This window comes from Kitasatospora sp. NPDC004615 (genome assembly GCF_042873545.1).
GTDB lineage: Bacteria > Actinomycetota > Actinomycetes > Streptomycetales > Streptomycetaceae > Kitasatospora.
The window spans coordinates 1-163796 of the sequence record NZ_JBIALQ010000008.1 but is presented as its reverse complement, the minus strand read 5'-3'; the positions used below and the strand labels follow the sequence as shown (position 1 = coordinate 163796).

Here is a 163796-nt window from a genome sequence, read left to right as displayed (position 1 = left end):
ACCGGCTTCGCCGTTGTCCGGCTTCGCCGTTGTCCGGCTTCGCCGTTGTCCGGCTTCGCCGTTGTCCGGCTTCGCCGTTGTCCGGCTTCGCCGTTGTCTTCTTCCTGTCTGCCGGTCGCACGCCCGTCCCGTCGCGTCCCGTCGTGCCTCCGGGCAGGCGTCTCAGGGCGTGCGGTAGCCGCGGATGGTGATCTTGGTGCGGATGGTGAAACCCAGGTGTTCGTAGAGGGCGAAGGCCGGGGTGTCGGCGGCGGAGTGGAGGAAGGGGCGGTCGCCGCGGGTGGTGATCTGGTGGATGAGGGTGGTGATGAGGGTGGTGGCGTGGCCGCGGCCGCGGGCTTCGGGGGCGGTGCAGACAGCGCTGATCTCGGTCCAGCCGGGCGGCTTGAGCCTTTCTCCGGCCATGGCGACGAGGGCGCCGTTCTCGCGGATGCCGAGGTAGGTGCCGAGTTCGTGAGTGCGGGGGTGGAAGGGGCCGGGGCGGGTGCGTTCGGCGAGGGCGAGCATCTCGGGGACGTCTGCGGGGCCGAGTTCGACGATGTGGGCGGTGGTGCGGGGGAGCGGGGCGTGGCCGGGGTGGGTCATCTGGTAGCCCTCGAAGGTGAATTCGGGTACCAGGTGGTCGGGCGGCAGGACGGGGCAGTTGACGAGGAGGGCGAAGGCGTCGGTGCCGAGGAGTTCGGTCAGGTCGTCCCATGCGTCGGGTTCGGCCGTGATGGCGGAGAAGCTCGCGACCTCGGGGAGGAAGCTGGAGGCCCGGCCGTGGTGGCGGGCGAGGTGGGCGTGTCGGCCGGTGAGTGAGGCGGCGACGGGGTCGTCGAGGACGGTGGTGTCGCGGTCGGGCATGGCGGGTTCCCTCCGGTGGGTCGGATGCGATTTCCATCATCGCGGCGCCCGTGCCGCAGACCGTGCGGTTGACTCTTGTTACTGGCGAGTCGCATCCCTATCATCGCCACTGTGACAGCTTTACTGTCAAACCTGGGAGGCGGTCGCCGATGACCCCCGCAACACCCCCCGCCAAGGCCGCCGGGCCGCTCGCGGGCGTCCGGGTCCTTGAGCTGGCGGGCATCGGGCCCGGCCCGTTCGCCGCGATGCTGCTCGCCGACCTGGGGGCGGACGTGGTGCGGGTGGACCGCCCGGGCGGGCAGGTTCTCGGGCCGGCCCCGGAGCAGGACCTGACCAACCGCAACAAGCGCTCCGTCGTGGTGGACCTGAAGGCGGAGGACGGCCGCAGCATCGTGCTCGACCTCGCCGCCCGCGCCGATCTGCTGATCGAGGGCTACCGCCCGGGCGTCGCCGAACGCCTCGGCGTGGGCCCGGAGCAGTGTCTGGCCCGCAACCCGGCGCTGGTGTACGGCCGGATGACCGGCTGGGGCCAGGACGGCCCGCTCGCCGACCGCGCGGGGCACGACATCACGTATCTCGCCACCTCCGGCGTCCTCGGCCTGATCGGTGAGGCGGACAGCCCCCCGGCGATCCCGGCCAACCTGCTGGGCGACTACGCGGGCGGTTCGCTGTACCTGGTGGTCGGCCTGCTGGCCGCTCTGCACCACGCCCGGGCCACCGGTACCGGCCAGGTCGTGGACGCCGCGATCGTCGATGGCGCCGCGCACCTGTCCACCATGCTGTGGGGCCTGCTCGGCGCCGGCCTGTGGCAGGATCGGCGGGGCGTCAACCTGCTGGACGGCGGCGCCCCTTGGTACGGCACCTTCGCCACCTCCGACGGGCAGTGGATGGCCGTCGGCCCGCTGGAGCCGCAGTTCTACGCCGAGTTCACCCGCCTCCTCGACCTGAAAGAGGACGCCCCGGCGCAGTACGACCTGCCCCGCTGGCCCGAACTGCGCGAACGGATCGCCCGGCGTTTCGCCACCCGCACCCAGGCCGAGTGGACGGAGCTCTTCGAGGGCCACGACGCCTGCGTGGCACCGGTACTGACGCTCAGTCAGGCCAAGGAGCACCCGCACCTGGCCGCCCGCGGCAGCTACACCGAGCAGCACGGCACCGTACAGCCCGGCGTCGCCCCGCGCTTCTCCGCGACCCCGGCCGCGCTGCGCACCCCGCCCGCGCGTCCGGGCGAGCACACCGCCGAGGTGGCCCGCGACTGGGCTGTTCCAACACTCGACCCGCAAGCCTCCTGAAGGAGACACCCGTTGCAGCGCGAGCTCTACACCGAGGAACACGAGGACTTCCGCGAGAGCGTCCGGGCCTTCCTCGCCAAGGAGGTCATCCCGCACCACGCCCGCTGGGAGCGGCAGGGCATCGTCGACCGTGACGCCTGGCTGGCCGCAGGTAAGGCGGGGCTGCTGGGTCTCGCGGTGGACGAGCAGTTCGGCGGCGGTGGCAGCCAGGACTTCCGGTTCGCGGCGGTGCTGGCCGAGGAGTTCACCCGGGTCGGCGCCAGTGGCCTGGCGATCGGCCTGCACAACGACATCATCGGGCCGTATCTGACGGGTCTGGCGAACGAGGAGCAGAAGCAGCGCTGGCTGCCCGGGTTCTGTTCGGGCGAGCTGATCAGCGCGATCGCGATGACCGAGCCGGACACCGGCTCCGACCTGCAGGCGATCCGCACCACGGCCGTGGACGCGGGCGACCACTACGTGCTGAACGGCGCGAAGACGTTCATCTCCAGCGGGATCCTGGCGGACCTGGTCGTGGTGGTGGCGAAGACCACCGCCGAGGGCGGCGCGCACGGGCTGAGCCTGCTGGTGGTGGAGCGCGGCATGCCGGGCTTCGAGCGCGGCCGCAACCTCGACAAGATCGGCCAGAAGGCGCAGGACACCGCCGAGTTGTTCTTCCAGGACGTGCGGGTGCCGAAGGCGAACCTGCTGGGCGAGGAGAACCAGGGCTTCCTGTACCTGATGCGCAACCTCGCGCAGGAGCGGCTGGCGATCGCGGTCGCGGCGATCGCCGGCGCGGAGTTCGTGCTGGACGAGACGATGGCGTACGTGAAGCAGCGCACCGCGTTCGGCCGTCCGCTGGCCAAGCTCCAGCACGTGCGTTTCGAGATCGCCGAGATGGCCACCGAGTGCGCCGTCACCCGGACCTTCGTGGACCGCTGCGTGCTGGAGCACAACAAGTACAACCTGACGCCGGCGGACGCTTCGATGGCCAAGTGGTGGTCCACCGAACTGCAGAAGCGCGTCGCCGACCGCTGCCTGCAACTGCACGGCGGCTCCGGCTACATGAGCGACAGCGCGGTCGCCCGGGCGTTCACCGACGGGCGCGTCCAGACCATCTACGGCGGCACCACCGAGATCATGAAAGAGATCGTCGGCCGCTCCCTGCTCGGCTGAACCCCGCTCGGCTGACCCCGGCCGACCCACCCGTCTGAAAGGCAACCGACACCGTGACCACCGAAGCGTACGTCTACGACGCGATCCGCACGCCGCGCGGGCGCGGCAAGCAGACCGGCTCCCTGCACGGCACCAAGCCGATCGACCTGGTGGTCGGCCTGATCCACGAACTCCGCCGTCGTTTCCCGACGCTGGACCCGGCCGCGATCGACGACATCGTGCTCGGCGTGGTCAGCCCGATCGGCGACCAGGGCTCGGACATCGCCCGGGTCGCGGCGATCGCCGCCGGCCTGCCCGACACCGTCGCCGGCGTGCAGGAGAACCGCTTCTGCGCGTCCGGCCTGGAGGCCGTCAACCTGGCTGCGGCGAAGGTCCGTTCGGGGTGGGAGGACCTGATCCTGGCCGGCGGCGTGGAGTCGATGTCCCGGGTGAAGATGGGCTCCGACGGCGGCGCCTGGTTCGCCGACCCGATGACGGCGTACGAGACCGGTTTCGTCCCGCAGGGCATCGGCGCCGACCTGATCGCCACCATCGAGGGCCTGTCCCGCACCGATGTGGACGCGTTCGCCGCCGAGTCGCAGGCCCGCGCCGCCAAGGCGCAGGCGGACGGCCTGTTCGACCGCTCGGTCGTCCCGGTGCGGGACCGCAACGGCCTGGTGGTGCTCGGCCGCGACGAGTTCATCCGCCCCGGGACCACCGTGGAGACGCTGGCCGGCCTCAAGCCGTCCTTCGCCGACATCGGTGACCTCGGCGGGTTCGACGCGGTCGCGCTGCAGAAGTACCACTGGGTGGAGTCCATCGACCACGTGCACCACGCGGGCAACTCCTCCGGCATCGTGGACGGCGCGGCGCTGGTCGCGATCGGCTCGAAGGAGATCGGCGAGCGGTACGGCCTGACCCCGCGGGCCCGGATCGTCTCCGCCGCGGTCTCCGGCTCCGAGCCCACCATCATGCTCACCGGCCCCGCCCCCGCCACCCGCAAGGCCCTCGCCAAGGCCGGGCTGACCGCCGCCGACATCGACCTGGTGGAGATCAACGAGGCGTTCGCCGCCGTCGCCCTCCGCTTCATGCGCGAGCTCGGCTTCCGCCACGACCAGGTGAACGTCAACGGCGGCGCGATCGCGCTCGGCCACCCGCTCGGCGCCACCGGCGCGATGCTGATCGGCACCCTGATCGACGAACTGGAGCGCCGCGACCTGCGCTACGGCCTGGCCACCCTGTGCGTGGGTGGCGGCATGGGCATCGCCACCGTCATCGAGCGCATCTGACCATCCGTCAACTCACGTACTCACCCAAGGACTTCAACGAAATGACCGACGTGAGCAGCCCCATCCGCTGGGAGCAGGACCAGGACGGCGTGGTCACCCTCGTCCTCGACGACCCCGCCCAGTCCGCCAACACCATGAACGCCGCCTTCACCGACGCGCTCGAAGCCACCGTCGAACGGCTGGCCGGCACCGAGGAGTTGACCGGCGTCATCGTCACCTCCGCGAAGAAGACCTTCTTCGCCGGCGGCGACCTCAAGCTCCTCTCCGCTGTCGGGCCGGACGACGCCGAGCAGGTGTTCGCCAACTCGATGCGGATCAAGCGCGCGCTGCGCAAGCTGGAGACCCTCGGCAAGCCGGTGGTCGCCGCGATCAACGGCGCCGCGCTCGGCGGCGGCCTGGAGATCGCCCTGGCCTGCCACCACCGGATCGCCCTGGACGCGCCCGGCAGCAAGATCGGCCTGCCCGAGGTCACCCTCGGCCTGCTGCCCGGCGGCGGCGGTGTGGTCCGCACCGTGCGGATGCTCGGCATCACCGACGCCCTGCTGAACGTCCTGCTGCAGGGCCGGCAGTACCGTCCCGCACAGGCCGTCCAGCACGGCCTGGTGCACGAACTCGCTGCCACCACCGAGGAGATGATCGCCTCGGCGCGCGCCTTCATCGCCGCCAACCCGGTGAGCGCGCAGCCCTGGGACGCCAAGGGCTACAAGATCCCCGGCGGCACCCCCAGCACCCCCGCGCTGGCCGCCAACCTGCCCGCCTTCCCCGCCAACCTGCGCAAGCAGCTGAACGGCGCGCCCTACCCGGCGCCGCGCAACATCATGGCGGCCGCGGTGGAGAGCTCGCAGGTGGACGTGGACACCGCGTTCGTCATCGAGGCCCGGTACTTCGCCGAGCTGGCCTGCGGGGCCACCTCCAAGAACATGATCCAGGCCTTCTTCTTCGACATGCAGGCCGTCAACTCCGGCGCCTCCCGCCCGAGTTCGGTACCCGCCTGGAAGGCCTCGAAGGTCGCGGTGCTGGGCGCCGGCATGATGGGCGCGGGCATCGCGTACTCGTGCGCGCAGGCGGGGCTGACGGTGCTGCTCAAGGACGTCACCCTGGAGGCCGCCGAACGCGGAAAGGCCTACTCCGCCGGCCTGCTGGACAAGCAGGTGCAGCGGGGCCGGCTGTCCGCCGAGGAGCGCGACGAGTTCCTCTCCCGGATCACCCCCACCGCGGACCCGGCCGACCTGGCCGGCTGCGACACCGTCATCGAGGCGGTCTTCGAGAACCCCGAGCTCAAGCACAAGGTGTTCCAGGAGATCCAGCACGTGGTCGCCCCCGACGCGCTGCTCTGCTCCAACACGTCCACCCTCCCGATCGGCCTGCTCGCCGAGGGCGTCGAGCGCACCGCCGACTTCATCGGCCTGCACTTCTTCTCGCCGGTCGACAAGATGCCGCTGGTGGAGATCATCCGCGGCCCGGAGACCGGCGACGAGGCGCTCGGCCGCGCCTTCGACCTGGTCCGGCAGATCCGCAAGACCCCGATCGTGGTCAACGACTCCCGCGGCTTCTTCACCTCCCGGGTGATCGGCCAGTTCATCAACGAGGGCGTCGCGATGATCGGCGAGGGCCTCGACCCGTCCTCCGTCGAGCAGGCCGCCGCCCAGGCCGGGTACCCCGCGAAGGTGCTGTCGCTGCTGGACGAGCTCACCCTCACCCTGCCGCGCAAGATCCGCAACGAGTCCCGCCGTGCCGTCGAGGAGGCCGGCGGCACCTGGACCGAGCACCCCGGCGAGATCGTCATGGACCGGATGATCGACGAGTTCGACCGCCCCGGCCGCAGCGGCGGAGCCGGCTTCTACGAGTACGCCGACGGCCGCCGCACCCGGCTGTGGCCCGGCCTGCGTGAGCACTTCTCGCGGCCCGGCGCGGAGATCCCGTTCGAGGACATGAAGGAGCGGATGCTCTTCTCCGAGGCCCTCGACTCGGTCCGCTGCCTGGACGAGAACGTGCTGACCTCGGTCGCCGACGCCAACATCGGCTCCATCCTCGGCATCGGCTTCCCCGCCTGGACCGGCGGCGTCCTGCAGTACATCAACGGCTACCCGGGCGGCCCCGCGGGCTTCACCGCCCGCGCCCGCGAACTCGCCGCCGCGTACGGCGAGCGCTTCACCCCGCCGGCCTCGCTGGTCGCCCTCGCCGAGAGCGGCGGCCGCTACCGCGACTGATCGCTGTCCTCTTGCTGGCCCGCCCGCTCGGTCTCGGCCGGGCGGGCCAGCTCCTCCGCCAGCGAACGCTGGAACGCCGTCACCAGCGCCTGCACCACCATCGGCTGGATCCGGTCGGCCAACTCCCGCATCCGCTCCAGCTCTTCGGGCTCCGGGTCGCTCTCCCGGTACGGCCGCCACACGGTGTCCCGGAACAGCCGGTGCAGATCGTGCGCCGTCGCCTGGCTGTGCAGCCGCACCACCGCCCGGGCCGCCACCAGCGTCTCCAGCGGGATCGGCACGTCCAGCACCCGCACGCCCAGCGGCAGCAGCCCCGGCTCCACCTTGAACACGTCCGGGTCCTCGGTGCGGTGCAGCGCGCCCATCGCGGCGAGACTGTCGAGATCCGCGTCCGACAGCGCCCGCCCCGTCCGCCGCTCCAACTGCGCCCGGCCGGCCTCCTCCAAGGACTCCGGCGTCCAGGACGCCACCAGCGCCCGGTGGATCGCCAGGTCCAACTCGCCGATGTCCGACGGCAGTTGCGCGAGATACCGGTCGATCGCGGCCAGCGTCAGTCCCTGCCGCTGCAACTCCTCGATCAACTCAAGCCGCCCCAGGTGCTCGGCCCCGTACAGCCCCACCCGCCGCGGCCCCAGCTCCGGCGGCGGCAGCAGCCCCTTCGCGCCGTAGAACCGCAGCGTCCGGACCGTCACCCCCGCCCGGGCGGCCAGCTCGTCCACCGTGAACCGCGGCTCCCCGCCACCCATCGCACCCCAGCCCTCGCACCAGTACCACTGTGACACCAGCAGTGTGACACCGGTCTCGCCCGGCGGTCCATGGCCCCGCCGGGCCATGCCTTCGCCTGGTTCGTGTCAATTGCGCTGCTTCGCATACGAGTTGAGGCAGTTGATCGTTGTGTGATCCCTCACGATGCGATGTGAGCGGATTGTCGATTGCCGCGCTTTTGCCGGAACTTGAGATTCCGGAGCGCGGTATGCGGGGCTATCGCCCGACATCTGGCGTGACCTGCCTCACATGTATGCGCGAGATGTGATTAGTCCGGTGACGCACTGGTTACGGTCCTGACGGTTGATCACGGAGGGGAGTGACCTCTTCACTCTGTGATCAACTTTCCTGTCATTTCTTTATCCCTGGAGGGGACATGCGTTCTTCCGTGCGTAAGGGAATAGCGGTTCTGGGACTCACCGCCGCTGTGGTCGGGGGTGCGGCGACTTCCGCCATGGCCCGGAGCGGCAACGGCTCCATCTGGGTGGGCATGAGCACCCAGAACCTGGACGGCAACGTCTACTGGTGGGCGTCGGGCAGCAACCACGGCGGCATGGAGGTCTCGGGCAACCTGAACGACACCTCGGCCGACGACAACAGCGTGAAGGCGGAGGCGAAGGTCTCCGGCTACGGCTACACGCAGATCGGTACCAACTCCGGCGGCAGCGGCACCTCCGTCTGGGTGGACCGGGTGGTCTACGACCCGCAGGCGACCTACGTCACCTACGGCTACGTGCAGACCTGCCGCTTCAACGGCTGGGGCACCGACAACTGCACCTTTGAGTACATGTCCCGGTAATCACCGGCCCTCACCGGCAGCCGCCGGTGGTCAGTAGAACGCGCCTGCCCGGGCTTGGAACAGAAGCCCGGGCAGGCGCCATGCCACCCTACCGCTCAACCTGATCGGAACCACATGCTCGTCGGCAAAGACGTAGGCCACTCGTTCCAGACCGCGCGGGTGCTCGACGGTGTGACCCTCTCGGTCGACGCCGGTGAGGCAGTCGCCCTGGTCGGGCCGAGTGGCTCGGGTAAGACCACGCTGCTGTACTGCCTTGCCGGGTTGATCCGGCCGGACCGCGGCGAGATCACCTTCCGGGGGCGGCCGCTGAGTGGTCTGACGGATGACGAGCGGTCGGAGCTGCGGCGGACGGACTTCGGGTTCATCTTCCAATCGTCCGACCTGGTCGCCGAGTTGACGATTGCCGAGAACGTCGCGCTGCCGCTGGAACTGCTGGGAGTGCCGAAGCCGGAACGCCGGGAGCGGGTGGCCGCGCTGCTGGACCGCCTCGGCCTGACCGAGCATGCCGACCGGCGGCCGGCCAAGGTCTCCGGCGGGCAGGCGCAGCGCGCGGCGGTGGCCCGGGCGGTGGTCCATCGTCCCGCGGTGGTGTTCGCCGACGAGCCGACCGGGGCGCTCGACAGTGCCAACGGCGCGGTGGTGATCGACCTGCTGTGGGAGCTGGCCAGGGAACAGGGGAGCGCGGTCGTCTTGGTCACGCACGATCCTGCGGTGGCCCGGAAGGCGGACCGGACGATCACCCTCCTCGACGGGGCGGTACGGAGTTCGGGGACGGTCGAGTCCGGGAGCGTCGAGAAGTGACCGATCTTCGACTGGCGCTGCGCATCATCAGGGGCGGCGGGCCGGCCGGCGCGGCCCGAATGGCGCTGATGGTGCTCGGACTTGCCCTCGGCGCGGTGGTGGTCCTGCTGATCGCCACGGTGCCGGCCGTGCTCACGGAGCGCGGGGCGGTCACGTCGAACCGGCAGCCGCTCAGCGCACTCGACAACCAGCGGGGAACCTTCGAGTTCCAGGTCGCCTCCGGAAGCTGGCACGGGGCCCGGCTGACTCGCATCCTGGTGGCCGCCGACTCCGCCTCGCCGTCCCTGCCGCCCGGAGTGTCCCGCCTTCCCGGCCCGGGAGAGGTCGTGCTCTCCCTGCGGCGGCCCGACTCGCCGAGCGGGACGCCGACTTCAAGAGCCTCCTGGCGGGCGCGCCGATCGGGACGATCGGGCCGTCCGGTCTTATGGGGCCGTCCGAGCTGTATGCCTACGTCGGTGTTCCGAAGGACCGCATCGGCCGTCCGGTCGAGGGGCGCGGCTGGGGCGGTGCGGGTGCGGATGCCGACGTGCAGGCCCGGTTCGACGGAGTTCCGCTCGAACTGGCCCTGATCGTCGCGGCGCCCATGGCGATCTATCTGGTGGTCTGCTCCCGGCTCTCGGCCGCCAGCCGTATCCGCAGGTACGCCGCGTTCCGCCTGCTCGGCTTCACCCGCCGGCGGGTGCTGCGGCTGGCCGCGCTGGAGTCGGCCGCCGCGGGCGCCCTCGGCGGTCTGCTCGGCGTCGTGGGCTACGTCGTGGCCAACCGCTTCCTCGGGCCGTCCGATCTGCTGGGCTTCACCTGGTACCCATCGACCTCGCAACTGACGGTGGCCGGTGCCGTGGGCGCGGTCCTGGTGAGCGGGCTCGGCGCGGGCCTGATCGGGGCACGCGGCACCGGACGGGCGCTGTCGAAACCGCTGGAGGCGCGGTTCGATCCGGCAGAGAAGGACCCCAAGTGGTGGTACGGCGTGCCGTTCCTCCTCGGGCTGGGGCTGATCGGCTTTCCGCTTCTCACCTCGCAGAACAGCGCCGGCCACCGGACCGTGATGAGCGGCGGATCGGGTGCGCTGCTGATCGCCGGCGTGCTGCTCGCCGCCGTGGGGATGCTCCTGCTGCTGCGGCCGGTCCTGAGTACCGCCGCCGACCGGATCGCCGAGATGTCCCTGCCGCTGCCGGTGCGCCTGGCGGCCCGCCGGGTCCGGTACGAGTCGGCCGGTGTGTCCTGGCACCTGGCCGGCCTGTCGGTCCTGGTGCTCACCGCGACCATCGGCGCGGGCGTGCTGAGGCAGTCGGAACTGGCCGCGATGCCGGCGCCCAACCAGCTGATCGTGCACCTCTCCGGGAACGATATTCCGGCGGACGCCCGTGAGCGGGCGCTCTCGCTGCCGGCGGCGTTCCACTGGCTGCAGCAGAAGAGCGTCACCGCGCCCCCCACTGGCGGCGGAGGTCCGCCGTCGGACGCGGACCGCGTGCGGCTGATGGGAGTTCAGCGGATCCAGACGGACTGCCGGACGCTCAGCAGCATGGTCGCCGCCCCGCTTCCGGACTGCCAGGACGGCTCGCTGTATCGGCTCCGGACCACCTTGGGCGGGCAGGTGTCGCCGCTGGTGCCCGCCGGAACTCCGCTGCCGTTCCAGGTGTCCCGCGAGGGCGCCGTGACGTTGGAGGCACCGGAACGCACCCTGGACGTGCCCAACCCGGGCCTGCTCCCGCTGGGGATGACACTGCTCGACACCCGGCCCGTCACGGCCGACTCGCTGACGTCGAACACCATCTACTTCTACCGGCTGCCGGCCAGCGTCAAGGGCCTCGACCGGTTCGCCACGGACCTGGTCCGGGTGGCTCCCGCGGCGACCATGAGTGTCGTGGACCTCGACCTCGACGGGCTCGAAGCCTTCCACGTCAACCAGGGAGTGGTGTACTCCGGAATCTGGGTCGGGTTCCTGCTCGGTGTGGTGGCCTTCCTCATCAGTGCCGTCGGACGGGCCATCGACCGTCGTCGGCAGGTCGCCTCCCTGGTGGTGGTGGGAGTGCCGAAGCGGATGCTCCGAGTCGTGCAGGTGTGTCAACTCCTGGCACCGCTCTGCCTCGCACTGGTACTGGCGCTCGGCACGGGACATCTCGCGGCCAACGCGGTACTCCTGCTGTCGGGCCAACAGATCGGCTGGTACTGGGGCGCCGCCGGCTTCGCACTCCCGCTGGTGGCTGCCGCCCTGGCCCTGGCGGCCGTAGTCAGCACGTACGTCTCGGGGCTGAATCCCCGTCCGGAAGACCTTCGCCGCGAGTAGCAGCAGAACGTGAGGACACGCATGGACAGCATCGCCGAGAGCAGCCCGCCGGTGTCGGGCACCGAGGCCGCACCGCAGGACACCGGTGCCGCGCCGGCCGGGCCGAACAGGCCGACGGTGCGGCCCGGAGAGCGACGGCGACGGATCGTATTTGCCGTCGTGGGAACGGTTCTGATTCTGGCCGGGGCACTTTCGCTGCTCTCCCGCTACGAGTTGCACACCGTGGGCACCGTGGCGATGACGCCCACCGCCAAGGCATGGGACGACACCGTCATCGACTTGGACGCCGCCGGCGGAAAGGGCATCCGGCGCGGTGACATGGTGCTGGTTCGCAGCGGGGACTGGGCCGGAGATCTTGCGGGTCTGTCCTACACGGTTCGGATCGCGGCGACGGGTGGCGACACCGTGGGCGTCGACGAGCAGGGGCGGATCACTGTGAACGACCGAGTTGTCGAGGAGCCGTACGCGCACGGCGACAATGCCGCCTTCGGCCGTTTCACGGTGAAGGTTCCGGACGGCCGGGTCTTCGTGCTGGGGGACGCCCGCAGCATCTCGGTCGATTCGCGGTCGCACCTCAACGAGGCCGACCGGGGGACCCTCCCGCTGGGGAGCATTCAGGGGCAGGTGGTTGCCGTGGGGTGGCCGCTCCAGGACTGGAGCCTGTTGTCCGGTCCGGCCGGGATGACCCGGTTCCCGCTCTACCTGGTGGAGTCTGCGGCGATCGTCGCCGGAGTGGTCCTCGAACTGATCGCCTCCTGGCGGACCCTGGGCCGCTGGGCCGAGGCGGTTCGTTCCCGTCTCCCCCGGAGGCGGCACGCGAAGGCCTGGTGAACGACCGGCCGGCGCCACCAGGGATCGGGCGACACGGAGGGGCTCCACTTCCCACGGGGAAGCGGAGCCCCTCGGCGCACCCGGAAGACCGGCTATCGCGCGCTGGCCAGGGCGGCGTGGTGGCGGCGGGTGACCTCCGGGTGGGCGCGGCTGAATCCCTTCAATTCGTTCACACCGAAGTCCGCGTGCAGAGGATTCGACGGGTCCTGGGTGATGCCCGGCGCGTGGTGGGAATGCGGGAAGTCGAGCGGGGCGATGTGGGCGTCGAGCCGGGGGTTGTAGAAGAACGGGACGGAGAAGCGCTCGCGGGCGCCCGCCGGGGAGACCACGCGGTGGCTGGTGGCCTTCAGGTAGCCGTCGGTGGCGACCTCGAGGAGCTCGCCGAGGTTGACGACGAAAGCGCCGTCCAGCGGGGGCACGTCCAGGAAGGTGCCGTCCGGGCGTTCGACCTGGAGGCCGCCGACGGTGTCCTGCAGGAGGAGGGTGATGAAGCCGTAGTCCTTGTGCGTGCCGACGCCCTGCGCGGCGCCGTCGGGCGCGGTGCCCGGGTAGCGGACCAGCTTCAGGTGCAGGTGGGGGTGCGGGGCGAAGGCGTCGTCGTAGAAGTCCGGGCGGGCGCCGATCGAGGCGAGCAGTTCGTGCAGCAGCCGGCGGGCGACACCGTCGAGCCGGTCGATCCAGTGCAGGGCCGCGGTGCGCAGCTCCGGGAGCGCGGCGGGCCACTGGTTCGGCCCCTCCAGCCACCAGTAGGCGGGCTCGCCGGGCGCGGGCACGTGCGCCGGCAGTTCGGGGCCGATGTCGAGCTGGTCGCGCCAGTCGCGGCTGCCGCCGGTGCGCTCGTCCCCGGTGCGCGTGTAGCCGCGGAAATGCGGGGAGTTGAGGTTGCTGACCGAGAGCCGGTCGGCCTCGGGGAGGGCGAAGAAGGCGCGCATCGCGGAGGTGAGGTCGGCGGTCTCGGCGGCGGTCACGCCGTGGCCGACGAGCTGGAAGAAACCGACTCCGGTGGCGGCCTCCCGCAACTCCCGGCGGAGCCGGGCCCGGTCGGTGGCGTCGCCGTCGGCGAGCGAGAGGTCGATGACGGGGAGGGCGATGGGGTGCTGCAGCGTCATGGGTGCGCGTCCACGGTGAAAGGCCCGGCCGCGGCGGCGGGTCGCGCCGGGGCATGCCGGGGTGGCGGCGCCCGGCGCGGCCGGTGGACCGCTACGGGCAGGGGATGTGGATGGGGCAGATCAGCCGGAGCGTCGACAGGACATGCTCGTGACGCGGAGCAGGTCCACGTGGCGACGGCTGACGAGAAGAAGCACCCCTTCAGGCTACAACCCCCGTCCGGACGGATTCCGGGAAACGGCGGAGTTCGGTCAACCGATCGTTCGGTAGTGAGTCCCCGATCAGTAGCCGGTCGAGCCGTCGATGCGCTCGCGCAGCAGGTCGGCGTGCCCGTTGTGGCGGGCGTACTCGGCGAGCATCTGCAGCAGGATGCGGCGCAGCGAGACCGGCTGCCCGGTGGTCTTCTGGGTGCCGGTGGCGTCCAGCGACGGGGCCTCGGCGGTGATCCGGCGGGAGATCTCGACCTGGGCGCGCCAGAGCGCCAGCGCCTCGGCGACGTCGCCGTCCAGGTGCTCGAAGTCCTGGTCCGGGTCCTCGTCGGAGTAGTAGAACATCGGCCTGGACTCGTCGCCGGCGAACTGGATCTCCAGCCACCACTGCTCGACCCCGGTCAGGTGCCGCACCAGCCCGTGCAGGCTCAGCCCCGACGGCGGCACCGCGAGCTCGGACAGCCGCTCCGCCGGGACGTCCGCGCACTTCAGGGCGAAGGTTTCCCGCTGGAAGTCCAGGAACGCGGTGAGGAGTTCACGCTCGTCGCCGACCAGTGGCGGAGTCGCCCGGCTCTCGGCGCCGGCCCAGACGGGGGAGAGGTGCTGCGGTGGCGGTGTGGGTGCGGTCGTCATGGCCGCCAGCGTGCCACCCGGGCCTGACAGTGACGTACCGTCAGTGGTGGGGTGCTTCGCCCCGGTAGGTGCCGAACGACCAGCGGTTTCCCTCCGGGTCCAGCACCGTGAAATCCCGTGAACCGTAGTCGGTGTCGTGCAGTTCGGCGGTCACCCGGGCGCCCGCGCCGACCGCCCGCCGGAACAGGCCGTCCGGATCGTCGGTGACCACGTACGCGCCGAACGTTCCGGGCCGCAACGGCCACGGATCGTCCTCGCCCTCGGCGGGCTCCTTCGCCGAGCCCAGCATGATGCCGCCGCCGAGCGGCCATGCCAGTTCCGCATGCTCCACCCGGTCGCCGTCCGCGTACACCGTGGTCGCCCGGAAACCGAACGCCTCCACCAGGAACGCGATCAGCCCCCGGGCATCACGCGCCCGCAACGTCGGCCACACCTGCGGCGGCGGGGGAACGGCGGCTTCGGGCATCTCCGGCCTCCTCGGCTCTGCGACCTGCGACGACGGGCCCACCCTAGGCCCGCCCCGCAGACCGAAGGGCGTTGGCACGCCGGGGAAACGGCGGCCCGTCCGGGTGGGAGCGGCCGGATCGGCGGTACCGGCGTCAGTGGGAGACGGCGAGTTGGGTGGCGTGGTGCTCGGGGGTGTCGATCTCGTCCAGCAGGGCCACCGCCAGGTCCGGGTGGGAGATCCGGCCGGTGCCGGTGACGGTGTTGACGGCGGTGACGTACTGGCCGGTGGTGGGGGCGTCGGCGTCGAGGTTCATGGGCGGGACGACCATCAGCCAGTCGAGGGGGCCGGCCTCGGCGGTGAGGAGGTCGAATTCGGCGACGTGGCCCTGCGAGAACGTCCGGTACTGCTCGGGGAATTGGGGGTCGTCCATGATGCGTACCCCGGGCGAGGTCTCCAGCGTGGTGGCGATGCCGAGCACCAGCAGCCGGCCGACCCCGGCACGGTTCAGACCCGCCGTCAGGGAGCGGGCGGCGGCGGTGAAGTAGCTCTCGGACGGGACGTCCAGCCGCACTGAGGCGTTGATCGCCGCGTCGTGGCCGGCCGCCACCCGGGCCACCGCATCCGCGTCCGTCGCGTCGCCGCGCACCAGCGTCACACCTGAACTCCCCTCCAGCCCAGGGTACTTGGCCGGGTCGCGGACCACCGCCGTCACGCTGTGACCGCGTCGGACGGCCTCCGCGACCGCCGCCCGGCCGACCCGCCCACCCGCGCCGAAGATCACGATCCTGCTCATGGCTGCTCCTCGTTGTCCTGGTTGCCGTGCCGCGTTCCGTGTCGTCGCCGACGGTAGGACGGGCACCCCCGGTTACTGCAACGGAACCGGCCCCGAGGTGCGGCTATCGTCGAGGCATGACCATCTCCGAGGAAGCCGGTGTGTTCGACCCCCGGAAGTGCGCGCACCGCTCACCGATCCAGGTCGGCGACAAGTGGTCCGGCGCGGTGCTGCGTTGCCTCCAGGACGGGCCGCACCGCTTCACCGAACTCAAGGCCCGGCTGCGCGGCGTCAACCCGAAGGTGCTCACCGAAACGCTGCGCGCGATGGAACGCGACCACTGGCTGACCCGCACAGACCACGGCGGCAACCCGCCGCACGTCGAGTACGCGCTGACCGAGGTGGGCGGCTCGCTGATCGGCGTGCTGGACACCGCCTGCACCTGGGCCCGCGAGCACCAAGAGGACTGATCAGATCCCGCGCCGGTACACCTGCCGCGAGCCGCCTTCCGGCCCGTTCCCGGCGGCCTCGGCGGGGGAGAACCCCAGCCGCTCGTAGAACACCCGCGCGCCGCCGGCCACCGCTCCTGGGTGGTCCGCGCCGAAGGTCACCACCTCGACGCTCGCCACCCCGTCCGGGCAGCGGGCCAGCGCCTCCGCCACCAGCGCCCGGCCGACACCCCCACCCCGGGCGCTCTCGTCCACCACCAGCCAGTGCAGGTGGCACACCGACGCCTCGTACCCGACCAGCAGGCCACCCACCACCCGGTTCCCGTCGGCCGCCACCAGCGCCGTCCCCCGGTCGAGTTGACGCTCCACCGCCTCGTGGAACCCCGGATCGTCCACCATCGCCCCGAACCAGTGCTCGACCTGCCCGGCCAGCCGCACCAGCCCCGCCGCGTCGCCGCCCCGGCCGGTGCGGATCCGTACGTCCATCGGTTCTCCTCGTCAGGTGGCGTCGGGGCAGGCGAGGGCCCGGTCGATCAAGGCGCGGAGCTCTTCGTCCCGGAGGATGGCGGTGCAGCCCTGTTCGTGGGAGAGACGGTGATCCGTCCGGTGGATGGTCAGCAGGGCGGTGCGGATGGCGGAGGTGATCGTGTTCATCCGGATCAGGGTGCGCAGGGCCTGGGCGAGCAGGCCGTACTGGTCGTCGCCGTCGGCGGTCGCGAGGATGTGGCCGGCCAGCAGGTCGAGGCAGGGTTCGGGTCGGGCGGTGATCGACCAGAGGGCGGCTGCGGCGGCGGCGCGGGTCCGGGGTTCGGCGGTGGCCATGAGGTGGTGCAGGTGGTCGGTGTACGCGGCGGCGGCGGGGCCGAACTCGGCGAGTCGGTCGATCGGGCCGTACAGCGGGGGGACGGCGTTCAGTACGGCCTCGCCGATCAGGCGTAGCGCGGTCGGTCGGTCGTCGGCGATCAGGTCCGGGTGCCAGTGCAGTTGGAGGTCGGTCAGGGCGCGGGTGCGGGCGAGCGGTGCGGCGGCCGGGCCGATCGCCGCGAGCAGGGACTGCGCCCAGTACGCCGTGTACGGGTGGTCGAGCAGCGGTGGCAGCTCCGGCAGGACGGGGGCGGCGTCGGGGCCCCAGGCAGTCAGGGCCGTGAGGAAGCCTCGGGCGGCGAAGGCCGACTCGGCCGTCCGGCGCAGCACCTCGCACACCTCGGGCAGCAGGGTGTCCGCGTGGGCCCGCAGCGGTGCCAGCACGTCGGCGACGTCGGGGCGGTGCGGCGCGGCAGTGACGTAGCAGCGACCCCCCTCCTCTTCCTGCGCGAGCAACTGTGCGGCCAGGCCGGGCAGTCCGCGCGGATCGCCGGTGCGGAGCAGCGCCCAGCGCGCGAGTTCACCGACCGTCCCGTCCAGGCGCGGGTCGGTGTTGTCGTCGTCCAGCAGCGCGGTCAGCCGGTCCGCCCAGGGGGTGGCGGCGGGGCCGAGGCCGGCCAGCAGATTGGCGGCGCGCAGGCGGACGGCGGGGGAGGGGTGGTCGAGCAACGGGCCGACGGCCGTGGGCAGTTCGGGAGCTGTACAGCGGCGCCGGGTGAGCAGTGACCAGGCCAGGTCCAACGCCTCCTGGCAGAGGCCGAGGTCGCCGTTCTGCTCGGCGGCGGCCAACAGGCGCACCGGGTAGGCGCTTTCCAGGTCGGGGCGGTGCGCGAACAGCCGGAACACCCACCAGAGCAGGTGTTCGCGTTCGCACGGCTCCTCGACGTCCGGGAGGTACCAGAGGTCCGCGAAGCGCGGGCGCAGCGCCGGATCGGACAGGACGGCGATCAGGCGCTCGAAGTGCCGGACCGGCAGGTCGGGGTCGGCGACGGCACCGGCCAGCACGGCGGCGACGTACAGCGCCGGGTCCTCGCCGGCCAGGGCCTCCGCCAGGACGGCGGGCGCATCCTCGGCGTCCGGGCGCTCTTCGAGGGCGCGCAGCAGGGCGACCCGCACCATGCGCTCCGGTTCTGCCCGCCAGCGCTCCAGCAGCACTCCGCAGTCGGGCGCCAGCGGGGCCGCCACCCGCCGGACCACCGGGTCGGGGTCGGCGAGCAGCGACCGGGCGGACGCGCGGTGCTGCGCAAGCAGGCCTGGCAACTCCAGTATGTGGCACAGCAGTTCGACCAGGGCAGGCCGGGCGCCCAGATCCGGGTCGAGCGCCAGCGCGAGCAGGAACGGCGCGGCGACCGGTGCGGCGGACGGGAGTTGACGCGGCGGCTGCGGGCGCAGGCAGTACAGCGGCCGGCAGTCCTCCTCCGTGGCCGCCGCACCCGCCTGCGCCAGCCGGCGCAGCGTCCGGGGCACGGTCTCCACCGGATCGGACCGGCTCGCGGTCTCCAGCCCGGCCCACTCCACGGCGTCCAGCGCGTCCAGCGACAGCCCCAATTCCCGTCCTCTCCGTCGAACCCGGCCGTCATTCTGCTGGTCCGCCGGACGCCGTGTCGCGCGAATTCCCGGCCGTCAGGCGCCCACCTGTCCCCGGCCGTCAGGCGCCCACGTACTCCGCGAGGTGGCGGCCGGTGAGGGTGGTGCGGTCGGCGATCAGGGCGGCGGGGGTGCCCTGGAAGACGATGCGGCCGCCGTCGTGGCCGGCGCCGGGGCCGAGGTCGATGATCCAGTCGGCGTGGGCCATGACGGCCTGGTGGTGTTCGACGACGATGACGGACTTGCCGGAGTCGACCAACCGGTCGAGCAGGCCGAGGAGTTGTTCGACGTCGGCGAGGTGCAGGCCGGCGGTGGGCTCGTCCAGGACGTAGATGCCGCCCTTCTCGGCCATCTGCGCGGCCAGCTTCAGGCGCTGGCGTTCGCCGCCGGAGAGGGTGGTGAGCGGCTGGCCGAGTGTCAGGTAGCCGAGGCCGACGTCGGAGAGGCGCTTCAGGACGGTGTGCGCGGCGGGGGTGCGGGCCTCGCCGGTGGAGAAGAAGGATTCGGCTTCGTCGACCGACAGGGCCAGGACCTCGGCGATGTTCCGGCCGCCGAGGTGGTAGTCCAGTACCGCGGCCTGGAAGCGCTTGCCCTCGCACTCTTCGCAGACGGTGGCCACTCCGGCCATCATCGCCAGGTCGGTGTACACCACCCCGGCGCCGTTGCAAGTCGGGCACGCGCCTTCGGAGTTGGGGCTGAACAGGGCCGGCTTCACGCCGTTCGCCTTGGCGAAGGCCTTGCGGATCGGCTCCAGCAGGCCGGAGTAGGTGGCGGGGTTCGAGCGCCGCGAGCCGCGGATCGGGCTCTGGTCGATCGCCACCACGCCCTCGGGTGCGCCGCCCTTCAGCGCCGCGCCGCTGACCAGCGAGCCGTGCACCAGCGAGCTCTTTCCGGAGCCCGCCACGCCGGTGACCACCGTCAGCACGCCCAGCGGCACGTCGACGTCCACCTCGCGCAGGTTGTGCGCGCTCGCGCCGCGGATCTCCAACACGCCGGTGGAGGTGCGGACTTCGGGCTTGAGGGCGGCCCGGTCGTCGAAGTGCCGGCCGGTGATGGTGTCGCTGGTGCGCAGCCCGTGCACGCTGCCCTCGAAGCAGACCGTGCCGCCCGCCGAACCCGCGCCCGGGCCGAGGTCCACCACATGGTCGGCGATCGCGATGGTCTCCGGCTTGTGCTCCACCACCAGCACCGTGTTGCCCTTGTCGCGCAGCCGCAGCAGCAGGTCGTTCATCCGCTGGATGTCGTGCGGGTGCAGGCCGGTGGTCGGCTCGTCGAAGACGTACGTGACGTCGGTCAGCGAGGACCCGAGGTGCCGGATCATCTTCACCCGCTGCGCCTCGCCGCCGGAGAGCGTGCCGGCCGGGCGGTCCAGCGAGAGGTAGCCGAGGCCGATCTCGGTGAACGAGTCCAGCACCTGCCGCAGCGAGGCCAGCAGCGGGCCCACCGAGGGCTCGTCCAACTCCCGTACCCAGTCGGCGAGATCGCTGATCTGCATGGCGCACGCGTCGGCGATCGAGCGGCCCTCGATCTTCGAGGACCGGGCGGCCGCGCTCAGCCGGGTGCCCTCGCAGTCGGGGCAGCGGGTGAAGGCGACGGCGCGGTCCACGAAGCTGCGGATGTGCGGCTGGAGAGCGGCCCGGTCCTTGCTGAGCATCGACTTCTGGATCCGCAGCACCAGACCCTCGTAGGTCATGTTGATGCCCGCGATCTTCATCCTGGTCGGCTCCAGGTACAGGAAGTCGTGCAGCTCCTTCTCGGTGTACCTGCGGATCGGCTTGTCCGGGTCGATCAGCCCGGACTCGGTGTACAGCCGGTAGTTCCAGCCGCCCGGCTTGTACCCGGGGATGGTCAGCGCGCCCTCGTTCAGCGACAGCGCCTCGTCGTACAGCTGCCCCAGGTCGATGTCCGAGACGCTGCCCCGCCCCTCGCAGCGCGGGCACATCCCGCCCGCCCGCGAGTACGTCCGCTTCTCCGCCTTCGAGCCCTCGCCGCGCTCCACCGTGATCGCGCCGGAGCCGTGCACCGTCGGCACGTTGAAGGAGAACGCCGGCGGCGGGCCGATGAACGGGTCGCCGAGCCGGCTGAACAGGATGCGCAGCATCGCGTTGGCATCCGTCGCGGTGCCGACGGTCGAGCGGGGGTCGGCGCCCATCCGCTGCTGGTCCACGATGATCGCGGTGGTCAGGCCGTCCAGCACATCCACCTCGGGGCGGGACAGCGTCGGCATGAACCCCTGCACGAACGCGCTGTACGTCTCGTTGATCAGCCGCTGCGACTCCGCCGCGACGGTGCCGAACACCAGCGAACTCTTGCCCGAACCGGACACCCCGGTGAACACCGTCAGCCTGCGCTTGGGCAGTTCGACGCTGACGTCCTTCAGGTTGTTCACCCGCGCCCCGTGCACCCGGATCAGATCGTGGCTGTCGGCCAGGTGCTGATGGTCCGCCCGCTCGGTGCCGCTCATCGTCCTCGTCCCTCCGTCCGGCGGCGCCCGTGGCGACACCGCCGCCCCGATCCAACCACCCGGCCGGGCGGGGAGCGGGGAGGTGTCCGAACCGTTGTCGGCGCGCGTGGGTAGAGCGGCTGGCCGAACCACGGGGGAGGGGCAGCCATGCGCATGCGGACCATCGGGCGGACGGGGGCCCCGACGACACCCTCGCCGCCCGGGTCACCGCCGGCCGCCCCAAGGGCTGAGCGCCGTCCCGGTGCCGGTCGCGACCTCGGCCGGCACCCCGCGCGCGGCCAGCCGCTCGCGCAGCCAGGCGGCCTCGGGGAGCGTCCCGGCCAGCCCGTCCCCCGCCAACTGCTCTGCCAGCTCCCGGGCTTGAGGCAGCTCCAGCCCCCACGCCTCGCGCACCGTCCGCAGCACCGCGACCCGCCCCGTCGCCGGATCGGTCAACCGCAGCCGCACCGTGCCATGTTGGGCGATCAGCGGGTCGCGCACCCAGGGCGGCGCCTCGCCGGTGCCGAACCCGAGGCACGACCCCGCCCCGCAGGCGCGGCAGTACAACTCCGCGTCCCAGCACAGTTCTCCGCCCCGCAGCGCCTGCCCGACGTCCTGCCGCGCCTCGGCCCCGCACTCGCACCCCACCGCGAGTGTCACACCCCACCCGGCCACTTCGTCCTCCTCGATCAACAGTCCTATTCTTCCCTCAGCACTGGGAAGCAGACGAAGGGTCGGTTCATGGATCTCACCGGACGCACCATGGTCATCACCGGCGCGGGCCGCGGCACCGGCCGGGCACTCGCCATTCGGGCCGGGCGGCTGGGCGCGCGGGTCCTGGTCTCGGCACGCGGGCTGGACGCGGCCCGGCGGACGGCCGACGAGATCACCGCCGACAGCGGCGCGCAGGCGGAGGGCCTGGCCTGCAACCTGTCCGACCCCGCCTCGGTGCGGGCCTTCGCCGCCGAGGTCGCGTCCCGTACCGACCGGGTCGACGTACTGGTCAACAACGGGGCCCGCTACCTGCACGGCGCCGACCTGCTGGGCGCCGACGACGACGCGATCGTCGACACCATCGCCTCCGGAGCCACCGGCACCGTCCTGGTCACCCGTCACCTGCTGCCGCTGCTGCGCGCCTCGGCCGCCGCAGACGTGGTGAACCTGGTCTCCTCGGTCGGCGAACTGCGCAACCACCGCTCCGACTCCCACCCGGCCTACTACGCGGCGAAGGCCGCCCAGTCCGGCTTCTCCGACGTACTCTCCGCCCGCCTGCGCCCCGAGAACATCCGGGTGATCGCGCTCTACCCCCCGGACTTCGACGACGCCGACCCCCTCGCCCCCACCTGGGACACCACCCCCCGCACCGCCACCGACCCCCTCACCACCCAGTCCGTCACGGACTGCGTCCTGTTCGCCATCTCCCAGCCCCGCGACTGCTTCATCCGCACCTTCCGGTTCGAACAGCTGTAGCGCCGGGGGTCACCGACGGCCGATCAGCTGCCGGTGCAGGTCCTGCGTCCCTTCGGGGAGGTCGTCCGGTGCGAACCACCGGGCCTCCAGGATCTCGAACGGGTCCACCTCGATCCGGCCGCTGACGTACCGGGCCTCGTAGGCGACTTCGATGCGCAGCTTGAACCCGCTTCGCAGATACGCCAGTTCGCCGGTCTTCACGGTCAGTCCGGTCTCCTCCCGGACTTCGCGTACGACGGTGTCCTCGAAGCTCTCGTTCGTGTTCGCGTAGCCGCTCGGCAGCCCCCACTGCCGGCCCTCCGGCCACATCCGGTGCTTCAGCAGGAGTACTCGGCCTTCGTCGTCGCGGACGATGCCGGTGACCCCGACCATGAACTTCGAGTGCCATAGCCACAGAACGCGCCACTGCATCGGGCCCCGGATGATCCGCCACAGCTTGGCGGCGATCTTCTTCACGGTTCACCCCTCCATCGGTCGGGCCGACCGCGCCGTCCGCGCGATCGGCCCACCATGCCGCACCCCACCCCCAGGGCGCCAAATCTCAACTGGCCCAGGGGCTCACTCCTCGACGTAGTGGACGGTCTGCATCATGCCGAGGTCCTCGTGGTGGAGCTGGTGGCAGTGGGCGACGGCGTGGCCGGTGAAGTCGGCGTATCTGACCAGGAAGGTGACGGACGCTCCGGGGGTGCCGCCGGCCAGGCCGACGGTGTCGTGCCAGACCGGGGGGTCGAGGCGTTCGCCGTTGCGGTGGGTGACGAGGAACTGGTTGGTGTGCAGGTGGAAGGGGTGGCCGTGGGACGGCAGGGTCTCGTCGGTGCGGACGGTCCAGCGTTCGATGTCGCCCAGGCGCAGGGTGTGGTTGACGTAGTCGGGGTCGAAGCGGCCGTAGGCGGGGTCGCGGGTGAGGTCGCCGTCGGGGTCGTCGGGGGGCGTGGCGTTGCTGCCGAGCATGCGGTAGGCATTGGGGAACGCGCCGGGGAAGACCTGCGGGTCGACGTGGAGGACCACTTCGCGGTCGGCGTCGGGGTTGACGATGTCCCTCTCGTCGAGGAACGGCCGGCCGGGCGGCAGTGAGTCCGGCAGGTCCATCGGCGGTTCGACGGGCTCGTCCGCGACCTCGATCGTCATCAGCGGGTCGGGCACCCCTTCGGCCCGCAGCTCGTACCGGCCGGGCCGGCCGCCCCGGACCAGGACGTCGGCGCGGTTGCCCATCGCCAGGTTCACCTGCGGCAGGGCGACGGGCCTGGCGAAGCTGATGCCGTCCTGCGCGATCTGGTGCATCGTCAGGTCCTCGCACTCCCCGGCGATCCGCAGGCGCAGGGCGGTGAAGGCGGTCGCGGCGACCAGCCGCCAGCGCTGGACCTCGCCCGGGCGCAGGGTGAGGGTGGGGTTGACCGTGCCGTTGACGGCGAAGGTGGACGGGACGTCGTTCACCCAGCCGCCCGAGGTGAAGGCGGGGACTTCGCCGTCCTCGAACTTGAGCTCGTTGATGCAGACGACGATGTCGTCGGCCGCCTCGATCTCCGGCACCTCGTCGATGTCGCCCTCGACGATGATCACCCCGGCCATTCCTCCGACGATCTGTTCGGCGGTGGATCCGTGCAGGTGGGGGTGGTACCAGTAGGTGCCGGCGGGGTGGTCGGCCGGGATGTGGATGGTGGTTGTGTACCGCGGCTCGGGAAGGCCGTAGGCCACTCCGGTGGCGGTGCGCGGCGCGAACTCGCGCTGGATGTTGTCGGCGTGCCCGGACGGGGAGACGTGCATCCCGTGGGTGTGCAGGTTGAAGCTGTTGGTGCGGTGCGGCGTGTTGTGGTCGCCGTGGAAGGGCCGGTTGGGCGGCAGGCCGTTGATGTGCGTCAGCCGCAGGGTGTCGCCGCCGCGCACGCGCAGGGTCGGCCCGGGGATCGTTCCGTTGTAGGTGCGGGTGGTGACCTGGCCGTAGCCCGGCACTTCGATGTCCGTGAAGCGGACGTCCAGGGTCTGTTGGACGAGCCGCGGCGCCGAGCCGGTCCCCGGGGCCGTCGCTTCCGGCTGCGGGAAGCGCGCCGGTGCCGCCGCCGTCGCGCGCTGTGCGGTCAGGATCCCGTTGGATGCCGCGGCGAGGCCGGCAACGGCTTTGAGGACCAGGCGTCGGCTGATCCAGCGATTCTCTGCCATAAACGGGCAATTTAGGTCAAACGGTCAAAATCGCTCCGACGGCGCACCGGATCGGTCAAAGGTCCCACTTTCCCGAATATCGTACGAATGTTCGAACGGGGCGTACGCTGGCAGCATGACGTACCAGCTGCAGGGTTCGCTGTTCGACACCGGCGGCCCGGAGGCGGAACCCGCGCTCGGCCCGCTCGCCGGAATCGAACGGACGGTACTGGGCCACGGGGCGTGGATCGACGTGCTGCCCGGCTGGCTGAACGGCGCCGACGTGCTGTTCGAACGGCTGGTGGACGGGGTGCCCTGGCGGGCGGAACGGCGCGAAATGTACGAACGAGTGGTGGACGTCCCCCGGCTGCTGGCCTTCTACCCCGAGGGCGCCATGCTGCCCGACCCCGTCCTGACCGAGGCCCGGGACGCGCTCGGCGCCCACTACCGGGCGGAACTCGGCGAACCGTTCGCCACCGCCGGACTCTGCCTCTACCGCGACGGCCGGGACAGCGTCGCCTGGCACGGCGACCGGATCGGCCGCGGCGACCGCGAGGACACCATGGTCGCCATCCTCTCGATCGGCCAGGCCCGCCCCCTGCTGCTGCGCCCGCTGGCCGGCGGCGGCCCGACGGTGCGCCGCTCGCTCGGCCACGGCGACCTGCTGGTGATGGGCGGCTCCTGTCAGCGCACCTGGGAACACGCCATCCCGAAGAGCGCCGGCGCGGTCGGCCCCCGGATCAGCATCCAGTTCCGCCCGCGCGGCGTCCGCTGAATCTCGGCGGGACTCGGCCGAACTCTGGCGCGAACGCGGCGGGACTCGGCCGAACTCTGGCGCGAACGGTCACCGAGGGTCGTCGCGCGGGTGTTTCTGCAGGTCAGTCAGATTCCCGGACTTGAATATTTGCGAACGAGTGTTCGATGCTGGAGTCGTGCACATGTTCGAACCAGAATCGATCGACCCGTCCGGGACGGGCGCTTTCGCCCACTTTGCCCCCGCCGGGACGGCCGACCCTGCCCGGACACTCGAACGCGATCGAACGGTCGTCGTCCCGCTGCGGCCCGGCATCGCCCCCGCCCCGCCACTGCCGACCGTCGCCGAACCCGAACTGCTGCCCGTCCTCCCCGCACTCGCCCCGCTGCTTCCCGGCGGCGGACTGCGCCCCGGCACCGCCGTCTCCGTCACCGGCGACACCGGACTGCTGCTCGCCCTCGGCGCCGGCGCCTTCACCGAACAGACCGGCGACACCGCCTGGGCCGCCGCCGTCGGACTCCCCGAACTCGGCCTGTCCGCCGCCGCCGGCTACGGCTACGACCTGCGCCGCCTGCTGCTCGCCGACCACCCCGGCCCGCACTGGCCCGACGTGGTTGCCGCCCTCGCCGGCGCCGTCGGCCTGATCCTGCTGCGCCCCACCGGCCCGGTCGCCCCCACCCTCGCCGCCCGCCTCACCGCCGTCCTGCGCCGCACCCGCTGCGCCCTGCTGGTCGCCGGCCCCTGGCCCGGCGCCACCCAGCGCCTCAGCATCCGCACTGGCCGCTGGTTCGGCCTCGGCGACGGCCACGGCCAACTCACCGGCCGCCAGGTCGAAGCCGTCGCCGAGGGCCGCGGCACCGCCGCCCGCCCCCGCACCGCCCACCTCTGGCTCCCCGACGCGACGGGCGCCGCCCGCGCCTTCGCCCCCGCCGAACCGGCCCTCACCCGGCCCGCCCTGGAGGCGGTCTGAGATGTGTGTCCCTTCGGCTCCACGCCAACGGCCTTCGCCCCGCCCGGCAACTGTGGGGTCCCCGTCGCCTGCGCCGTCGCCGTTCGGTTGCGGCGATGGCGGCCTGCGGCGCCGGCGTTTTCGTCGGATGCCGGGGGCGGACGGATTCGCCGTGGGCGGTCGGGGCGGTCGGGGCGGTCGTCACGTCGAAGTGCTGTCCGAGCAGGTCACCGACACCACCCCGCCGCCCCGGCTCTCCGCTGCGCACACGCGCTTCCGGCCCCGGCCCGCGGTTCCCGTCGCGGCCTCCCGCCCCGGCCGAGTTGCCCAGTTGCCCAGTTGCCCGGTTGTTCGAGTGGGTCGGCGACGGCGTTCTCGCCGTTCCGGCCTGCCGTCGCCACCGCGGCGGCCTCTCGGCTCGGGAGGTGTCCCTGAGCGTCTGCCGATCCCGTCCCCCCTTCTCCCCCCGAACCCCTCCGAGTGACCAACCATGAAGCACCCCAATCCGATTCGTAAGCCGGCGTCGTCCGTGAGCCGTGGTGGCGGCGGGCCGTTGTGGGGTACCGCCCGGGCGGGGGACGGGGGCGCGGGGTGGGGGCCGGCGGGGCAACGGGTGCTGGTGGTGTGGTGTCCGGACTGGCCGCTGGTGGCGACCGCGCCGGTGGGTGGGGATGCGGGGGCGGTGGCGGTGGTGGAGGGCGGCCGGGTGCTGGCGTCCTCGGACGCGGCCCGGGCGGCGGGGGTCCGTCGTGGGCAGCCGTTGCGGTTGGCGCAGCGGTTCTGCCCGGAGTTGCGGCTGCGGGAGCGGGACGAGGAGGCGGAGGCGCGCCGGTTCGAGCCGGTGGTCGCGGCGGTGGAGGCGTTCACGCCGCGGGTGGAGGTGCTCCGGCCGGGGCTGTGCGCGATTCCGGTGAAGGGCCCGGCCCGGTACTTCGGCGGTGAGGAGGCGCTCACGGCCGGGATCCGGGACGCGGTCGCCACCGTCCTGGCCGAGACCTGGCCGGTCGCCGCGCCGGAGGAGCCCACCGACGAGCTGACCGAGGAGACCGAACCGGCGTGGGTGGACGAGGTGTTCGCCGAGCAGGAGGCCGCCGGACGACCCCCGCTCACCGTGATCGACGGCGGCTCCGCCGAGCCCGCCCCGCCGCACGCCCCCACCCCGCTCGCCCTGGTGGCCCCCGCCCATCCGGAACCGAAGCCGGAACCGAAGCCGGAACCGAAGCCGGAACCGAAGCCGGAGCCCGCGCCGACCCCCGAGCCCGAGCCGGAACCGTCGCCCGAACCCCCGCGAGGGCTGCTCGGTGTCGCCGACGGCCTGTTCGCCGCCGTGCTGGCGGCCCGCGCCGAGCTGCTGGTGCCGGCGGGGCGGACGCCGGAGTTCCTCGCGCCGTACCCGGTGTCGACGCTGGGCGAGCCGGAGCTGGCGGAACTGCTGCACCGGCTGGGCGTGGAGACGGTGGGGGCGTTCGGGGAGCTGGCGGCGGACGTGGTGGCGAACCGGTTCGGCCCGACCGGGAGCGCCGCGCACCGGCAGGCCCGCGGGCTGGACCCGCGCCCGCTGGCGCCCAAGGACCAGGGCCTGGACCTCGCGGTCGAGCAACTCTTCGATCCGCCGGAGGAGTTGGCGGAGCCCCTGGTGTTCGTCGGCCGCACCCTCGCGGAGCGCCTGCACGCCCGGCTGGCCGAGGTCGGACTGGCCTGCCAGCGGGTGGCGGTCGAGGTGTCCTGCGAGGGCGGCCGCACCGTCGCCCGGCTGTGGCAGCACGAAGGGCGGCTGACGGCGGCGGCCCTCGCCGAGCGGATCCGCTGGCAGTTGAACGCCTGGCAGTCCACCGGCACGTTCACCGATGCGGACGGCGCGTTCACCGCGCTGCGCCTCGTCCCGGACGGCCTGTTCCCGGACCAGGGACGGCAGTTGGCGCTGTGGGGCGAGGCGGTCGCGGAGGACCGGGTGGAGCGGGCGGTGGCCCGGGTGCAGTCGCTGTTGGGCTACGCGGGGCTACGGCGCGGCGCCCCCGAGGGAGGCCGGGCCCCCGGCGAGCAGCAGGCGCGACTGCCGTGGGACGAGGCCGAACTCCGCCGGAACGACAGAGCGGACGGCCCCTGGCCGGGCCGGCTCACCGACCCGTCGCCGTCCGTGGTGCCGCCCGACCCGGTTTCGGTGCTGGTGCTGGACCGCGACGGGCAGCCCGTCGCGGTGGACGGCCGCGCGGAGGTGTCCGCCCCGCCGGACCGGGTCGAACTGCACGGCCGCACCCTCGAAGTGCTCGGCTGGACCGGCCCGTGGCCGGCCGTCGAACGCTGGTGGGACCCGCGCACCGCCCGCCGCCGGGCCAGGTTCCAGGTCGCGGTGGAGGGCGGCCGCGCCCTGCTGCTCACCGTGGAGGGCGGCCGCTGGTACGTCGAGGGAGCATACGACTGAACGAAGTTGACGGACCATCAGATCGAGCGCCGAAGGGGGAGCGCCCGCACCGACCACCCCGAGACCGGAGCACCACCCGCGATGGGATTCACCAGCCACCCCTCGCTCCCCTGGACGGAGCTGCAACGCCGGATGTCCGGCGCGGCCACCGCTGTCCCGCATACCCGCGAGGAGCCCGAACGCCCCCGGCCCGCGCCGCCGAAGGACGCCGTCCCGTGGGCCGAACTGCACGTCCACTCGGCGTTCAGCTTCCTCGACGGCGCCAGCGACCCAGAGCAACTGCTCGACGAGGCAGTCGCGTTGGGCATCGAGACAGTGGCGATCACCGACCACGACGGGTTCTACGGGGCGGTCCGGCTGGCCGAGGCCGCCAAGGGCACCGGCATCCGCACCGTGTTCGGCGCCGAACTCACCCTCGGCCCGGACGACCACCTGCTGGTGCTGGCCCGCGACCCGGAGGGCTACCGGCGGCTGTCCGCCGCGATCAGCGCCGCCCAGCTGCGCGGCGGCGCCAAGAACAACCCGCGCTACGCGTTCGAGGAACTCGCCGACGCCCACCACGGCCACTGGGCGGTGCTCTCCGGCTGCCGACGCGGCCGGGTCCGGCACGCCCTGGAGACCGCCGGTGAAGAGGAAGCCGAACGCCAACTCCGTTCCCTGGAAGAGGTGTTCGGGCCGGGCAACGTGTACGTCGAACTGACCGACCACCGAATGCCCGGCGACGACCTGCGCAACGACCGCCTCGCCGCTCTCGCCGCCCGCACCGCGCTGCCGCTGATCGCCACCAACAACGTCCACCACGCCGCACCCGCCCAGGGACGGCTCGCCCAGACCCTGGCCGCCCTGCACGAACGCCGCACCCTGGAACAGGCCGCCCCGTACACCATGGCCGCCGGCACCGCACACCTGCGCTCCGGCCGCGAGATGGCGAACCGGCTGCGGAGGTTCCCCGGCGTCCAGCAGGCCACCGTCGACCTCGCCCGGGCCTGCGCCTTCGACTTCTCCACCCTCGACCCGCAACTGCCCGGCTACCCCGTCCCCGACGGCCACACCGAGAGCAGCCACCTGCGCGCCCTGGTCGCCGAGGCCGGACCGCGGCGCTTCGGACCCGACAACGACCCGGCCCGCCGCCAACTCGCCCGCGAACTCGACGTGATCGAGACCCGCGACCTCGCCGGGTACTTCCTGATCGTCCATGACATCGTCGACTTCTGCCGCCGCGAGAACATCTGGTGCCAGGGCCGCGGCTCCGCCGCCAACTCCGCCGTCTGCTACGCCCTCGGCATCACCGCCGTCGACCCCATCGCCTACGGCCTGCTGTTCGAACGATTCCTCAGCGTGGCCCGCGACGGGCCGCCCGACATCGACCTCGACATCGAGAACCGCCGCCGCGAGGAAGTCATCCAGTACGTGTACGGGCGCTACGGCCGCGCCCACGCCGCCCAGGTCGCCAACGTCATCACCTACCGGCCCCGGCTCGCGCTGCGCGACGCCGCCCGGGCGCTCGGCTACCCGTCCGAGCAGGTGGACGCCTTCACCCGGCAGGTGGAGTTCCACGGCACCGTCCAGGACGACGCCGTCATCCCCGCCGACGTCCTCGACCTCGGCAGTCAACTCCACGGCCTGCCAAGACACTTGGGCATCCACTCCGGCGGAATGGTGCTCACCCGGGAACCCGTCGGCGAGATCTGCCCCACCGAATGGGCCCGGATGCCCGGCCGCTCCGTCCTGCAATGGGACAAGGACTCCACCGCCGGCGCCGGACTCGTCAAGATCGACCTGCTCGGCCTCGGCATGCTCGCCGCCCTGCACGACGCCTGCGACCTGATCGAACAGCACTACGGCGAACGGCTCGACCTCGCCACCATCCCCCAACACGACCCCAAGGTCTACGAGATGCTCTGCCGGGCCGACACCGTCGGCGTGTTCCAGGTCGAGTCGCGTGCCCAGATGGCCACCCTGCCCCGGCTCAAGCCCAAGCACTTCTACGACCTGGTGGTCGAGGTCGCGCTCATCCGCCCCGGCCCGATCCAGGGCGGCTCCGTCCACCCGTACCTGCGCCGCCGCGACGGCGTCGAACCCGTCGACATCCCGCACCCCAGCATGGAACGCGCCCTCGCCAAGACCCTCGGCGTCCCGCTGTTCCAGGAACAGATGATGCAACTCGCCATCGACTGCGCCGGATTCACCCCCGACGAGGCCGACCGGCTCCGGCAGGCGATGGGCGCCAAACGCTCCCTGGAACGCGTCGCCGTGCTGCGCACCCGCCTGCTGGAAGGCATGGCCGAACGCGGGATCCCGGCCGAGACCGCCGAGGACGTCTACACCAAGATCGAGGCCTTCTCCAGCTACGGCTTCCCCGAGTCGCACGCGATCAGCTTCGCCTACCTGGTGTGGGCCAGCGCCTGGCTCAAGTACCACCACCCGGCGGCGTTCACCTGCGCACTGCTCGCCAACCAGCCGATGGGCTTCTACTCCCCGCTCAGCCTGATCACCGACGTCCGCCGCCACGGCGTCCGGGTGCGCGCCGTGGACGTCGCGGTCAGCGACCCCGGCCCCACCCTCGAACCCCCCTTCCACCCCTCCTACCGGCACCCCCTCACCGCCGAGACCCCGCAGGCCGCGATCCGGCTCGGCCTCACCTCGGTACGCGGCCTCGGCCAGGCCCAGGCCGAGACCATCGCCGCCGGGCGCCCCTACACCGACCTGGAGGACTTCGCCCGCCGCACCGCCCTGCCCCGCACCGTCATGGAGGCCCTCGCCACCGCCGGCGCGTTCTCCTGCTTCGGCCTCGGCCGCCGCCAGGCCCTCTGGTCGGCCGGCCTGTACGCCGCCACCGACCCCGACTCACTGCCCGGCACCCTCCCCGGCGCCGACGCCCCGCCGCTGCCCGCGATGACCCCCGTCGAGGAGACCATCGCCGACCTCTGGGCCACCGGCAGCTCCGCCACCAGCCACCCCGTCCAACACCTGCGCGAAGCCCTGCACCGCTCCGGCGCCGTCACCGCCGCCCAGCTCCAGCACGTCCCACCCGGCACCCCCGTCGTCATCGGCGCCCTGGTCACCCACCGCCAACGCCCGCCCACCGCCGGCGGCGTCCTCTTCCTCAGCCTGGAGGACGAGACCGGCCTGATCAACGTCATCTGCAACCGCCCCGTCTGGGAGGCCCACCGCCGCACCGTCCTGGAACGCGCCGGCCTGCTCATCCACGGCACCATCGAACGCACCCACGGCGCGACCAACCTGATCGCCACCCGCATCTCGCCGCTGCGGCTCGGTATTTGACGAGTCGGCGGCGGTTGCCGGACGGGCCACGGAAAGCGCTTGCCAGGGCCGGTACGGTGTCTCCGATCAAGAAGGGGGACCCCATGTCCAGACGCCTCGCCACCGCTCTCGTCCTCGCCGCAGCCACCCTTGCCGCGACCGGCTGCAGCACCGACTCGAAGCAGGCCTCCGCGCCCGCCGCCGGCGCCACCACGCCGGCCGCCGCCTCCGCATCCACTTCCGAAGGTCCCGGCCCCGCCTGCAGCGCCGCACCCAGCCCCACCGAGAGCTGGATGGGCGGCTGGGAGGGCCCGCTGCCGGACGAGATCCGCTGCCTGCCGCACGTCGCCGACGGGACCTACTCCTCGATACCGGCCGAGGTGTCCAGTACCGGCCGGGCCTCGCACGCCGTGACGATCCACGTCGCCGACGACACCACCCGGGACCAGGCCAAGGCCGTGTGCCAGCGCATCACCGAGCTCGGTTACGGCCCCGGCGGCTCGCACGACATCTCCCTGCTCGCGGTCAGCGGGGCGGGCAGCTACACCTCGATGCCCGGCAGGCCCGCCTGCCTCGAAGGGAACTGACCGGCCTCACCGCAGCGGCTTCCGCCCCTCGCCGGGCGGCCCCGCGAACGCCTGCGCGCGGGGCAGCCACGCGCGGGCGGTGTCGCCCTCGGCGGTCAGGGCGAGGTCGTCGGGGTGGCGGCGCTGGGTGACCAGCAGGCAGAAGTCCAGTGCCGGGCCGGACACCCGGTCGGTGGCGTCCTCCTCGCCCCAGGCCCACAACTCGCCGCCGGGGGAGCGGAGTTCGAACCGGATCGGGGCGGTCGGCGCGGGCAGGCCGTGGGCGGCGAACGCGAAGCCGACGGTGCGGACGCCCAGATGCGCGATGTGCCGCAGACGGTCGGTCGGGGTGCGGTCCACGCCGAGCGCGTCCGCGACGTCCTGCCCGTGCGCCCAGGTCTCCATCAGCCGGGCCGTCAGCATCGACCGGGCCTTCATCGGCGGCCCGAACCACGGCAGCCGCACGTCCGCCGGTACCTCCGCGAGCACCCAGGCCACCTCGGCCCGGCCCGCCCGCCAGCGCGTCAGCAACGCGTCCGGCTCCTCGCCGACCCCCTCCGCCGCACCCCGGTCCACCGCCGCCATCCCGTCCGCGAACTCCCGCCCCAGCGCTGCCGCGAACCCCTCCGGGTCCTGTGCGGCGAGCAGCGTCCACCGGTCCGTCCACGCCAGGTGCGAGATCTGGTGCGCCACCGTCCACCCCGCCGCCGGCGTCCCCACTGCCCATCCGGCAGCGCTCAACTCCGCAACCAGGGAATCCAGTTCCGCCCCCTCGGCCATCAGATCCGCCACCAGCCCGTCCACCCGCCACCCCTCTCGCCGTCCGATGCCCACACTCCTACCCCGCCACCCCCCCCACCGCACCGGCCCCGCGCAGCGGGTGGGCTTCGGCGTCGGCAGTCGGGCACGGGCGGGGCCTGCCGGCGGCTCCTCGTTGCGGGGTCCGCGTGCAACTCGGAGCACCGGCCCCCATACGCGTCGCCCGCGGCCCTGCGGGCGCGACGGGCTCCCGCTCCCGGCCCCGCGCAGCGGCCCGCACCCCCGTTTCCGGCCCCGCGCAGTGGTTTGCGTCCCCGCTCCCGGCCCGGGGCAGTGGTCCGCACCCCCGCTCCCGGCCCCGCGCAGCGGCCCGCACCCCCGTTTCCGGCCCCGCGCAGCGGTTTGCATCCCTGCTCCCGCCCCCGCGCAGTGGTTTGCACTCCCGCTCCCGGCCCGGGGCAGTGGTCCGCACCCCCGTTTCCGGCCCCGCGCAGCGGTTTGCGTCCCTGCTCCCGCCCCCGCGCAGCGGTTTGCACTCCCGCTCCCGGCCCCGCGCAGCGGTTTGCGCAGCGGGTTTCGTTGCCGGGCCGGTGGCCGGCGCCGTGGTCTGATGGGGGGTCGGGCTGGCGGAGCGGGAGGCTGGACGGGTATGCGGGTGGTGGTGGTCGGGGCCAATGGGGAGATCGGTCGGTGCGTGGTGACCGAGGCGCTGGCGCGGGGGCACCGGGTGACGGCGGTGGTGCGGCGGCCGGAGGAGTACCAGGGGCTGGCGATCAGCGTGGAACGCGGGGACGTGCTGGACCCGGCGGACGTGGCGCGGGTCGCGGCGGGAGCTGACGTACTGGTGAGCGCGGTCGGCGGCGGGGACGGCCCGGGCCGCGGCCGACTGATCGAGCCGGCCGCGCACGCGCTCGTCGCCGGTCTGCGTCAACTCGCCGACCAGGCCCCGAGGTTGCTGGTGGTCGGCAGTGCCGGCAGCCTGACCACCCCGTCCGGCACCCGCCTGTGGGACGACCCGTCCGTGTCACCGCGCCAGCTGGAGGTGATGCGGGCACACGGCCGCGCCCTGGAGTACCTGCACACCGTCAGCGACCTGGACTGGACGGTACTCAGCCCGCCCCAGAGCCTGCTGCCGGGCGAGCGCACCGGCGTCTACCGCACCGCCACCGACGACCTGGTCGCCACCCCGGACGGCCTGTCCACCATCTCCCTCGCAGACCTCGCGACCGCCCTGGTGGACGAACTGGAATCGCCCCGGCACCACGGCGAACGCTTCACCTGCGGCTACTGAGGGCCGGGCAGCAGCGGGGCGGAGCCGACACAGGGGCTGGGCCGCGGCCCGAATTCGTCCGCCGCCGTCCGCTCCGCCGCCACCTGGACCACCAGTCCGACCGCGGCCAGCGGCATCACCAGCCACAGCATCGGATGCCCGCGACTCGGGCGCGGACCCCGTCGGCGCGTGACCACGACCAGCTGGACCAAGCCCCAGCTGGTCCCCACCGCGCTCAGCACCAGCCCCACCACGGCGAGCACCATCACGTACTGCGGCACCCCCGGCCCGTCCAGACAACGCCGGGCCAGGTCCGTCACCTCGGCGTCGGCAGGGAACACCACCGCAGTGCACGCCCAACCGACGACCACGGCCACCAGAACGTAACGGGCCCGGAACCACCACGCCCGGTCATCGATCACGGTGAACCCCCTCCGGCGGGTCATCCTGCCAGAGGGCCGGAGGGGGCGGCGGGCGGTCAGCCGAGTTGGATCGAGCGCTTGGCGAGGCCCATCCAGAAGCCGTCGATGACGCTGCGCTGGTCGCCGAGGTCGGCCTCGCCTGCGCCGAGGGTGACGAATAGGGGGGCGAAGTGTTCGGTGCGGGGGTGGGCGAGGCGTCCGGCGGGGGCCTTGTGTTCGAAGTCGAGGAGGGCGTCGAGGTCGCGGGCCTCGAGGGCGCGGCGGCCCCAGTCGTCGAACTCGGCCATCACGGAGCTGATTCGGCCGTCGGGGGAGAGGGCGCGCAGGTTGTGGGTGAAGAAGCCGGAGCCGACGATCAGGACGCCCTCGTCGCGCAGCGGGGCGAGCTTGCGGCCGATCGCCAGCAGTTCCTGCGGGTCGAGGGTGGGCAGCGAGATCTGCAGGACGGGGATGTCGGCGCCGGGGTACATCTCGACCAGCGGGACGTACGCGCCGTGGTCGAGGCCGCGGTCCGGCACGTCCTGCACGGGGGTGCCGGCGGCGCGCAGCAACTTGCGGACGGAGTCGGCGAGTTGGGGTGCGCCGGGGGCGGCGTACCGCACCTGGTAGTAGTGCTCGGGGAAGCCCCAGAAGTCGTACACCAGGGGGATGGTCCGCACCGCGCCGATCGCCAGCGGTGCCTCCTCCCAGTGCGCGGAGACCATCAGGATCGCCTTGGGGCGGGGCAGGTCGGCGGACCAGGCGGCGAGCTGGCCGGGCCAGATCGGGTCGTCGGCGAGCGGGGGCGCGCCGTGCGAGAGGTAGAGAGCGGGCATGCGCTCGGGGGTGGCGGTGCTCATGGGTCCGTCCTCCTGGCTTGGACGCCTCGTGTGGTTCAAATTTGAACCGAACGCTTTCGACGGTACACCTGAGTTCAAATTTGAACAACCGGAGTAGGATGCGGGACATGGACGAACCCCGCTGGCTCGACGAGACCGAGATGGCCGCCTGGCGCGGATTCGTCGAGGCCACCAACCTGGTCGCCCGCCGACTGGAGCGCCAGCTCAAGGAGGACGCGGGGCTGTCGCACACCCAGTACGAGATCCTGGTGCAGCTGTCCGCCGTGCCCAGCGGCTCGCTGCGGATGACCGACCTGGCCGACCGGCTGGTCACCTCCAAGAGCGGCCTGACCTACCAGGTGACCCAGCTGGAGAAGGCCGGACTGGTCGGCCGCCGCTCCTGCGCCAGCGACGTGCGCGGCGTGTTCGCCGAACTCACCGAGCAGGGCCGGCAGGCGCTGCGGGCCGCCGCCCCGGGGCATCTCGCCGCCGTCCGCGAAACGCTGATCGACGTGCTCACCCCGGAGCAGCTGGCCGCGCTGGCCGACAGTCTCGGCACCGTCGCCGACCGGCTGCGCGCCGCCGACGCCTGATCGATCGGTCAGATGGTCGCGGCGCGCACGCAGAGCACGTCCGGCAGGTGCGAGGTGAGCAGCGACCAGCTCTCGCCGCCGTCGGCGGAGCCGTACACCTCGCCGTTGCGGTTGCCGAAGTAGACGCCCGCCGGGTCGGCGTCGTCGGTGCACAGGGCGTCGCGCAGGACGACGCCGTAGTGGTTCTCGCGCGGCAGGCCGGTCTCCAGCGGCTGCCAGGTCTCGCCCGCGTCGGTGGTGCGGAAGACCCGGCAGCGGCGTTCCACCGGCAGGCGGGCGTAGTCGGCGTCCAGCGGGAACAGGTACGCGGTGCCCGAGGTGTGCGGGTGGGCGGTGACGCCGAAGCCGAAGTCTGCGGGCAGGTCTCCGGAGATCGACTCCCAGGTCCGGCCGGTGTCGTCGCTGCGGTACACCCCGCCGTGGTTCTGCAGGTACAGCCGGTCGGGATCGGTCGCGTCCCGGGCCACCTTGTGGACGCACTGGCCGTACTCGGGGAAGCGGTCCGGCAGGAAGTCGGCCCGGATCCCGGTGTTGGACGGCTCCCAGCTGCGCCCGCCGTCGGTGGTGCGGTAGACGCCGCCGGAGGAGACCGCCACCGTCAGGACGTCCGCGTCGCGCGGGTCGGTGACCACGGTGTGCATGCCCTGGCCGCCGAAACCGGCGCCCCAGTGCTCGCGCTGCGGGTGGTCCCACAGGGCGTCCACCAGGGAGAACGACTCGCCGCCGTCGGTGGAGCGGAACAGCGCGGCCGGCTCGGTGCCCGCGTACACCACGCCCGGCGCCTCCTCACCGGCCGGCTGCAACTGCCAGACCCGCTCCAGTGAGGCGCCCGTCCGTTCCGGGAAGCGCACCGCCGGCTTCGACGGCTCCTGCCAGCTCTCGCCGAGGTCGTCCGACCACCAGACCGACGGGCCCCAGTGGCTGCTGTCCGCTCCCACCAGCAGTCGGGTGCGCCCGCCCCGGCGGTCGATGCCCACCGAGTAGATCGCGTTCATCTGGAAGTGCGGGCCACTGAACTCCCACTTCTCGCGGCCCGAACTGCGGCCCAGGAAAAGGCCCTTCTGCGTGCCGACGGCCAGCAGGACTTCCCGTACGTCGCTCATCGTGAACCATCCGGAACTCGGTTGTGCGCGGTCCCGCAGCAGTCTCCTCCGGGGGTCCGACAGTCGCACGGCAGCGCGCCGCGACCGCCGGGCGGGGCGCGGCGGAATGCGCGGGCGGCCGGAATGGTTTATGATTCAACAACACCCCGACGAAGGAGGACCCGATGGCATCCACGATCGACCTGCGCCGCGCCGACCAGCGCTTCCACACCCGCGCCGGCTGGCTGGACTCCAAGCACTCCTTCTCGTTCTCGCGCCACTGGGACCCGGCCAACACCCACTTCGGCCTGCTGCTGGTCTCCAACGACGACATCGTCGCCCCCGGCACCGGGTTCGAGACCCACCCGCACCGGGACATGGAGATCATCACCTGGGTGCTCGACGGCGGCCTGGTCCACCAGGACTCCGAAGGTCACAACGGCGTCATCTACCCTGGCCTCGCCCAGCGGATGAGCGCCGGCACCGGCATCCTGCACAGCGAGAAGAACGACTCCTGGACCATCACCGGCGAGCCGCAGCACCAGGACCCGGTCCGCTTCATCCAGATGTGGACCATCCCGGACGCCGCGGGCATCGACCCCGGCTATGAGCAGCTCGACATCAACGACCAAATCGTCCAGGGCGGTTGGACCACCCTCGCGTCCGGCATGAGCAAGCACTCCAACCAGCGGGCGATCGGCATCCGCCAGAAGCACGCCGCGCTGCACGTCGCACGCATCCGCCCGAACGAGACGCTGGAACTCGCCACCGCCCCGTTCGTCCACCTCTACGTGGCGCGCGGCGAGGCCGCCGTCGAAGGCGCCGGACTGCTGCACGAGGGCGACGCCCTGCGCATCACCGGCGCCGAGGGCCAGCGGGTCACCGCCGGTCCGGACGGGGCCGAGCTGCTCCAGTGGGAGATGAACGCCACTCTCAACTGAGGCCACCCGCAAGGCCCGTCGAGCGCTTTCGAGCGCCCGGCGGGCCTTTCGCGTTGCCCGGACGGCGTTGTTCGGACGGCGTTGTTCTCGCGTTGCCCGGGCTGCTGGGCTTCACGCGGGCACGACGAAGGGGCGCCGGGAGATTCCCGGCGCCCCTTTCGTGGCGTCATGCCGTCAACCGGCGTGCGGTGTACGTCAGTTCTGCTTGGCGTTCTGCGCCGCCACGCCGGCGTGCACCTCCGCCATGTCGAGCTTGCGGGCCTGGCCGATCAGGTCCTCCAGGGCCGCCTCCGGGAGCGCGCCCGGCTGGGCGAAGACCAGGACACCCTCGCGGATGATCGCCAGCGTCGGGATCGACCGGATCTCGAACGCCGCCGCGAGCTCCTGCTGCGCCTCGGTGTCGACCTTCGCGAAAGTGATGTCCGTGTGCTTCTCGGCAGCCCGCTCGAAGACCGGCGCGAACTGGCGGCAGGGACCGCACCAGGCCGCCCAGAAGTCGATCAGGACGAACCCCTTGCCGTCCTCACCCTGGACCACCTCGTCGAAGTTGTCCTTGGTCAGTTCCACCGTGCTCATCGCCGCCACCTGCCTTCCACAGCCGGGTCTTTCCCTAGCGGGCCCGCTCCCGGACCCACGACCGCCTCAACCCTGCCACCTGCGGAACTATTCCGGGCGACCCGACTCCCGCTGAACGTTCAGGACCTGCCGTACGTACCCCCGGGCGAACCGGTCGAACCCGGGGCCCGGCAATCCGGCGGCCCGGCCGACCGCACCCCTCCCGGACGGGAGCAAGCCAATGACCACCACCGGCCGAACGGCCCCCAGCGGCCGCCGCGTCACCATGCTCGCCGCCGGTGCCCTGGCCGCTGCCGCACTGATCGCCGGCTGCGGCAGCAGCGGCGGCGGAAGCTCTTCCTCGACCATGAGCTCCGGCAGTCAGACCCAGGCCACGACGCTGATGACCGAGCACAACGGCACCCTCGGCACCCTGGTCACCGACGGGCAGGGGTTCACCCTGTACCGCTTCGACCAGGACACCAACAACCCGTCGGCCACGCACTGCACCGGCGACTGCGCCACCCTCTGGCCGCCCGAACTCACCACCGGCAGCGGCGCGCCCGCCCTCAAGGGCATCGACGCCAAGCTGGTCTCCACCGTCACCCGCCCCGACGGCACTCATCAAGTCACCCTGAACGGCTGGCCGTTGTACCGCTACACCCCCGACACCAAGCCAGGCCAGACCAACGGCCAGGGCGTCGGCGGCACCTGGTGGGCGACCACCCCGACCGGCGACAAGGCGATGCCGATGGCCGGCTCGGGGCCGAGCATGCCGTCCGGCGGCGGGTACTGAACGGGCACCGGAATGGTGGCCGGAGCCGAGGGAGTGCGGCGCGGGCGCCCGCGCCGCACCCCTGGCACGGTTATCGACACCGGCCGGGCCGGACTTGAGAACCCCGGCCCGCCGCGCGCCCCGCACCGGCAGCCGCGCGCCCCGCACCCGCCGTCCCGGATCGACCCGCGGCCGCACCCGCGCGAGGATGGCGCCGTGGCCGAGCACCCCCGCACCACCGGTCACGACGGCGCCGCGACCGGCCGGACCCGTCCCACCGGTCCCGCCGCCGAGGACCGGCTGATGCGTGTCCTGTACCGCGAGCACGCGCGCCCGCTGTACGGGATGGTGCTGCACCTGGTCGGCGGCGACCGCCAGCGCGCCGAGGACGTCGTCCAGGAGACCCTGGTCCGCGCCTGGCGGCACCTGGACCGGCTCGACACCGACCACCGCAGCCTGCGGCCCTGGCTGGCCACCGTCGCCCGGCGGATCGTCATCGACGGCCGGCGCGGCCAGAGCGCCCGGCCCCGCGAAGTCCCCGACGGCGAGCTGGAACGGATCCCCGCCGAGGACGAACTCGACCGCGTGCTGCGGCTGATGACACTCACCGACGCGCTCGACTCGCTGTCCGAGGCGCACCGCGGCGCGATCACCGAGACGTATCTGCGCGGACGCACCGCCACCGAGGCCGCCGCCGTCCTGGGCGTCCCGCCCGGCACCGTCCGGTCCCGGCTCTACTACGCTCTGCGAGCCCTCCGGCTCGCCCTGGAGGAACGGGGAGTGACACCATGACCACCCCCGGCGCCCATGAGTACCCCGATCCGCACCAGGACCTCGCCGCCCATCTGCTCGGTGTGCTCGAACCCGAGCAGGAGGCCCGGTTCGCCGCCCACCTCGCGCACTGCCCGCGCTGCACCGCCGAGGCCGCCCGGCTCGGCCCCGTCACCGAGCTGCTGGCCGAACTCGCGCCCGCCGCGAGCCCGGAGCCGGTGGCCGTGGTCGCGGAGCCGGACGAGCCGCCGCCCGAGCTGCTGAACCGGCTGGCCGGGCAGGTGGTGGCCGAGCGGCGGCGCGCCCGGGTGCGGCGGCTGGTGCTGGCCGCGGTGGCGGCGATCCTCGCGCTGGGCGGCCCCGCGGTCACCTGGGCGCTCACCGAAGGGCCTCAAGTCGCCGTCGCGGCCCAGCAGTTCAGCGCCACCGACGCGAACTCCGGGGTGTCCGCCACGGTCGGCGTCGACCCGGCCGCCTGGGGCAGCCGGGTCACCCTCGACCTCGGCCACCTGTCGGGCCCGCAGAGTTGCAGCCTGATCGCCGTCGGCACGGACGGATCCCACCAGACCGTGACCAGCTGGACCGTCCCCGCCACCGAATACGGCGGCCACACCCGACTGCGCACCGGCGGCGGCACCGGGCTGGCCCCGTCGGCGATCGCCCGCTTCGAGGTGCACTCCGGCACGGCCGTCCTGGTCACCGTCCCCGTGCACCCCGCGCTGCCCGCCCAGCGGTGAGCACCCGGGCGCGGCACACTGGTTGATGAGGAGGCCACGCGGGCCCGGGAGCCGCCCGCCGCGGGGCGCGTGGACGGCCGAGATGCACCCGATCCCCCTGCTCTGCCCGCGCTGCGGACAGCCCCAGCAGGTCATCCACATCGACGACCCGCACCACCCGATCCGGGTGGTGCACACGGAGACCGGCCGCGAGGACTGCGAACCGGCCTCCGAGGAGCCCACCACGGCGAACCAGCCGGAAAGCTGAACACCCTGTACCCACCCGGGAGGTGGCGGCCATGAGGACGCTGGTCGGATGGCACATCGAGATGGAGTTCGAGGAGGACGGCAACCGCACCAAGGCTGCCGCGATGGTCCGCCTCGCCGACGGAACGGAGGTCCGCGCACACGGCTACTCCACCCGTCACCACGCCGACCGCCCGCAGCTGCGGGTCGGTGAGGAGGTCGCCGGGGCCCGCGCCCTGAACGACCTCGCCATGCAGCTGCTCACCAAGGCCCACGAGGAAGTCAGACAGCCCAACTGACCTGACCGGCCCCGTCAGATCCCGGTCAGTGGCACGGCCGGGTCCGCCAGCCGCTCCGGGTCCACACCGCGCCCGGAGCGGACCAGTTCGCGGATCGGGTCGGTCACGTCCCACACGTTGACGTTCATGCCGGCCAGCACCCTGCCGCCGGACAGCCAGAACGCGATGAACTCCCGCCCGGCGACGTCGCCGCGGAACACCACCCGGTCGTAGCCGCCGGGCTCCGCGTACCCCGTGTACTCCATGCCCAGGTCGTACTGGTCGGTGAAGAAGTACGGCACCCGGTCGTACACGGCGTCCTTGCCGAGCATCGCGGCCGCGGCGACGGTCGGCTGGTTCAGCGCGTTCGCCCAGTGCTCGACCCGGATCGGCTTCCCGAACAGCGGGTGGAAAGCGTTTGCCACGTCGCCCGCCGCGTAGATGTCGGGGTGCGAGGTCGCCAGGTGCTGGTCGGTGCGGACGCCGTTGTCGACGGTCAGCCCGGCGTGCTCGGCGAGCGCCGTGTTCGGGCTGATGCCGACGCCGACCAGCAGCACATCGGCGGGCACCGTGCTGCCGTCGCCCAGCCGGACGCCGTCCGCCCGTAGCTCCGCCACCTTGACGCCGAACCGCAGGTCCACGCCGTGCGCGCGGTGCAGGTCGGCGAAGACCTGCGCGACCTCCCGGCCGAGGACGCGCAGCAGCGGCAGCTCGGCCGCCTCCAGCACCGTGACCTCCGCCCCCGCGGTGCGGGCTGCGGCCGCCGCCTCCAGGCCGATCCAGCCCGCGCCGACGATCACCACCCGGGCGCCGGGCTTGAACGCCGCTTTCAGCCGCTCGCTGTCGCCGACCCGCCGCAGGGTCTGCACGAAGTCCCCGTCGCCGCCCGGCACGGGCAGCGTGCGCGGCGAGGAGCCGGTGGCCAGCAGCAGCTTCGAGTACGGCAGGCGGTCGCCGCCCTCGACGGTGACGGTGTGCGCGGCCGGGTCGATCGCCGTGGCCGCGACGCCCAGCCGCAGGGTGACGTCGTGCTGCTGGTACCAGTCGGCGGGGTGGACGTAGATCTTCTCCCGCTCCTCCTTTCCGAGCAGGTACCCCTTGGAGAGCGGCGGCCGTTCGTACGGCCGCTCGCTCTCGTCGCCGACCAGGGTGATCGGCCCCCCGTAGCCCTCCGCGCGCAGTGCCTCGGCCGCCTTCGCCCCGGCCAGGCTCGCTCCGATGATCACGATTCCGGTGTCCATGCCCAATCTCCTTCCCGCCATCCGGCTTCCCCGACCATGGCACCGCCACTCCCTTGGCAGGGGGACCCGCGCCGGGCGGGGTCGGTGCGGGGATCCGCCCGCGAGGCGGAGCGCGATCCGGCCGGGGGGTCGGCCTAGGCTGGGTCGCGGGTCCGGCCGGGCGGCCGGGGCGGCGGCGAAGGGAGCCCGAGGGATGGTGGCGGAGCGAACGGCCACGGTGCGCTGTGTGCCCGCGGTGCCGTGCTGGGCGGGCCTGACGGTCCGTGACATGGGTGCCGCGCAGCGGTTCTACGGGCCTTTGCTGGGTTGGGAGTTCGTCCCCGGCCCGGACCGCTGGGGCCCGTACGTGCGCGCCGCCGTCGACGGCGTCGAGGTCGCCGGGCTCAGCCAGTTGGACGCCGCGTGGGAGCGCCCGGTCGCCTGGACCACCTACTTCGGCATCGAGAGCGCCGACCGCGCCGCCGACGGCGTCCGCGAGCGTGGCGGCACGCTGGCCGTCGGCCCGCTGGCGTTCGACGCGGGCCGGGTGGCGCTGGCCGCCGACCCGTTCGGCGCGCCCTTCGGTATCTGGGAGGGCGAGCCCGGTGAGGACAAGATCTGGCTGACCGCCCCCGGCGCGCCCGCCTGGATCGAACTGCGCACCGTCGACCCGTTCGCCGCCGCGCTGTTCTACGGCGAGGTGTTCCGCTGGGACGGCCGCGACCCGGCCGAGTTCGAGGTCCGCTACGAGGACGAACGCGTGGTGCTGCTCTCCGAGGGCCACAGCGTGGCCGCGCTCCGGCTCGCCCACGACCTCGCCCCGCACTGGGAGGTGTTCTTCTCGGTCGCCGACACCGACGCCACCGCCCACCGCGCCACCGCCCTCGGCGGCCGCGTCCTCGACGGCCCGGCCGACTCCCCGTACGGGCGCGTCGCCCGCCTCGCCGACCCCGAGGGCGGCCGGTTCTCGATCCAGGCCGGGCCCCGCTAGTCAGGTCGCGCTGCGGTCGTGGGTGGGGGCGAACAGGCGGTGCATGGCTTCCGGCAGGTCGTCGGGGTGCGCCACGGGGTGGTGGAAGTCGAAGCGGACGTCCAGCGGGGCGGCCGGGTCGGTGGCGAGCAGGCGGACGCGGAGGCCGTGGCGGTCGAGGGCGACGGGGCGGACCTCGCGGAGGTGCTCGGGCCGGAACGGCGGGGTGCCGGGGCGGGTCAGGGCGCCGGCGCCGAGGAGGAGGAGCTGGTCGGCGTGGGCGGCGGCCAGGTGCTGGAGCAGGTGGGCCTCGTCGGCGGCGACCGGGTCGGGGGTGGCGGCGGTCAGGTCGGCGGGGTCGAGGCAGCACTCGGAGCCCCACAGGTCGTCCAGCGCCAGGTGGTCGATGTCCAGGCGCAGCAGGACGCCCTCGCCGGTGGGCGGCGTTTCTCCGGTGGACGGCGTCTCGCCGGGGGAGCGGGTGAGCAGGCCCTGGGCGTGCAGCCGGCCGCGGATGCGGTGCGGCAGGGCGACGGGGGCGACGTCCACGCACTCGAGTTCGGCGGTGAGGGGGCCGCGGGCGAGGGCGGTGATCCGGTGCAGGGCGGACTCGCGGCCGACCAGGACGGCCACCGTGCCGTCCGGCCGCAGGGTGCACCGGACCTGTGGGGGCAGGCCGGGGCGGGCGGTGAGGTCGGCGCCGCGGATGTCCAGGACGGCGGAGGAGGCGAACTCCAGCAGGGTGCGGGCGCGTTCGGCGGCCGAAGGCGAGCGGCGGGCGGGCTGGGGCAGCACGGGAAGCCTCCTAGTTGCTTAGGTGAGGCTAACCTAAGTCAACGGGAGGTTGGGCGTCCAGCCGTGGTGACTCAGTCGTCGATCGCGGAGGGCGGTGCGCCCAGCATGCGCAGCACCAACTGTCCGTAGCGGCGGCCCAGTTCCTCCGGCGACTCGCTGCTGCGCTCGCTGTACCAGCGCGAGACGTCGATGCCCAGCGAGGTGACGGCGCGGGCCGCGGTCCGCTGGTCGGGCACCTGGAAGGCGCCGTCCGCCACGCCGCGCGCGATGATCCGCAGCACCGTCTCCTCGATCCGGATGCGCAGTTCGGCGACGGCCGCGAAGTCCTCCTCGGGCAGCGCGTGCAGCTCGTGGTTGACGATCCGCCCGACCGTGTGGCCGCGGGCGTGCCAGGTGGTGAAGGACTCGGCGAGGGTGCGCATCTGGGCGACCGGGTCGGTGGCGGAGGCCTCGGCGTCCTCGACCAGGTTCAGCGTCGCCTGGTGTCCGGCGCGGGAGATCTCGGCGAGCAGGGCCGCCTTGGAGGGGTAGTGGATGTAGAGCGCGGCGGGGCTCATGCCGGCGGCGGTGGCGATGTCCCGGGTGGTGGTGGCGTGGTAGCCGCGGCGGGCGAAGGAGTCCACGGCGGCCAGCAGCAGTCGCCGCGCTGCCTCGGTGCGCTCCCCGGGCCACAGTGCGGCGGTCGCTGGGTCGTTCATGGGGCAATCCTCGCAGACGGTTCGGGCCGGTCCGGGCGGGTGGGCTGTTGACAGTGTCGCCCGCCGCCAAGATGCTAAGCAAGCGCTTAGTCAAGTCGTCGGTGCGAGGGTGGCGCCGGCGCGAGGCGGCGGAACCATCCCTGGCAGCAGATCCGAGAGGTACGGCGATGACAGTGTCGTTCAAGGGCAAGGTGGCGGTGGTCACCGGAGCGAGCCGCGGCATCGGCCTCGGCATCGCGCGCGAACTGGTGCAGCGCGGCGCCAAGGTCTGCATCACCGCCCGCACCCAGGAAACCCTGGACGAGGCGGTGCGCGAACTCGGCGGCCCCGACCACGCGTTGGCGGTGGCCGGCAAGTCCGACGACGCCGCGCACCAGGAGGAGACCGTCACCCGGGTGATGGAGACCTTCGGCCGGCTCGACCTGCTGGTCAACAACACCGGCATCAACCCGATCTACGGCCCGATCCTGGACACCGACCCGGCCGCCGCCGCGAAGATCCTCGCCGTCAACGTGCTCGCCCCGCTCGCCTGGACCCGCCGCGCGCACGCCGCCTGGATGGCCGAGAACGGCGGCGCCGTGGTCAACGTCGCCTCCATCGCGGGCATCCGCGCCTCCAACGGCATCGGCATGTACGGCGTCTCCAAGGCCGCGCTGATGCGGCTCACCATGGAACTCGCCTCCGAACTCGGCCCCGACATCCGGGTCAACGCGGTCGCCCCCGGCGTGGTCAAGACCCGCTTCGCCGAAGCCCTGTTCGAGGGCCGCGAGGAGAAGGTCGCCCGCGCCTACCCGCTCGGCCGCCTCGGCCTCCCCGAGGACGTGTCCGGCGCCGTCGCGTTCCTGCTCTCCGAGGACGCCGGCTGGATCACCGGCCAGACCCTGGTGGTGGACGGCGGCGTCACCCTCGGCGGCGGGCTGTGACCGGCGGCCAACCCCCCTTCGACGCCGGCGGGATCGGCGCCGTCGTCACCGGCGCCGGCCACGGCATCGGCGCGGCCCTCGCCCGCGCGCTGACCGAGGCCGGCGCCCGCGTCGTGGTCAACGACCTCGACCCGGACGCCGCACACGCCGTCGCCGACGAACTCGGCGCGCACGCCGCCCCCGGCGACGCCGCGAGCGCCGAGGGCGTCGCCGCGCTGATCGACGCCGCCCGCGCCCACCTCGGCGCCATCGACCTGTACTGCGCCAACGCGGGCGTCGCCACCACCGGCGGCCCCGACGCCCCGCCCGAAGCCTGGGAACAGGCCTGGCAGGTCAACGTGCTCAGCCACGTCCGAGCCGGCCAACTGCTGCTCCCCGACTGGCTGGAGCGCGGCCGCGGCCGATTCCTGGCCACCGTCTCCGCCGCCGGGCTGCTCACCATGCTCGGCTCCGCCCCGTACGCCGTCACCAAGCACGGCGCGCTCGCCTTCGCCGAGTGGCTGTCCGCGACGTACCGGCACCGCGGCGTCCAGGTGCACGCGCTGTGCCCGCAGGGCGTGCGGACCAGGATGCTGGACGGCACCGGCGAGTACGGGCAGGCGCTGCTCGCGCCCACCGCGATCGAGCCCGCCGAGGTGGCCGAGGCCGCCCTGCGGGGCATGGCGGCGGGCGAGTTCCTGATCCTGCCGCACCCCGAGGTCGCCGACTACTACGCGGCCCGCGCCACCACCCCCGACCGCTGGCTGCACGGCATGAACCGGCTCCAGCAGCAGATCGAGGACCGACAGGAGGCCCGATGAGAGCCTGGCAGATCGCCGAACTCGGCGCCCCGCTGGATGTGATGAAGCTCGCGGAGGACGCGGACCGCCCCGTCCCGGGCGAGGGGCAGCTGCTGGTCCGGGTCCGGGCCGCCGCCGTCAACTTCCCGGACGCGCTGATGGCGGCCGGTCTCTACCAGGTGCGCCCGCCGCTGCCCTACACCCCCGGGGTGGAGCTCTGCGGCGAGGTGGCCGAGGGCCCGCGCGCGGGTGAACGCCTCATCGGCACCGCCGAGTTGCCCGCCGGGGCGTTCGCCGAGTACGCGCTGATGAACGCCGCCACCGCGCTACCCGCACCCGACAGCCTGGACGACGCCGAGGCGGCCGCCCTGCTGATCGCCTACCAGACGGCGCGGTTCGCGCTGCACCGTCGGGCCCGCCTGGCTGCCGGCGAGACGCTGCTGGTGCACGCGGCGGCCGGCGGCGTCGGCAGCGCGGCCGTGCAACTCGGCAAGGCCGCCGGGGCGTTCGTCATCACCGTGGTCGGTGGAGCGGAAAAAGCTGACGCGGCAAGGAAGTTGGGTGCCGACCTGGTGATCGACCGGAAGTCCGAGGACTTCGTCGCCGCCGTCCGGACCGCCACCGCGGGCCGGGGTGCCGACGTGGTCTTCGACCCGGTCGGCGGCAGCGCCTACACGGGCTCCACCAAGTGCGTCGCCTTCGAGGGCCGGATCGTGGTGGTCGGCTTCGCCTCCGGCGAGATCCCGGCGCCGCCGCTCGGCCACGCCCTGGTGAAGAACTACTCGGTGCTGGGCCTGCATTGGGGCCTGTACGTGGCCAAGGACCCGGTGGCCGTCCGGGACTGCCACGACGCCCTGACCGCGCTCGCCGACACCGGGGTGGTCCGCCCGCTGATCTCCGACCGCGTCCCGCTGTCCGGCGCCGCCGAGGCCGTCCACCGGGTCGCCACCGGCGCCAGCACCGGCCGGATCGTCGTCCTGCCGTAACTGCCAAGAAGGGGCGGCCCGTTGGGGCCGCCCCTGCTCCGGGCTCAGCGGTACTTCTTCAGTTCCCGCCGCGCCAGCGAGCGCTTGTGGACCTCGTCCGGGCCGTCGGCCAGGCGCAAGGTGCGGTTGCCGGACCAGAGTTGGGCCAGGACGGTGTCCTGGCTGACGCCGGCCGCGCCGTGCGCCTGGACGGCCTTGTCGAGGATCCACTCGACGGTGGACGGGACGGCGATCTTGATGGCCTGGATCTCGGTGTGGGCACCCCGGTTGCCGACGGTGTCCATCAGCCAGGCGGTCTTCAGCACCAGCAGCCTGGCCTGCTCGATCCGCACCCGGGCCTCGGCGATCCAGTCCTGCACCACGCCCTGATCGGCCAGCGGACGGCCGAACGCCACCCGGGAGTTGACCCGGCGACAGGTCAGTTCCAGCGCCCTCTCGGCGATGCCGATGGCCCGCATGCAGTGGTGGATCCGGCCCGGCCCGAGCCGGGCCTGGGCGATCGCGAAGCCGGAGCCCTCCTCGCCGAGAAGGTTGGCCGCCGGGACCCGGACGTCGTCGAAGACGATCTCGGCGTGCCCGCCGTGGTCGGCGTCCTCGTAGCCGAACACCCGCATGCCGCGCAGGACTTGCACTCCCGGGGTGTCGCGCGGCACCAGGATCATCGACTGCTGGCGGTGCACCTCGGCGTCCGGGTCGGTCTTGCCCATCACGATGAGGAGTTGGCAGTTCGGGTTCATCGCCCCGGTGATGTACCACTTGCGGCCGTTGACGACGTACTCGTCGCCGTCCCGCTCGATCCGGGTGGTGATGTTGGTGGCGTCCGAGGAGGCGACGTCCGGCTCGGTCATCGCGAACGCCGAGCGGATCTCGCCGTCCAGCAGCGGGCGAAGCCAGCGTTCGCGCTGCTCGGCGGAGCCGAACTGGGCGAGCAGTTCCATGTTGCCGGTGTCGGGGGCCGCGCAGTTGACCGCGGCCGGGGCCAACAGGACGGAGCGGCCGGTGAGTTCGGCGAGCGGCGCGTACTGGAGGTTGGTCAGGCCGGCGCCGTGCTCGCCCGGCAAGCTGTGTTTGTCCACAAAGAACAGGTTCCACAGGCCGCGGGCCTTCGCGGTCGCCCGCAACTCGCCGATCACCGGCGGGATCGTCCACGGCTCGCGCTTCGGGTCCTCCAGCTGCTCGGCCAGTACCGGCTCGGCCGGGTACACGAACTCGTCCATGAACGCGCCGAGTTCACCCAGCAGGTGGACCGTCCTGGCGTCGTACGCGAAATCCATTTCCTCAGCCCTCCACCGACGTGCGTCCGAACTCCACGAACAGCGGCACCATGTCACCGACCCGGTCGAACCCGGCGCCGACCGTGCCGCCCTGGGTGAACCGGAAGTGGATGCCCTCCAGGACCACCGCCAGCTTGAACGAGGCGAAGCCCACGTACCAGCCCAGCCCGGAGACATCCCGGCCGGACAACTCGGCGTAGCGGCGCACCAGTTCGTCGGTGCCGGGGAAGCCGGGGGCGAGTGCCGCGCCGGGCAGTACGCCGTCGAAGCGGCGGGCCAGTTCGGTGTACATCACCAGGAGGCCCAGGTCGGTGAGCGGGTCGCCGATGGTGGACATCTCCCAGTCCAGTACCGCGGTGATCCGGTCGTCCGGGCCGACCAGCACGTTGTCCAGGCGGTAGTCGCCGTGCACCAGCGCGGGGGTGGGGGAGTCGGGCAGGGTGTCGGCGAGGCGCTGGTGCAGCTCGTCGATCCCCGGTACCTCGCGGCTCCGCGAGGCGTCCAACTGCTTGCCCCAGCGGCGCAGTTGGCGCTCCAGGAAACCTTCGGGGCGGCCGAATCCGGCCAGGCCGATCGCCTCTGGGTCGAGTGCGTGCAGGGCGACCAGGGTGTCCACCAGCTGTTCGCCGAGGCCGTGCACCCGCTGCTCGCCGAGCGCGGCCAGCGTCTTGGCGTCCCGGTGCGCGGTGCCCTCGACGTACTCCATCAGGTAGAACGGCGCACCGATCACCGTGTCGTCCTCGACCAGCAGCACCGGGTCCGGCACCGGCACGGCGGTCGGCGCCAGCGCGCCCAGCACGCGGTACTCGCGGGTCATGTCGTGCGCGGTGGCCAGCACGTGTCCGAGCGGGGGCCGGCGCAGCACCCAGCGGGAGACGGCGTCCTCGACCAGGTAGGTCAGGTTCGACCGGCCGCCCTCGAACCGGCGGGCCGTCAGCGGTCCGGCGGTGGGGGCGGGCAGGGCGACGTCCAGGTGGGCGCGCAGCCTCTCCAGGTCGAGTCCGGGTGGAGCGGCGGTGGTCATCGGGGGCACCTCGCAGAGAAACGTGGGCTGACTAAGCGCTTGCTTAGGATTGCCCCGGGGGCCCGAGTTGTCAACGAGCACCGCCCGCCCGGCAAAGGAATCCGGACGGGCGATGCGAGCGGCGGGGGTTCAGCGGGCCACGGCGGCGGCCACCCGTTCGCCGAGCGAGCGGTCGACATTGCGCCAGTACTGGAAAGCGCGTTCCAGCACCGGCGCGGACACGCCGTCCTGAAGGTGCCCGGCAATGTTGGCGACCAGCCGGTCCCTGGCCGCGTCGTCCATCACCTTGCGCACCAGCGTGCCTGCCTGCCCCCAGTCGTCGTCGTCCCGGTGCATCGGATACGCCTCGCGGACCATCTGCCCGGCGACGTCCCACCCCAGCGGCGCACCCCACAGCTCCGGGTCGGCGGCCGGCCCGCCGTAGGAGTTCGGCGCGTACGGACGGGCGGTGCGGGCCGCGTCGAACCGCATCGCGCCGTCCTTGGCGTACGAGTGCACCGGCACGTGCGAACGGTTCGGCGGCAGCTGCGCGTAGTTCGTGCCGATCCGGTGCCGGTGGGTGTCCGGGTAGGAGAAGATCCGGCCGAGCAGCATCTTGTCCGGCGAGACGCCGATGCCCGGGACCAGGTTGGACGGCTCGAATGCGGCCTGCTCGATGTGGACGAAGTGGTCCTCCGGGTTGCGGTTCAGGGTGAACCGGCCGACCTCGATCAGCGGATAGTCGCCGTGCGGCCACACCTTGGTCAGGTCGAACGGGTTGAACCGGTAGCTCCACGCCTCGTCGAACGGCATCACCTGGACGTGCAGCGTCCACGACGGAAAGTTGCCGCCCTCGACAGCCTCGAACAGGTCGCGCCGGTGGCAGTCGCCGTCCACGCCCGCCAGCCGGTCCGCCTCCGCCTGCGGCAGGAAATCGTTGCCCTGATCGGTCCTGAAGTGGTACTTCACCCAGAACCGCTCGCCGTCCTCGTTCACCCAGCTGTAGGCGTGCGAGGAGAACCCGTCCATGTGCCGCCAGTTCTTCGGGATGCCCCGGTCGCCCATCAGCCAGGTCACCTGGTGCGCCGACTCCGGCGACAGCGTCCAGAAATCCCACTGCATGTCGTGGTCGCGCAGGCCATTGTCGGGACGGCGCTTCTGCGAGCGGATGAAGTCCTGGAACTTCATCGGGTCGCGGACGAAGAACACCGGCGTGTTGTTGCCGACCAGATCGTAATTGCCCTGCTCGGTGTAGAACTTCAACGCGAAACCGCGCGGGTCGCGCCAGGTGTCCGGCGAACCCAGCTCGCCCGCCACCGTGGAGAACCGGGCCAGCATGTCGCAGCGCTTGCCCGGCTGGAACAGGTCCGCCCTGGTGAACCGGCTGACGTCCTGCGTCACCTCAAAGAAGCCGTACGCGCCACTGCCCTTCGCGTGCACCACCCGCTCCGGCACCCGCTCCCGGTTGAACTGGGCCATCTTCTCGACCAGATAGTGATCGTGCAGCAGGATCGGGCCGACCGGGCCCGCCGTCAGCGAATGCTCGTCGCTCTCGACCGGGACACCCGCGTTGTTCGTGGTGAACGGGACGTGCTGGGACATCGGGGCAACTCCTCCTCGGGCACCCCGCCGGGCGCCGTAGCCGCGCGGCGGCGAGGATCGTCCACCGCGACTGCCTACCACTCGAACACCGGCCCCCGCCGCCCACAACCGCAGACCAGCATCTGACGCAGCGTCAGAAACCAGGTGTGGCAAATCCGTTCAGGAACCACAGCGCCGCCGTCCACCACAGCAGCCCGATCGCACAGAACAGCGCCCCACCCGCCACCGGCAGCGCCCAGCCCGGCAGCTTCCCGTGCTGCACCAGCAGCACCTTCGCCGCGAACGCCCCGTACAGGAAGCACCCCGCCATCGAGTGCACCCCCACCCGCGCGTCCGTGAACCGCACCCCGTACGCCAGCAGACAGTGCTGCGCGATCGGCACCGACAGCACGAACGCCACCACCCCGCCCACCCGGTGCCAGAGCCGCACCCGGTCCGCCCGGACGCCGCCCCGGTACATCCACAGCGCCAGCAGCACCTGCACCAGCGCCACACCGAGCAGCGCCGTACCGAGCCGCGACTTCAGCCGCAGCGCGTCCTCGCCGGACTGCCCGAACAGGCTGCGACCCGGGTCGGGCGTGTGCGCCCGCCCGAACCACAGCAGGCCCGCCACGACCACGAGCGGCGCGAGCACCGCCAGGGCGGTCAGGGCGGTCTGCCTGGACATGGTCGGGCGCGGCACCTCAGTTGTCCTGGGTGCTGTTGTCGGTGCCGCTGCTGGTGCCGCCGTCGGTGTTCGCGCCGGGTCCTGAGCCGGTTCCTGAGCTGCTTTCTGAGCTGCTTTCTGAGCTGCTTTCCGAGCTGCTTCCCGCGCCGCTCCCTGAGCTGCTTTCTGAGCTGCTTCCCACGCCGCTTTCCGAGCTGCTTCCCGCGCTGCTTCCCACGCCGCTTTCTGAGCTGCTTCCCGCGCTGCTTTCCGAGCTGCTTCCCGAGCTGCTTCCCGCGCCGCTTCCTGAACTGCTTCCTGAACTGCTTCCCGTGCCGGTTCCGGTGTCGGTTCCTGAGCCGGTTCCCGTGTCGTCCGTTCCGGTTCCTGCACCGCTTCCCGTGCCGGTTCCGGCTCCGGAGGTGTCGGGCGGCTCCACCGCGGCGGGCGCGGACGGCTCGACGGGCACGTAGGGGTCCGCGGGGTTGGCGGGCGCCACCGTGGCGGTGGCCCCGGCGGTGGGTTCGGCGGTCGCACCCGCGGTCGCCCCGGCGGTGGGATCGGCAGTCGCCGTGGCCCCCGCGCTCGCCGTGGCCCCCGCGCTCGCCGTGGCGCCCGCGCTCGCCGTGGCGCCCGCGCTCGCCGTGGCGCCCGCGCTCGCCGTCGCCGCCCCCGATGGCACGGTCCCGGCCCCGTGCAGCGTCGAGACGTCCACGCCAACCGGGTCGCCCAGCGAGGTCACCGCGTAGAACTTGCCGCGCGGGTCCGCCACGGTGTGCCCGGTGGCCTCGCCCGGCCCGTGGTCGCCCGTGTACCGGTACAGCGGGTGGCCCTTGTACAGCACCTGCGCCGACCCGTCCGGGAGCGCCGCCGCGCCCAGCAGCCCGTCGTCCACGCCCGGGTCGGCCATCGGGAAGCCCGGCGTGGTCACCGGCGGCCAGGACTTCGCGCACTCGGCCACGCAGGTGCCGTGCACCGAGGTGTCCGCGCCGTACAGGTACAGCGTGCGGCCCTGCGCGTCCACCAGGATCGGGCCGAGGCTGCCCACGCTCGCCAGCGCCACCCGGGTGCCCGCCGAGGTCGCGAACGCCGACCCCGACGGATTCTCCTCGGCGGCAGGCGCCGGTACCGGGGACCCGGATCCGGCCGGTGGGGCACTCGGGGCGAGATCCGCCCCGCAGCCCGCGGCCGCGAGCACGGACATGGACAGCACCGCGGCGGCGGCGAGACAACGGGAACGGGGCATCACGACTCCTGGCGACGGAGCGGGGGCTGGTCTGCGGGGGCTGGTCACCATCCACCCCCGCCACCGGCCACCCGGCCACTCCAGAGCGGGCCCGGTCCGCACCAGGAGGTACCCCATTGCCCTGGACGGCCCACCCGCCGCGGCTGGCGGCCCGTCAGCCCCGACCGTCGAACGGCCGTCCTGCGCGCCCCACCCGGACGGGCGGACACTGGAGAGGTACGACCTCGCCCGAGGGGGCGCCCATGACCACCCAAAACAGCACCACACCCGCGATCCGGGTCCAAGGGCTCGGCAAGCGCTTCGGAGACCTCGTCGCACTCGACGACGTCGACTTCGAGGTGCCACCCGGCAGCGTGTTCGGACTGCTCGGGCCGAACGGGGCGGGCAAGACCACCGCCATCCGGATCCTCACCACCATCATCCGACCCACCAGCGGCCGCGCCGAAGTGCTCGGCACCGACGTGGTCGCCCACCCGGGCGCCGTGCGCCGACTGATCGGCCTGGCCGGCCAGTACGCCGCCGTCGACCCCAACCTGACGGCCCGTGAGAACCTCCGCCTGATCGGCAGGCTCACCCAGCTGCCGCGCCACCGAAGGTCCCCGCGCGCCGCCGACCTGCTGGCCCAATTCGATCTCACCCAGGCCGCCGACCGGCCCGTCCGCACCTTCTCCGGCGGCATGCGCCGCCGGCTCGACGTGGCCGCCGCGCTGGTCCCCGAACCACCCGTGCTGTTCCTCGACGAACCCACCACCGGACTCGACCCGCAGAGCCGCACCGCCCTGTGGGAGCTGATCCGGGAACTCGTCGCCGGAGGCACCACCGTCCTGCTCACCACCCAGTACCTGGAGGAGGCCGACCGGCTCGCCCAGCGCATCGCCGTCCTCGCCGAGGGCCGGGTGGTCGCCGACGACAGCCCGCACGCCCTCAAGACCCGCCTCGGCACCACCGTGCTCGAACTCGGCATGGGCGAGGACCCGCGCGCCGTCCGCGCCGCCGCCCTGCTCGCCGACCGCCTCGAACGCGCCCCCGAGCGCGAGGGCGCCCTGCTGCGCCTGCCCAGCCCGGACGGGTCGCTGCTGCTGACGGACGTCCTGCACGCGCTGGAGGCCGAACAGCTCACCCCCCACACCATCGCCGTCCGCGAATCCAGCCTCGACGACGTCTACCTCGCTCTCACCGGCCACCGCACCTCCGGAGGCACGTCATGACCGCTGCCGCCCCAGCCATCGACCTCGCCCCCACGCCCGGCCTGTCCGACCGCCTGCTGGCCCCCGTCCGGGACGGCCTGGCCGTATGCGGACGCAACCTGATCGCGCTGAGACGGGTGCCCCGGCTGCTGATCTTCTCCACCGTGCAGCCGGTCGTGTTCGTGCTGATGTTCCGCTACGTGTTCGGCGGGGTGGTCGGCGCGGCCCTGCACGGGGTGAGCTACGTCGACTACCTGATGCCGGGCGTGTTCGTGCAGGTGGTCGTCTTCGGCGCGGTCAACACCGCGATCGGCCTGGCCACCGACCTGCAGACCGGCCTGATGGAGCGGTTCAGGTCGCTGCCGATGGCCCGCTCCGCGGTGCTCTCCGGGCGGACGGCCGCCGACCTGGTCCGGAACGTGTTCGTGGTGGCGCTGATCAGCGGCGTCGGCTTCCTGGTCGGCTTCCGGGTGCACAGCAACGCCTGGGGATTCCTGGCCGGGGCGCTGCTGGTGGTGGCGTTCGGCTTCGCGATGTCCTGGGTGTTCGCCGTGGTCGGCCTGGCCGTCGGCGACCCGGAGACCGCGACCGCTGCCGCCTTCCCGGTGCTGGCACCACTGGTGTTCGCGTCCTCCGCGTTCGTGCCGACCGTGACCATGCCCGGGTGGCTCCAGGTGTTCGCCAACCACCAGCCCGTGACCATCACCGCCAATGCGGTCCGCGCACTGATGCTCGGCACGCCGGTCGGCTCGCAGGTCTGGCAGGCGCTCGCCTGGGACGTCGGCATCGTCGCGGCGTTCGCGCCGCTCGGGGTCTGGCTCTACCGCAGGGCGGTATGAACCCGGCTAGGACGGCGCGTCCTCGGGCCGCTCGGGCTTCTGCGGAGGCTCGGGCGGTTCGGGCTGTTGCGCCTGTTGTGCCTGCTCGGGCCGCTCGGGCCGCTCGGGCCGCTCGGGCTGTGAGGGCTGTGAGGGCTGCTCGGGCTGTGCGGGCTGTTCGGGTTGGGACCACACGGTGTGGTCGCCGCCGCGCCAGGCGACCAGCTCGGGGTCGTCCAGGTCGGGTTCGTCCACGCCCGCGCGGCGGATGAACTCCGCCACGTCCTCGGCCGAGGTGGCCCGCCCCACCGTCCGCCCGTAGATCTCCACCCGCCGGTACGGTCGCGCCCCGCGGGTCGGTGGGCGGACCACGACCGGCGGGTGGAATATGTCTCCGGACTGGCTCATACCCCCAGTGTCGCGCGCCCTGGACGGACCGGCATCGGCGCAGGTCAGCTGGCTTGTGCGGAGCGTGGGCGGACGGTCGCGGAGCGCGCCCGCGGCGGCGGTTCAGACCGTGATCAGCCGGCGCAGGACGGGCACCCCGTCCGGCACCAGCGGCAGGCGGTGGCCGGCCAGCAGTTCGGCGGGCGGGACGAAGCCGCACCAGTCGATCTCGGCGTCGTCCGGGCCCGGCATCGGCGGGCGGTCGGTCAGCACCCGGCGCACCACCAGGAAGCCACCGCCGGCCAGCAACTGCCCTTCCGGTGGCCTCCGTTGCATCAGCAGGTCGTAGTGCCCGGGGTAGTGCGGCGCCTCGGCCGTGCGCCGGTACAGCAGCACCCGCCCGGCCGGATCCACGTGCACCGTGGCGACGAGGCGCCGCAGCAATGGCGGCTGCGGGACGGGCAGTTCGGCGGTGCGGGCATCCGTCGGTGCGGGATTTGAGGGCACGGTCGTCCCGTCTGTCGGTGGACCGGGGCCGGGCCGGCCGCCGGGCCGGAGGCGACGGCCGCGCCTGACGCATCATCACCACCCGGATGCGGCACGATTGTTGCACATTGTGCGCGCGTGGTGACGTATCGTGGCGCTCGCGTGTGCCATCCGCGTCCCGTCACCGAATCGAGGGCCCATGCACCCCGCCACCGTCCCCGGCGGCCTCCCGCTGCTGGGCCATCTGCCGGCCATGATCAGCCGCCCGCTCGCCTTCCTCGACACCCTGCCCGGGTACGGCGAAGTGGTCCGCGTCCGGGTCGGTCCGCGCGAGCTGCACATGGTCGGCGCACCGGAGTTGATCCGGCAAGTGCTCACCGACCGGGCCGACTTCGACCGCACCGGGCCGCTCTACGCGAAGATCCGCACCTTCCTCGGCAACGGCCTCGCCTCCTGCCCGCACTCCGACCACCAGCGGCTCCGCCGCATCGTTCAACCCGCCTTCCAGCGCGCCCTGTTGCCGCGCTACGCCGAGGTGATGACCGCCGAAGTGGCTGCTCTCACCGCCCGTTGGCAGGCCGGGCGGACCATCGACGTCACCCGCGAGGCATTCACCCTCACCACCGCCGTCGCCGTCCGCACCCTGTTCTCGGCCGGCCTGGCCACTGATGCCGCCGAACAGCTGCGCCACGCCCTGGACGTACTTCTGCGCGGCCTCTACCTGCGCGTCGTACTGCCCGCCGCCGACCTGCTGCCCACCCCCGCCCGCCGCGAGTACCGCCGGGCGCTGCGCACCTGGCACGCCGGAGTGGCCGCCATCATCGCCGACTACCGGGCCCGCGGCACCGACCACGGCGACGTGCTGTCGCTGCTGCTGGCCGCCCGCGACGAGAACGGCCGGCCGCTGGGGGAACGCGAACTCGCCGACCAGGTCGCCACCTTGGTGCTGGCCGGGGCCGAGACCACCTCCTCCGCGCTGGCCTGGTCGCTCCGCCTGATCGCCGAACACCCCGAGGTGGAACGGAAGTTGCACGCCGAGCTGGACGCCGGACCGGCCGGCGCCCCCGCCCGCTGGCAGCACCTCGCCCAACTCCCGTACACCGCGCAGGTGGTGAGCGAGGCGCTGCGGCTCTACCCGCCCGCCTGGGCGATCAGCCGCACCACCACCCGCCCGCTCGAACTCGGCGGCGTCCGACTGCCCGCCGGTGCGCTGGTGATCTGCTGCCTCTACCTGCTCCAGCGCCGCCCCGAACTGTTCCCCGACCCCACCCGCTTCGACCCCGACCGGTTCGCCCCCGGCGCCGTCCACCGGGACGCCTACCTGCCGTTCGGCCTCGGGGCCGCCCGCTGCCCCGGCGACCGCTTCGGCACCGTCGAAGCCACCCTCGCGCTGGCCACCATCGCCGGCCGCTGGCAACTACGCCCGGCCGTCGCCGGACCGGTGCGGCCACTGCCCCGGCTGGTGCTCTCGCCCGGGCCGCAGCCGATGCGGCTGACGGAGCGGCTCAGCGGGCCAGCGAGTTGACGGCGGCGCGGAACAACGGCGGTGCCGCGGCGGACAGTTGGACGATCCGGGGGCCGGTCAGCGGGTGGTCCCGGGCGGCCAGCAGGGCGGTGGTGAGCAGTCGGTAGGGTCGGGTGGCGCGGTGCCAGGCGCGTTCGTACCCGGCCGGGTGGTCGGTGGTCAGGCAGTGGACGGCGGCCTCGGCGGAGGCCAGGGCGATCGCGATGCCCTCGCCGGTGAGGGCGTCCAGGTACCCGGCGGCGTCCCCGACCAGCAGCACCCGCCCGTGCACCCGCGCCGCCGCGTGCTGGCGCAGCGGCCCCGCGCCCCGGACCGGGCCCGCCTCCGCTCCGGCCAGGCGCTTCAACAGGGCGGGGAAAGCGGCGAGTTGATGGTCGAACGGAAGGCGCTGCGAGCCCAGGATCGCCACCCCGACCGCCCGGTCGGACACCGGAGTGACGTACGCCTCCGCGTGCCGCGACCAGTACACCTCCACCAGGTCGCTCCACGGCCGCACCGCGAAGTGGCGCCGCTGCCCGTACCGCGCCGGCCGGCGGGGATCGGCCGGCCGGTGCAGGCCGAGCGCGCGGCGGACGGGGGAGTGCAGGCCGTCGGCGGCGACCACGTGTCCGGCGGTCAAGTCGCCCACCGTCACGGCCTGTTCGGTGACTTGCAGATTCTCCGCGCGGCCGGTGGCGCGTCGGACGCCCAGCCGGTCCGCGCGGTCCGCGAGGGCGGCGTGCAGCACGGTGCGGCGTACGCCCAGGCCGTGGCCGGTGCGGAAGCGGGCCTCGGCGGTGTGCGGGCCGTCGGCCTCCAGGTAGCGGATGCCGTGGAACGGATGCCCCTCGACGGTGACGCCGAGCCGAGCCAACGCCCGTACGGCGCCCGGCATCAGGCCCTCGCCGCAGGCCTTGTCGACCGGCGTCGGACGCGGCTCCAGCACAGTGGTGGACAGCCCGGCGCGGGCGGCGTGGATCGCGGTGGCCAGCCCGGCCGGGCCGCCGCCGATCACCAGCAGGTCGATCACGCGGCGGCCCGGCAGAGCGTCAGCGCGGCGTCCTCGCAGCGCAAACGGGTGGCCAGCAGGAGGGAGTTGAGCACGGTGAACGTCAGCGCCGTCAGCCACGCCGTGTGCACCAGCGGCAGTGCGAAGCCTTCCACCACCACCGCCAGGTAGTTGGGGTGCCGCAGCCACCGGTACGGCCCGCCGGTGACCAGTTGCAGGCCCGGCACCACGATCACCCGGGTGTTCCAGCGCGGCCCGAGCGTCGCGATGCACCACCAGCGCAGCCCTTGTGCGCCGAGTGCCAGCGCCAGCATCGGCCACCCCAGCACCGGCAGGAACGGCCGTCCCACCCAGCGGACTTCCAGCAGACAGCCCACCAGTAGCCCCGTGTGCAGGGCCACCATCGACGGATAGTGCCGCCGCCCGTACTCCACCCCGCCCCGGGCCAGGCTCCAGGCGGCGTTCCGGCGGGCGACCAGCAGCTCCGCCAGCCGCTCCACGGCGACCAGCGCGACCAGCACGGTGTAGGCGATCATCATCAACTACCAGCGCAGCAGGACGAGTTCGGAGGAGAAGCCAGGGCCGAGCGCCAGCATCAACCCGAACGAGCCCGGTGGCGGCGGGCCTTGGTCGATCACGTCGCGCAGAATGTGCAGCACCGACGCCGAGGACAGGTTGCCGCAGCGCGCCAGTGACTCCCGGCTCGGCGCCAACGCGGCATCCGGCAGGCAGAGTTCCTCACCCAGCACGTCCAGCACCCGGGGCCCGCCCGGATGGCACACCCAACTGCCCACGTCCCCCGGCTTCAAGTCGTGCGCGGCCAGGAAGGACGCCACCTCCTCGCCGACGTGCAGCCGCACCAGCTCCGGCAGGTCGGGCCCCAGCAGGATCCCGAACCCGGAGGCGCCGACCTGCCAGCCGAGCAGCCGCTCCGTCCCCGGGTACAGCCGGCTCCGGGTCGCCACCACCGTCGGCCCACCGCCTGCCGCCGGGTGCTCCTCGCCGACCGCGAGCAGCGCACCCGCGCCGTCCCCGAACAGCGCGGTGGCCAGCAGGTTCGGCGGCGAGACGTCCGTCCGTTGCAGCGTCAGCGAGCACAACTCGGTGGCCAGCAACAGTGCCACCCCGCCCGGCCGCCCCGCCAGCACCTCGTCCACCACGGCCAACCCGCCCGCCCCGCCGGCGCACCCCAGGCCGAACAGCGGTACCCGCCGCACGTCCTGGCGCAGACCGAGCCGGGACGCGATCCGCGCCTCCAGCGAGGGAACGGCGATTCCGGTGACGGTGGTGGAGACCACCACGTCGACCTGCTCCGCGTCCATCCCGGCCGATCTCAGTGCCAACTCGGCTGATCTGTGGGCGAGTTCGGATGCAGCCTCCAGCCAGGCATCATTGGCCTGCCCGAACCCGTCGAACTCGCCGTACCGCTCCAACGGGAACATCAGGTGCCGGAACTCCACCCCCGCCCCCGCGAAGAACCGCTCCGCCAGCGCCAGTTCGTCCCCCGTCCCACCCCGAAGCGCCGCCAGCCCAGCGCCCAACTCGCCCTGCCGGTACCGATGGGGCGGAAGGACCCCGCTCACTCCCGCGATCCGCGTCACCGACCCAGGATAGGGACCGAACCCACCCGAACCGGGCAAATCCCGCACGCCGGGCGCGTCCTGCGGGTGGTCGGAGACCTCGGTTGTCAGAGGCGGAGCGTGCTCCAGCCGCGGGTGATCTCGTCGCGGACGTCCGTGGTGCCGTCCGGTTGCGGGGACGCCAGCAGCGCGAGCAGCGCGGTGCCGTCGGCCGGGCGGGCGGCCGGGTCGGGGGTGAGAGCACGCGCGACCACCGCGGCGAGCGCCGGGTCCAGGGCGCGGACGGCGGCGAGGGCGGCCTGGTCCGGGCCGGTGTCGATGATGCGGCGGATCACCCCGCCGGTACTGGTCGCCGCGAATGGACTGGCCCCGTGGGCGGCGCACACCACGCAGCACGCCCACGCCCAGATGTCGGCGGCCGTACCCACGCGTTCGTCGCCGAACTGCTCCGGAGCCATGTACGTCAGCGTGCCCGGCCCCGCGCCCGTCATGGTCAGCCGGGTGCCGTCCACCAGTGCCGCGATACCGAAGTCGAGCAGCCGGGGCCCCGCCGAGGTCAGCATGATGTTCGCCGGCTTGAGGTCGCGGTGCACCAGGCCGAGCCGGTGAACGCCCGACAGCGCCACCGCCAACGCCAGGCCGAGCGCGCGCAGCGCCTCCGGCGAACGCACCGGACCGTTCTCCCGCAGGTGGGCGTCGAGCGGCCGCCCGTCCAGCAACTCCATCGCGAGGAACGGACGCCCCGCGTCCACCCCCGTGTCCAGCACCCGCGCCGTGTACGCCCCCGGCACCATCGCCAGCACCTCGGACTCCCGCTGGAACCGGCGCAACAGGTCCGGATCGTCCAGCAGTTCGAGGTTGATCGTCTTCAACGCGACCTGAGTGGCCGCGCCCTCGCGCCGCGCCAGGTACACCGTCCCCATGCCGCCGGCCCCGATCCGGCCGAGCAACTGGTACCCGCCGATGCTGCGCGGCTCGTGGCCGCTCAACGGCTGGTGCGGCACCTGGGCGGGCGCCGGGGCCTGCGCCGGGGGAGTCGGGGGCGGCGGGGCGGCGATGGCTGTCGCCGGGGCTGTGAACGCCATGGCAGGCGGGACGGGCGGCTGGGCGAAGGGTTGTCCGTACGGCTGTCCGTACGGCTGTCCGTACGGTTGGACGATCGGCGCGGCGGGCGGCGGTGTCGGGCGACGGCGGGCGGTGATCAGCGCCACCGTCTGGAACACCAGCGCACCGATCACCACACCCAGCGGCAGCACCAGCACCGCCAGCACCGCGAGCACCCAGAGCACGACCCGTTCCCGCCGGCGGAACCGCCCGTCCGCGGCCACCTCGGGCGGCATGCCGACCGTCAGCAGCGCCCGCCCGACCCGGTGGGTGAGCAGCAGCAACGCGCCCACCAGCACCGCAGAGACACCCCACAGCCAGAACCGCGGGCTGCCGTTGTGCACTCGGAGTGCCATCGCGAGCGGGTGCTCGTCGGCGAACGCCGCCGGGCTGCGCAACACCAGGAAGCCGGAGTTCGGGACGAGGTACATTCCGACCTCGAGCGCGGCCGCGACCACGGCGCACACCACCAACTCGCCCACCACCGGCCCGACACCGGGCGGCGCCGCCCCGACCACGGTGGCCACGGCCCGCGCCCGGAGCGTGCGCTGGGAGCGCCGCAACAGCGGCAGGGACAGCATGCGGGTGACCAGTGCCAGCAGCAGCACGACTGGCAGGTCAACGGCGAGATCGGTCTCCAGCACCGTCGGATTCCCCCTGGTCGGCCGGTGAACGGGCACCGGGAGTATATGCGCGTCGCGCCGTGTTCGGCGCAACAACTCCTTTACTCCACAGCCTTCTTGGCATTCCCCCTCATCTCGTCCCGGTGCGCGGTCGGCGCGGTGATCCCACGTCATTGCTCCGTCGGCGGCTAGCTTGACGGGCATGAGCGGCGCGGCAGCGGTGGTGTCCAGGGGGCTGGTCGGGGGACTGGCACGGGCCTGCCATCCGGTACCGGCCGCGGCCGTGACCGGACTTGCCGTGGCGATGGCCGTCGGTGCCGGACGCGGGCTGGTCGGGACGCTGCTCACCGGCGGCGCGGTCGCCGCCGGGCAACTGTCGATCGGCTGGAGCAACGACCTGATCGACCGGCAGCGGGACGGGGCCGCCGGGCGCACCGACAAGCCGCTCGCCGCCTCTGAACTGCCCGTGCATCAGGTCGTGACGGCCACCGGCTGGGCCGTCGCCTGCTGCGTGCTGCTGTCGGCGGCGTGCGGGGTCGCGGCGGCGACGGTGCACCTGCTGGCGGTGGCCGCCGGCTGGGCGTACAACCTCCGGCTGAAGGCCACCTGGTGGTCCTGGCTGCCGTACGCGGTCGCGTTCGCCCTCCTTCCCGCCTTCGTCACTCTCGCCCTCCCCGGCCGCCCCTGGCCCGCCGCACCCGTTCTCGGCGCGGGCGCACTGCTCGGCATCGCCGCCCACTTCACCAACGTCCTACCGGACTTGGCCGCCGACCGCGCCGCCGGCATCCGAGGCCTCCCCCAACGCGCCGGCGCCCGCACCTCGGCCCTCACCGCCGTCCTCGCCGCAACCGCCGCCGCCCTCCTCCTCGCCCCCGGCTGGCCCGTCCTCGCCATCACCACCCCACCCGCCCTCGCCACCCTGCTCGCCCCCCGCGGCCGCCTCCCGTTCCTGTCGGTCATCGCGGCGACGGCGGTGGCGTTGGCCCTCCTGCTGCTCAACGAGGGCCTTTAGCGGAGCGCAGCGGGGCTCAGACCGGGCGGTCGGGGTCGTCGAGCCAGGCGTGCCAGCCGGTCGGAGTGACGGTGAGCCCGAGCCGTTCGACGCCGGGCTCGCCCGCATGCTGCCACCAGGCGAGGGTCTGTTCGAGGTCGTCCCACAGGCGGCGGTCGCCGTACTGGCGGACGTGGTGGACGTCCTCGCCCTCGCGGAAGGTCGCGGCCGCCCACGCCGGGGCGGTGAGGGAGTACAGCCACAGGGTGCGGGCGCCGTCGTCGTGGGTCTGGACGGCGTGGGTCACGTCCCGCAGGCGAAGACCGGCGACGAACGGGAACGGGTCGAACTTGCCGTGCGGAGGCAGGGCGTGAGCGGTGGTGCTCTCGGCGACGGTGCCGCCGGTCGGCGGGGGCGCGGGCCAACTCAGGCGCTGGGAACGCATCTTCATGAACTCGACGGGCTGGAGGAACGGCCCGGAAGCGGTGCCGTCGGCGTGCACGGTGAGGCGGACCAGCGCGTCGGCGTTGGAGTAGTGGGTGCCGAACGGTGCGAGGACCAGCCCGCCGGGCCGGGTCTGCTCGATCCAGACGCGGGGGATGCCGCGCAGGCCGTAGGTGGCGATGGTGCGGTCGTACGGAGCGCCGTCCGAGTGCCCGTGCACGCCGTCCCCGCAGACGGCGTGCAGCCGGTAACCGGCGGCGTGCAGACGGGTGCGGGCGTGGGCGGCGACCTGTGGGTCGATCTCGACCGTGGTGACATTGGCGTCGCCGAGACGGTGGGCGAGCAGGGCCGCGTTCCAACCGGTGCCGGTACCCTGCTCGATCACCCGCATCCCCGGCTTGACTTGCAGATGGTCGAGCATCGAGGCGACCAACGACGGCTGCGAGGCCGAACTGGTGGGCACCGTACCCGGCCCGGTGCCCCGGTGCTGTCCGTCGTCCCACTGCGTGACGATCGGGATGTCGGTGATCGCGGCGGCCAGCCACCCGGCCTCGTCGGCGGTGCGGTCGATGGCGCGGTTGGTGCCGGTGGCCATGTCGTGGGCCCAGACCAGGCCGGGCAGGAACAGAGAGCGCGGGACGGCGTCGAAGGCCGCTGCCCAGTCGGAGGAGACGGGGAAGGACCGCCCCGCACAAGGGCGGTCCTCCTGCTCGGGGACGAGCGTCACTTGCGCCGTCCCCCGTTTCCGGGCGGCGGTCCGCCGTCGGGGGACGGAGGGGTGGGTGGCGGTGTCCACGGCGTGCCGGGGTGGCGGTCGCCTCCACCGCTGCCTGTGTCGTTGATGTGCATGTCGGCCTCCTTGCCGTCGCTGTCGTTTGCCGGCGCGGTGGTTCGACGGTAGGGAACAGCAGGCGGTGCCCTCAACGAAGTTGCGCAATCTTGCGCGTCGTCACTCGAGCGTGGCGATCGCAGCTGTGATCAGTTGACGGGCTTCCGCTCCGTGGACGGCCATGGACGCAAGATCGGCGAAGGTACGCACGTAGTCGGCGACCTCGCGCGACTGGGTGATCCGCAGGTAGCCGGACGTCAGCTCGACAGCCACCTCGGCCTCGTCGAACAGGTAGAAGTCCTCGACCGGCAGGTGCGGCCGATCCGCCCCGGTAGGGATGACACCGACGCTGACGAACGGACTGGAGGAAACCGCGAGCAGGTGGCGGAGCTGGGCCGCCATTGCCCCGGGATCGCAGACCGTGGCACGCAGCACCCACTCCTCGATGAGCAGACCGAACCGGTGCCGGCCGGAGAACAGCATCCGCCGGCGCTCCAGGCGGGCCTTCACGGCATCGTCGACGTCGTCGACCTCGACACGGGCACGTTGGATCGAGCGCAGCACGGCGGTGGTGTACTCGGGGGTCTGCACCATGCCTGGCATGACACGACTGGCGTAGACACGGAACAGGCCGGTGCGCCGGTATAGCGCGGCGACGGACTCCTGGGCGGCGCGCAGCCCGCTGCGCTCCAGTCGGCGCCACTCGGTGTACATCGAGTCGACGGTACGGGCGGCGGCGATGAGGTCCGGGGCCTGGTCACCGGCGCCGCAGGCGGTGCACCAGGCGCGCAGGTCGGCCTCGGAGGGGGCGGACTTGCCGCTCTGGATCCGGGAGGTCTTCGCCGGGTGCCACCCGCAGCGTGCGGACAACTCGTCGCCGGTCAGGCCGGCGTCCTTACGCAGACCGACCAGGCGGCGGGCGAGCGCCTTGCGGGCCTCGACGACGCTGGACGACGGTGACGACGACATGGTGCAGGCGCCTGGCGGGTGGTCGGAGCGCCGGGTCAGAGTGCGAACTGCGAGTGCGGGACGGCCCGTTCCCACACCGCTTCGAAGGCTGTGGTCACCGTCTTCACGAGGGCCGGGTCTTCGGTCACTTCGTGGCCGGCCCACTCGCCGGCGCCGGTGAACCAGTGAAACAGGACCAGACGGTCGTCGATCAGCCACAGGTCGTTGCCCGGCAGCGCAAGGTCGGACGCCTTCGACCGGGGCAGCCAGCGGACCTGCTCGCCGAGCGCGATGTTGTGCCGCTCGGTGATCGCGTGCTCCCAGCGGATGTAGGCACTGGCCGGCTCCGAGACGATCCTTGCCCGGCGCATCGCCACCCCGCGTCCCACGGTCTCCCGAACCAGGGCGGCCCAGGCGATGTACTCGTCGGGCAGGTCGTACGCCTCGGGCTGCCCGACCGGCAGACCGGCACGCCAGTCGGCGAACACCGGGTCCTCCATGTAGGAGTCCCGCATCTCCAGGTGGCACGCGGAGCGCTCAGCACTCCTCAGCAGGGTGCCAAAGTCCGGCACGCTCGGCTTCATCGCACACCTTCCTCAAGAACGGGATCATCCGGACCGGGATCCTTACGACGCCCTCGTGGTCCGGCACGCCGATGTCGTGGCCCGGTGCCCACTCGGTACCGTTCCCGGTTGCTGACGGATCGTCAAGGGCGCGCAGACGCGGGTGAGAGCGGGAAGCGTCGCGTGAACCACCCGTTCGCACTGAGCGCTGTCGAGGCCGGACAGCGCATCCCGGCGCTGCCGTTCTCGATCCTGCCGGTGAGTGCGGGCGTGCGGCTGCTCGACTTTCGCGTGGTCCCCACCGGAGAGCCCTCATCCAACCGGCAGAGCCGCCGGGGGATTTCGTGCTGGGTATCACTGTGGACGGCGCCCACGTCGGCGTCGCCCAAACGTCGCCGGGCCGCGGGATGGTCGTGACCGGACGTCACAACCACCCCGCGGCCCGGCTTCGGGAGGATCAGTTGTGGCGGCCCTTGCGGCGGCTGAGGGCGACGGTGAGACCGCCGATCAGCAGCAGGGCGCCGCCGGTCGCGGCGGTGCTGAGGACGGTGGTGCCGGTACTGGCGAGGACGCCAGAGGTCTGCGACGACGTGGTGGCCGACGGGGTCTGGGTGTCGGGCGAGGCCGGCGGGGTGGAGGAGGTCGACGGGCCGGGGGTGCCGGGGGTCTCGCTGCCGCCGGTGGGTGTCGGTGTCGGCGACGGGGTGGGCGACGGGGTGGTGGCGTCCTTGACCGTGAGGTCGGTGGTGCAGGCCGTCTCGTTGTCGCAGTCGCCGCGCGGGTCGTCCGGTGCGAAGGCGGAGGTGGACAGCTTGCGGTCGCCCTTGCCGTTGACGGTCACGGAGTAGGTGATCGTCGCGCTGCCTTCGACCGGGAGGTCGCCGGTCCAGAGCAGCCTGCCGTCCTTGACCTCGGCGGTGCCGAGGTCGGCGGTGACGTCGCCGTTGTAGTCGGCGTCGTCCAGCACCTGCGACAGGTCGTCGAGGATCCGGGCGGTCTTGACCGCGCCGTCGCCGTGCTGGGCTACCTTCACGGTGTAGGTCACCTTGTCGCCGGGGTGCACGACCGAGCCGGACTTCGGGTCGGAGTTCTCCGTGAAGGTGTACGTCCCGACCGGGGCCGGGTCGTAGGTGTACTGGCCGGTGCTGGTGCCGGCGGGGGTGGTGACCACGACGGCGACGGGTCCGGGGAGCTCGGCGGCGGGGACGGTGGCGGTGATCCGGCTGTCGCTGTCGACGGTGAAGTCGGTGGCCGGGGTGGAGCCGAAGGAGACCCCGGTCGCCCCGGTGAAGTGGCTGCCGGTGATGGAGACGGTGGTGCCGCCGGCCAGCGGGCCGTGACCGGGCTCGAGGCCGTTCACCACGGGGGCCGGGGCCGCGACCTGCGTGTCGAGGGTGGCGCTTCCCATCGGACCGTTGCGGGTGTCGGTGGCGGAGGCGGTAGTGGTGACGGTTCCGCCCGCGGTCGGCTTGACGGTGAGGGTGATCGACACCGGGGTGCCCATGCCGGCGAGGTTCCAGCACGAGACGGACGATCCCGACTCGACGTTGCACGACCAGTCCCAGACCGAGGTGAGTGCGCTCGTCACGCTGGCGGCGGCACCGGTCAGCTTGACGTTGACCATCGGTGCGCCGGTGCGCTGGTCGGTGTTGGGGAGGTTGATGGTGAGGGTGTAGGGGGTGTTCGTCGGCACGGGCGCGGCCGGGCCGTTGATCTGCACGACGGAGTCGGCGTGCGCGGGTGCGGCCAGGGTCAGCAGGCCGAAGGTGGTGGTCGCCGTGGCGAGCAGCGCCGCGGTGCGCCGGGCGGGCGTCGCGGCGAGTATGGAACGGGACATGAACACCCTTCATGAGGGGTCGGGCCGCGCCATGACGGGCGATGCCGGTCCGGCGGGGCCGAGCGGGGGCGCGGCCGCCCGCTGAACGGCAGTTGTTGGTGGGCGCTCGCCGCACTCGGCCGCCGATGGTGACACCAGGGCGTCGGCGATGTGGGCGCAGTGCCGACGGAGATCCTTCCACACCTTTCACAACCGGACCGCGCATTCATCAAATCGCGATCCGACAATCTGATGAATCGTCAAGTGGTGGAGGTCTCGGCGAGGTTCGAGGGGTCTCGATGGACAGGGCGGCAGGGGTGCGATGTGATGGCTTCGACTGCCCGCCGCACGGAGCGGGTCGGGCTTGGGGGTTGCTGTTGGTGGCCCGGGTGCTGATCGATGCCGCGCTGGCCAGGCGGCTGGTTGACGTGCAGTTCCCGCAGTGGGCGGGGCTGCCGCTCAGGCCCCTGGAGGCCGCCGGATCGGATCACGCGATCTTCAGGCTGGGCGGCGAGTTGGCCGTACGCCTGCCCCGGCACGCGGATGCTGTGGGGCAGGCGCAGAAGGAACTGGAGTGGCTGCCGAGGCTCGCGCCACGGTTGCCGTTGGCGGTACCCGTGCCGGTGGCCGTCGGCCGGCCCGGGTTCGGGTATCCGTGGGCGTGGGGGGTGAGCCGGTGGCTGGACGGGGAGGTGGCCACCGTCGAGGCGCTGGGGGAGTCGGCGGGGGCGGCCGTCCAACTGGCCGGGTTTCTCAGGGCACTTCAGGGGTGCGCGCACGGGGGAGCCGAGAGCGGCGGTGAGGAGCTGGCCGAGCGGGACGAGGACACCAGGGCCGCCATCGCCGCGCTCGACGGCGCGTTCGACGGCGCCGCCATGACGGCGCTGTGGGACGCGGCACTGGCCGCGTCGGCGTGGGGGCGGCCGCCGGTCTGGCTCCACGGCGACTTCCACACCGGCAACTTGCTGACCAGCGGCGGCCGGCTCAGCGCGGTCATCGACTTCGGCGGCCTCGGCCTCGGTGACCCGGCCTGCGACCTGACCATCGCCTTCACCCTGCTGTCGCCCGCGAGCCGGACCGCCTTCCGCGACGCACTCCACGTGGACGACGCGACCTGGACCAGGGGTCGCGGCTGGGCACTGACCACCGGCCTGAACGCCTACACCCACTACGCCGCCGCCAACCCGCGCGTCGCCGCCCAGACCACCCGTCAGATCACCGAGGCACTGCGCGGCTGACCGGAGAAGCACCCTCAGGTGGCCGCGCCGCACAGTGCGCAGTCGACCAGGTCGTCGAGGCGCTGCGCGGCCGGCCGGGGAAGCGACGTCAGGCGGAGAACCCGCCGTCCACGGCGATCACCGCGCCGGTGACGTAGCGCGCGTCGGGGCTCGCCAGGTGGGCGACGGTGGCGGCGATCTCGATGCTTGTCCGAGCGCGAGGCCGTCGCTGGCGGCATTCGGACTGCGCGTCCCGGGTCGTCAGGCGTACGCCCGGGCCTCCGCCAGGATCGCTTCGGCGCCCTGGTCGAGCAGCAGCCCGGCCACCGCGATGCCGAGCTTCTCCGGCCCGGCCGGGGTGCCGGACAGTCGGGCCTCCACCTGCCGGGTGCCGTCCACCGAGGTGACTTGGCCGTGCAGGGTGAGGATGCCGTCCACGGTGCGGGCGAACGCGCCGACCGGGACGGAGCAGCCGCCGTGCAGTTCGGCGAGCATCGCGCGTTCCGCTCGTACCTCGGCGTCGGTGTCCAAGTCGCCGGTGCCGTCCAGGAGTTCGCGGGCCAGGGCGTTGTCGGCGCGGACCTGGATGCCGAGCGCACCCTGTCCGGGGCTGGGCGGGAACAGTTCGACGGGGAGGAGTTCGGCGATCTCCTCGGCCCGGCCGAGGCGGCGCAGGCCGGCGGCGGCCAGCACCACCGCGTCCAGGGTCTTCAGCCGGGCGAGCCTGGTCGGCACGTTGCCGCGGATCCGCTCGGGCTGCAAGTCCGGTCGGACGTGCAGGAGTTGGGCGATCCGTCGGGCGGCGGAGGTGCCCACTCGGGCGCTCGGCGGCAGCGCGGTCAGCCGGGATCCGCACAGTGCGTCGCGGACGTCCGCGCGGGGCGGCGGCGGGAGCAGGATCAGGCCGTCCGGGTTCTCGGTGGGCAGGTCCTTGAGTGAGTGCACGATCACGTCCACCTCGCCGTTCACCAGCGCCGAGACCTGGTTGGTGGAGAACGCCGAGCCGCCGCCGCGCTCCGACACCTCCCGCAGCGCGGCCTTCCGGTCCAGGTCGCCGTCCTCCAGGATGATCCGGTGGCGGATCACCAGCCCGGGGAAGCGCTCCCGGACCGGCGCGAGGAACTCCCGGACCTGGGCCCGCGCCAGCTGGCTGGCCCGCGACCCCACCACCAGTTCGACCATCGTCAACTCCCGCTAGTCTCCGTCACCCTGACGGCATGCTAGACCCTGGTGAGCGTTCCGTTTTCCGACGGAATGTCGGGAACCGTGGTAGTGGGGCGTTCCAGCCGGAGCAGGGCGGGGACGGCGGCCAGCGAGGCGGCCAGCAGGAACAGCCAGGGCCAGGCCGGGCCGTGGACGAACAGCAAGGTCAGCAGGCCCGGAGCGAGCGCCTGGCCGATGCTCCAGGAGAGCTGGTTGACCGCCAGGTACCGGCCGCGGCGCGCCGGATGGGCGAGCGCCACGCTCAACTCCTCGCGGCCCGGCGTGGCGACCGTCTCGGCCAGGTTGTACACCAGCATCGCGGCGATCAGCCCGGCGCCGACCACCCACCCGGGCGCGCCGGGCAGCAGCGCGAAGACGGCGAAGGCGAACGCGTTCAGCACCGCGCCGGCGGCCACCGCCCGGGTCGGCCGGACGCCCTCCACCAGCCGCGACACCGGGCTCTGGGTGGCCACCACCTGCAGGCCGTTGAGCACCAGCAGCGCACCGGCCACCGAGGCGCCCAGGTGCAGCGCCTCCGTGACGTGCAGGGCGATCAGCACACTGAGCGCCATCGAGGCCAGCACGAAGGACAGGTTCGCCGTCACCATCAGCAGGTACCGCCGGTCCGCCAGGACGGCCCGGTAACCGCCCCTGTGCGGACGGCGGCTCCGGGGCGGCGGGCGGTTCCGGCGTGGCGGGCGACGACGGGGGGCCGGGCGGCGACGGGGAGTCGGGCACCGGCTGGACGCCGGGCACCGCCGGGACGTCCGGCCGCCACGCCACCAGCAGCGCGCCCGCCGCCAGATACGAGGCCGCGTTCAGCACCACCAGCAGCCGCAGCCCGCCCGCCCCGCCGTCGCCCACCAGCAGCGCGCCCAGCGCACCGCCCACGCCCATGCCGGTGTTGCGCAGCGTGGACACCAGCGCGAACCAGCGGGTCCGTTCCGCGGGCGGCGAGGCCAGCACCACCAGCCCGGTGCTGGCCGTCCAGTACCCGGCCTGGCCGACCTGGCCGCCCTGGAGCCCGCCGCCGTCCGCCGCGACCTCGCCCGGATGGACGGCGAACTGCCGTCGCTGGTAGCCGAGTTGGCCCGGGACCCGGAGGCCGGGAAGGCCCGGCTGGTGAGCGAGCTGCGGGCCTACTGGCAGGCCGCGATCGCGCCGCACCAGGCCCGGATCGACCGGCTCGTCGAGGGCGAAATCCTGCGCCGTGCTCGGCAGATGGCGGCCGGCGGACCGGCCGGGCTGTTCACCGACCTGCATCCGTCGGTGAGTCATCGGCAAAGGTTCTGTCAGATGTTTGATTCCGTGGTGGGTGTCTGTCCGGGATCGTCTGCGACGCCGCGCGCGACGATGGCGATCGAGGTCACCTCGTCGCCCGCCTTGCCCCAGGGGCCGTCCTTCAACAGGATGGTGCGCTCGCCGAGCAGGCGCAGGCTCTGCTTGTCGAAGATCCACTCGTTGCGCTCACCCCCGTGCACGCGGGCCACGGCCACGCCGTGACGCCCGGCCGCGTCGACCGCATCGTCAACGGTCATCACTCCCGGAATGTGTCCCGCGGCCCGGTACAGGGCCGCGCTGACCTGCGGGGGTGCAGCCGAGGACCGCAGCAGGTCGCCGATGGTCACGAACGCCTCCTGGTCGGGACCGGTCGTGGAAGCGCTGCCGGAGCCGTGGTTCAGATCGGCATCGGCGTAGATCTGCTTCAGCAGTGCCTCGGGGGCGGTCGGCAGGCCGGCCAGGAGCTTGTAGGTGGGGGAGTTGAGCGCGCCGCCATGGGGGGCCGGGATCTGCTTGTCGCCTCCGGTCCCGCGTTGGAGGCCGGGCCGCAGGCCGTCCACCGCGATCCACTGCTCCATGTTCTCGGTGATGATGTCGCGCTGCATCGTCCCACCGCTGCCCTCGCTCAGCGAGACGCTGTGTCCGACCGTCTTGACGTAGCTGTACTGGTCGTCGCGGACCTGCGTCTGGGGTCGGCTGAAGGCGACCTGCGCCACCTGGTCCAGGAGCTGGACGGAGGCCGCGGTGGCCGGCGGTGCCTTTTCTGCGGGTGCGTTGCCGCCCTGCGTGGCGATCACCACGGCGACGCCGGCGACGGCGGCCGCCGCAGTCACCAGGGCGAGTCGACGCCGGCGCCCAGGGGCGGGGGTGGAAGGACGGTGGTGCCGATCGATCTCGTTCAACAGGAACTCCTTGCTCGCGCGATGGCGGTCGAGTCCCATGTCCAGGTGGGTCGGGGGCGGCAGCAGGCGCATGAGGTCGCGGCGCTCGCTGTGCTCGTCCGGCGCGTGGCGGTCTCCGGAGTCGGTGATCACGGCTGCTTCCTTCCTTGGTGACTCCCCACCGAGAGATGGCTGTCATGGAGGTGGTGTTTGCGGGCGGACTGGGGTTCTGGCCTTCCGCGGACCGATGACTGTTCCGCGGAGACGATCTTGTGGAGCCTGTCCCGAGCGCGCGAGAGCCGGGAGCGCACGGTGCCGACGGGGACTCCAAGCGCCTGGGCTGCCTCCGCGTAGCCGAGGCCTGACCACACCACGAGCATGAACACCTCGCGCTCGCCGCGACGCAGCTGACCGAGCGCCCTCACCGCTGCCGCAGCCAGGTCGGCGTCGACGATCCGGCCCACAACCTCGTCGGCGAAGTCCGGCAGCGGCTCGCGCGGAGGCAGCCGGGACATGGCCGCTCGGTGCCGACGCGCCGCCCGCGTGGTGTTGCGCAGTACGTTGGTCGCGATCCCCAGCAGCCATGCCCGCGGGTTGAGCACCTCACCGCGCAGCTTCTCGCGCAGCCGCCAGGCCTCGAGGAACGTCAGGGACACCACGTCGTCGGCCAGGTCCCGGTTCCCCGTCGCTCTGATCGCATGCAGATATACGGCCTTGGCGTACTCGTCGAAGAGCAGGGCGAAGGCGCGCCGGTCACCGGCCGGGCTCTGCTGAGGGGGCAAGAAGGACTCCACACACCTTCCGTGTCCGCAGCAGCGGAGCGGTTCCAGGAATTCACCTGCACGCCCTGCACGACGCCGGCCTCGCCGCCCGCCACCGCACCGGCCGCACCGTGCTCTACCTGCGCACGGCGGCGGCCGAACTGCTCTGCGGCGAGCGCTAGTTGGATCAGAGCCCGAACACGCCGTACGAGAACCCGTCCGCGTGCAGCACCGAGTGCGTCAGCGACACCCCCCGCCCGAACAGCAACCGCCCCGGCAGCTCCCGCTCCACCGGCAGGTGCGCGGGCGTGCGGCGCGGATTGACCACCACCAGGTAGCGGCCGTCGCGCAGGTACGCCAACGGGTAGCCGGTGTGCAGCAGTTCGACCGACCCGTCCGGCCCGAGGCCCGGGTGCGCGCGGCGCAGCGCGATCAACTGCCGTACCTGGTGCAGCAGCGAGGCCTGGTCGGCGCGCTGGGACGCCACGTCCGGACGGCCCGGCGCCGGGTCCAGCGGCAGGTAGAAGCGCTCGGCGGGCGCGGTGGAGAACCCGGCGTCCGGCGTCGCGTCCCACTGCATGGGGGTGCGGCAGCCGGCCCGGTTGTAGTGCGGGCCGAGCACGCTGCCCTCGGTGTCCGGCAGGCCCGGCACGAAGCGCATGCCGATCTCGTCGCCGTAGTAGATCGCCGGGACGGTCGGCCAGGTCAGCTGGAAGGTGAACGCCGCCGCCAACTGCTCGCGGGTGCGCGGGCCGCAGGCCAGTCGCGAGTAGTCGTGGTTCGCGGTCGGCAGCGAGGCGAAGCCCCGGCCGTCCATGGCCTGCGCGGTGCGTTCCCACTCGGCGACGAACGGCTGCATCGAGCCCTGGCCCTCGGCGTCGAAGTAGCAGTCCTGCCGCGGCCAGTGCTCGTGCACGGTGCCCGCGCCGTTGTCCCACAGCGAACGCAGCGCGGCTCCGTCGTCCGGGCCGCCGAACTGGAGGAAGAAGTCGCCGTGGAAGCCCATGGGCACCGAACGCGCCGGTTCGCCCCACTCGGCGAGGATCACCTGGTCGGGGTGGTGGGCGTCCATCCAGGCCCGGGTCTCCCGCCACAGCCTGCCGGTCTCGACGAACCCGGGGTCGTCCTTCACCAGCGAGGACGCCATGTCCACCCGGAAGCCCGACACGCCCAGGCCGAACCAGTGCGACATGATCTCCCGCAGCGCCGCCCGGTTCGCCCGCGGGCCCTCCGCGTCCACCGGCTGCCGCCAAGGCTCCGTCGAATCCCGTTGCGCGTAGCCGAAGTTGAGGGCGGGCTGGAAGTCGAAGAAGTTCGGCTTGTACCAGCCCGGCCGGCTCCCGGGCGAGGCCACGAACCCGGGCGCGGGACGGTCCGCCCAGATGTACCGGTGGTCGGCCGGGTCGCCGGCCGACCGCGCGAACCACGGGTGCTGGTCCGAGGTGTGGCCCGCCACCAGGTCCAGCAGCACCCGGATCCCCGCTCGGCGGGCCGCGTCCGTGAACTTCGCCAGATCCTCCGGCGCGCCGTACCGCGGCGCGGTGGTCAGGAAGTCCGCGACGTCGTACCCGGCGTCCCCGAACGGTGAGGCGAAGCACGGGTTCAGCCACACCGTGTCCACGCCGAGCCACTGCAGGTACTCCAGCCGCTCCGTCAGCCCCGCGAAGTCCCCGATCCCGTCGCCGTTCCCGTCCGCGAAACTCTGCGGATAGATCTGGTACAGCACCGCACCGCGCACCCAGTCCGTCCCCACACCCGTCCCCTTCCGTCCCGACCGCCACAGTGCTGCCGTTCTCCTCTGCCATGCCCGGCGTGGGGCCGGGAAAACGGTGGACGGCGGTGCCCGGCCTCCGTGTGCCGGGCCGGCGGGGCCGTTCCGGAAATTCCCCTGCGGGCGGGAACGCGGCCCTACCTGGCGGGAATGCGGGCTCCCTAGGTTTCTCGGCGTGACAACCGGCCCTGGAGAGCACCGAGTTCACGTAGGGGAGAGCATGGCTGACCTGGAAGTGGGCGTACTGGCGATCGGCGCCGGCCCGGCGAATCTGGCCCTCGCGGCCGCGATCGAGGAGAGCGGTTCGGCCGAACTGGCCGAAGGCACCCTGCTGTTGGAGCAGGCCCCGGACATCAAGTGGCAGCGCGACCTGCTGATGCCGTGGGCCCGCAGCCAGGTTTCCTTCCTCAAGGACCTGGTGACGCTGCGCGACCCGCGCAGCCGGTTCTCGTTCCTCAACTTCCTGCACCAGCACGACCGGTTGGACCAGTTCATCAACCTGGGTACCTTCCACCCGCACCGCTGGGAGTTCTCCGACTACCTCCAGTGGGTGGCCCGTTCGCTGGAGAAGGTGCGGATCCGCTACGACGCCAGGGCCACCGCCACCGAGCCGCGCTACGACGCGGACGGAAAGCTGATCGGCTGGCAGGTCACCCTCGCCGACGGCGACACCATCCGCTGCCGCGACCTGGTGGTCGGCGCCGGCCGAGACATGCACATCCCGCCGGTCTTCGCCGACCTGCCCGCCGAACGGGTCATCCACAGCGCCCGGTTCCGCAGCCGGATCAACGCCGTCGACAAGGACGCGCCGCTGCGCGCCGTGGTGATCGGCGGGGCGCAGTCCGCCGCCGAGATGTTCATGGCGCTGTACGAGAACCTGCCGAACTCCACCGTCACCATGCTGGTCCGCTCGATCGGCCTGCAGAACTACCAGACCAGCAAGTTCGTCAACGAGCTGTTCTACCCGTCCTTCGTGGACGAGTTCTACGACGCCCCGGCCGAGATGCGCGCCCAGGTGCTCGACGAGATGCGGCTGACCAACTATGCGGGCCTCGCCCCGCCGTTCCTGGACGAGCTGTACATGATGCTGTACCGGGAGAGGATGATCGGCACCGGCCGCGCCGAGGTCCGGTCGATGACCGAGGTGGTCGCCGCCCGCGAGGAGGACGGCGAGGTGGTGCTCGACCTGCGCGACCGGCGCACCGGGAAGGTCGCCGAGCACCGCTGCGACCTGGTGCTGCTCGGCACCGGCTACGACGGCCGGATGCCCGCCCTGGTGCGGGAGTTGACCGAGAAGGCCGGGCTGCCCGAGGTGTCCGTCAGCCGCGACTACCGGGTCGACCTGGGCGCCGGCACCGAGGCCGCGCTGTACCTCCAGGGCGTCAACGAGGCCACCCACGGCATCGCCGACTCGCTGATCAGCGTGCTCGCCCACCGGGCCCGTGACATCACCGGCGACCTGCTGGCCCGCCACGGCCTCGACTCCGCCGCGGCGGCGCGCTGATGGCCGCGCTGCTGGTGATCGCCCCCGGCCCCACCGCCAACGGGGACCTGCACCTGGGCCACCTCGCCGGGCCGTTCCTCTCCGCCGACGTGTGCGCCCGCTACGCCCGCGCCACCGGCCGGGACGCCCTGTTCGGCACCGGCGTGCACTTCACCCAGAACTACATCGTCACCACCGCCCGCCGGCTCGGCGAACAGCCCGAGGAGCTGCGGCTGCGCGCCGCCGAGCAGGTCGAGGCCACCCTCGCCGCCGCCGGCATCGTCCCCGACGGCTTCGTCCGGTTCGACGAGCGGTACCTGAAGACCGTCCGCACCTTCTTCGAACGGCTGCACGGCGAAGGCCACTTGAGGCTCCGCAAGGTGAGGTTCCCGTACCTGCCGGAGACCGGCGAGTACCTCACCGACGCGTACGTGCGCGGCGGCTGCCCGGTCTGCCTGGCCGAGGGCTGCGCCGGGCTGTGCGAGAACTGCGGCCACTGGATCGCCTCCGGCGAACTGCTCGACCCGCGCTCCACCCGGCACCCCGAACTCCCGGTCGAACTACGGGAGAAGGACGTCCTGGTGCTGCCGCTGGAGGAGCACCGGGCCGCCCTGGCCTCCTACTTCGCCCGGCTCGCCCCCACCATGCGGCCCCGACTCGCCCAACTCGTCGAGGAGTTGATGGCCCGCCGGCTGCCCGACTACCCGATCACCCTGCCGATCGACTGGGGCATCCCCGCCCCGTTCCCGGAGACCCCCGGCCAGGTCCTGTACTCCGACACCGAGACGGTCGCCTGGAGCCTGCACGCCATCGCGCTGGCCGCCGAGGCCCGCGGCGAAGTCCCCGGCGACGAGGAACGGCACTGGGCCGCCGAGGCCGGACCCGAAGTGGTGTACTTCTTCGGCTCCGACGCCAGCTTCGCGTTCGCGCTGGCCGGCACCGCCATGCTGCTGGCCCTCGGCGGACTCGCCCTGCCCGCGCACTTCGTCACCAACGAGTTCTACGAACTCGACAGCGACAAGTTCTCCACCAGCCGCGGCCACGTGGTCACCGGACGGCAGCTGACCGCCGAAGTGCCGCGCGACCTGGCCCGCTACTACCTGGCCGCCACCGGACCCGACTTCCAGCGCACCAACTTCACCCGCGCCGCCATGGACCGGGTCTGCGGACAGCGCCTGGTCGAACCGTGGAACCGGGTCGCCGCCAAGGCCGAGGCGTACCTCGACCGCGGCCCGCTGCCCGTCAGCGCCCGCTCCAGGCACGCCGCCGCGCTGATCGCCGAACGCTTCGCCGCCGCGCTGCGCCCGCGCCGCTTCAGCCTCAGCGCCGCCGCTTTCACCCTCACCGAACAGCTCGGACGGCTCGACCGCTGGGAGGTCACCGACCAGGACGCCGGCGACTTCTGGCACGAACTCGACCTGTTCCTGCGCTGCGCCGCCCCGCTGCTGGTCGACCTCGCCGCCGAAGGGCTGCCGGACAGCGCCGTCCCCGCCGAGCCGACCGCCACCACCGTCCTGCCCCGCCCGCTGCCCAGGCTGGCGACCCGCGTCCGGCCCCGGCCGCACGGCGGCGGACGGTGAGCATCGACAGCGCCGCCGCGCACGTGGTGGTGGTCGGCGCGGGCGTCACCGGCCTGCTCGCCGCCGTCGCGTGCGGCCGGGCCGGGCACCGGGTCACCGTGCTGGAGCGCGGCCCGCTGCCCAACCCGGACGCCACCTCGCACGACCAGCACCGCGCCATCCGCACCCTGCTGCCCGGCGACCCCGACGGCACCGCCCGCCGGCTCGCCGCGCACCGCCACTGGGAAGACCTGGAGGCGCTGTTCGGCACCCCGCTGTACCGCCGGGTCGGCACGCTCACCGCCCACCCCGAAGGCCGCCTCGACGAGCTGCTCGCCGAGGCCGACAAGGCCGGCGTCCCCGTCGACCTGCCGGCCGAGCACGAACTCCCGCCGCTCGGACTGCCGCCCGGCACCGTGGCACTGCGCGAGCGCACCGGCGGCGTGCTGCTCGCCGACCGGGTGCTGCATGCCGCCGCCCGCTGGCTGGCCGCCCGGCCGGGGGTGGTGCTGCGCCCGCACACCACCGTCCGCTCGGTGTTCACCGGCTCCGGACGGATCGTGCTGGACAGCGGCGAAGTGGTCCGCGGCGACCTGGCGCTGCTGGCCGGCGGGCCGTGGACCCGGAAGTTGACGGCCACCCGGGTCGTGCTGCACCGGCAGACCATGGTCTACCTCGGCCGGCCCGCCGGCGGCGACCGCTGGGACGACGCGCCCGCCGCGGGCGGCCTCGGCCGTGAGGGCCGCGGCTGGGTGCTGCCGCCCGGCGCCGGAACCCTGCTCAAACTCAGCTCCGACTCGGTGTGCCGCCCCGTCGCGGACACCGACAGCGCCGGCGAGGACCAGCGGCCCTACCTGGACCGGCTCGCCGAGGAGGGCATCCTGCCCGACCTGGACCGCTACCTGGTGGCCGGCGTCCGGGTCTGCCACTACACCGCGGACGCCGCCACCGGCGGCCCGCAGCTCACCCGGGTCTCCCCGGGCCTGTGGACCCGCACCGCCTGCGGCGGCAGCGGGTTCTCCACCGCTCCGCTGGTCGCGGAACGCATCGCCACGGCAGTGAAGGAGGCGGCATGACCGACGACAAGCCACCGATCGGCGTCCTCGACACGCTCAGGGCCACCCCGACCACCGTCCGGTACCTGCTCGGCGGCGTCCTGGTCAACCAGCTCGGCGCGTTCGTCCAGACCTTCCTGGTGCTCTACCTGACGCACAAGGGAATGTCCGACGGCACCGCGGGCTTCGCGCTCGGCGCGTACAGCCTGGGCACGGTGTTCGGGACCGTCCTCGGCGGGGAGATCACCCAGCGGCTCGGGGCCCGCACCACCATCGTCGCGGCGATGGCCGTCTCCGCGCCGCTGGTCGCCGTGCTGCCGCTGCTGGCCCGGCCCGGACTGGTCCCGGCGCTGCTGGTGGCGATCGCGCTGGCCGGCCTGTCCGCCCAGGCGTACCGGCCAGCCGCCTCGGTGCTGCTCAGCGACCTGATGCCGGAGCGCTACCACGTGATGGCGTTCTCCATGATGCGCATCGCGCTGAACACCGGAGCGGCGCTCGCCCCGCTGATCGCCGCCGGGGTGATCCTGCTCGACTGGGACCTGCTGTTCTGGGTGGACGGCTTCACCACCCTGCTCTACGCGGCGCTCGCCTACCGGCTGCTGCCCCGGCACGCGGTGCCGGAGGCCGCCCCGCAGGAGACCGCCGAGCGGCGCTCCACCGGCCGGGCGGCGTACGCGGCGATGCTGCGGGACCGGGCGTACCTGGCGTACCTGGCCGCGGTGGTGCTGGGGACGGTCGCCTACGTACAGTCCTCCATCTCGCTGCCGCTGGAGATCGTCCACGACGGCTACCCGACCTGGCTCTACAGCGCGGTGCTCACCGCCTCCTCGCTGGTGCTGATCACCTGCGAGTTGAAGATCACCGCCTACATCACCCGGATCCCGACCCACCTGGCGGTCGGCGTCGGCCACCTGGTCAACTCGATCGGGCTCGCCGCGTACGGCCTGGCCGTGCACTCCGGGGCGTTCGTGCTGTTCGGCGCGGTGCTCGCGGTCAGCGGCCTGATGATCGCCGGGCCCAGCATGTTCGCCCACCCGGCGACCTTCCCCGACGCCTCGAAGGCCCGCTACCTGGCCACCATGCAGGCCGCGGCCGGGCTCGCCTCGGCGGTCGGACCGCTGTTCGGCGTGTGGGCCTGGACGCACCTGCACGCCGGGTTCTGGGTGCTGATGGCCCTGGTCAACGGCCTGGCCGGAGTGCTCGCGGTGACCGGCATCAAGCACCGGGCCCAGCATCGGGCCGCCGAGCGGACCACCGACCCGGACCCCGTGGGAGAGACCGTATGAACAGCAAGGCAGCCGGCCCGCGCCCGGTGCTGATCGTCGGCTACGTCGCCTTCGCGGTGCCCGCCATCACCGCCTTCCAGGCCGCCGACTCGGTGGTCTACGTCGAGGAACCGGACGTCGCCCGCAAGCGCAACCTCGCCGAGGCCGTCCAACACATCGGCTACGCCCGCGAATTGATCGAATGGGAGTACCACCTGCCGGGCCGGGCGGACGCCTTCTTCGCCGCCCACCCCGATCTCGACCCGGTCGCGGTGATCCCCGCCGTGGAGTACGCGGTGCCGTTCGCGGCCCGCCTGGCCGAGCGCTACGGACTGCCGGGCGCGAGCCTCGGAGCCGCGCAACTGCTCCGCGACAAGCACCAGTTGCGCACCGTCGCGGCCGCCGCCGGGATCGCCAACCCGGCCTCCGAGCCGGTCGCCGACGCCGCCGGACTGGCCGACTTCATGGCCCGGCACCCCGGACCGGCGGTGCTCAAGCCCGCGGGCCGGCAGGCCTCGGTCGGCACCCGGGTGCTCCGCACGCCCGACGAGGCCGAGGAGGCCTGGGCGTTCGGGCAGGCGCAGGACGAGGGCGCCTTCGTCCCGGACCGGCCGATCGCGTCCGTGATGCTCGCCGAAGAGTACGTCGACGGACCGGAGTTCAGCGTCGAGATGCTGGTGTCCGACGGCCGCCCGGCGTTCGCCAACACCACCGGCAAGGTGCTCTACCCCGGCCCCTGCCCGATCGAGGCCGGGCACACCGTCCCCGCCGAGCTCGACGACCGGCAGCGGAAGTCACTGGTCGCCGAGACCGAACGGCTGGCCGCCGCGATCGGCTTCGGCGACGGGGTGCTGCACTGCGAGTGGATCGTGGCGGACGGCGTGCCGGTGCTGGTGGAGTGCGCCGGGCGGCTGCCCGGCGACTCGATCCCCGACCTGATCGAGGCCGCCTACCCCGTCGAGCTCACCCGCGCCTACTTCGCCCTGATGAGCGGCGCGCCCCTCGGCCCGCTGCCCGACCGGGCCGAACGGGCCACCGCCGCCCGCTTCCTGGCCCCCGACCGGCCCGGCACCGTCACCGCCGTGCACGGCCTGGACGCGGCCGCCGCCGCGATAGGCGTGCAACTCGCGGTGGTCGGCATCGCCCCCGGCCACCGAGCCGCCGGACTGCGCAGCTCCTGGGACCGGGTCGGCATCGTCACCACCCTCGCCGACACCCCCGCCGAGGCCCGCCGGCTCGCCGACGCGGCCGCCGCCCTGGTCCGGTTCGAGATCGACCCCAACGCAAGGACGGAGGACCACACATGACGGACAGTCACGACGGAGAGCCCGTGCCCGCTACCGACACGCTGCTGGTGATCGGCAGCGGACTGAAGGAGTACCGCGAGTACCTGGTCGGCCCGATCAGCCGCCGCGCCCGCGCCGCCGGGCTGGAACTGCTGCTGGTCAACAACCTGCGGCCGACCTGGCAGCGCGACCACTTCGACGAGATCGTGGTCGCCGACGTCTTCGACACCGCCACCCTGAACGCCACCGTCCGGGAGATCGCCGCCCGCAAGCACATCGTCGGCCTGCTCTGCTGGGACGAGCCGCTGGTGCTGGACGCCGGCCTGCTGGCCGCCGAACTCGGCGTCCCCGGCCTGTCCGAGCGCGGCGTGCGCGGCGTGCGCGACAAGGAGCGCACCCGCGTCGTGCTCACCGCCGCCGGCCTGCGCCAGCCCGGCTTCGCGCTCACCGCCGACCTCGCCGAGGCCCGCGCCGCCGCCGGACGGATCGGCTACCCGGTCGTCCTCAAGCCGCGCGCCATGGGCGCCAGCATCGGCGTGGTGTTCGCCGCAGACGAAGGCGAGCTGGACGGGGCGTTCGCGACCGCGCTGTCCGCCAGCGAGGTCGACCCCGGGCCGTACCGGGCCGGCGTGATCGTCGAGGAGTACGCGGGCGGCCCGGAGATCAGCGTCGACGGCGCCGTGCACAAGGGCGAGTACCTGCCGCTGTTCCTGGCCCGCAAGTACAGCAGCGACGAGCCGTACTTCGAGGAGGTCGGCCACATCGTCGACGCCGCCGACCCGCTGCTCGCCGACCCGCGGCTGCTGGCCGTGCTCGCCGACGCGCACCGGGCGCTCGGCGTCGAGGACGGCATCACCCACACCGAGCTGCGACTCACCCCGCGCGGCCCGCTGATCGTCGAGGTGAACGGCCGGCTCGGCGGCGACCTGATCCCGCTGCTCGGCCGGATCGCCACCGGACTGGAGCCCGGCGAGGTGCTGTTCGACGTAGCCGTCGGCCGCCGACCGGAGATCGCCCCGACCCGGGCCGCGGTCGCCGGGATCCGCTTCGGCTGCCCCGAACAGGACTGCCGGCTCGACGAGTTGACCCTCCCGCAACCCGGCGACGCGCCCGGCCTGCTGCACGCCGCCCCGATGGCCCCGCCCGGCACCGTGCTGCGGCTGCCCCCCGGCGGCTACCTGGCCCGGCACTCCTTCGTCATCTGCGAGGCCGACAGCGTCACCGGGTGCGAACAGCGCCTGGACGCCGCCGCCGCGCTGGTCGGCACGGTCACCTCCGACGTCGAACCCGCCGACCCGCAGGCCCCGTTCACGATGCCCGCCGGACTGCTGGACGTGGACCGGTGAGCGCCGCGCGCTGGGACGCCCCGCCCCAGGACGCCGCCGAGGTGCTGCGCCGGGCGAAGGAGATCGCCCCCGTGCTGCGGGAGAAGTCCCCGCAGATCGAGGCCAACCGCACGCTGCCCGCCGAGGTGGTCGAACTGCTGCGCGGCACCGGCGTGTTCCGGATGTGCTTCGCCCGCGAGTGGGGCGGCCCCGAACTCACCTCGGCCGAACAGCTGGCGGTCGTCGAGGCCCTGGCGTACGGCGACGCCTCCGCCGCCTGGTGCGGCGTGATCGGCGCCAACAGCGGGCTGCTCGCCAACTTCCTCCACCAGTCGGTGGTCAAGGACGTGTACCCGAGCCTGGACCTGATCACCGCCGGGGTGCTCGCCCCCGCCGGCCGGGCCGAGCGGGTGCCGGGCGGCTTCCGGCTCAGCGGCCGCTGGTCGTTCGGCTCCGGCATCAGGCACAGCGACTGGGTGACCTCCGGGGCCTTCCTGTTCCAGGACGGCGAGCCCTGGGCCGAGCCCGGCAGCCCGCACGCCCACGACTCCCGGCAGTTCCTGGTGCCCCGCTCCGAGGTCGAGGTGGTCGACAACTGGGACACCACCGGCCTGTGCGGGACGGGCAGTTGCGACTACACGATGACCGACGTGTTCGTCCCCGACGAGCACACCTTCACCTTCTGGGAGGTCCGCGGCACCCCCAGCCCGCTCGCCCAGCCGGACTCCTTCATGCGCGCCCTGTGCGGCGTCCCGCTCGGCGTGGCCCGGGCCGCCCTCGACCACGCCCGCGAGGTCGCCACCGACCGCTACGACCGGATGGCCGGCCGCAGTTGGGCGGAGAGCTGGCGGGTGCAGACCGAACTCGCCCGCTGCGAAGCGGAGTTCAACGCCGCCCGGGAGGGCGTGTACGGGGCGGTGCGCCGCCAGTGGGAGGTGCTCGCGGCCGGCGGCACCCTGGACGACCTCACCCCGACCGAGCGCGCCGCCTCCCCGCTCGCCTGGCTGCACGCCTTCCGGGCCTCCCGGGCCGTCGTCACCCGGCTCTACGACCTGCTCCAGACCTGGTCGATCAACCGCTCCTCGCCGATGGACCGCTGGCTGCGCGACACCGCCGTGATGTGCCAGAACCTCACCGCCCAGGACGCCGTACTGGAGTCGGTCGGCGCCTACCTGCTCGGCCGGCCCCCGATGTTCCGGATCAGCCTCGGGCTGGACCGCTGACCCCCTGCTGGAAGGAGAAGTGACGCGATGACATCGGAGATCCTGCGCCGCGCCCGGGAGCTGGCGCCGACGCTGCGGGAGAAGTCCCCGGAGATCGAGGCCAACCGCACGCTGCCCGCCGAGGTGGTCGAACTGCTGCGCACCACCGGCGTGTTCGGCATGTGCTTCGGCCCCGAGTGGGGCGGCCCCGGACTCACCTCGATGGAACAGACCGAGGTGGTGGAGGCCCTGGCGTACGGCGACGCCTCCGCCGCCTGGTGCGCCGTGATCGGCGCCAACACCGGCATCTACGCGAACTTCCTGGACCAGCGGGTCGCCAAGGAGGTCTTCCCGCGCCTGGATCTGGTGGTGGCCGGCCTGCTCCAGCCCGCTGGCCGGGCCGAGCGCGTTCCCGGCGGCTTCCGGCTCAGCGGCCGCTGGTCGTTCGGCTCCGGCATCAAGCACGCCGACTGGGTGACCTCCGGCGCGTTCCTGTTCCAGGACGGCGAGCCCTGGTCCGCGCCCGGCAGCAAGCACCGGCACGACTCCCGGCAGTTCCTGGTGCGCCGCGAACAGGTCGAGGTGATCGACAACTGGGACACCACCGGCCTGTGCGGCAGCGGAAGTTGCGACTACACGATGACCGACGTGTTCGTCCCCGAGGAGCACACCTACACCTTCGCCGCCCCGCAGGGCCGCCCCGGCCCGCTCGCCCAGCCGGACTCCTTCACCCGCGCCATGTGCGGCGTCCCGCTCGGCGTGGCCCGCGCCGCGCTCGACCACGCCCGGGAGATCGCCACGTCCCGCTACGACCGGATGGCCGGCCGCAGTTGGGCCGACAGCTGGCGGGTGCAGACCGAAATCGCCCGCCTGGAAGCCGAGTTCAACGCCACCCGGGAGGGCGTGTACGGATCGATGCGCCGCCAGTGGGAGGTGCTCGCGGCCGGCGGGACGCTGGACGACCTCACGCCCGTCGAGCGCGCCGCCTCCCCGCTGTCCTGGCTGCACGCCTTCCGCAACTCCCGGACCATCGTGGCCCGCACCTACGACCTGCTGCAGACCTGGGCGATCAACCGCAGCTCGCCGATGGACCGCTGGCTGCGCGACACCACCGTGATGGCCCAGCACCTGGTCGCCCAGGACCGCATCCTGCAGTCCGCCGGAGCGTACCTGCTGGGCGGCACACCCGAGTTCGGCATCAGCCTCGGCCTGGTCTGACCGGCCGCCACCCACCTCCCAGGGAAGGGGAACCCGATGAGCAGACCCGTCCTGCTGGTCAACCCGAACAAGGTGCACCCACCGATCGCACCGTACGCCCTCGACGTCCTCACCACCGCACTGGAGGACGCCGGCTTCGAGGTCGAGGTGCTCGACCTGACCTTCCGCCGCGACGACTGGAAGGCCTGCCTGCACGAGTACTTCGCGGAACGCAGCCCGCTGCTGGTCGGCGTGACCGTCCGCAACACCGACACCGTGTACGCCTTCGAGCAGCGCCCGTTCGTCGGCGAGCACCGGGAGATCATCACCGAGATCCGCCGGCTCAGCGACGCGCCGATCGTCGGCGGCGGCATCGGCTTCTCCACCATGCCGTTCGCGCTGGTCGAGTACTTCGGCATCGACTACGGGGTGAAGGGCCCCGGCGAGAAGATCCTCTGCGAACTCGCCGCAGCCGTCGCCGAGGGCCGCGACACCTCCGGCATCGCCGGCCTGATCCGCAACACCGAACGCGGCGCCGTCCGGGTCCCGCCCGCGGTGCTGACCGTCCGCCACGGCGAGCCCCAACCGGCCGACCCCACCGGCCGGTTCGAGCCCCGGGTGTGGCAGGTCGACCGGCTCTCGGTGTACCGGCGGCGCTCCGGCTTGCCGCACCGGGTGGACAACCTGGAGTACTACCGGCGCGGCGGACTCGGCTCGATCCTGACCAAGAATGGCTGCGCGTACCGCTGTTCGCACTGCGTCGAACCCGACGCCAAGGGCACCCGCTACGGACTGCGCGAACTCGCCTCCGTGGTGGACGAGATGGAGTCGCTGGCCGCGCAGGGCATCCTCGACCAGCACACCACCGACAGCGAGTTCAACCTGTCGATCGCGCACGCCAAGAACCTGCTGCGGGAGATCGTCCGCCGCCGGCACGCCGACCCCGGCAACCCGCTGAACGACCTGCGGCTCTGGGTCTACTGCCAACCCAGCCCGTTCGACGAGGAGTTCGCCGACCTGCTGGCCGCGGCCGGCTGCCGGGGCGTCAACGTCGGCAGCGACCACATCCGGCCGGAGGTGCTCAGCGGCTGGAAGGTCACCGAGAAGGGCGGCACCTACTACACCTTCGCCGACACCGAGCGGCTGGTCCGGCTCTGCCACGAACGCGGCATCCTCACCATGGTCGAGGCGCTGTTCGGCATGCCCGGCGAGACCCCCGGGACGGTGCGCGCCTGTGTGGACGCCTTCATGGCGCTGGACGCCACCGTCACCGGCTTCTCGCTCGGCCTGCGGCTGTTCCCCTACACCCCGATGGGCATCGACCTGGCCGAACGGTGCGCGGGCGTGCGCACCGTCCCGGGCCTGCAGTCCAATACCGCCGACGGCCCGATCGTGCTCAAGCCGCTGCGGATGTGCGCCTCCCCGGCCGAGTACGAACGGCAGTTCATGTTCGACGAGCACGGCAACTTCCGCCTGGTCTGCTACTTCTCGCCCGACCTGCTGTCCGACCCGGCCCGCGCCGCCGACCCGGCGGAGCGCTGGCACAGCGCGGTCACCGACCTGTGGGCGCTGATCGACCCCGCCGACCACTTCCGGGTGATGCTGCCGACCGTCGAGGGCATGAGCGAGCACGACAACAACTACGCCGACAACCCCTTCCTCACCAGCCTCGGCGGCCTCGGCTACACCGGCGCCTTCTGGTCGCACTGGCGCGGCCGCGAGGAGATCACGCGCAAAGCCCGGGAAGCGGCCTCTCAACCCTCACATCTGCCAACTCCTGCATGACATTGCGCACTTGAGACGGAGAAGTGATCGGCCCATGCTGGTGTGGCGGAGTCATCACTGCCGGTGATCACGGTCGGCAGCGCCGCACCACCGCCGCACCCCCACACGCCGCGAGGGAACGATGAACCAGCACGGGAGTACGGTGCCACCGACCGTGCTGCTCGCCGACGTGCAACCCGCCGTCCGGCAGGGCATCCGCTCCATGGTCGAGGCCTCCGGGGGCGCGGCGGTGGTCGGCGAGGCCGGCACCACCGGCGAAGTGCTCGCCGCCACCTCCCGGCACCGGCCCGACGTCCTCGTCCTCGACCCGCAGATGGACGAGAGCGCCGGCGTGCGGGTGATCAGCCAGGTCCTGCGACTCACCCCCGAGACCGGCGTCCTGGTCTTCAGCACCCTCGACGACGACAAGGCCGTCGCCGCCGCCTTCCACGCCGGCGCCCGCGGCTACCTGGTCAAACGCGCCACCGCCGACCAGATCGTCCGCGGCATCCTCGCCGTCGGCGCCGGCGAAGCCATCCTCGACCGCACCATCGCCGCCCGCCTCGGCACCCTGATCGGCACCGGCCAGCGCGCCCGCAGCTACCCGTTCCCGCAGCTCAGCCACCGCGAACGCGAAGTACTCGAACACCTCGCCGCCGGCCGCTCCAACACCGCCATCGCCCGGGAACTCGCCCTCGCCTCCAAAACCGTCAGCAACCGGATCTCCGGCATCCTCGGCAAACTCGGCGTCGCCGACCGCGCGCAGGCACTGGTGCTCGCCCGCGACGCCGGCCTCGGCCACGCGGTCGCCGCCGTCCGCTGACACCCCACTCCACCGTCCGCCCCTTCCGAACGGAGTCCGCCATGCCCGAAACCGGCCCACCGCCCGGCCTGGTGATCCGCCGCCAGGAACACCGGCAGCTCGAACGCGCCCACGGCCTCGACCTTCGACTCCTCCACCCCTGGGACGGCCTCACCACCCCCTTCCACGGCGCCTGGTGCGTCCTGCGCCCCGGCGACCTCACCGACACCCACCAGCACGCCGAACGCGAACTGTTCATCTGCATCAGCGGCCGCGGCGAAGTCCGCACCCCCGACGGCGCGAGCCACCCCATCGCCGCCGGCGACCTCGTCCTGCTGCCCGCCGACACCGACCACGCCGTCGCCAACCCGCACGACACCGACTTCGCCTACTACGCGATCTGGTGGCAGGCATGAACACCCGCCACCTCGACTACGAAGGACGCCGCTTCCACGCCCCCGACGGCGACCACCGCACCGTCGCCGTCTACCACCAGCAGGGCGACCTGGTCTGGGGCGAGATCGCCGGCGGCGCGATCCGGCGCGGCTGGACCGCCGGCACCCGCCAGCCCGACGGCACCCTCGCCATGGGCTACACCTTCGTCCTCACCGACGGCGAAGTCGTCTGCGGCCACACCCGCAACACCCCCTCGCTCACCCCCGACGGCCGTATCCGCCTGCACGAAACCTGGGAACGCTACGGCCCCCACCCCACCACCGGCACCTCCACCATCGAAGAGGTCGCCCCGTGACCCCCGACTGGGCGCTGCTGGACAAGCACACCGCCGGGCCGCTGCTGCACCCCGGGGACGGCGCGTTCCGGGAGTCGTCGGCGGCGTTCAACGAACGGTGGGCGGACCGGGCGCCCGCCGCCGTCCTGCGGGCGGCCAGTCCTGCGGACGTGCTGCGGGCCGTCGAATGGGCGGGGGAGAGCGGGGTGCCGATCGTCCCGCGCGGGGGCGGGCACTCGTACGCCGGACACTCCGTCAACTCCGGCCTGGTGGTGGACCTGCGGGCGCTGGACGCGATCGACGTCGATCCCGCGACCGGGCGGGTCGTCGTCGGCGGGGGCGTCCTCACCGGCGCGCTGTACGCCGCGCTGCGGCCGCACGGGCTGGCCCTGCCGCTCGGCAACGGCGCGGGCGTCGGCATCGCCGGACTCGCCCTCGGCGGCGGATCCGCCGCCACCTCGCGCCGGCTCGGGCTGACCGCCGACACACTGCGCGCCACCACCCTGGCCACCGCGTCCGCCGCCGTGCTGAGCTGCGACGCGCAGGAGAACGAGGACCTGTACTGGGCCTGCCGGGGCGGCGGCGGAGGCAACTTCGGGATCAACCTCGACCTGACCTTCCAGGCCGTCGAGGCCCCGGCCGCGTCCACCTGCCTGCTGCTCTGGGAGGCCCCGCACGCGCCCGCCGTGTTCGAGGCCGTCCAGCGGGTGATGCGCACCGCCCCGGAGGAGACCTCGCTGCGGCTCGGCGTCGCGACGTCCGGCGGCCGCACCCTGGTCTCCACCGTCGGCCTGCACCTCGGCCCGGCCGCCGAACTGCGCGACCTGCTCGCCCCGGCGCTCGCCGCCGGCCGGCCGCTGCGCGCCGAGATCGCCGACCGGGACTTCTGGGACGCCATGGAGTACCTGCAGCACGAGACCGCCGGCGGGGCGTTCGCCGTCCGGACCCACTTCGCCACCGACCCGCTGCCGCCCGAGGCGGTCGCGGCGGCGCTCGACCTGCTCGCCGCCGCACCGCCGAGCGGCAACCCGGACGGCTGCGGCCTCGCCCTGTTCGGCTGGGGCGGCGCGATCAACCGGGTCGACCCGCAGGCCACCGCGTTCGTCCACCGCGACGCCCAGTACCTGGTCAGCCTGGACACCTCCTGGCTGCCCGGCGAGGACCCAGCCGGCCGGCTCGACTGGCTGGCCGGATTCGATCACCTGATCGCCGCGCACACGACGGACGGTGCCTACCTGAACTTCACCGATCCGGACCTGCGAGGCTGGCGGACCGCCTACTACGGTGCGAACTACCCTCGGCTGGTCGCCATCAAGCACCGTCACGACCCGAGCGGGCTGTTCGCCTTCCCGCAGTCCATCGGCAGCTGACCCTCCCCCACCAGATCGCGCGCCACTGACTCACCGTCAGCCGTCGCGTTCCGCCCGGAAGGAGACACCACCGTGTCGCCGCGAACCGCCCGCCCGCGCCACTACCTGATGTGCCGGCCCGCCCACTTCACCGTCGACTACTCCATCAACCCGTGGATGGACCCGGCCAAGCCCACCGACACCGGCGCCGCCCTCGCCCAGTGGGACGAGCTGTACGCGCTCTTCCAACGCCTCGGCCACACCGTCGAGTTGATCGAACCCCTGGCCGGCCTGCCGGACATGGTGTTCGCCGCCAACGGCGCCACCACGGTCGACGGCAAGGTGCTCGGCGCCCGCTTCCGGTACCCGGAGCGCACCGCCGAGGGCCCGGCGTACGCCGACTGGTTCCGCGAGCGCGGCGGCTGGCAGGTCCGGGACGCCGAGCAGGTCAACGAGGGCGAGGGCGACCTGCTGGTGGCCGGCGGGCGCATCCTGGCCGGCACCGGCTTCCGCACCGAACCCGCCGCACACGCCGAGGCCGCGGCCTTCCTCGGCCGCGAGGTGGTCACCCTGCGGCTGGTCGACCCGCGCTACTACCACCTGGACACCGCGCTCGCCGTCCTCGACGACGACGAGATCATGTACTACCCGCCGGCCTTCGACGCCGCCTCCCGGGCCGTCCTGGAACGCCTCTACCCGGACGCGATCCTGGCCGGCGCCGAGGACGCCCGGGTGTTCGGCCTCAACGCCGTCTCGGACGGCGCGAACGTCGTCCTCCCCGAGGCCGCCACCGGCCTCGCCGGGCAGCTGCGCGCCCGCGGCTTCACCCCGATCGGCATCGACCTCACCGAACTGCTCCGGGCCGGCGGCGCCGTCAAGTGCTGCACCCTCGAACTCCGCCACTGACCCCGGACGCCCGAAGGCCCGGCTCCGCGCGAACGGAACCGGGCCTTCGGTCAACTCAGTGTCACACCAGGTCGTAGCGGTCCAGCTCCATCACCTTCGTCCACGCGGCGGCGAAGTCCTCGACGAACTTCCGCGCGGCGTCGTCCGAGGCGTACACCTCGGCCACCGCGCGCAGCTCCGAGTTGGAGCCGAACACCAGGTCGGCCCGGGTGCCGGTCCACTTGACCGCACCGGAGGCGTCCCGGCCCTCGTACACCGTGTTGTCGGAGGCGACCGGCGCCCAGGTGGTGTCCATGTCGAGCAGGTTGACGAAGAAGTCGTTGCTCAGGGTGCCCGGACGGTCGGTGAACACGCCGTGCTGCGAGCCGCCGTGGTTGGCGCCCAGCACCCGCAGGCCGCCGACCAGCACGGTCATCTCCGGGGCGGACAGGTTCAGCAGGTTCGCCCGGTCCACCAGCAGGTACTCGGCGGGCAGCCGGGTGGCCTTGCCGAGGTAGTTGCGGAAGCCGTCGGCCTTCGGCTCCAGCGCCGAGAACGACTCCACGTCGGTGGTCTCCTGGGTGGCGTCCACCCGGCCCGGGCGGAAGGCGACCTGGACGTCCACGCCACCGGCCTGCGCGGCCCGCTCGACCGCGGCGGAGCCCGCCAGCACGATCAGGTCGGCCAGCGAGACCTGGTGGCCGCCCTGCGCGTTGAACGCGGACCGGATGCCGTCCAGCGCGCGCAGCACCTGCGCCAGCTGCTCCGGGTCGTTGACGTCCCAGCCGCGCTGCGGCTCCAGGCGCACCCGGGCGCCGTTCGCGCCACCGCGCTTGTCGCTGCCGCGGAACGAGGACGCCGAGGCCCAGGCGGTGGAGATCAGCTGGGCGGTGGTCAGCCCGGAGGCCAGCACCCGCTCCTTCAGCACGGCGATGTCCGCCGCGTCGATCGGCTCGCCCTGCGCCTGCGGCAGCGGGTCCTGCCAGATCAGCTCCTCGCTGGGCACCTCGGGGCCGAGGTAGCGGACGACCGGGCCCATGTCGCGGTGCGTCAGCTTGAACCAGGCGCGGGCGAAGGCGTCCGCGAACGCCGCCGGGTCGTCCCGGAAGCGGCGGGAGATCGGCTCGTAGATCGGGTCGAAGCGCAGCGACAGGTCGGTGGTGAGCATCTGCGGGGCGTGCTTCTTCGCCGGGTCGAACGCGTCCGGCACGGTGCCGTCGCCGGCGCCGTCCTTCGGCTTCCACTGGTGCGCGCCGGCCGGGGACTTGGTCAGCTCCCACTCGTAGCCGAACAGGATCTCGAAGAAGGAGTTGTCCCAGGTGGTCGGCGTGTTGGTCCAGGTGACCTCCAGGCCGGAGGTGATCGCGTCACCGGCCTTGCCGGTGCCGTAGCCGCTCTTCCAGCCCAGGCCCATCTCCTCCAGGCCCGCGCCCTCGGGGGCCTCGCCGACGTTCTCCGCCGGGCCGGCGCCGTGGGTCTTGCCGAAGGTGTGGCCGCCGGCGATCAGCGCGACGGTCTCCTCGTCGTCCATCGCCATCCGGCGGAAGGTCTCGCGGATGTCGCGGGCTGCCGCGATCGGGTCCGGGTTGCCGTTGGGGCCCTCGGGGTTGACGTAGATCAGGCCCATCTGGACGGCGCCCAGCGGGTCCTCCAGGTCACGATCGCCGGTGTAGCGCTCGTCGCCCAGCCAGGTGGTCTCGGGGCCCCAGTAGACGTCCTCGTCGGCCTCCCAGACGTCCGGCCGGCCGCCGCCGAAGCCGAAGGTGTCGAAGCCCATCGACTCCAGTGCCACGTTGCCCGACAGGATCAGCAGGTCGGCCCAGGACAGGCTCTTGCCGTACTTCTTCTTCACCGGCCACAGCACCCGGCGGGCCTTGTCCAGGTTGGCGTTGTCCGGCCACGAGTTCAGCGGGGCGAAGCGCTGCTGGCCGGCGCCCGCGCCGCCGCGGCCGTCGGAGATCCGGTAGGTGCCGGCGCTGTGCCAGGCCATCCGGATGATCAGCGGGCCGTAGTGACCGAAGTCGGCCGGCCACCAGTCCTGCGAGGTGGTGAGCGCCTGCTCGATGTCCCGCTTCACGGCGGGCAGGTCGAGGCTGTTGAACGCCTCGGCGTAGTCGAAGTCCGCGCCCAGCGGGTTCGCCACCGCCGGGTTCTTCGCGAGGATCTTCAGGTTCAGCCGGTTCGGCCACCACTGCTGGTTGCCGCCGCCCTGGGTGGGATGGGGCGCGCGGCCGTGCGCGACCGGGCAGCCGCCCGCACCCTCGGACTTGGGGTCGGTGACGATGGCGTCGTCGTTCTCGGGCATGGGAGTCCCTCCGGGTCGGGCAGATCGCACTCTTCTGACGGGCACCTTGGCTGTTCGCCGGAGTCGATCCTAAGATAGACACAGTCTAAGTCAAGAACTCCCTCAATCGGGTGGTGGTTCCCGCTCGAATCCGGTGCGCTGCCGCGCCCCCTGTACAGTTCGGGCGTCTGTTGAGCTGAATGGATGAACACATGAGTGACCTGCTGGAACGTCTGCGTGACCGCGGCTGGCGGCTGACCTCCCAGCGCCGGGTGGTGGCCGAAGTCCTCGACGGTGACCACGTCCATCTGACGGCGGACGAGGTCCACGCGCGCGCCGCCGAACGCCTCCCCGAGATCTCCCGCGCCACCGTGTACAACACCCTCGGCGAACTCGTCACCCTCGGTGAGATCCTCGAAGTCGCCACCGACGGCCGGGCCAAGCGCTACGACCCCAACGCGCACCGGCCGCACCAGCACCTGGTCTGCTTCGTCTGCGGCACCATCCGCGACGTCCACCCCACCGGCGACCCGCTGGCCTCCCTTCCCGCCGCCGAACGCTTCGGCTTCACCATCACCGCCGCCGAGGTCACCTACCGCGGACTCTGCGCCGACTGCGCCCGCGCCGCCGCCTGACGCCCACCCCCGGGCCCACCCGACCGGCGGCCCGACCCCGCCGCGCCGAGCACCGCGATCACCACACCCGCCGCCACCAGCAGCCACCACACCCCGCGCGCCGCCGAGGTGAACGCCGCACCGCCCGCCGACACCCCACCGGCCAGCACCGTGCCCGCCACCGCCACCCCCACCGCCGAACCCGTCTGCCGGGCCGCCGAAGCCAACGCCGATGCCAGCGCCGCCATCGACACCGGCAGCCCCGCCACCGCCGTCGTGGTGACCGGCGGATTCACCGTCCCCTGGAACACCCCCACCAGCGCGAACACCGCCAACAGCGCCGGCACCGGCGTCCCCGGGCCCACCAGCAGCAACAGGCCGCCCGCCGAGGCCAGCGCCACCCCCGACACCAGCAGCGGCAGCCGCGTCCCCCGCCGCCCCACCACCCGGCCCGTCCACGGCGACAGCAGCACGATCAGCACCCCCACCGGTGCCACGCACAACCCCGCCCGCAGCGCCGACATCCCGCGCACCCCCTGCAGGTAGAGCGTCGCCGCGAACAGGAACGCCCCGAACGCGCACAGCGCCGCGAACGCCATCACCAGCGCCGACACCACCGGGACGCTGCGCAGCAGGCCCACCTCCAGCAGCGGATCCGCCCGCCGCCGCTCCCACCACCCCAGCGCCGGCACCGCCGCCGCCGCCACCGCCAGCGGCCCCCACACCACCGGCGCCGACCAGCCGTCCCGGCCCGCCCCGATCAGTCCGAACACCACCCCGCCCAGCAGCACCACCACCAGCAGCTGGCCCACCGGATCGAACCGCCGCACCCGCGCCGCCCGGGACTCCGGCACCCAGCGCGCCGCCCCCGCCAGGCCCGCCGCCACCACCGGCAGGTTCACCCAGAACACCGCCCGCCAGCCCAGCGCGTCCACCAGCGCCCCGCCCAGCACCGGCCCCAGCGCCAGCGACAGCCCCGACACCGACCCGAACACCCCGACCGCCCGGGCCCGCTCCTCCCGCCCCGGAAAGGTCGTCGCCACGATCGCCATCGCCACCGGGTTCAGCATCGTCCCGCCCGCCGCCTGCACCGCCCGCGCCCCCACCAGCGCCCCCGCCCCCGGCGCCAGCACACACAGCGCCGACCCCAGCCCGAACAGCGCCAGCCCCACCATGAACACCCGCCGCCGCCCCCACCGGTCCGCCGCCGCCCCCGCCGGCAGCAGAAACGCCGCCAGCACCAGCGTGTACGCGTCCACCGTCCACTGCAGCGCCGCCACCGACGCCCCCAACTCCCTTCGGACGGACGGCAATGCGACGTTCACCACGGTGATGTCCAGCACCACCATCACCATGCTCACGCAGCACACCGCGAGCACCAACCGCTTCCGCCGGTCGCCGAGTTCGGACACCTGACACCCCTCCACCCTTGTCCGGCGCGGCAATTGACGCCCCGTCCGGTCCTCGGACCCGACGCTACGATTTCGAGCGTGCTCGAAATCAAGCCCCAACCCGCGCTCCCCGCCCAGGGGTTGACCATCGCCGAGGCCGCCGCGCGGACCGGCGTCAGCGTCCACACCCTGCGCTACTACGAACGCGCCGGCCTGGTCGTCACCGCCATCGACCGCACCCCCGGCGGCCGCCGCCGCTACCACCGCCGCGACCTCGAATGGATCGACCTCTGCACCCGCCTGCGCGCCACCGGCATGCCGATCCGCACCATCCGCCGCTACGCCGAACTCGTCACCGCAGGCCCCGGCAACGAACCCGACCGCCTCGCCCTCCTCGAAGCCCACCGCACCGAAGTCGCCGCCCAGTTGACCGAACTCCAGTCCCACCTCACCCGCATCGACCACAAGGTCGACACCTACCGATCCCGCCTCACCACCGGCCACGCCACCGGCCTCTGGGCCCCCGGCGAACCGTCCGCGTGAAGACCACATTCCGGCCAACTCCGCGGCCGGGCGGGGTAGCACCACCGTCACGGCCGACGTCCCTGGGCACTCCGGTGGCCCGCTGAGCATGTTCACCGCCTAGCACGTCGGCATGAATACCGACGGCAGCCTCGGCAAGGACCTCGCCGTGTCCGGCGCCCGGCAGGTGGACGGGCGCAAGGCGATCGTCGTCTCGATGACCGACGAGGACGGAAACCCCCGTCACGCCCCCGCCGGACGACCAGGTCGTCCACCACTGACCCGCGCGATTCACGTACAGGGCCGGAAAAAGCAGAAATACCCCAGATCAACTGGGGTCTTTCCGTTGGTGTCCGAGGGGGGACTTGAACCCCCACGCCCGATAAAGGGCACTAGCACCTCAAGCTAGCGCGTCTGCCATTCCGCCACCCGGACTAGGTGTCTTGCCGCCTTCAGGCTTCCTTTCGGCTGCCCCCTGGCGACAAAGAGAACATTACCAGGCTTCCGGAGTGCTTCTCACCTGCGTTTTCGTGGTGCGGGCCGGGATCGGTGCGCAATTCGGGCGGAAGGGGGGCAAGGCGGGCGGAGATCGGGGTGAAACAGCTGGTGGAGGGGGTTCGGGCGGGTGTTCTGGCGGCAGACCCGGCGGTGCGGGCGAGCAGGACGGGGCAGGTCGCGTGCCGAATCGGTCGGGAAGCTTCACGACACGCGTCAATCCGGTCCCGGTGCGACCCCCGACCACCCGCTCTCCTAGCCTCGGGTGACCAGGAGCCCCGAGCGGAACGCCCGATGTCCCGACAGCTGCCGCCGGCTCCCGTCACCGCGTGAAGGGCGGCGTGCAGTGGAAGAGACGCAGAAGGCGGTCGCGACCCGACGGCCCGGCCGGAAGCCCGGGCCGGGTCAGGGCGTGTGGCGGTTCGCCGCGGCCCCGCACGAGTCCTCGGTGCCGCGCACCAGACACGCGGTGCGGGACAGGCTGCTGGCGCAGGGCATGGCGGGGGAGCGCTACCAGGAGCTGGTGGACGATCTGCTGCTGATCGTCTCGGAGCTGGTGTCGAACGCCGTCACGCACGCCGCGGCGCTTTCCCCGGAGGTGCACTGCGAACTGGTGATCGGCCCGGACCGGGTGCGGATCTCGGTGGTCGACGGCCACCCGTACCGCCCGAGGGCGCAGGAGAACGACCCGGCCCGCCCGGGCGGTCGCGGGCTGCTGCTGGTCAAGAGCGTCACGCTGCAGGCGGGCGGCGAGTGCGACGTGGAGCGCACGGCGGACGGCGGCAAGGTGATCTGGGCCGACCTGCCACTGCCCGCACCGGGGCCCGCCGGGACGGGGGACGGCCCCGACGGGGACCCGGACTACTGAGGTGTCACCAGTCGTTGCCGGCGATCTCCCGGATCCCGGGCAGCGCGGCCTCGAAGACCGTCTCGAACCACACCGAGAACGGCTTCTCGGCCCGCAGCGCGCGCAGCTCGGCGGCGGTGACGAATCGGGTGTCCTCGACCTCGTCCGGGTTGGGGTCCGCCTCGGCGGTGATCAGGCCGACGAACAGGTGGTTCCACTCCCGCTCGATCAGCCCGGTGGTCTCGTCCGGCAGGTCGTAGCGGACGGTGCCAGCCTCGCAGAGCAGCGCGGGGGCCGCGCCCAGTTCCTCGGTGGTGCGGCGGGCGGCCGCCACGAACGGCTGCTCGCCGGGGTAGGGGTGGCCGCAACAGGTGTTCGACCAGACGCCCGGCGAGTGGTACTTGCTCAGCGCCCGACGCTGCAGCAGCATCCGGCCCTGCCGGTCGAACAGGAACACCGAGAAGGCGCGGTGGAGTCGGCCAGGCTGCTGGTGGGCCCAGTGCTTCTCGCCGGTCCCGATGGTCACGCCGTGGTCGTCGACCAGCTCAAGCATGATCTCGCCGGGTGCGGCCGGGGACTGGGCGACGACCTCGGGGGAGAGGTCGTCGGTCGGGCTGACAGCAGGGCTCATGGGCACAATGCCCCTTTCGGCACGTGGACCGGGGGCGGCCTCCGGGCCGCCCACCCCGGTCCTTGAGGTCGGCTGCGCGCACGGCGGGACCGGATCGGACCGGCCCGGTCCGCCGACGGCGTCGGGGCCCAAGTCTGCCGCATGGCCAGGCGGGCCCGGGGCCGCGACGCACACCGCCGGGACGGTGGATCGGATGTTCGGCAGAACTGTTCGATCCGCGACAGCGGACCTTCGCCGAAGGTTCACGTCGTACCCTCAGCTGATCACCTGACCTGCCCGGGCCGCGTTCTGGCAGGTGGTCGGGGTCGCCTACCATCAGGTAGACCGGGCGGTCCGCAAGGCGCGCCCGTACGGCGCGCCGCAGCCGCGGCCGCGCCCCGGCGCCCAGACCCGCACCGGTGCGCCGGACGGCACCCGAGACCCTGGAGTCCCGCATGATCGGCCTCGTCCTGGCCGCCGGCGCAGGCCGCCGGCTTCGTCCGTACACCGATACCCTGCCCAAGGCGCTGGTGCCGGTCGACGGGGAGCGGACGGTGCTCGACCTGACCCTGGGGAACTTCGCCGAGGTCGGCCTGCGGGAGGCCGCGATCGTCGTGGGCTACCGCAAGGAGGCGGTCCACGACCGCAAGCAGGCGCTGGAGCAGAAGTACGGCGTGAAGCTCACCCTGGTCGAGAACGACAAGGCCGAGGAGTGGAACAACGCCTACTCCCTGTGGTGCGCCCGCGACCTGTTCGGTGAGGGCCTGCTGCTCGCCAACGGCGACACCGTCCACCCGGCGTCGGTGCAGCGCACCATGCTGGACGGCAACGACCGGCGGATCAAGGAGGGCAAGGCCCCCGGCATCGTGCTGGCGCTGGACACCGTGAAGAAGCTCGCCGACGAGGAGATGAAGGTCGTCGTCGACCCGGAGCTCGGGGTGCGCCGGATCACCAAGCTGATGGACCCGCTGGACGCCACCGGCGAGTACATCGGCGTCACCGTGATCAACCCGTCCGCCGGCCCGGCCCTGGCCGACGCCCTCAAGGCGGTCTTCGAGCGCGACCCGCAGCTGTACTACGAGGACGGCTACCAGGAGATGGTCGACCGCGGTCTGATCATCGACGTCCAGCCGATCGGCGAGGTCTCCTGGGTCGAGGTCGACAACCACGACGACCTGGCCAAGGCTCGGGAGATCGCGTGCCGGTACTGACCCGACTGGTGCCCTCGCCGGTGTTCGTCGAGGTGCGGGCCGGCGCACTGGACGCGCTCGGCGGCATCCTCGCCGACCAGCGGCTGTCCTCGTCCGGCCGGATCGCGGTGGCGATCAGCGGCGGCTCGGGCGCGGTGCTGCGCGAACGCCTGGAGCCGGCGCTGCCCGGCGCCGACTGGTACCAGGTCGACGACGGCACCCTGGACAGCGCGGTCCGGCTGACCGACGAGATCCGCCGCGGCCACTACGACGCCCTGGTGGGCCTCGGCGGCGGCAAGATCATCGACGTGGCCAAGTACGCCGCGGCCCGGGTCGGCCTGCCGGTGGTCGCGGTCGCCACCAACCTCGCCCACGACGGCATCTGCTCCCCGGTCTCCACCCTCGACAACGACGCCGGCCGCGGCTCCTACGGAGTGCCCGGCCCGATCGGCATCGTGGTCGACCTCGACGTCATCTCCAAGGCGCCGAAGCGGTTCGTGGCCGCCGGAATCGGCGACGCGGTCTCCAACATCTCCGCCTGCGCGGACTGGGAGCTCTCGCACACCGTCACCGGCGAGCCGGTCGACGGCCTGGCCGTGGCGATGGCCCGGGCGGCCGGCGAGAACCTGCTGCGGCACCCGGGCACCCTGGAGGACCCGGACCTGCTGACCACGCTCGCGGAAGCACTGGTACTGTCCGGCATCGCGATGAACATCGCCGGCAGCACCCGGCCCAGCTCTGGTGCCTGCCACGAGATCTCGCACGCCCTGGACGTGCTCCACCCCAAGCGGTCCGCCCAGCACGGCGAGCAGGTCGGCCTCGGCGCGGCCTTCGCCTGCTTCCTGCGGGGCGAGCAGGACCTGTCCGGACTGATCGTGGAACGCCTGCGTTTCCACGGCCTGCCGGTGACGGCCGATCAGCTCGGCTTCACCGAGGCGGAGTTCACCGAAGCGGTGCACTACGCTCCGAACACCAGACCGGGGCGCTTCACCATCCTCGAACACCTCGACCTCTCCGCCACAGACATCAGGGACGCGTACGCCGACTATGTCCAAGCCGTCAACAGCTGAACGCCCGCCGGTTGACCTCACCCGCCGCCCGTCGATCGAGGAGCTCCGGGCGGTCATCCACCCCGAGGGCATGCTCCAGCGACGCAGCGCCGAGCACTGGGCCGGCCGCCTCTACATGCGGAAGATCTCGCTGCGGATCACCCGCATCCTGTCGACCGTCACCGCCATCACGCCCAACGGCCTGACCTACCTGATGATGCTCACCGGCATCCTGGCCGGCATCGCCCTGGTGGTCCCGGGCCTGGGCGGCGCGATCCTCGGCGCTCTGCTGATCCAGATCTACCTGCTGCTGGACTGCGTGGACGGCGAGGTCGCCCGCTGGCGCCGCCAGACCTCGCTGACCGGTGTGTACCTGGACCGGGTCGGCCACTACATGTCCGAGGCGGCGCTGCTCACCGGCCTCGGCCTGCGGGCCACCGACCTGCTGCACCGCGAGGGCTCGCACTCCGCCTGGCAGTGGGCCTTCCTCGGCACGCTGGCCGCGCTCGGCGCGATCCTGATCAAGTCCGAGACCGACCTGGTCGACGTCGCCCGGGCCCGCTCCGGCCTGACCGCCGTCCTGGACGAGGCCTCGGTGCCGCGTTCGAACGCCGTCGCCAAGGCCCGCCGGGCCGCCTCGCTGCTGAAGTTCCACCGCCTGGTCGGCGCCGTCGAGGCCTCGCTGTTCATCCTGGCCGCCGGCATCGCCGACCAGGTCCACGGCGGCCTGTACTTCACCCGCCTCGCCGTGGTGGTGCTGGCCGCCATCGCGATGCTGCAGACCGTCCTGCACCTGCTGTCCATCGTGCTCTCCAGCAGGCTCCGATGAGCGACGACTTCCGCCTCGGCGCGGTCATCATCACCATGGGCAACCGGCCCGCCGAACTGAACGCGCTGATCGAGTCGGTGCGCGCCCAGCAGGGCCCGCCGGTCGAACTCGCCGTGGTCGGCAACGGCGCCCCGCTGCCCCCGCTGCCGGCGGACGTGCGCACCGTCGAACTGCCCGAGAACCTGGGCATCCCCGGCGGCCGCAACGTCGGCATCGAGCTGTTCGGCCCGGACGGCCGGGACGTCGACGCGGTGCTGTTCCTGGACGACGACGGCTCGCTGCCGAACACCGACTCCGCCGAACTGCTGCGGAAGGCGTTCACCGCCGACCCGTCGCTGGGCATCGTCTCGTTCCGGATCGCCGACCCGGAGACCGGCACCACGCAGCGCCGGCACGTGCCCCGGCTGCGCGCCAGCGACCCGCTGCGCGCCTCCCGGGTCACCACCTTCCTGGGCGGCGCCAGCGCGGTGCGCAGCGCGGTCTTCCCGCAGGCCGGGCAGCTGCCCGCGGAGTTCTTCTACGCCCACGAGGAGACCGACCTGGCCTGGCGGGCGCTGGACGCCGGCTGGTCGATCGACTACCTCCCGGACGTGGTGCTCTACCACCCGGCGACCTCCCCGGCCCGGCACGCGGCGTACTTCCACAACGTGGCCCGCAACCGGGTGTGGCTGGCCCGACGGAACCTTCCGGCCCCCTTGGTGCCTCTCTATCTGGGGACCTGGTTCCTGCTGACGGTCGCTCGGCGGCCCTCCGGCTCGGCGCTCAAGGCGTGGCTCGGCGGGTTCCGGGCAGGCTGGAGCGAGCCCTGCGGCCCGCGTCGGCCGATGAAGTGGTCCACCGTCTGGCGCTTGACCAGGCTCGGCAGACCGCCAATCATCTGATCGCAACCGGTCGGCAATACCCCCGCCGGCCGCACGCAAACCTGAGCTCCTCGTGGTACGCCCCGGTTCCGCGCCCCGTCCCCCCGGGGCCGCGGAATTTCGACCCCCTGAAGGACGAATGTGTCGACACTGAGTGACCCGGTCAACCTCTCCGCACCGAGGGGCACCGACGCGGGTCTGACCCCGAAGCAACTGGCGGACAAGTACGGGCTTTCCGTCAGCGGCAAGCGGCCGAGTCTGCCGAAGTACATCGGCCAGCTGTGGGCCCGGCGCGCCTTCATCAGCTCGTTCGCGACCGCCCGCCTGGTCGCGCAGTACACCACCGCGAAGCTCGGCCAGCTCTGGCAGGTGCTCACCCCGCTGCTCAACTGCGCGGTGTTCTACCTGGTCTTCGGTGTGATCATGCAGAGCCGGGACGGCGTCCCGGTCTACATCGCCTGGCTGTGCGTCGGCGTCTTCGTGTTCCAGTTCTCGCAGAGCGCGATCCAGGCCGGCACCCGCTCGATCTCCGACAACCTCGGCCTGATCCGGGCACTGCACTTCCCGCGCGCCTCGCTGCCGATCGCCTTCACCGTGATCCAGCTCCAGCAGCTGATGATCTCGATGGTGGTCCTGGTCGCCATCGTGCTGGCCAACGACATCCGTCCGGCCATGACCTGGCTGCTGATCATCCCGGCGCTGGTGCTGCAGTCGCTGTTCAACACCGGCCTGGCCATGGTGATGGCCCGGATCGGTGCCAAGACCTCGGACATCTCGCAGCTGATGCCCTTCCTGCTGCGCACCTGGATGTACGTCTCCGGCGTGATGTACAGCGTCTCCGGCTACATCAAGAGCTGGCCGACGATCTGGCAGACGGTCTACTCCTGGAACCCGGCGACGGTCTACATGGACCTGATGCGCTACGCGTTCATGCCGGACAGCTTCGACAAGAGCAAGTACCCGGGCGGCTACGACGCGGCGGGCCACAAGCTCCCCGAGGCGCTGAACCTCCCGCACCACATCTGGATCATGGCCGGCACCTGGGCGGTCGTCGCCTTCGTCATCGGCTTCGTGTTCTTCTGGAAGTCCGAGGAGGAGTACGGCCGTGGCTGACGCAGCGATCGACACCCTGAAGGAGACCACCGCGGTGGACAACCAGGCCCGGGTCCCCACCGTCGTGGTGGACGACGTGCACATCATCTACAAGGTGCACGGCGCGGGCGCCGGCAAGGGCAGCGCCACCTCGGCGCTGAGCCGGATGATCACCCGCAAGAAGTCGCCCGCGATCCGCGAGGTGCACGCGGTCCGCGGCATCAGCTTCACCGCGTACAAGGGCGAGGCCGTCGGCCTGATCGGCTCGAACGGCTCCGGCAAGTCGACCATGCTGGCGGCCATCGCCGGCCTGCTGCCGACCGCCAAGGGCGCCATCTACACCCACGGCCAGCCCTCGCTGCTGGGCGTGAACGCGGCGCTGATGAACGACCTGACCGGCGAGCGCAACGTGGTGCTGGGCTGCCTGGCGATGGGCATGTCCCCGGCCCAGGTGCGCGAGCGCTACCAGAGCATCGTGGACTTCTCGGGCATCAACGAGAAGGGCGACTTCATCTCGCTCCCGATGCGCACCTACTCCTCCGGCATGGGCGCCCGCCTGCGGTTCTCCATCGCCGCGGCGAAGACCCACGACGTGCTGTTGATCGACGAGGCCCTCGCCACCGGCGACCAGGGCTTCCAGCAGCGCTCCAAGGCCCGGATCAACGAGCTGCGCAAGGAGGCCGGCACGGTCTTCCTGGTCAGCCACGACAACAACGCGATCCGCGAGACCTGTGAGCGCACCATCTGGATCGAGCACGGCGAGCTGATCATGGACGGGCACACCGACGAGGTGGTCCGGCGGTACGAGAAGGGCGAGCGCCCCTGACGGGGCGCGGCCGACGGTCGCAGGGCCGGTGCGCGGGGAGCTCTCCCCGGCACCGGCCCTGCGCCGTGCGGCGGGTGAAGGCGTGGCGACGGAAGCGTGTCCGAGGCGCGATGGCGGCCGGGACCGGTGTAGAACGGGGGAGTGACGGCAGTGTCGGCTTCAATCAAATCTGATAACCAGACAGCGGCGGTGACGCTGGACAAGGCGGACCTGGAGAACTTCCCGGTCGCCCCCGCCTTCCTGCCCGCCGCCTGGCGCGGCGACCTGATGGCGGTCTACGGCTTCGCCCGGCTGATCGACGACGCCGGCGACGGCGACCTCGCCGACCCGGCCTCCGTCGCCCACCTGCTGGACGTCCCCGGCGCGCCGCAGGACGAAGGCTTCCGGCTGGCCCTGCTGGACGGCCTGGAGCGGGACCTCGACCGGGCCTTCGCCACCGCCCTCGGCGACGACCGCGCGCAGGGCGGCACCGTGCTCGGCACCGCCGCCGGCGAGCCCCGGCACCCGCTGGTCCGCCGCCTGGTCCCGCTGATCGAACAGCACGCCGTCACCCCCGAGCCGTTCCGCCGGCTGATCGAGGCCAACCGGGTCGACCAGACCGTCACCCGCTACCCGACCTACGACGACCTGCGGCACTACTGCACGCTCTCCGCCGACCCGGTCGGCCGCCTGGTGCTCGCGCTGGCCGGCCGCGCCACCCCCGAGCGGATCGAACTCTCCGACGCGATCTGCACCGCGCTGCAGATCGTCGAACACCTGCAGGACGTCGCCGAGGACCTCGACCGCGGCCGGATCTACCTCCCGCAGGAGGACCTCGCCACCTTCGGCGTCACCGAACAGGACCTCGCCGCCCCCGCCGCCTCGCGCGAGGTGCGGCAGCTGATCGCCTGGGAGGCGAGCCGGGCCCGGACCCTGCTCGATCGCGGCGCGCCGCTGGTAGGTACGGTTCACGGGAGGCTTCGACTGCTGCTGGCGGGATTCACCGCCGGCGGGTACGCGGCCCTGGACGCCATCGCGGCGGCCGGGTACGACGTGCTCGCGCACCGGGCGAAGCCGGACAAGCGCCGCCTGGCCGGCCGGGCGGCGGCACTTTTCGCGAAGGGAAGGTGAGCGCCCGCGTGGGGGCATCACCACTGGCGTCCGCGCCGGTCATGGCGGCCTACCGGTACTGCGAGGCGGTCACCGCCCTGCAGGCCCGCAACTTCAGCTATGGCATCCGCCTGCTGCCCGAGGCCAAGCGGCTGGCGATGTCCGCGCTGTACGCGCTGGCCCGCCGGGTCGACGACATCGGCGACGGCGAACTGCCCGCCGAGCAGAAGACCGAGGCGCTGGCCCGCACCCGCGTCCTGCTGGACGAGATCCGGGCGGGCGCGGTCGGCGAGGACGACACCGACCCGATCAAGGTCGCGCTGGCCGACGCCGCCCGCCGCTTCCCGATCCCGCTCGGCGGTTTCGACGAGCTGATCGACGGCGTCGAGATGGACCTCAAGGGCGTCGAGTACGAGACCTTCGACGAGCTCAAGGTGTACTGCCGCTGCGTGGCCGGCTCGATCGGCCGGCTCTCGCTCGGCGTGTACGGCTGCGAGGACTGGGAGCGCGGCGCCGCCTACGCCGACACCCTGGGGCTGGCGCTGCAAATCACCAACATCCTGCGCGACCTGCGCGAGGACGCCCTGAACGGCCGCACCTACCTGCCCGCCGAGGACCTCGCCCGGTTCGGCTGCCAGCAGGGCTTCGCCCTCCCGAAGCTCCCGCTCGGCGCCGACTTCACCGGCCTGGTCGCCTTCGAGGCCGACCGCGCCCAGCAGGCCTTCACCGAGGGCCTGCAACTGCTGCCGATGCTCGACCGCCGCAGCCGCGCCGCCACCGCCGCGATGGCCGGCATCTACCACCGCCTGCTCGGCCGGATCGCCGCCGACCCGCACTCGGTGCTCCGCGGCCGGGTCTCGCTGCCCGGCTGGGAGAAGGCGTACGTGGCACTGTCCGGGCTCGCCGGAGGGCGTTCTTGATTCTCACGCCAGTTATGTCACGCTGTGTCAACAGGGAGTCACGACGCATGCGCACGTTGTTGTGCCCTCAGTCCACTGCCGCCAGGGAGGACCGATGAGCACGCCGACGCCGCAGCGGCAGCGCACCGCCGTGGTGATCGGCGGCGGCCTGGCCGGCATCACCGCTGCACTCCGGCTGGCCGAGGCCGGTGTGCGCACCACCCTGGTCGAGGCCCGCCCCCGGCTCGGTGGCCTGGCCTTCTCCTTCAAGCGCGGCGACCTGACGGTCGACAACGGCCAGCACGTCTACCTGCGCTGCTGCACCGCCTACCGCGGCCTGATCGACCGCCTCGGCGCGAACGCCCTGGTCGACCTCCAGGACCGGCTGGACGTCCCGGTGCTCGGCCTGGCCGCCGACGGCACCCGCAGCCTCGGCCGGCTGCGCCGCGCCGCCCTGCCCGTCCCGCTGCACCTGGCCGGCAGCCTCGCCACCTACCGTCACCTGAGCCCGGCCGACCGGCTGCGGGTGGTGCGCGGCGCGCTCGCCCTCAAGGGCCTCGACCAGGACGACCCGGCGCTCGACGAGATCTCCTTCGGCGAGTGGCTGCGCCGCCACGGCCAGACCCCGGCCACCATCGAAGCGGTCTGGGACCTGGTGGGTGTCGCCACCCTGAACGCCACCGCCGACCGCACCTCGATGGCGCTGGCCGCCAAGGTGTTCCAGACCGGCCTGCTGTCCGACCCGGGCGCCGCCGACATCGGCATCGCCCGCGTCCCGCTCGGCGAGATCCACCACGACCGGGCCCGCGCCGAACTCGAACGCGCGGGCGTCCGGGTGCTGCTGCGCACCAAGGCCGCCGAACTCAAGGCCGCCGAGCCGAACGCCGTCCGGCTGGAGAGCGGCGAACTGCTCACCGCCGACACCGTGGTGCTGGCCGGCGCCCAGGACACCGCGGCGGCGCTGCTGCCGCCGGGCGCGATCCCCGGGCAGGAGCGGCTCGCCGAGTTCGGCACCGCGCCGATCCTCAACGTGCACGTGATCTACGACCGGCCGCTGATCCGCCGTCCGTTCTTCGCCGCGATCGGCTCCCCGGTGCAGTTCGTCTTCGACCGCACCCCGCACTCCGGCCTGGACGTCCCCGGCGCCCAGTACCTGGCGGTGTCGCAGTCCGCCGCCGAGGACGAGATCGACCTGCCGGTCGCCGAGCTGCGCGAGCGCTACCTGCCCGAGCTGGCCCGGCTGCTGCCCGCCGCCCGCGACGCGCGGGTGCTGGACTTCTTCGTCACCCGGGAGCGCACCGCCACCTTCGACCCGGCGCCCGGCACCGCCCGGCTGCGCCCCGGCGCGCGCACCGAACTGCCGGGCATCCTGCTGGCCGGCTCCTGGACGGCCACCGGCTGGCCCGCGACCATGGAGGGCGCGGTGCGCAGCGGGCACGCCGCGGCCGACGTCGCCCTGGCCGGCACCGGCCGGCTCCCGGTCGATCGCGCGGACGGGCGGTGGCCCCGATGACGGCGACCCGGCAGTCCCCGACCACCGACATCGCACCCGGCCGGCCGCCGTTCGCGGCCGGTCAGACGTACCGAGAGGGAACGCACGTGGAGGCACGCACCGGCTCGACGGTCGGGGACACCCTGACGGTCCTGGACCTGCTGGCGCGCGGGCGCACGCTCTGCACGCCGCCGATGCGCGAGGCCGTCGCCCGTCTGGCCGCGCCGATGGACACCGTCGCGGCGTACCACTTCGGCTGGATCGACCGCGACGGCAAGCCCGCCGCGGGCGACGGCGGCAAGGCGGTGCGCCCGGCGCTGGCGCTGCTGTCGGCCGAGGCGGTCGGCGCGGATGCGCAGGTGGGCGTACCGGGCGGCGTGTCGGTCGAGCTGGTGCACAATTTCTCCCTTCTTCATGATGATCTGATGGACGGTGACGAGACGCGTCGGCACCGGGCCACCGCCTGGACGGTGTTCGGCCCGGCGCAGGCCGTGCTGGTCGGCGACGCGCTGTCCACTCTCGGCACCGAGGTCCTGCTGGACGCCGCGGTGACCGGCGGGGCCACCCCGACCGACGCCGCCCGCGCGGTCCGTCTGATCACCACCGCGACCCGGCGGCTGATCGACGGTCAGGCGCTGGACGTCTCGTTCGAACAGCGGGACGTGGTGACGGTCGAGGAGTGCCTGACCATGGAGGGCGGCAAGACCGGCGCCCTGCTGGCGGCCTCCGCGGCGATCGGCGCGGTACTGGCCGGCGCCGACGACCGGACCTCCGACGCGCTCCAGCGGTACGGCTACCACCTGGGTCTGGCGTTCCAGGCGGTGGACGACCTGCTGGGCATCTGGGGTGCCACCGAAGTGACGGGCAAGCCGCACTGGAGCGACCTCCAGTCGCGCAAGAAGTCGCTGCCGGTGTGCGCCGCGCTGGCCGAGGGGGGCGCCGCCTCCCGCGAGCTGGCCGCACAGCTGGCCGACCCGACCGGCCGCGGCGAGGAGAGCGAGCAGCAGCTCGCCGCCCGCGCCGCGCTGATCGAGCAGGCCGGCGGCCGGGCCTGGACGCAGGAAGAGGCCCGCCGCCAGTACGACACCGCCCTCGCCGCGCTCGGCGAGGTGCCCATGGCCGACGAGGTGCGCGAGCACTTCGTCGCACTCGCCGAATTCGTGGTGGTCAGAGAGAGGTGACGTAAGAGTGACAGCAACCGCGGGTGGAAGGCTCGGACCCCAAACCTCAGTTGCAGTAACACGATCTGACGATTCCTCACCCGCGGCGGCGCTCAGCCGGGCCACCGCACACCTGCTGTCACTCCAGCACGCCGACGGCTGGTGGAAGGGCGACCTGGAGACCAACGTCACCATGGACGCCGAAGACCTGCTGCTCCGCCAGTTCCTCGGCATCCGCACCGAGGAGCAGACCCGGGCCACCGCGGCCTGGATCCGCTCCCGGCAGCGGGAGGACGGCACCTGGGCCACCTTCCACGGCGGCCCGCCCGAGCTGTCCACCACCGTCGAGGCGTACGTCGCCCTCCGGCTCGCCGGGGACCCCCCGGACGCCCCGCACCTGCGCGCCGCCGCCGCCTTCGTCCGGGAGAACGGCGGCATCGCCGCCACCCGGGTGTTCACCCGGATCTGGCTCGCCCTGTTCGGCTGGTGGCCCTGGGCGAAACTCCCCGAACTGCCCCCCGAAGTGCTGTTCCTGCCCAGATGGGCGCCGCTGAACATCTACTCCTTCGGCCAATGGGCCCGGCAGACCATCGTCCCGCTGACCGTGGTCTCCGCCCACCGCCCGGTCCGCCCGGCTCCGTTCGACCTCACCGAGCTGCACACCGACCCGGCCGACCCGTACCCGAGGCGCCCGCTCGCCCCCGCGCACAGTTGGGACGGCCTCTTCCAGCGCCTCGACCAGCTGATGCACCGCTACCACCGGCACGCCGTCAAACCGGTGCGCCGCCTCGCACTGCGGCAGGCCGCCGCCTGGATCGTCGAACGGCAGGAAGCCGACGGCTGCTGGGGCGGCATCCAGCCGCCCGCCGTGTACTCGCTGATCGCGCTGCGGCTGCTCGGCTACCGCCTCGACCACCCCGTGATGAAGGCCGGACTGGCCGCGTTCGACAGCTTCACCGTGCACACCGAGGACGGCAAGCGCTGGCTGGAGGCCTGTCAGTCCCCGGTCTGGGACACCTGCCTGGCCGCCATCGCGCTGCGCGACGCCGGACTGCCCGGCGACCACCCCGCGCTGGTGCGGGCCGGCGACTGGATGCTCGGCGAGGAGGTCACCACCCGCGGCGACTGGGCCGTCAAACGCCCCCGGCTCGCCCCCGGCGGCTGGGCGTTCGAATTCCAGAACGACACCTACCCGGACGTCGACGACACCGCCGAGGTGGTGCTCGCGCTGCGCCGGATCGACCACCCCGACCGGGTCCGGCTGGCCGGCGCCGTCGAACGCGCCGTCGGCTGGAACCTCGGCATGCAGTCCAAGGACGGCGCCTGGGGCGCCTTCGACGCCGACAACACCAGCAAACTCCCCAACAAGCTGCCGTTCTGCGACTTCGGCGAAGTCATCGACCCGCCCTCCGCGGACGTCACCGCGCACGTGGTCGAGATGCTCGCCGAGACCGGCCGCGCCCGCGACCCCCGGACCCGGCGCGGCGTCGCCTGGCTGCTGAGCCACCAGGAGGCCGACGGCTCCTGGTTCGGCCGGTGGGGCACCAACTACATCTACGGCACCGGCTCCGTGGTGCCCGCCCTGATCGCCGCCGGACTCACCCCCGGCCACCCCTCCGTCCGCCGCGCCGTCGGCTGGCTGACCGGCCGGCAGAACACCGACGGTGGCTGGGGCGAAGACATGCGCTCCTACGAGGACCCGGCCACCTGGGCCGGCCGCGGCGACTCCACCGCCTCGCAGACCGCCTGGGCCCTGATGGCGCTGCTCGCCGCCGGCGAACACGACTCGGAGGCGGTCGAACGCGGCATCGCCTGGCTGACCCGCACCCAGCGGCCCGACGGCAGCTGGGACGAACCGCAGTTCACCGGCACCGGGTTCCCCTGGGACTTCTCCATCAACTACCACCTGTACCGGCTGGTCTTCCCGGTCACCGCGCTCGGCCGGTACGTGCACGACGCCCCGCTCGGCCGCGGTGGCCGGCGATGAACGACCCCCTGCTGGTGCTCTGCGCGCTGCGACCCGAGGCCTGGGCGCTGCGCGGCGGCGACTGGTCCGGCGCGGCCGGCGGTCCCCCGGTGCTGGCCCGCACCGGGATGGGCCGCCGGACCGCCGGGCGGCGGGCCGGCGCGCTGCTGGACGTCGGCGGCTACGGGGCGCTGCTGGTCGCCGGGTTCGGCGCCGCGGTCGGCCCCGGGGTGCGCCCGGGCGAGGTGATCGTCGCCGACCGGGTCACCGACGCCGAGGGCAGCGTCCACCCGCTGGCCACCGCGCCCGCGCTGGCCACCGCCCTGGAGGAGGCCGGGATCCGCGCCCACCTGGGCACCCACCGCACCGCCGACCACGTGGTGCGCGGCGCCGAACGGGCCCGGCTGCACGCCGAGGGCGCGCTCGCCGTCGACATGGAGGCCGCCGCGGTGCTCGCCGCCCGCGCCGAGCGCGCCCCCGAACTGCCCGCCGCAGTGCTGCGGGTGGTGGTCGACACACCCGAGCGGGAACTCATCCGCCTCAGCACCCTGCCCGCCGGATTCCGCGCCTGGCGGGTGCTGCGCGCCGCCGTCCCCGCCCTCACCGCGTGGCACCGGCAACTGGCCGCCGCGCCCCGTCCGCCGACGACCACACAGCCCTCGACGCTCCCTCAGGAAGCGAGCTAAGTCATGGCCATGCCGCTGCGTCAGACCGTCCGCGTGTCCACCTACCTCATGCAGCAGAAGCTGAAGCGCCGGGACAAGTTCCCGCTGATCGTGGAGCTGGAGCCGCTGTTCGCCTGCAACCTGAAGTGCGAGGGCTGCGGCAAGATCCAGCACCCGGCGGGGGTGCTCAAGCAGCGGATGCCGGTCGCGCAGGCGGTCGGCGCGGTCCTGGAGTGCGGCGCCCCGATGGTCTCCATCGCCGGTGGCGAACCGCTGATGCACCCACAGATCGACGAGATCGTCCGGCAACTGGTCGCCCGCCGCAAGTACGTCTTCCTGTGCACCAACGCGCTGCTGCTGCGCAAGAAGCTCGAGCTGTTCACCCCGTCCCCGTACTTCACCTTCGCCGTGCACATCGACGGACTGCAGGAGCGGCACGACGCCTCGGTGGCCAAGGAGGGCACCTTCGCGGAGGCCGTCGAGGCGATCAAGGAGGCCAAGCGGCAGGGCTTCCGGGTCACCACCAACTCGACGTTCTTCAACACCGACACCCCGCAGACCGTGGTCGAGGTACTGGACTACCTGAACGACGAACTCAAGGTCGACGAGATGATGATCTCCCCGGCCTACGCGTACGAGAAGGCACCCGACCAGGAGCACTTCCTCGGCGTCGAACAGACCCGCGAGCTGTTCCGCACCGCCTTCGCCGGCGGCAACCGGCGGCGCTGGCGGCTCAACCACAGCCCGCTGTTCCTGGACTTCCTCGAAGGCAAGGTCGACTTCGAGTGCACCGCCTGGGGCATCCCCAACTACTCGCTGTTCGGCTGGCAGCGGCCCTGCTACCTGATGTCCGACGGCTACGTCCCCACCTACCGGGAACTCATCGAGAAGACCGACTGGGCCAAATACGGCCGCGGCCGCGACCCGCGCTGCGACAACTGCATGGCCCACTGCGGGTACGAACCCACCGCCGTGCTCGCCACCATGGGCTCGCTCAAGGAGTCGATCCGCGCCGCCCGGGAGACCCTCGCCGCCCCCAAGGCCTGAGCAGCCGTCACGGGCCGCCCGCGTACCCGCGCAGGCGGCCCACGCCGACAGGCGACCGCGACAGCGGGGCCGCAGGCTGGACACCGACCGTCCACCCACCCGCACCAGCCGTGAGGGGTACGCCATGCCACTGCTGAGCCGGATCACCGGGCCCGCCGACCTCCGCCGACTGCACCCCGAACAGCTCCCGCCGCTCGCCGCCGAGATCCGCCACTTCCTGATCGACGCCGTCACCCGCACCGGCGGCCACCTCGGACCCAACCTCGGCGTGGTCGAACTCAGCATCGCCCTGCACCGCGTCTTCGACTCCCCGCACGACCGCATCCTGTGGGACACCGGCCACCAGGCCTACGTCCACAAACTGCTCACCGGCCGGCAGGACTTCAGCCGGCTGCGCGCCAAGGACGGACTGTCCGGCTACCCCTCGCGCGCCGAATCCCCGCACGACCTGATCGAGAACTCGCACGCCTCCACCGCGCTCGGCCACGCCGACGGCATCGCCAAGGCCAACCAACTGCTCGGCGTCGACCGCTGCACCGTCGCCGTGATCGGCGACGGCGCGCTCACCGGCGGCATGGCCTGGGAAGCCCTCAACAACATCGCCGAGGCCGAGGACCGCCCGCTGATCATCGTCGTCAACGACAACGGACGCTCCTACGCTCCCACCATCGGAGGCCTCGCCCACCACCTCGCCACGCTGCGCACCACCAAGGGCTACGAACGCTTCCTCGCCTGGGGCAAGGACGCCCTGCAGCGCACCCCCGTGGTCGGGCCGCCGCTGTTCGACGCCCTGCACGGCGCCAAGAAGGGCTTCAAGGACGCCTTCGCCCCGCAGGGCATGTTCGAGGACCTCGGCCTGAAGTACCTCGGCCCGATCGACGGGCACGACATCGCCGCCGTCGAACAGGCGCTGCGCCAGGCCCGCAACTTCGGCGGCCCCGTCATCGTGCACTGCCTCACCGTCAAGGGCCGCGGCTACCGGCCCGCCGAACAGGACGAGGCGGACCGGTTCCACGCCGTGAACCCGATCGACCCGTACACCTGCCTGCCGATCTCGCCGACCGCCGGCACCTCGTGGACGTCCGTGTTCGGGACGGAGATGCTCGCGCTCGGCGCCGAGCGGCCCGACCTGGTGGCCGTCACCGCCGCGATGCTGCACCCCGTCGGACTCGGGCCGTTCGCCAAGGCCTACCCCGGGCGCACCTTCGACGTCGGGATCGCCGAGCAGCACGCCGTCGCCTCCGCCGCCGGGCTGGCCACCGGCGGGCTGCACCCCGTGGTGGCGGTGTACGCGACCTTCCTGAACCGGGCGTTCGACCAGGTGCTGATGGACGTCGCGCTGCACCGGCTCGGCGTCACCTTCGTGCTCGACCGGGCCGGCGTCACCGGCAACGACGGGGCCTCGCACAACGGCGTGTGGGACCTGTCGGTGCTGCAGGTCGTCCCCGGGCTGCGGATCGCCGCGCCGCGCGACGCCGCCCGGCTGCGCGAACAGCTGCGCGAAGCCGTCGAGGTCGCGGACGCGCCCACCGTGGTGCGCTTCCCCAAGGGGCAGCTCGGACCCGAGGTGACCGCGATCGAACGCACCGGCGGCATCGACGTGCTCGCCCGCACCGGGCCCACGCCCGATGTGCTGCTGGTCGCCGTCGGCCCGATGGCGTCCGCCTGCCTGGACGCCGCCGCGCTGCTCGCCGCCGAGGGCATCACCGCCACCGTCGTCGACCCGCGCTGGGTCAAGCCCGTCGACCCCGCGCTCGTCATGATGGCCGCCGAGCACCGGATGGTGGTCACCGTCGAGGACAACGGCCGCACCGGCGGCGTCGGCGCCGCCCTCGCCCAGGCCATGCGGGACGCCGGCATCGACACGCCGCTGCGCGACCTCGGCGTCCCGGAGGAGTTCCTGGCGCACGCCTCCCGCGGTGAGCTGCTGGAGGAGATCGGGCTCACCGGCACCGGCGTCGCCGCCCAGACCGCCGCCCACGCCCGCCGGCTGCTGCCCGGGACCCGCACCGGCGTCCAGGAGTACCGGCCCCGGATGCCGCTGACCGATTGGAGCGAACCAGCGTGACCCAGGCCGAACCGTTCGACCTCGCCGCCCTGCTCGATGCCCGGGGCGGCGAACGCTACGAGCTGCACGCCCGCTACCTCAACCCGCAGCTGCCGCGGATGCTGCACACCATCGGCTTCGACCGGTACTACGAACGGGCGAAAGGCCCGTACTTCTACGACGCCGAGGGCAACGAGTACCTCGACATGCTCGCCGGATTCGGCATCTTCGCGCTCGGCCGGCACCACCCGGCCGTCCGGGCCGCCGTCCAGCAGGTGATGGAGCTGGAGACCGCTGACCTCACCCGCTTCGACTGCTCCCCGCTGCCCGGCCTGCTCGCCGAACAGCTGATCGCCCACGCGCCCGGCCTGGACCGGGTGTTCTTCGGCAACAGCGGCACCGAAGCGGTCGAGACGGCGCTCAAGTTCGCCCGGTACGCCACCGGCCGGCGCCGCGTCCTGTACTGCGACCACGCCTTCCACGGCCTCACCGCCGGCTCGCTGTCCGTCAACGGCGAGGGCGGCTTCCGCAAGGGCTTCGACCCGCTGCTGCCGGACACCGCGATCCCGCTCGGAGACCTCGGCGCGCTGCGGCGGGAGCTGAAGAAGGGCGACGTCGCCGCGCTGATCGTGGAGCCGATCCAGGGCAAGGGCGTGCTCGCCCCGCCGCCCGGCTGGCTGGCCGCCGCCCAGCAGCTGCTGCACGAGCACAAGGCGCTGCTGATCTGCGACGAGGTGCAGACCGGCGTCGGCCGCACCGGCACCTTCTTCGCCCACCAGGCCGAGGACGGCGTGCGGCCCGACCTGGTGTGCGCCGCCAAGGCGCTGTCCGGCGGCTACGTGCCGATCGGGGCCACCCTCGGCAAATCGTGGATCTTCGAGAAGGTGTACTCCTCGATGGACCGCGTGCTGGTGCACTCCGCCAGCTTCGGCTCCAACGCCCAGGCGATGGCCGCCGGCCTGGCCACCCTGCACGTGATGCGGCAGGAGGAGGTGGTGGAGAACGCCGCCCGGGTCGGCGAGCTGCTGCGGGCCCGGTTGGCCGCGCTGGTCGAACGGTACGAACTGCTCGCCGAGGTGCGCGGTCGCGGACTGATGATCGGCATCGAGTTCGGCCGCCCCAAGTCGCTCAAGCTGCGCACCGGCTGGACGGCGCTGCAGGCCGCCCGCAAGGGACTTTTCGCGCAGATGGTGGTCGTCCCGCTGCTGCAACGGCACCGGATCCTCACCCAGGTCTCCGGCGACCACCTGGAAGTGATCAAACTGATCCCGCCCCTGATCATCACCGAGCGGGACGTCGACCGCTTCATGGACGCCTTCACCGACGTCATGGACGACGCGCACCGCGGCAGCGGCCTGATGTGGGACTTCGGCCGCACCCTGGTCAAGCAGGCCGTCGGATCGCGTTAGAGCTCGGTACGGCGGCGGCGCACCACGACCCACAGGTCCGCCGCCGCCACCAGCGTCAGCAGCCCGCAGCACACCGCGAACACGGTCAGCGTCCCGCTGCTGGGCGCGCCGTGCGGCGACGCGAAGGCCGCCCAGACCGCGAACCCCGCCGTGCACAGCGCGAAGAACGGCAGGAACAGCATCGACAGCAGGAAGCGCAGCTTCAGATCGGTGCGCGCGGTGGCCGGCTCCGTTCCGCTCCGCCAGACCATCGGAGTCTTCGCCCGCCGCATACGCAACCGCCTCCCTCTACCCTTCCAGCGTAGAACTGTCGGGGTGCGGGGAGGCGGGGCGATGAACGACCGGTTGGACGACTATCTGGGGCTGCGGGTGGAGCCCGCGCGGGCGCTGGCCGTCGAGCGCGGCTGGCGCACCGTGCGGGTGGTGGAACCCGAGGCGCTGCTGACCATGGAGTACCGCTCCGAGCGGCTCAACCTGACCGTCCGGGACGGCGTGGTGGAACGCGCCTGGGCGGGCTGAGGACGCACCGGCAGCGGGCGGCCGGCCCAGTGCGCGGCCGCGGGCTGCGGGCGGGGCACCGGGACCGGCCGGGCGAACCGGCCCTCGCGGTGCCAGACCGCCAGCACCCGCTGGTCCAGCGCGGCGATGGCCGGCTCGGCCAGCGGCAGCGACAGCAGCACCAGCGCACCCGCCGCCCAGCCGGCGAACACGTCGGAGATCCAGTGGGTGCCCAGGTAGACGGTGGTCAGGCCGATCGAGGCCGCGGTGAGCGAGGCCAGCACCGTGCCGGTGCGCCGCCAGCGGGCCGCCAGGTAGGCCAGCACGCCCCAGGTGACCACGGCGTTGGCGGTGTGCCCGGACGGGAAGATGGTGCCGCCGGAGAACAGCTCGGGCGACCCTATGTAGTGCGCGTAGTGCGGACCCAGCCGACCGGTCAGGATCTTCACCGCGCCCACTGTGACGTTCAGCAGCAGCAGTGCCATGCCCATCACCAGCAGCGGCCGCGACGAGTGCGTGCGGTAGCAGCGCCAGCCCAGCCACAGACAGGCCGCGATCGCGGTCGGGCCGCGCTGGCCGGCGACCACCCAGATGTCCAGGTACGGCAGCGCCTGCGGCCACACCTTGTACGGGCGCAGCTGCTGCAGCGACCAGTCCAGGTCGACCAGCGGCGAGTCGAGCACAATGGCCAGCACCACCGCCAGGTAGAGCACGGCGGTGATGCCGAAGAGCAGAACGTGCCGCCGGCTCATCGACGGGGGCGCGGATTCTGTCGGCTTGGTGACGGAATCGCGCTCGGACTGGACCGGAAACGTGCGTGGTCCGGTCGATATCCGCGGCACGGGGGATTCGGGCTTGGCTGGCACCCTTCGACATTACCGGCTGCCTCCGAGCGCTCCGGGCTGTACGGGCAATCTGTCACCCGCCGGTGATCGGTTGTCCGCACTTTCCCCATACGGGCAGTTCGGCGTGCGAGGGGAAGGGCCGTAAAGCGGAGCGGAGTGTGCGAAATCACCCTCTGCGGCGCTCCGGGTGCCGTTTCCTCCGGGTTTCTCCAATTGCCGGGCGGGTAGTGCGGGAACGAAAGAAGCGGCCGATTTCCCGTGACGCAGGTCACTTCCGGGAAATCGGCCGCCGGGTCGGGCGGCGGGGTCGGGTCAGGGCAGTACCTTCTCGACGGCTGCCGCGCCGTGCTCCTCCAGGTCCTTCTTCGCCTTCGCGACCCGCTTCGGGGTGACGTCGAGCCCCTGGGCCATCACCAGGTCTTCGGGGTCGACGGGGTTCTCCGCCCCGGTGTGCAGCAGCTTGTCCGGAGTCGGCTTGGAGTCGCTGTCCGTGGTGTCGGTCATCAAGATCCTCCGTGGGTACGCCCGCCGCCGGTGGACGGCGGCGGGAGGTCTGCACGTCGAGTCTGGACCCGCGCCGTGGCGGGCGCACCACGAGACCCCAACTAGTCGAGCGGGCCGCCCGCCACGTAGATGACCTGGCCGGAGACGAAGCCCGCGCCCTCGGAGGCGAGGAAGGAGATGGTGTGCGCGATGTCGTCCGGCACGCCGACCCGCTGGACCGGGATTGCCGAGGCGGCGGCCTGCTTGAACGCCTCGAACTCCATGCCGACCCGGGCCGCGGTGGCCGCCGTCATGTCGGTGGCGATGAAGCCGGGGGCGATCGCGTTGGCGGTGATGCCGAACTTGCCGAGCTCGATCGCCAGGGTCTTGGTGAAGCCCTGCAGGCCGGCCTTGGCCGCCGAGTAGTTGGCCTGGCCGCGGTTGCCCTGCGCGGAGGAGGAGGACAGGTTGACGACGCGTCCGAAGCCGGCCGCGACCATGTGCTTCTGCACCGCGCGGGTCATCAGGAAGGCGCCCTTGAGGTGCACGTTCATCACGGTGTCCCAGTCGGACTCGGACATCTTGAACAGCAGGTTGTCGCGGAGCACGCCCGCGTTGTTCACCAGCACGACGGGGGTGCCCAGTTCGGCGGCGATGCGGTCGACCGCGGCCTCCACCTGTTCGGCGTTCGAGACGTCGGCGCCGACGGCCAGCGCCCGGCCGCCCGCGGCGACGATCGCCTCGGCGGTGCCCTTCGCGTTGGACTCCTCCAGGTCGACCACCGCGACCGCGTAACCGTCGGCGGCCAGCCGGAGCGCGGTGGCCGCGCCGATCCCGCGGGCCGCACCCGTCACCACGGCCACCCGCACCGGAGCGTCTGCGGTCACGGACGTGCTCTGCTCGGTCATCTTCGTACTCGTCTCTCTCGAAGTCGGACGACGGGACCGGCCCGGGCCGGTGACCCGCGGATGAGATTTGAATGAGGTGCGCAGCGCGCAGCGCGGCAACCCTACCGGCGAGTAGAAATTCCGGCCAGGGGCAGCGCCGCAGGTGACGGAGGGTGAGGGCGCTCGGCGGCCGAGTGGGTGAACCAGGTTGGTCGTGACCCCGACATAGGGGGGAAATATGCCAACTTTGCCGAACCTGCGACTACTCTGCGCCCCTACCTGCCGGTCCAGGCCGACCGTTTGTATAGTGTGCGCCAGCAGCCACCGGCTGCACGGCCGGCGCGTCCTTACTCACAGCGGGATGCTCACTCGCCGTTACTGCCCCGCTCGGGTGTCCCACACACACCGCGAGCGTGACACCGGGACGGATTTCATGGTGCTGGGGGAGATCCCGACAACCCGTGTGCCCGGTCGACTGCAGCAGTCGCCCGGTCACCTCATCCGCGTGGCCCAGCAGGTACACACCCGCTTGTGGTCCGAATACGTCGGTACCGAGCTGACGGCTCCGCAATTCGCGGTGCTGCTGGTACTGGCACTGGAGCCCGGCGCCGACCAGCGAACGGTCGGCGAACGGGCATCGCTCGACAAGGCGACGATGGCCGAAATGGTCGCCAGGCTGGTCCGGCGGGGCCTGGTGCTCCGCCGCCGGGACCCGGCCGACGGTCGTCGCAAGCTGCTGGCCCTCTCGCAGAGCGGCGCTCAGGCCGTGCGCGAGGCGACCGGCGGCGTGGTCCGGGTCCAGCGGACCCTGTTCGAGTCGCTGAGCCCGGACGAGCAGCTGGAACTCGTCCGGACCATGGCACGGATCGCCCGGCTGGAGCCGGCCGCCGTTGCCGTGATGGCCGACGCCCGGCCCACGCTGGACGCCCAGCGTGCCATCGGCTACCTGATCCGGGTCGCCCAGCAGGTGCACACCAAGCTCTGGTCGGAGAAGGTCGGCACCGAGCTGACGGCTCCTCAGTACGCGGTGCTGGACGCGCTGGAGACCGAACCGGGCGCCGACCAGCGCACGGTCGGCGAGCTCGCCTCGCTGGACAAGGCGACGATGGCCGAGATGGTCAGCCGGCTGGTGCGACGCGGCCTGGTGCTGCGCCGCCGCGACCCCTCGGACGGGCGCCGCAACCTGCTCTCGCTCTCCCCGACCGGCCAGGAGCTGTTGCACCGCTCCACCGCCGGGGTGCGTGAGGTCCAGGAGGCGTTGCTCGCTCCGCTGGAGCCGCACGAGCACGCGCAGGCTCTGGCGCTGCTCGCCAAGGCGGCTCGGCTGTAACGATTCTGCAAAGCGTCGTCCAATTTTTTGGGCGACGAACGCGCTCCGGCGGGCACGCGGCACCGCTCGGACGCTCCGGAAGGGGCCGACACCTCGTCAGGTGTCGGCCCCTTCCGGGTTGTTCCGGCCGTCACTCTCCGTGCTGACTGGGCGTCAGCTCTAGCTGACGTGACGTCAGCCGCGCGAGGGAACGACGGGGCGTCAGTTCCAGTCGAAGTCGGCCGGGTCGGGGCCGATTCGCTTGCCGGTGGCGACGGCTGCGATCGCCGCGAGGTCCTCGGCGTCCAGCTCGAAGCCCGTCACGTCCAGGTTCTCCCGGATGCGGGCCGGGGTGACCGACTTCGGGATGGCGATCACGCCGCTCTGCAGGTGCCAGCGCAGCACCACCTGGGCCGTCGAGCGGCCGTGCTTCTCGGCGATCTTCAGCAGCGCGGGCTCGGCCAGCAGGTCGCCGCCCTGGCCCAGCGGGCTCCACGCCTCGGTGGCGATGCCGTGCTCGGCGTGGAAGGCGCGCAGCTCGGCCTGCGGGAAGTACGGGTGCAGCTCGACCTGGTTCAGTGCCGGGACCACCGAGGTCTCCTTGAGCAGCAGCTCCAAGTCCGCGATGTGGAAGTTCGAGACGCCGATCGCGCGGACCCGGCCGTCGGCCTGCAGCTGCTCGAAGGCGCGCCAGATGTTCACGAACGCGGGGCCGTGCATCGCCCGCGGCCAGTGGATCAGGTACAGGTCCAGCTGCTCCAGGCCGAGCTTGGCCATCGACTCGTCGAAGGCGCGCAGCACCCGGTCGCGGCCCTGCTCGCCGGACCAGTCGAGGGTGCCGGAGTTCCACAGCTTGGTGGTGACGAACAGCTCGTCACGGGCCACGCCGGACTCGACGATCGCCTGGCCGGTGCCCGCCTCGTTCTCGTAGATCGCGGCGGTGTCGATCGAGCGGTAGCCCGATTCGATCGCGGTGCGCACCGCCGGGACGGCCTCCGCGTCCGGCACCTGCCAGACGCCGAAGCCGAGCTGCGGGATCCGCACGCCGTTGTTCAGCGTGATCGACGGGATCGGGGGTACTGCGGGAGTGCTGGTCACGAGAAGGGGTGCCCTTCGGTCGGGTGGCTGTGGGGAGTGTCCAAGAGGGCGGCAACCGGGTTGAACAGCGGAGTATTCCCGATGGGCAGGAGTTCCTTCCAACAGGGGAAACGCTTCGGGGGCCGCAGCCGGATCGGGCAGAACCGCGAAAGGGCGTGTGGCGTGTATCACAGGTGATACCGCCGCGTCCGGGGAGGGTGGTCCGGACGGGTGAATGGGCGGGCCCGGCGGTGGTGGTGCGGCGGTCGGTGGGCGGGCCCGGGCCAGACTGCCGGGGTGACCAAGACTTCAGGTTCTCCGTCAAACCAGCGCGGTGAGATCGGCGGCGTCCCGACCCGGTACATCGGTATCGGCGTCATCGTGGTGCTGGCGATCTGGTTCCTGTTCGCCAACCTGGACAAGGTGAAGATCCAGTTCTGGGTCTTCACCGTCACCTGCCCGCTCTGGATCGCGCTGCTGGCCACGCTGCTCGCGGGAACGGCGCTCGGCTGGCTGCTGAAGGGCCGGCGCACCCGGTGACGGCGCCGCAGGAGGCCGCGGGGCGGTCGGCGGGAGAGCCGCTGATCGAGCTGCGCCGGGTGAACAAGCACTACGGGCAGCTGCACGTGCTGCAGGACATCGACCTGACGGTGGGCCGGGGCGAGGTCGTGGTGGTGATCGGCCCGTCCGGGTCGGGGAAGTCCACGCTGTGCCGGGCGATCAACCGGCTGGAGCCGGTGGAGAGCGGCGACATCCTGATCGAGGGCCAGCCGCTGCCCGCCGAGGGCAAGGGTCTGGCGAAGCTGCGGGCCGAGGTCGGGATGGTGTTCCAGTCCTTCAACCTGTTCGCGCACCGGACGGTGCTGCAGAACGTCACGCTGGCCCAGATCAAGGTCCGCAAGCGTGGGAAGGCGGCGGCCGAGACCAAGGGGCGGGCGCTGCTGGAGCGGGTCGGACTGGCCTTGCAGGCCGACAAGTACCCGTCGCAGCTGTCCGGCGGCCAGCAGCAGCGGGTGGCGATCGCCCGGGCGCTGGCGATGGACCCGAAGGCACTCCTGTTCGACGAGCCGACCTCGGCGCTCGACCCCGAGATGATCAACGAGGTGCTGGAGGTGATGCGCTCGCTGGCCGCCGAGGGGATGACCATGGTGGTGGTCACCCACGAGATGGGGTTCGCGCGTTCCGCCGCCAACCGGGTGGTCTTCATGGCGGACGGGAAGATCGTCGAGGACCGCGTCCCCGAGGAGTTCTTCGCGAACCCGCAGAGCGAGCGCGCCCGGGACTTCCTGTCCAAGATCCTGAAGCACTGAGGCGGCGCGGTGAAACAGCGGTACATCCTGCGCGCACTGGCGCTGTGCGCCGTGCTGCCCGGCCTGGCGGCCGGCCTGTCCGGCTGCGGCAAGGAGGGCACCCCGCCGCCGAAGGGCCCGCAGCCGAGCGCGCTGCCCAGCTACCAGGTGCGCAACAACACGATCACCGGCTCGCCCACCCTGGACGCGGCCCGGGCGCGCGGCCACCTGGTGGTCGGCGCCAAGGAGGACCAGCCGTACCTGGGCCAGAAGAACCCGGCCACCGGCGAGTACTCCGGCTTCGACATCGAGATCGCCAAGATGGTCGCCGCCGACCTGGGCTTCGCGCCCGACCAGATCGAGTTCCGCACCATCGCCTCCGCCAACCGGGAGACCGCGCTGCAGAACGGCCAGGTCGACTACTACGTGGGCACCTACACCATCAACGACAACCGCAAGAAGCTGGTCGGCTTCGCCGGCCCGTACTTCATCGCCGGGCAGGCGCTGATGGTCCGCAAGAACGAGACGAAGATCAACGGCCCGCAGGACCTGGCGGGCCGAAAGGTCTGCTCGGCCGCCGGGTCCACCCCGTACCAGCGGATCCAGACCAATTATCCGAAGGCCAAGCTGGTCGGCTACGACACCTACTCGGCCTGCGTGGACAACCTGATCAGCAATCAGGTCGACGCCGTCACCACCGACAACGCGATCCTGCAGGGCTACGTGGCCAAGGTCCCCGACGAGCTGAAGATGGTCGGCGAGCCGTTCTCCACCGAGCCGTACGGCATCGGCGTCCCCAAGAACGACACCGTGCTGCGGATGGCGATCAACGACGCGCTGCAGCTGAACATGGACAACGGCAACTGGAAGAAGGCGTACGAAGCGACGCTCGGCCTCTCCGGGGTGCCCGCGCCGCAGCCCCCGGCCATCGACCGGTACAAGTGAGCAGGGGGCGCGGATGAACGTCCTGACCAGCAACTGGTCCACCTACTGGCACGGCTTCCTCGGCACCCTGTGGCTGACCCTGGTCAGTGCCGCGCTGGCGCTGGTGCTCGGGGTGGTCATGGCGGGCTTCCGGGTCTCGCCGGTGAAGCCGCTGCGGGCCGTTGGCACCGGGTGGGTGACGGTGCTCCGGAACACCCCGCTGACCCTGCTGTTCTTCATCGTGGTGCTGGGCCTGCCCCGGTTCCACATCACGCTGCCGTTCTTCACCTTCGCCGTGCTGGCGCTGGGCTGCTACACCTCGGCGTTCGTCTGCGAGGTGCTGCGCTCGGGCGTGAACACCGTGCCGACGGGGCAGGGTGAGGCGGCCCGCAGCCTGGGTCTGACGTTCGGTCAGACGCTGAGCCTGGTCATCATGCCGCAGGCGTACCGCTCGGTGGTCGCCCCGCTGGGCAGTGTGATGATCGCGCTGGCGAAGAACACCGCGATCGCGGGCTCGTTCAGTGTGGTCGAACTGCTCGGCACCTACCGGACCATCAACGAGCTGGGCTACAGCATCGTCTGGACCTTCGTCTGGATCGCGGTCGGCTATCTGATCATCACGCTGGCGATCAGCGCCCTGTTCAACGTACTGGAGCGACGGGTGGCGGTGTCCCGATGACGGTGGAGTCCTCCGCGCTGTACGACATCCCCGGGCCGAAGGCGCTGGCCCGGCACCGGCTGTACGGCATCCTGACGCTGCTGGTGATCGCCGCGGTGGTCGGCTGGGTGATCTGGATGCTGTTCCACACCAACCAGTTCACCCACCAGAAGTGGATGGCCTTCGAGTACAAGGGCGTCCAGGAACTGCTGCTGCGCGGCCTCGGCAACACCCTGAAGGCGTTCGGCTGGACGGTGCTGTTCGCGCTCCCGTTCGGCGCGCTGTTCGCCGCCGGACGGCTCTCCGACCACCGGGCGGTGCGCTGGGTGTCCACCCTGGTGGTGGAGTTCTTCCGGGCCATGCCGCTGCTGGTGATGATCTTCTTCATCTTCGTCGCGCTCAAGGTCGAACCGCTCTGGGCGCTGGTGGCCGGGCTCACCCTGTACAACGGCTCGGTGCTGGCCGAGGTGTTCCGGGCCGGCATCCTCGCCGTCCCCAAGGGGCAGAAGGAGGCCGCGTTCGCGCTCGGCCTGCGGAAGACCCAGGTGATGACGTACGTGCTGGTGCCGCAGGCGGTCCGGGCGATGTCGCCGACCATCGTCAGCCAGCTGGTGGTGGCGCTGAAGGACACCTCGCTGGGTTTCCTGATCACCTACGAGGAGTTCCTGCACGCCGGGAAGCTGATCGCCACCAACCTGGACTACGACCTGCCGTTCATCCCCGTGGTGATGGTGATCGCCCCGGTCTACATCGGCATGTGTCTGCTGCTGTCCTGGCTGGCCAAGTGGCTGGAGCGGCGCGCTCGGCGCAGCCCGCGCGAAGGGGCGACGCCGGTCGCCGAGGCCGGGCCGGTGCTGGACGGGCGGGGGTAGGGCCTTTTCGGACGCTGGAAAAGCGGTGGGTTCGGGTCGGGGCGGTCGGCTAGGGTCGGAAAGTCTGTGACCGAGCGCACACGAGGAGTTGCCGAATGTCCGTGCTGCCCAGCCGGCAGGGCCTGCCCGATGCCGAAGTGATCGACCGGCGGGACGGGCCGTACGGCGAGGTGGCGCTGCGGCGGCGCGGTGGGCACTACGAGATCATCGCGAACGGGTGCTTCCTGATGGACACCGCCGACGGGCGGTCCGAACGGCTGCTGATCCAGGCGGCGTTGGACTCGGTGGGTGCGGGGAGCGGATTGAGTGTGCTGATCGGTGGGCTGGGCGTCGGCTTCTCGCTGGCGTACGCCGCCGCCGAGCCGCGGTGGGGGCGGATCGCCGTGGTCGAGCGGGAGGGGGCGATCATCGACTGGCACCGGAGCGGGCCGCTCGGGGCGTTCTCCGCGGGCGCGTTGGACGATCCGCGGGTCGAGGTGGTGCACACCGATCTGGTGGCGCATCTCGGTTCCAGCGGGGAGCAGTACGACGCGCTGTGTCTCGACATCGACAACGGGCCCGACTGGACGGTCGGTGAGGAGAACGACGCGCTGTACGGCCCGGTCGGCCTGGCCAATGCCGCTGCCCGGCTGCGGGCCGGCGGCGTCCTCGCGGTGTGGAGTGCCCAGCCCTCCGCCGCTTTCGAACAGGCGCTGCGGGACGCCGGGTTCATCGATGTCCGGAGCGAGGAGATCGCCGTCGAGCGCGGGGTGCCCGACGTGGTGCACCTGGCGCGCCGGGCCGCCTGACGGGGCGCGGCCTTCACGCGGCCGAACCGCCGGATCCGGTGCGGAAGTTGTGCCCGTGACGCGTTCACAGCAGCGCTCGCGTGCGGCATGATCACCATCATGGCGGACGAGAAGACGGACCTCCTGGCGTGCCTCTGGGACGAGTTCAACGCCATGCGGTTCCCCAACGGCTGGTACGACCAGGAGCCCGAAGGCACCTGCCTGGTCACCCTGGGCGCCGTCCTCACCGGCTTCGCCGCCAGCGTCCTCGACGGGCCGTCGCTCGGCGCGCGGCACCGCGAGCACCTGCGCCGCCGGATCGTCCTGCTCGGCGAGCTGCTGCCGACCTTCGCCGTAGACGGCTACGCCTCGCGGTACTTCGTCGCGCTGTACCGGATGGCGGTGCTGACGGAGGAGATCGACCTCGAGCGGGAGGAGATCGACCTCGAGCGGGAGGAGATCGACCTCGAGCGGGGAGGCGGAGGGATTTAGCCGGCGGAGAGGGCGGCGGCCAGGACGGTGCGGAGCTGCTCCAGTTCGTGACGCCAGGCCGGGCCCTCGTCCGACTCGTCCCAGAGCTCGGCGAGTTCGGATTCCTCGCTGAGCACGCCGGCCAGTGCGTTCAGGGCGAGGCGGCGTACGTCGGGACCGAACAGGGGGAGCGGCTGGTCCGGTCCGTACGCGGTGCTGATCGGGGTGCCGCCCGGGCACTGGGCGGCGACCAGGGCGGCAGCGGCGACGATCTGGCAGCCGTCGTCGGCGTCCAGGTCGTCGAACTCGCCGACACCGCCGCCGAGTACGGCGCGGATCAGGGCCTCGCGCTGCTCCGGGGCGGCCTCGTCGAGGTCGCCCGCGAAGTCGGCGGCGGTGTCGTTGTCGAACAGACCGATGTCCCAGGCACCCATGGTGATCTCCTTCGGTAGCTGTGCGGAGATCGTCGCAGGGTGGACTGACAGGTCAGGTGTCAGACAGCGGGCAGGGTGCGGGCGAGGAGGGGGAGCAGCCGGGCCCAGTGCAGGCGGAGCGCGGCGGGATCGAAGGCGTCGGTGTCGGGCATGGTGAAGCCGTGGACGGTGCCGGGGTAGATCTCGGAGGTGTGGCGGACCCTGGCGGCATCGAGGGCGTGGTTGAGTTCGGCGAGGGCCTCGGGCGTCAGATCGCTTGCGGCGTGGCCGAGATGGACCTCGGCGGTGAGTTCGGCGAAGACCTCGGGTCCGTCGGCGGCCACCGGGGCGTGGAACGCGGCGAGGGCGGCGACCCGGTGCGGGTGGGCCGCGGCGGTGCGGACGGCCTGGAGGCCGCCGATGCAGTAGCCGGTCACGGCGACAGGGCCGGCGGCGACCTCGGGGCGGGTGGTGAGGACGCGCAGGAAGGCGTCGGCGTCGCGCAGGGCGCGTTCGCGGGTGTGCGCCGTGATCAGCGGCATCAGGTGGGTGAAGAGGTCGTGCCGGGCGTCCTCGCCGATGTACGCGGGGAGTTCGAGCACCGGGGCCGGGCCGTGGCGGTAGAAGAGGTTGGGGACGAGCACGTAGTAGCCGTGGCCGGCCAGCTCGCGGGCCAGGGCGCGCAGTGCCGGGCGGATGCCGAAGCCGTCCGGGTACATCAGTACCGCCGGGTGCGGGCCGCCCTCGGAGGGGAAGGCGGCGAGGGCGTCGGCGTGGCCGTCCGGGGTGGGGATGTGCAGCAGGTCGGTGCGGGGCTGGGCGGGCATCAAGTCTCCTGTCGTGGTTGACGGTTGGATGAGGTGTCAACTCGACGGAGGTGGGGCCCGGGCGGCGCTCAGGGGAGGGCCGGGTCGCCGATTCGTGTGTGGCGCGAGGCCGTCCCGGTCGTCATGGTCGGACAAGGTAGTCGACCGGACGGGGCGAGGCCAGCGGGCCTGGTGGGTGGCCGGGTGGCCGGGTGGGCGATGGGGTGGCCAGGTGGCGGGGTGGGCGATGGGGTGGCCGGGGAATGCGGAACGGCGAGCCCGGGGTGGGCTCGCCGTTCGTCAGGTGCGGATCAGCCGAAGGGGCTGTTGGCCGGCGGGGGCGGCGGGGACTGCGGTGCCGCCGCAGGGGCCGGCGGTGCGGAGAGACCGCCGAAGGGGTTGTAGTCGGCCGGGGGGACCTTGACCAGGCGGCCCTTGGTCGGGTCGGCCTCCTCCGGTTCCTCGGCGGCGGGGGCTGCTGCGGCGGGGGCCGCGGCTGCACCGAAGGGGTTGAAGTCCGCCGGGGGGACCTTGACCAGGCGGCCCTTGGTGGGGTCCGCCGCCTCCGGCGGGTCGGCCGGGGCCGGGACCGCCGGCGGGGCGCTGGGCCGGGGCGGGATGTTGCTCGGCGGGCCGGTGATGGTGCCGAACGGGTCGGACGGCTCGGAGGACAGGACCGTCCCGAACGGGTCGGCGGAGGCCGCGCGGGCTGGCGCCGGTGCGGCGACCGGGGCGGGCGCCGGGGTGGCGGCGGGGGCTGCCGCGGCGGGGGCCGAGGCTGCACCGAAGGGGTTGAAGTCGGCCGGGGGGACCTTGACCAGGCGTCCCTTGGTCGGGTCGGCGGCTTCGGGTTCCTCGGTGGAGGGGGTTGCCGCTGCCGGGGCGGGGGCTCCGAAGGGGTTGAAGTCGGCCGGGGGGACCTTGACCAGGCGTCCCTTGGTCGGGTCGGCGGCTTCAGGGACCGGTGCCGGTGCTGGGGTGGGGGGTGCGGTCGGGGCGCCGAAGGGGTCGGCGGCTGCGAAGGGGTCGGGTGCGCCGAAGGGGTCGGCGGCCGGGGTGGCGGGCTCCGGGGTGGAGGGGGTTGCCGCTGCGGGGGTTGGGGCTGCGCCGAAGGGGTTGAAGTCGGCCGGGGGGATCTTGACGAGGCGGCCCTTGGTGGGGTCGGCGGCTTCGGGTTCGGGTTCGGGTTCGGGTGCCGGGGTGGGGGGTGCGGTCGGGGCGCCGAAGGGGTCGGCGGCTGCGAAGGGGTCGGGTGCGCCGAAGGGGTCGGCGGCCGGGGCGGCGGGCTCCGGGGCGGCGGGGGTTGCTGCTGCGGGGGTCGGGGCTGCGCCGAAGGGGTTGAAGTCCGCCGGGGGGATCTTGACGAGGCGGCCCTTGGTGGGGTCGGCGGCTTCGGGCTCGGGTTCCGGCGTGGCCGCCGGGGCGCCGAACGGGTCGGCGGCCGGGGCGGGTTCGGGCGCGGCCGGGGCGGCGGCCTGGGCTGCCGGGGCCGGGGCGCCGAAGGGGTTGAAGTCCTCCGGGGGAACCCGGACGGTGGTGCCCTTGGCGGGCTCCTCCGGGGCGACCGGGGCCGGGGCCGGGGCACCGAACGGGTCGGCGGAGGCCAGCACCGGGGACGGCTGCTGGGCCCGCGGATCGGCGGGGGCCGGGGCGCCGAAGGGATTGAAGTCCGAGGGCGGGACCCGCACCGAGGTGCCGGACGGGGCGTCGGCCTGCTCGGGCGTCGCGACCGGAACCGGCGGGGCGACAGGCACCGACGGCGCGGCGGACTGCGCCGGAACGGCCGGGCTGTGAGCGGGAACGGCCCGGCCGACCGGCACCGGGGCCGGGGCCACGGCCACACCGTCCCAAGCGAGTTGGACCGAGCAGAGCAGGTCCGCGAAGACCGAGGTGTAGACGTCCCAGTCCTCGGTGTCGGAGGTGGTGAGCTGCACCGTCAGGACCGTCGCCCCGTCCGGCATCGGGACGAACGCCTCGACCACCGAGCTGTAAACCACGCCGCCGGGGCGCTCGTCGTGCAACTCCTTCAGCGCGGGCATCGCCCGGTTCTCCACCAGCACCGCGGCCGGGCCGGCCGGCAGCAACACCGTCCACACCTCGGAGTACGGGCGCTCGGTGGACAGTTCCACCGCCAGCTCCTGGATCGGCTGCGCGCACGGGACGGTCGACACCACCAGCGAGACCCGCGAACTGCGGCCGTTCACCAGCAGCGTCGCGACACCCGCGTAGGCGACGTTCGAGGCGGCGAACTGCTCGGACAGCAGCGCCGCCACCACGGCGAAGTCGTTGCGCTCGGCCGGGGACGCGCCGGAGAACAACTCTTCGGCGGTCTCGGTGAGATGGGCGGACAGGGCGTTGCCCGAACCGCGCACCGTCAGAGTGTGGAACGCCGGCGGGACGACAAGGCGCGCCTCGACACCCGAGCCGGTCGACAGTTCGTCAGGGGCGACCGTCACGCGAGGTTCGGCCAGGGCCGCGAGGGCCTGGGTGAAACCGGCGAGCGGCTCGGTGTCCACCGGGGTCGGCTCGGCGTGCAACCGCAGCGCGGAGACCGACACGGGGTCGGTCAGGCCGAGGGCCGAGGCGGCGAAACGCTGCGTCAGCACCGGGACGGCCTCGCGGCCGGCGTTCGCGTTCGGGCGGCGGTTGGCGGACACCTCGATCACCGTGCCCAGCTTCGGGACGGAGAGCAGGCCCGGGCCGATCTGGCTGATCCGCAGACCGAACAGGGCCTTGGCGGCCGGATGCTGAGGCCGACGGAACGCGGTGAATGCGTCGATCGGGTAGTGGGTGGCGCGGCTGCCGAGAAGTGCGGCGCATGCCGCGTCCAGCGTGGCCGTGATCCGGTCTGCGGCGGCGAAGCCTTCCTGCGTCATTCGCCGAGCCCCCTCGTTCTCGGGTGTGGACAGTTCAGCCACTTTGTATCAGACGTGGACGACGTGGGTTGAGGGGTCGTCGGGGGTGGGGTGGGTGGTGTGGGTGGGGGGTGGGTGGTTGGCGGGGTGCCTGCGGCGCGGGGTGTGGGGGATGGGGGAGGTGGCGACGTGGGTTGAGGGGTTGTCGGGGGTGGGGTGGGTGGTGTGGGTGGGGGGTGTGGGGTGAGGTGGGGTGAAGGGGCGTTGGGGGGGTGGGTGGTTGGCGGGGTGCCTGCGGCGCGGGGTGTGGGGGATGGGGAAGGTGACGACGTGGGTTGAGGGGTCGTCGGAGGGCGGCGCGGGTGGGGGCGTGGGGCGAGGTGGGTGAAGGGGCTTTGGGGGGTGGGTGGTTGGGGGTGTCTGCGGCGCGGGTGGGGAGGATGGGGGTGGTGGCGACGTGGGTTGAGGGGTCGTCGGAGGACGGGATGGTGGGCGGGGGTGTGGGGTGACGGGGGCTTGGGGGTGGGTTGAGGGATCGTCTGGGGAAAGCGACGTGGTTTGGGCGGCGGGAGTTGAGGGGGGTCAGGGGGTGGGTGGGGTGGCGAGGCGGAGGAGGGAGGGGGTGAGGGGGGTGAGGGTGGTGGTGAGGTCGCGGATGAGGCGGGCGGTGGGGCCGTCGGGGTGTTCGGTGGTGAAGAACTCGGTGAAGAGGGCGGCGAGTTCGGGGTCGCGGGTGGCGGCGACGGCGAGGGCGGCGACGAGTTCCTGGACCAGGTGGAGTTGCAGGGTTTCGGCGGGGACGGGCTTGTCGGCGAGCCAGTCGAGGGAGCTGATTTCGGCGTTGGCGATCCAGGCGCGGACGGTGCGGCGCAGGGTGGGGCTGGGGTCGGGGAGGCCGAGGTGGCGGAGGATCTGTTCCTGGGCGGCGCGCCGGACGTGGTCGATGACGGCGTCGGCGTCGGGGCTGGCGGCGACCGAGCCGCCGCGCAGCAGGGCGGTGAAGCCGGCTTCGTGGGACTGGACGAAGTCGAGGTAGCGGCCCATGACGCGGTAGAGGCGTTCGGAGAGCGGGCCGTCGGCGACTTCCTCGAAGCGTCCGGCGAGTTCGCGGCCGGCCCGGCGCAAGGCTTCCTCGTAGAGGGCCTGCTTGCCGGGGAAGTAGTGGTAGACGAGCGGGCGGGAGGCGCCGGCGGCGGCCGCGATGTCGTCGATGGAGACGTCCTCGGGGGCTCGGTCCGAGAACAACTCGAGGGCCACCGCGATGAGTTGTTCGCGGCGTTCGTCGACGGTGAGCCGCCGCCTGGGGGTTCGGGCGGGCTGCTGTTCCTCCGAGCGGGGGGCCACGGACGGCGTACGGGAAGCCATGCGGCCCACCCTAGTTCGTCGGGGTGGCGCGGGACAGCGTGGACGGGGGGCGTCGACAGGGAGGTCAGCGGCCGGTGCGCTGTTCCAGGTAGCGGCGCCAGGCCTCCCGGCCGTCGGGGACGAACTCCCAGGTGGTGAGGCGGTCGTTGAGTTCGTCCTCGGTGAGCCAGGTGTACCAGGCGACTTCCTCGGCCTGCGGGTCGACCGGGCCGTCCCATTCGGCCTCGTGGACGTCGGACCACCAGCTGAACCGCTCGCCGTCGGTGTAGCGGAAGCGGAACAGCGGGCGGGTGCGGATGCCGGTGACGCCGAGTTCTTCCTCGGCCTCGCGGACGGCGGCGTCCAGGTAGCTCTCGCCGGCGCCGACCACGCCGCCGACGAAGCAGTCGTGTGCGCCGGGGGCGAACGCCTTGGTGTCGGTGCGGCGGTGGGTGAAGATCCGGCCCTGCGGGTCGCGGACCAGTACGAAGACGCAGCGGTGCAGCAGGTTGTCGCGGTAGACCTCGGAGCGGGGTGCGGTGCGCAGCACCCGGTCGTGTTCGTCGACCACGTCGACGATTTCGTCCAGCGGACCGGAGCTGGGGGAGGGAGTGGTCATGCCCGCCATTCTGGCCCCAGGGAGGCAGTATCACCCGAAAGAGTTGGTATACGGAGTGCGGGAGTTGGGCAATTCAGTTGGCGGAGCGTCAGTTACCGCTGGCTGGAGGAGTGTTGAGGAGCCGTGTTGTTGTTCTGTCCGTCGCTGCCGCCTTGTTGGGGCTCGGCACGGCGCTGCCCGTCGCGGCCGCGTCGGCGCCCGCCGCCGTCCGCTCGGGGCTGGACTGCACCACCTGGGTACACGAGAACGACCCGCTGACCGGAGGAGTGCTCTGCACCAACAACACGGGCGCGCCGATCGCCTTCCACGCGGACATCGTGTGCGGTCTCGCGCCGGACGTCTCGGGCACCTCGGTGACGGCCCAGCCCGGCCAGACCCAGGAGTCGGCGGGCCACTGCGCCTTCTACTCCTCCGGGATCGGTCACATCGGCTGGACGGTGGAGTAGCCGATGGAGTAGGGGAAAGCCGGCTGCTGATGGGCCCCGCCGCAGGTCACTGGGGGCGGTGTCTAAGGTGGGCGGGTGGAGATCCAGGGGTTCACGGCGGACGGGTTCGAGCCGGTCAGGGCGGCCTTCGAGGGCAACTTCCGGCAGTACGGGGAGTTGGGTGCGGCGTTCGCGCTGTACCTGGACGGCCGGAAGGTGGTCGACCTGTGGGGCGGTGACGCGCGTCCGGAGGTGGGTGCGAGGCCCGCGCCGGCGGTGCGGTGGGAGGCCGGTAGCGCGCAGGTGCTGCGGTCGGTCACCAAGGGGCTGACGGCTGCCTCCGCGCTGCTTCTGGCGCAGCGCGGGCTGCTCGACCTGGACGCCCCGGTGTCCGCTTACTGGCCGGAGTTCAAGCAGGCAGGGAAGGAGCGGATCCCGGTGCGCTGGCTGCTGTCGCACCAGGCCGGGCTGCCCGCGCTGGACGTGCCGCTGCGGATCGAGGACGTGCTGGCGTGGGATCCGGCCGCGGCGGCCGTCGCCGCGCAGGCGCCGGCCTGGGAGCCGGGCACCGCGCACGGCTACCACCCGCTGACGTTCGGCTGGTTGGTGGGCGAGGTGGTGCGGCGGGCCGGTGGCCGCAGTGTCGGCCGGTACTTCGCGGAGGAGATCGCCGCCCCGCTCGGCCTGGACCTGTGGATCGGCCTGCCCGCCACCGAGTCCGGCCGGGTTGGGCGGCTGGTCGACCTGCCCGTGCGGGAGGAGGCCAAGGCCGGGCCGGGCGGGATGCGGATACGCCCCAAGCAGTCGGTGGTGGACGCCTACCGGGACCCGCGCTCGCTGACCGCTCGTTCGTTCGGCTCGGTGCGCAGCAGCGTGGACCTGGACGACCCGGCGGTGCAGGCCGTGGAGGTGCCGGGCGCGGGCGGTATCGGTACCGCCCGGTCGCTGGCCCGGTTCTACGCGTCGCTGATCGGCGCCGCCGACCGGGCGGATGCGCCCGGGCAGCGGCTGCCCGCGCTGTTCGAGCCGGCCACCCTGGCCGAGGCGGCGGGGCCCTCGGTGCAGGGGCCGGACCAGGTGCTGATCGTCAACACCACGTTCGGCCAGGGCTTCTTCCGGCACAGCGGCAGCTCGCCGATGGCGTCCCCGGCGAGCTTCGGGCACCCGGGCCGCGGCGGTTCGCTGGGCTTCGCCGACCCGGAGCTGGGCATCGGCTTCGGCTACGTCACCAACGGCATGCAGCCGGGCGTCACCGGGGACATCCGCTCGCGGGCGCTGATCACGGCCGTCCGGCAGTGCCTGGAGGGCCGGGGCTGAGCGGGCGCCGGTTGGGCGGTCAGGCCTGGCCGGTCTCGAAGCGGCTGACCCGGCCGTCGGGGGAGACGGTGAACCGCCAGGCGGTGCGCATCTCGCCCCAGGTGTCGTTGCGGTAATCGGCGACCAGGGCGCGGCCGTTGGACTTCTCGGTCTGCACCTCGATGTGGCCGTGCGAGGAGAAGATCTCCCGGTCCGCCCAGTCCGCCAGGTCGCGGTCGGCGCCGTCGTCGGACATCGTGGCGTCGTCGGTGAGGGCGGCGAAGAAGGCGTCCCGGTTGCCCGAGTTGACGGCGCCGAGCAGGCGGCGCACGGCCGGGTCGGAGAGCTTGTCGACGGCGATGGTCATGAGGGTTCACTCCTTGACGATGGGATCAGGCCCGACGGGTCGGACATTGACCCGACGTGACCACGCCGGGCGGTCGTCCGCCAGCCTTTCTGGGCCGGTCGGAGCCGGGGTGCCACCGCTGCGGGCACGCTTCGGAGCCGGGCGCGTGGCGCGGGCCGGGGCCGTGGGAGTGGTGTGATGTGATGTCCGGATGGGCGGGTTCGCGCCGCGGATCGGGGAGGCTTACGGTGATCCGTTAGCGGGTGGTCACCAAAGCTGCTCCCACCACCAGGCGATCTCGGGGTAGGGCGGCGGGGTGAGCCGGCCGTCGGCGGGGCGTTCGGCGCGTTCGGCGACCGGGGCGACGCCCGGTACGTGCGTGGTGTAGCGGGCGGAGGTGAGTCCCCACTCCAGGTTTCCGCTCACCAGGTTGGACAACTGCTCGATGTAGCGGCGCAGTTCGGGCCCGGCGCGGCGGGAGGTGCGGTCCGCCAGGCGGAGGAACAGGCACATGGTGCGGTCGTGCAGGGCGGCGGCCTCGATCAGGGCCTGGTCCCGTTTGCAGCCCATATGTCGTTCCAGGGGGTGGACGATGTTGCTGTCCAAGTCTCCCTGGCTGTCCTCGCGGCTGTACGAGTAGACGTCCGCGGAGATCAGCACCAGGAACTTGGCGGCTTCGGTGAGTGCGTGCACCCGCGGCGAGTCCAGCTGGGACTGCGGGACGGCGGTGCGCTCGCAGACCTCGATGATCTCGATGCAGGAGCGGCTGCCGCGGTCCAGCGGGCCGATCGTCAGGTACTCGGACATGGACATCGTCCGCCCCTGGGAGCGGTAGGCCGCGACGGTGGCGGCGCCCATGAAGGACTCCAACTGGCTGTCCGCCCAACGCTTCACGGCGACCGCGGGGGCCCAGTCCCGGGCCCGGCGGAACACGTCGCGCACCGAAGCGACGTAGATGTCCGATTCCTCCGGGTGGGAGGGCGTCGAGTTGATAACCGCCAGTAATGTGGCTGCTATCGTGAGTACACGGGAAGGGTCCCGGCTCAGTCTGCCGGTGTCCCACTCGTCGTCGAGCATGAGCATGCTGCATAACCACTGCGAGACCAGTTCCAGCCCCGTGATGCCCTCGGCGTCCTTGGCGATCCGGCAGACGAACTCGTGTGCACCGATGGCCAGAAGGCGGCGGCGGCGTTCCGCGTCCCCCGTGAATCCCATTGCGTCGAGCCAGAGTTCGGTGGTCTTGCCGACCTCCTCGTGCGCGGGATGCAGGGCCGAGGGGATGGGGCAGAAGAGCGGGGGTATGGCAGCCAACGTTTCTCCAGAGCGGCCTGATGTGCTGGTGCGTCAAGTCGGTCGGGCTTGCGCCCGGCGTCGGTCTTCCCTCGCCGGGATCGAGTACACCTGGGAAACCGGAAAGAGTTAACCATGACGAATCGCCAGAAATTGACGCCTGCAAGGTAGTTGCTCCTGACCAGGCAATCTGGCCCCCATCAGGTCCACGGCCTGCGGGAACGCCGCCCAGGCGGCCCTTGACGGCGCTATGGTCGGAAGCGAGTGCCGGGAAGGCGAGTCGGAAGGACGGACGTGGCCGAAGATCAGAGCGGGCCGCAGGCATCGGCGGCCGGCGAGGGGAAGACCGCCCAGCGGCTGTGGGAGCGCGAGAAGGAACTCGCCTCCGCCGAACAGGCCGTGGACAAGCTGTGCCGGGAGTTCGCCGCGGGCGGCACCAAGATCGGTGAACTGCTGCTGTTCTCCGGTCCGGCCGGTATGGGCAAGACCACGATGCTCGAACAGGTGCGCCGGATCGCCGGAGCGCGCAAGGACCCCACCGTCCTGTTCGCCCGGGGCGGCGAACGGCAGAAGCACGAACCGTTCCGCGTCCTGCGGCAACTACTTCAGCCCGTCCTCGGCAGTCTCGACCCGGACGAGCGCACCGAGGTGTTCGGCAACTGGTACAACATCGTCGCGCCCGCCGTCGGCCTGGCCCCGCCGCCCGACGCGGTCGAGCGGATCGACCCGCTCGGCGTGCACGACGGCCTGGACTTCGTCATCACCCAACTCGCGCCCCGGCGTGCCCCGTTGGTCGTGGTGATCGACGACCTGCACGTGGTCGACCAGGAGTCGCTGACCTGGCTGGCCTCGTTCGCGGTACGCGCCCGGGAACTCCCGGTGCTGCTGGTCTTCGCCTACCGCCACGAGTTCGACGAGGCGGCCCGGCCGCTCGTCCTGCAGATCCAGGAACGTGCCGAGCGCCGGCACGACCTGATGCCGCTCAACCCGCTGTCGACCGCCGAGATCGTGCACAACGAGTTCGCCGAGGCCGACGACGCGTTCTGCCGCCAGGTGTGGGCCGTCACCGCCGGCGCCCCGTTCGACACCGTCGCACTGCTGCGCGAGGTGCGCGACCAGAACCTCGAACCCGTCGAGGAGAACTCGCCCCGGCTGCGCGACCTCGCCGCGGCCGCCCGGGGCCAGGGCCGCGACTACTGGCTCGACAAACTCGGTCCGACCGTCCTCCAGTTCGCCTGGGCCGCCGCGCTGCTCGACACCGACATCGACGAGGACCTGGCCGCCGCGATCTGCGCCCAGGGCCCGGGGCAGACCGCCCAGTCGGTCCGCGAACTGCGCCGGACCCGGGTGCTCACCACCCAGCCCAACGGCAGGCTGGAGTTCGTCCACCCGCTGATCGCCGCCTCGATCTACCAGTCGATCCCGGAGGCCACCCGGGCCGGCATGCACGGCGTCGCCGCCACCGCGATCGAGGACCAGGGCGGCTCGCTGCTCGCCGCCTCCCGCCACCTGCTGGAGACCCACCCCGGCGAGGGCGACGACTCGATGGTCCGCAAACTGCGCCGGGCCGCCGCCGAGAACCTCGCCATCGGCGCCCCCGAAGCCGCCCGCCGCTGCCTGGAACGCGCCCTCGCCGAACCACCGGACGAGGACTACCGCGCCGAGGTGCTGTACGAACTCGGCAGCGCCGCACTGCTCACCGACCCCGAGGCCACCGCCAACCAACTGCGCCGCGCACTTGACATCGAGGACGGCCTCAACGCCGACCTGCGGGTCGAGGCGGTGTTCCGACTGTCCGAGGTGATCGCCCACGGCGGCGACCTGAACGGCGCCGCCCGGCTCTGCCTGACCGAGGCCGAGAACACCACCGAAGGCCTCGGCCGGGTCCGGCTGCTGACCGCCCACCTGCTGTACACCGCCCTGCGGCGCGACGAGGACAACGGCCCCGAGCGGGCCCGGAAGGTCGCCGAACTCGCCGCCCAGGTCGAGGAGGAGAGCGAGGCCTCCCGGCCGGTGCGCGCCCTGCACGCCTGGGACCTCACCCTCAAGGGCGGCCCCAGCGCCGAGGCACTGCGGGCCGCCGAGGACGCGCTGGTCAACGGACGGCTGTCGCGCAGCCTCGGCTGGACCAACACCACCTGGAACTTCGAACTGCCCGCGCTGCTCGGCCTGTGCTTCGCCTACAACGACGAACTCGCCCGCGCCGAAAAGCTGTTCAGCTCCGCCATCCTGGAGTTCGAGATCGCCGGGTGGAGCGGCGCGCACCGCGGCTTCGCCTACTTCCTGATGGGCTTCGCCCGGCTGCGCCGCGGCTTCCTCCCGGAGGCCGAGGACTTCCTGCGCCGGGGCCTGCGGATCGCCGACCGGATGGGCACCGGGCTGCCGTTGCAATGGAACCTGGTCGGCTCGCTGATCGACACCCTGCTGGCCCGCGGCCGCGACCGGGAGGCCTGGGAGGTCGCGCAGCGGTACCGGTTCTCGCCGCCGTACCACCAGACCGCGCTGGTGCTGCCCGATGTCGCCACCATCTACGGCAAGTTGCTGATCTCCCGCGGCGACTACGACATGGCCGTCGAGGTGCTCGCCGAGACCGGCATGCGGCTGGACAAGCGCGGCTGGCGCTCCACCGTGCACGCGCCGTGGGCCGGTTACCTGGCCGTGGCGATGGCGCACCGGGATCTGCCGTCCGCACGAAAGAACGGCGACGACGCGGTGGCCCGGGCCCGGGAGTCCGGTTCGCCGTCGGCGATCGGCAGCGCGCTGCGGCTGGCCGCCAGTGTGTGGGAGGGGCCGCACGCCGTCGAGCTGCTCCAGGAGGCGGTCGGCTGCCTCGGCCGCTCCCCGGCCAGTTACGAGCACGCGCACGCGCTGGTTGACCTCGGCGCCGCCCTGGTGCAGGTCGGCCGCAGCCTGGAGGCCGCCGAACACCTCTACCAGGGAATGGAGTTGGCCAAGCACTGCGGGGCCGACGGTCTGGAGGTGCGGGCCCGCAACGTGCTGTCCGCGTCCGGGCTGCAGCCCAACCGGACGCTGGTGCCGAACAAGGTCAACCTCAACCCGCAGGAGCTGGAGGTCGCCGAACTGGCGGCGCTGGCCCTGCCGCCGCAGCGGATCGCCGAACGGCTGAAGCTGCCGGTGTCGGTGGTCAAGCAGCGGCTGGCCGCCGTGCACCGCAAGCTCGGCACCGGACCGGACGGTCTCGCCGACGCGCTCGGCCTGCCCGGCGGCGGCCCCGGGCAGCCCGGCTGACGGACGCTCCGGCGCGCGGGAGCGGGTCACCTCCCCGTGCGCCGGGCCCCGCTACGCTGGCCGAAAAGGGTGATCACGAACCAAGGAGCAGCCCATGACCGCGCCGGACCGGCCCGCCGAGGTGCACCGGGCACCGTACGACCTGTCGGGGGCCGGCATGGGCCTGGAACGGTGGACGCTGCGCTCCGGCCTGATCGAGGCCACCGTCATCACGCTGGGCGCGGCGCTGCACACCCTGACCGCGCCGGACCGGGACGGCACGCCCGCCCAGGTGCTGCTGACCACCGAGGACGTCGGCACGCTGCTCGGCCCGGCCAAGCACTACGGCGTCACCGTCGGCCGGTACGCCAACCGGATCGCCGACAGCCGGATCACCCTGGACGGCGAGGACCACCCGCTGCTGCCCACCGGACACGGCGTCACCCTGCACGGCGGCCCCGACTCGTTCTCGCACCGGGTGTGGGAGGCCGAGGAGATCCCCGGCGGGGTGCGGATGCACCTGCACTCGCCGGACGGCGACCAGGGCTTCCCCGGCGCGCTGGACGTCTGGACGGACTTCACGCTGAGCGGCGCCGAACTGACCATCTCCTACCGGGCCGTCACCACCAGGCCCACGGTGGTCAACCTCACCAACCACGCCTACTTCAACCTGGCCGGCGAGGGCCGCGGCGACGTGCTCGGCCACCTGCTGACCATCGACGCGGACGCCATCACGCCGGCCGACGAGCGGCAGATCCCGTACGGCCCGTACGAGCCGGTGGCGGGCACCGCGTTCGACTTCACCACGGCCCGGCCGATCGGCGAGGGCCTGGCGGAGGGGCACCCGCAGCTGAAGCAGTCGCGCGGGTACGACCACAACTGGGTGCTGCGCGAGCGCCCCGCGGACGGGCCGCCGGTGCGGGCGGCGGTGCTGGCCGACCCGGGCAGTGGGCGGACGCTGGAGGTGCTGACCACCGAGCCGGGGTTGCAGGTGTACACGGCGAACGGTTTCGACGGCAGCGTCACCGGCCCGTCCGGTACGGCGTACGGCCCGTTCGCCGGCGTCGCGCTGGAGACCCAGCACCACCCGGATTCGCCGCACCAGCCATCCTATCCGTCGGCCGAACTGCGGCCGGGGCAGGAGTTCCGCTCCAGCACGGTGCTGCGGCTGGGCACCTCCGGCTGAGTCCAGGAGCTGTATCGAGAAGGGCCCCGGGAGCTGTCCCGGGGCCCTTTTTCGCTGCTCAGCGGTGGTGGGAGTGCGAGGAGTTTCCGCAAGGCCACGGATGGTCAAGACGCGCGGCGGCAACACTGAGGACACGTCGATGTAACGATCGCCGATAACTTGCGGAAACTTGCTGCAAGACCTTTCAGGCGTGCTTGCCGCGCTGTTACGTTCCTGCTCAAGCCCGACGGCCTGCGACGGCGCGGTCGGCCCGGACAGCCATTATGCGCGGTCCTCCCCCACTCGGGCACCCTCATCTTTCTAGGAGTTTCCATGCGGCGTGGTATCGCGGCCTCCGCTCTCGTTGCGGCTCTTGCGGTCACTCTTGCAGCGTGCGGCAGCAGCGGCTCCGGCTCGGACGCCAAGAGCGACGGACCGGTCACCATCACCTACTGGGACACCTCGAACGCCACCAACGAGGCGCCGAACTACCAGGAACTGGTCAAGAAGTTCGAGGCCGCGAACCCGAACATCAAGGTCAAGTTCGAGAACGTGCCGTTCGACCAGGCGCAGACCAAGCTGCAGACCGCGATGGGTGCCAAGGGTGCGCCGGACGCCTTCCGCTCCGAGGTCGGCTGGACCTCCGCCTTCGCCAAGGCCGGCTACCTGGAGCCGCTGGACGGCACCCCGGCGCTGACCGACGCCGCCGCCTTCCAGCCGTCGCTGATCCAGCAGGCCAAGTACGCGGGCAAGACCTACGGTGTCCCGCTGGTCACCGACACCCTCGCCCTGATGTACAACAAGGAGCTGTTCGCCAAGGCCGGCATCGCCGCCGCGCCGACCACCTGGGACGAGCTGAAGGCCGACGCCGCCCAGCTGAAGGAGAAGGCGGGCGTCGACGGCTTCTGGCTGAAGGCCGGCGACGGCTACTACGCCATGCCGTTCCTGTACGGCGAGGGCACCAACATGGTGGACGCCGCGGGCAAGAAGGTCACCGTCAACTCGCCCGAGGCGGTGAAGGCGATCGAGACCTACAAGACGATGTTCACCTCGCCCGGCACCGCGAAGGCCGACGTCACCACCGACGCCTACGCGCACATGATGGACGCCTTCAACAACGGCAAGGTCGCGGCGATCATCCAGGGTCCGTGGGAGGTCACCAACATCTACAAGGGCGCCTCCTTCGCCGACAAGAAGAACCTCGGCATCGCCGCCGTCCCGAACGGCTCCGCCAAGGGCGGCGCCCCGACCGGTGGCCACAACGTCTCGGTCTACGCCGGCTCCGACGCCGCCCACAAGGCCGCCGCCGAGAAGCTCGCCGCGTTCCTGACCTCCGCCGAGAGCCAGACCTTCCTCGCGCTGAAGAACGGCACCCTGCCCACCCGCAGCGACGCCTACACCGCCGAGGTCAAGGCCAACCCGGGCATCGCCGACTTCCAGGCGATCCTGGCCTCCGCCCAGCCGCGCCCCGAACTGCCCGAGTACGCCTCGCTGTTCGGCTCCTTCGGCACCAACCTCGGCAAGATCGTCCAGGGCCAGTCCGACACCAAGGCCGGCCTGGACGCCACCGCCACCGACTACGCGAAGCTCCTGCCGGACTTCAAGAAGTAAGTCGGAACCAGGCTCGCCCGGCCCACACCTGACGGTGGGCCGGGCGCCCGCCGTCACACCACACAGCACCAGTCGCCGAGGCAGGCGGCGGACCTCCCGGAGAAGGTGTCAACCCATGGCAGTTGCGGTCGTTCAGCGCATCAAGCTGTCGTACTCGAAGTACTGGTACGCGTACGCGATGGTCGCGCCGGTCGTGATCGTCCTCGGGGTGCTGGTCGGCTACCCGCTGGTCCGCGGCTTCTACCTGACCCTGACCAACGCCACCAGCCTCAACGTGGGCCGCCAGATCGGCGTCAACCACATACCCGACAGCTTCGACTTCGTCGGCCTCGACAACTACGCGGACGTGCTGTGGGGGCCGACGTCGTACGACCGGTTCTGGTCGCACTTCGTCTGGACCGTCATCTGGACCGCGGTCTGCGTGTTCCTGCACTACAGCATCGGCCTGGGCCTGGCGATGCTGCTCAACCGCAAGATGCGCGGCCGCAGCGTCTACCGGCTGATCCTGATCCTGCCCTGGGCGGTGCCGACCTTCGTCACCGTCTTCTCCTGGCGGCTGATGCTCGCCGACGGCGGCGCCGTCAACGGCCTGCTGTCGATGCTGCACCTGCCCGAACCCGGCTGGCTGTCCGACCCGTTGGCGCAGAAGTTCGCCGCGATCCTGGTCAACACCTGGGTCGGCGTGCCGTTCATGATGATCTCGCTGCTCGGCGGACTCCAGTCGATCCCGGCCGAGCTGTACGAGGCCGCCGAGATGGACGGCGCCAGCGCCTGGCAGCGGTTCCGCTACGTCACCCTGCCCGGCCTGCGGACCGTCTCCTCCACCGTCGTGCTGCTCGGCGTGATCTGGACCTTCAACCAGTTCGCCATCATCTACCTGCTGTTCGGCTCCGGCGCTCCCGACGCGCAGATCCTGGTCACCTGGGCCTTCCGCCTCGGCTTCGGCCAGCAGCCCTCGGACTACGCGCAGTCGGCGACCTACGGAATCCTGCTGCTCTCCATCCTGATCGTCTTCACCGGCTTCTACCGCCGCTGGACGGCCCGGGTCGAGAAGGCCAACGGATGAGCGCCGACGCCCGTACGGGAACCGACCCCCAGCCCAAGGACCAGGACCAGGCAGGTAGCCCCATGACACTCACCGCCGACCGCCCCGCCGACCGCCCCGCCGCCGACGCGAAGCCCGCCGGACGACCCGTCAAGGTCCGGCTGCGCGGCGAGTCCTCGCCGCTGGCCACCGTGCTCTCGCACGGCACCCTGATCGTCGCCAGCCTGATCGCCCTGTTCCCGGTGCTGTACATCGCGTACATCTCGCTGGGCCCGGACGACATGGACTACCTGCACCCGGCGAAGATCATGGACAAGGCCACCCTGGCCAACTACGGGCGGGTGCTGGGCGACACCGGCTTCCTCACCTGGTTCGGCAACTCGGCCATCGTGGCCGGCGGCACCACCCTGATCGGCGTGCTGATCGCCGCCACCACCGGCTACGCGGTCTCCCGGATGCGCTTCCCCGGCTACCGCCCGCTGATGTGGGCCCTGCTGGTCACCCAGATGTTCCCGATCGCCGTGCTGATCGTGCCGATGTACTACATCCTGTCCAGCCTGCAGATGCTGGACAGCTACACCGGCCTGATCCTGGTCTACTCCACCACCACCGTGCCGTACTGCGCCTGGCTGCTGAAGGGCTACTTCGACACCATCCCGGTGGAGATCGACGAGGCCGGCCGGGTCGACGGACTGTCGCCCTTCGGCGCCTTCTGGCGGCTGGTCCTGCCGCTGGCCCGCCCGGGCCTGGCGGTGGCCGCGTTCTACTCCTTCCTCACCGCGTGGGGCGAGGTCGCCTTCGCCTCCACCTTCATGCTCTCGTCCAGCAAGTACACGCTGGCGGTCGGCCTCGCCTCGTTCGTCAGCGAGCACGACCACCAGTGGCAGCTGATGGCCGCCACCTCGGTGCTCATCGCCATCCCCGCCGCGGTCGTCTTCTACCTGGTGCAGCGCCACCTGGTGACCGGCCTGACGGCCGGCGCGGCGAAGTCCTGACCCTCCGTTTCCACAGCACCCAAGGGATGACTGTCCTATGACCCAGAACCTGGCCGACGCCTCCCGGCCCGCCGCTGTTCCCGTCGCTCGGACGACTGCTGCGACCACCGGGGCCTCCAGAGGCGGCTGGTGGCGGGACGCGGTCATCTACCAGGTGTACCCGCGCAGTTTCGCCGACGGCAACGGGGACGGCATGGGCGACCTGCCCGGCATCCGCAGCCGGCTGCCCTACCTGCGCGACCTCGGCGTGGACGCGGTGTGGCTGTCGCCGTTCTACGCCTCGCCGCAGGCCGACGCCGGGTACGACGTCGCCGACTACCGTGCCGTCGACCCGATGTTCGGCACCCTGCTGGACGCCGACGGGCTGATCCGCGACGCCCACCAGCTGGGCCTGCGGATCATCGTCGACCTGGTCCCCAACCACTCCTCCGACCAGCACGAGTGGTTCCAGCGCGCGCTGCGCGAGGGCCCCGGCACTCCGCTGCGCGAGCGCTACCACTTCCGGCCCGGCAAGGGCGAGAACGGTGAACTCCCGCCCAACGACTGGGAGTCCATCTTCGGCGGCCCCGCCTGGACCCGCAGCGACAACCCCGACGGCACCCCCGGCGAGTGGTACCTGCACCTGTTCGCCCCGGAGCAGCCCGACTTCAACTGGGACAGCCCCGCGGTCGCCGACGAGTTCCGCTCCATCCTGCGGTTCTGGCTCGACATGGGCGTCGACGGCTTCCGGATCGACGTCGCCCACGGCCTGGTCAAGGCCCCCGGTCTGCCCGACCTCGGCGGCCACGACCAGCTGAAGCTGCTCGGCAACGACGTCATGCCGTTCTTCGACCAGGACGGCGTGCACGCCATCTACCGCAGCTGGCGCAAGATCCTCGACGAGTACCCCGGCGACCGGATCGGCGTCGCCGAGGCCTGGACCCCGACCGTCCAGCGCACCGCCAACTACGTCCGCCCCGACGAGCTGCACCAGGCGTTCAACTTCCAGTACCTGGGCACCGACTGGGACGCGGCGAAGCTGCGCGAGGTGATCGACCTCTCGCTCGACTCGATGCGGCCCGTGCAGGCCCCCACCACCTGGGTGCTGTCCAACCACGACGTCACCCGGCACGCCACCCGGTTCGCCAACGAGCCCGGCCTGGGCACCCAGATCCGCACCCCCGGCGACCGCCCGCTCGGCCTGCGCCGGGCCCGCGCCGCCACCCTGCTGATGCTCGCGCTGCCCGGCTCCGCGTACATCTACCAGGGCGAGGAACTTGGCCTGCCCGACGTCACCGACCTGCCCGACGAGGTCCGCCAGGACCCGTCGTTCTTCCGGCAGGCCGGGCAGGACGGCTACCGCGACGGCTGCCGGGTCCCCATCCCGTGGTCCGGCACCGAGGCGCCGTACGGCTTCGGCCCGGTGGCCGGCGGCCCGAGCTGGCTGCCGCAGCCCGCCGACTGGGCCGAACTCTCGGTAGAGGTCCAGACCGGTGACCCGACCTCGACGCTGGAGCTGTACCGCTCCGCGCTGGCCGTCCGCCGCGAACAGCCCGCGCTCGGCGCCGGCACCGAGGTCGAGTGGCTGGACGCCCCCGAAGGCGTGCTGATGTTCCGTCGCGAGGCGGCCGAAGGGTCGTTCGTGTGCACCGTGAACACCACCGGGGAGAGCGTGACCATTCCGGCGCCCGGCCGGCTGCTGCTGTCCTCGGCCGCCACGGTGGAATCCGAGCACACCGAACTCCCGGCCGACAGCACCGCATGGTGGGCGGTCTGAGGTGGTTGCAATAGGCTCTGGGCTCGTGACTACAGCGCGACTCTCCGACATCGCGGCGCAGGCGGGGGTCAGCGAAGCCACCGTCAGCCGCGTACTCAACGGTAAGGCGGGCGTCTCCGCGACCACCAGGCAGACCGTACTGGCCGCGCTGGACGTGCTCGGCTACGAACGGCCCACCCGGCTGCGCCAGCGCAGCGCCGGGCTGATCGGCCTGATCACCCCCGAGCTCAGCAACCCGATCTTCCCCGCGCTCGCCCAGGTCATCGAACAGGTGCTCAGCCGGCACGGCTTCACGCCGGTGCTGTGCACCCAGACCCCGGGCGGCTCCACCGAGGACGAACTCGTCGAGATGCTGGTGGAACGCGGCGTGGCCGGCATCGTGTTCGTCTCCGGACTGCACGCCGACACCACCGCCGACCATGACCGGTACGCCAAACTCTCCGGCCGCCAGGTCCCGTTCGTGCTGATCAACGGCTACAGCGAGAAGATCGCCGCACCGTTCATCTCCCCGGACGACCGGGCCGCGATGTGGATGGCCGTCCAGCACCTCGTCGAACTCGGCCACGAACGGATCGGGCTGGCAGTCGGTCAGAAGCGGTTCGTCCCCGTGCTGCGCAAGATCGAGGGCTTCACCGCCGCGCTCCAGCAGCTCACCGGGCGCACCGCCGAAGAGGCCGGGGAGCTGATCCACCACACCCTGTTCAGCGTCGAGGGCGGGCACGCCGCCGCCCAGGCACTGCTCGACAAGGGCTGCACGGCGATCGTCTGCGGCTCGGACATGATGGCGCTCGGCGCGATCCGCGCGGTGCGCCGGCGGGGCCTGTCGGTGCCGCAGGACGTCTCGGTGGTCGGGTTCGACGACTCGCCGTTGATAGCGTTCACCGAACCGCCGCTGACCACCGTGCGCCAGCCGGTCGAGGCGATGGCCACCGCCGCCGTCGACGCCCTGCTGGAGGAGGTCGGCGGAAACCCGGCGCAGCGCTCGGAGTTCATGTTCCAGCCGGAGCTGGTGATGCGGGGCTCGACCGGGTCGGGTCCGCGCAACTGATCGGTGTCTTAAGGCATTTGCGGCCCTCGCTCCTCGGTGGAGCGGGGGCCGCAGGCGTTTTCAGGTGTAGAGCTGCTCGATGTCGCGGCGGTAGGCGGTGCTGACGGCCTGCCGGCGGACCTTCAGGGACGGGGTGAGCAGGCCGCGTTCCTCGGTGAAGTCGCCGCCGACCACGCGCACCCGGCGGATCGACTCGGCGCGCGAGACGGTCGAGTTGACGGCCTGCACCGCCTCGGCGAGTGCGGTCAGGACGGCGGGGTGGACGGGGACGGCACTGGTCACGTCCTGGGCTTTCGTGGTGGCCGGCGGGCGTTGTTGCAGGAAGTGCTCCACCGCCTCCGGGTCCAGGGTGAGCAGCGCGCCCACGTACGGGCGGTCGTTGCCGACCACCAGGGCCTGGCTGATCAGCGGGTGGGCGCGCAGGCGGTCCTCCAGCGGGCCGGGGGAGACGTTCTTGCCGCCGGAGGTCACCAGGATCTCCTTCTTGCGGCCGGTGATGGTCAGGTAGCCGTCCTCGTCGAGCCGGCCCAGGTCGCCGGTGGCGAACCAGTGTTCCCGTTCGGGTGTTGGCGCGCCCAACTCGTAGTAGCCGTCGAAGATTTGTGGCCCGCTCAGGAACACCTCGCCGTCCTCGGCGATCCGTACCGCGCTGCCCGGCACCGGCGGCCCGACGGTGCCCGGGCGCGGACGCAGCGGCGGGTTCACGGTGGACGGGCCGGTGGTCTCGGTCAGCCCGTAACCCTCGTACACCAGCACGCCCGCGCCGGCGAAGAACAGCAGCAGCTCCGGGTCGATCGAGGAGCCGCCGCTGATCGCGTACCGGATCCGGCCGCCCATCGCCTGCCGCACCCGGCGGTACACCAGGGCGTCGTACAGGCCGTGCGCCAGCCGCAGCGACAGCGGGGCGCGGTCGCCCCCGCCGTCCAGCGCGGCCAGTTCGGCTCGGGCGTAGCGCTTCCGCAGCCGCAGCGGCAGCGGGGCGCGGTCGCCCCCGCCGTCCAGCGCGGCCAGTTCGGCGCGGGCGTAGCGCTTCGCGACCTCGGCCGCCCGGTCGAAGACCCGCACCGCGCCCTTCGCCTGCGCCTCGGCCCGGCCCAACTGGTGGATCTTCTCGAACAGGTAGGGCACGCCGACCAGGAAGGTGGCGCCGAACTCGGCCAGGTCGGGCCGGAGTTCGGCGGGCTTCAGGGACGGGCTGTGGCCGAACCGGATCCGGCCGAACACGCACGTCACCTGGATCATCCGGCCCAACACGTGCGCCAGCGGCAGGAACAGCAGGGTGGACGGCGTCTCCCCGGTCGCCGCGGTGAACACCGGCTCCAGCAGGGCGTGGCAATTCGCCGCCTCGGTGAGGAAGTTGGCGTGGGTGAGCAGGCAGCCCTTGGGGCGACCGGTGGTGCCAGAGGTGTAGATCAGGGTGGCCTCACTGTCCGGGCCGAGAGCCGCCCGCCGCTTCTCCAACTCCCCGGCGGGCACCGCCTTCCCGAGCTCACCGAGGGCCTCGACGGCGTTCTCGTCCAGCCGCCAGAGCGGCACCGTGCCGCCGGTGCGGGCGATCGCCGTGGTCAGCACCTCGGCGGTGTCGGCGTCCTCCGCGACCGCCAGGGCCGCGCCGGAGTCCCGGACGATCCACTCGGCCTGCTCGACCGAGGAAGTCGGGTACACCGGCACCAGGGACGCACCGGCCGCCCAGGCCGCGAAGTCCAGCAGCGTCCACTCGTAGCGGGTGCGCGACATCAGCACGATCCGCCCGCCCGGGCGCACCCCCACGGCGATCAGCCCGCGGGCGGTCGCCGCCACCTCATCAGCGAACTGACGTGCCGTCACATGCTGCCAGCTGCCTGCGGGTTGACGTCTGGTGAGCACCTCGACGTCCGGGGCTTCGGCGGCGTTGCGGAACGGCAGGTCGGCGAGGCTGCCGGAGTCCGGCAGCGGGACGAGGTGCGGGGTGCGGGCCTCGACCACCCGCCCGTCGGAGTGCAGGACTTCGACGGGCGCGCGGTCGCGCAGGTGCTCGGCGCGGGCGGCACGGGCGAGGGGGTGTGCCATCAGCGAACTCCCTTGGGTGGGGTGGGGTTCGCCCAGGGTAGGGACTCCGCCGCGAACTTACTAGACGGTAAGTTCCTTGACGGTAACGGGTGTTGGGCTTCGCTTCGGCCGCTGCGTTCAGCCCTCTTCGACGGTCGGGGCCGGGCCGGTGAAGCGCTCGCCGTCCCGGCTGCCGCCGGTGCGGGCCTGGGTGCGACGGCCGGTGGACAGGTAGTCGCGCACCAGCAGCTCCACCGCGTCCTGCGGGCTGCTCACGCCGAGGCGCATCATTGCCTCCAGCGCGAGGTCCGCGTCCAGCGTGATCGTCACCTTCGCCATCGCATCGCTCCAGGGGCTCGGGACCGCTTCCGGCCTTCGGCGTTCGGCGTTCGGCGTTTGGCGTTCGGCCTTCGGCGTTCGGCCTTCGGTCTCGGCCGAGGATAGGCCGCTGCCCCCGGAGCCGACCAGGGTCCCCGAGGGCAGCGGTGTCCGCGGTGCGGTCACCTCATGCGCGTGCGCGTGGTGTGCGCGGTGCGTGTGGTGTCAGGCGGTTCAGACCCGACCGGCGAAGTCCGGCGCCCAGTTGGCGATGGTCTCGGTCTTCACACCGGACTTCGGGTTGGCGGCCTCGACGTACTTGCCGTCGCCGATGTAGATCGCCACGTGGTAGACGCCCGAGTTGGAGCCGTTGTTCGACCAGAACAGCAGGTCGCCCGGCTGCAGGCTGTTCAGCGAGACCCGGGTCGAGTAGTCGGCCTGGTCCGCGGCCACGCGCGGCAGGCTGATGCCGGCCTGGCGGAACGCGGCCTGGGTCAGGCCCGAGCAGTCCCAGCCGCCGTTGCCGGTGCCGCCGTAGATGTACGGCTGGCCGACCTTCGACAGCGCGAAGTCGATCGCCGCGGCCTTGGAGCCGGTCGCCTTGACGGCGGCGGTGGCGGTCGTGGTGGCGGTCGTGGTGGTGGCGGCGGGCTTGGCGGGGGTGCTCGGCTGGGCCGGCGCGGGGGTGCTCGGCTTGGCCGGGGCGGACTGCTTGGCCGGCGCCGACTGCTTGGCCGGGGCCTGGGCGACCGCGACGTTGCCGAGCGCCAGCTTCTGACCGGGGTAGATCATGTCCGGGCCCTCGGTGAGGACGGAGCGGTTCAGCTCGTACAGCTTCTCCCAGCCGCCCTCGACGTTCTGACGCTGGGCGATGGCGGACAGCCAGTCGCCCGCCACGACGGTGTAGCTGCCGGAGGCCTGGGTGTCGGCCTGCGGCTGAGCCTGCGGGCGGCTCTGGGCCTGGCCCTGGCGCTGCTGCGGGGCCGGCTGCTGGGCCTGCTTCGGCGCCTGCGGCTGGGCCGGGGCCTGGGCCTGCGGCTTGGCGGCGGTGGAGCCCGTGGAGGTGTCGACCTGCGGGGCGGCGCCGCCCTTGGTCAGACCGGCCTGGACCGAGCACACCGGCCAGGCGCCGGGGCCCTGGGAGGCCAGCACCTTCTCGGCGACGGCGATCTGCTGGTCCTTGGTGGCCAGGTCGGCGCGCGGGGCGAACGCGGTACCGCCGAAGGCGGCCCAGGTGGAGGCGGTGAACTGCAGGCCGCCGTAGAAACCGTTACCGGTGTTGATCGACCAGTTGCCACTGGACTCGCACTGCGCGACCTTGTCCCAGGTGGCCACCGAAGCGGCGGAGGCGGTACCCGCGGCCAGGCCGGGGACCGTGAGGCCGATGCCCACAACACCAGTGGTGGCAATCAGACGGCGGGCGCGCTTGGCGCTGATGGGCAGCATGAAGAAGCGTTCCTCTCCCACGCCTGCGAGGTGAGCTGTCGGATTCGGGCTGGAGTTGCCCGGCCGCGCACACCTTTCGGCGCGCACGGCTTCACCCCAAGCCCCGGACCGGTCCGTCAGGACCGTCCCAGGGCGACTTACCTGGTTCCCCCGCCCCTGCCGCGGTGCGTCATTGCATGAGCCGGCCCACCCGGCGGCAGGATTCGGCGTTCCGGGCGAGCTGGGTCCGTGTGTCCACGAACGTGGGCAGGACATTAAGCGGAATTAAGGACGATTAGCAAATTCCTGTGACGGTCGTCACCGGGTCCGGAAAATTCGATCAAGGAATTTCGAGCGAACTCCACGGCGCGCGGCCAAACCTGGGCTTCCGTCAGGAAATTGGCGATCTTGTGCCCGTTTTGGGTGGTTATGTGGCTTGCCGGGCGAATATTCACTTTGGTTAGCGTTTGCGATCGACCGGATGGGAGGTTGTGGACGTTCTGTCCACCTTGTCCCGGGCGCTGAAGACCCTTTGCTGACAGGTCGTGGAATTGCGGCCATCGCCCATTTCTGTCGAACTGATGGATGATGCTACGTCAGAATGCTTAGCCGTTTCGGAAGTCGCCGATTTCCGTTGTGACAGCCACCTATGCTGCCCCCGACGATTCGGAGTCCCTGCACGTTTCGGGAGGCGGCCATCGTGGAGCAGTGGGAGAACGGGCGGCAGCGGCGGCCGTTGTCGGGGCGGCGGCGGGTGTTGGCCTGGCTGGCGGTCGGGACGGTGGCGGCGGTCGGTGGAGGAGTGGTGCTGCGGCAGTCGCTGGCCGGGGCGGAGCCGGCGGCGGGGGCGGTGGGCGAGGGCGGGCGGCGGTGGTCGGATGCCGAGGCGTGGGGCGGGAAGGTGCCCGGGGCGGGGAGTGCCGTGCGGATCACCGACAAGGTGGTGCTGGACGGGGACGCCAAGGTCGGGTCGCTGCTGATCGACACGGGTGGGTCGCTGGTGTTCGCCGGGGACCGGTCGGTGACGTTGGAGAGTGCTGGCAACGTCGAGGTCCGCGGGGTGCTGGCGCTCGCGCCCGATGCGGCGCACACCCATACCTTGCGGTTTCCCGACATCGACGAACGGCGGTTCCAGGGCGGCGGCATGACCGTCGTCGACACCGACACCGGCCTGTGGGTCACCGGCCGCGGTTACCTGCGGCTGGACGGTGCGCCCCGGACGGCGTGGGTGCGGGCCGCAACCGAGCTGAAGGCGGGGGACACCGTACTGAAGCTGGCGGTGGCGCCGGAGGGTTGGCAGGTGGGTGACGAGCTCGCCGTCACGCCGACCGGGCCGCCCGATGCCGAGGGGTTCTCCGATGCGTACGACCTGGTGACGGTTCAGCGGGTGGACGGCCCGAACGTCACGCTGGCCGCGCCGTTGCAGCACGCGCACCCGCGGGTGAGCCTCGGTGGTGGGGCGGTGTTCGGGGCGGAGGTGCTCAACCTGACGCGCAACGTGCGGGTCGAGGGCACCGAGCAGGGGCGGGCGCACGTCCACCTGACGTCCAGCCGCCCGGCCGATGTGCGGCATGCGGTGCTGCGGCGGGTCGGGCCGCGGGCGGTGGGGAAGGAGAGTTGGAACGGGCAGCCCGTGAGTGAGCCGGTGCTCGGGCGGTACGGGTTGCACTTCCACATGCTGCTGGACACCTCGCGCGGCACGGTGGTCGAGGGCGTGGTGGTGCGCGACGCCGGAAGCCACGCGTTCGTACCGCACAACAGTCACGGCATCACGTTCCGCGGCTGCATCTCCCACAACACCTGGGAGGACGCGTACTGGTGGGACGGCCCGATCGACACCCGCACCCCGCAGGGCCCGTCCGACGACATCGCGTACGAGGGGTGCGTCGCCTCCCGGACGGTGTTCGAACCGAATCCGCGCGGCTACCGGCTGACCGGTTTCAGTCTCGGCGCGGGCACCGGCTCCTCGGCGAAGGACTGCGTGGCCGTCGGCGTGCAGGGCGCCACCGGGGCGTCCGGGTACGAGTGGCCGGAGACCAGCGAGGGGGTGTGGACGTTCGAGAACTGCCTGGCGCACAACAACCTGGAGAACGGCATCTTCGTCTGGCAGAACTCCGAACACCCGCACACCGTCAGCCGGTTCGCCGCGTACCACAACGGCGGCTGGGGCATCGAGCACGGCGCCTACCTGAACGACTTCGCCTACCGCGCCTCGGTGCTGTACGGCAACGCCGCCGGCGGGATCGCTGTCCACGCGCTCGGGCGCGACAAGGGCACGGTGTTCGACGGGCTGCTGATCGACGCCGCCGGGAAGTCCGACTACGCGGTGGCCACCCTCAAACACCAACTCGACGGCGAACTCGTCACCCTGACCCGTAGCCGGCTGACCGGCTACCGCAAGGCCGGGGTGGCGTTCCGGGCCACCGGGGACGGGAAGCCCGACGACATCGCGGTGCTGGACTGCGAGTTCGGCGACGGCCCCGAACTGTGGCTCGACCCGGACGCGCCCGCGCCCAAGCAGATCCTGTTCCGCAAGGCCGGACAGTCGGAGACGCTCGCGCTCGGCAAAGCCGGCCCCGGACTCGCCGCCGGCCCGTGGAACGCCGCCACCAGCCCCGCCGCCGCGCCCACGCCGCCGCGGCAGGTGGAGCTGCCCGTGCTGAAGTTCACCGACGGCGCGCCGCGAACGGGGCGCGTCACCGGCTGATGGCCGTGGGCACGGGAAAGCGCGACTGCCTGCGGCAGGCTTGATGCCCGCGCGCAGGGCAAAAGCGCGACGGGCGGGAACGCGTCGATGCGCTGCTCCCGCCCGTCGCGGTCCTCGGACGGCGCGTCAGCGCGCCGCGTGCGCCCCCGGCGTGGTGCGCTGCTCGGCGGCGGCCTCGGCGGCCTCCAACTGCTCCGCGGTGGGCTCGGGGAGCGCCGCCAGGTAGCTGGAGGCGATCAGCTGAGCCACCGTCGGGTAGGCACCGATCGGGGCGGCGCTCGGGCAGCCGGTCTCCTCGGCGGCCGCGGCCAGCAGCTCCGGGTCGGCCTCCGGGCCGATCACCAGCGGGGCCAGCGCGGGGCGCCCGCAGCCGGTCGACTTCAGGTGCTCGACGGCCGCGGCAACCGAACCGGGCACGTCCAGCGCGGCCGCGACCACGGGCACGGCGAGCCGGGCGGCCAGCAGCACACCGGTGATGCCGGCCGCGGACGCGGCCTCCTCGCCACCGGTGGTGGTCAGCACCACGCCGTCGGCGGCGGTGGCGATCGCGAACAGGCGGGCGCGGTCGGCGCGGGCCAGGTCCGCCTCGGACAGGCGCACGTGCACGGCCTCGGCCAGCAGCGGGTGCGGGCCCAGCGGGTCCAGCACCTGGGCGCCGGTCTCGGCGGCCGACTTGTGCAGCTCCGGCAGGAACTCGTGCGGCCCCGGAACCAGCGGCACCACCACCGGTGCCGGCTGGCCGGCCTCGGCGGCCGCGTTCAGCAGATCGGCCACCGTCTGGGCGTCCTCGCCGCCCAGGTAAGCGGCCGTCACCTCGATGCCCGGCTGGTCGCCGCGCACGACGGACAGCAGCTCCTCGACGACCGGACGGGTCTCCGGCCCGGCGACGGCCGGAACCGCCAGCACCAGGGCAGGCGAACCGGCCATGATCTCGGGGCGCTCGGGACGGCGGTGGCGCCCCCGCGCACGGGAGCCTGGCGTACGGACGGGCAGTGGCGCGCCCGGGATGGCTGCGGTGCTCATGCGCCGAATCGTAGGACATTGCCCAGCGTGCCTTGCAGCCGGATACCGGGAGTGGGCGGCTTTCCGCCAGGAAGTGACGGTCATCACAGCGGCAGTTGTGACTGGCTGTGAGGCGCGGGGCGGGTGGTGGGTGATCGACAACGCGCTGACGGCTGTGTGCGGACGGTCATGGCGAAGTTGGCGATTCGCCCTGCTGTGTCCGCTTACGCACCGTCAATTGCCCGGTCGTGAAGGGTTGGTGACGGCATTGGCACGTTCTTCTGCACGGGAAATTTCCCATGCTGATGCACGTGCAGCCGAGCTATCATCACGTCAAGTGAGGCATTCGCCAGGGTCTGGGGAGAAAACAATGGGTGAGGCGTACAACGGCATGGCGGCGACGGACCTCGAGGGCGTGGTCTGGCAGAAGAGCGGCTACAGCAACTCGAAGGGCAACTGCGTCGAGTTCGCCGCGCTGCCGAACGGGGACGTCGCGATGCGCAACTCGCGCTTCCCCGACGGGCCGGCGCTGGTCTACACCCGGGCGGAGATCGACGCGATGCTGCTCGGCGTGAAGGACGGGGAGTTCGACCACCTGGGCAACTAGCCCTGACGGTGTGTCGGTGGCCGCACAGACGGGCCGTCGTGGGAGATCCCGCGACGGCCTTCAATGTTTTTTTGGACCGGACGGGCCGGATGGCCCAAGTCGGGAAGGTGGCGGCCGGTTCGGCCGGAGAAGAAGGGGTGCGGGGTGTCAGGCGGAGCGGCGGTGACGGCCGAGGTTCGGCAGCGGGGGTTCGGCGGCGAGCGCCGGCGCGGGGGCGTCGAACAGTGCCCACACGACCTTGCCCGCACCCGCCAGCGGGTGCCAGCCCCAGGAGTGGGAGAAGGAGTCGACCAGGTGCAGGCCGCGGCCGGACTCCGCCACGAAGTCGGCCTCGCGGGCGATCGGGCCGGAGCTGGACGGGTCGCTCACCGCGCACACCACCTGCGGGGCCCGGTGCACCAGGCTGATCCGGATCGGCAGTGAGCCGACGGCCAGTTGTGGAGTGGTCTGGGCCGGGACGCGGGACGGCTCGCGCTGGCCGAGTGCGTGCCGGAGCGCGTTGGTCACCAACTCGGAAGCCACCAGGGCCACATCGTCGAAGAGCTCGCCGAGGCCCCAGGTGTCGAGGGTGATCCGGGCGAACTCCCGCGCGGTGCGTACGGCCTCGAACCGGGGAGCGAGCGTGCAGCTGACCACATGCGGGTCGGTTGCCAGGGCGGTACCGGTGCTCATGAAGAGCTCCTCCCATAAGGGGGCGGACACGGCGGGACCCATCGGGGTCATGCCGGTCACCTCCGACTCGCTCGGCCGCTCTGCCGCCGCGTCCGACCACTGCGCGCACACGCAAGTACCCAGCGACGCACGGGCGTTGCCGGGACGGGTGTGCGGAATCGCGCTAGCTGTCGACGCGGAGCCCGCGGGGTTGCCAAGGGCGTGCAAGTGCACGTGCACCATGCTCCTCTGTGCTTACGGCAGATGCAAGAGTCGATTCACGTGCAGTCGTGCGATTGGCATATGCATGCACCGGATGCACGTGCAAGATGGTGTCTGCGTGTCAGAAGCGGTAGCCCTGCGCACCACTACCGGCACTCAGTGCGTCCAAGTGATGGCAGACTGTGCAACTGGTCTTTCCCAATGGAGGTTTGGTCAGATGACCACAGTGCAGCCCGGTGGGGGCTCGATGGTGCGCCGCATCCTCCTCGGCTCCCAGCTCCGTCGGCTCCGTGAGGGCTGCGCGATCAGCCGGGAGGACGCCGGCTACGCGATCCGCGCCTCGGAGTCCAAGATCAGCCGGATGGAACTCGGCCGGGTCTCCTTCAAGGAGCGTGACGTCGCCGACCTGCTCAGCCTCTACGGCCTGGGCGGCGGCGCCGAGCGGGAGACCCTGCTCGCCCTGGTCCGCGAGGCCAACAAGTCCGGCTGGTGGCACAGTTACAACGATGTGCTGCCGAACTGGTTCCAGACCTACATGGGGTTGGAGGAGGCCGCCGCGCTGATCCGCACCTACGAGGTGCAGTTCATTCCCGGCCTGCTCCAGTGCGACGAGTACGCCCGGGCGATCTTCGCGCAGAACCGGCCCGTGCTCGCCGACGACGAGATCGAACGCCGGGTCGCGCTGCGCGCCCGGCGGCAGAAGCTGCTCACCGAGGGCCGCGGGCCCAAGCTGTGGGCCGTCATCGACGAGGCCGCACTGCGCCGCCCGGTCGGCGGCCCCGAGGTGATGCGCGCCCAGCTGGAGCACCTGGTGGAGCTGGCCGAACTCCCCAGCGTGGTGCTCCAGGTGATGCCCTTCCGGTTCGGCGCGCACGCCGGTGAGAGCGGCGCCTTCTCGGTGCTGCGCTTCCCCGAGCAGGACCTGCCGGACGTGGTCTACCTGGAGCAGCTCACCAGCGCCCTGTACCTGGACAAGCGCGACGATGTGGACGAGTACGTGCAGGTCATGGAGCGGCTGTGCGTGGACAGTCTGACCCCGCAGCAGACCCTCGACCTGCTCCAGGGCATCCTCAAGAGCCAGTGACGGCAGGGGTTCGCGGTGCCCGGCGGGATCGAGTGGCTGACGAAACGTCAGTGTTCGGGCCTCGCGCGGGAGTCCGGGCCGCAGTTCGGTATCGGCGCGGTCGAGCGGATTGACCGGCGCCCGGCAAGCTGCCATGGTGACTGCGCCGCCGTCCGGCTTGCCCGGTGGGCCTCGGAACCGGCGGCGCTCCGGCTCCACCAATACGGGGGTTTGGTGGAGCCGGCTCCGACATCTCGGTGGATGACGCTCAGCGCTCCGACAGCACCTCCTGCTCCAGCGGCCGGTACCGGTAGTCCGGCACGGAGGCCGGCACGGCGGCGGCGGTCTTGCGGCCCTTGCGGCGTACGGCGCCCGTGAGCGCGATCAGCAGGCCGAGCGTGGTGGTGCCCGTCACCAGCAGCAGGGCGGGCCGGTACCCGGCGAGTTGGGCGTGCGCGTCGGTGCCGCTGCCGGTGCCCGCGGTGAGCACCGCGGTGGTGACGGCCAGCACGATCGCGCCGCCCACCTGGAGCGCGGTGTTCACCAGGCCCGAGGCGAGGCCCTGTTCGTCGTCCGCCACGCCGTTGGTGGCGGCCACATTGATGGACGGGAAGCCGAGCGCGAAGCCCGCGCCGATCAGCAGCATGCTCGGCAGCACCAGGCCGAGGAACGAGCTGTGCTCGTCCAGCCGCAGGAAGAGCGCGTAGCCGAGGGCCATCGAGGCGACGCCGACCGGGAGCACCCGCTCCGGGCCGAACCTGTCCAGTAGGCGGCTGACCGAGCCGGCCGAGAGGGCGACGATCGCGCCGCCGGGCAGCAGGCCGAGCGCCGTCTCCAGGGCCGACCAGTCGAGCAGCCGCTGCAGGTACAGCGTGGCCACGAACTGGAAGCCCGCGTAGGAGCCCATCAGCGTCAGCGCCGTCAGATTCGCCCGGCGGACGCCCACGCTGCGGAATATGCCCAGCCGCACCAGCGGGTGCGCGGTGCGCGACTCGATCAGCAGGAAGGCCGCGGCCAGCGCCGCCACCAGCAGCAGCGAGCCGATCGTGCGCAGCGACAGCCAGCCCGCGCCCTGCGCCTCGGTGACCGTGAAGACCAGCAGCAGCACGGCGGCGGTGCCGGTGATCGCGCCCGCTATGTCGTAGCCGCCGGAGCTGCGCTGCTCGCCGTGCTGCCGGGGCAGCAGCTTGATGCCGGCGAGCAGGGCGATCAGCGCGATCGGGACGGGCATCAGGAACGTCAGCCGCCAGCCGGCCGACGTCAGCAGCCCGCTGATCACCAGACCGAGCGAGAAGCCGGCGGCGGAGCAGGTGGTGTAGATGGACAGCGCGCGGTTGCGGGCCGGGCCCTCGGCGAACGTGGTGGTGATGATGGAGAGGCCGGCCGGGGCGGTGAACGCGGCGCTGACGCCCTTCAGGAAGCGGGCGCCGATCAGCAGCGGGCCGCTGTCGACCAGGCCGCCGAGCAGCGAGGCGCCGGCGAACACGGCCAGGGCTATCAGGAACACCCGGCGGCGGCCGAGCAGGTCGGCCGCGCGGCCGCCGAGCAGCAACAGACCGCCGTAGCCCAGGACGTAGCCGCTCACCACCCACTGCAGGGCGGAGTCGGAGAGGTGCAGGTCGGTGCCGATCGAGGGCAGGGCGACGCCCACCATCGAGACGTCGAGGGCGTCCAGGAACATGGCGGCGCAGAGCACCACCAGGGCGCCCCAGAGGCGTGGGGTCCATCGCGTGTCGGTCATGGCACCGTACGCTACATGCATGTGCATGGGATGCAAATGCATTTAATGCAGCTGCAACACATGCGTACGCATGTGCTAACGTGGCGGCGTGACCGACCTAGATCCGGATCGTGACCCTGCGGCGGAGACGGCGCTGGCCGAGAAGTGGCGCGCCGTGCTGGCCAGCCATGCGGCCACGTCCTGCGCGATAGACCGTGAGCTCGGCGAGGCCTTCGGAATCGGCGTCAGCGAGTTCGAACTGCTGGAGCGCCTCTGGGAGTTCGAGCAGGAGGAGCACCTGACGGGCTCGCGCGCCCAGGTGCTGTCCGGCAGCGTGCACCTCAGCCAGAGCGCGTTCTCCCGGCTGGTCGCCCGGATGGAGAAGTCCGGCCTGGTGCAGCGCTCGATGTGCGCGGACGACCGCCGCGGCATCTTCATCACGCTCACCGACGAGGGCCGCGAGCGCTACCGCAAGGCCCGCCCCGTGCACCGCCGGATCCTCGCCGAGACGCTCGGCCAGTAAGGCCAGTAAGGCCAGTAGGGCCAGTAAGGCCAGCGGGGCGACGGACGCTCAGAGCAGCGTCGACAGCCCCGGTGCGGCCGCGATCAGCGCCGCCGCCACGGGAGCGGCCAGCGCCGCCAGCGTCCAGCCCAGCCGGGCCCGGCGCGGGAGCCGGGGCTCGCCCAGCAGCAGCCGGTCCACCCGGGCGGGGGACTGCGCCAGCTGCCGCGGCGGGCAGGACGCGAACACCTCACTGTTCAGCTCCGCCAGCGCCAGCGCGGTGGTCACCCGCCCGTGCCGGCGGGCGGCCCGGTCGTCCGCCGCCAGTTCCGCCAGCACCGCCACCTGGTCGCGGAACTCGGAGAACACCCCCACCCCCGGAAAGCCCGTCGCCAGCGCCTGCGCGCACTGCGCCAACCAGTGGTGCCGGGCCCGGACATGGCCCCGCTCGTGGCTCAGCACTGCCGCCAGTTCCCGGTCCGACAGCTGCTGCAACGCCCCCGTGGTCACCACCAGCCGGGCCCGCGGTCCGGGCAGCGACCAGGCCTGCGGCCGGACGTTCTCCAGCACCACCAGCGGCTCCTTGGCCGCCCGCCGGCGCGGCAGCAGCGAGGCCGGCAACTCCGGCGCCCGCCGCGCCAGTTGGGTGTGACGGTGGCCGCGTTCCGCGCGCGCCGAACGGATCTCCCGGGCCAGCGACAGCGCCGTCCACACCCCGCCCGCCGCCAGCACCGCCGCCGACAGCCGGCCCCAACCCTCGCGGCCCGCCAGGCCGTACGCCTCCACCACCCCGTCCGGGGCGCCCGAGAAGACCACGTCCCGCCAGGCCGGAAGAGCGGCCGCACTCGCCAGTAGCAGGCTCAGCCCGCAGCACAACAGCACCGCGACCACCAGCATCTGCCACACCAGCAGGGCCAGCACCGGTTCTCGCTCGGGCCAGCGGGCCCGGGCCAGGCGGCTCGGCGCCACGGTGGCGAGCAGCAGTCCGAGCAGGAGCAGGCTCAGCAGTGCCGTCATGGCAGGGGCTCCCCGAGGCGGGATTTCGAGGCGCGGCGGTGCGCCTGCCCCCCAACCTATGCCGCCTCACGCCCACGGGGAACGGCCGGGTGCCTCCAGTGACCAACACCACGTCGCCACACGGTTTCGGACGCCCCGTCAGCCACTCGGGGCGGACCCAAAAACGGCGGTGGTTCACATGGTCAGCAGCATCGCGAACATCCCGATCCCCATCGCGGCCCGGCAGGCCCGCGGCAGCGGCGCCGCCACCGTCGCACCGTCCGCCGCGATCACCCGGCTGCCCTCCCACAGCGCGTACCCGCCGAAGTACACCAGCAGCAGCCCCGTCACCATCGGCAGCCCGGCCGGCTCCCCGTGGTGGCCGGCGTGCCCGCCCGCCGCGCCGGCCGTCATCGCCAGCGCCATGTACGCCATCGCCAGCGCGCCGATCCCGTGGTGCAGCCGGTGCGCCCGCAGCCCCGCCCCGCGTCCGGCCAGCGCGCCCACCAGCAGTGCCGCGGCCAGCAGTGCGTACGGCCAGCCCCAGGCCACGCCCGGCAGCAGCGCCATCCCGGCCATGCCCAAACCCATCGCGGCCTCCAGCAGGTCCGACTCCCGGCGGGCCGGCCGGTCGTCCCCGCAGGACGCGTCCTGCCGTCCTTGCCGCACCCGCCACCCGCAGTAGCCGCCGCTTCCCGTGGCCAACGCGGCCAGCAGCCAGTTCACCAGCGCCGGACCGTGCATCGCGTCCCCCTCCGGCCGGATGTGCGCCCACCCCACGATCACCGACCCCGACCGGGCGCAGCAGGGCGTGAACGGGGGCGCACCGAGGCTCGGCCGGGCCCGCGCCGGGCGTGCGAGCGGCCCCCGGCGCGGGCGGCGGTGACGGACTGGTGGTCCCCGGTGGCGGTCCGTTCGGGGGAGGGGCAGGGTCGGGCGTACCGGAAGCGACGCCGGATCTGTCCGTTTCATCCATCACGTCAGGGAGCGGAGCCGATCGCGCTACGAACCGGAGTGTCCGCCGTCAACTTGCTCTTGAGCCGGAAGACCTTTCGCGTTTAACGTGGTCTTGTCGAAATAACTCCTGTCGAAGTGAGCCTGAGATGCAGAATCTTTCGCCGACTCTCGCGGCTGCGGGTGACGCCCCCACCGCCGACCTCGCCGCGCACCCGGCCTGGCTGCGCCTCAAGGACGCTGTCGAGGCCCTCCGGCCCCTGCAGTCCAAGGACGGCTCGATCGACCTCGCCGCCGTGCCGCGCCCCACCGTCGACCCGCTGGTCGAGACCGTGCAGGCCGCCGTCGCCGAGCTCGCGCCGTACTTCCCGCACGACGCCGAGTACCTCGCCGCCGTCCGGGCCGACCTCGGCAAGTGGGCCGACACCGGCTACCGGGAGCCCGACTTCCTGGACTCGCTGCTGGCGTTCCGCCCCGAGGAGCACCGGGTCGACGGGATCGGTCACCTGGTGGTCTTCCCGATGTACACCCAGAACGGCAACCCGGACCGGAACCTGGAGGCCGTCCTGCTGAAGGTCGTCTGGCCCGAGTGGATCGCCGAACTGGAGCGCACCCGCTTCGACAACCCCGGCTACCTCGGCATCACCTTCGACGACTTCACCGCCGGCTACGACACCAACTCCGCGGTGCTGTTCCCCGAGACGGTGGCCGTCCGCGAGGCGCCGTCGCGCTTCACCTGGGGCGGCATCTTCTGCGACCGCGAGGCCGCCCGCTTCCGCACCGTCTCCACCAGCGCCGTCCGCCAGCTCGGCCTCGAGATCCCGGCCGACGCCGAGAGCCTGCTGCAGGACCAGGACCGCACCCAGCAGACCTTCGTCCTGTGGGACCTGGTCCACGACCGCACCCACAGCCACGGCGACCTGCCCTTCGACCCGTTCATGATCAAGCAGCGCAGCCCGTTCTGGATGTACGGCCTCGAAGAGCTCCGCTGCGACCTGAACACCTTCAAGGAGTCGGTCAAGCTGGAGGCCGAGGGCTACACCCAGGGCCGCGACGTCCAGTACGCCGTCCTGTTCGACCGGATGTTCCGCTTCCCGGTCACCGGCGACCGCGTCCGCAACTACGACGGCATGGGCGGCCAGCTGCTCTTCGCCTACCTGCACAAGCACGACGCGCTGCGCTGGCGCGACAACCGCCTCACCATCGACTGGTCGCGCGTCGCCGACGTCACCAACCAGCTCTGCGCCGAGATCGAGACCCTCTACCGCGAGGGCATCGACCGCCCCAAGACCGCCCACTGGATCGCGGCCTACCAGCTGGTCTCCAAGTACCTCACCCCGCACCCCGCCTCCACCTGGGCCAAGGGCCCCGAGGCGCTCCCGCTCGACATCGGCGACGACAAGGCACTGCGCAAGGCGCTGTGCGACGCCGTCCACCCCGACGAGTTCCCGCTCAGCATGTTCTTCGAGGCCCTGGCCAAGAAGCTCAGCCGGGTCATCGCCGACACCAAGGGCATCACCAGCGCCGACGTCGAGGAGATCGCCGCGTGACCACCGCACCCAGCACCGACAACGGCCGCCCGCTGGCCGGCAAGGTCATCGCCGTCGCCGGAGCCAGCGGCCCCGCCGGCCAGGCCACGCTGCGCCGGCTCGCCGCCGACGGTGCCACCGTGATCGGCGCCGACATCGACCAGCAGCGCCTCGACAAGGCCATCGACGGCATCCGCACCGCCGTCCCCGGAGCGAAGGTCACCGGGCAGGTCATCGACCTGCTCGACCCGCAGGAGGTCCACGACTGGGCCGACCACCTCGAAGCCGAGCACGGCCACGTCGACGGCCTGATCCACCTGGTCGGCGGCTGGCGCGGCAGCAAGAGCTTCTTCGAGACCCGGATAGACGACTGGGACTTCCTGCACGACACCGTCGTGCGCACCCTCCAGCACACCTCGCTGGCGTTCCAGCCCGCCCTGCTGCGCAGCCCCGCCGGCCGCTACGCCATGGTCTCGGCCGCCGCCGCGCACAAGCCCACCGGCGGAGGCGCCGCGTACGCCGCCGCCAAGGCCGCCACCGAGGCCTGGACCCTCGCCATGGCGCACTCCTTCGTGAAGGAGACCACCGCCGAGGACGGAACCCCCACCGCCGCAGCTGCCATCCTGGTCATCAAGGCCTTGGTCAGCCCTGAGATGCGTGCCGAGAAGCCGGACGCCAAGTTCGCCGGCTTCACCGACACCGCCGACCTGGCCGCAAACATGGCGAGCCTCTGGGACCGCCCCGCAGCAGAACTGAACGGACAGCACCTGTGGCTGACAGCCCGATGACCACCCCCTTCGGCCCGACCGACGCGGTGCGGCACCACGACCCCGCCGTGCGCGGATTCGCCAGCGACAACTACGCCGGCGTCCACCCCGAGATCCTCGCCGCGATAGCCCTGGCCAACGACGGCCACCAGGTCGCCTACGGCGAGGACCAGTACACCGAGCACCTGCAGACCGTCTTCCGCCGCCACTTCGGCGACCGGGCCGAGGCGTTCCCCGTCTTCAACGGCACCGGCGCCAACGTGGTCGCGCTCCAGGCGCTGCTGCCGCGCTGGGGCGCGGTGATCGCCGCCGCCAGCGCGCACATCAACGTCGACGAGTGCGGCGCGCCGGAGAAGATCGCCGGCATCAAGATCCACACCGTCCCCACCCCCGACGGCAAGCTCACCCCCGAGCTGATCGACCAGCAGGCCTGGGGCTGGGGCGACGAGCACCGCGCCCAGCCGCTCGCCGTCTCCATCACGCAGTCCACCGAACTCGGCACCCTCTACACGGTTGACGAGGTCCGCGCGATCTGCGAGCACGCCCACGAACGCGGCATGCTCGTCCACATGGACGGCTCCCGGCTCGCCAACGCCGCCGCCTCCCTCGGCGTCCCGTTCCGCGAGTTCACCACCGACGCCGGCGTCGACGTGCTCTCCTTCGGCGGCACCAAGAACGGCCTGCTGCTCGGCGAGGTCGTGGTCGTCCTCAACCCCGAGAAGGTCCGCGACCTCAAGTACCTGCGCAAGATGTCGATGCAGCTCGCGTCGAAGATGCGCTTCGTCTCGGTCCAGTTCGAGGCCCTGCTCACCGGCGACCTCTGGCTCCGCAACGCCGGCCACGCCAACGCGATGGCGCTCCGACTGGAAGCCGCCGTCCGCGAGATCCCCGGCGTCACCGTCGTCCGCCCCGTCCAGGCCAACGCCGTCTTCGCGCTGCTCCCGCGCGAGGTCAGCGAGCGCCTCCAGAAGCACTACCGCTTCTACTTCTGGGACGAGCACACCGGTGAGGTCCGCTGGATGGCCGCCTTCGACACCACCGAGGCCGACATCGACGCCTTCGCCGCCGCGATCGCGGAGGAGATGGGGCGTCAGGGCTGACGGCTCTGCTCTGCTTGTTCTGCGCGACGGCCGGTTCGGAAGGCAACTTCCGGGCCGGCCGTCGGCGTCTCCGCGGTGGGGCCGGCGACGGTGGCGCCGGAGAAGGCGGGCAGGTGTTTGCGCCTGGGGCGGATCCGGCGTAGTGTTCACTGGTCGCTCGGCAGGGAGCACCGGACACGCAATCTGTGTGGACGGTCCCGGGGTGGCCAATCCCTGAGAACCACCCAGTTGATCCGTGACGGGTCGCGTCCTTTTCGCGTCTCCGTTCGTATTTGCTGTGCGCGTTTTCGGAGATTGCGGCGGATTCGCTTTTCGGAGCGGGGATCGGCTAGAGTTTGAAACGTCGGACGGGCCGTCAGGTCGGGAAGACAAACAGCAAGTCGGATCGAAACTCCGGAAAACGGGGCGGAAAACATCTGATAAGCTGAGAACACGAAAGAACGAAGCGCCCGGAGGGCCTGCTGGAAGGCAGACCGAAGGAAGTGTCCGTTCCTTGAGAA

The 163796-nt window shown here is 72.4% G+C and carries 154 protein-coding genes, 1 tRNA gene, 1 pseudogene and 1 riboswitch; of the genes and pseudogenes, 89 read left to right on the top strand and 67 right to left on the bottom strand.

Annotated elements, in window-relative coordinates:
• Positions 1-162 precede the first annotated feature (162 nt).
• A complete protein-coding gene (locus tag ACFYS8_RS26920; protein ID WP_387645409.1) occupies positions 163-846 on the bottom strand; it encodes a GNAT family N-acetyltransferase in 684 nt (227 codons plus the stop codon).
• Positions 847-995: 149 nt separating this feature from the next.
• Between ACFYS8_RS26920 and ACFYS8_RS26915 the strand changes: the two genes are divergently transcribed.
• From ACFYS8_RS26915 to ACFYS8_RS26900, 4 genes are read left to right on the top strand one after another with little or no spacing between them, the layout of a single operon-like run.
• Positions 996-2138, top strand: coding sequence for a CaiB/BaiF CoA transferase family protein (locus tag ACFYS8_RS26915; protein WP_387645406.1), 1143 nt, complete (start codon positions 996-998; stop codon positions 2136-2138).
• Positions 2139-2150: 12 nt separating this feature from the next.
• Positions 2151-3293, top strand: a complete 1143-nt coding sequence (locus ACFYS8_RS26910; protein WP_387645403.1) for an acyl-CoA dehydrogenase family protein — start codon at positions 2151-2153, stop codon at positions 3291-3293.
• A gap of 53 nt (positions 3294-3346) precedes the next feature.
• Complete coding sequence (locus ACFYS8_RS26905) at positions 3347-4561, top strand: acetyl-CoA C-acetyltransferase (RefSeq protein WP_380481793.1); 1215 nt, start codon at positions 3347-3349, stop codon at positions 4559-4561.
• 41 nt (positions 4562-4602) lie between these two features.
• Positions 4603-6771 (top strand): 3-hydroxyacyl-CoA dehydrogenase NAD-binding domain-containing protein, encoded by a 2169-nt coding sequence (locus tag ACFYS8_RS26900; RefSeq protein WP_387645400.1) that lies wholly within the window; start codon positions 4603-4605, stop codon positions 6769-6771.
• On the opposite strand, the gene ACFYS8_RS26895 is transcribed toward ACFYS8_RS26900, so the two are convergent.
• The gene (locus ACFYS8_RS26895) at positions 6759-7517 is read right to left on the bottom strand and encodes a MerR family transcriptional regulator (protein ID WP_387645966.1); all 759 of its coding nucleotides are present in this window, start codon (positions 7515-7517) and stop codon (positions 6759-6761) included. The two genes, ACFYS8_RS26900 and ACFYS8_RS26895, sit on opposite strands and share 13 nt — an antisense overlap.
• Positions 7518-7912: 395 nt before the next feature.
• Here ACFYS8_RS26895 and ACFYS8_RS26890 point away from each other — a divergent pair, with 395 nt between their 5' ends.
• The 4 genes from ACFYS8_RS26890 to lepB all read left to right on the top strand — a co-directional run bounded on the left by ACFYS8_RS26890 (position 7913) and on the right by lepB (position 12254).
• Positions 7913-8335, top strand: coding sequence for a hypothetical protein (locus ACFYS8_RS26890; RefSeq protein WP_387645398.1), 423 nt, complete (start codon positions 7913-7915; stop codon positions 8333-8335).
• Positions 8336-8449: 114 nt separating this feature from the next.
• Entirely contained in the window at positions 8450-9136 is a 687-nt protein-coding gene (locus tag ACFYS8_RS26885) for an ABC transporter ATP-binding protein (protein ID WP_387645395.1), read from the top strand.
• 424 nt (positions 9137-9560) lie between these two features.
• Positions 9561-11423, top strand: a complete 1863-nt coding sequence (locus ACFYS8_RS26880; protein WP_387645393.1) for an FtsX-like permease family protein — start codon at positions 9561-9563, stop codon at positions 11421-11423.
• A gap of 21 nt (positions 11424-11444) precedes the next feature.
• Entirely contained in the window at positions 11445-12254 is an 810-nt protein-coding gene (gene lepB, locus ACFYS8_RS26875; protein WP_387645391.1) for a signal peptidase I, read from the top strand.
• Between the two features lie 92 nt (positions 12255-12346).
• Here the strand turns inward: lepB and ACFYS8_RS26870 are convergent, their stop codons facing one another.
• From ACFYS8_RS26870 to ACFYS8_RS26850, 5 genes are all read right to left on the bottom strand, one after another.
• Positions 12347-13363 carry an isopenicillin N synthase family dioxygenase gene (locus tag ACFYS8_RS26870; RefSeq protein WP_387645389.1) on the bottom strand — a complete coding sequence of 339 codons (1017 nt, stop codon included), beginning with the start codon at positions 13361-13363 and terminating at the stop codon, positions 12347-12349.
• A 120-nt stretch (positions 13364-13483) separates the two neighbouring features.
• Entirely contained in the window at positions 13484-13558 is a 75-nt protein-coding gene (locus tag ACFYS8_RS26865; RefSeq protein WP_354644872.1) for a putative leader peptide, read from the bottom strand.
• Between the two features lie 84 nt (positions 13559-13642).
• Positions 13643-14203, bottom strand: a complete 561-nt coding sequence (locus ACFYS8_RS26860; RefSeq protein WP_387645386.1) for a DinB family protein — start codon at positions 14201-14203, stop codon at positions 13643-13645.
• 40 nt (positions 14204-14243) lie between these two features.
• Complete coding sequence (locus ACFYS8_RS26855; protein ID WP_387645384.1) at positions 14244-14669, bottom strand: VOC family protein; 426 nt, start codon at positions 14667-14669, stop codon at positions 14244-14246.
• A gap of 133 nt (positions 14670-14802) precedes the next feature.
• Complete coding sequence (locus ACFYS8_RS26850; protein ID WP_387645381.1) at positions 14803-15444, bottom strand: NAD(P)-dependent oxidoreductase; 642 nt, start codon at positions 15442-15444, stop codon at positions 14803-14805.
• Between the two features lie 116 nt (positions 15445-15560).
• On the opposite strand from ACFYS8_RS26850, the gene ACFYS8_RS26845 reads away from it, so the two are divergent.
• A complete protein-coding gene (locus ACFYS8_RS26845) occupies positions 15561-15893 on the top strand; it encodes a winged helix-turn-helix transcriptional regulator (protein WP_387645378.1) in 333 nt (110 codons plus the stop codon).
• On the opposite strand, the gene ACFYS8_RS26840 is transcribed toward ACFYS8_RS26845, so the two are convergent.
• The 4 genes from ACFYS8_RS26840 to ACFYS8_RS26825 all read right to left on the bottom strand — a co-directional run bounded on the left by ACFYS8_RS26840 (position 15894) and on the right by ACFYS8_RS26825 (position 21459).
• Positions 15894-16358, bottom strand: a complete 465-nt coding sequence (locus ACFYS8_RS26840) for a GNAT family N-acetyltransferase (RefSeq protein ID WP_387645375.1) — start codon at positions 16356-16358, stop codon at positions 15894-15896. It lies immediately after the preceding gene.
• Between the two features lie 12 nt (positions 16359-16370).
• Positions 16371-18284 (bottom strand): hypothetical protein, encoded by a 1914-nt coding sequence (locus ACFYS8_RS26835; RefSeq protein ID WP_387645372.1) that lies wholly within the window; start codon positions 18282-18284, stop codon positions 16371-16373.
• 100 nt (positions 18285-18384) lie between these two features.
• The gene (locus ACFYS8_RS26830; protein WP_387645369.1) at positions 18385-20787 is read right to left on the bottom strand and encodes an ATP-binding cassette domain-containing protein; all 2403 of its coding nucleotides are present in this window, start codon (positions 20785-20787) and stop codon (positions 18385-18387) included.
• A 204-nt stretch (positions 20788-20991) separates the two neighbouring features.
• Positions 20992-21459: a hypothetical protein gene (locus tag ACFYS8_RS26825; protein WP_387645367.1), complete on the bottom strand. Its 468-nt coding sequence runs from the start codon at positions 21457-21459 to the stop codon at positions 20992-20994.
• A 48-nt stretch (positions 21460-21507) separates the two neighbouring features.
• On the opposite strand from ACFYS8_RS26825, the gene ACFYS8_RS26820 reads away from it, so the two are divergent.
• Positions 21508-22236 carry an SDR family oxidoreductase gene (locus ACFYS8_RS26820; protein ID WP_387645364.1) on the top strand — a complete coding sequence of 243 codons (729 nt, stop codon included), beginning with the start codon at positions 21508-21510 and terminating at the stop codon, positions 22234-22236.
• A 9-nt stretch (positions 22237-22245) separates the two neighbouring features.
• Here the strand turns inward: ACFYS8_RS26820 and ACFYS8_RS26815 are convergent, their stop codons facing one another.
• Together ACFYS8_RS26815 and ACFYS8_RS26810 are read right to left on the bottom strand one after the other, a co-directional pair.
• A complete protein-coding gene (locus ACFYS8_RS26815; RefSeq protein ID WP_387645362.1) occupies positions 22246-22692 on the bottom strand; it encodes an NUDIX domain-containing protein in 447 nt (148 codons plus the stop codon).
• Between the two features lie 102 nt (positions 22693-22794).
• On the bottom strand, positions 22795-24393 hold the full coding sequence (locus ACFYS8_RS26810) for a multicopper oxidase family protein (protein WP_387645359.1): 1599 nt from the start codon (positions 24391-24393) through the stop codon (positions 22795-22797).
• 115 nt (positions 24394-24508) lie between these two features.
• Here ACFYS8_RS26810 and ACFYS8_RS26805 point away from each other — a divergent pair, with 115 nt between their 5' ends.
• The 5 genes from ACFYS8_RS26805 (at position 24509) to ACFYS8_RS26785 (ending at position 32348) form a co-directional block, all read left to right on the top strand.
• Positions 24509-25147, top strand: a complete 639-nt coding sequence (locus ACFYS8_RS26805) for an alpha-ketoglutarate-dependent dioxygenase AlkB (RefSeq protein ID WP_387645357.1) — start codon at positions 24509-24511, stop codon at positions 25145-25147.
• 163 nt (positions 25148-25310) lie between these two features.
• Positions 25311-26096, top strand: a complete 786-nt coding sequence (locus tag ACFYS8_RS26800) for a hypothetical protein (RefSeq protein WP_387645354.1) — start codon at positions 25311-25313, stop codon at positions 26094-26096.
• 592 nt (positions 26097-26688) lie between these two features.
• On the top strand, positions 26689-28497 hold the full coding sequence (locus ACFYS8_RS26795) for a hypothetical protein (RefSeq protein ID WP_387645353.1): 1809 nt from the start codon (positions 26689-26691) through the stop codon (positions 28495-28497).
• 6 nt (positions 28498-28503) lie between these two features.
• Positions 28504-31782, top strand: a complete 3279-nt coding sequence (locus tag ACFYS8_RS26790; protein WP_387645350.1) for an error-prone DNA polymerase — start codon at positions 28504-28506, stop codon at positions 31780-31782.
• Between the two features lie 83 nt (positions 31783-31865).
• Complete coding sequence (locus ACFYS8_RS26785; protein ID WP_387645348.1) at positions 31866-32348, top strand: hypothetical protein; 483 nt, start codon at positions 31866-31868, stop codon at positions 32346-32348.
• A 6-nt stretch (positions 32349-32354) separates the two neighbouring features.
• Here ACFYS8_RS26785 and ACFYS8_RS26780 read toward each other — a convergent pair whose 3' ends face one another.
• Entirely contained in the window at positions 32355-33131 is a 777-nt protein-coding gene (locus ACFYS8_RS26780; protein WP_387645345.1) for a TIGR03084 family metal-binding protein, read from the bottom strand.
• Between the two features lie 604 nt (positions 33132-33735).
• Between ACFYS8_RS26780 and ACFYS8_RS26775 the strand changes: the two genes are divergently transcribed.
• Positions 33736-34377 (top strand): NAD(P)-dependent oxidoreductase, encoded by a 642-nt coding sequence (locus tag ACFYS8_RS26775; RefSeq protein WP_387645343.1) that lies wholly within the window; start codon positions 33736-33738, stop codon positions 34375-34377.
• On the opposite strand, the gene ACFYS8_RS26770 is transcribed toward ACFYS8_RS26775, so the two are convergent.
• Both ACFYS8_RS26770 and ACFYS8_RS26765 read right to left on the bottom strand, forming a co-directional pair.
• Entirely contained in the window at positions 34371-34778 is a 408-nt protein-coding gene (locus ACFYS8_RS26770) for a hypothetical protein (protein ID WP_387645340.1), read from the bottom strand. The two genes, ACFYS8_RS26775 and ACFYS8_RS26770, sit on opposite strands and share 7 nt — an antisense overlap.
• A gap of 56 nt (positions 34779-34834) precedes the next feature.
• Positions 34835-35617 carry a dioxygenase gene (locus ACFYS8_RS26765; protein WP_387645337.1) on the bottom strand — a complete coding sequence of 261 codons (783 nt, stop codon included), beginning with the start codon at positions 35615-35617 and terminating at the stop codon, positions 34835-34837.
• Positions 35618-35724: 107 nt separating this feature from the next.
• Between ACFYS8_RS26765 and ACFYS8_RS26760 the strand changes: the two genes are divergently transcribed.
• On the top strand, positions 35725-36189 hold the full coding sequence (locus ACFYS8_RS26760; protein WP_387645334.1) for a MarR family winged helix-turn-helix transcriptional regulator: 465 nt from the start codon (positions 35725-35727) through the stop codon (positions 36187-36189).
• An 8-nt stretch (positions 36190-36197) separates the two neighbouring features.
• On the opposite strand, the gene ACFYS8_RS26755 is transcribed toward ACFYS8_RS26760, so the two are convergent.
• Complete coding sequence (locus ACFYS8_RS26755) at positions 36198-37292, bottom strand: WD40/YVTN/BNR-like repeat-containing protein (protein ID WP_387645332.1); 1095 nt, start codon at positions 37290-37292, stop codon at positions 36198-36200.
• Positions 37293-37456: 164 nt separating this feature from the next.
• On the opposite strand from ACFYS8_RS26755, the gene ACFYS8_RS26750 reads away from it, so the two are divergent.
• Positions 37457-38212, top strand: a complete 756-nt coding sequence (locus tag ACFYS8_RS26750; RefSeq protein ID WP_387645329.1) for a pirin family protein — start codon at positions 37457-37459, stop codon at positions 38210-38212.
• Positions 38213-38407: 195 nt separating this feature from the next.
• Here ACFYS8_RS26750 and trxA read toward each other — a convergent pair whose 3' ends face one another.
• Positions 38408-38788, bottom strand: coding sequence for a thioredoxin (trxA, locus tag ACFYS8_RS26745; RefSeq protein WP_387645326.1), 381 nt, complete (start codon positions 38786-38788; stop codon positions 38408-38410).
• Between the two features lie 220 nt (positions 38789-39008).
• Between trxA and ACFYS8_RS26740 the strand changes: the two genes are divergently transcribed.
• The 5 genes from ACFYS8_RS26740 (at position 39009) to ACFYS8_RS26720 (ending at position 41574) form a co-directional block, all read left to right on the top strand.
• Positions 39009-39563, top strand: a complete 555-nt coding sequence (locus tag ACFYS8_RS26740; protein WP_387645323.1) for a hypothetical protein — start codon at positions 39009-39011, stop codon at positions 39561-39563.
• Between the two features lie 195 nt (positions 39564-39758).
• Positions 39759-40334, top strand: coding sequence for a sigma-70 family RNA polymerase sigma factor (locus ACFYS8_RS26735; RefSeq protein ID WP_387645320.1), 576 nt, complete (start codon positions 39759-39761; stop codon positions 40332-40334).
• Positions 40331-41050 (top strand): anti-sigma factor family protein, encoded by a 720-nt coding sequence (locus ACFYS8_RS26730; RefSeq protein WP_387645317.1) that lies wholly within the window; start codon positions 40331-40333, stop codon positions 41048-41050. Before ACFYS8_RS26735 ends, ACFYS8_RS26730 begins: the two co-directional genes overlap by 4 nt.
• Positions 41051-41132: 82 nt before the next feature.
• Positions 41133-41297 carry a hypothetical protein gene (locus tag ACFYS8_RS26725; RefSeq protein WP_387645315.1) on the top strand — a complete coding sequence of 55 codons (165 nt, stop codon included), beginning with the start codon at positions 41133-41135 and terminating at the stop codon, positions 41295-41297.
• A gap of 31 nt (positions 41298-41328) precedes the next feature.
• Entirely contained in the window at positions 41329-41574 is a 246-nt protein-coding gene (locus ACFYS8_RS26720; RefSeq protein WP_380481736.1) for a DUF1876 domain-containing protein, read from the top strand.
• 14 nt (positions 41575-41588) lie between these two features.
• Here the strand turns inward: ACFYS8_RS26720 and ACFYS8_RS26715 are convergent, their stop codons facing one another.
• The gene (locus ACFYS8_RS26715) at positions 41589-42794 is read right to left on the bottom strand and encodes an NAD(P)/FAD-dependent oxidoreductase (RefSeq protein ID WP_387645312.1); all 1206 of its coding nucleotides are present in this window, start codon (positions 42792-42794) and stop codon (positions 41589-41591) included.
• Positions 42795-43062: 268 nt separating this feature from the next.
• Here ACFYS8_RS26715 and ACFYS8_RS26710 point away from each other — a divergent pair, with 268 nt between their 5' ends.
• Complete coding sequence (locus ACFYS8_RS26710) at positions 43063-43764, top strand: VOC family protein (RefSeq protein ID WP_387645309.1); 702 nt, start codon at positions 43063-43065, stop codon at positions 43762-43764.
• Here the strand turns inward: ACFYS8_RS26710 and ACFYS8_RS26705 are convergent, their stop codons facing one another.
• The gene (locus ACFYS8_RS26705) at positions 43765-44538 is read right to left on the bottom strand and encodes a DUF2470 domain-containing protein (RefSeq protein WP_387645306.1); all 774 of its coding nucleotides are present in this window, start codon (positions 44536-44538) and stop codon (positions 43765-43767) included.
• 71 nt (positions 44539-44609) lie between these two features.
• Positions 44610-45236 carry a TetR/AcrR family transcriptional regulator gene (locus ACFYS8_RS26700; RefSeq protein WP_387645304.1) on the bottom strand — a complete coding sequence of 209 codons (627 nt, stop codon included), beginning with the start codon at positions 45234-45236 and terminating at the stop codon, positions 44610-44612.
• Positions 45237-45403: 167 nt separating this feature from the next.
• Here ACFYS8_RS26700 and ACFYS8_RS26695 point away from each other — a divergent pair, with 167 nt between their 5' ends.
• Genes ACFYS8_RS26695 through ACFYS8_RS26685 form a run of 3 tightly spaced genes read left to right on the top strand, consistent with a single transcriptional unit; the run spans position 45404 to position 47924 of the window.
• Positions 45404-46159, top strand: a complete 756-nt coding sequence (locus tag ACFYS8_RS26695) for an SDR family oxidoreductase (RefSeq protein ID WP_387645301.1) — start codon at positions 45404-45406, stop codon at positions 46157-46159.
• Positions 46156-46959 carry an SDR family oxidoreductase gene (locus tag ACFYS8_RS26690; RefSeq protein WP_387645298.1) on the top strand — a complete coding sequence of 268 codons (804 nt, stop codon included), beginning with the start codon at positions 46156-46158 and terminating at the stop codon, positions 46957-46959. The genes ACFYS8_RS26695 and ACFYS8_RS26690 overlap by 4 nt, the downstream gene beginning before the upstream one ends.
• Positions 46956-47924: an NADPH:quinone oxidoreductase family protein gene (locus ACFYS8_RS26685; protein WP_387645295.1), complete on the top strand. Its 969-nt coding sequence runs from the start codon at positions 46956-46958 to the stop codon at positions 47922-47924. The genes ACFYS8_RS26690 and ACFYS8_RS26685 overlap by 4 nt, the downstream gene beginning before the upstream one ends.
• Before the next feature lie 44 nt (positions 47925-47968).
• Here ACFYS8_RS26685 and ACFYS8_RS26680 read toward each other — a convergent pair whose 3' ends face one another.
• From ACFYS8_RS26680 to ACFYS8_RS26660, 5 genes are all read right to left on the bottom strand, one after another.
• The gene (locus ACFYS8_RS26680; RefSeq protein ID WP_387645292.1) at positions 47969-49198 is read right to left on the bottom strand and encodes an acyl-CoA dehydrogenase family protein; all 1230 of its coding nucleotides are present in this window, start codon (positions 49196-49198) and stop codon (positions 47969-47971) included.
• A gap of 4 nt (positions 49199-49202) precedes the next feature.
• Positions 49203-50222: a phosphotransferase family protein gene (locus ACFYS8_RS26675; protein WP_387645289.1), complete on the bottom strand. Its 1020-nt coding sequence runs from the start codon at positions 50220-50222 to the stop codon at positions 49203-49205.
• A 129-nt stretch (positions 50223-50351) separates the two neighbouring features.
• Positions 50352-51803: a catalase gene (locus ACFYS8_RS26670; RefSeq protein WP_387645287.1), complete on the bottom strand. Its 1452-nt coding sequence runs from the start codon at positions 51801-51803 to the stop codon at positions 50352-50354.
• 133 nt (positions 51804-51936) lie between these two features.
• Positions 51937-52470: a DUF6529 family protein gene (locus tag ACFYS8_RS26665; protein WP_387645284.1), complete on the bottom strand. Its 534-nt coding sequence runs from the start codon at positions 52468-52470 to the stop codon at positions 51937-51939.
• Positions 52471-52486: 16 nt separating this feature from the next.
• The gene (locus ACFYS8_RS26660; RefSeq protein ID WP_387645281.1) at positions 52487-53695 is read right to left on the bottom strand and encodes a hypothetical protein; all 1209 of its coding nucleotides are present in this window, start codon (positions 53693-53695) and stop codon (positions 52487-52489) included.
• Between the two features lie 242 nt (positions 53696-53937).
• On the opposite strand from ACFYS8_RS26660, the gene ACFYS8_RS26655 reads away from it, so the two are divergent.
• Positions 53938-54903, top strand: coding sequence for an ATP-binding cassette domain-containing protein (locus ACFYS8_RS26655; RefSeq protein WP_387645278.1), 966 nt, complete (start codon positions 53938-53940; stop codon positions 54901-54903).
• Positions 54900-55721, top strand: a complete 822-nt coding sequence (locus ACFYS8_RS26650; RefSeq protein WP_387645275.1) for an ABC transporter permease — start codon at positions 54900-54902, stop codon at positions 55719-55721. Before ACFYS8_RS26655 ends, ACFYS8_RS26650 begins: the two co-directional genes overlap by 4 nt.
• A 6-nt stretch (positions 55722-55727) precedes the next feature.
• Here ACFYS8_RS26650 and ACFYS8_RS26645 read toward each other — a convergent pair whose 3' ends face one another.
• Both ACFYS8_RS26645 and ACFYS8_RS26640 read right to left on the bottom strand, forming a co-directional pair.
• The gene (locus ACFYS8_RS26645; RefSeq protein ID WP_387645272.1) at positions 55728-56108 is read right to left on the bottom strand and encodes a hypothetical protein; all 381 of its coding nucleotides are present in this window, start codon (positions 56106-56108) and stop codon (positions 55728-55730) included.
• 102 nt (positions 56109-56210) lie between these two features.
• A complete protein-coding gene (locus ACFYS8_RS26640; protein ID WP_387645270.1) occupies positions 56211-56594 on the bottom strand; it encodes a hypothetical protein in 384 nt (127 codons plus the stop codon).
• 178 nt (positions 56595-56772) lie between these two features.
• On the opposite strand from ACFYS8_RS26640, the gene ACFYS8_RS26635 reads away from it, so the two are divergent.
• Positions 56773-58098, top strand: a complete 1326-nt coding sequence (locus ACFYS8_RS26635) for a cytochrome P450 (protein WP_387645267.1) — start codon at positions 56773-56775, stop codon at positions 58096-58098.
• Here ACFYS8_RS26635 and ACFYS8_RS26630 read toward each other — a convergent pair.
• From ACFYS8_RS26630 to ACFYS8_RS26615, 4 genes are all read right to left on the bottom strand, one after another.
• A complete protein-coding gene (locus ACFYS8_RS26630) occupies positions 58079-59107 on the bottom strand; it encodes an NAD(P)/FAD-dependent oxidoreductase (RefSeq protein ID WP_387645264.1) in 1029 nt (342 codons plus the stop codon). The genes ACFYS8_RS26635 and ACFYS8_RS26630 overlap by 20 nt on opposite strands.
• The gene (locus ACFYS8_RS26625; RefSeq protein WP_387645963.1) at positions 59104-59622 is read right to left on the bottom strand and encodes an isoprenylcysteine carboxyl methyltransferase family protein; all 519 of its coding nucleotides are present in this window, start codon (positions 59620-59622) and stop codon (positions 59104-59106) included. The genes ACFYS8_RS26630 and ACFYS8_RS26625 overlap by 4 nt, the downstream gene beginning before the upstream one ends.
• Positions 59623-59628: 6 nt before the next feature.
• Complete coding sequence (locus ACFYS8_RS26620; RefSeq protein WP_387645262.1) at positions 59629-60687, bottom strand: type III polyketide synthase; 1059 nt, start codon at positions 60685-60687, stop codon at positions 59629-59631.
• Positions 60688-60773: 86 nt separating this feature from the next.
• On the bottom strand, positions 60774-62414 hold the full coding sequence (locus tag ACFYS8_RS26615) for a serine/threonine-protein kinase (RefSeq protein WP_387645259.1): 1641 nt from the start codon (positions 62412-62414) through the stop codon (positions 60774-60776).
• Positions 62415-62595: 181 nt separating this feature from the next.
• On the opposite strand from ACFYS8_RS26615, the gene ACFYS8_RS26610 reads away from it, so the two are divergent.
• Complete coding sequence (locus ACFYS8_RS26610; RefSeq protein WP_387645257.1) at positions 62596-63405, top strand: UbiA family prenyltransferase; 810 nt, start codon at positions 62596-62598, stop codon at positions 63403-63405.
• Positions 63406-63421: 16 nt separating this feature from the next.
• Here the strand turns inward: ACFYS8_RS26610 and ACFYS8_RS26605 are convergent, their stop codons facing one another.
• From ACFYS8_RS26605 to ACFYS8_RS26590, 4 genes are all read right to left on the bottom strand, one after another.
• Positions 63422-64555, bottom strand: coding sequence for a methyltransferase domain-containing protein (locus ACFYS8_RS26605; protein ID WP_387645255.1), 1134 nt, complete (start codon positions 64553-64555; stop codon positions 63422-63424).
• A gap of 222 nt (positions 64556-64777) precedes the next feature.
• A complete protein-coding gene (locus ACFYS8_RS26600) occupies positions 64778-65626 on the bottom strand; it encodes a helix-turn-helix domain-containing protein (RefSeq protein WP_387645252.1) in 849 nt (282 codons plus the stop codon).
• Positions 65627-65661: 35 nt separating this feature from the next.
• On the bottom strand, positions 65662-66189 hold the full coding sequence (locus tag ACFYS8_RS26595) for a DUF6879 family protein (RefSeq protein WP_387645251.1): 528 nt from the start codon (positions 66187-66189) through the stop codon (positions 65662-65664).
• 436 nt (positions 66190-66625) lie between these two features.
• Positions 66626-68005, bottom strand: coding sequence for an IPT/TIG domain-containing protein (locus ACFYS8_RS26590; protein ID WP_387645248.1), 1380 nt, complete (start codon positions 68003-68005; stop codon positions 66626-66628).
• A 359-nt stretch (positions 68006-68364) separates the two neighbouring features.
• Here ACFYS8_RS26590 and ACFYS8_RS26585 point away from each other — a divergent pair, with 359 nt between their 5' ends.
• Positions 68365-69222: an aminoglycoside phosphotransferase family protein gene (locus tag ACFYS8_RS26585; protein ID WP_387645961.1), complete on the top strand. Its 858-nt coding sequence runs from the start codon at positions 68365-68367 to the stop codon at positions 69220-69222.
• Positions 69223-69310: 88 nt separating this feature from the next.
• Here the strand turns inward: ACFYS8_RS26585 and ACFYS8_RS26580 are convergent, their stop codons facing one another.
• From ACFYS8_RS26580 to ACFYS8_RS26550, 7 genes and pseudogenes are all read right to left on the bottom strand, one after another.
• Positions 69311-69466, bottom strand: coding sequence for an SDR family oxidoreductase (locus tag ACFYS8_RS26580; protein WP_387645958.1), 156 nt, complete (start codon positions 69464-69466; stop codon positions 69311-69313).
• Positions 69463-70383, bottom strand: a complete 921-nt coding sequence (gene hemC / locus ACFYS8_RS26575) for a hydroxymethylbilane synthase (protein WP_387645956.1) — start codon at positions 70381-70383, stop codon at positions 69463-69465. Before hemC ends, ACFYS8_RS26580 begins: the two co-directional genes overlap by 4 nt.
• Positions 70384-70421: 38 nt before the next feature.
• Positions 70422-71012: an MFS transporter gene (locus ACFYS8_RS26570; RefSeq protein WP_387645245.1), complete on the bottom strand. Its 591-nt coding sequence runs from the start codon at positions 71010-71012 to the stop codon at positions 70422-70424.
• A 193-nt stretch (positions 71013-71205) separates the two neighbouring features.
• Positions 71206-71667: pseudogene (locus tag ACFYS8_RS26565) on the bottom strand (hypothetical protein); the annotation flags it as partial.
• 29 nt (positions 71668-71696) lie between these two features.
• Positions 71697-72719 carry a CU044_5270 family protein gene (locus ACFYS8_RS26560; protein WP_387645242.1) on the bottom strand — a complete coding sequence of 341 codons (1023 nt, stop codon included), beginning with the start codon at positions 72717-72719 and terminating at the stop codon, positions 71697-71699.
• The gene (locus ACFYS8_RS26555; RefSeq protein WP_387645239.1) at positions 72716-73348 is read right to left on the bottom strand and encodes an RNA polymerase sigma factor; all 633 of its coding nucleotides are present in this window, start codon (positions 73346-73348) and stop codon (positions 72716-72718) included. The genes ACFYS8_RS26560 and ACFYS8_RS26555 overlap by 4 nt, the downstream gene beginning before the upstream one ends.
• Before the next feature lie 166 nt (positions 73349-73514).
• Positions 73515-75080, bottom strand: a complete 1566-nt coding sequence (locus ACFYS8_RS26550; protein WP_387645236.1) for an alpha-amylase family glycosyl hydrolase — start codon at positions 75078-75080, stop codon at positions 73515-73517.
• A 238-nt stretch (positions 75081-75318) separates the two neighbouring features.
• Here ACFYS8_RS26550 and ACFYS8_RS26545 point away from each other — a divergent pair, with 238 nt between their 5' ends.
• The 14 genes from ACFYS8_RS26545 (at position 75319) to ddaH (ending at position 91021) form a co-directional block, all read left to right on the top strand.
• Positions 75319-76602, top strand: coding sequence for a lysine N(6)-hydroxylase/L-ornithine N(5)-oxygenase family protein (locus ACFYS8_RS26545; RefSeq protein ID WP_387645233.1), 1284 nt, complete (start codon positions 75319-75321; stop codon positions 76600-76602).
• Positions 76602-78161, top strand: a complete 1560-nt coding sequence (locus tag ACFYS8_RS26540) for a class I tRNA ligase family protein (RefSeq protein ID WP_387645230.1) — start codon at positions 76602-76604, stop codon at positions 78159-78161. The genes ACFYS8_RS26545 and ACFYS8_RS26540 overlap by 1 nt, the downstream gene beginning before the upstream one ends.
• Positions 78158-79216: an NAD(P)/FAD-dependent oxidoreductase gene (locus ACFYS8_RS26535; protein WP_387645228.1), complete on the top strand. Its 1059-nt coding sequence runs from the start codon at positions 78158-78160 to the stop codon at positions 79214-79216. Before ACFYS8_RS26540 ends, ACFYS8_RS26535 begins: the two co-directional genes overlap by 4 nt.
• Positions 79213-80481 (top strand): MFS transporter, encoded by a 1269-nt coding sequence (locus tag ACFYS8_RS26530; protein WP_387645226.1) that lies wholly within the window; start codon positions 79213-79215, stop codon positions 80479-80481. The genes ACFYS8_RS26535 and ACFYS8_RS26530 overlap by 4 nt, the downstream gene beginning before the upstream one ends.
• The gene (locus ACFYS8_RS26525) at positions 80478-81767 is read left to right on the top strand and encodes an ATP-grasp domain-containing protein (RefSeq protein ID WP_387645224.1); all 1290 of its coding nucleotides are present in this window, start codon (positions 80478-80480) and stop codon (positions 81765-81767) included. Before ACFYS8_RS26530 ends, ACFYS8_RS26525 begins: the two co-directional genes overlap by 4 nt.
• Entirely contained in the window at positions 81764-83092 is a 1329-nt protein-coding gene (locus tag ACFYS8_RS26520) for an ATP-grasp domain-containing protein (RefSeq protein WP_387645221.1), read from the top strand. Before ACFYS8_RS26525 ends, ACFYS8_RS26520 begins: the two co-directional genes overlap by 4 nt.
• Positions 83089-84294 (top strand): acyl-CoA dehydrogenase family protein, encoded by a 1206-nt coding sequence (locus ACFYS8_RS26515; protein WP_387645218.1) that lies wholly within the window; start codon positions 83089-83091, stop codon positions 84292-84294. The genes ACFYS8_RS26520 and ACFYS8_RS26515 overlap by 4 nt, the downstream gene beginning before the upstream one ends.
• 27 nt (positions 84295-84321) lie before the next feature.
• Positions 84322-85491 (top strand): acyl-CoA dehydrogenase family protein, encoded by a 1170-nt coding sequence (locus tag ACFYS8_RS26510; protein WP_387645215.1) that lies wholly within the window; start codon positions 84322-84324, stop codon positions 85489-85491.
• A gap of 36 nt (positions 85492-85527) precedes the next feature.
• Positions 85528-87255 carry a tryptophan 2-C-methyltransferase gene (gene tsrT / locus ACFYS8_RS26505; protein ID WP_387645212.1) on the top strand — a complete coding sequence of 576 codons (1728 nt, stop codon included), beginning with the start codon at positions 85528-85530 and terminating at the stop codon, positions 87253-87255.
• A 121-nt stretch (positions 87256-87376) separates the two neighbouring features.
• Positions 87377-88057 carry a response regulator transcription factor gene (locus tag ACFYS8_RS26500; protein WP_387645210.1) on the top strand — a complete coding sequence of 227 codons (681 nt, stop codon included), beginning with the start codon at positions 87377-87379 and terminating at the stop codon, positions 88055-88057.
• A 41-nt stretch (positions 88058-88098) separates the two neighbouring features.
• Entirely contained in the window at positions 88099-88452 is a 354-nt protein-coding gene (locus tag ACFYS8_RS26495) for a cupin domain-containing protein (protein WP_387645207.1), read from the top strand.
• Positions 88449-88787, top strand: a complete 339-nt coding sequence (locus ACFYS8_RS26490; protein ID WP_387645205.1) for a hypothetical protein — start codon at positions 88449-88451, stop codon at positions 88785-88787. Before ACFYS8_RS26495 ends, ACFYS8_RS26490 begins: the two co-directional genes overlap by 4 nt.
• On the top strand, positions 88784-90136 hold the full coding sequence (locus ACFYS8_RS26485) for an FAD-binding oxidoreductase (protein WP_387645203.1): 1353 nt from the start codon (positions 88784-88786) through the stop codon (positions 90134-90136). The genes ACFYS8_RS26490 and ACFYS8_RS26485 overlap by 4 nt, the downstream gene beginning before the upstream one ends.
• Before the next feature lie 72 nt (positions 90137-90208).
• Positions 90209-91021 (top strand): dimethylargininase, encoded by an 813-nt coding sequence (ddaH, locus tag ACFYS8_RS26480; protein WP_387645200.1) that lies wholly within the window; start codon positions 90209-90211, stop codon positions 91019-91021.
• A 61-nt stretch (positions 91022-91082) separates the two neighbouring features.
• Here the strand turns inward: ddaH and katG are convergent, their stop codons facing one another.
• On the bottom strand, positions 91083-93305 hold the full coding sequence (gene katG, locus ACFYS8_RS26475; RefSeq protein WP_387645197.1) for a catalase/peroxidase HPI: 2223 nt from the start codon (positions 93303-93305) through the stop codon (positions 91083-91085).
• A gap of 191 nt (positions 93306-93496) precedes the next feature.
• Here katG and ACFYS8_RS26470 point away from each other — a divergent pair, with 191 nt between their 5' ends.
• Positions 93497-93919, top strand: coding sequence for a Fur family transcriptional regulator (locus tag ACFYS8_RS26470; protein WP_387645194.1), 423 nt, complete (start codon positions 93497-93499; stop codon positions 93917-93919).
• Here ACFYS8_RS26470 and ACFYS8_RS26465 read toward each other — a convergent pair.
• Positions 93877-95310, bottom strand: coding sequence for an MFS transporter (locus ACFYS8_RS26465; protein WP_387645191.1), 1434 nt, complete (start codon positions 95308-95310; stop codon positions 93877-93879). The genes ACFYS8_RS26470 and ACFYS8_RS26465 overlap by 43 nt on opposite strands.
• A gap of 78 nt (positions 95311-95388) precedes the next feature.
• Here ACFYS8_RS26465 and ACFYS8_RS26460 point away from each other — a divergent pair, with 78 nt between their 5' ends.
• Positions 95389-95832 carry a MerR family transcriptional regulator gene (locus ACFYS8_RS26460; RefSeq protein ID WP_387645188.1) on the top strand — a complete coding sequence of 148 codons (444 nt, stop codon included), beginning with the start codon at positions 95389-95391 and terminating at the stop codon, positions 95830-95832.
• 326 nt (positions 95833-96158) lie between these two features.
• Here the strand turns inward: ACFYS8_RS26460 and ACFYS8_RS26455 are convergent.
• A tRNA-Leu gene (locus ACFYS8_RS26455) sits at positions 96159-96246 on the bottom strand.
• Positions 96247-96652: 406 nt separating this feature from the next.
• Between ACFYS8_RS26455 and ACFYS8_RS26450 the strand changes: the two genes are divergently transcribed.
• Positions 96653-97174, top strand: a complete 522-nt coding sequence (locus ACFYS8_RS26450; protein WP_387645185.1) for an ATP-binding protein — start codon at positions 96653-96655, stop codon at positions 97172-97174.
• 4 nt (positions 97175-97178) lie between these two features.
• Here ACFYS8_RS26450 and idi read toward each other — a convergent pair whose 3' ends face one another.
• Positions 97179-97790 (bottom strand): isopentenyl-diphosphate Delta-isomerase, encoded by a 612-nt coding sequence (idi, locus tag ACFYS8_RS26445; RefSeq protein WP_387645182.1) that lies wholly within the window; start codon positions 97788-97790, stop codon positions 97179-97181.
• Positions 97791-98218: 428 nt separating this feature from the next.
• Between idi and ACFYS8_RS26440 the strand changes: the two genes are divergently transcribed.
• From ACFYS8_RS26440 to ACFYS8_RS26370, 15 genes are all read left to right on the top strand, one after another.
• Positions 98219-98974 (top strand): sugar phosphate nucleotidyltransferase, encoded by a 756-nt coding sequence (locus ACFYS8_RS26440; RefSeq protein WP_387645180.1) that lies wholly within the window; start codon positions 98219-98221, stop codon positions 98972-98974.
• Positions 98962-100023, top strand: a complete 1062-nt coding sequence (locus ACFYS8_RS26435) for an iron-containing alcohol dehydrogenase family protein (RefSeq protein ID WP_387645177.1) — start codon at positions 98962-98964, stop codon at positions 100021-100023. The genes ACFYS8_RS26440 and ACFYS8_RS26435 overlap by 13 nt, the downstream gene beginning before the upstream one ends.
• Entirely contained in the window at positions 100001-100831 is an 831-nt protein-coding gene (locus tag ACFYS8_RS26430; RefSeq protein ID WP_387645175.1) for a CDP-alcohol phosphatidyltransferase family protein, read from the top strand. The genes ACFYS8_RS26435 and ACFYS8_RS26430 overlap by 23 nt, the downstream gene beginning before the upstream one ends.
• Positions 100828-101712, top strand: coding sequence for a glycosyltransferase family 2 protein (locus tag ACFYS8_RS26425; protein ID WP_387645172.1), 885 nt, complete (start codon positions 100828-100830; stop codon positions 101710-101712). Before ACFYS8_RS26430 ends, ACFYS8_RS26425 begins: the two co-directional genes overlap by 4 nt.
• Before the next feature lie 120 nt (positions 101713-101832).
• Complete coding sequence (locus ACFYS8_RS26420; protein ID WP_387645169.1) at positions 101833-102804, top strand: ABC transporter permease; 972 nt, start codon at positions 101833-101835, stop codon at positions 102802-102804.
• Positions 102797-103609, top strand: a complete 813-nt coding sequence (locus ACFYS8_RS26415) for an ABC transporter ATP-binding protein (RefSeq protein ID WP_387645167.1) — start codon at positions 102797-102799, stop codon at positions 103607-103609. Before ACFYS8_RS26420 ends, ACFYS8_RS26415 begins: the two co-directional genes overlap by 8 nt.
• A gap of 189 nt (positions 103610-103798) precedes the next feature.
• The gene (hpnC, locus tag ACFYS8_RS26410; protein WP_387645164.1) at positions 103799-104719 is read left to right on the top strand and encodes a squalene synthase HpnC; all 921 of its coding nucleotides are present in this window, start codon (positions 103799-103801) and stop codon (positions 104717-104719) included.
• Between the two features lie 41 nt (positions 104720-104760).
• Positions 104761-105618, top strand: coding sequence for a presqualene diphosphate synthase HpnD (gene hpnD / locus ACFYS8_RS26405; protein WP_387645953.1), 858 nt, complete (start codon positions 104761-104763; stop codon positions 105616-105618).
• 94 nt (positions 105619-105712) lie between these two features.
• Positions 105713-107110, top strand: coding sequence for a hydroxysqualene dehydroxylase HpnE (gene hpnE / locus ACFYS8_RS26400; protein ID WP_387645161.1), 1398 nt, complete (start codon positions 105713-105715; stop codon positions 107108-107110).
• An 86-nt stretch (positions 107111-107196) separates the two neighbouring features.
• Positions 107197-108270 carry a polyprenyl synthetase family protein gene (locus tag ACFYS8_RS26395; RefSeq protein WP_387645159.1) on the top strand — a complete coding sequence of 358 codons (1074 nt, stop codon included), beginning with the start codon at positions 107197-107199 and terminating at the stop codon, positions 108268-108270.
• Positions 108271-108277: 7 nt separating this feature from the next.
• Positions 108278-110236, top strand: a complete 1959-nt coding sequence (gene shc / locus ACFYS8_RS26390) for a squalene--hopene cyclase (protein WP_387645156.1) — start codon at positions 108278-108280, stop codon at positions 110234-110236.
• Entirely contained in the window at positions 110233-110901 is a 669-nt protein-coding gene (locus tag ACFYS8_RS26385; RefSeq protein ID WP_387645154.1) for a 1-hydroxy-2-methyl-2-butenyl 4-diphosphate reductase, read from the top strand. The genes shc and ACFYS8_RS26385 overlap by 4 nt, the downstream gene beginning before the upstream one ends.
• Before the next feature lie 3 nt (positions 110902-110904).
• Positions 110905-111927 (top strand): adenosyl-hopene transferase HpnH, encoded by a 1023-nt coding sequence (hpnH, locus tag ACFYS8_RS26380; RefSeq protein WP_387645151.1) that lies wholly within the window; start codon positions 110905-110907, stop codon positions 111925-111927.
• Between the two features lie 124 nt (positions 111928-112051).
• On the top strand, positions 112052-113995 hold the full coding sequence (gene dxs / locus ACFYS8_RS26375; RefSeq protein ID WP_387645148.1) for a 1-deoxy-D-xylulose-5-phosphate synthase: 1944 nt from the start codon (positions 112052-112054) through the stop codon (positions 113993-113995).
• Positions 113992-115383, top strand: coding sequence for an aspartate aminotransferase family protein (locus tag ACFYS8_RS26370; RefSeq protein ID WP_387645146.1), 1392 nt, complete (start codon positions 113992-113994; stop codon positions 115381-115383). Before dxs ends, ACFYS8_RS26370 begins: the two co-directional genes overlap by 4 nt.
• Here the strand turns inward: ACFYS8_RS26370 and ACFYS8_RS26365 are convergent.
• The 4 genes from ACFYS8_RS26365 to fabG all read right to left on the bottom strand — a co-directional run bounded on the left by ACFYS8_RS26365 (position 115380) and on the right by fabG (position 118117).
• On the bottom strand, positions 115380-115634 hold the full coding sequence (locus ACFYS8_RS26365; protein WP_387645143.1) for a DUF6343 family protein: 255 nt from the start codon (positions 115632-115634) through the stop codon (positions 115380-115382). The two genes, ACFYS8_RS26370 and ACFYS8_RS26365, sit on opposite strands and share 4 nt — an antisense overlap.
• 102 nt (positions 115635-115736) lie before the next feature.
• On the bottom strand, positions 115737-116633 hold the full coding sequence (locus ACFYS8_RS26360; RefSeq protein WP_387645140.1) for a phosphatase PAP2 family protein: 897 nt from the start codon (positions 116631-116633) through the stop codon (positions 115737-115739).
• Between the two features lie 405 nt (positions 116634-117038).
• Positions 117039-117230: a hypothetical protein gene (locus tag ACFYS8_RS26355; RefSeq protein ID WP_387645137.1), complete on the bottom strand. Its 192-nt coding sequence runs from the start codon at positions 117228-117230 to the stop codon at positions 117039-117041.
• A 101-nt stretch (positions 117231-117331) separates the two neighbouring features.
• Entirely contained in the window at positions 117332-118117 is a 786-nt protein-coding gene (gene fabG / locus ACFYS8_RS26350) for a 3-oxoacyl-ACP reductase FabG (RefSeq protein WP_387645135.1), read from the bottom strand.
• Between the two features lie 484 nt (positions 118118-118601).
• Between fabG and ACFYS8_RS26345 the strand changes: the two genes are divergently transcribed.
• Complete coding sequence (locus ACFYS8_RS26345; protein ID WP_387645132.1) at positions 118602-119426, top strand: MarR family winged helix-turn-helix transcriptional regulator; 825 nt, start codon at positions 118602-118604, stop codon at positions 119424-119426.
• Positions 119427-119627: 201 nt separating this feature from the next.
• On the opposite strand, the gene ACFYS8_RS26340 is transcribed toward ACFYS8_RS26345, so the two are convergent.
• Entirely contained in the window at positions 119628-120503 is an 876-nt protein-coding gene (locus ACFYS8_RS26340) for an aldo/keto reductase (RefSeq protein WP_387645129.1), read from the bottom strand.
• 276 nt (positions 120504-120779) lie between these two features.
• Between ACFYS8_RS26340 and ACFYS8_RS26335 the strand changes: the two genes are divergently transcribed.
• From ACFYS8_RS26335 to ACFYS8_RS26305, 7 genes are all read left to right on the top strand, one after another.
• Positions 120780-121022, top strand: coding sequence for a LapA family protein (locus tag ACFYS8_RS26335; RefSeq protein ID WP_387645126.1), 243 nt, complete (start codon positions 120780-120782; stop codon positions 121020-121022).
• Between the two features lie 41 nt (positions 121023-121063).
• Positions 121064-121792, top strand: coding sequence for an amino acid ABC transporter ATP-binding protein (locus ACFYS8_RS26330; RefSeq protein ID WP_387645950.1), 729 nt, complete (start codon positions 121064-121066; stop codon positions 121790-121792).
• 9 nt (positions 121793-121801) lie between these two features.
• Positions 121802-122716 (top strand): glutamate ABC transporter substrate-binding protein, encoded by a 915-nt coding sequence (locus tag ACFYS8_RS26325; protein ID WP_387645123.1) that lies wholly within the window; start codon positions 121802-121804, stop codon positions 122714-122716.
• Between the two features lie 13 nt (positions 122717-122729).
• On the top strand, positions 122730-123374 hold the full coding sequence (locus ACFYS8_RS26320) for an amino acid ABC transporter permease (protein ID WP_387645121.1): 645 nt from the start codon (positions 122730-122732) through the stop codon (positions 123372-123374).
• Complete coding sequence (locus ACFYS8_RS26315) at positions 123371-124225, top strand: amino acid ABC transporter permease (protein WP_387645118.1); 855 nt, start codon at positions 123371-123373, stop codon at positions 124223-124225. Before ACFYS8_RS26320 ends, ACFYS8_RS26315 begins: the two co-directional genes overlap by 4 nt.
• Positions 124226-124320: 95 nt before the next feature.
• Positions 124321-125013: a spermidine synthase gene (locus tag ACFYS8_RS26310; RefSeq protein WP_387645115.1), complete on the top strand. Its 693-nt coding sequence runs from the start codon at positions 124321-124323 to the stop codon at positions 125011-125013.
• Positions 125014-125112: 99 nt separating this feature from the next.
• On the top strand, positions 125113-125484 hold the full coding sequence (locus ACFYS8_RS26305; RefSeq protein WP_387645112.1) for a hypothetical protein: 372 nt from the start codon (positions 125113-125115) through the stop codon (positions 125482-125484).
• On the opposite strand, the gene ACFYS8_RS26300 is transcribed toward ACFYS8_RS26305, so the two are convergent.
• From ACFYS8_RS26300 to ACFYS8_RS26280, 5 genes are all read right to left on the bottom strand, one after another.
• Entirely contained in the window at positions 125481-125897 is a 417-nt protein-coding gene (locus tag ACFYS8_RS26300) for a DUF4259 domain-containing protein (protein ID WP_387645109.1), read from the bottom strand. The genes ACFYS8_RS26305 and ACFYS8_RS26300 overlap by 4 nt on opposite strands.
• Positions 125898-125956: 59 nt before the next feature.
• Positions 125957-126703: a dienelactone hydrolase family protein gene (locus ACFYS8_RS26295; RefSeq protein ID WP_387645106.1), complete on the bottom strand. Its 747-nt coding sequence runs from the start codon at positions 126701-126703 to the stop codon at positions 125957-125959.
• A gap of 290 nt (positions 126704-126993) precedes the next feature.
• Entirely contained in the window at positions 126994-129558 is a 2565-nt protein-coding gene (locus ACFYS8_RS26290; RefSeq protein ID WP_387645104.1) for a hypothetical protein, read from the bottom strand.
• Between the two features lie 561 nt (positions 129559-130119).
• Complete coding sequence (locus ACFYS8_RS26285) at positions 130120-130902, bottom strand: TetR/AcrR family transcriptional regulator (protein ID WP_387645101.1); 783 nt, start codon at positions 130900-130902, stop codon at positions 130120-130122.
• Between the two features lie 64 nt (positions 130903-130966).
• Positions 130967-131500 carry an NUDIX hydrolase gene (locus ACFYS8_RS26280; protein WP_387645098.1) on the bottom strand — a complete coding sequence of 178 codons (534 nt, stop codon included), beginning with the start codon at positions 131498-131500 and terminating at the stop codon, positions 130967-130969.
• 113 nt (positions 131501-131613) lie between these two features.
• Between ACFYS8_RS26280 and ACFYS8_RS26275 the strand changes: the two genes are divergently transcribed.
• Complete coding sequence (locus ACFYS8_RS26275) at positions 131614-131946, top strand: hypothetical protein (RefSeq protein WP_387645096.1); 333 nt, start codon at positions 131614-131616, stop codon at positions 131944-131946.
• 75 nt (positions 131947-132021) lie between these two features.
• Positions 132022-133242 (top strand): serine hydrolase domain-containing protein, encoded by a 1221-nt coding sequence (locus tag ACFYS8_RS26270; RefSeq protein ID WP_387645093.1) that lies wholly within the window; start codon positions 132022-132024, stop codon positions 133240-133242.
• A 19-nt stretch (positions 133243-133261) separates the two neighbouring features.
• On the opposite strand, the gene ACFYS8_RS26265 is transcribed toward ACFYS8_RS26270, so the two are convergent.
• Positions 133262-133588, bottom strand: coding sequence for a nuclear transport factor 2 family protein (locus tag ACFYS8_RS26265; protein WP_387645091.1), 327 nt, complete (start codon positions 133586-133588; stop codon positions 133262-133264).
• 246 nt (positions 133589-133834) lie between these two features.
• The gene (locus ACFYS8_RS26260) at positions 133835-134878 is read right to left on the bottom strand and encodes a hypothetical protein (RefSeq protein WP_387645089.1); all 1044 of its coding nucleotides are present in this window, start codon (positions 134876-134878) and stop codon (positions 133835-133837) included.
• A 273-nt stretch (positions 134879-135151) separates the two neighbouring features.
• On the opposite strand from ACFYS8_RS26260, the gene ACFYS8_RS26255 reads away from it, so the two are divergent.
• The 7 genes from ACFYS8_RS26255 to ACFYS8_RS26225 all read left to right on the top strand — a co-directional run bounded on the left by ACFYS8_RS26255 (position 135152) and on the right by ACFYS8_RS26225 (position 145705).
• Complete coding sequence (locus ACFYS8_RS26255; protein WP_387645086.1) at positions 135152-138106, top strand: ATP-binding protein; 2955 nt, start codon at positions 135152-135154, stop codon at positions 138104-138106.
• A gap of 94 nt (positions 138107-138200) precedes the next feature.
• Positions 138201-139271 carry an aldose epimerase family protein gene (locus ACFYS8_RS26250; RefSeq protein ID WP_387645084.1) on the top strand — a complete coding sequence of 357 codons (1071 nt, stop codon included), beginning with the start codon at positions 138201-138203 and terminating at the stop codon, positions 139269-139271.
• A gap of 312 nt (positions 139272-139583) precedes the next feature.
• Positions 139584-140861: an extracellular solute-binding protein gene (locus tag ACFYS8_RS26245; RefSeq protein ID WP_387645081.1), complete on the top strand. Its 1278-nt coding sequence runs from the start codon at positions 139584-139586 to the stop codon at positions 140859-140861.
• A gap of 115 nt (positions 140862-140976) precedes the next feature.
• Complete coding sequence (locus tag ACFYS8_RS26240; protein WP_387645079.1) at positions 140977-141927, top strand: carbohydrate ABC transporter permease; 951 nt, start codon at positions 140977-140979, stop codon at positions 141925-141927.
• Positions 141928-141989: 62 nt separating this feature from the next.
• Positions 141990-142901, top strand: coding sequence for a sugar ABC transporter permease (locus ACFYS8_RS26235; RefSeq protein WP_387645947.1), 912 nt, complete (start codon positions 141990-141992; stop codon positions 142899-142901).
• Between the two features lie 37 nt (positions 142902-142938).
• The gene (locus tag ACFYS8_RS26230) at positions 142939-144657 is read left to right on the top strand and encodes a glycoside hydrolase family 13 protein (RefSeq protein ID WP_387645077.1); all 1719 of its coding nucleotides are present in this window, start codon (positions 142939-142941) and stop codon (positions 144655-144657) included.
• Between the two features lie 25 nt (positions 144658-144682).
• Complete coding sequence (locus ACFYS8_RS26225) at positions 144683-145705, top strand: LacI family DNA-binding transcriptional regulator (RefSeq protein WP_387645074.1); 1023 nt, start codon at positions 144683-144685, stop codon at positions 145703-145705.
• A gap of 60 nt (positions 145706-145765) precedes the next feature.
• On the opposite strand, the gene ACFYS8_RS26220 is transcribed toward ACFYS8_RS26225, so the two are convergent.
• The 3 genes from ACFYS8_RS26220 to ACFYS8_RS26210 all read right to left on the bottom strand — a co-directional run bounded on the left by ACFYS8_RS26220 (position 145766) and on the right by ACFYS8_RS26210 (position 149497).
• Positions 145766-147754, bottom strand: a complete 1989-nt coding sequence (locus ACFYS8_RS26220; RefSeq protein WP_387645071.1) for an AMP-dependent synthetase/ligase — start codon at positions 147752-147754, stop codon at positions 145766-145768.
• 117 nt (positions 147755-147871) lie between these two features.
• Positions 147872-148072, bottom strand: coding sequence for a hypothetical protein (locus tag ACFYS8_RS26215; RefSeq protein ID WP_387645068.1), 201 nt, complete (start codon positions 148070-148072; stop codon positions 147872-147874).
• Positions 148073-148285: 213 nt separating this feature from the next.
• The gene (locus ACFYS8_RS26210; RefSeq protein ID WP_387645065.1) at positions 148286-149497 is read right to left on the bottom strand and encodes a transglycosylase family protein; all 1212 of its coding nucleotides are present in this window, start codon (positions 149495-149497) and stop codon (positions 148286-148288) included.
• 5 nt (positions 149498-149502) lie between these two features.
• Positions 149503-149679: riboswitch (cyclic di-AMP (ydaO/yuaA leader) on the bottom strand.
• A gap of 105 nt (positions 149680-149784) precedes the next feature.
• Between ACFYS8_RS26210 and ACFYS8_RS26205 the strand changes: the two genes are divergently transcribed.
• Both ACFYS8_RS26205 and ACFYS8_RS26200 read left to right on the top strand, forming a co-directional pair.
• On the top strand, positions 149785-149940 hold the full coding sequence (locus ACFYS8_RS26205; RefSeq protein ID WP_387645062.1) for a hypothetical protein: 156 nt from the start codon (positions 149785-149787) through the stop codon (positions 149938-149940).
• A gap of 236 nt (positions 149941-150176) precedes the next feature.
• Entirely contained in the window at positions 150177-152183 is a 2007-nt protein-coding gene (locus tag ACFYS8_RS26200; protein ID WP_387645059.1) for a hypothetical protein, read from the top strand.
• 126 nt (positions 152184-152309) lie between these two features.
• Here the strand turns inward: ACFYS8_RS26200 and ACFYS8_RS26195 are convergent, their stop codons facing one another.
• A complete protein-coding gene (locus ACFYS8_RS26195; protein WP_387645056.1) occupies positions 152310-153206 on the bottom strand; it encodes a hypothetical protein in 897 nt (298 codons plus the stop codon).
• A gap of 349 nt (positions 153207-153555) precedes the next feature.
• Here ACFYS8_RS26195 and ACFYS8_RS26190 point away from each other — a divergent pair, with 349 nt between their 5' ends.
• Positions 153556-153792 carry a DUF397 domain-containing protein gene (locus tag ACFYS8_RS26190; RefSeq protein ID WP_387645053.1) on the top strand — a complete coding sequence of 79 codons (237 nt, stop codon included), beginning with the start codon at positions 153556-153558 and terminating at the stop codon, positions 153790-153792.
• 147 nt (positions 153793-153939) lie between these two features.
• On the opposite strand, the gene ACFYS8_RS26185 is transcribed toward ACFYS8_RS26190, so the two are convergent.
• Entirely contained in the window at positions 153940-154464 is a 525-nt protein-coding gene (locus ACFYS8_RS26185) for an ATP-binding protein (RefSeq protein ID WP_387645051.1), read from the bottom strand.
• Positions 154465-154882: 418 nt separating this feature from the next.
• Between ACFYS8_RS26185 and ACFYS8_RS26180 the strand changes: the two genes are divergently transcribed.
• The gene (locus ACFYS8_RS26180) at positions 154883-155749 is read left to right on the top strand and encodes a helix-turn-helix domain-containing protein (protein WP_387645049.1); all 867 of its coding nucleotides are present in this window, start codon (positions 154883-154885) and stop codon (positions 155747-155749) included.
• Between the two features lie 247 nt (positions 155750-155996).
• Here ACFYS8_RS26180 and ACFYS8_RS26175 read toward each other — a convergent pair whose 3' ends face one another.
• A complete protein-coding gene (locus ACFYS8_RS26175) occupies positions 155997-157469 on the bottom strand; it encodes an MFS transporter (protein ID WP_387645046.1) in 1473 nt (490 codons plus the stop codon).
• Between the two features lie 88 nt (positions 157470-157557).
• Between ACFYS8_RS26175 and ACFYS8_RS26170 the strand changes: the two genes are divergently transcribed.
• Positions 157558-157971, top strand: coding sequence for a MarR family winged helix-turn-helix transcriptional regulator (locus ACFYS8_RS26170; RefSeq protein WP_387645043.1), 414 nt, complete (start codon positions 157558-157560; stop codon positions 157969-157971).
• Between the two features lie 48 nt (positions 157972-158019).
• Here ACFYS8_RS26170 and ACFYS8_RS26165 read toward each other — a convergent pair whose 3' ends face one another.
• Together ACFYS8_RS26165 and ACFYS8_RS26160 are read right to left on the bottom strand one after the other, a co-directional pair.
• Positions 158020-158967: a M56 family metallopeptidase gene (locus tag ACFYS8_RS26165; RefSeq protein WP_387645040.1), complete on the bottom strand. Its 948-nt coding sequence runs from the start codon at positions 158965-158967 to the stop codon at positions 158020-158022.
• A gap of 174 nt (positions 158968-159141) precedes the next feature.
• The gene (locus tag ACFYS8_RS26160) at positions 159142-159690 is read right to left on the bottom strand and encodes a DUF5134 domain-containing protein (protein WP_387645038.1); all 549 of its coding nucleotides are present in this window, start codon (positions 159688-159690) and stop codon (positions 159142-159144) included.
• Between the two features lie 359 nt (positions 159691-160049).
• On the opposite strand from ACFYS8_RS26160, the gene ACFYS8_RS26155 reads away from it, so the two are divergent.
• The 3 genes from ACFYS8_RS26155 to ACFYS8_RS26145 are packed head-to-tail and all read left to right on the top strand — an operon-like array spanning position 160050 to position 163296.
• The gene (locus tag ACFYS8_RS26155; protein WP_387645035.1) at positions 160050-161450 is read left to right on the top strand and encodes a DUF6421 family protein; all 1401 of its coding nucleotides are present in this window, start codon (positions 160050-160052) and stop codon (positions 161448-161450) included.
• Positions 161447-162217, top strand: coding sequence for an SDR family NAD(P)-dependent oxidoreductase (locus ACFYS8_RS26150; RefSeq protein WP_387645033.1), 771 nt, complete (start codon positions 161447-161449; stop codon positions 162215-162217). Before ACFYS8_RS26155 ends, ACFYS8_RS26150 begins: the two co-directional genes overlap by 4 nt.
• The gene (locus ACFYS8_RS26145; protein ID WP_387645944.1) at positions 162214-163296 is read left to right on the top strand and encodes a threonine aldolase family protein; all 1083 of its coding nucleotides are present in this window, start codon (positions 162214-162216) and stop codon (positions 163294-163296) included. Before ACFYS8_RS26150 ends, ACFYS8_RS26145 begins: the two co-directional genes overlap by 4 nt.
• Positions 163297-163796: the final 500 nt, after the last annotated feature.

What these genes read in the sequence shown, in the direction of transcription:
- ACFYS8_RS26920 (WP_387645409.1), bottom strand. Translation starts at nt 846, where the DNA reads ATGCCCGACCGCGACACCACCGTCCTCGACGACCCCGTCGCCGCCTCA.
- ACFYS8_RS26915 (WP_387645406.1), top strand. Translation starts at nt 996, where the DNA reads ATGACCCCCGCAACACCCCCCGCCAAGGCCGCCGGGCCGCTCGCGGGC.
- ACFYS8_RS26900 (WP_387645400.1), top strand. Translation starts at nt 4,603, where the DNA reads ATGACCGACGTGAGCAGCCCCATCCGCTGGGAGCAGGACCAGGACGGC.
- ACFYS8_RS26895 (WP_387645966.1), bottom strand. Translation starts at nt 7,517, where the DNA reads ATGGGTGGCGGGGAGCCGCGGTTCACGGTGGACGAGCTGGCCGCCCGG.
- ACFYS8_RS26890 (WP_387645398.1), top strand. Translation starts at nt 7,913, where the DNA reads ATGCGTTCTTCCGTGCGTAAGGGAATAGCGGTTCTGGGACTCACCGCC.
- ACFYS8_RS26885 (WP_387645395.1), top strand. Translation starts at nt 8,450, where the DNA reads ATGCTCGTCGGCAAAGACGTAGGCCACTCGTTCCAGACCGCGCGGGTG.
- ACFYS8_RS26880 (WP_387645393.1), top strand. Translation starts at nt 9,561, where the DNA reads ATGGGGCCGTCCGAGCTGTATGCCTACGTCGGTGTTCCGAAGGACCGC.
- lepB (WP_387645391.1), top strand. Translation starts at nt 11,445, where the DNA reads ATGGACAGCATCGCCGAGAGCAGCCCGCCGGTGTCGGGCACCGAGGCC.
- ACFYS8_RS26870 (WP_387645389.1), bottom strand. Translation starts at nt 13,363, where the DNA reads ATGACGCTGCAGCACCCCATCGCCCTCCCCGTCATCGACCTCTCGCTC.
- ACFYS8_RS26860 (WP_387645386.1), bottom strand. Translation starts at nt 14,203, where the DNA reads ATGACGACCGCACCCACACCGCCACCGCAGCACCTCTCCCCCGTCTGG.
- ACFYS8_RS26855 (WP_387645384.1), bottom strand. Translation starts at nt 14,669, where the DNA reads ATGCCCGAAGCCGCCGTTCCCCCGCCGCCGCAGGTGTGGCCGACGTTG.
- ACFYS8_RS26850 (WP_387645381.1), bottom strand. Translation starts at nt 15,444, where the DNA reads ATGAGCAGGATCGTGATCTTCGGCGCGGGTGGGCGGGTCGGCCGGGCG.
- ACFYS8_RS26845 (WP_387645378.1), top strand. Translation starts at nt 15,561, where the DNA reads ATGACCATCTCCGAGGAAGCCGGTGTGTTCGACCCCCGGAAGTGCGCG.
- ACFYS8_RS26840 (WP_387645375.1), bottom strand. Translation starts at nt 16,358, where the DNA reads ATGGACGTACGGATCCGCACCGGCCGGGGCGGCGACGCGGCGGGGCTG.
- ACFYS8_RS26830 (WP_387645369.1), bottom strand. Translation starts at nt 20,787, where the DNA reads ATGAGCGGCACCGAGCGGGCGGACCATCAGCACCTGGCCGACAGCCAC.
- ACFYS8_RS26820 (WP_387645364.1), top strand. Translation starts at nt 21,508, where the DNA reads ATGGATCTCACCGGACGCACCATGGTCATCACCGGCGCGGGCCGCGGC.
- ACFYS8_RS26810 (WP_387645359.1), bottom strand. Translation starts at nt 24,393, where the DNA reads ATGGCAGAGAATCGCTGGATCAGCCGACGCCTGGTCCTCAAAGCCGTT.
- ACFYS8_RS26805 (WP_387645357.1), top strand. Translation starts at nt 24,509, where the DNA reads ATGACGTACCAGCTGCAGGGTTCGCTGTTCGACACCGGCGGCCCGGAG.
- ACFYS8_RS26800 (WP_387645354.1), top strand. Translation starts at nt 25,311, where the DNA reads ATGTTCGAACCAGAATCGATCGACCCGTCCGGGACGGGCGCTTTCGCC.
- ACFYS8_RS26785 (WP_387645348.1), top strand. Translation starts at nt 31,866, where the DNA reads ATGTCCAGACGCCTCGCCACCGCTCTCGTCCTCGCCGCAGCCACCCTT.
- ACFYS8_RS26775 (WP_387645343.1), top strand. Translation starts at nt 33,736, where the DNA reads ATGCGGGTGGTGGTGGTCGGGGCCAATGGGGAGATCGGTCGGTGCGTG.
- ACFYS8_RS26765 (WP_387645337.1), bottom strand. Translation starts at nt 35,617, where the DNA reads ATGAGCACCGCCACCCCCGAGCGCATGCCCGCTCTCTACCTCTCGCAC.
- ACFYS8_RS26760 (WP_387645334.1), top strand. Translation starts at nt 35,725, where the DNA reads ATGGACGAACCCCGCTGGCTCGACGAGACCGAGATGGCCGCCTGGCGC.
- ACFYS8_RS26755 (WP_387645332.1), bottom strand. Translation starts at nt 37,292, where the DNA reads ATGAGCGACGTACGGGAAGTCCTGCTGGCCGTCGGCACGCAGAAGGGC.
- ACFYS8_RS26750 (WP_387645329.1), top strand. Translation starts at nt 37,457, where the DNA reads ATGGCATCCACGATCGACCTGCGCCGCGCCGACCAGCGCTTCCACACC.
- trxA (WP_387645326.1), bottom strand. Translation starts at nt 38,788, where the DNA reads ATGAGCACGGTGGAACTGACCAAGGACAACTTCGACGAGGTGGTCCAG.
- ACFYS8_RS26740 (WP_387645323.1), top strand. Translation starts at nt 39,009, where the DNA reads ATGACCACCACCGGCCGAACGGCCCCCAGCGGCCGCCGCGTCACCATG.
- ACFYS8_RS26730 (WP_387645317.1), top strand. Translation starts at nt 40,331, where the DNA reads ATGACCACCCCCGGCGCCCATGAGTACCCCGATCCGCACCAGGACCTC.
- ACFYS8_RS26725 (WP_387645315.1), top strand. Translation starts at nt 41,133, where the DNA reads ATGCACCCGATCCCCCTGCTCTGCCCGCGCTGCGGACAGCCCCAGCAG.
- ACFYS8_RS26720 (WP_380481736.1), top strand. Translation starts at nt 41,329, where the DNA reads ATGAGGACGCTGGTCGGATGGCACATCGAGATGGAGTTCGAGGAGGAC.
- ACFYS8_RS26715 (WP_387645312.1), bottom strand. Translation starts at nt 42,794, where the DNA reads ATGGACACCGGAATCGTGATCATCGGAGCGAGCCTGGCCGGGGCGAAG.
- ACFYS8_RS26710 (WP_387645309.1), top strand. Translation starts at nt 43,063, where the DNA reads ATGGGTGCCGCGCAGCGGTTCTACGGGCCTTTGCTGGGTTGGGAGTTC.
- ACFYS8_RS26700 (WP_387645304.1), bottom strand. Translation starts at nt 45,236, where the DNA reads ATGAACGACCCAGCGACCGCCGCACTGTGGCCCGGGGAGCGCACCGAG.
- ACFYS8_RS26695 (WP_387645301.1), top strand. Translation starts at nt 45,404, where the DNA reads ATGACAGTGTCGTTCAAGGGCAAGGTGGCGGTGGTCACCGGAGCGAGC.
- ACFYS8_RS26685 (WP_387645295.1), top strand. Translation starts at nt 46,956, where the DNA reads ATGAGAGCCTGGCAGATCGCCGAACTCGGCGCCCCGCTGGATGTGATG.
- ACFYS8_RS26680 (WP_387645292.1), bottom strand. Translation starts at nt 49,198, where the DNA reads ATGGATTTCGCGTACGACGCCAGGACGGTCCACCTGCTGGGTGAACTC.
- ACFYS8_RS26675 (WP_387645289.1), bottom strand. Translation starts at nt 50,222, where the DNA reads ATGACCACCGCCGCTCCACCCGGACTCGACCTGGAGAGGCTGCGCGCC.
- ACFYS8_RS26670 (WP_387645287.1), bottom strand. Translation starts at nt 51,803, where the DNA reads ATGTCCCAGCACGTCCCGTTCACCACGAACAACGCGGGTGTCCCGGTC.
- ACFYS8_RS26665 (WP_387645284.1), bottom strand. Translation starts at nt 52,470, where the DNA reads ATGTCCAGGCAGACCGCCCTGACCGCCCTGGCGGTGCTCGCGCCGCTC.
- ACFYS8_RS26660 (WP_387645281.1), bottom strand. Translation starts at nt 53,695, where the DNA reads ATGCCCCGTTCCCGTTGTCTCGCCGCCGCCGCGGTGCTGTCCATGTCC.
- ACFYS8_RS26655 (WP_387645278.1), top strand. Translation starts at nt 53,938, where the DNA reads ATGACCACCCAAAACAGCACCACACCCGCGATCCGGGTCCAAGGGCTC.
- ACFYS8_RS26650 (WP_387645275.1), top strand. Translation starts at nt 54,900, where the DNA reads ATGACCGCTGCCGCCCCAGCCATCGACCTCGCCCCCACGCCCGGCCTG.
- ACFYS8_RS26645 (WP_387645272.1), bottom strand. Translation starts at nt 56,108, where the DNA reads ATGAGCCAGTCCGGAGACATATTCCACCCGCCGGTCGTGGTCCGCCCA.
- ACFYS8_RS26635 (WP_387645267.1), top strand. Translation starts at nt 56,773, where the DNA reads ATGCACCCCGCCACCGTCCCCGGCGGCCTCCCGCTGCTGGGCCATCTG.
- ACFYS8_RS26625 (WP_387645963.1), bottom strand. Translation starts at nt 59,622, where the DNA reads ATGATCGCCTACACCGTGCTGGTCGCGCTGGTCGCCGTGGAGCGGCTG.
- ACFYS8_RS26610 (WP_387645257.1), top strand. Translation starts at nt 62,596, where the DNA reads ATGAGCGGCGCGGCAGCGGTGGTGTCCAGGGGGCTGGTCGGGGGACTG.
- ACFYS8_RS26600 (WP_387645252.1), bottom strand. Translation starts at nt 65,626, where the DNA reads ATGTCGTCGTCACCGTCGTCCAGCGTCGTCGAGGCCCGCAAGGCGCTC.
- ACFYS8_RS26595 (WP_387645251.1), bottom strand. Translation starts at nt 66,189, where the DNA reads ATGAAGCCGAGCGTGCCGGACTTTGGCACCCTGCTGAGGAGTGCTGAG.
- ACFYS8_RS26590 (WP_387645248.1), bottom strand. Translation starts at nt 68,005, where the DNA reads ATGTCCCGTTCCATACTCGCCGCGACGCCCGCCCGGCGCACCGCGGCG.
- hemC (WP_387645956.1), bottom strand. Translation starts at nt 70,383, where the DNA reads ATGGTCGAACTGGTGGTGGGGTCGCGGGCCAGCCAGCTGGCGCGGGCC.
- ACFYS8_RS26570 (WP_387645245.1), bottom strand. Translation starts at nt 71,012, where the DNA reads ATGGTGACGGCGAACCTGTCCTTCGTGCTGGCCTCGATGGCGCTCAGT.
- ACFYS8_RS26545 (WP_387645233.1), top strand. Translation starts at nt 75,319, where the DNA reads ATGGCTGACCTGGAAGTGGGCGTACTGGCGATCGGCGCCGGCCCGGCG.
- ACFYS8_RS26540 (WP_387645230.1), top strand. Translation starts at nt 76,602, where the DNA reads ATGGCCGCGCTGCTGGTGATCGCCCCCGGCCCCACCGCCAACGGGGAC.
- ACFYS8_RS26530 (WP_387645226.1), top strand. Translation starts at nt 79,213, where the DNA reads ATGACCGACGACAAGCCACCGATCGGCGTCCTCGACACGCTCAGGGCC.
- ACFYS8_RS26525 (WP_387645224.1), top strand. Translation starts at nt 80,478, where the DNA reads ATGAACAGCAAGGCAGCCGGCCCGCGCCCGGTGCTGATCGTCGGCTAC.
- ACFYS8_RS26520 (WP_387645221.1), top strand. Translation starts at nt 81,764, where the DNA reads ATGACGGACAGTCACGACGGAGAGCCCGTGCCCGCTACCGACACGCTG.
- ACFYS8_RS26510 (WP_387645215.1), top strand. Translation starts at nt 84,322, where the DNA reads ATGACATCGGAGATCCTGCGCCGCGCCCGGGAGCTGGCGCCGACGCTG.
- tsrT (WP_387645212.1), top strand. Translation starts at nt 85,528, where the DNA reads ATGAGCAGACCCGTCCTGCTGGTCAACCCGAACAAGGTGCACCCACCG.
- ACFYS8_RS26500 (WP_387645210.1), top strand. Translation starts at nt 87,377, where the DNA reads ATGAACCAGCACGGGAGTACGGTGCCACCGACCGTGCTGCTCGCCGAC.
- ACFYS8_RS26495 (WP_387645207.1), top strand. Translation starts at nt 88,099, where the DNA reads ATGCCCGAAACCGGCCCACCGCCCGGCCTGGTGATCCGCCGCCAGGAA.
- ACFYS8_RS26490 (WP_387645205.1), top strand. Translation starts at nt 88,449, where the DNA reads ATGAACACCCGCCACCTCGACTACGAAGGACGCCGCTTCCACGCCCCC.
- katG (WP_387645197.1), bottom strand. Translation starts at nt 93,305, where the DNA reads ATGCCCGAGAACGACGACGCCATCGTCACCGACCCCAAGTCCGAGGGT.
- ACFYS8_RS26470 (WP_387645194.1), top strand. Translation starts at nt 93,497, where the DNA reads ATGAGTGACCTGCTGGAACGTCTGCGTGACCGCGGCTGGCGGCTGACC.
- ACFYS8_RS26440 (WP_387645180.1), top strand. Translation starts at nt 98,219, where the DNA reads ATGATCGGCCTCGTCCTGGCCGCCGGCGCAGGCCGCCGGCTTCGTCCG.
- ACFYS8_RS26430 (WP_387645175.1), top strand. Translation starts at nt 100,001, where the DNA reads ATGTCCAAGCCGTCAACAGCTGAACGCCCGCCGGTTGACCTCACCCGC.
- ACFYS8_RS26425 (WP_387645172.1), top strand. Translation starts at nt 100,828, where the DNA reads ATGAGCGACGACTTCCGCCTCGGCGCGGTCATCATCACCATGGGCAAC.
- hpnD (WP_387645953.1), top strand. Translation starts at nt 104,761, where the DNA reads ATGGCGGCCTACCGGTACTGCGAGGCGGTCACCGCCCTGCAGGCCCGC.
- hpnE (WP_387645161.1), top strand. Translation starts at nt 105,713, where the DNA reads ATGAGCACGCCGACGCCGCAGCGGCAGCGCACCGCCGTGGTGATCGGC.
- ACFYS8_RS26385 (WP_387645154.1), top strand. Translation starts at nt 110,233, where the DNA reads ATGAACGACCCCCTGCTGGTGCTCTGCGCGCTGCGACCCGAGGCCTGG.
- hpnH (WP_387645151.1), top strand. Translation starts at nt 110,905, where the DNA reads ATGGCCATGCCGCTGCGTCAGACCGTCCGCGTGTCCACCTACCTCATG.
- dxs (WP_387645148.1), top strand. Translation starts at nt 112,052, where the DNA reads ATGCCACTGCTGAGCCGGATCACCGGGCCCGCCGACCTCCGCCGACTG.
- ACFYS8_RS26365 (WP_387645143.1), bottom strand. Translation starts at nt 115,634, where the DNA reads ATGGTCTGGCGGAGCGGAACGGAGCCGGCCACCGCGCGCACCGATCTG.
- ACFYS8_RS26360 (WP_387645140.1), bottom strand. Translation starts at nt 116,633, where the DNA reads ATGAGCCGGCGGCACGTTCTGCTCTTCGGCATCACCGCCGTGCTCTAC.
- ACFYS8_RS26355 (WP_387645137.1), bottom strand. Translation starts at nt 117,230, where the DNA reads ATGACCGACACCACGGACAGCGACTCCAAGCCGACTCCGGACAAGCTG.
- fabG (WP_387645135.1), bottom strand. Translation starts at nt 118,117, where the DNA reads ATGACCGAGCAGAGCACGTCCGTGACCGCAGACGCTCCGGTGCGGGTG.
- ACFYS8_RS26320 (WP_387645121.1), top strand. Translation starts at nt 122,730, where the DNA reads ATGAACGTCCTGACCAGCAACTGGTCCACCTACTGGCACGGCTTCCTC.
- ACFYS8_RS26315 (WP_387645118.1), top strand. Translation starts at nt 123,371, where the DNA reads ATGACGGTGGAGTCCTCCGCGCTGTACGACATCCCCGGGCCGAAGGCG.
- ACFYS8_RS26310 (WP_387645115.1), top strand. Translation starts at nt 124,321, where the DNA reads ATGTCCGTGCTGCCCAGCCGGCAGGGCCTGCCCGATGCCGAAGTGATC.
- ACFYS8_RS26305 (WP_387645112.1), top strand. Translation starts at nt 125,113, where the DNA reads ATGGCGGACGAGAAGACGGACCTCCTGGCGTGCCTCTGGGACGAGTTC.
- ACFYS8_RS26300 (WP_387645109.1), bottom strand. Translation starts at nt 125,897, where the DNA reads ATGGGTGCCTGGGACATCGGTCTGTTCGACAACGACACCGCCGCCGAC.
- ACFYS8_RS26295 (WP_387645106.1), bottom strand. Translation starts at nt 126,703, where the DNA reads ATGCCCGCCCAGCCCCGCACCGACCTGCTGCACATCCCCACCCCGGAC.
- ACFYS8_RS26290 (WP_387645104.1), bottom strand. Translation starts at nt 129,558, where the DNA reads ATGACGCAGGAAGGCTTCGCCGCCGCAGACCGGATCACGGCCACGCTG.
- ACFYS8_RS26285 (WP_387645101.1), bottom strand. Translation starts at nt 130,902, where the DNA reads ATGGCTTCCCGTACGCCGTCCGTGGCCCCCCGCTCGGAGGAACAGCAG.
- ACFYS8_RS26280 (WP_387645098.1), bottom strand. Translation starts at nt 131,500, where the DNA reads ATGACCACTCCCTCCCCCAGCTCCGGTCCGCTGGACGAAATCGTCGAC.
- ACFYS8_RS26265 (WP_387645091.1), bottom strand. Translation starts at nt 133,588, where the DNA reads ATGACCATCGCCGTCGACAAGCTCTCCGACCCGGCCGTGCGCCGCCTG.
- ACFYS8_RS26250 (WP_387645084.1), top strand. Translation starts at nt 138,201, where the DNA reads ATGACCGCGCCGGACCGGCCCGCCGAGGTGCACCGGGCACCGTACGAC.
- ACFYS8_RS26245 (WP_387645081.1), top strand. Translation starts at nt 139,584, where the DNA reads ATGCGGCGTGGTATCGCGGCCTCCGCTCTCGTTGCGGCTCTTGCGGTC.
- ACFYS8_RS26240 (WP_387645079.1), top strand. Translation starts at nt 140,977, where the DNA reads ATGGCAGTTGCGGTCGTTCAGCGCATCAAGCTGTCGTACTCGAAGTAC.
- ACFYS8_RS26235 (WP_387645947.1), top strand. Translation starts at nt 141,990, where the DNA reads ATGACACTCACCGCCGACCGCCCCGCCGACCGCCCCGCCGCCGACGCG.
- ACFYS8_RS26230 (WP_387645077.1), top strand. Translation starts at nt 142,939, where the DNA reads ATGACCCAGAACCTGGCCGACGCCTCCCGGCCCGCCGCTGTTCCCGTC.
- ACFYS8_RS26220 (WP_387645071.1), bottom strand. Translation starts at nt 147,754, where the DNA reads ATGGCACACCCCCTCGCCCGTGCCGCCCGCGCCGAGCACCTGCGCGAC.
- ACFYS8_RS26215 (WP_387645068.1), bottom strand. Translation starts at nt 148,072, where the DNA reads ATGGCGAAGGTGACGATCACGCTGGACGCGGACCTCGCGCTGGAGGCA.
- ACFYS8_RS26210 (WP_387645065.1), bottom strand. Translation starts at nt 149,497, where the DNA reads ATGCTGCCCATCAGCGCCAAGCGCGCCCGCCGTCTGATTGCCACCACT.
- ACFYS8_RS26195 (WP_387645056.1), bottom strand. Translation starts at nt 153,206, where the DNA reads ATGAGCACCGCAGCCATCCCGGGCGCGCCACTGCCCGTCCGTACGCCA.
- ACFYS8_RS26190 (WP_387645053.1), top strand. Translation starts at nt 153,556, where the DNA reads ATGGGTGAGGCGTACAACGGCATGGCGGCGACGGACCTCGAGGGCGTG.
- ACFYS8_RS26185 (WP_387645051.1), bottom strand. Translation starts at nt 154,464, where the DNA reads ATGAGCACCGGTACCGCCCTGGCAACCGACCCGCATGTGGTCAGCTGC.
- ACFYS8_RS26180 (WP_387645049.1), top strand. Translation starts at nt 154,883, where the DNA reads ATGACCACAGTGCAGCCCGGTGGGGGCTCGATGGTGCGCCGCATCCTC.
- ACFYS8_RS26175 (WP_387645046.1), bottom strand. Translation starts at nt 157,469, where the DNA reads ATGACCGACACGCGATGGACCCCACGCCTCTGGGGCGCCCTGGTGGTG.
- ACFYS8_RS26165 (WP_387645040.1), bottom strand. Translation starts at nt 158,967, where the DNA reads ATGACGGCACTGCTGAGCCTGCTCCTGCTCGGACTGCTGCTCGCCACC.
- ACFYS8_RS26160 (WP_387645038.1), bottom strand. Translation starts at nt 159,690, where the DNA reads ATGCACGGTCCGGCGCTGGTGAACTGGCTGCTGGCCGCGTTGGCCACG.
- ACFYS8_RS26155 (WP_387645035.1), top strand. Translation starts at nt 160,050, where the DNA reads ATGCAGAATCTTTCGCCGACTCTCGCGGCTGCGGGTGACGCCCCCACC.
- ACFYS8_RS26145 (WP_387645944.1), top strand. Translation starts at nt 162,214, where the DNA reads ATGACCACCCCCTTCGGCCCGACCGACGCGGTGCGGCACCACGACCCC.